Below are 230,686 nucleotides of genomic sequence, written 5' to 3' on the forward strand. Positions count from 1 at the left end.
CCGGCGGCGGCATGCACCGGCTCGTCGTCAACGCGACGCGCATCCTCGACGGCAGCGGGACGGCACGCGGCGCCATCGTCACGTTCACCGACGTGACGGCCTTGCATGAAACCAATATGCGGCTGAGCGCCTCGGTCGAGGAGCTCCGCAAGGCACAGCGGCATATCTCCGATCAGAATCTCGAGTTGCAATATCTTGCCTCGCGCGACCCCCTGACCGGCTGTCTCAACCGTCGCACCTTTTTCGAACAGGCGGAAGCACTGCTGACCGAAGCAATCCGCACTCGGCGTCCGTTTGCCTTCATGATGGTCGACGCCGACCACTTCAAGCGGATCAACGATCGGTTCGGCCATGCTTTCGGCGACAAGGTGCTGGTCGGGCTCTCCGACCAGTTGCAGACATTCTGCGGCGCGCCGCATCTGGTCGGCCGTTACGGCGGTGAAGAGTTTTGCGTCGCGCTGATCGGCCTGAGCAAGACCTCGGCCGAACACGTGGCCGAGCAGGTGAGACGGTCGGTGTCGAACGTCGGGACTTGGCTGCCGGGCAGCGAACGCGTGACCGTCAGCATCGGGCTCGCGCCTCTCGACGATCCGCGCGACAAGCTCCTCGATCTGGTCAACCGCGCAGACAAGGCGCTTTACGCAGCCAAGACGGCGGGCCGAAATCGCGTGGTCGTGGAACGCACTAAGGATGCGGCGCCCACGTCGTGCGAGAGCGGCTTCCCGGGCCGGTTGGCGCTGTGATCCCTAACGAACGACGCAGGCGGTCGGCCTTAGATGCCCTACCGTATCGGGGCGGACGCCGTCGCAGCGCTCGGCCAGCGGGCTCGCCGGACGACGGAATGCCAGCAATGGCTGATACGCAAGCCCTCGCGATCGCCGGTTCGTAGGTCGTGGGCCATGCTGCGCTCATCGGTACCCTTGATGGTGGTGACGCTCGGCGAAACGCCGATGCAGCGGGTCGGCATGGTCGACACCTCAACGACCCGATTTGCGAAATCAAGGTCGTCTTGGATGTTGCACGACGAGCAGTGACCGATGATCGTTCAGATCAAAGCGCTGGTTCTCAAAGAGCCGGGCCCGTCATGGATTAGGACGTTCCGGGATAACGTTCCCGTCCCGATACTACTTTCACATCCCGAGCGCACCAAGCAGGCGCGGCGGGGTCGCCGAAGAATATGCGAGCATGAGCGAGAACTGCAGCGCAAGCTTCGTCGTAAGGCGGACTGAGGTTGCCTCGACTGAAGGACCCTTGCGCCGGAGAGCTCCGTGCAAGCCTACGCCGCGCTTGCCACAACGACTCTCGGTCGAAGGAGTCGACGCAGTTAGTTCGGGTGGAGTTCTTGTAAGATGGCGTTACAGGGTCGTTGGTCAACATTGAACGGCACCAAGTTACGGCGGGCCAGGACAGATTCTAGAAACACCGTCCCAACGGCGTTGGGGCGGCCCTGGAGCGCCTGGACCATCCCGAGATCGGCGGACGGCTCCTGAGCATCGTCTGCGCGAGGCGGCGCGCAGACGACTTGCCGATCTCAGCTCAGCCCGATCATCCGTGCGAAGCGGGTTGCTGTCCTCACCTCCGGCTGCTGTTCAATCTCCGGCTGTTCCGACCGGTTCAGCACCGCCAGGGAGATCAGGACGATCTGGGCGACATATTCGATCACCATCGAGAACAGCTCACCGTCCGGGCTGTGATAGTCGATCCGCGTTGCCTGGCCATCCTGCACGGTCCTGACGACCGTCCAGCCCAGCCGATTGCTGGTATGTCGGATCAGTTCGCCGATGGTGTGAATCTGAAAACGTGATGGGTCCTGCCGCAGGATCTCGCGCGCCTTTGCGTTCATCGTCAGGATGCGCGCGCTCTCGACCCTGTTCTGACCATCCATGACCGGCACGGCCGCGATGATCCCGAGCGGCGATCGGTCCGCGATCATCGCCGGTCAAGTCCACGACACGAGCCTTGACGACGAGGCCGCCGAGTTCAATGAGATGCCGCGTGCGCTTGCGGCGCACGACCTGCCGCATATCATGCCGCACCCTTGCTGCCTGTTGACGATTGCGCGCCGCCCGGTTGCGCCCGAGAGCCGCCAGCGAAGCAGTCGGCGCGGCGGCCCGAATCGATGCGCAGTTCGGTCTCGAGGTCGAGCGCGCGGCTGGCGCGGTTGACCCGGCTGCCAGCCGCTTCGCGGGCAAGCTCAGCGTTCTTGTAGGCGGCTTCGGCATCGAGCGAGCCATAAGGCCGCACCTCCTCGAATACCCGGCGGATCTTTTGGAGTTCATCAATACCGGCTTAGCTCCACTTCCTCATAGCGCTCCAGGGCCTGGATGCCCGGGATGCTGAGGTAGCCCTCAAAGCGCGGCCGCTGCTCGTCGACCGTGAACGGTTCGAGCGCAACTATCAGGAGCGGCTCCTTGCGGTCGGCCGCACACGTCCGCAAACGTCGAGTAAGGTCGGCACGAGACTGCAGCTAAAGACCAGTTTGCCAGTCCACACGAACGCAAACGACCCACCAGCTCGATCGATGGCAACGATCGACCGTCGAACTTCGCGGGCGCCGTGAGTGCGAGACCACCAGGTGGGATGGTTCAGCCTGCAGCGGCGGCAATGGCCCAGCGCGATCTGGCCTCCCGTATCAATTCTGGCAAATTTGCGATCGTTCGGTGCATGTGGGCTTCCAGGCGCGCGCACGCGCGCGCGGCGTTCTGGCTGCGGACGCCGTCCGCGATATCAAGACAGTCACGGAGCTCGGAGTCCGGATCGGCGTCTTGGGAGATGACGAGGCATCGAATATACCGGCTGCGGTCGTTGAAGTTTTTTATCATTCGCAGCATCTCCTCGTTCCTCGATATCTGCGCGATCTGCTCGAACACACCCTCGATGGCGGCAGCATAATGCTTGGCGCGATTCCTTGCCGAATTCGCGGGCGGAAGCGCCGCCACTCTCATCGCGCTTCGGCCAAAGCGTACGGCCGACGACGACTCCAAAGCCTTCCTGAGATTATACGCGAGTACCAGCCGAGCAAACTCATAGAGGTCCTGCAGCTCCGCTGCGTCCGGGACCCTCGAGAAGAAGCCTCGCTTCGGAACGATATCAATCAGCCCCTCGCCATGAAGACGCTCGAGAGCTTGTCTCACCGGTGTCGCGCTCGCCCTGACATAGTCAGCAAGCTCGTCGATGCGCAGGTGCTCGCCTGGCAAAATAATCTTCGACTCCGACGTCAACTCGTAATGTGTGACCAATTCCTTGATTCGGGCGTAGGCAACATCGACTCGATTGAATTCGCTGTCCATATCGATACCTGCTGCGCGAGGATTGCTGATCCGGCGGGCTTGAGCCGAAGGCTGCGCGGCGCGTCGCGCGCTCATGCGACGCGTCGCTCATCTCGCTTCCTGCTCACGATCGATCGCCGAGTGCCGCCGGGTGTCGCGCATGGCGAGATAGACGACAAGAGAGGTCGCAATGCAGCCGGTGAGGTAGAAATAGAACCAGCTTTCGTGACCGATCGACTTGAACCAAAGCGCGATCGACTCTGCCGTGCCGCCGAAGATCGAAACGGTCAATGCATATGGCAGCGCTACGCCCGTTGCTCGAATTGCAGTTGGGAACAGTTCGGCCTTGACCACCGCATTGATCGAGGTATAGCCGGATACGATCAACCACGCCGCCGCGATCAGGAGGAATGCGGTAAACGGATCGTGGACTCCCTGCAGCGTGTTCAGAAGCGGAATCGTGAACAGAGTTCCGCCCAATCCGAACCCGATCAACAGCCATTTGCGTCCGATGCGATCGGAAAGGGCGCCATAGAGCGGCTGCAGCGCCATCGCGAAGATCAGGCTACAGGCGGTGACCATGGTCGTTTGATCATCGGTCAGCTTGACGGAGAGCTTCAGGTATTTCTGCATGTAGGTGGTATAGGTGTAGAAGGCCGCAGTCCCGCCCATGGTTAGTCCAACAACGAGCAGGACTTCACGTCGGAACTGACCCAGCGCACGCAGCGAACTCCCCTGTCTTGCCGCCTTCGCGCGGGTGAATACATCCGTTTCGTGCAGATTACGACGCATGACGGCGGCCACGACGGCCAGCAGCGCGCCGATCACGAACGGAATACGCCAGCCCCATCCCCGAAGCTGCTCCTCCGTCAGGAGCACCTTCTGCAAGACCAGGAGAACGACGATCGCGCAGAGCTGGCCGCCAATCAACGTCACATATTGGAAGCTGGAATAGAATCCGCGGTTCTTTTCGTCCGCGACCTCGCTCAGGTAAGTTGCGCTGGCGCCATATTCACCGCCAAGGCTGATTCCCTGCACGACTCGCGCGAAACCAAGCAGGACCGGCGCCGCAAAGCCGATCGACGCATAGGTGGGCGTCACGGCGATGATCAGAGAGCCGAAGCACATCATCAAGACCGACAAGGTCAAGGCATTGCGGCGGCCATGATGATCTGCAAAATGGCCGAATAGCCAGCCTCCAAGTGGGCGGACAAGAAAGCCGGCGGCAAACAGCAGCGCGGCATTCAACTGCTGCACAACCTCGTCGCCCTCAGGAAAGAACGATTTGGCGAAATACAACGCAAACGCGGCATAGGCGTAGAAGTCATACCATTCCACCAGATTTCCGATCGAGCCGACGAAGATCGCGCGCAAGCGGCTACCCATCCCAAGGCCGTCACGGCGTGCTTCATCGGCGGCCGCAACGAGGGTGGGGTTGATAGCTCGCTCAAGATTCATGGCGTCCTCCGAGTGCACGTTTTCTTAGGCTCTAAGGCCAATCGTGCTCATGCCTGAGCAACCCGCGTGCCAGCCGGCCGCGGCCGCCGACCGCGCCGGCAAACAAAGCGATTTCAGATGGTTGCATTGCGCCCCGCGTGAAACGGGCTCGCGGCGCTCAGCGGAATTCCGCCGATCCGCGTCGGCGTGTGAGCGGGAATCCGCCTCGTGCCTAGCAGGAGGTTCGGCTGGGTCGCAGCAAGCCGTACCTTGCCATTTTTTCGTTGAGCGTCCGCCGTGGCACGCCGAGACTTTCCATAACCGCCACAACCGACCAGTTGTGCTCCAGCAAAGACGCCTCGATCAGCATGCGCTCATAAGCTGCGACACGCTCGGAGAGCGAGCGCCTTGCGCCCGCTCCTTCGGCCCGCCGCAGAATTTCCGCGACGCGGCGACCCGTTGCGGCCAGGCCGAGCGCGTAGCGTTCAGCCACGTTCTTCAATTCCCGAACGTTGCCTGGCCAGTCATGGGTCAGCAGCGCATCGAAATCCTCGGCTCCGAGTGGGGTCAAGTCACGGCCGCTGCGCCGGGCGGCTTCCGCGGCGAAATGCTGGAATAGCAGCAGCACGTCGTTGCCCCGTTCGCGCAGCGGCGGCAGACGGATCTCCGCCGCGGCCAAGCGGAAGTAGAGATCGGCACGAAAGCGGCCGCTGCGGCTGTCGGCCGCGAGATCGGCCTTCGCGGCGGCGATCACACGGACGTCGATCGGGATCAGCCGGTTCGATCCCACCCGCTCGACCACGCGCTCCTGAAGAACGCGCAGGATCTTGACCTGAAACGCGTGTGGCATGCTTTCAATTTCATCGAGCAGGAGGGTTCCGCCGCTGGCATGTTCGAACTTCCCGATGCGAGCCCCGCGTGCGCCGGTAAACGCCCCCGCCTCGTGACCCAGCAGTTCGCTCTCGAACAGCTCGGCGGGGACGGCCGCGCAATTCACCGCAACGAAAGGAGCTCGTGCCCGCGGACCAAGGTCGTGCAGTGCGCGAGCGACGACCTCCTTTCCCGTGCCGCTCTCGCCGAAGAGGATCACATCCCTGTCGTGCTCGGCGAGCTCGCCAACGGACTTTCGCAGCGTGGCCATCGCTGGCGATGTCCCGAGGAGACGTCGCTCCAGCTCACCTTCGGCGCCGAGCCGGCTCGTGAGTTGCCTGAGTTGACGCTTCAATCCTGATTGTTCTGCCGCCCGTGCCAGCACGGCAGACATATGATCCGGGTTGGCAGGTTTCTGCAAAAAGTCGTAGACGCCCTCGCGCATGGCCGCTACCGCGAGTGCAACGTCGCCGTGAGCAGTCAGCAGTATGACCGGAATGTCGGGATCGATGCGCTGCACGTCGCGCATCAGTTCGATGCCGGATCGATGCGGCATCCGGAAGTCGGTCAGTACCACGTCGGGCAGCTCGGCCTGAAGCATCGAAAGCGCCTCGTCCGCATTTCGGGCGGTGCGCACGTCGAAGCCGCCCAGCTCCAGCCATTGTCTGATCGAGCTGCGAACGATCTCCTCGTCGTCGACGACAAGAATCGATTTGCTCATCCACATACCCCGATAGATCTAGGCCGGCGCGGACGGCGCCGGCAGGGTCACCCAAAACCGGCTTCCGATTTGCGCTTCACTCTCAACCGAAATCGTGCCTCCGAGCTCCCTCACGATTCCATAGCTGATTGAAAGACCGAGGCCGAGCCCTTCACCGATTTCCTTGGTGGTGAAGAACGGATCGAACAGCGACTTCATGTGCTCCGCGGAGATTCCGCTCCCGGTGTCTGCGACCTCGGTCGTAACGGTGCTCCCCGCACGACGGATGGAGACCGTGAGAACTCGGCGCGGGCGATCACGCATCGACTGGACCGCGTTCGAGAGCAGGTTGACGAAGACCTGCTCCAGACGGATCGGGTTCGCTTCGACGTGAGCCGGCTCCGCTGGCAAGTCCAGGACAACCTCGATACCTTCATTTCTGATCCGGTACTGCAGAAGCCGCATCGCATTGCCAAGTGTCACACCGACATCGACTCTGCTGGTTGCCCCTGTCTCCTTGCGCGCGAACATGCGCAAGTGACCGATCAATGCCATCATTCGCTCGGCTATGGACGACATCAAGTCGAGGTTCAAGGCCGTTCGTTCGATCTCGTTGCGTTGCAACAAGACTCGGCTGCTTGCGATGTAAGTGGTGAGTGCCGCGAGTGGCTGGTTGATTTCATGCGCCACCCCCGCCAGCGCCTGTCCAAGACTGGCAAGCTTCGCACTCTGCACCAAGCTCTCGTGGGTTTGTCGCAACTCCTGTTCGGTGCGCGTCCGTTCCAGGACTTCGCTCGTCAGCTGACGATTGGCTTCGCGAAGCTCCATCGTGCGCTCCGCAACACTTCGTTCCAGCAGCTCGTTTGCTTCGCCCTTGGCTTTCATCGATTGCCGCCATTGATAGGCTACAAGTCCGAGCAGCTGTACTGTGAGAACGGCAAAGCCGGCTGTGGCGGCGACCGTCATTGCATGCCGTCGCGCGTCTCCGATATCCGAGAAGATCAGAAGCTGCCACCCATGCGCCGGCAGATGCCGCGCACGCAGCGCATATTCGTGAACGTCATTGTCGTCGCCCAGTCCAACCGATACGTTGCCTGATGCCGCCGAGGAATGCAGGATCGGGGCATTTTCGATCGTGTCGCCGAACTGCCGGGACTTGTTGAGACGCGCGACCGCGCTCGAGGGCAGCGTTCGCAGCGGGTGATATTTCCACCGCGCGCGGCTGGCCAAGATCACCACGCCTCCTTCATCTTCCATGGCCACCAGATCACCGGCCCTGACCCAATCGGCCTCCAGCGGCGTCAAATCGATCTTCACGACGGCGACCCCGATCGTAAGCTCGCCTTCCGTGATCCGTTGCGACAAGAAGTAACCAGGCAGGCCGGTCGTCACCCCGACGGCATAGAGCTGCCCTTCCCCGTCACGGATTGCGCTCTGGAAATAGGGGCGAAAGTCGTACGCATGCCCGACGAAGCTCTTTGCTCCATCATAATTGCTTGCTGCTAGCGCCACCCCTGCCGTGTCCAGTACGTAGAGCTCGGCCGATCCCGCGGCCTGATTTAGCGACTTGAGATAGCGGTTGGCTGCTTCGACGACTGCCCCGTCGCCCGGTGTCCGGAACAGCCGGCGCACCGGGTCGGCGAGTGAAAGAACCGTGGGCAGATATCGGAAGCGGGCAACGGTTGCATCGAACGTGCTGCCGATCAACGTGAGCCGATCATCGGAATCGCGGCTCATCTGCGCGAGCCCAGCGCTCAGGGCCAATCGGTAGGACAGCAGCGCGACTCCCACGATTGCCAGGATGGCAACGGCCGCGATAACCGGCCAAGCCCTTGAGAGCTCACGCGGCAGTTCCAGTCGGCTCGAAAACCACGCCGACATTGATACACTCCCGCTCACGCCAGCTCGAATGATGGACCTGACCTACGCTTCGGTCACCTCGCGAATTCTCCCCGCTCATGCCGGATCCAGAGCTTCACCCGCAACCGGAGTCTTGGACCCTCTTATGAGTCGAAGGTCGATGTACCCCGCGGCGTTTTACGGTCGAATGAGATCTATACGGCCGCAGCCATCGTCCAGCGTGACCTGGCGTCCCTGATGAGCTCCGGCAGATCGACGATCATCCGACACATGTGCGTTTCCAATTTGGCACACGCACCTTTCGGATCCTGATCACGGAGCAATTCGATCAACTCGAGACATTCTCGTACCTGGGCGCCTTGATCCGGGCTTTGCAGGATCGAGAGGCATCGGACATATCGGCTGCGATCATTGAAGTTCCGCATCATTCTCAGCATCTGCTCGTTTCGCGACAGCTGCGTGATCTGCTCGAAGACGCCTTCGATGGTCATCGCATGATGTTTGACGCACTTCGTTGCCGAGTGACCCACTGCAACGGCTTCCACTTTCATCAAACCCCGGCCGAGACGCGCAACCGAGGACGGATCGAGTGGCCTCGTGATATTGTGCTCAAGAACCAGCCGGGCAAATTCATACAGGTCCTGCAGCTCGGACGCGTTCGGAACCTTGGAAAAGAAGCCTCGCTTCGCGATGCTGTCGATCAGTCCCTCGCCTTGCAGGCGCTCCAGCGCTTGGCGCACAGGCGTTGCGCTCGCATTGACGCGATCCGCCAGATCGTCAATGTGCAGATGCTCTCCCGGAAGCACCCGGACCTTGCTGTCAGGGACCAGATCATAGTGGATGACGAGGTCCTTGAGCTTAGTGTAAGCGGTGTCTACCTTGCTGATATCCCCGTCTGTATCACGCATGCCACGTCCCCTTGAACCACCCTAGGCGGACGCTACTTGCCGGCCGCAGACGTAGCACCGGAGAGGCGTATGCCTTGTTCCCGGAATGCTCCGACCGCGCCGACGAGCACGCATGAACGGGTTCGGCGACGCCCGACGTCGAACCCTTGCCCTGCTACTCGTTGTCCGCCCATGACTGTCATTTTTTACACACTGTAAGCTTACGCACTCATTGCAGCCGTCACCATCATAAAAACTATGCAATCGATGTGTACTGGTTCACTGGAGCATACTGAGACGGTGTCTCATCGCGTAAGCGGTTGCAGCGGCGCGCGAGCTCACGCCGATCTTCATATATATGTTCGCGATGTGTCTGTTGACGGTCGGCACACTAAGGCGTAGTTCCGCGGCAATGGCCTTGGAGCGGCTGCCGGCAGCGAGCTTGCTGAGGATCTCCATTTCTCGCGGCGAAAGATCATCAGGGCCTCGCGCGTATAAGTTGCGCGGCCCGACCTCGACTCCCTCTATCCGTGCTCGATCGACACGCTCCTGCCAGCTTCGCATGCCGAGTGCTACGAACTGCTCGCGTCCCCGCTGCAGCAGCGCATGCGAGGACGGCTTGTCGCCTGAGGTTCCCGTCACGATCGCCTCGTCAAGATCGACGAGCGCTCGGAGGCAGACCTGGCCTGCCCGCTCAAGGTCGCCGCGGGCCTTTGCGAAGTGCGTGCATGCCGCAACCGTGTGACCCTGAAGGGCCGCCAGACGTCCGAGGATGAATTCACGGCATTCACCGGCTGCACCGATCGTGCTTCCGTGTTTTGGAGCGCGGACCAACGCTTCGAACCGGCGCGCGCGCTTGACGTCCTCACGCTGCCAGGCGGCGCAGACCCCGAGCCCAAGTGCATCATCCGACAGCTGTCTGTCGCAATTTGTGTTCTCCAAGGATCGGAGCAGCGCCTCGATGCGAACGTCATATTCGTTTTCGCCAGGCAAGAACGCTTCAGTCAGAGCGGCGAAGCCGAGCACGATCTGTCCAAGGCGCACCGGATGATCCTTGACGATCTGCAGCGCACGCGAAGCGATTCGGCCGATTGCCGGCCAGTCGCCCCCATACAAATAGGCCCGCCATGCGACCGCGGAAAGCTCCAGGGCGAGATGCAACCGGTGCCACGGTCCCAGTCGGACAGCCAGCGCCCGCGCGTCGCGCAGCGCCGCGTCGGAGCTTGTCAAATGGCCCAGGCTCGCCTCGGCAATCGCGAGAGAGGTTAAGGCCTCGATCCGGCCAGGAAGCGACCCGAAACACTTGGCATCCCGCAACAGGTCGTGCGCAGTTTCGACCCCCATGGCGAGTTGTCCATGCCGATAGATCCAATCATGGGTGACGACCTCTCGAGCCCGGATGATGGCCGCCGGACTCTGCCATTCGGCGGCCCAACGTTGCACCTGCTCTGTCTGTTCGATTGATCGCGGAGCATACAGGTCGAGCGCCGAGGCACGGTCCTCTTCGTCTCCAAGCTGACGGACGAGATCGAGCGCAACCGGATCCGGCGCGTGGTAGATCGTCTCAAACGTCCCGTCATTCCATCGGCATCGCCAGTGCTGTCGGAGCACCTCCAATCGGGCCCAGTGCAAATCTCGGCGAGCACCGCAGGCCTCCAGTCCGCGTTCCACCAGAGGCTGCCACATCTCGGTGGGAGCGCCGGCGTCCCGCAGCCTGCGGACAATCGTCACCAAGAAACTCATGATCCATGATGGCTGCCGCTCCCAGCATCGGCCGAACAGAAGGCGCGACGTCGCGTCGGCGGCTTCGACGTCGAGTGATGCGGCCTGGGCAAGCGCGAGATCACGAAGCATCTCGTCCGAGACAGCATCGCCTGCGAGATCGCAAGCGATCCGAAGGAATGCAGCTTCGTGCTCGCTGATATAGTTCGCTCGCGCGCGCTCGGCTGCCTTCAGTGCGAAGACCCCGCCGATCTCGGCACCCGCGATGCGCTGCGAGGCGTGATACTGATGTGCAATCTCTCCGGGATCGGCATCGAGCTCGGCGAGACGCGTCGCCGCGCGCCGATGCAAGATCGCTCGCCGGTCGGGGTTCAGTTCGTCGTACATGGCACGCCGCAGCAACGCATGCGCAAAGACGTAGCCATCACCTCGCACGACGAGGACCCCGGCCCTCATCGCCTCGTCGATTTGGTCGAGAATCGTCTCTTCGGAATCCGATATCAGAAGCTGCAATCGGCCGAGATCGAAGCCTTCCGGAAATATCGCAGCGATCCGTAGCATCCCCAGGGTCGGCGCCGAGAGCCGCGCGAACCGTCGCGACAGCAGCGGACGCAATCCGGCCGGGATGCCGACACCGTTGGTCACGAGATCGGCGGGCCATTGGCCCTGGCGCCCCGGAAATCTTCCCTCGTCGACGAGGTGGTTGAAGAGCTGGCGCACATAGAACGGATTGCCACCAGTCTCACGGTGAATTGCCGTCGCAAGCGATGCGGGAAGCCGCTCGCCTGCCAACGACTCAAGCATGCGCATCGTGTCCGCAGGCTCGAGCGGCCGAACCGCGATCCGATGAAGCTCGCTCTCACGCGCCAGCGCATTGAGTTCCAGCGGCTCGCCACCGGTCTCGTCAGGACGGAGGGTGATGACGGTCAGCAGCGGGAGAGACCGCGTCGAGCGTAAGCAATGCAGCAACATCGACCAGGATTCGCGATCGGCCCAGTGCAGGTCCTCCAGCACGAGCAACAGTGGAGATTCGACTGCAACCGCATGAAGCAGATGAACGGCGGATTCGAACAGCCGAAACCGCTCGTCCGGTCCGGAGAGTCCTTTGAGAGCAGGAAGATCCGCAGCGGCCGCGAACGCCGGCACCAGGCGAGACAGCGGCCGAATCATATCATTGCGAGCATGGTTGAGGAGTGTCGGCTGCTCGCGAGCCCATTGGGAGAACGTGTCGGCGAACAATCCATAGGGCAGAGGTTCGGCCATCTCGTAGGCGGCCCCCCTCGCGACACAGAAACCGCGCTGCTTCGCAGTTAGGGCCAGTGCCTCGACCAGACGGCTCTTGCCGATACCAGCCTCTCCTATCAGGACCGCGCCGACAGCGCGTCCATTCGTGCTCGGGAGAAGCTCGCGAAGCCGGTTCGACTCCTGGTCCCTTCCTATAAGCGGAACACCGCTATCCTTCATGCGCTAACCAATGGCCAACCTACACGATACTCTTTCATGGCTGCGGCACGACGCACTGCCGCCCGTGCGATTCAACCGTCTCCGACAACTTAAGATTGCTTTGAGAAAATATCAGCTCGGCACGATAATACCAAGCGTCAAATCAATGTTGCGCTGCGCATATCGGACTCATCTCGCGAAGACTGTCGCGCAATCGCGACCGGCGAGACCCGAAGGACTCAGATCGATCACGATCTCCATAGCCCGTTCAGCCAATGATTGCTTGCCCTAAAAGACACACAACCATTATGAGGTGCAACCACCAAACTCAACCGAAGCATGAAACATCATTGAGTCGTTTTCTTGACGAAATTCTCCTGGCCCAACGAGCTGGCGATCGAGGAACCGCGGCGACGCCGTTCTCGACTACTCAGCGTCGGAGGCGACGCACACATGGGCCAAGCATCTGCTGCAACGCCGGAGAGAACCATGCGTTCGCATACAGGCTCAGGAGATGGCGATGGCCTCAGGAGATCGCGGGTCCTTCATATCGTCCAACAACGCACCTTCAGCATTCGGCGGCTTGGTGCCGAACCCCGACGCGCGAATCATTTCGGAGCGTCGGATTGCGCGCATCGGAGCCGCGGCAAACCAGTGACGAGTGCGGCTTGGCACATGACATCCGGCACGCAGATCTACTGAACCGAATGTCAGAACCGTTCCTTAGGGCCGGAACGATTCGATGTACTTGATCAAACCCTTGGCGCCGAAAGAAAGTCCGGAGGTCCACGCGTCGCGGGGACGGGCCCTCGCCCATTTCTTTGCTGCACCACTCTTCGCAACGGACCCGACCGCTGAACGCGTTGCAGCAAGGCCGACCCCGACAGCGACACCGACATCGGGACCAATGAGCGCCCAGTTCCCCGCGTGAGCGTGTACATCAGCCGCTACCAGATTGCCCGGAACGAGCCCGATCGCGCCGACAAATTGAAGGCCTTTTCCGGATTTGGTTGATGTTTCCCAACTTGACTTGGTGGGAATATTTACAGTTGGAGGAGCCAAGTCCTTCTTGTTTGCAGAGCTGGCCTTATTGTAGCTCATCAATTCTTTCGTCGTGCGCCCCGTTCTCCGCGCCACCTGCACCCATGTCAGCCTGCCCTTCGACGGATCTTGGACGTCACGATTATCGTAGACGCGGTCGACCGAGAGCTTGTCACCGACCCAAGCCCCGGCCCGCGGAAGCTCGTAAGTCTGGGGGATCCAAGTCCGGTTCTCGGCCACGATCTTTCTGACTGTTGTGCCATGCTCCTTTGCGAGATCTCTCAGAGATTGTCCCGGCTGGAGATCGACGGCTTGCTTTTGCCCGGGAACGTGCAGATTCTGGCCGCTCATCGACAACAGACGTCGGAGAGGCACACCGGTTTTTTTGGCGATCTGTTCCCATGTCACGGCTGTTGGGTTGCTGGCCGACGAGGCTTGGCCCGGAACGTCAATCCGCAAAGGTGCACGACTGTCCTTGTTTGCCGTGATCAGCTTCTTGATCCCGACACCATGCCTGCGAGCGAAACTCTCCAGTGACTCGCCTGGTTGCAAGCGATCGGTCGTTGCCCCGCGAAGCACGCGGCCACCGCTCGCTGCATCATAAACCCGTCGTGGTGGGATGGACAAACCACGGTGCCCGTTCGCCTCCAACAGCCGCTTCAGGCTGAGTCCCTGATCGGTTGCAAATTCCCCGTAGGTCACGCCATTCGTGACCTGACGAAGCCGCTGAGGAACCAGGATCTCGGCGGGCGCTACATTCTTGGCGTTGGCCTTGGCGATCGATCGCAGCGAGGTGCTGTGGCTGTCGAGAAACTCCTGCGGGCTTTGACCGGCTTGCACGCGTGCGTCATCGACTGCCGGAACGGATGCGCCTGCGGAATCCTTCCGAGCGGGGATCGACCATCCATGCCGATCCAGGTTCAGCGCCACGAGCGTCTTGACATCGACCCCCTCGCGCTTCGCAATCTCGGCCCATGTCGCACCAGAACTGTTGAGAGCGGTAACTGTCGGATTGATGTCTTGAACGCCAGGATTGCTTCGCGTGAGGTCGCGCGGTATGAGGCCAAGCCTTTGGGCAATGCTGACCATCGTATCGCCTGGCAGAACGTCGACTTTCGTCCCGCGCGAGCGCATCAGCGCTTGGGAGCTCACACCATTGCGCAAGGCGAAAGCTGCCTGCCCAAGACCGAGCAAACCGTCCGATATGGCGGCGGCCCTGTCTGTATGCCATCCACTCGCAGCCTTCATGAAATTGATCGAGGCGTTGGTCCCGAAACTCGAGGCGACGACGGCGCGAGCCGCCGCTTCACGAGACGACCCGAGCCACGTCCTCACCCGCGCATGCGCCAGGGGACTGTTGAAAAACGCGCGACCTACTGGATTAAGATCAGCGATGGCCTCGCTCAATGCCGGCGCACCATGCGTGGCCAACACCAGTTCGCCGGCAACGGCTGCCGATGCTGCGGCCGGCGGAGCGGCAGCGACCCATTCTCTCAATCGATTCGCGATGCGCTTGGCGCCGCCTCCCGCCTGAGGTGTCGTCGAGGCGGCCAGAGCCCAATCGGCCGCGTGATCTTGGCTGATTGGCGTATCCTGCAACCCCAAAGCGGTCTGCCGGAACGATGCGAGTGCCGCTGGATCGCCTCCGAAAACCGCCTTGTGGAAGTCGGTCTCCCCCATCCGGTCGCGAATGGCCTCCGCGATCTTTGCCTCCGTCGCATAGGGCGATGTGCCGCGGCGCGGCACGACCTGCGAGGCGAGAAACTCGGTCACACCTTCGTTCAAGTTCGAATGTGGCCGGCTTGAATCAACGACCAAGGTGCTTGCGAGCTTCTTGAACGATTCCGAAGTCAGTGCATGCACCGCCTCGTGCGCGACCACGTCCGGGCTCAATCTGTCGGTCCGCACATAGACGCGATGCCCCCGATCCGATGCGATGCTGAAAGCATCGACGGCCGCCGGATCGTGCTGGCCGCCGGCTTTTTGATATGCACGGGCGAAATCGGCAGGATCCATGGCCTGCAGCCGGATGCCATTCGGCGCTGAGCCGCTCGTCCGACCTTGATAGGCGTCAAACACCTTCCTTCCCGCGTCGAACGCAGCGGGCTGTCCGGCGAGGCCCGCTTCGGTCGCGGTGCGGGATCTGCTCTGCTGATAGTGATGAGAAGCCACACCGGAAACTGTATTGAGTCCGATGGACAGATAGTCTTGCGTGGTCGGCGCCTTGCCTGACAGGAGGCCGGGACCCGCAGTCAGCATGGTGTTCGCGCCCAGCTGGGAGGCTGTCTGATAAAGCGGGTTCGACACGAGGCCATTCGGCCGTGCCGCGCTTGAGGTCCGCACGGCGACCTTGCCGTCGACGAACTTCGTCAGACCGCCAGTCACGCCGGCCATCGCGACATTCTTGAAGTACCCCGAGAACGCGTCCTTCATCTGCGCGTTGGCTTCGTCCTGCGTGAGCCGTCCCTCGGAGAGCTGATACTGGGACTCGACGTAGGTCCCCGCGACGTTGCCGAGGCCCATGACCCCCTGATTGGCGACCATGACCGTTGATCCGGTTGCCAGCTTCGAGACGACCGAGCTTGCAGCCTGGTCGAGGCCGCGCGTAACGAAGGCCTCCGTCGCTCCGCCCGTCAACGCCCCGCCTGCTGCGCCCAGGGACTGCACGCCCGATACGGTCGCATCGACGCCCGCCTGCTTCACTTCATCCCAGCTGCCGCCACCTTGGAAGAAGTTGTTGGTCAGCGCCGCATCGAGGGAGACGTGAGAGCTGCTGTGAATGTCGCCGCCACCGAACACAGTCGCTGCATTCTGGGCCGTGTCGATGGCTTCTGCCGTTCCCGTTCCTACCAAGGTGCCCGCTGCGAGGGCGGCCAAGACAGGCGCGCCGGCTCCGGCCGTGGCCATGGTGACAGCGGTCGCAGCCGCGGCGATCGCGACGTCGCGCACGACTTCCTGTGCACTCGACCAATTGGCGTCGGTCTTGCGCTCGTTCTCGAACATCCGGTCATTCTGGGTGGCCAGATTACCCATGATTTTCAGATACTCGCCGTTGACCTCCTGGGCAGTCATCCCTCTCTGATTTTTCTGCAGGGCCGTGAGCGCCTCTTTCTTGTCCTGCAGATCCGACTCGAGCTCAGACCGGTTGGCACCGAACAGCCCCCCGACCCAATCGCCGCCCTTCTGCAGAAGGCTGCGGTTGCCGAGCGCTTTGTCTTCCCTGCCGATGGCATCCTGCAGCTCATGCAGCCCTTGACCGATATCCACTCGCGCGTTCGCGTCCTTGAGGCTCGCAAGCTGCTCAGCGACCGCGCCATCGCTCAAGGCACCCGGATGCTGCGCAAAGAATGTATTGTACGCATGCGAGAGCGCGCTCTGGTCAGCGGCCGTTTGCGGATCAAGTAGATTTTGCGGCAACGTCAGCCGAAACTGGGAGTCCAGCAGCTGATATTGAGCCAGCTTCTGTTGAAGTTGTGCATATTGAAGCGATTGCTGAGCCGTCGTCAGGGCGCTGCCCGCTTTGGTGAAACCCACAGCCTGTACATTGCCAGCTTGTACCAAATCAGTGTTGGCGGACTGCCGCGCGGTTGCGACCGCCGCCTCGCTCTGTGTGACACGATAATCCTGAACCAGCCTGTTGGTCGTTGCAGCCAGCTCTTTCGTGATCAGGCCGGCCGATGCCGCATCAGTTCTTGCCTGCGCTATCTGCTGCAACACCGGCGAGTTTGAGGGCAAGGGAACATGGCTATAGGTCTGCTCCAGATTAGCCAATGTCGTATTGCGTCGGTCGGCGTAGGCAAGCCCGGTTGCCGACTTGAAGCCCGCCGTCGCAATGTCGGACATTGTCGAGAGCTCGCGCAACTGATGCTGCGCTTGGTTCAGCTTGAGCTCCGTGGCGGCCGTCGGATTCTTGATATAGGCGGCCTGCGCATCCGAGACGGCCTGGTGGCCCTTGATCAGGGCGAGGTCGGTCCCGACTTTGTTCTGATAGGCGCTTGCCTGATCGTAGTCGATCTTCGCCGTGGTAGCGGTCTGCCGGGCTTGCGGGGACAATTTGGCAAGATCGGAGTCCTGCGCTGCCTCAAGATCGGTCTGCGCTGCCGCCGCAAATGCCACTCGGTGCTGAGCCGCGGCCCAGCCTGCATTCTGGTAATCAGCGTTCCCGTTCGCGAGCTTGAGATCGAGCGATGCCTGCTGCGGATCGCTGCCGCGCGTTGCACGTACGGTGTACCCCAATGGATGCAGAGCGTCGTTCACCCGATCCTGGGCATCCTTCGCAACCGTCCCGTATTTCTCGGAATTCGAAGCATAATACTGGAGCTGGGCCTTGCCCTGCGCGACCATGCCGACATCGGCGTTGAGCTTGCTCCGCGCGACGGTGAAGTCGTCATAGGCGCGCAGCTGCGATGGCGTCAAATCCGCCTGGGTCGGATTTTCGTTCTGGTCGATCGTGACCCCGGCTTTCTTCAGCGCTGTGGAAGCGCTCTCGAGCTCTTTCTTGTCCGCCGCGGCCTGCTGCCCGTAGACGACGCTTTTCCCTGCCGCAAGGTCGGCGCCCGCGGCATCAAGCTTGCGCTGGTCCGTCGCCAGCTTGTGTTGCTGCGCATCCTGCTGCTGATTCAGCAACGACAGACGGTGCAATGTTCCGGCGCTGATCCCCCGGTCCATCTCGGTGTCCAGACGGCCGAGCTGCGATTTGGTCTGCTCGAGAGCAGCCGTATCGGCGGTGACCTTGGCCTTTCCCTCGGAAACCTGGGCCGAGGCCGCGTCGACGAGCGGGGCAACTTTCCGCGCGACTGGATCTTTCACGGTGACCGGCGGCGGTGCCGGTTTGTAGTTCGCTGCGGCGGCGTCGATGCGTTGTGCAGCACTCAGATTGCTCTTGGCCGAACTCAACACCGCCTGGTCGGCGGTGACTTGCTGCTGAGCGGCCGCAACCTGCTTCTTCAGATCGTTGATATGGGTTTGATGGGCAGCCGCCGCGGCGCCGGCGCCGCGACCGTACCCGATCGGAGCCTTCGTGCCCTGCGCATCAGTCAGCTCGCTCTGCAGTTTATGCAGCTTTCCAGCATCACCATCGAGTGTCGTCTGCGCCTTTGTCTGAACCGCTTTTGCCTGCGAAACGGCGTCTGGGACCGGCGCCGCCGACGCCGGGGCGGGGACCCCCGGACACGCGGCCACCGCCTTCGGCGGAACAGGGGGACCAAACAACACGGGCGTCGGTTGCAGAACCGGACCCATGATTGGCCGAGCGGGCTGAAAGAGCGGCAAAGGTGCCGTCGATGATGATCCAACGCTGTGCGTCGAATTGCGATCGAGCATGCCCGAAGACGACGCCGTGGACTTCGGCCGCGGAGGTGGCGGCGGCGGAGGAGGTGGTGGCGGGGGTGGCGGCGGAGGCGGAGGAGGCGGCGGGCTGGCGACAACCGAACCACCTGCGTCATCTATCCGCATTCGCGCGTCTCCCCGTCAATGGCGACAGTGCTGCTTTGGCCGGCGCATATCGTCAGCCGTGCAGCCCATTCGGTGAACTCCGAGCGGCATTGTAGGACGTCAGCCAGCCGCTGATCCGGAATATATTATGAAAATACTGTTGGGCGGCGCAGCGACAGTCAGGACATGCCGCTCGCGCGCAACGCCGACGCCACTGGCTGGAAAAACTCCTCAGTGATGTAATGGTCCTGGGCGATGCGGCGATCGAGTTCCGCTGCAAGGTCTGGATTGCGCAGACGAGGAATGCCGAGCTCAGTGGCAGCTTCGGTGAGGTTGTGCGCGCGGACGGAACGTCCCTTGCACACAAGCCTTGGGACCTGTGTCTCACCCGGAACATAGCGCAACCCGACCATCACATCGTCGCCCTCAATGACCAGTGTTGCGCTTTCGATTCCTCCCCGCCCTCCCCCGTGCGCCAGCGATTGACGCTGACGGCGTTGTGCGGAGCGCACCTCCGGCAGGCCCTCCTGGTCTCTCCGCTCGCGCTTCGCCTCGCTTCGTGTCATCCGCATCTCGCGCATGAACAGTCCGCGCTGCAAGAGAACGTCGATAAGGCCGCCCACCATCAGCACGACGATTGCCGCGACGACGAGCGGTGCCATCACCGCCCCGATCACCGGCGCGAGGCACGAAAGGCCGCATCCTGGCGTGTGAACCAAGGAGTTGAGCGACATCGCGAGGACGAAAACCGAGATCGTGACGAGCAGGGTCGTCTTGACCAGACTCTTCACCAGCTCGATCAGGCTCTTGAGCGCGAAAATTCGCTTCAAACCCTTTGCGGGATGCAAGCGCTCTGCGCGGGGCTTGATAGGGTCAAGGCTGAAGACGATCCCCTTGGTGACGGCGACGTTGACGACGAGGGACATTAGGACGACGATGGCCGCCCCCCTTGCAAGGTATGGCACGGCGGCTTCGTACATCATCGTTCCGATCGTGCCCGCAGCTTCCCGAAACGGTTGCCCGCCCGCATCGCCCACGAGCATCATGGCTCCCCGTAGCCGCGCGAAAAGCTCCGGCAAGATCAGCCAGAGATAGAGCAGCATGGACGACAGGCATGCACCGGCGACCATATCGGTGCTGCGAAAGACCTGTCCCTTTTCGCGCGCCTTACGTAACTTCCGCTCGCTCGGAGGCAGCGTCCGCTCCTCAGTGCCGCCATCCTCACTCATCGCAGGAACTGCCCTAGCTGGTCCAGGATTCCGGTCAACTCTCCAAGCTGAGTACCGAAGTGATCGAGCAGAACGGCCGCATAGGGCGGCAGAACCAGGAAATAGACCAAGTTGCGCGCCGCCATCGAAAGATCGAACACATTCAACTGCGGTGCGAAACGGGCGATCACCATCAGCGCGAACATCGCAACGAACATGGCCGCCAGCACTGGGAATGCCAGGATCAATGCCAACTGCAGCACGCGGACGAGCATTTCCAGCGCCAATAGGCCGCTCTCCGCGCGTAGCAACGGCGCGAGCTCAATGACCGGCCAGAGCCTGTAGCTGCCATAAAGGGCTTCGACGACGCTATGAAAGCCGTCGGCTGCGACGAACAGAACCACCGCAGCGAGCATAAAAAGCGTGCCAGACGCGGTGGACTCGGTCATGGCGTTGGGATCCTGAAGCTGGGCATCGGGGGCCTGACGTTCGTAGTCGAGCAGGTCGCCCGCGACCTCGGCGGCCCAGAACGGGATCCCAAGCAGCAGACCAAGGAGCCCTCCGATGATCGCTTCCTTGAACCCGACCGCGACCAATCGCAATGTTTGCGTGCCGATCGGAGGAAGCACCTCAACAAGTCCGGTCATGACCGGTAGCGAGATCGCGACCACGAAGGCACCACGAATCAAGCCGGTCAGCCCGAGGCGAACAAACACCGGAAAGGTCATGACGAAGGCGCTGGGACGCGCGATGGCGAGCGCCAACGAAAGAAGATGACGGAAGACGAGATTGGCCCCCGCCTCGATGCTGTCCAACGGCATGAGGTCAAGCCCCATCGCCACTCCGCGTCGCCCATGTCCCTCCGAGCGCTATGAAGGGAAGGCCCGTCAACGCGTCAGTGCAGGAAAATCCGCAAGGATCTGATCGGCATATTGGATCAGCGGTGCCGCCAACACTGCGCCGAACACCGCCAGCGTGGCCACGACGGCAATCAGTTTGATCGTCTGCGGCAGCACCTGATCCTGAATCTGGGTTGCGGCCTGAAGAATTGAGACGAAGAGGCCAACAACCATCGCCACACCCAGGGGAGGCATGGCAAATATGAGAACGACCGTCAGACCCCTGACCAGATGATCGACGATTGTCGCTTGGCCCATTGCTTTCCCTCCCCATCTCGCAGGCTATCCGTAACTCAACACCAGGCCATGCATCAGCTTGGACCAGCCCTCGACCATCACGAACAAGAACAACTTGAATGGGACGGAGATCGTCGATGGCGGCACCATCGACATGCCAAGGGACATCAAGACCGCGGACACCACGAGATCAATCGCGATGAAGGGCAGATAGAGCAGGAAGCCGATCTCGAAGGCGCGCTTGAGCTCCGAGCTCATGAAGGAGGGAACGAGAATAACAAGATCTTCGCTCGATAGCTTGGCTCTGCTGCTATCGGGCCATAAGCTGCCGGTGGCAGTGACGAAAAACTCCCGCTCCGCGACCGTCGTGAACCGGCTCAGATGTTCGCGAATTGGCTGGCCTGCCCGCTCAGCAGCATCTTTCCAGTCGGTAAAGGTTTGAAACTCGCTGGGACGATCATTGACGCGCTCATACACGGTCTCCACTAGCGGCGCGCTGACATAGGCCGTCAGAACCAGCGCAATGGCATAGAGCACGAGGTTTGGAGGCGTCTGCTGCACTCCCAGCGCGTTCCGGATCAGGAACAGGACCACGGCGATCTTGACGAACGATGTCATCGTCACGACGACAAAGATGATAAGGCCAAGTCCGGCGATGACCGCGAGAACAGCGAACAAATTGAACTGGGTCACGGCTTCAGCTCATTCGTGATTGAACAATCTGGCGATCCGCACGCCGAGTGCCTCGCCGATCCTGACGATCTCGCCCTGCCCGATCCGCCGATTCCCCGCGTGAATCTCAATTGCATGTCGCGGATCCCGACCGAGATTGAAGACATAGCCGGGCGCGATCATGCGCAACTCGCCGAGAGGTATCTCGAGCTGGCCGATCTCAAATAGGAGCTTGATCTGGAGGTCGTCCAGGCTCACATCGTCTGCGCCTGTATCGACGCTTTCATGTGCCGTCATGTCCACAGCCGTCCAATGATGATGAAGATCGCCTCTGATCTGGTGCAACGTGTCCACCACTGTCGCGTCGCTTCCCTCGAAGCGGCATGAGGTGAGACGACGCTCGCCGAAGACGGCGGCGACGCGTCCATCCGGCATCGCGTGTTCGACGATCACGACGTCTCCCGGCCGTAAGCTCGCAAGCAAGCGGGCGCTGACGCGCGTAACACCAAGCCGGAAGGCCGCGCAGATCGGAACTCCGGCGGCAGCAGCCGGACCCAATGCTTGAACTTGATTTGCCAAACGGGATTCGTATGGCTCTGGTAAAGACAGGTAAGCACTGAACGATCGTTCGCCAAACCTGCCGCGACACAGGATTCCAATCGAGTCCGGAACGCTGCCATCGAAGGAAGCATGCGTGAGGGTGACGGGGAGGCCGAGCGTCTCCTCGATTGAATCAAGTATGGCGGCGCAGGCGAACTCGATCAGAAGCAGCAGATCGGGCTCGGCGAGCGTAGTTCGAGGCGGACCATCAATCGCCTGCAGCGTTGCATCGATCACCTCGACAGGCAGACTTACGGCGCATGGATCACCGCCGATCGTAAAATGCAGACGACACGCCGGCCGGCTCGAAACGCCCGAGGAGGCGCCCGAGAAGGAAATCCGCAGCGGCAGACCTGCCAACTCGCAGGTGAGTTCAGCCAGCCGCCGACACCAACGACGGGCACGTAGAACATCAGCAATGGATAGCACGTCCGGATGAAATTCGGTGATCTCACCGTCAGGCGCTCCGCGCCTGCGAGCGGGGAATGGCGCGTTCATGCTTGCCGCCCCGCCGCCCTGCCGTCCGAATTAGCCATCTCCTCTAGCAACGTCTCACGGTCCTCGCGACGGCGACGTGATTGCTGCGATAACTCATCCCACTTGCGACGCCTCCGATGAGCCTTCACGAATTCGAGGCGTAGACCCTGAACTTCGTTACGCGCATGGTCGAGCGTACGGATGCTCGCAAGGCGCTGCTCGGCAAGCGCCATTGCCAGCGACTCGAGGCGCCTGAGTTGCGCGTCAAGTTGGGTGATCTCCCGCGCGGAAATTGGACGCCCTACCATCTGCTGGTAGATCTGACGTTCGCGTGCGCCACGCGCCGCTGCTTGCAACGCGAGCGCATGATTGATCTGCGTCAGTTCCGCAGCCGCTTCGACCTGTGCCTCCACGCCGCGCTGAAGCGCGGAATTCGCCCGCCGCTCCCTCTCTCCGAGAACGATCCGCATCCTGCGTATGCGCGTGAGCAGTGGATCGTACCTCATGACGCGAGCTGCTCGAGTTGATGGATCGTGCGATCCCACGGAACGACCTCGCCGAGGCCCTGCCGCAGAAAGGACTTGATAGCATCCTGCTTGGCGATCGCCTCATCGGCGATCGGATCGGATCCGGCCTTGTACTCCCCAACCTGCAGCAGGAACTCAAGCTCTGCATAGCGAGCTATGAGTTCACGCACCCTCCTGGCTGCAGAGCGATGACGGCTCGTCACGACCTGATCCATGACGCGGCTGAGGCTGGACACGATGTCAATCGCAGGGAAATGCGCCGACTGTGCGAGCTTAGGTGACAACGCGATGTGCCCGTCCAGAATGCTGCGCGTCTCCTCCGCGATCGGATCCGCGGTACCATCCCCCTCAACCAGCACGGTGTAGAATGCAGTGATTGAGCCGGCGACTCCGGGACCGGACCGCTCGAGCAACTCGGGCAATGCCGCAAACACCGACGGCGGAAAGCCCCGGCGCGTCGGCGGCTCGCCCGCGGCCAGTCCGATCTCACGCAATGCCCTCGCAAAGCGAGTGACACTGTCCTGCACCAGGAGCACGCGTGCGTTGCAATCCCGGAAGTACTCCGCGATCGTCACGGCGACATAGGCAGCCGTGACGCGCTCCGTCGGCGGCCGGTCGGAGGTTGCGACAATCACGACTGATCGCGCCCGAGCCGCTCCGGCCAGGCAGCGCTCGACCATTTCTCGAACTTCGCGCCCACGCTCGCCAATCAGTGCGACAACGCAGACGTCGACGTCCGCGTTCTGGACGATCTGGGCGACAAGCGACGATTTGCCCGCGCCGGGTTCGCCATAGATGCCGATCCGCTGCCCCTCGCCGCAGCTGAGCAGACCATCGATCGCCCGGATACCAAGTGACAAAGGGCCGTCAACGAGCCGCCGTGCCAAGGGCGCCGGCGCAGCTCCGCGGACTCGTCGAATCTGGTCGAACTCGGGCCATCCTCGTTCCTGAACGTCGAGAGGGCGCCCGAGCCCGTCGACGACGCGGCCGAGCAGCGCTGGCCCAACCATGATGCCGAGGGCCTGCCTTGTCGAGACGACTTCCGTTCTTGTTGAGAGACCCGCCACGTCTCCGAGAGGCGTCAGCAACGCGACTCCGCCTTCGATGCCCACGATCTCGGCCCGCAGATCAGGCGAGGCATGGGCAGAACGGAGCAAACAGATATCGCCAACACGCGCATCGGGAACGATCGCCCTGATGAGGGTCCCCGACACCTGAATCACGCGCCCGCGGATCGGGCGCAGTTGCGAACGGCCTGCAGCTTCACGCAACTGCGGCAGGATTCGCGCGAGTCGGTGCGTGGCAGAGCCTGCCGGCATCATGGCTCCACGCCCTCGAAACCGGCACGCAGCGCCAAGGCGAGCTGCTCCAGTTGAGCGTCAACGGAAACATCGATCTGCCCGAACTCGCTCCAAAGCATACAGCGCCCCGGCGCAAACTGCGGGTCGGACACGATGGTGAGCTGGTCGGCCCCATCCTCCAGCAGCGTCGCCACTCGTACACGGATGGACTCCATCTCCTGCGGCGCAGTCATCAGCACGAGGGCCGTACCGGAACGGATCTCTTCGAGTGCTCTGGTGATGGCGCGCGCGGCGAGATCGTCCGGCTCAAAACTTCCGAGGATCTCCCTGATGATCTCGACGACGAGCGTGATAAGTTCGTCTTGCAGATCGGCGACGAAATCATCAACCGTGACCTTCGTTTCCGCAATCAGGCGAGCCGCCTCCTCAACTCCCGCGAGACGACCATCCTCAAAGCCTCTCATGCGCTGCTCTTCGAACGCGAGCCGGGCCTGCGCGGCGATCTGCTCGCATTGCCGCCGGGCGTCGGCAAGAGAGGCAGCCGCGGAAAACCAGGTCTCCGCCTCTTCGGCTCGAACCACGGGTCCGAGCGGATGGAACGTGCCGACAGGCTTGTCACTCTCGCGGGCTTTCACGGCACCATCCCATCGGCTAGAACGCGATCAACAATCTCCGGACCAAGCTGCTGGTGTCGCCGCGAGACCGAGGAGCCCAGCGGCGAGTTAATCGGAAATCGAAGAAGGATGCGGCTACGCAAGGTGGCGGGGAGTCGCCAGATTGCGGCATTGAGACATTGCATCCCATCACCTCGGATGAGGTCCGCAAGCGCAGATGGATTCGGGGGGCGATCGGGTTTGGGCGACAGATCGATATTGGCGAGCGCGACCTTGTGGAGTCGGGAATCGAATTCTCCGAGATGCTCCCGGAGCGTAGTCTTGAGGACCATGGAACGAATTGCGTGGGCATGCCAAACACCGCCGGCCAGCTCACCGACGCGGCATAGTTGCTCGCAGTCGAGAAACGCAATGCGACTGCGCGTGTCAGCGACGTCGGCTGCCGTGCAGCAATCAAGCTCGTAATGCACAACGATCCGCTCTGAGATATCTCGGTGGAGTCGGTCGCAGGCGAGTATCCGTGCGGCAAGCCCGGGCGAAACGCCCGGTACGCACGCGAGAAATCGTTCAACGCGGATGTAGCGTGCCGGTAATCGACAAAACGTGTCCATATCCATCACCGGCCAATGCCCCACCGGCGCGCCGGGTTCGCAGCCACCGCCGACCTTCGGAGCACGCAAACCAAGGGATGCTCCAGGTTGCACAAGCCTACTCATTTGCCGGCCAAGCCCACTTCAATCGCACTAGGATACGACACGCAGCGGATCACGCGCCGGCATTCGCGCCTCCCGACGCGGCGCGTTGCGTTGCGCATATCCCACGCGTGCCCGGCGCCAGAGCTGGAAGATTCCGATCGATCCCAGCAGCCCCAGCCCTACCGCGGCTGACACCTGCAGGATGAGCGGACCGTCACGCAGGGCAGATCCGTCGTGAGATAGAACGGATGCCGTCGTCTCGATCGACGTGGAAGGGCTGACTTCGACGGGATCCGAACTGCCACGCACGAAAACCACGGCCACCCTGTCGTACGTCAGTCCTTCGACACTATTGGCAATGAGGGTCTTGATCTGCGGTAGGAGCACGGCGATTTCGGCGCGCGCATCGTGCTTGATGAACACCGATGCCGCCGACGACGGAACCTGATCGTGACGCAACGGGTCTATCTTAGGCAGCACCACGTGGACTCGGGCAGAGATGACTCCGTCGATCTCCATGATCGTCCTTGCCAACTCTTGATTGAGCGCGTGAATCAACCTGACTCGCTCCTCTGTGGGTGACGACACCAGACCATTGCTTGAGAATATGCTGCCCATGTCTTCGAACTTCGCATGCGGCAACCCGGACGCATTCAGCAGCGTCACAGCGTCGGCAAATCGCTCCTGCTCGACCCTGACAGTATTGCTACCGTCCTTTGCCTGGAGTCGGTCGGCGGCGATGCCGTGGTGCAGCAGAAGGGCCATCATCAGATTAGCCTCCTTCTCGCTCAAGCGGCTATAGAGCTCACCCTTGCAACCGCTCAGCATGAACGCCAAGCCCAGCACCAGCGCCAAATTCAATCCGCGCCCTCGAGCGGCCAGCCATTGTTTGCCGCAACCGGCCATTCTCATTGTCCCTTCAAGAACGTGTTGAAGATTCGGGTCGACTCGGTCGAGATTTTCGACATCAGCGTCGCCTCAATGGCAAACGAGAATGCGTGCTCCAGCATTTGCAGGGCCTGACGGCCCGCGTCTGGCTTGTCCGCTCCCAGGGCCGTTCCGCCAATGTTGGAAGATGCTGGACCGGATGCTGCCGGCTCCGGCATGAGATTGAGCTCGGGCGCGGCATTGCGCTGGACCCGCTCGTACGAACTCTCCATCCACTCCATCACCTTGCTGCCGAGTTGGTCGACGGCGTGCTCAGGCTCCATAGGCAGTTTAGTGACCGATCTATGCAGAGCGTCCTGAAACGACTGCTGGGCGGCCGCTCCGGGCTCAACGGCTCCGAAACTGACACCAACTGTTCCGGAAGCTGTGACGCCACCCAACGGCGCAATCGTCGTCATGTCACCGCTCCATGCCGTCTCAGGACCCCTCGTGCTCTCGCCATTGCTCACTCCAAACAAATAATGACTCACAAGGACAGCCGGACCATGGCTTGCACAACAGATCAGACAGAGCTTTGCACGGCGCCCAGCGGGGCAGAGCATAATATTTTCCTAATATATTCTCCGACGCACCCGCGACCGCTGTGATTGAATGAGATGAGCTGATAGCAACAAGTACATGTGAGTTTGCTCGTGGGTACGCGCGATCAACTACACGATTGCCACGATTGTTCCGCGACAAGGTCGCACGAAGGCCACGTTTTCCCATGCGACCATTTGGCATCTCGGGTTCTGGTCCCATTGCGCAGCGTGGCTGCGATCGCGACCGTCTGCCTGACGCTCTCGGCGGCTGCAATCCACACCACGTCCGCAGACGCGGGTGAACCTGCTTGGCCGACCGAGTCCTACAGGTACACCATCGTCGACCAAGACCTTGGCAACGTTCTTCAGGAATTCGGACGGAATACCGGCCTGCGGTTAGAAGTGAGCCCGGAAGTACGGGGACGTGTGCGCGGGCCTCTGCCTGAACTCAAGGCCAGAGAATTCATCGAGCATCTATCCCGGAACTACGGGCTCGACTGGTATTTCGACGGCTTCCGGATTTATGTCACTAGCAACAAGGAAGCTTCGAGCAGGCTCGTTCAACTCGGTGCCGTGCCGCTCCAGCGTCTCGAAGCCGCACTTCGCGATCTCGCGCTCTCCGACGCGCGATTCTCACTCAGATCCATCAAGCAGGCCGACATGGCCCTGGTCTCGGGTCCCCCCCAATACATCCAAGCGGTGGAGCGTACGCTCGCAGCACTGAAGCCTCGAGCTGACCAGCCATCGTCCGTCACCGTCTATCGCGGGGAGCACGTCCAAGTGGTCAAGCTCAACGCCCCAGGCGACGTGCCATGACGCAAATCAACGGGTTCGCAAGTCCTGCCAGATCGACCGGACGGATCAAAGGAGTGTCAGAATGGCCGTAGAAGCATCGAGCATGACGACCGCGACGGCAAGCGCCCCGAGCAGCAGCGAGGCAGTCTCGGCTGAGGATCAAGCAAAGTTCGAGGAGGCGTTTCTCAGCGCAATGCCGCAGGCGGCCGCGTTCATGCTCATGACTGTTGCTCAGGACGGCATTCAGGAGATGGCATCCGTCGGCGACGAGAATAGTGCAACCCCGGATCCGTGACGGAGCATGCCGACTGACGCCTCGTTAGACCCTTTGCTCAGAACAAGACAGATAAGACATCGGATCGCAAACAAGGAGAGAGTTGCATGTCTAGGGTCAGCTCCCACGCATCATCCTCACGTGAAGCTCACACCGGTCACATGATGGGTCCGCACGGACACGCGTCGTCCTGGCCCGGCTTTGCAGGATTTCAGCCCACGCCCGGCGGGTCGTCAGCTCATCCGGCTCATCGCTGTGATGCGGGGGATTGGTGGCAGTCGTCGATGCCGCCCGCTTCGCAGCAGCAAGATCCGCGGACGTCTTCCATAGCATCGGACGTTCTTGGATTGGTCGCGGACGCAAAGACACCTGCAGACAAGGCGGCTCTGATCTCGGCGGCCATCAGCATCCTGAGGGGCGGACCGAGCCAGTGCGACGCGCGGAACAACGGCCGCGTTGCCAAGATCCTTGGTGACCTGACCCATCAGATCACGAATTCCAACGGGCCCAGCGACCCCGCCAAAGGTGAGCTGCTCGACGGGATCGCGAAGATCCTGAAGCAACTCGTGTCCGGCCCATCCCATCACCCCGGCGCGAACAGCTCGATACTCAAGACGCTGAATCAGCTCGTCAGCCAAGTCTCAGAGGCAAAGGGCCTTGACCAAGCGACGAAGAACAACATCCTCGACAAGCTTTCCTCGATCATTCTGCAACTCGCGGATTCAGGCTCGGGATCGCCATGCGACCGCTCCGCGGGACACCTCTCGGCCGACAACCATATCACTGACAGAGCTGAGTAAAGCAACGAGGACTCATTCTCGCAACGCGACGAGAGCGATGAGACCAGGACGTTGAAGGAAGCGCGAGAGGCGTACCTCACAAGGTGCGCCTCGGGACGGGATCCAAGCCGCCGCTTCAGCCGAGAGGTGATCAGCGTGGACAACGCTAACGATCACTTCCCGGCTGGAGGGCATTCCCCGACAGCCCAATCCTCAACGCAACACAAGCATAGAGAGATAAAGCGATGTCCCATTCAACAGGCTCCGTTTCTTCGACGACGTCATCGAACTCGAGCATCGATAGCGCGATCGCAAAGATGAAGAGTGCCTTCGACGAAGCGATCAAGACGAATGCCGAGATCACGACCAAGAAGACGCACTGGGGATCGATCGAGACGGTCGCGCAGCAGCGCCCGAACGTCGGCTGATCCAGCGATCGCCCTCGGACAGCTACCAACCGCTTACGGCACGGGGCGTTCGTACCGAGCGCTCCGCTGCCAACATGGCTGCTAGGTCCTGATGGAGAGGCAGAGAATGCCGGCATCACCGTCCCCATTCGAACTCACGATCCGATCGGGCCTTCATGCCGGGGTCCGGCAAGAACTCGACTCCGGGACCTATCTGGTGGGTCACTCGATGGACGCCGATGTCGTTCTCATGGATGACTGTCTGGCTCCTTTGCACGCGCGGTTCGCGCTAGAGGCGGACTGTTGCGAAATCGAAGGCACCGCAGATAATGTTCTGCTGAACGGCACCCTGCTCGGTGCCGGAGAAGCACGGTTCAGTCGTTATCCGGCCGATGTCGTTCTGAATGGAATTCAGCTCCGCTGCACCCGCAAGCGCAGAACAACCCGCTATACCTTCTTGAGGTATGGACTCGGCACCGCCGCGATCCTGGTCTGTCTAGCCCTGCTTCTGCAGGGATTTCCCGCTGGTGCGGACAAGGTGCCCGGCGATGGCGGCTATGCCACAGCTGAGCGGCTGAGATCCCCCCGCTGCGACTCCGACTGTTCGACAAAATATCCGAGCAGGCACGCGCCCAATTCGCCCGCCCCCACCCTTACCCCCGCACGACTGCCCGGCCAGGACAGAACGGGACGGGCCGGCGCGGAGCCCGGCGCGCCGGTGGCGGATTTGAACAGCGCGGCGGACGCGCTGCGCCAGCGATTGCTAACTGCGGGCCTCACGACCGTCGAGATTGTCAGCGACTCAAACGCCATCACGGCGAGAGGAAACATTGAACCCGCGGCGTTAGGCAGGTGGCGCGACATTGAGCGATGGTTCGACGGCACGTTCGGCATTGCCATCGTGTTGACGAGCCAGGTCGAGGCGAAATCTGTAAAGCGTAGCGCCCCTTTGACCGTTCAGGCGATTTGGGCCGGAAATGGGCCGTATGTCATTGATGGACGCGGTCAGAAGCTGTTCGCAGGCGCCGTTATCAGCGAAGGGTGGATCGTCGATCGAATCGAACAAGACCGGGTCGTATTGCGTCGCGGCGCAGACCTGCTCGCCGTGAGCTTGTAAGACCATGCCGCTCTGCGTTTCGATCAATGTGACGAAGGTTTCGATCCCGCTTGGATGGAACCGCAGACTATGACGGCCATTGTCGAGAGCTTGACCCGCTGGTCGAACGACAAGCGCGAGCTTCTCGTCGTCATCCTGATCGTCACCACGATCATGGCGATGATCCTGCCGATTCCGACGGCGCTCGTCGACGTCATGGTGTCCGTCAACATCGGCGCGTCGATTCTGCTGCTGATGGTGGCGTTCTACTTGAACGCCGCGGTCGAATTCTCCGCACTTCCGGCAATCATTCTCATATCCACGGTGTTCCGGCTCTCGATTTCCATCACCATTACGCGCCTAGTGCTCAGCCAGGCCGATGCCGGGTCCATCGTTCAGACCTTTGGCGAGTTCGTCGTTTCCAGCAATGTCGTGGTTGGGCTCGTGGTGTTCCTGATCATCACGATCGTCCAGTTCGTCGTTATCACCAAAGGATCTGAACGGGTCGCCGAAGTTGCTGCCCGATTCACGCTCGATGCACTGCCGGGTAAGCAGATGAGCATCGATGCCGACCTTCGCAACGGCGACATCAACCAGGCCGAGGCCCGGCGCCGCCGACGCCGGCTGGAGCGCGAGAGCCAGCTCTACGGAGCGATGGACGGCGCCATGAAGTTCGTCAAAGGTGATGCGATCGCCGGTCTCATTATCATCGCCGTCAACCTCGTTGGCGGCATCGTTGTCGGCACCGTGCAGCACAGGCTGCGTATCAGCGAAGCGATCCAGCTCTACTCGTTGTTGACGATCGGCGACGGCTTGGTCTCCCAAGTCCCGGCGCTGTTCGTGTCGATGGCGGCGGGAACGGTCGTGACCCGGGTTGCGACAGAAGCGCCGAGCAATCTTGGTTCCGAGATCATGGAGCAGATCACGTCGCAGCCGCAATCCCTGCAGCTGGCCGGTCTCATGATGCTCGGGCTGGCGTTCGTACCGGGTTTTCCGGCGCCGATTTTCCTTTTTATGGCCACCGTGTTCGGCGGCTCCGGCGTTGCGATGCTCTTGGCTCGACGGCGATCACAACGAACCTCCGGCACGGCGCAACCGTCCGACCCGTCAGAGCCCGCGAGAAGTTCGCGGATCGCTATCCCGGCGGCCAAGTCTGCACCGATCATGATCCTCGCGGAAGCCGCCTTGTGCGATGAACTGCGGAGAGCCGGCATTCATGATCGGATCAGGCGGACGCGACAGGACGTGGCAGACTGGCTCGGATGCGCCTGTCCAGGGGCGGCAGTCGACGAAAGCAGCGCCCTGGCGCCCGGTCATTTCAGGATCGAGCTGCATGGCGTGCCTCTTCTGCTCTCGTCCGGTGAACTGGATCAGCCGGCAACCCGAACGGCGGGGGGACCGGCCATCTCCGCAGTCGATGCCGAGCTGCGGCGCGTTCTTGTCCGCTATGCGCCGGAGTTCCTCGGCATACAGGAGACCAAGCGCCTGCTCAACCAGTTAGAGGCTGACTACGCCGACTTGGTGCGCGAGGCCTTGCGTGTGGTCCCTACACAGCGCATCACCGATGTCCTTCGCCGGCTGCTCGACGAGCGGGTCTCCATCCGCAATCTGCGGCTGATTCTTGAGACGCTGGCCGAGTGGGGAATGCGGGAGCAGAGCAGCGTCATGCTGGTCGAGCACGTGCGGCTGGCGCTGCGCCGACAGATCTGCTTCGAAAGCTCAGGCTTTGATCGGACCTTGCGCTGCTTCGTGCTTGATCGACAGACAGAGGAAGCGATCCGAACGGCCGTGCACGCCCTCGATGAAAACGCTCAGACGTCTCTCGATCCTGCCGTCAGCACGCGCCTGCTTGATGCGTTGACCCGGCAGCTTGCCGACGTCGATCATCTTGCCGCATCGCCGAGTATTGTACTGGCCTCCGCCGACCTGCGCCGGGTGGTCTGGACGCTGCTTGCGCCGTCCGGTCTCAATGTGGTCGTGCTCTCCTATCAGGAAATCTCAAAGGACTTTCGGGTCGAGCCGATCGCCGTCCTTGGATTGGATGAATCACGCGAGCAGGCTGAACCTTCCCCGATCTCGGCGATGCAATGAACCAGTCAACCCGCGACGACACCTGCGAGGTTTCGAGACTTGAACTATAAGACAGTGCAATATCCGTAGGAAGTACATGCGTAGCTCTGAAGGCCGGGAAACCGTGTTCAACAACCATCTGACACCGAGTGCCGGTGTTTGCAGGCGAATGGCGCTGGCTGGCAGCATCGCCGGTCTGCTCTGCGCCTGTTCGTCGCTGACCCCAGACATTGGCGGACCGGTGCCGACGCCCACGACCGCACGCGCCTCGGTCGAGGGTCGCAATCTCCCGGCCTCCACGGCAGCCGCAGCAGCTCCCGCCAACCAAGTCGCCGGGATGGAAGACAAGGACGATCGAATCAGAAAAGCGCGAAGCGAGCTCGCCAGACATCAAGCCGAGCCCGCCCTGGCAATCTTCACCAGCGTGCTCACCTCGGACCCCGAGAACATTCCGGCGCTCAACGGCCTCGGAGTGGCTCTCGACATGCTCGGCCGCCATGACGAAGCTCAGACAGCCTATCGTCAGGTGCTCGCAATCGCTCCCGCCGACATGATCGCAAGCAACAATCTGGGACTGTCGCTTACCTTGACGGGCCGGTACGCCGACGCGATGACGGTTCTGCGGCCGATCGCGCTCGGTGAGAGCGCCTCGCCTCGTGCACGCCAGAACCTCGTGATCGCTATGGCGCTGAGCGGAGATCGCGATGGCGCCGCCAAGCTTGCGCGGGTCGACCTTCGGGAAGAGGACGTGAGGCTCAATCTCGAGATGCTCTCGGCGATGCGGCGCTGACGATGGGACCGTTTCGAATTTCGCCATCCGCCTGGCTGACCTCGATCGTGGTGATCCTTACGATGCTGGTTCATTGCGCGCCGGCATCATCCAATGCGCGGCAACAGGTGCGGATCTACGCGTCTCAGGGCGAGATGCTGACCTTGCCCCGTCCGGCTTCCAAGGTCTTCGTCGCCGAGCCGGCTGTTGCGGACGTCCAGGTCGCGGCCGCCAACCGCGTCTTCGTTTTCGGCAAAAAGCCCGGCCGTACGACGCTCTTCGCGCTCGACGATTCCGGCGCGACCGTCGCGACGTTCCGGATTGCGATTGCCTATGACGAGAGTGATCTACGGCAGCTGCTGCGAGCTCAATTCGCAGACCTCGACGTCAGGCTGTCGCGGACGCCGCGCGGCGCGGTGCTGAGCGGGCTGGTGCCCAACGCCGACATCGCCGAGAAGGTCCGCTCCACCTGCGCGCAGTTCCTCGGCGAGGACGAGGTGCTGCTCAATCAGTTGAAGATCGGCGGTAGCACGCAGGTGAACCTGCGGGTCCGTATTGCCGAGGTCTCGCGCAACGCGGTGAAGCAACTCGGCGTCAACTGGGAGGCCGCAGGCTCGGCCGGTGGCTTCAGCTTTGGGCTCTCGTCGGCGGCCTCAGGGAGGATCAATACGCCGGCAAACGGCAGCTACAGCGTGACTGCCATCGTGGATGCGCTCGCTCAGGAGGGACTGGTTTCAATCCTGGCAGAACCGACGCTCACCGCTGTTTCGGGTCAGAAGGCGAACTTCCTGGCAGGCGGCGAATTTCCGATCCCCGTCGCCCAAGGGCTGGACCGCATCTCGATCGACTTTCGTCGCTACGGCGTGGGACTGGAGTTCACACCGACGGTGCTCTCCGATCGTCTGGTCAACCTGCAGGTCAAGCCCGAGGTCAGCGAGCTCTCGAACGAAGGCGCCCTGATCATGAACGGCGCCCGCGTCCCGAGCCTGATTACCCGGCGGGCGGAGACCACAGTCGAGCTCGGCAGCGGGGAGAGCTTCATAATCGCCGGACTGCTGCAGAACAAGTTCAATACCGGCCTGGACATGTTGCCGGGGCTGGGCGACCTACCGGTACTGGGGGCTCTGTTCAGGTCGACACAGTTCCGGAAGAACGAATCCGAACTGATCATCATCGTCACGCCGACAATCGTTCGCCCGATCGGCGAATCGGCACGCATACCGGTCCCGACCGACTTCGTCGGGCCGCCTTCCGAGCTCGAGCGCATCATATTCGGCCGTCTTGGAACGACCCGCCCCGGGGCAGGCCCGATTGAGGTGCCGGTGCCGGGCCGGAGATTGCGTGGCGATGCCGGCTTCCTGATCGAATGACGGTCCTCCAAGGAGCGATAAACATGGCACCGATCAGAAGCGGCCTCGCCATCGCCCTCGCGGTGCTGGCTGCAGGCTGCGCTGTGGACCGGACGGCACCGCCACCGCAGCTCGTAGGTGAGACCGTTCATTACGTCTACGATGTACCTGCAGGACGCTGTTCTGCGGCGAGTTCCGGCGTCGAACACTTCGTGGCCGCGACGGCGAATGGCCGCCCTGAAAGCGTCCGTGCCTGGATCGAAGGACCGCCGGGGCCATGCACGGCGGCGATCGAGCATTCCATCATCCGAGCCGGCGTGGATCGCTCCCGCGTCAGGCACGACGTTGCCTCGGCAATGCACCACGCGACGCGTGTACACATCGATCGCCTGCTCATCAGCTCCGTTCGCTGCCATCTGTCGGATGGCTTCAATCGCGGCATCTTCGCCGACAATGCTGCCGATCCGGCCCTCGGCTGCAGCACGGCTGCGGCCTTTGGCGGCATGGTTGCGGATCCGGAGGATCTTCAAGCCGGAAAAGGACGTAGCCGCGCGGAAGGGGAACCGGCCACCCGCGCGGTCGCGAATTTGCGCGGGGAGCAACCAACCCGTGCCGAACCAACCGGCGAGGACCACCCGCAGACCACGGCTCATCCCGCGCAATGATTGTTCAAGCCGGAGAGCTCAGCCAGTCGCCATTCCGACCTGGAGAAACTTCAGCGTCGCACGTTGCTCAAGGATAAAGCGGAAGCGATGGTGCCGTTGATCCGCAGATTTCTTGATCGCAAGCCCTCGGAGAGCTCTAATATTTTCCTGCGAAAGAGGTCGGGGGCGAAGTATCCAGAGGAGGTACGCCTCCGACTTCCACTTGAAGACGCGGTCGGGTTCGAGACAGCGGATCTCGACGTCGCAGCGTCACGGCGCGCTGGCTCAGCTATCAAGTTGTACGTGTTGGATTACGCGGCTAAGTCGCTCTCTCCCTCGGTCTCTTCGAGTTCGCTGCACGAAGACGTCGCTCCCCCCCCCAAAGGACTCTTTTTCGAGCCTGTCCGCGGCGACATTGATGACATCGGCTTTTGCAGCGGCCTGGATCGGGCTTTGGCGCAGCGACCGCCGCGCCAGGAGATCGTCCCTTACGATCACATGTGTTCGGACCGCTTCTTCTCTTTCCGGCCGGACGAGAGCGGCAGCTCACTGGGCAGCGTCGAGGTGAAGGAGGCACTGGTCTACGATCAGTACATGCGCGGCGACATCGACTTCACGGGCTTCAGGGTGACCATCTCGCTACGAGAGCAGGCCTGCCAAGCCTATCTGAGTCACGTCGGCATGCGGCAACCTGAGCTGCGCGATCGCGAGTCCTGGGATGGCCGCCTTCTCTTCCGCATCCCCTCGCGTCCTTTCGCGTTTCCCATGCCGCGCGGAAACTCCGATCCGTGGACGTTCGGAAAACGGGTGGTCGCCCCATTGCAGGTGATCGCCCGGTTCGCCTTCGACGAGATCGAAATCCAACTGCTGCGTGACGACCGAGGCCGCCGCGTGACCATGGGCGAGGCTGCGTGCGACAGAGATCCCGGCTGGCAGGCGCCCTTGCGTCTGCGGGCCTGACGCGCAGCGCGCCTCAGCCGCGCACCACGCCGGCCCGCGACTTCAGGAACTCGCGCGCGACGATCAGCTTCTGCACTTCGGTCGCGCCTTCATAGATGCGCAGCGCGCGGATCTCGCGGTAGAGGCTCTCCACGATCTCACCCTTGCGGACGCCGCGGCCGCCGAACATCTGCACGGCACGGTCGATGACGCGCTGGGCGGTCTCGGTGGCCGTGAGCTTGGCCATCGCGGCCTCGCGCGTGGTCGGCAGCTTCTGCACGTCGCGGCGCCAGGCCGCGCGGTAGGTCAGGAGCGCGGCGGCATCGGTCTCGGTCGCCATCTCGCCGAACGCCGCCTGCGTCATCTGCAAGTCCGACAACGTGGCGCCGAACATCTTGCGGCTCTGCGCATGCGCCTGCGCCTCGTCGAGCGCGCGACGGCCGAAGCCGAGGGCGGCGGCCGCCACCGAGGCGCGGAAGATGTCGAGCGTCTGCATCGCCAGCTTGAAGCCGCCGCCGGGCGCGCCGAGCCGGCGGTTGGCCGGGATGCGGCAATTCTGCAGGCGGAGCGTCGCCAGGGGATGCGGTGCGATCACCTCGATGCGCTCGGCCACGGAGAACCCCGGATCGTCGGGAAACACGACGAAGGCGGAGATGCCGCGCGCGCCGGGCGCCTCGCCGGTGCGGGCGAACAGCGTGTAGACGTCGGCGATGCCGCCGTTGGAAATCCAGGTCTTCTCGCCATCGAGCACGTAAGTATCGCCGTCCAGCCGCGCCGCGCAGGCCATCGCGGCGACATCGGAGCCCGCCTCCTTCTCCGACAGCGCGAAGGCCGCGAGCCATTCGCCGGCGCGCACCTTGGGCAGCACACTGGCGCGCAGCTCCGGCGAGCCGCCGAGCGCGATGGCGCCGGAGCCCAGTCCCTGCATGGCGAAGGCGAAATCGGCCAAACCGTCGGCATAAGCGAGCGTCTCGCGCGACAGGCAGATCGCGCGTGAGTCGATCGCGCCGGCATCCGCGTCGGGCGCCACGACGGCGCTGTCGAGCAAGCCTGCGGCACCAAGCGCGCGAACGATCTTGCGGCAGGCGGTGTCGACATCGCCGTGATCGACGTCGTCGAGAACGCCCGAGCCGACGAAGCGGTCGAGCTGGTCGCACAGAGCGCGGTGACGCGACTCGAAGAACGGCCAGTCGAGCCAGTCGCGGGGGATCACCTTCGCCGAAACACTCATGACAAGACCTGTCCGCCAATTATTTTAAGTATAAAATAATTGGCGGAGGATCGATCTGTCAAGCTTGCGGCGGCCGGGCGCGCCGCCGCATTCGCTCACTCCGCCGCCCTGCCGAGCTTGCCGAAGGCGCGTGTCGGGGCCGGGAAGCCGCAGGAGGTGCCGTCGGTGACCTTGACCTGGTCCTCCCACGGCAGCCGGTAGGTGCCGGCGACCATGTCGTGCATGAAGGTGTAGGGACAATCCATCGCGCCGCCTTTCACCGCGACATAGCCGCGGTGCCAGAGCTGGTAGATGTTGTTCTCGACGCCCCAGTTGATGCGAGCCTCGCGCACGAGATCGGGGCGCACCTCGGCGGTGATGATCTCGTCGGCGCGCCCCGTCGTGCCGTGCGCGATGATGCTGCCGTCGAAATTGACGATCATGCCCTCGCCCATCGAATCGAACGAGCCGTCGGAGCCGCACATGCAGACATTGGCCGTCACCATCAGGTTCTGGAACGCATTGGCCTGATTGGTGAAGCGCCAGCTGTCGCGGATCGGCGCGGTGTAGCCGGCGGTGCGGATCATGATTTCGGCGCCCTTGTAGGCGCATTCCCGCGCCATCTCCGGGAACATGCCGTCATGGCAGATGATGAGCGCGATCTTGGCGCCGCGCGGTCCCTCGATCACGGGTATGCCGAGATCGCCGGGCTCCCACGGCTCGACCGGAATCCACGGATGCAGCTTCCGGTAATACAGCTTGATGTCGCCGCGGTCGTCGATGATCAGACCCGAATTGTAGGGGTTGCCGTCGGGGTTGTGCTCCATGATCGAGAAGCAGCCCCAGATCTTGTTGTCGATGCAGGCCTGCCTGAACGCGGCGACCTCCGGCCCGTCGAGCCGGCACATGATCTCGGGATTGGTGTCCATCGACAGCCCGTGTAGCGAGTATTCCGGGAACACCACGAGATCCATGGTGCCGAGATTCCGCCGGGCCTTGCCGACCATCCAGACGATCTTCTCGGTCTGCCGCGCGAGGTCGTCCTTGGTCACAACGACCGGCAGCTGCAGCTGCACCAGGCCGATGACCACGCCGTTGTCGGATTTATTGAGACCGCCTAACCCGTTCATGCCGGACCTCCCTGGATGTCGCCACTGCTCGAGACGTTGCTCGAGACAACCACGATTTCACGAGAGCCGCGCGCCGATATTTCAGCCCGCCATTTGCCGCTTGCTGAGGCAGCGGTCGCCGGCGTTTCGAGAGTCAGACGACGGATGATCGTTGCAGGCGCGCTTGGAACCGCGTCAGCGCGCGGCCGAAAACGGCCGCCTCACCGGTTGCGCGCGCCAGCACCAGTGCACCCTGGATGCCGAGCACCACCTCCTCGGCGCCGTCGGCGGCCTGTGCCGCCGGCCAGCCGTCGCGGATCAGCGCATCGCGCAAGGCCTCGATCCAGCGTGTGAAGTAGCTGGCGATGGCGGCGGCGAAGCGATCCCGCGTCTCGTCGAGCGCGAACGCCCCGACGAGGCAGACGCGTCGGCCGGAACGGAAGTAGTCGTCGACGCCACGCCACATCCGCGCGATCGACTGCTCCGGCGGATCATCGCGCAGCGGCGCATAGATCTCGCGCTCGAACCAGGCGTCGACATGCGCCAGCACCGCCCGCCCCATCTCGTCCTTCCCGCCTGGAAAGAAGTGATAGAGGCTGCCTTTGCCCAATCCCGTCATCTCGGTGATCCGGCTGAGCGAGGTGCCCTCGAAGCCGAACTCGCGGAACACCTCGGCAATCAGCGGGATGACGTCGGCGCGCTCGTTGAGCGTCCGCATGGCTCTCCCTGCGTCAAAGTCCCAAGTCGGTCAGTCCGGGATGATCGTCCGGCCGGCGCCCGAGAGGCCAGTGGAATTTGCGATCGACCGCCTTGATCGGCAGGTCATTGATGCAGGCGTAACGGCGCTGCATCAGCCCCTGCGCGTCGAACTCCCAGTTCTCGTTGCCGTAGGAGCGAAACCAGTTGCCGCTGTCGTCGTGCCACTCATAGGCGAAGCGCACCGCGATCCGGTCATCGCTGTGGGCCCAGATCTCCTTGATCAGGCGGTAGTCGAGCTCCTTGGCCCATTTGCGGGAGAGGAAGGCGACGATCTCGGCGCGGCCGGTGATGAACTCGGCCCGATTCCGCCACCGGCTGTCGGGGGTGTAGACCAGCGACACGCGCTCGGGGTCGCGGCTGTTCCAGCCATCCTCGGCCATGCGCACCTTCTGGGTGGCTGTCTGCAGCGTGAACGGCGGGGCGAGAGAGCTCACGGGACATCTCCTTGTGTACTGTACTGTATAGTATAGACTATACCGATCGGTACACATCGTCAAGCCTCAGATGTCGAGCGGAGCTCCAGGCACAGGCTCGGCCGTGCGCAATCCGCGTCGACGCGCGAGGGCCTACTATCCCTGCGGTGCCCCTCTACCAAATGTGCGCGTCGCGACAGTCAGGACCCTTGTGTGCTCAACGGAAATTCGATGATCTGCTAAGGGAACCGACCGCGCCGCGGGGGCGACACGGTCCGTCGGCCACACTTTTGGGGATATCGGACATGTCGATGCTCACGCCGCATGGCGAGTGCCTGCTGTGGACACCTGAGCTGATCTGGGTGAACACGGTGTCCGACATCCTCATCTCCTTCGCCTTCTTCACCATCGCGTTCGTGCTCGCCTTCATCGTCTATCGCCGCCGCGACTTTCAGTTCAGCTACATCTTCTGGGCCTTCGCGCTGTGGGTGTCCGTCTGCGGGCTGACACGGCTGATCGAGGTGCTCACGATCTGGGTTCCGGCCTACAGCCTGGAGGCGGCCACCAAGGGCTTCCTGGCCTTCCTGTCGGTCGGCATCGCCGCCGCGCTGTTGCTGCTGCTGCCGCGGGTGCTGACGATGCCGTCCCGCGCCGAGCTGCGGAACGCCTATGCGCAACTCGAGGAGGAGACGCGGCAGCGGCGCAGTGCGGAAGCCATGGTCCGGCGGTTCCAGGAGATCGAGGCCACGGAGGCGCAGGTGCGGCAGGCGCAGAAGATGGAGGCGATCGGCCAGCTCACCGGCGGCGTCGCCCACGACTTCAACAACATCCTCACCGTGATCACCGGCACCATCGAGATCCTGGCCGAGGCGGTCAAGGACCGGCCGCAGCTGGTGCAGATCACCAGCCTGATCAACTCGGCGGCGGCGCGCGGCGCCGACCTGACGAAGCACCTGTTGGCGTTCGCCCGCCGCCAGCCGCTGCAGCCGCGCAGCGTCGACATCAACGGCATGGTGGTCGACACCGCGCGCCTGCTGCGCCGGACGCTCGGCGAGCAGATCGAGATCGAATCCATGCTGGCGCACGATTCGGCGCCGGCGATGATCGACCCCAGCCAGCTGTCGACCGCGATCCTGAACCTCGCGCTCAACGCGCGCGATGCCATGCCGAACGGCGGCAAGCTCACGCTGGAAACCAAGAACGTGCTGCTCGACGCCGCCTATGCGCGCATGAACCCGGAGGTGATCCCCGGCAACTACGTGATGATCGCGGTCAGCGACACCGGCGAGGGCATTCCCGCCAACCTGCTCGACAAGGTGTTCGAGCCGTTCTTCACCACCAAGGACGTCGGCAAGGGCGTCGGCCTCGGCCTCAGCATGGTCTACGGCTTCGTCAAGCAGTCCAACGGTCACATCAAGATCTACAGCGAGCCGGGGCACGGAACCTCGGTCAAGCTGTACCTGCCGCAGGCCAATGCCGATGCCGATGCGGCACTGTCGACCATCGGCGCCGAGGGCATGGAGCGCGGCGACGAGACGATCCTGATCGTCGAGGACGATTCGCTGGTGCGCGAATATGTCATCGCCCAGATCAAGCGGCTCGGTTACACGACGCTCGCGGCTAGCAAGGCCGACGAGGCGCTGGCGCTGATCGACAGCGCGACGCGGATCGATCTTTTGTTCACCGACATCATCATGCCCGGCGGAATGAACGGCCGCCAGCTCGCGATCGAGGCGCTGAAGCGGCGTCCCAGCCTCAAGGTGCTGTACACGTCGGGCTATACGGAGAACGCGATCGTTCACCACGGCCGCCTCGATGCCGGTGTGCTGCTGCTCACCAAGCCGTATCAGAGCGCCGATCTCGCACGCATGCTGCGGACCGCCCTGAACTCTTGACCGTGCGATGCGCGACGCATGATCCGGCCTGCAGGCGCGCGCGTTTCCGGGCCGGTGATGCGCACCTTCTTGCGGAGCTGAGGGACTTGAATGGCTGAGATGTTTTCACGCGGGCTGGCCGCCGTGCAGGCCTATGCGTCGGCCGATGACCCGCAGTCCGACATCGCCGCCAAGGTCGCGCTGATCATCGTCTCCAACCAGCCGTTCTATCCGCTCTATCTCCATGCCATCGTGGGCGCGGCGGCGTGGCCGGCCTGGCTGACGCTGCTCACGACGCCATTGTTCGCCAGCGTGCCGATGCTCGCGCGGCGCAATCCGTTCGCCGGCCGCGCCTTGATGGTCCTGACCGGCACGGCCAACACGGTGTTCTCCGTCAAGCTGTTCGGCGCGCAGAGCGGCGTCGAGCTGTTCCTGCTGCCTTGCGCCCTGCTCGGCGCGCTGCTGTTCAGGCCAGCGGAGCGCCTGATGTCGTTGCCTTTGTTGGGACTGCCATTCGTGTCCTATCTGCTGATCGATGCCCGCCTTGGCGCGCCGCTGATGAAGGTCGCCAACTCCAATTACGGGTCGCCCGTCGCAATCAACGCGACCAGCGTCGGCGCGCTGACGGCCCTGATCGGGATCCTCGCTGCCGGACGCATGGCGACGCAGTAAGGCGCAGCAAGCCCGCCTCGTCCCTGCTCAAGACTTCGACGCCCAGATCGGCCCTGGCGCGCCGCCGCTGCTGCGGCGGTGCCACATCTGGTCGTAGAGATCCTGCAGCGACCGGGCATAGGCGGCAGCGTCGAACAGCGGCGCGGCCGGCCGGTTGCGCCAGAGCCTGGCCTTGGCCGCCCGCAGCAGATCCGGCTCGGCGGCGAGCGTCAGCGCCACCGCCAGATAGTCGGCCTCGTCCGATGCAATGAGCTCGGGACATCCGACCGCATGTAACAGGCTGCCAGCCACCCGCGAGGCAAACGTATCCCCGGCGCAGCTCACGATCGGCACGCCGGCCCACAGCGCGTCGCTCGCCGTGGTGTGGGCGCCATAGGGCGCGGTGTCGAGCACGAGATCGGCGAGCTGGAGCCGGCGCAGATGCTCGCCTTGCGTCGTTTCCGGCGCGAACACCAGGCGACCGGGCGCCACGCCGCGCCGAAGCGCCTCGCCGCGCAGATTGCCCTCGGCCCGATCGGACGCCAGCAGCCACAGCACGCTGTCCGGCGTCGCGTCGAGCAGGCGGCACCACAGGTCGAACACCGCGGGCGTGAACTTGTAGGCCTGGTTGAAGCAGCAGAACACGATGCCGGCGTCCGGCAGGCCGACCTCCGCACGGGTCGGCGCCGCGCCCAGCGCCGCCCGGCCGTGCGGCTGGTACGAATGCGGCATGTAGGCAAAACTCTCCGAATAATCGCCCGCAACGGCCAGCGGCGTCATGAACGGATCGGTGATGATGTAGTCGCAGATGTCGCCGCCCAGCGTCCCGGGATAGCCGAGGAAATTCACCTGGACCGGCGCCGGATGCAGCATCAGGATGCCGGTCCGGGCGCCGCGCGTATAGCCCTTGAGGTCAACCAGAATATCGATCTGCGCGGCATGCACCGCGGCCGCAGCGGCGCTGTCGCTCTGCGCGGTCACATCATGGAAGCCGTCGAAGACGGCGTGCAGCCGGCCCCGCATGGCGCCGCGATCGTCGGCGCCGAACGAGAACGCATGCAGCTCGCAGCGATCGCGGTCATGCGCCTCGAGCGCTTCGATCAGCAGATGCGCCGTGGCGTGGTCGTGGAAGTCGTTTGAAAGGTATCCGACACGAAGCTTGTCGCGGAATGTCAGATCGAAGCGAAAATCCAGCCGCGCCCGCTCGGCGCTGCTGGCGGCGATCCGGTCGCGGGTCCACAGCTCGGAGCAAAGGCGATGCTCGCCGGCGCTCATGCCGGGCACCGATAGCAGCAGGAATGGCGGAATTTGCCCCGATCGCGCCTGCGCCAGCGACAGCCGGGCATCGGTCGACGACCGGGCGAAATCGTCCCAGGCACACATGCCGCGGTCGCGCCCGAGCGATCTCATTCAGGTCCATCCATGGCGGAGCTGACATCAGACCCAGCAAGTCCTGCGCCAGACCCCGGCCTGCGGATGAAATGGAGACGCGCTGTGACAACTCCCTCACTGTCGCTCGGGCGCCGATCGCGCCGCAGGAATGACGCGCTGTGCCCGAAGAACTACGCGGCCGCCATCTGCCGGTGCGACGGCCGGTAGGAGCCCCCGTGATGGCCGATATTGTAGTTGATGTTCGCCGGCGGTTGCGACGGTGCCTGGCGAGCGACGAAATAATCCTCGAGCTCGGCGACCGCACGGCTTTCCCATTCGGCCGCCTGCGCCAGCAGCGAGTCACGCTGATGTGGGCGAAATGCCGCAGTCTGGCGGTACAAGGAGGCGATGGTCCGATAGCGCCGCACGTTCTCGAGAACCGCTTCCCCATTCATCATCATGATGCTCTCCCCTCTCCGTCCCCCAGGACGCGCCGAAGGTGCACGCGCCCGATTTGCGAAATCGTTAGCGGGCAAGACCGCGTGCCCGGATGGTTGGCGAATCCTTGACTAACGCGGTGCGGCCGATTGTCCGCTTCGTCGAAACGGCTCGGTATCAGTTGACCGCCTCGTCGGATTTACAATGACTTAAGGTTAAGACCACACGCGCGGAAAGTGACGTCGTCACAGATACTTACGCTCACGAGTGTTGTAGTTGAACTACAGCCTAATCGGCCGAATTGTGAGAAAAGCTTGTCTCAATGTTGCTGATTTTGATTGAGGATTGTGACCGATGAAAACCCTTGCCTCAGCCGTCTCTTTGCTCCTCGCCAGCTCGCTCGGCGCATTCGCCGCGGATCTGCCGGCCCGCTACACCAAGGCTCCCCCTCCGGTCGCGATCTACAACTGGACCGGCTTCTACTTCGGCGGCAGCGTCGGCTACGGCTGGGGCCGGTCGAACTTGAACACGACGCTGGACCAGACCAGCAGCTGGGCGGTCGAGGGCGCCGCCTTCCAGAATGAGTTCGTCAACATCAGCAACAACCGGCTCAATCCGGCCGGCGTGCTCGGCGGTCTCCAGGCCGGCTACAACTGGCAGAGCGGCGCCGGCGTCTTCGGCATCGAGGCCGACATCAACGGATCGGACCTCAACAAGCGGACTGTCTACACGGCGGCCAACCCGCCCACGACCCGCACCTTCAACGAGAGCATCCGGAACGACTGGTTCATGACCCTGCGCGGCCGCGCCGGTTACGCGGTCGATACGACGCTGTTCTACGTCACTGGCGGTCTCGCGGTCGGCAATGTCAAGGGCAGCTGGGATCTGACCTCGGCAAACGGCTACACCAAGACCGCCTCGGCCAACGAGACCCGGGTCGGCTGGACCGTCGGCGCGGGTGTCGAGCATGCGTTCGCACCGAACTGGACCGTCAAGGCAGAGTATCTCTACACCGACCTCGGCAGCATCAACTACACCTCGGCCTACGTCCCGGGCAGCACCTTCGCCCCGCCCGGCTCGAACTACGTCGAGCGCCTGTCCCAGGACTTCTCATTCCACACGGTCCGGGTCGGCGTGAACTACAAGTTTGGCGGCCCGGCGGCCGCGCGCTACTGATCGTCGTCATCCATAGCGACGCCATTCAAGGAAAAGCCTCGGCCCAGTGCCGAGGCTTTTTTGTTGGGGTCGATGGCGGGCTCAGGCCGCCGCGATCGCCGCCCGGAAGCGGCGCAAGGTCAACGCCAGGACCACCGCGCCGATCGCGGCCACCGCTGCGAATTGCGGCCAGACGACATCGATGCCGGCGCCGCGATAGAGGATCGACTGGGCGAACGACACGAAATGCGTCGACGGCGATGCCTTCATGATGGTGGCGAGCCACACCGGCTGGCTTTCCACCGGCGTCATCCCGCCCGACAACAGGTTCATCGGCACGGCGACGAGGATATAGAGCAGACCGAGCTGGGGCATCGACCGCGCGATGGTGCCGAGAAACAGCCCGACGGCGGTCGCGAAGAACAGATACAGCACGGTGCCCACCATGAACAGCGGGATCGAGCCCATGATGGGCACGCGCAGATACCACCGCACGACGGCGTAGAGCGCGATGGCGACGGCGACCGCGATCACCAGCGCATTGGCCCAGATCTTCGACATCGCGATCTCGAAGGGCGACAGCGGCATGACCAGCAGATGATCCATGGTGCCATGTTCGCGCTCACGCACCAGCGCCGCGCCGGCCAGGATGATCGCGAGCATGGTGACGCTGTTGATGATGCCCATCACGCCTTCGAACCAGGCCGTCGTGACGTTGGGATTGAACGCGATCCGCGTCACCAGGTTGACCGGGGCGGACGAGGATGTCTCGGAGCGGGCGACGAACCAGGCGACCTCCGTATTGATGATCTGCAGCGCATAGCCGGATCCGATTCCCGCCTGGATCATCGCGGTCGCATCGACGTTCACCTGCACCGACGGCTTGCGCCCGGCAAGGACGTCACGCTGGAAATTCGGCGGGATGTCGAGCACGAACGTGAAGCGGCCGCTGTTCATGAGCCGCTCCACCTCGCCTTGGCTGATGTAGACAGGCGGCTGGAAGTAAGGCAGCTGGAATACGCTGGCGATCCGGCGCGACAGCTCGGAGCTGTCCTCGTCGACGACGGCGATCGAGGCGCGATGCAGCTCCTGCGAACTGCTCTGCGCCTGGCTGATCACCGCCACGGTGAACGAATAGATCACGAGCCCGATCAGCACGACGTCGCCGAACAGGCTACGCAGCTCCTTGGTTCCGAGCCAGAACACGTTGGAGAGCGAGCGCATCATGGCTCACGCCTCCTGCTTCGGCAGCATCGCCAGGCTGAACCCGGTCAGGACGGGAATGAAGATCAAAAGGATCAGGATGTCGGCGCCGACATCGGCAAAGCCCAGCCCCTTGGTGAAGGTGCCGACCGCGATCGGGCGGTAGTACGTCATCGGGAAGACCATGCCGATCAGCTTGGCCACGCCGGACAGCGACGACACCGGGACCAGCATGCCCGAGAATTGCGTGGCCGGCAGCACGGTCAGGATCGCGGTCCCGAACAGGGCCGCGATCTGGGTGCGGCAGAAGGTCGAGATCAGCATGCCGAAGCCGGTCGTGGTGACGACGTAGACCAAGGTGCCGACCATCAGCGGCAGAAAGGCGCCCTTGAGCGGGACTCGGAACAGGACCATCGCCATCACGTACATCAGCGCGAAATTCACCAGCGCGACGGCGATGTAAGGCAGCTGCTTGCCAAGCAGGAATTCGAGCCGCGTCACCGGCGTGACATAGAGATTGGTGATCGACCCCAGCTCCTTCTCGCGCACGACCGCGAGCGCCATCAGGATGGCCGGAAACAGCGCGAGCAGCAGTGCGATCGTGCTTGGGGCCATCGCGTAGATGCTGTCGAAGGACTGGTTGTACTTGAACCTGATCTCGACATTGACCGGCGAGGCCGGCAACGGCTGCGTCGTCTTGACGGCGGGATCGGAGAGATAGAGCTGATGCGTGCCTTCGAGGTAGCCTCGGATGGTCTCGGCGCGGAACGGCATCGCGCCGTCGATCCAGGCCGACACGAAGGCCGGCCGGCCGCGCTTGATGTCGACACCGAAGTTCGGCGGGATCTCGATCGAGGCCTTGATGTCGCCGCTCTTCATCCGCCGTTCGAGCTCGGCATAGTTGGCGAGCGGTGGCCTTTCGACGAAATAGCGCGAGCCTCTGAGCTCCGACAGATAGGCGCGACTCTCTGGCGACTGATCGCGGTCGAGCGCGGCGAAGGTCAGGTTGTTGACGTCCGTGGAGATGCCGAAGCCGATCACGATCATCAGGAACGCCGTTCCGAACAGCGCGAACATCAGCCGGATCGGGTCACGGATCAGCTCGAGACCTTCGCGGATCGTATAGGCGAGCAGCCGCCGCGGGCTGACGGCGGCCTGCCGTTGCTCGTCCCGCGGCCGATCGGCGGGGCGTGGATAGGGTCGCGCCTGGGTCAGCGTGACCGGCGGATCGGCGACGCCGGCATCCTGCTCGAGGAAGGCGATGAACGCCTGCTCCAGCGTCTGCGCGCCCTTGGCGCGGATCAGGCCGTCCGGCGTGTCGGTCGCCAGCACCCGCCCCTCATGCATCAGCGACAGCCGGTCGCAACGCGCCGCCTCGTTCATGAAATGCGTCGAGACGAAGATCGTCATCTCATCTTGACGCGAAAGTTCGATCAGCAGGCGCCAGAACTGATTGCGCGCGACCGGATCGACGCCCGACGTCGGCTCGTCCAGGATCAGCAGATCGGGTCCGTGGACGATCGCCACCGCGAGCGACAGGCGCTGGCGGATGCCGAGGGGAAGATCGGCCGCGAGGCTGTCGATATGGTCGGTGAGGTCGCAGCGCTCGACCAGTTCGGCAATCCGCTTCCCGGCAGCGGCCAGCGGCAGATGGAACAGCCGCGCATGCAGCACCAGGTTCTGCCGCACGGTGAGCTCGCCATACAGCGAGAACGCCTGCGACATGTAGCCGACGCGGCTGCGCGATTCATGATTGCCGGCCTCCATGGAGCGGCCGAAGATCAGCGCCTCGCCGGCGCTGGGAGGCAGCAGCCCCGTCAGCATCTTCATCGTCGTGGTCTTGCCGCAGCCGTTGGAGCCGACGAAGCCGAAGATCTCGCCCTTGCGGATCTGGAAGTTCACGCCGTCGACCGCGGTGAAATCGCCGAAGCGGCAGGTCAGGTCGCGCGCGACGATCACGGTCTCGTGGCTGCCGTCGAGCTCGGACTTGGCCGGCATCTCGGCGCGGTCGCGCGCCGGCCGGTCGGGCAGCAGCGCGACGAACGCGTCCTCGATCGACGCCGCGTGGGTCTGCGCCTTGAGCTCCGTCGGCGTGCCGGTCGCGAGGATGCGCCCGTCGTTCATCGCGATCAGCCAGTCGAAACGCTCCGCCTCCTCCATATAGGCGGTGGCGACGATGACGCTCATGCCCGCCGCGCTGCGCGCGCGCAGACGGTCGATCAGGTCCCAGAACTGCCGGCGCGACAGCGGATCGACGCCGGTGGTCGGCTCGTCGAGGATGAGCAGATCGGGATCATGGATCAGCGAGCAGCACAGGCCGAGCTTCTGCTTCATGCCGCCGGACAGCTTTTTTGCCGGCCGGTCGGCGAAATCGGACAGCGCCGTCGCCGCCATCAGCTCGGCGATGCGCCAGTCGCGCTCGGACCTCGACTGGCCGAACAGCCGGGCAAAGAACGCGATGTTCTCGCGCACGCTGAGATCAGGATAGAGATTCTTGCCGAGACCCTGCGGCATGTAGGCGATCCGCGGACACACCTGCGTGCGGGCGCGCCGGTCCGTCATGTCGGCCCCGAGCACGCGCGCCTGCCCGTCCTGGATCGCGCGCGCGCCGGCCAGGATCGACAGCAGCGACGACTTGCCGACGCCATCGGGACCGATGAGCCCGACCACGCGGCCGGCGGGAATGTCGATCGAGACGTTGTCGAGCGCGATCACGCCGCGATAGCGCTGCGAGACGTTCCTGACCATCGCGACCGGAGACGCATCGCCGATCATGTCGGCCATCATGGCGAGACTTGCAGACGCGCCGGCCATGCGACGTCGGGATTCCACCTGACATACGCCACGCCCGGCAATCCGCTCCTCACGGCATCGGCATGCGCAGCCAGTCTGTCCGGATCGACTCGTACACGGATGCGAAACATCAGCTTGTCACGCTCGCTGCGGGTCTCGACCGTCTTCGGCGTGAACTGCGCCTGGCTCGCCACGAACGCAACTTTCGCCGGGATCGGACGATCCGGATAGGCATCGAGCACGATCCGCGCTTCGGTGCCGATCTTGACCTTGCCGACCTCCTCGGTCGGCAGGAACACGTCCATGTAGACATAGCCGATGTCCAGCATGGTGAAGACCTTGCCGCCGGCGGCGAGAACTTCGCCGACATTGGCGAGACGATATTGAATGCGGCCGGGCTTCGGCGCGATCAAGGAATTGTCGGCGATCTGAACGGTGTAGAGCGCGACGTCGTGACGAACCGCTTCGAGCCCGCGTTCGGCTTCGAAAATCCGCGCCTGCGCGCCGGCAAGGCCGGCGGTCGCATTGTCGAGCGCCTGCTGGCGCTGATCGGCCAGCTCGCGTGTGGTCCAGCCGCTCTGCAGCAGGCTGCGGGTGCGCTCCATCTCCTGCTCGGCGAGCGTCTTCTGCGCCTGCAGTTGCGCGAGATTGGCACGGGCCTGGTCGACGACGTGCTGCGCCTGCTCGGCCTGGGCTTGCGCCTTCGACAGCGATTGCTGCAGCTCCTTCGTGTCCATCCGCGCCACGATCTGCCCGGCCTCGACGCGATCGCCGATATCGGCGCGCAGCTCGGCAACGCGCCCGGCATATTTGGTCGCGATGTCGATCTCGTCAGCCTCGATGCGGCCGTTGCTGACGCTGATGCCCACCGGCAGCGGCGGATGCAGGCGCTGCCACCAGACGTAGCCGCCACCACCGGCTGCCCCGACGGCGAGCACGAGCAGCAGAAACGGCCACAACGCCCACCTGCGCCGCGGCTGATGGGACACGGGAACAGGCACCGCCGACGAGGGAACGACAGCGCCGGGCGCAGCATGCGCATCCCGAACAGGCCGGATGTCACTGACAAGCTCGGATTCCTGCTGATTCATTCCAAAAACGCCTTCGTCGCTGAAGCAGGCGTACCGTGTGCCATACGCACGCAGAAATCCGTTGACGCAGCTCAATCGCCATCGGGCGGCACGTGCCGGCGGCTCAGCCAGCCGATCACGTTTCAGTTATGGCGTCGTTGATGCTCAAACGTTCAGCACACGCTGACCGTCGCGAGCTGTGCGGCGAGCGCCTCGCGCACGCGCGCGACGACGTCGGCATAGTCACGTCGCGCGTCCTGGCGGAACAGCCGCACGCTCGGATACCAGGGACTGTCGTCACGGCCGAGCAGCCAGCGATAGTCCGGCGTGAAGGGCAGCAAGATCCAGGTCGGCTTGCCCAGCGCGCCGGCCAGATGCGCCACGCTGGTATCGACGGTGATGACCAGGTCGAGATTGTCGATCAGCGCCGCCGTATCGACGAAGTCACGGATGTCAGCGGTGAGATCGAGAATGTCGTCGCGCGCGGCGAGCGCGGCCTTGTCGGACGGCCGAGGCTCCTTCTGCAGACTAACGAACCGCGCGCCGGTCTCGAGCAGCGGCGCGAGCGTCGGCAACGGAATCGAACGGTTGTGATCGTTGAGATGCGCGGGGTTGCCCGACCAGACCAGGCCCACCCGCAAGCGGTCATGCGGACCGAGTCGCTGTTCCCAGATCGCCCGGCGCGCCTCGGGAGGGCGCGGCAGATAGCACGGCGCAACAGGGATGGTGTCGAGCCGGGTGGCGAAGGCGAGCGGCAGGCTCGACAGCGGGCAGTGATAGTCGATGGCAGGCAGCGCATCGATGCCGCGGGCAAGGCACTGCGCCACGCCGTCCAGGCCGGACAGAAGCGGCTGCAGCGGCGCGTCCACCTCGAACACGACGCGCGCGCCCTGCGCGGCCACCAGGGCGGCGTAGCGCGAAAACTGGATCGTGTCGCCGAGCCCCTCGTCGCTATGGAGCAGGATCGTCTTGCCGGCGAGGGGCGCGTCCGCAAGCCACAGCGGCGCCTCGAAGCTGCGCTCGACGAAGCCGACGGCGCGACATTTTCGTCCCCATTCGCGCGCCGCCCAGCCACGGGCGAAGTCGCCGGTCAACAGCCGGAACAGCGCCGCGTTCCAATGCGCATCGGCCAGATCAGGCTTCAGCGCGACGGCGCGATCGAAGCTTTCGAACGCCTCTGCAAAGCGATGCAGCTCGGCCAGCGACGTGCCGCGATGATTGTGGAAATCCGCGGTCTGCGGCCGGAGCGCGATCGCCTTGTCGAACATGGCGACGGCGTCATCGTGACGGCCGAGGTTCTGCAGGATGCATCCATAGCCATTGGCGAAGTCGGGATTGTCGGGCGCCAGCACCTGCGCGCGATGGCCGAGAGTCTCGGCTTCCTGGTAGCGGCGCAGCCGCCGCAGCGCGATGCCGTTCAGGTACAGCACACCCGCCTGATCCGGCATCACTGCCAGCGACTGCCCGAAGCGCGAGATGGCCTGCTCGTAATGGCCGGCATCGAAATGAAGCGCTCCGGCCTTGTTGGCCGCCTCGACGTGATCTGGCTTGAGCTGCGCCACCTGATCGAAGGCCAGCGCCGCCTCGTCACGCCGGCCCTGGGCTTCGAGCACCTCGCCGAGACGAAACCAGGTCGCAGCACGATCGGGCGCGAGCTGCAGCAGCCGGTCACAGGCCAGCGCCGCCTCGGCGTGTCGCTGCCTCAGTTGCAGCAGTTCGCCAAGCGCATCCCAGCTCTCGATCGCGTCCGGCTGCAGCTGCAGCGCGCGATCATAGGCCTTGATCGCTTCATCGACGCGGCCGGAGCCCCGCAGCGCCTGCGCCAAGCCGACGAAGGACTCCGCTGCGGACATGTCCTGCCGAACGGCGCGGGCAAACCACTCGATCGCATCATCGACGCGCTTGAGCGCCAGGCAGACCTGTCCCATCGCACGCAGCGCGTCGAGCGAGGCCGCGTCCAGCGTCAGCGCGCGGCGGCACGCATCCTCGGCCTGCGCGAGCCGGCCGGCGCGCAGCAGCCGCAGCGCGGCGGCGCACAGCGCATCGGGCGTATCGGTGTGGCCCATCGATCCGGATCTGACCGGAGGCTTGCCGGCAGGCCGGCGCTGCTTGTGCTTCATCAGGGGATCTCTGCGCTCGTGCTGCAAGCGGTAGATGATTCCCCGATGTGCGGAAAGATTGGGCCGTCGTCAGGCGACCGGTGCCGGCGCCAGCGGCACCGCCTCGAGTCCTCCGAAGCGGCGCTCGCGGCTGCGGAACGAGGCGAGCGCCTGCGCGAGATCTGCGGCATCGAAATCGGGCCACATCCGCTGGGTGAAATGCAGCTCGGCATAGGCGCCTTCCCAGAGCAGGAAATCGGACAGGCGCTGCTCGCCGGAGGTGCGGATGATCAGATCGACGTCGCGCAAGCCGGCTTCGCCGGTCACGAGGTCGGAGAACGCCGCACGCGTCAGGCCGTCGATTTCGCGGGCCTTCGCCGCGGCCTCGAGGATCGCGTCGCGCGCCGAATAGTCGACGGCGATGCGCAGATGCAGGGTGCTGCCGTCGCGGGTTGCCGCCTCGGCCCGGCCGATCGCGTCGGCGATGCCGCCGGGCAACCGGTCGCGACGGCCGATCACGGTGAGGCGGACGCCGTTGCGTACCAGCGACTCCACCTCGCTGGCGAGATAGACCCGCAACAGCGCCATCAAGGCGGCGACCTCGGCACGTGGGCGTCGCCAATTGTCGCTGGAGAACGCATACAGCGTCAGCGTCCCAATGCCCTGGTCGGGCGCGGCTTCGACGACGCGCCGGATCGCCTCGACCCCCGCCTCGTGCCCGCGCAGCCGCGACAGGCCCTTGCGCGTCGCCCAGCGGCCGTTCCCGTCCATGATGATGCCGACATGCAGGCCATCCACCACAGCAGGCGATTTAGGTTGCAGACTACTTTGCATTGCAAAGCTCCAGGTCGAAAAAGTGCGATGCGCGATTCAGATGCGGCCCGGGATCAGGCCGACCGACGATGGCGTATGTTCCTTGCCGGCAGCCGCCGCGGCGTCGCGGACGAGGCGCTCGAGCACGGCGAGATAATCGAGGAAGCGGCGGCGTCCCGCCTTGGTCAGCCGGCAGGTGGTATGTGGGCGATTGCCCTCATAGCCCTTGGTGACCTCGACGAGACCGGCTTCCTGCAACACCTGCAGATGGCGGGACAGATTGCCGTCCGTCAGCCCGCAGAGCTGCTTGAGGTCGGCAAAAGCGAGACCCTTCGGGTGCGCCATCAGCGAGGTGAGCAGGCCGAGCCGTGCCTTCTCGTGGATGACGCGATCGAGGCCGTCATAGGAGAACGGCGCGCTGCCGTCAGTCTTCGACATCGGACTCTCCGGTCGCAAAATACAGAATGCCCGCCATCAGCCCCTGTCCGATCGCGAACGGAAGCCCCATCGTCCATGGCGACAGCGCATGCGTGGCGCTGCCGACCAGCAGCACGGCGAAGCCGGCCATGAAATAGAACGCCCCGGCAAGCGCCACCGTGCGTGGCAGCGAGCGCACCGACGCGAACACGCCGAGCGACATCAGGATCTGCCACAGGCCCGGCAGCATCCACAGCGCCTCCGGCGCGAACTTCCACAGCAGCACCGCGAGCAGGACGCCAGCGATGCCCGCTGGCAGGAACTGCTCGACCGCCTGATGAATCATCGCGTCCGCAAGGCCGGAATGATGCCGGCGCGACCGCGCCCGCATCTCGAACCAGATCATCGTCAGCGACACGCAGGCTGCCGCCGCCCATCCGAGCAGGAACGTCCACGCGTCGGCCGTCGGGTCGCGCAGAAACAGCTGCTGAAGCAGCGCAGTGACCAGCGCTACGGCCGAGGTCGCGGCCATCGTCGCCGGCCCGTAGCCGCGAAATGCCGTGCCCGCCGCAAGCTGGCTGCGGATCGCGATGATGTCCGCCAGCGCCTTATCGAGGTCGCGCATGTCTCACCTGAGGCCCGGAACGGCTCGTTTAACTTTGCAATACAAAGTATATACGAACGCAAAGTCGATGCAAGCCCGCGCGATTCCGGAAGCGCGCCTGCGTCAGCCGCTTGGCCGCGCGTGCCGACCCGCTCCGTAGAGGCGTCAGTAATACTGATAGCGGTGCACGCGGCGCGGCGGCGGCATGTCGACATAGACCGAGGGGCCGCGGCGGGCAGGATCGAACGCGACGCGCGGATTGATGCCACAGCCTGCATTGCGCCCGGAGGCACTCGCCCGGCATTGCTCGAAGGTCTGATAGGAGCAGTCGCCGGGGTAACCGACGCCTCGGCCCTGCACACACCAGGGATAGTCGTAACCGCCTGCGGAGGCCGGCGCGATACCGCCACCAAGTGCAACGCCGACGAGGCCGGCTGCCATCATCATAACCTTGCGCATGATCTGTTCCTCTTTTGGCCGGAGGGTTGCACCACACCGGCATGGTCAAAAAACGACAAATCGGCGGAACGGATCACCAACCAAGGCCGTGACGTGTCGCATGCGCGGCACGTCACCTTCAGCCCTCGACGCCCGTCTCGCGGGCCGGCGCCTCATCGAAGACCCGTCGCGGCACGCGGCCCAGCGATTGCGGCGTCGCCAGGTCGACTCATTCGACCTTCAGGCCGGCGAACTCGACGACCTTCTTCCACTTCTCGGTCTCGGCGGCGATCTGGGCGCCGAACTGCTCCGGCGACTGGATCAGCGGCTCGCCGCCGAGATCGACCAGACGGGCCTTGATCTCGGGCTCGGCCAGGATGGTGTTGACCTGCTTGTTGAGCTTCTCGACGATCTCCTTTGGCGTGTTCTTCGGCGCGCCGATGCCGAACAGCGCGCTCGCCTCGTAACCGGGTACGGTCTCGGCGACGGCCTGGACGTCCGGCAATTGCGGCGAACGCTGCTGCGTGGTGACGCCGAGCGCTCGCAACGAGCCGGAGCGGATGTGCTGGATGATGGAGGGCATGTTGTCGAAGATGACCTGCACCTGGCCGCCGAGCATGTCGGTGATCGCGGGCGCCGCGCCGCGATAGGGCACGTGTTGCATCTTGGTTCCGGTCATCGCCATGAACATCTCACCCGACAGATGCACCGAGGTGCCGTTGCCGGACGAGGCCATGTTCACCTTGCCGGGGTTTGCCTTGAGATAGGCGATGAACTCGGCGACGTTTTTGGCCTCGATGTCCTTGTTGACGGTCATCACGTTGGGGACGCGGTTGAACGAGGCCACCGGCGCGATGTCGCGGACGAAGTTGAACTTGAGATTGGTGTAGAGGCTCGCATTGATGTAGTTGGCCGGATTGACCAGCAGCACGGTGTAGCCGTCGGCCGCCGCGTTCACGACGGCATCGGTGCCGATATTGTTGCCGGCCCCCGGCTTGTTCTCGACGATGAACTGCTGACCGAGCGTCTCGGACAGCCGCTGGCCGATCAGCCGCGCTAGGATGTCGGTCGCGCCGCCCGGAGGATAACCCACCACGAAGCGGACGGGACGGGTGGGATAGTCGGCCGCGGACGCCTTGCGAACGCCAGCGATGGACGGGACGGCGGAGGCGATCAGACCAAGCGCGGTACGACGTGAAATCATGCGTTTCCTCAGGCATTATCGTTGAGCGGCGGTTAACGAGCCGCCGGGATCGATTGTAGCAGAGTGCCGCGATTGCGGCGAGATCGATGCCCCATCAGGAGGGAAGAGCCCATGCCGGTCAAGGTCGATGCGCTCGATCATCTGGTCATCAATGTCGCCGACGTGGACCGCACGACGGCGTGGTACCAACAGGTGCTGGGCATGACGGTCCAGGTGTTCGATCCCGGACAAGGCAAGGCGAGGCGCACGTCGCTGCTATTCGGGAACCAGAAGATCAACGTGCGACCGAAGGACGCGGACAAGGTCGATTGGTTCACGGCCGACCATGTCGCGGCCGGCAGCGACGACCTCTGCTTCCTCACCACCAGCACCCCCGACGAGGTGGTGGCGCATCTCAGTGCGCTCGGGATCGCCATCGAGGAAGGCCCGGTCGCCAAGCAGGGCGCGCGCGGCACGCTGCGGTCGGTGTATTGCCGCGACCCCGACGGCAGCCTGATCGAGATCTCGTCGTATCAGGATTGAGCCGAGGCCGCCCTTAGGTCATTTCGTCACGGTCTCGCCGCTCTTGTCCATTTTCGCGATGATCTCGCTGCGCGACCATCCGGTCAGTTGCGCGAGATCCGTCGCCTGCGTGGCGAAACGCGCGGCGAGACTGTCCCGGTAGGTCTTCGCCGCGGCACAGGACGCCTCGCCGCGCCAGGGATGGTGCTGGACATAGCGACCCTGGAAATTGCTGCGGTCCTTGGTCTCGGCGAAGACGATGTCCTCGGGGAAGGACTTCGCATCGTAGCGCACGTGCAGCCGGGTCACGAAGGCGCTGGCTCCGGCCGTGCCCCGGCGGAGACTGAAGGCGGTGTCATCGTCGCTGCCGATCCAGCGCGCGCCGAGCTCGACCAGTTCCTTGTTGCTCATGGGATCGGCGGCGCAGGGGTCGCACCATCCCATGTCCCAGGCATATTCCACGAACACCGCCTGCATGTTCTCGCGCGCGACCGCCCGCTCGAACAGCGCCTTGTAGAACGGCCCGAACTCGTCCTTCACATAGAGCGGAACATCGATATCGGATGGGATCTTCACCGTTCGATAGTTGGCCGCCTCGATGCGGCCGCTCCTGGTGAGCGCATAGATGATCAGGTCCTGCGGTCCCCTGGCGTTGACCGTGCCGAGCCGCAGCGGCACCATGAACTTGGCGCTCCGGTAGCGCACCTGCAGGGGCCGCAGGGAGCCGTTGCCGATCCCCTTCATCCGCTCGGCATTGACCTTCGCGACGAAGAACCGCATGCCCTGCCTGATGTAGCTGCCGAGCACGGCCTCGGCGCCTTGCGGGATGCGATAGTCGTTGTCGGTCAGCCAGCGCGTCAGTCCGTCGCTCTCCTGCGCCGACAGGATCAGCACGTCGTATTCGGCGACGTCGTAGCTGGCCTCGACGGTGACGCCGTAGTTCCGCCGGGTCATTTCGTAGACAGCGCCTGCCATCATCGGCGCCGCCGGCATCGCCCGCGCCGCAACGACGACCGGCGCGCATGGATCGGCATCATGATATTCGACCAGCCGCGGCGCGGTGTATTTGTCGAGATGGTCGATGGTCTTCGGCTCGACCACGCCGATCTGCTTGCGCTCGATGAAGGTCGGCACGGGGACGACCACCGCGAACTCCTTCACGTCGCCCTCGAAGTCGCTGGCCATCGTGATCGCCGTCTGCTCGCCGTCGCGGGCCAGCACGACCTTCGATGACTGGTTGAACAGCTTCGCGTCGGCCTGGGCGACATAGAAGCCGCAAAAGGCATTCGCGGGCGCCATCGCTGCGTTCGCCAGGATCGCGGCGGCCGCGACGCCGGTGCGGAAGAGCTTGCTGTAACGCAGGGTCATGTCGACACTCCTTCGGGAACGGGCGAACGCCAGGAAAAGCGGGTCTCAGGGACGAGCCGGTCGAGCAGCAGCGTGAGCGGCGACAGCGCGATCAGCGACACGTAGAGCGCCGGCCGCATCTGCATGGCGAAGGTGAGGTAGTGCGCCGCGACCGCAACGCTCAGCGCGAACAGCAGCCGGCCGACGCGCGAGTCCGGCGAGGTGCGCGGGTCGGAGATCATGAAGAAGGTGAAGATCAGCAGCGAGCCGCTCTGCAACTGATGCAGCGGAATCGCCAGGGGATCGCCGAGCCAGGCGGCACGCAGCAGCAGCAGTGCGGCATGGCTGGCGAAGAAATAGACTGCGATGTCCGCGCGTCGGGAGGCGCCGAGCACCAGGATCGCGAAGAAGCCGGCGAGGCTCGCGAACCAGATCTCCGTCCCCCATTGGCCGGGCGAGATCCACACGCCCTTGGAGCTGAACAGCAGCACCACGATCGCCAGCCCCGCCGGGTTGAACACGTGCTTGCCGTCGACGCGCAGCACGAATTTCGAGCCGATGGCGATCACGGCTGCCGCCGCATGCAGCCACAGCGCGTCGGCGCGCAACAGCAGGCTGAGCGACAGGCCGGTGATCAGCGGTGACTTGAGATCGAGCGGCGCGCCGGAGATGCGGCAGCAGACCACTTGCGCGAGCAGCGCCATGGCGACCGCGACCACGCTCGCTGCGGGACGCGCGCCGAAATCGATCATGGCGAAATTGATCGCCAGCAGCGTCGCCAATGCCGCGATCTGGAAATAGCGGGCATCGGGCAGCCGCCATGGTCGTGGCTCGGCCTGCATGCAAACCTCCGGGCGTGTCTTGCCGCGCCATTGGTCGCCCGCGAACGGAGACGGGTTCAATCCCGATTTGATCGCGGCGACGCAAGGTGGCAGAAGATGACGACGAGAACGAAGCGGCCGGAGACAGGCCGTACTCAAGAACGACGGGAGCGAAGATGAAGGGAACGACAATGGCAGCGGGCACGGTGACGCCGTTCGACGGCATGGACGTGCCGTGGCTGTTGAAGCTGCGCAGCGACACCCGGCGCGATCATCCGTTCCTGATCTCGGCGCCGTTCGATGCACCGGCGCGCCGCTGGACCTATGGCGCGTTTCACGAGCGTGTCGGCGCATTGGCGGCCGGGCTGGCTAAGCGCGGCGTGCAGCCCGGCGATGCCGTGCTGATCCATCTCGACAATTGCATCGAGGCGATGCTTGCCTGGTTTGCCTGCGTTGAGCTGGGCGCGCTCGCCGTCACGACCAACACGCGCTCGGCAGCCGCCGAGATGAGCTATTTCGCGGAGCACTGTCGCGCGGTGGCTGCGATCACGCAGCCCGCCTATGCCGAGATGATCGCAGCGCGTTGCCGCGGTCTCAAATGGATCGCCGTGATCTCGCACGATCCGGGTCAGGCGGAGGCGTCGGCCGTCGAACGAGGCGAGCGCTTCGAAGCGCTGTTTGCCGACAGCGCCGATCGGCCGCGGCGGCCGGCCGATCCGCTGGCGCCGTGCAGCGTGCAATACACCTCGGGCACGACATCGCGGCCGAAGGCGGTGCTGTGGACGCATGCCAACGCGCTGTGGGGCGCCAAGGTCAACGCCGTCCATGAGGATCTGCATCAGGGCGACGTGCACCAGACCTATCTGCCGCTGTTCCACACCAACGCGCTGGCCTATTCGATGCTTGCCACACTCTGGGTCGGCGCGACCTGCGTGATCCAGCCGCGCTTCTCCGCGCGCCGGTTCTGGAGCGCGGCGCTCGAGCATGGCAGCACCTGGACCTCGACCATCCCGTTCTGCATGAAGGCGCTGCTCGACCAGGAGGTACCGAAGCATCACAAGTTCCGGCTGTGGGGCACGGCGGTGTCCGAGCCGCCCGCCTTCGCCAAGTTCGGCATCAAGATCATCGGCTGGTGGGGCATGACCGAGACCATCACCCATGGCATCGTCGGCGAGGTCGATCAGCCGAACGCGCCGATGTCGATCGGCCGCGCGGCGCCGGAATACACCATCCGCATCACCGACGATGACGGCCGGCCGACCGAGGTCGGCGCCACCGGCAATCTCGCCATCAAGGGCGTGCCCGGCCTGTCGCTGTTCGCCGAATATCTCTACAACGACGAAGCGACGCGCACGAGCTTCGATGCCGACGGCTTCTTCCTGACCGGCGACCGCGTCACGCGCCTGCCCGACGGCTTCATCAAGTTCGGCGATCGCACCAAGGACATGCTCAAGGTCGGCGGCGAGAACGTCGCGGCGTCCGAGATCGAGCAGGTCATCATCACCGTGCCCGGCGTACGCGAGACCGCCGTCGTCGCCAGGAAGCATCCGATGCTGGACGAGGTGCCGGTCGCGTTCGTGATCCCGCAGCCCGGGATCGCGCGGGACGAACTGCCCGAGAAGGTGCTGGCCGCCTGCCGCGCCGGGCTCGCCGACTTCAAGGTGCCGCGCGAGGTCAAGCTGGTCGACGAGATGCCGCGCTCGACCCTGGAGAAGGTCGCAAAGGCGGAGCTGCGCAAGCTGCTGGATTGAGCGCCGCGTCAGCCCATCGTGACGCGGATCGGCAGCTTCTTTGGTCCGTTCACGAACGTTGCCCGCGTCATCAGCACCGGCCCCGCCGGCGACAGCGATGTGAGCCGCGGCAGCAGTTCCTCGAACAGGATGCGCATCTCGAGCTTGGCAAGATGCTGGCCGAGGCAGAGATGCGCGCCATAGCCGAACGCGACGTGGCGGTTCGGCTTGCGGTCACAGCGGAACGTGTCGGGCTGCTCGAACACCGCCTCGTCGCGATTGCCGGACGCGTAGCACAGCATCAGCCAGTCGCCCTTGGCGATCCTGCGTCCGCCGAGCTCGGTGTCGGCGGTGGCGCTGCGCATGAAATGCTTGACCGGCGTCATCCAGCGGATCGCCTCGTCGACGAGGCCCGGGATCAGCTCGGGATTGGCTTTGACGCGCGCGAACTGCTCGGGATCTTCCGCCAGCGCCCAGATCGCGCCTGCCGTGGACGACGACGTCGTGTCGTGACCCGCGGTCGCCACGATCATGTAGTAGCTGGTGCGGTCGTGCAGCGGCATGTCCTCGCCATTGATCCTGGCGTTGGCAATGACGGTGGCGAGATCGTCGCGCGGATGAGCCTTGCGGTCTTCGGTGATGCGCTGGAAGTAGGCGGCGAAATCGGCCACCACCGCCTGCAGCATCGCCGCGAACACCTCGGCCGACAGCGCCTCCCGCACCCGCGCCGTGTCCGGATCCTGCGGGCCGAACAGCTCCTGCGTCAGCTTGAGCATGCGCGGCTCGTCCTCCTCCGGCACGCCGAGAATCTCCATGATCACGTGCAGCGGATAATGGAGCGCGACGTCGGCGACGAAATCGCAGACGCCGCCATTCGCCGCGGCCTTCGCCGCCATGCGGCCGACGGTCGCCCGCGCGATCTCGCGAATGCGCGGCTCGAACTTGGCGATGTTGGCCGGCATGAACCAGCCCTGCGTCAGCGCGCGATATTTCGGATGGTCCGGCGCATCCATCTGCACCAGCGAACGCACGAGATTGGGCTGGCCGGTAATCTTGTGAACGCGCTCCAGCACCGCCTTGTTGGTCAGCGTGGTCGCACGGTCGGCATTGTGGAACAGATCGTTCTGACGGCTGATGGCGAGAATGTCAGCGTGCCGCGTCACCACCCAGAACGGATCGAACGCATCGAGCTCGGCCCGCCCGAGCGGATTGTTGGCGCGCAGCCAGCGATAGGCATCATGGATGCGGTGGTCGGCATAACAGGCCGGATCGACCAGCGCGGCGGCGATGTGCCCGGGAATGACCTCGCCGGCCTGTTCGGCTGCGCCCATGCTGCTCCTCCCGCCTTTCACCGATTGGCGGGTAGGATAGTGCGCCTCGGCCGAGATGCACTTGCGTCGAGCGGCTACCCTCGGGCGATGGATGCGCTCTCAGGCGATCGCGTCAATGCGCGCCCATCGCGACCGGGCGGAACGCCTGTAGCAGCTGCTGGTCGAGCTTCGGGCCCATGTTCTCCATGATCTGGAACGCGCGCGCATGGGTGAAGGCCGGCCGATAGGCGCGGTGCTCGATCAGCGCGGCGTAGATGTCCACGATCGTGGTGAGGCGCACGATGTCGCTGATCTGCTCGTTGTGCAGCGCGTCGGGATAGCCGGAGCCGTCGAGGAATTCGTGGTGATGCAGGATGACGTCGAGCATCTCCGGCGGGAAGCCGCCCTGCCGCCACAGCGCCTCGTAGCCGCGGCGCGGATGCTGGCGAAGCAGCGCGATCTCTTCCGCCGTCAGCTTGCCCTGCTTGTCGAGGATCGCGACCGGGATGAACGCCTTGCCGACGTCGTGCAGCAGCGCCGCGCGGACCAGCCGGCGCTGGTCGTCGTCGCGCATGCCCAGATGAATCGAGAAGCCGACCGCAAGGCCGGTCACGAACAGGCAATGCCGATAGGTGTCGTTGTGATGACAGCCGACCACGGTCATCCATTCGCGCAGCGAGGAGTGCTTGATCGCCTTCAGGATCTTGTTCTCGGCCGCGACGATGTCCTCCATCGTCAGATGCGCGCCGGTGGGCAGCTTCTCGAAGATCTTGACCATGATGGCCTGCGCGGCCTCGACGCCGCGATTGAGCAGCTTGCCGCGATCGGTCTCGTCATAGCCGTCGTCGGCGGGAAGCGCCGAGCGGATGCGCTGCAGCACGTCGGCGGGGCTGAACGGCCGCGCGATGGTATCGGTGGCGCCGAGCGCCCATGCCTGCATGGTGGCGTGGTGCAGCGCCTCCGCGAGCACGAACAGCCGCGGCACGTCGCTATAGGCGCGTGACGACAGCTTCTTGCGCACCCGCTGCACGCTCTCGGGCGAACGCAGGTTGATGTCGACGATGACGCCGGAGAAGCGGTTGCCGGGGTTCTCGGGGATTTCGGTGGTCGGCATCATGTCGACGTCGCCGACCGAGCGCAGGATGCGCGCCAGCTCGCTGCTCTGGTCACCGCGATCCGACGCGAGCAGGAGATGGCGCCTGTTCGCGGTCTGGGTCACGGTCTGCTTGGCTGTCGCGCTCATACGTGCTCGCCCCCTGCGGTTTGCTGCCCATGCAAGTTACCGGGATACGGGTTCGTCGCGGCTTAAGCCGATCATTCAAGCTGTATCGTTTCAGGTGAGCGAGACGTTAAGGGGATCATTCAAATCGTGCCGCGCGGGAACCTGACCGCAGCGCAAAAAAGAACCGCCGGAGACGAGCTCCGGCGGTTCCCAGATACAGGAATGGTCTCGCGGCGACGCTAGGCCTTCATCGCCGCCTTGACCGCTGCGGCGGTGATCGGCAGCGAGCGCAGCCGCGCGCCACAGGCATTGTAGATGGCGTTGCCGAGCGCCGGCGCGACCACGGTCACCGCAGGCTCGCCGACGCCGGTCGCCTTCTCGCCATTGGCGATCACGGCGATCGCGACCTCCGGCACCTGGCTCATCCGCAGCGGCGTGTAGCTGTCGAAATTGGTCTGCTCGATGCCGCCGTCCTTCAGCGTCGCCTTCTCGTACATCGCCAGCGACAGCCCCCACAGCGCCGCGCCCTCGACCTGGGCGCGGATGTTGTCGGGATGCACCTGGGTGCCGACATCGGTCGCCACCGTGAGCTTCTTCACCGTGACCGCGCCCGTGGGCGCAACCGCGACATGGGCGACGCACGCCGTCCAGCTCGCCGTGGCACGCTCCTGCGATGAAACGCAGGAGACGCCCATGCCTTCGCCTGGCGGGAGCTTCCTGGCGCCGTAGCCGGACAGGCCCATCGCCGCCAGCAGCGTGTTGCGCAATCGCTGCGCGCCGCCGTCGTTCTTGCCCTTGCCGTCGAGCAGCGCAATGCGGAACTGCGCCGGGTCCTGCCCCGAGGCCACCGCGATCTCGTCGATCATGCTCTCGACCGCCCAGAACGTCCAACCCGGCGCCACCGAACGGAGTTGTCCCGATGGCGTCGCATTATGCGCGAGCTCGTTCTTGATCGCGCGCACATGGTGATTGGGCACGGTGTAGAAGAAGTCGGCGCCATTGACCGTGAACGAGTCGAGCGGGCCCTTCTTGTCGACCGAGGGCGACAGGAAGTCCGGGATGCCCCAGCGCGCCGTCGGCCAGGCCGAGACGACGTCATGGCTGAGCGCGATCAGCTTGCCGTTGCTGTCGAGCCCGGCCTTGACCTTCTGGTAGGTGAGCGGCCGCGAGTAGTCCATCGTCATGTCGTTCTCGCGGGAGTAGATCACCTTGACCGGCTTGCCGACCGCCTTGGCCGCCTGCACCGCCGGCACCATCATGTCGGCATCGAGCCTGCGGCCGAAGCCGCCGCCGAGCCAGGCCTGGTGCATCACGACGTATTTCGGATCGATCCCGGCCGCAGCCGCCGCAATCGCGCCGGAACGGGTCGCGAACTGATTGCCGGTGTAGATGTGCAGGATGTCACCCTTGAACTCGGCGGTCGCGTTCATCGGCTCCAGCGGCGCATGGATGTTGATGCTGGTGGTGTACTCCGCCTCCAGCACCTTGGCCGCGCCCGACATCGCTGCAACTGGATCGCCGTCCTTGACGAAGAACTGCCCGGCATCGTCCTGCGCCTGCAGCCGCATCGCCTCGGTGATGATGGTGTCGGTGCTGACATTGGCATAGGGGCCTTTGTCATAGCTGATCTTGAGCGCGTCCGCCGCCTTCCTGGCGTTGGCATAGGTGTTGGCGACCGCCACCACCCAGCCCGAGGTCGAGCCGGTCTTGTCGTCGAGCGTCACCGCCTTGATGAAGCCCGGCACCTTCTTGGCCTCGGAGTCGTCGACCGCCGTGACCGTCGCGCCGAAGCGCACCGGCGGCGTGACGACCTTGCCGTAGACCATGCCCGGCAGCATCGTATCGATGCCATATTTCGCCGTGCCGTTGGTCTTGGAGGGAATGTCGAGCTGCGGCACCGAGACGCCGATCATCGTGTACTGATCGGGCGTCTTCAGCGTCAGCGCCTTCAATTCGTCAGGCGTGAAGCTCTTGGTGATCTTGCCGCTCCTGACGATCTCGGCGTAGCTCATCTGCTTCTTGGACTTCGGATGCATCACGACGCCGTCGCGCACCACGAGCTCCTTGGCCGGCACGCCCATCGCGGTCGCAGCGGCCTCGGTGAGCGCGATGCGGCCCGCGGCGCCGGCGCGGCTCATGGCATCGAAGTTCATCATCGTGCTCCAGCTGCCGCCCGTGATCTGGGCGCCGAGCACGGGATCGTTGAACTTCGGATCGTTGGAGGCGAGCTGGACCCGCATGTCCTTCCAGGCCGCGCCGAGCTCCTCGCAGACGATCTGCGCCATGGTGGACGCAATGTGCTGGCCCATGTCGGCCTTGCCGCAGGTCACGGTGACCAGGCCATCCGGCGCGATCGCATACCAGACGCTGGGTTCGAAATTGGCCGGCGCCGCGGCCGCCAGTGCGCTGTCGGCGAGGCCGGCATAGCCGAGCACGAGGCCGGTGGCGGCGGTGCCGACCAGAAAGGAGCGGCGGCTGAGATCGGTCGCGACCGAGGAATTGGTTTTGACGTGCTGGTTCATGTCGCTCTCCGGTCGCTCGAGTTGGACGCGGTGCGCATTTCGGACGCGGCGCGCTGGATCGCCTTCTGAATCCGCGAATAGGTCATGCAGCGGCAGAGATTGCCGTCCATATGCGCGACGATCTCCTCCTTGGTCGGGCTCGTGGTCTTGGCGAGCAGCGAGGCCGCCTGCATGATCTGGCCGGACTGGCAGTAGCCGCATTGCGGCACCTGCTCGGCGATCCACGCCTTCTGCAAGGGATGATCGCCCTTCTGCGACAGCCCCTCGATGGTGGTGATCTTCTTGTTCGCGACGTCGCCGACCATGGTCTGGCACGAGCGCACGGCCTCGCCGTTGACATGCACGGTGCAGGCGCCGCACAGCCCGGCGCCGCAGCCGAACTTGGTGCCGGTCATCTGCAACTGCTCGCGGATGACCCATAGCAGCGGCGTGTCGTGCGCCGCGTCGACGGACATGGTCCGCCCGTTGATGGTGAGATTGGGCATTTGGTTTCTTCCCCGCCCGGCGTGCGACTTCGCTTACGGCGAAGTTCGGTTTTATCGATTCGCTGGGACCCACCGGATAGATGCCAGCCATCATAAGAATGATCGCGTTGCGACGGCGACGCAACGGGATTTGAACGCCGGCCTGCCACATGAAACGGCATTTGCGTTGTGCAGCGCGAACGATGCTGGGCTGGTGACGCCGGGCACGCTAAGAAGGTGCGGCCAACGCCGACAGCGAAAGGAGATTTCAGCCCATGAGACCATCCGTACGTATGACGCTGTGCCTGGCTGCGGCCATGCTGCCGAGCCTGTCGGCCCTAAGCCCTGCTGCGGCGGGGCAGACGCTCGGCGTCGCCGACGCGCCTTTCACAGCGACGTTATCCAACGTCGCGCCGCTTGCCTTCGGCATGGATGTCGGTGAGACATCGCGCGTGCTGGAGCAGCCGTTGATCTATCTGAACGGCGCGCCCGGCAACGAGACCTTTCTGGCACTGCGTAATCTCGGCGGCAGCGGACTGGTCCCGCACCATCACCGCCTCTACCTGAAGTTCCGCAGGGGACGGCTGACCGGCTGGAAAGAGGACTACGGCACCAACTGGATGTGGCGCTGACGCGCGCCTGACGACCGCAAGAGGACAGAACGTGGGACAAGATATCAAGCTGACGGCATCCGACGGCTTCCAGCTCGGCGCCTATCGCGCCGATCCGACGGGAACTGCAAAGGGCGCGCTGGTCGTCATCCAGGAGATCTTCGGTGTCAACCATCACATCCGCAACGTCTGCGACCGCCTCGCCGCCGCGGGTTACGTTGCCATCGCGCCGGCGATATTCGACCGCGTCGAGCCCGGCTTCACCTCAGGCTATTCGCCCGACGAGATCGCGGTCGCGCGCAAGTTCGTCGCCAATCCGGATTGGGCGGCCTTTTTGCGCGACACCCAGGCCGCAATCGACGGCGTGAAGAATGTTGGGCCGGTCGGCATCATCGGTTTCTGCCTCGGCGGCAGCATCGCCTATGCGGCTGCGACCAAGCTGTCGGGCCTCCGCGCTGCCGTCGGCTATTACGGCGGCGCTGTCGCGCGGTTCGCCGACGACAAGCCGACGGTGCCGACCCAGCTACATTTCGGCGAGAAGGACGCGGGCATCCCCTTGCGCGACGTCGAGGCCATCAAGGCCAAGCGGCCGGACGTCGAGATCTTCGTCTATCCCGGCGCACAGCACGGGTTCGGTTGCGACGAGCGCGCCAGCTACGACCAGCCGAGCGCCGATCTTGCCTGGACGCGCAGCCTGGCGTTCTTTGCGCAGCACCTGCACTGAACGTCCAACCACCGTCATTGCGAGGAGCCTCGCGTCACTCAGCGTCAGGTCGACGCAGGTGCTCAGGTAGGCGTTGAGCCGCAATCACTCGTGCGGAGATCAGAACCAGCGCTCGCCGACCTGGATGGTGTCGCCCGGCTTGAGCGAGGTGCCGAGCGGCACCTCGTAGCGCGCGGCCCCGGAAGCATCGGTGTGGGTCAGGGTGACGACGTCGCGCCGCGCCCGAGGCGAGAAGCCGCCGGCGATCGCGATCGCGCTCTCCACCGTCATGTTGGGCACGTAGGGGTATTGGCCGGGCGCCTGCACCTCGCCGAGGATGAAGAACGGGCGATAGGCTTCGATCTCGACGGCCACCGAGGGCTCGCGGATGTAGCCGTTGCGCAGCTTGGCGGTGATCTCGGCAGCGAGGCCGGCGGTGGTGCGGCCGCGCGCCGGCACGCTGCCGATCAGCGGCATCGTGATCGATCCGGACGCATCGATCGCATAGGTGTTGGTCAGGCCCTCCTGGCCGTAGACGACGACGCGCAGCTTGTCGCCGGCGTCGAGATGATAGGCGGAGTCGCGGCGCGCTGGCGCATAGCCGGCGGGAACGACATAGGCGCCTGCGCCGGTGGCGGCAGCGAACGAGTTGCGCAGCGCCGGGATCGCCCCGCCCTGCCCGGTGGCGGCAACCGGGCCGGTGGAAGGCGTTCCATAGGCCATCGCGTCGAGATCGCTCTGCGGCTGGACGGCAGCGACGGGGGAGATCGTCTGCATGCAGCCCGACAACAGGATCGCGGACAGGACGGCAATGACCGGAACAAACAACGCGCGCACTCGAACAATCCTTGAATGAGGATGTGCGCTAGTCATGCGCGGTTAAGGTTAACAAACCGTTGGCGCGTGTAGTCCCCGTCGCAAGCGGGCGACGGTCAAAGCCGCCCGAAAAAATCCCCCTCCCACGGCGTGGGAGAGGGATCCGATGTTCACCGTGATCGGGCGCGCTCAGCCTGCCTATGCGCTCACGCCGACTCCGATCGGGCACGCGACGCCCGTTCCGCCCAGGCCGCAATATCCGGCCGGATTCTTGGCCAGGTACTGCTGATGATAATCCTCGGCGAAATAGAACGGCCCTGCCGGGACGATCTCCGTCGTAATCGCTCCGAGCCCCTTGGCGCGCAGCGCCGACTCGTAGGCCGTCTTCGACGCCTCGGCCGCCTCGCGCTGCGCGTCGCTGAACGTGTAGATCGCCGAGCGATATTGCGTGCCGACGTCGTTGCCCTGACGCATGCCCTGGGTCGGGTCGTGGCTCTCCCAGAACGTCTTCAGGAGGCGCTCGTAGGACATGATCTTGGGATCGAACACCACCAGCACGACCTCCGTGTGCGCCGTCTGCCCCGAGCACACCTCCTCGTAGGTCGGGTTCGGCGTATGGCCTCCGGCATAGCCGACGGCGGTGACGTGGATGCCGTCACCGAGCTGCCAGAACTTGCGCTCCGCGCCCCAGAAGCAGCCGAGCCCGAACACGGCCTGCTCGAGGCCGTCCGGATAGGGCGGCAACAGGCGGCGACCGTTGACGAAATGCGTCGCGGCGGTGGGGATCGGCTGGGCGCGGCCGGGCAGCGCCTCGGCGGCAGACGGCATGACAGGGGCTTTGCGCATGAAGAACATGGGATGTCTCCGCTCATGGCCAGCGCCCGCGGGACGGCCCACGGCGCGATGACCTCTTGTCAGGGGAATATATAGGGCTCTACGGGTCCGGCAGTAGCGCTGTTACGCCGCGCCAGCGGTTCCCGCGCCGCGCTGCCAGCGGAATCCAAGACAGCTGCCGGCGCGGCGAGACGAACAGCCGCGCTCAGTCGCGCCCGTAGCCGATCAGCGGCTTGCGCGGCCGGAACAGCAGCATCAGCAGGATTCCGAGCAGGCCAAGCACCGCAAACACTGGCTGATCCAAAAATACCTTGACGATCCACTCCCACAGGAACGGGGCCTTGGCCTCGATCCAGGCCTTGAAGGCGGCCTGGCTCGCCTGGTGGACGTCGTTCCAGAGCTGGCCGAAACGGGTGAACTGCAGGGTCTGGTCGGCCACCCAGCGCGCGCCGTCATAGACCAGGAAGATGAAGCTTCCGGCCAGCAGCAACAGCCCTACCAGACGGAAAAAACCGCGGATCATGCCTCACCTGCCCTCTCTCGCTCGCCCTTGCGGGCAGCAAGGCCATAGCGGGGGCCCCGCAGAAATTCAACCTCGTCAGGGGCTTAGAAGCGGGTTTTGGTCGATTCCGGCCGCCGCGGGCGCGCCGAGACCGTTGACGCTCGGCAGGGCTGCCCCTATAAGGTCGCCATTGGCGGTGGGCGCAATCCCGCCGCCGCTGTTCTTTGAGCAGCGCCGATCCGCCGAGCATCCGCTCCGGTCATGGCATTCTCAGAGAGGCGTCCGAACAACCCACCGCGTCGATGGGGCCGCGTCAAGCGGGCCGCGCGCGTACCCGCAAGAGCGGCGACTGCTCGCCGCCGAAGGATATTTGAGAGCATGGCCAACACGACCTCCGCGAAGAAGGCGACGCGCAAGATTGCCCGCCGCACCATCATCAACAAGTCGCGCCGCACCCAGATGCGCGGCGCGGTTCGCTCCGTCGAGGACGCGATCAAGAAGGGCGATCGCGACGCCGCGCTGAAGGCGATGGCCAATGCCGAGCCGCAGCTGATGCGCGCCGCGCAGCGCAACATCATTCACAAGAACAACGCGAGCCGCAAAGTGTCGCGCCTCACGCATCAGATCGCCAAGCTCGCGAAGTGACGCGACCGCGCGGCTGACGAACTATCAAGATGCAAACAGCCCGGCTCGCGCCGGGCTTTTCTTTTGTGCCATCTTCAATTGCGCGTTCCGCTGTCGCGCATCCCTCCATCGCTCGCCGCGCCTTCTCCATTTGATGGTCACATCTTGATGGTGATATCGCATCGCGAATACGATCTTCGCGCGTGGTGGAACCCGCGCGATGTCGTGCGCGCCTGACACATGTTCCGTCGGAACTACACGAAGTTCCGTATTTTTACTCAGTGACAATATTGTCTCATCTGAAACAGCTGCGAATCTGCGCGCCGCGCTTGCGCATCGATGTCAAGAGCGCGCGATGCGCCGCTCACTTTGCGCACCGCGCATCGCGGGAGTTACCCGCTTCGAGCAATCGCGAAAAACATCGTTTCGAAAATGACTTAAGTGCATAGCGCGACCAAGTGATTGGAAAAGCGGGTGAGGCCGGTCGAAACATAAAAAAATTATGAAGAAATTTTGGGCAGACGATGTTGTTTGTCACATCCGAGATTCCTCGCGATGATTCAAAACGTTGCTTTCTTAACGCGCAACACCGCGTCGCAACCGCTGCGAAGACTCGTAACGCGTGCTCCGATCTTATGGATTGCGAGTCCTGACGCATCGTGTATTTCTTTAATCACTCGCGGCGCCCACGATCTTGAGACCAGCGCGGTTTTAGAAACGGGGCGGACGTGCAAATCGGCGGCGGTGTGCGCGTTGGCGACGCTTTCCAAAGCGATGGCCGGATCTGTACCCATAGCAATATGGGGAACGATCGAACTTTGTCGAAATTTCTCGGGCGCAGCATCATCGTTGCGCCGCTTTGAACAAGAGAAATACGACATCGGTCGACCCGGCTGGAGCTCCTGGCGGCTTCGCTCACCGAGTGGACAAGTTGGACGGGGATGTACGGCGGTGCGGCTGAATCTTGGGGTTCGGGCGCGGCGGCATTGGGATGACAACTTGCCGTGAGCAATCACGGCAGGGCGGGGAGGTTGCATGTTTTACGGACACATTGCGGGCACACACTACAGGCTGGTTCCGGACAACGCACCCTTGGCGGTCAACACTGAAGTGATCGACATTTCCAGCCCGGCCATTGCCAGCACGGCGATCGGCCCTCCCGCGTCCATCGCGCATCTGAGTATGCGCTGACCTCGCGGAGAAGCTTCTTCCACCAGCATTGATGGCCCGACGGCGTCCACGCCGAACGGCGAGCCATGTCTGGAGTTGAGCCTCCGCTCGAGGTCTCGCTGCGGCACACGTGTCCTTTCACGGGACGTCTGCCCGGCGATCACACGACACCACCACTCAATTCGAAAAGTTGCGACTGCCATGACAAATTCGGAACAGGAACGCTGGTCTCGCGTGAAGGGTCGGCTGCGCTCGACCGTCGGCGAGGACGTCTATACGAGCTGGTTCGCGCGGATGGACCTCGAAGCCGTCCAGGACGAAAGCGTTCATCTGTCGGTGCCGACGCGTTTCCTGAAGAGCTGGATCCAGGCGCATTATGCCGAGCGCGTGCTGTCGTGCTGGCAGGCCGAGATGCCGGAGGTGCACCGTATCGATCTGTCCGTTCGCACCGCGATGCGCTGCGCGGCGCCGGTCAAGGAAGCTCCCGTCGCCGTCGAAGCCCGCCGCGCCGAACGCAACGACGCCAGGCCGGCGACCAGCGCCGACGCGCGAACGGCGTCGGCTGCGGCTTCGCTCGCCACGAGCCATGATGCGCTCGGCGGCTCGCCGCTCGATCCGCGGCTGACCTTCGCCAGCTTCGTCGTCGGCCGCGCCAACACGCTGGCCCATGCGGCGGCGCGCCAGGTCGCCGACGGTCGCCGCGGCGATCCCGTGATGTTCAACCCGCTCTACATCCATGCCGGTGTCGGGCTGGGCAAGACGCATCTGCTGCAGGCCGTGACCTGGGCCGGCAACGCCGGCGGCGAACGCAAGGTGCTGTACCTCACCGCCGAGAAATTCATGTACGGCTTCGTCGCAGCGCTGAAATCGCAGACGGCGCTGGCCTTCAAGGAGGCGCTGCGCGGCATCGACGTGCTGGTGATCGACGACCTGCAGTTCCTGCAGGGCAAATCCACCCAGGCGGAGTTCTGCCATACGCTGAATGCGCTGATCGACGCGGGGCGTCAGGTTGTGATCGCAGCCGACCGGCCGCCGTCCGACCTCGAAAGTCTCGATGATCGCGTCCGCTCGCGGCTTGCCGGCGGCCTCGTCGTCGAGATGGCAACTTTGGGCGAGGATCTGCGCCTCGGCATTCTCAAGTCGCGCGTCGCGGCGGCCCGCGCCCATCATGCGAGCTTCGACGTGCCGGAGCCGGTGCTCGACTATCTCGCCCGCTCCATCACCCATAACGGCCGCGATCTCGAGGGCGCGATCAACCGCCTGCTGGCGCATTCCAAGCTCAACAACCAGCCGGTCACGCTCGACATGGCCGAGCGCGAGGTGCGCGACCTGGTGCGGCCGCAGGAACCGAAGCGCATCAAGATCGAGGACATCCAGCGCGTCGTGGCGCGGCAGTACAACGTCAGCCGCTCCGACCTCCTGTCGTCGCGCCGCACCGCCAACGTGGTGCGCCCGCGCCAGGTCGCGATGTACCTCGCCAAGACGCTGACCTTGCGCTCGCTGCCCGAGATCGGCCGCCGCTTCGGCGGGCGCGACCACACCACCGTGCTGCATGCGGTGCGCAAGATCGAGGCGCTCGTCGGCAAGGACGTCGCGCTGAACGACGAAGTCGAGTCGCTGAAGCGCCAGTTGCAGGATTAGAGGGCACGCACGGCCAGGGGAGCGGACAGAAGGTTCGCCCCCAGCCGGGCCGTTGTCCCGGCCGTTCGACGCTGTCCTCGGACGTCATGCTCGGCCCCCGCCTCCGGGTCACGGAAGAGCCTGCCGAAACATGGGAAATCGGCTCCGCATCCCTTGCGCTTGAGCCCCATCCGCGCCACTTTACGCCTCCCCCTCACGCTCCTGGACGCTGGCCAAGCGCCGTTCGGGCGCGAGGTGCCATCGGCCGCGGCGCTGCTATAGCCCGCCGGCATTCCAGGACAAGCTCAGTTGGAACGGGCGGGTATAATACAATGAAGGTGACCGTCGAACGCGCACAGCTCCTGAAGTCGCTGGGCCACGTCCATCGTGTGGTCGAGCGCCGCAACACCATCCCGATCCTGGGCAATGTGCTGGTGCGCGCCGAGAATGCCCGGCTGTCGCTGCGCGCGACCGATCTCGATCTCGAAGTGACGGAAACCCTGGCGGCCGAGACCGCCACCGCGGGCTCGACCACAGTTCCGGCGCACATGTTCTACGACATCGTCCGCAAGCTGCCGGACGGCTCGCAGATCGTGCTGGAGAGCGACGGCGAGCGCGCGGTGCTCGCGATCCGCGCCGGCCGCTCCAAGTTCACCTTGCAGACGCTGCCGGAGAGCGACTTCCCGGATCTCGCCGCAGGCGACATGACGCATGCGTTCGGGGTTCCCGCCAAGGACATCAAGAGCCTGATCGACCGCACGCAGTTCGCGATCTCCACCGAGGAGACGCGCTATTACCTGAACGGCATCTATCTGCACGCCGGCGGCACCGCCAAGCAGCCGACGCTGCGCGCCGTCGCCACCGACGGTCACCGCCTCGCCCAGGTCGACCTGCCGCAGCCGGCCGGCGCCGCCGAGATGCCCGGCGTGATCGTGCCGCGCAAGACCGTCGGCGAGGTGCAGCGGCTGATCGAGGACAATGACAGCGAGATCAGGATCGAGCTGTCGCAGGGCAAGATCCGCTTCACCTTGGGGCAGGTGGTGCTGACTTCGAAGCTGATCGACGGCACCTTCCCGGATTACGGCCGCGTCATTCCGCAGAACAACGACAAGGAGCTGGTCGTCGACAAGGCCGATTTCGCCGCCGCCGTCGACCGCGTCTCCACCATTTCCTCCGAGCGCGGCCGCGCCGTGAAGCTGGCGCTGGCGCCCGGCAAGCTGGTGCTGTCGGTGACCAATCCGGATTCCGGCAGCGCGACCGAAGAGCTCGAGGTTGAATACGCCGCCGACGCGCTCGATATCGGCTTCAACTCGCGCTATCTGCTCGACATCGCTGCCCAGATCGAGGGCGAGGTCGCCGTGCTCCGGCTCGCCGATCCAGGCTCGCCGACATTGATCCAGGACCGCGACAACAGGAATGCGCTGTACGTGCTGATGCCGATGCGGGTGTGAGGCGAGACTTCTGCGAGATCGAGTTTAACCCGTCATGGCCGGGCTTGACCCGGCCATCCATCCTTACAAATGGCCTACTGGGTTTACATTCTCGCGAGCAAGCCGGACGGCACGCTGTATGTCGGCGTGACCAATGATCTCGTCCGGCGCGTCTATGAGCACCGCGAAGGTCTCGCCGAGAGCTTTACGCGCCGCTATGGCATCAAGCGCCTCGTCTATTTCGAGGCACATGAAACAATCGCGGCGGCGCTGCAACGTGAGAAGAACATCAAGCACTGGTCACGCGAATGGAAGGTCGACTTGATCGACGCAAACAATCCAGACGCGCGATCTCTATGATGAAATGGTCCGCTGACGCGGACGATGGATTGCCGGGTCAAGCCCGGCAATGACAGAACTGGGCTTGCAACTCCACCCCATGACCCCCTCCCGCATCCACCGTCTCGCGCTGACGCATTTTCGCAGCTATCGCGCTGCCAGCGTCAGCGTGCAGGCGGACATGGTCGCGCTGGTCGGGGCCAACGGCGCCGGCAAGACCAATTGCCTGGAGGCGATCTCGTTCTTCGCGCCGGGCCGCGGCCTGCGCCGTGCCACCCTGGAGGACGTCGCCGACAACCAGGGCGACGGGTCGTGGGCGGTCTCGGCGGAGGTCGAGGGCGCGCTGGGGCTGACGACCTTCGGCACCGGCATCGAGCCGCCGCGCAGCGATGCGAACACAACACGCCGCTGCCGCATCGACCGCGAACCGGTCGGCTCGGCCGCCGCCTTCGGCGATCACATCCGCATGGTGTGGCTGACGCCTTCGATGGACGGCCTGTTCATGGGCGCGGCCTCCGAGCGGCGGCGCTTCTTCGACCGCCTGGTGCTCGCGATCGACAGCGAACATTCGAGCCGGGTGTCGGCGCTGGAGCGCTCGTTGCGCTCGCGCAACCGGCTGCTCGAGGTCCGCAATTTCGACGATCATTGGTGTGACGCGATCGAGCGCGAGACCGCGGAGCTCGCGGTCGCCGTCGCCGCGAGCCGCGGCCAGACCGCGGTGAAGCTCGCCGCGATGCTGCGCCAGCGCGGCGCGGCGTCCGCCTTTCCATCTGCCGAGATCGCGCTCGACGGCTGGATGGAGAATGCGCTGCTGAGCGAGCCGGCCCTCGCCGTCGAGGACCGCTATCGCGCTGTCCTGCGCGACAATCGCGCGCGCGATGCCGCCGCCGGCCGCACGCTCGACGGTCCGCATCTCACCGATCTCCATGTCGTCTATGCGCCGAAGAGCATGCCGGCGCGCGACGCGTCGACCGGCGAGCAGAAGGCGCTGCTGATCGGCCTCATCCTTGCGCATGCGACCTTGGTCGCCGAGACCACCGGCATCGTGCCGATGCTGCTGCTCGACGAGATCGTCGCCCATCTCGATCCCGGCCGCCGCACCGCTTTGTTCGCCGAGCTCGGCACGCTCGGTGCCCAGGTATGGCTGACCGGCGCCGATCCCGCGGCGTTTGCCGAACTACGCGAGCTCGGCGAGATCTTCGACGTCGAGGCGGGGCGGATCAGCGCGCGGCGGTAGCTCATTCCGCCGTTGAACCTATCAGTTCGCCGGTTCGACTAGTTGTCGTTGGATGGCACGCCGGCGCCAACCGCTCTCCTCCAGCGCCCGAGGGCCCAAGCGCCCCGAACTCGAAATCCCGGAGATCGATGATGTCAGAGCTTTGGCAGCAGGCCATCGCCGCGCCGCGGCTGAGTCGGTTTGCGTGCGGGCTGTTGCTGCTCGCGAGCTGTGCCGGACCTGCGCGCGCCGACGACGCCATCGTCGACGTCCACGCGCTGCCGCGGCTCGAGGGTGCGGTGGAAGACACGTCGCATCCCGATCGCTACCGCGCCATCTATCGTCTGCCGGCGCCTGTCGCAGCGGCCAATGCCGCCACGCAGCAGTTGCTCGGCGCCGACGGCTGGGTGCGCTATGTCAGGCCGCTCGAAGAGCGCAATCCGACGCTCAGCTACAAGAAGGACAAGCAGGGGCTCCTGGTCTTCTTCACAGGCAGCGCCGGCCGCGCCGGGCAGTCGGAGGTGACCTACTCGCCGCAGCGGATCTACGCCAATTTGCCGTTCCCCGATGGCGCTGCTGACATCGTGTTCGACGAGACGCGGCCTTATCTGTCATGCATCGCGCCGATGACGCTGGATGCGGCGCTGACCTTGTTCCGCAAGGAGATGTCCGCCCTCGGCTGGCAGCCGCTGACGGCCGAGGCCGCCGCGCGCTGGCCCAATGCCGATCTGGGCGAGACCGCGCCGGGCGGCGTGCGCGCCTTCTACGGCCATGACGACGGCGACGGTTATCGCCGGCAGAATCCGGTGATGCTGACGCTGACCCGGCGCGACGACGGCCGGACCCATGTCGAGATCCGGATCGCGCCATTCGCGCTACCCTCCACCCTCGAAGCCGGCGACGACCACGCCGGCCTGCCGATGCCGAAGCCGACCAAGTGGTCGCAAAGCCTCGGCAGCGCGGCCTCGTCGAGCCGCCAGGCCAATGGCGCCGTCATCGCCGAGCTGCCGGCCGTGCTCGCCTTCTACACGCGGGAGATCCCCGCGCGCGGCTGGCGGATCGAGACGGCCGGTCCGGGAACGCCGGACGAGGTCACGCTCAAGGTCGTCGCGCCCGAGGACAACGGGACGCTGAAGCTGTCCCGCAAGTACGATCTCACCATGGTCGAGCTGTCGATGCGCACCACCGAAGCCGCCCTGGCCGCCCGCGCCAAGGCGAAGAAGGACGCCGACGACAGGTTCATGGCGGATGCCGCCGCGATGGCCAAGCAGGTGATCGCCGCCGACGAGGCGCGCCGCGCCGTGCAGGCCGGCGCCATGTCGGATGCGCCCGTGAAGCCGCTGGCCGGCAATCCGGCGCCGATCGCGCTGCCCGAGACCGCCGAGGCCGTGAGCTTCGATGGCGACCGGGGACAGCTCGCGTTCAAGTCGGCTTCGTCGGTGAAGACACTCGCCGGCTTCTTCCGTTCCACGTTGAAGACGGCCGGCTGGAAGGAGGCGCCGACCGTGATCGACAATCCGACCATGGCGCGTCTGGAGTTCTCGGCGAAGGGCAAGTCGGTGGCGTTCACGATCATGCAGATGGGCCCCAAGGTGAACGTCACGGCCGACGGCACCGGCCTGCTCGCCGCCGCCAGGCCTTCGGCCGCGGCCCGACCGGCCAAGGACGCGACGCCGCTCGAGGCCGATCCCGACTCGGCGCTGCCGGTGCCGAAGCAGCACAGCGCGACCGCGCTGTCGCGGTCCAGGGCGCCGGGAATGGACACGCCGCTGCGGCTGGAGCTGGAGGCCAGCGTCCCGGCCGAGCTCGGTGCCGTCACGGCCTTCTACCGCGCCGAGCTGACCAGGCTCGGCTGGCGGGAGAAGCCCGAGGACGCGCAGGCCAGCCCCGATCGGGTCCGGCTCACCTTTACCTCGTCGCAGGGACCCGCCGTGCTCACGCTCGGGCGCGCCAAAGGCGAGACCTCGGTCAACCTGGTGCAAAGGAATGCAGAAGCGGCGGCCAAGGCCGGCATCCTGCCGAAGCCTGGCCGGGCCAAGCTGATGCTCGGCAATATCGGCGACACCGACGCCGTGCTGACCATCAACGGGCAGACGATCAGGATCGCGGCCGGCACCGGCAGCCCGCAATCGCCCAAGGGCCCGCTGCTCGACCTGCCGCCAGGCAAGCACCGCTACGAGCTGAAGATCGCCCGCCGGCCCGCCGTGATCGACACGCTGGAGCTCGCCGCCGGCGATGCCTGGGGCCTCATGGTTGGCCCGGGTGGCACCGCCCTGCCGCTCCCGCTCTACTGAGGCGGCACCTGCCGCGTCACGCGTGACTCGTGCCCTGAATCGCACGCGAAAGCGCCCCGCTGCACGCCTCAAAACCAGCCGCGGGAATGGCCTGAATCCGGCTTTCGGAGGGGACGAAAACGACCCTCGCCAGGCCTTGAAAAACCGTTAAAAAGCGCTATCTCTTCAATGTCTTACGACGGGCCACTTTGCGCTAGGCGCGTGGCTTCTTTCGTGAGAGAAAGAGCGCTCTCGGCATGCGATCTGCAATGCCGATTCGACCACCCCTTCCGAAGGCCCCACATGACCGAACCCGCCCGGCAAACCATCGCCGACAACGAGCCTGCAACCGCGAACGAATACGGCGCAGAATCGATCCGGGTGTTGAAGGGCCTGGATGCCGTGCGCAAGCGCCCGGGCATGTATATCGGCGACACCGATGACGGCTCCGGCCTGCATCACATGGTCTACGAGGTCGTCGACAACGCGATCGACGAGGCGCTGGCTGGTCACGCCACCGCGGTCGAGGTGGTGCTCAATCCGGACAATTCGGTCACCGTGCGCGACGACGGCCGCGGCATTCCCGTGGACATTCACAAGGGCGAAGGCGTGTCCGCCGCCGAGGTCATCATGACCCAGCTGCACGCCGGCGGAAAGTTCGACCAGAACTCCTACAAGGTGTCCGGCGGACTGCACGGCGTCGGCGTCTCCGTCGTCAACGCGCTGTCGAGCAAGCTGCAGCTTCGGGTCTGGCGCGACGACAAGGAGCATCTCATCGAGTTCGCCCATGGCGACGCGATTGCGCCGCTGAAAGTGGTCGGCGAGGCCAAGGGCAAGCGCGGCACCGAGGTGACGTTCCTGGCCTCGACGGAGACCTTCAAGAACGTCGAATACGACTACGCGACGCTCGAGCATCGCCTGCGCGAGCTCGCCTTCCTCAATTCCGGCGTCAACATCGTGCTCTCCGACATGCGCCACGCGGTCGAGAAGCGCGAGGAGATGCATTACGACGGCGGCGTCGAGGAGTTCGTCAAATATCTCGACCGCAACAAGAAGGCGATCGTTCCGGCGCCGATCATGGTGCGCTCGGAGGTCAACGGCATCACGGTGGAAGCTGCGCTGTGGTGGAACGACAGCTATCATGAGAACGTGCTGTGCTTCACCAACAACATCCCGCAGCGTGACGGCGGCACCCATCTCGCCGGCTTCCGCGGCGCGCTGACGCGCCAGGTCAACGGCTACGCCGAGGCCAATGCGAAGAAGGAGAAGATCGCGCTGACCGGCGACGACTGTCGCGAGGGTCTCACCGCCGTCCTTTCCGTGAAGGTGCCGGATCCGAAATTCTCGTCGCAGACCAAGGACAAGCTGGTGTCCTCGGAAGTGCGTCCCGTGGTCGAGAACGTTCTGAACGAGGCGCTCGCCGCCTGGTTCGAGGAGCATCCTGGCGAGGCCAAGACCATCGTCGGCAAGGTGATCCAGGCCGCGGCGGCACGCGAGGCCGCGCGCAAGGCGCGCGAGCTGACCCGCAAGAGCCCGCTCAGCGTCTCCTCGCTGCCCGGCAAGCTCGCCGACTGCCAGGAGAAGGATCCGGCCAAGTCCGAGCTCTTCATCGTCGAGGGTGACTCGGCCGGCGGCAGCGCCAAGCAGGGCCGCAACCGCGAGTTCCAGGCGGTGCTGCCGCTGCGCGGCAAGATCCTCAATGTCGAGCGCGTGCGCCCCGACAAGATGCTGTCGAGCGAGCAGATCGGCACCCTGATCACCGCGCTCGGCACCGGCATCAGCGACGAGTTCTCGATCGACAAGCTGCGCTATCACAAGATCATCGTGATGACGGACGCCGACGTCGACGGCGCCCACATCCGCACGCTGCTGCTGACCTTCTTCTACCGGCAGATGCGCGAGATCATCGATCGCGGCCACCTCTACATCGCCCAGCCGCCGCTCTACAAAGTCACGCGCGGCAAGTCCGAGCAGTATTTGAAGGACGAGCGCGCGCTCGAGGACTATTTGATCGGCACCGGCCTCGACGATTGCGTGTTCAAGACGGCGGAAGGCGAGGAGCGCAAGGGGCGTGACCTCCTGGCGCTGGTCGAGGAAGCGCGTCTCGTCCGCAACATCCTGCGCAACCTGCACACGCGCTACGACCGCAAGGTCGTCGAGCAGGCCGCGATCGCCGGCGTGCTGCGCCCGGACATCACCCGCGACATCCCGACGGCGGACGCCGCGGCCGCCTACATCGCAAAGCGGCTCGACGTGCTGGCCGACGAGGTCGAGCGCGGCTGGATCGGCCACTTCGTCGAGGGCCAGGGCTTCACCTTCGAGCGCACCGTGCGGGGCGTCAAGGACGTCGCCGTCATCGACGACGCATTGCTCGCGTCCGTCGATGCCCGCAAGCTGGACGAATATGCGGCCCGCCTGCAAGAGGCCTATGCGAAGCCCGGCGCCTTGCGCCGTGGCGACGTCCAGACCGTGATCCATGGCCCGGTCGATTTGTTCGAGGCGGTCACCGATGCCGGCCGCAAGGGCATCAACATGCAGCGTTACAAAGGCCTCGGCGAGATGAACCCGCAACAGCTCTGGGAGACCACGCTCGACACCGAGGCCCGTACGCTGCTCCAGGTGAAGGTCAAGGAGGTCGACGAGGCCGACGACATCTTCACCAAGCTGATGGGTGACGTGGTCGAGCCGCGCCGCGAGTTCATCCAGGACAACTCGCTGTCGGCCAACGTGGACGTGTAGTCGCGACGTCCAGCCCGAGTCTACCTCGCACTGGCGCGATAGACGACCAGGCGCACCCTGAGTCTGCGGAGCAGTGGCCTGCCCGTCCCTTCCGTGTTAATTCCGTTGAAGATCGATGTTCCGCTTTCGCCGGTCCCCGGGCGAATCACCATCTCAGAACGGACTTTTCGCGCATGGCGCCCATTCAATACATCGTCGAGGGGGGTCACCGGCTCAAGGGCGCGATCGAGCCGTCCGGCAACAAGAACGCCGCGCTGCCGATCATCGCCGCCGCGCTGCTGACCGAGCATCCGGTCACGCTCGACAACGTGCCGCGCATCCGCGACACCGAGACGCTGGTCGAGCTGGTGCGCTCGGTCGGCGCCTCCGCCGAATGGCGCGGCCGGAACAGGCTCACGATCCATGCCAAGGAGATCCGCGCCGCGGACCTCGATCCGGACCTCTGCGCGCGCATTCGCGCGTCGATCCTGCTGGCAGGGCCCCTGCTCGCCCGCTGCGGCGAAGTGGCGCTGCCGCCGCCAGGCGGCGACGTCATCGGCCGCCGCCGCCTCGACACCCATTTCCTCGCCTTCGAGCAGCTCGGCGCCACCGTCACCGCAACCGACAAGATCGAGCTGCGCGCCTCCGGTCTCAAGGGCGCCGACGTCTTCCTGGACGAGCCCAGTGTCACCGCGACCGAGAACGCGCTGGTGGCCGCGGTGGCCGCCCACGGCACGACTTACTTGCGCAACGCCGCCTCCGAGCCGCATGTGCAGGATCTTGCGCATTTCCTGGTGGCGCTCGGGGCCAACATCGAGGGCATCGGCACCAACACGATGGTGATCCATGGCGCCAGCACGCTGGGCCAGGCGAGCTACTCGATCCAGCCCGATCACATCGAGGTCGGCTCGCTGATCGGGCTCGCCGCGGTGACGCGCTCTCCCTTACGCATCGTGCGCGCCGGCACCGAGCATCTACGCTCGATCCGCATGGGCTTCGAGCGGCTCGGCATCGTCTGCGAGGTTGCCGGCGACGATCTCATCGTGCCCTCGGAGCAGACGCTGCGGATCAAGGACGATTTCGGCGGCCACGTGCCGAAGCTGGAGGACCAGCCCTGGCCGGCCTTTCCCGCCGACCTGATGTCGATCGCACTCGTCACCGCCACGCAATGCGAGGGCGTGATCCTGATGTTCGAGAAGATGTTCGAGTCACGGATGTTCTTCGTCGACAAGCTGATCTCGATGGGCGCGCGCATCGTGCTGTGCGACCCGCACCGCGCCATCGTCGCCGGCCCGAGCCGCCTGCGCGGCGCCCGCGTCGTCTCCCCCGACATCCGCGCCGGCATGGCCATGCTGCTGGCCGCGCTGTGCGCCGAGGGGACCTCGTATATCGACAATGCCGACCAGATCGAGCGCGGCTACGAACGCATCGACGAGCGGCTGAATGCGCTGGGCGCCAAGATCACCCGCGTTCCGGAGCGCGGACGGTAGCGCTATTCGCGCAGGATCTCTCCGCCGTCATTGCGAGCGAAGCGAAGCAATCCAGAGTCCTTGCCCGCCCCTGGATTGCTTCGCTCCTGTTCAGCCCGGTGACATAGCTGACGGGTGTTCGGGGAGATGGTTGACACTTCAAAATCGGCTCGATTCGTCAAGCAGAGGGGCGAGCGATGCCGTGGCGAGAGGTGTCTGTCATGGACCAGCGACGAGAGTTTGTGATGCTTGCCAAGCAGGAAGGGGCGAACCGGCGGGAGCTGTGTCGGCGGTTCGGCATCAGCCCTCAGACGGGCTACAAATGGATCCAGCGGCATGACGCTGGGGACACGGCGCTGGCGGATCGGTCGCGGCGGCCTCATCGAAGTCCGGAGCGCACCGCGGCTGCGACCGAGCAGCAGATTGTCGCATTGCGCGATGCTCACCCGGCCTGGGGCGCGCGCAAGCTCGCACGGTGTCTTGAGCGTGATGGTCAAGCTGTCCCGGCGATATCCACCGTGCACACCATCCTGCGCCGCTACGATCGAGTGGTCGAGCCTGCAGGCACGCCCGGACAGCCCTACACGCGGTTCGAGAAGGATGCGCCCAATCAGCTGTGGCAGATGGACTTCAAGGGGCACAGTGCGCTGGAGAACGGTGTGTCCTGTCATCCGCTGACAGCGTTGGACGATCACTCCCGCTTCTCGTTGTGCCTGGCGGCTTGTGACAACGAGCGCGGCTCTACGGTCAAAGGACATTTGGAGACGACGTTCCGCCGTTATGGACTGCCGGATGCGATGTTCGTCGACAATGGTGGCCCCTGGGGATTTACCCTCGAAGACCCCTGGACCGCGTTGACGGTCTGGCTTCTGAAGCTCGGCGTTCGAACGATCCACAGCCGGCCCTACCATCCTCAGAGCCGCGGCAAGAACGAACGCTTCCACCGTAGTCTGAAGGCCGAGGTGTTTGCCTTCAGGCGCTACCGTGATCTTCCCGATGTCCAGCGGGCACTCGACGGATGGCGCTCCGTCTACAATCTCGACCGGCCGCACGAGGCCTTGAACTTCGACGTGCCGGCAAGCCGCTATCAACCGAGCCAACGTGCGATGCCCGACCGGCTTCCGATCGTCGAATACGACGAGGGTGAGAGCATCCGTTCCGTGTCGAGCACGAAGGCCTACGTCAGTTTCGAGGGGCGGCTCTGGAAAGTCCCGCAAGCCTTCCGAGGTGAGCGGCTGGCTATCCGGCCACTCAGTGCCGACGGAAAGTTCGGAATTTTCTTTGCCGCACATCAGATCGCAGCGATTGATCTGCGCGACCCCAAAACTGTCAACTATGTCCCCGAACAGGTGTAAGCTATGTCTCCGGGCTGAACACTGCGCTCGCAATGACGCGCTGATGGACCGAGGACCAAACACGACACGCGAGGCTCAGGGCACATGACAATCAGCGAGATCACTCCAGATGTCGACCGTGACCGATGGCTCGCCGGTACTGACTTCGCCGATGCCTTCCGCATCACGATCGACGGCGCGGTTCTCGATGCCCGCACCGCCGCCGAACGCATGCTCGGTCACGCGCCCTGGTGGATGGCGGCGCTCCTGAAGCTCCGCAACCTGCTGGTCAGGCCCTTCGGTCTGAAGACCTCGGGCGCGGACCCAGGCAACCCACGTCCTCTGATCGGGATGTTTCCGGTCGTGGACGAAACGCCGCAACGAATCGTGCTCGGCTTCGACGACAAGCATCTGGATTTTCGTGTCCTGGTCGACGTGGTCTCTCATCGCGCGACCACGCAAGTAACAGCGAGCACTCTGGTGCAGACCCACAACGCTCTCGGCCGCGTCTATCTCGCCGTGATAAAGCCGTTTCACCGCCTCGTCGTGAAGGCGATGCTCCGGCAGGTCGCAACGGCCGCCTGATTCCGCGCAAGTCTTCGACCCGCTGCCGCGCCGGCTCTCCGTCCCCGGATTGAATACTCCGCAAGCAATGACGGAGAACGCATCGAACCGCGCGGCAGCCCAGCCGAGCCACCACGTTGCGTTTTGCCGGTTTTCAGAATTTTTCGCTTGCTTATATTTCGAAAATCAGAAACAATGCACCCGTCCCGTCCTCATGAGAGGGGCGCTTCGCGATCGTCACGGACCGTTGAGGGTGGGATGCGATGGATGCGGCGGCTCACAGCGCGCACTTGGGGTTTCCTCGAGGCTGGCGCGTGGACGAAGGGGCTGTCGCATACGGCGAAATCGTATGGTCCTGGCCTCCCGATGCTGAGGTCAAGCCGGCGGGCGATCCGCAGGTGACGGGGGCAAACAAGCCCGGTCCCCGGGGAGAGTACGTATAAGCCGTTCCAACCATGGCGCAGGGAAGGCCGGATGTGCGGCCCACCTGTGGTGACTGCCGCCTGCTACTTCTTTTGCAGGCGGGCCATGGGTGTGGTCAAGCACCCGGCCTTCCCTGCCCCTCTTCCTGTTCGAGGGGAGCAAATCGAGCATCACCCGGGCACGGCGTGCCGCGGGAACGCGTGTGGCCGTCCGATCCGATCTGGTTTGGCACGAGAGCAGTTCTCGACCTCCATCGCGAACCCAAGCTCCAACGATGACGTTGCCGCGACGCTCTCGTCTCGCACCGCCCAGGACGACGACGGCGTGATGTGCACGTCACTGCGGGGACTGCTATAGCCTCGATCATGACCTCGACAGCTGGAACCGACCACGCGCCGCCGCCGGCCGCGCCGACACCTTCTCTCGCCCTCGAACTCTGGGAGACGGTCCGCCTCGCCGCGCCGATGGCGCTGACCCAGCTGTCGCAGATCGCGATGATGTCGACCGATCTCGCCTTCATCGGCCGGCTCGGCGGCGATGCGGTTGCAGCGGCGGCGTTAGCGGGCACCGTCTACTTCGTCGGCTCCACCTTCGGCATGGGTCTGATGTCGGCGGTGGCACCGCTCGCCGCGCAGGCGTTCGGGGCGGCCGACGCCGGGCTGGTCCGGCGCGCGCTGCGTGTCGGGCTGTGGGCCGGGCTGTTCATCGCGTTGCCGATCATGCTGATCGCGCTGAACGGCGAGATCATCCTGCTCGCACTCGGACAGGCGCCGGGCGTGGCGCATCTCGCGCAGGACTATCTGGCCGGCCTCGCCTGGGGCATTGCGCCGATGCTGTGGTTCCTGGCGCTGCGCAGCTTCATGGGCGCCGTCAACCGCCCCGAGCCGGTGCTTTGGATCACCTTGGCCGCGATCCCGCTCAACGCGCTGCTGGTCTATCCGCTGCTCTACGGCCACTGGGGTTTTCCGCAGCTCGGCCTGACCGGCGTCGGCCTCGCCACCTCGACCGTCAACCTCGGAACGTTTCTCGCCGGTCTGTGGTTCGCCGCGTTGCGCCCGCCGTTCCGCGACTATCATGTCCTGGCCCGGCTCGGGCGCATCGACTGGCGGCTGATGCGGCAGCTCCTGATCATCGGCGCTCCGATCTCGCTGTCGTTCCTGCTCGAATATGGCCTGTTCTCGGCGGCCGCGATCCTGATGGGACTGATCAGCACGGCCGCTCTCGCCGCGCATCAGATCGCGCTGCAGATCACGGCGATCCTGTTCATGGTGCCGTTCGGCATCAGCATGGCTGCGACCGTGCGCGTCGGCCACGCCGCTGGACGTAACGATGCGACCGGTGTCCGTCGCGCCGGACTGATGGCAATGTCGCTCGGCCTAGGTCTCGCAATGCTGTTCACGCTCGGCATCGTCATTGCCCGCTATGACATCGTGCAGCTGTTCCTCGGCGCCGGCCTCGCCGATGCGGAAGCGACGGCGACGCTCGCCGCCATGCTGCTTCTCATCGGCACGACCTTCTTCATCACCGATGCGCTGCAAACGATCGCGGTCGGCGCGCTGCGCGGCATCAAGGACACGCGCATCCCGCTGCTGCTCGCCGTGCTCGGCTACTGGCTGATCGGCTTTCCCGCCTCCTATGCACTCGCCTTCCACACCGCGCTCGGCGCGACCGGGATCTGGATCGGCCTGTCGATCGGCACCGCCATCTATGCGGCCCTGCTGGTGCTGCGCTTCCTCCGGTTGTCGCGATGAGGAGATCAGGCCCCCGCTGTATCCGGCGTCTCGTCGCGCTCCGGTCGATGCGGCTTCCCGGTCGACGCTCCCGCCCATTCGGCGACGACGCGCTCGAGGTCGATCAGGTTCTGGCGCATCTGCTCCAGCGAGAAGCCGAGCGCGAAGAAGCGCTCGGCGGCGTCACCCGGCAGGCCCCGCGTGAGACCGTCGCTGCGGACGGCGGCGACCTCTTCCGCATAGGCCTTCACCGCGACGTGGATCGGCCAGATCGCCGGCGGGCCGGAACCGTTGCGGATGGCCGCGGCACAGCCGCGCAGATAGCTCGCGATGGCATCGCTGACGCGCGCCACCGGTCCCGACAAGCGCGCCTGCAGCTCGGATGGCAGCGGCACTACGCTGGCACGGCCGATCATCACGACGTCGTGGCGCAGGCGCAGGATCGTCCGCAGCAGCGGGCCGGTATCGGCGCCGGAGGACAGCCGCGCCGAGCGCTCCCGCTCGGCCTCCGCTCCTGTCGCATTCAATTCGGTGAGCGCGGTACCGATGCCGTCCTGGATCCGATGCAGCGCGTCGTTGTCGCGGCCGCGCGACAGGCCGGCCAGCAGCTCGGTGAAGGCGGCTGCGATCAGTTCGAGCAGACGCCCCGCCGCGCTACGCATCTGCACATGCGCGCGCGACGGCAGCACGATGAACGAAACGGCGAGCCCGGTCAGCGCGCCGACCGCGACCTCGAACACACGGTCGATCGCCGATCCCAGCGGATCGAGATGGCCCATCGTGGGCACCAGCAGCACGATCACGGCCGTCACCGTCGCCGCGTTGAGACTTGGATTGATCGCGGCGATGAAGGCGAGCGGCGTCACCGCCAGGATCAGCATGCCGAGCAGTTGCAGCTCGCCCGAATGCGGGATGAAGACCGTGATGGCGCCGCCATAGATCGCACCGCCGATGGTACCGAACATGTAGTCGCGCGTTGCCTTCAGCGAGCGCCCGACGCTGCCTTGCGTCACAATCAGCGAGGTCAGCACCGCCCACAGCGGCAGCTTCAGGTGGAAGGCCGTGGCGATCGCGAAGGCAAGCGTCGCCGCCACCGTGCCGCGGACCGCCAGCGACATCGGCGCCTTGCGGGCGCGCAACCGGCCGAACAGCCGTTTCAAGGACACCATCAGTCGCTCACCTCGAAAAGCACCAGCGCGATCGCGGCATGGCAGCTCCCCACCGGGCCGAACCGGCTTGAAAGGCGGAATCGGCTTGCCTACGGTCATTGCAACGATGCGAGGAAACACGATGGCCCAGGAAACCGCAACGCTCGCCGCCTATGTCGCGGAGCTGAAATATGACGATATCCCGCCCGAGGTGCTCGACCGCGCCAAGGTGCTGACGCTCGACTTCCTCGGCAGCGCCATCCGGGCCCGGCGCGAGGCGGAATCGACGCCGTCGGTGGTGAAGATGCTGGCGGCGCTGAAGCTCGATGCAGCGGGCGAGGCGACCGTATTCGGCGATGACAGAACCTGGACGCCGGCGGTGGCGGCGCTGCTCAACGGCACGATGGGCCATTCGCTCGACTTCGACGATACCCACGCCGATTCCTCGCTGCATCCGAGCGCGCCGGTGGTGCCGGCCGCCTTCGCCGTCGGCGAGATGGTCGGCGCCTCGGGCCGCGAGGTCCTGACCGCGATCGTCGCCGGTTACGAGGTGTGCTGCCGGCTCGGCAACGCGCTCGATCCGACCTCGCATTATGCCCGCGGCTTCCACCCGACCGCGACCGCCGGCACCTATGGCGCGGCGGCCGCGGCCGGCAAGCTGTTCGGCCTGTCGGAGCAGCAGTTGATCTACGCCTTCGGCGTGTCCGGCAGCCAGGCCGCGGGCTCGCTGCAGTTTCTCGTCAACGGCGCCTGGAACAAGCGCTATCAGGTCGGGGCGTCGGCGATGAACGGCGTGATCGCGGCGACGCTCGCCAAGAACGACTTCGTCGGCGCGATCGAATCCGTCGAGGGCAAGCACGGCCTCCTCGTCGGCTACACCGACACGCCGCATCACGACAAGGCGGTCGCAGGGCTCGGCTCCACCTACGAGACAATGAAGATCGGCGTGAAGCCGTATCCGAGCTGCCGCTATACCCATGCTGCGATCGACGCCATCATCGCCCTGCGCCGCGAGCACAATCTGACGCCGGACCAGGTCAAGCGCGTCGAGATCGGCCTGCATCGCAACGGCATCACCCTGACGGGCGATGCCGCCACCAAGCGCCATCCGACCTCGATCGTCGGCGGCCAGTTCTCGATGTTCTTCACCGGCGCGCTCGCGCTCGACCAGGGCCGCTTCGGCTGGGACGACTACACGCGCCTTGGCGACGCCGCGATCAATGCGCTGGCCGACAAGTTCGACGTCGTGCAGGACGACAAATTGGAGATCGGCCGCAGCCATCCGTTCGGCGCGCGCGTCACCATCACCACCGCGGATGGCGTGCACGAGCGGCTGCACGACGATCCCTCCGGCGAGCCGACCTCGTTCCCGACAGCACAGGCGATGAGCGACAAGTTTCTGACGCTGGCGCGGCCAGTGCTGAGCAGCCGGGCACAGAGCTTCGCCGACGCGATCCTGTCGCTGGAGCGATTCGAACGTGTCGAGCAGGCCACCGCTTTGGGAAGAGCGTAACGCATGCGTCATTCTCCCTGCGTCGCCGCGATCACGTCGCTCACGAGCTGCGCCACGCCATCGGCCTCCGGCGGCCAGTTCACGGTGCGGCCGAAACGCGTGATGACGAGACGCTCCGACGGGACGACGATGACATATTGGCCGAGCGTGCCCTTGGCGAAGAACGCGTCGCGCGGCCAGCCATGGGAGGTGCGGTAGTTGGCGCCAAAGCTGTCGCCACTGTTGGTCCAGAAGCCGGCGCCGAGGCCGACGAACGCGCCGGGCGTCGGCGCGCTGGCATACGCGACCCAGCCGGCGGGCAGGATGCGGCGGCCAGCCACGACGCCGTCGTCGAGATACAGCTGGCCGAGTCGCGCCCAGTCGCGCGCCGAGGCCAGCATCTGGCTCGATCCCTCCGGTGTGCCGGCGGCATCGAATTCGAGGGTGACGCTGGTCATGCCGAGCGGATCGAACAGCTCGCGATGCGCAAAACGCAGCACATCCGCAGCGCTGCCGCCGACGGCGTCGCGGATGAGATGAGAGAGGATGACGGTGTTGCCGTCGTGATAATTGCTGACCGCGCCCGGCGTGGTTTCGAGCGGCATGGTTTCGGCGAAGGCGGCGCGGTCCGTTTCGACGAATTTCATGCGGTTGACAGGCTCGAGCACAGAGAACAGCGAGGCCTGCAGCGAGCTGCCGAGCGCGAGGCCTGCGGTGTGGCGCAAGAGGTGATCGACGGTGATGGCGTGGCGCGGATCTTTGTCGTCCCGCCACGCCGCGATGGGCGCGGGCGTATGCAGCGCGAGCTTGCCCTGGCGGACGAGAATGCCGATCAAGGTCGCGGTCATCGACTTGGTCGCAGAGAAGCCGAGCAGCGGCGTGTCGAGCGTGAAGCCCTGGGCGTAGCGCTCGGCGATCACCTTGCCGTCCTTCATCACCAGGACAGCATGGGTATGCCGGAACGGCGGCGAGTCCGGCTCGGCAAAGGCGCGATCCAGCGCTGCCGCGAGGGCCGGAGTGACCGGCGCGACGACGCGTGGCGGAGCGATGTCGGGCAGCAAAGCGGGGGTTGGCGCAGCGGGCCGGATGGCCGGCCAATCCGCCGCTTCGCCATGGTCCATGTGGCAGCCGAGCCCGTCGCGATACACGGCCCGGCTCTGCCCGATCCCGAGCAGCGTCACGGTGACGTCCTTGGCGGCGCGATCGACGCGGACGTCCATCGCCCAGCTCAGCAGGCCGGCGCCGGGCATCGCGGCCCGGGTCTCGGAGAGCGTGCGGTCCGGGTCGAGACCGGAGACGAAGGTCTCCGAGCACAGGAGGCTGGCGATGAAGCCGGTTGCCACCTTCGGCACATCGCGGGCGCGGGCGCCGCCGACCGCCAGGGCGGTCAGCGCGGTGGTGGCAACGAGGGCAAGCAGCAGGCGGCGTCTGGTCATGAGGAGCTCCGGCAGTTGGATCTGCCGGACCAGACTGCGGCTGCGGCCCGGACGCTCGCCGATTTCGGAAATCATCCCAGCCGAGAATCGCCGGGATCTCGCCGATTCTGGAATTCCTCTGCAGTTTCAAGGCTGAACAGATCACGCCGCCGACAGCCTCATGCGCCGGTATTCGGTCGGCGTCACCCCGGTCACCGCCTTGAAGGCGCGGTTGAAGGGCCCAAGCGACTGGAACCCAGCGTCCATCGCGATGGTGATCACGGGCACCTCGGCCTGGGCGGGATCGGCGAGCGCGGCCTTGGCCTCCTCGATGCGGTGGGCGTTGAGGAAGGTGTTGAAGTTGCGGTAGCCGAGCTCGCCATTGATCAGCCGCCGCAGCCGGTATTCAGGAATGGAGAGCTTCGTCGCCAGCATGCCGATCGTGACGTTCTCCTGACGATAGACTCGCTCGTCCGCCATCAGCCGCATCAGCGAATCGACCAGCCTGCGGTCGGCGGCTTTCGGAGCCACCGCTTCGAGCGCCGCAGCCGGTGGCGCCTCCGGCGCGAGCACATCGCCGGCACCGACCTTGAGCAGCATCAGCGCAACGGCCCCGACCACGACCAAGAACATCGCCGCATTGACCACATTGGCAAGCTCGGACGGGCCGCTGCCGGCGGACGCCATCTGCAGCAGCGCATTGACGCCACCGTAGGACAGCGCCGCGATCACGACGAAGGCGCGGATGCGCCGCCGTCCCTCGACGAGATCCGCCGCCCAGGAACGGATGGTCTGCGCCAAGGTCAGGCCGAGGAAGCCGAGAGCCAGCACATTATTGGCGACGATCACGAGCCGTCCATGTCCGGCAGGCCCCAGCACGAGACAGCTCAGCAGGCTGAAGCCGAACACCGCGAGCCAGATCAGGCCGTGCAGCCAACGCAACGCAAAGCCGTCGTCGAACAGCGCGCGGCAGAACAGCCAGAGCACGACGATATCGGCGGTCGCCACCGCAATCAGCGGCGCGGAAGCGAGCGATGGCGCGGCCGTGCCGCCGATGTTGAAGGTCGCGGCATGCGCGGCCGAGCCCAGCGCCAGCGCGATCGCGAGCCGGCCGCGCCATTGCCTGCCGAGATCGCGTCCCAGCGCGACGGCGAGCTCGGCCAGCAGCGCGATGGCGGCGGCGCGAAGCGCGAGATCGAGGCTTTCGAGCGTCATCGTCACGGGTCCGTTGTCAGCGCCGGAACTCTAGGCCGGAGCTTCGCTTCGTTCAAATCAAGCAAACGCGGCGACCTCCTGCCCTGCCGTCGCCTCGGCAAAGCTGCTAAGCTCGCGCGACCACATTGCAGGAGCGCCCCATGAGCTGGCAGCCATCGATCGATCCCGAGTTCGGCGATCCCACATCCTGCGACGCGCTGGAGCACGTCATCGTGCCGCGCACCCGCGATCTCGGCGACGGTTTTGCGGTGCGCCGCGCGCTGCCGCACGGCCGACGCCAGATGGTCGGCCCGTTCATCTTCTTCGATCATTTCGGCCCGGTGCAGTTCATGTCCGGCAAGGGCATGGACGTGCGGCCGCATCCGCATATCGGGCTTGCCACCGTCACCTATCTGTTCGACGGCGCCATCATGCATCGCGACAGCGAGGGCAACGTGCGGGAGATCCAGCCCGGCGCGATGAACCTGATGACGGCGGGCCGCGGCATCGCCCATTCCGAGCGCACGCCCGACCTGCAGCGGCAGAACGGGCAGAAGATGCTGGGCCTGCAGAGCTGGATCGCTCTGCCGGTCGAATCGGAAGAGATCGCGCCGAGCTTCCAGCACTACGCGGCGGACGCGCTGCCGACGGTCAGCGACACCGGCTTCTCCGCGCGCGTCATTGCCGGCAAGGCGTTCGGCGCGGCCTCGCCGGTGACGATGGTCTCGCCCTGGTTCTATGTCGAGGTCACGGCGCAGGCCGGCACGGTGGTGCCGCTCGATCCCGATCACGAGGAGCGCGCCATCTACATCGTCGATGGCGAGGTCGAGATCGCGCGCGAGCGCCACGAGGGCCCGCGGCTCCTGATCTTCCGCCCGGGCGACGCCATCAGCGTGCGCACGGTGAAGCCGACCCGGATGATGTTCCTTGGCGGCGACGCCCTGGAAGGGCCGCGGCACGTGTGGTGGAATTTCGTCTCCTCCAGCAAGGAGCGCATCGAGCAGGCCAAGCAGGACTGGAAAACCGGCCGCTTCGCCGCCGTTCCGCAGGAGCACGAGTTCATTCCGCTGCCGGAATAGGCTATTGCGGTCGCAACGCTCCCGTTTCGAAGGCTCTGCACGATGACCACGCTTCTCGCCAGCAATCTGCCGCTCCCGAAGATCGGCCGCGGCAAGGTCCGCGACATCTATGCCGTCGGCGACGACCGCGTGCTGCTGCTGACCACCGACCGGATCTCGGCCTTCGACGTCGTGATGAACGAAACCATCCCGATGAAGGGCGCGGTGCTGACGCAGATCTCGGCCTACTGGTTCAACGCGCTCGAAGGCGTGGTGCATCACCACATGATCTCGGCCGACACCGACACGATCATCGCGGAGGTGCCAGCGCTGGCGCCGCATCGCGACGAGATTCTCGGGCGCGCGATGCTGTGCAAGCGCACCACCGTGTTCCCGATCGAATGCGTGATCCGCGGCTATCTCTCCGGCTCGGCCTGGAAGGAATATGCGGCCCATGGCACGCTGGCCGGCGAGCAGCTTCCCGCCGGCCTCGTCGAGAGCCAGAAGCTCGACCCCGCGATCTTCAGCCCCGCGACCAAGGCCGAGACCGGCCATGACGAGAACATCACCATTGCGCGAATGCGCGAGGTGGTCGGCGACGACACCGCGTATACGCTGGAGAGCATGACGCGCGCGGTCTACACGCTGGGTGAAAAGCTGGCGCGCGAGCAGGGCATCATCATCGCCGACACCAAGTTCGAGTTCGGCCGCGACAAGGACGGTCACATCATCCTGATCGACGAGGTGATGACGCCCGACTCGTCGCGCTTCTGGGCCGTCGATGCCTATCAGCCGGGCCAGCCGCAGCCGAGCTTCGACAAGCAGCCGCTGCGCGACTATCTCGATGCCGAGCGCCGTGCCGGCCGCTGGAACGGCGACGCCCCCCCGCCGCCCTTGCCGCAGAGCGTGGTGGATGCGACCAGCCAGCGCTATCTGGAGGCGTTCCGGCGGGTGACGGGCAGCGAGCTGAAGATCTGAGCACTGCACGTCTCTCGCCGCGATCACGGAGCCGAAGGCAGTATTTTCTTCGGAGTGGGAGTCGAACTGGTACCGTATCGGCGGTGCGCTCCCCCGCCCCGCTTGCGGGGAGAGGGCTGGGGTGAGGGGGGCTCTCCATGCACACCAGACTCGCGGAGAGCCCCCGTCACCCGGATTGCATCTTCGATGCAATCCGACCTCTCCCCGCAAGCGGGACGAGGTGAGAACTGATCGTTCTGCGAGGCGCGTGCTCACATCAGCCAAGGCATCGTTGATCATCGGAGAGTTGCTAACGAGACGCGCTGCGTCGATCTCGCGGCCATGCTTGCCCGAGCTATGCTGATCGATCTCGCCCTCTGAAAATGCGAGGGCGCAGGGAAGGCCGGGAGCTGGCCGCCCCCATGGCCCGCGTGCGAAAGAAAATGCACGCGGCGGTCACCACAGGTTCAGCCGAGACATCCCGGCCCTCCCTGCGCGATGGGTTTAACGGCTGCTCCGTACTCTCCCCGGGGACCGGCTTGTTTGCCCCCGTCGCCCGCCACGACGCACGAACGTCATCGCGAGATTGGCGCCAGCATCGGGGCGCCAGGACCACACGGCTTGACCGTCCGCGCGCTGCCGTTCGTCAGCGCAAGAGCGCCTGACAGGCACGCGGCCACCGCTCCCCGCCTCTACGTATCGTGACGACGCGTACGCCCCTCTGCATGAGGACGGGATGCGCGGATAAGAACATGATTTCGGAAATAACGCAAGTCAAAAATTGATTGGTGATAGAGTAGCCCGACGGCCGGGGCCGTAAGGAGGGCAAAGGCGCAGCTATGCTGTCTCCGAACGTGATCGCGGTGGCGCCGTGCCCACCAAGTCGCTGATCGAGGGTGGGCACGCTGCCGCCCCACCGTACCGGCCGACCCATCCCGCGATGGTCACGATTAGGATGTGCTACAACATCATATGACGCCGACTACGACCATCGCCATCATCCTGCTGCCAGGAATGGACGGAACCGGAGAGCTCCTGAAGCCGCTTGCCGAGCGCCTGTCCGCGAACCGGCCGACGCAGATCATCGCCTACCCTCTCGATCGACCGCTCGATTACGACCAGCTCGCGACCTTCGTCAGTGAGCGGTTGCCGAGAGATCCCTTCGTCATTCTCGGCGAGTCGTTCTCCGGACCGATCGCCATCGAGATTGCAGCGACTGACGCGCGAGTCGCAGGGCTCATCCTTGCATCGAGCTTCGCGCGCCATCCGTTACCGGCCTGGCTTTCGCACGTCGCGTCGCTGCTCGATCTGAGATGGCTTCCATCAAACCTCTTCGCCGCGATGATCATGGGACGGATGGCGACACCGGAGCTCAGGCTGCAGCTGAAGGACGTCTTGAGATCGCTTCCTGCGGCAGTTCTTCAAGCACGCGCCAAGGACGCCCTTCGCGTCGACAAATGCGACCGGTTGGCCCTGACCAATTGTCCGGCGTTGTGCCTGCACGGCCGCGCGGATCGGCTCGTGGGCCGGCGACAGACCGCCGAGATCCTCACGGCACGCCCCGACTGCAAGCTGTGCGAGCTGGATGCACCGCACATGCTGCTGGCAACCCATGCCGAGGCCGCGGCGGCGGTGATCGACGATTTCTGCCGGCGCTTGGAGCGCAACTAGTCCTCGAACCCCACGAACACCGTCGCTTCCTTCACCGGCTTCCGCTCCGACACCACGGCGTTGGCCGGAAAATCATGATCGGGCCAGCCCAGCGCGATGCTCTTCATGATGACCTGGTCGTCGGCGATGCCGGCGTGCTCGCGGACCACGGGCGATTGCATGATGCCCTGGCTGTTGATGACGGCGCCGAGGCCGCGCGACCAGGCGGCGTTGACCAGCGCATTGGTGACGGCGCCGCAGTCGAACGGCGTGTCGTCGCTGCCGTCGAGCGCACGATCATAGGTCACGATGATGCAGACCGGTGCGTCGAACTGGCGGAAGCCGCGTAGCACCCAGTCCTGTCGCTTGTCCTTGTCGTCGCGCGCGATGCCCATGGCGGAGAACAACTGCTTGGCGACCTGCACCTGGCGCTCGCGATGCGCGCCCGCGAAGGGCTGGCCGATACGGAATTCACGCGACTGCGGGACGCCGGCGACCATCCGCTCGGTATTGCCGGCGCGGATGCGGTTCAGCGGCTCGCCGGTGATGACGTAGAAATTCCAGGGCTGGCTGTTCATCGACGACGGCGCGCGCATCGCAAGCCCGATGATCTCCTCGATCAGCGCCCGCGGCACCGGATCGGGCTTGTAGCCGCGGATGCTGCGGCGGCCGAGGATGACGTCGTCGAACTGCATGTGTGTGATAGTCCCGTGATGACCCCTGATCTGCCGGGAATATTCGCGGCCTTCCGGTTCCGGTGCAAGGTTGACGCGCGAACCGATCGGGTGTCGCGAACACAGGAGGTTGTGATCGAGCTAGACCTTCAGCATCGACAGCACGGCGCGCGCGAGATCGGCCGGACATTCCACGAGGCGGTCGGCGCCGGCCATCTCGAGCTCGTCGCGGCTGCCATAGCCCCAGAGCACGCCGAGGCTGCGCATCCTGACCGCGTGGGCGCCGGCAATGTCGTGGCGGCGGTCACCGACCATGATCGCGTCGGAGGGCGCGATATTCCGCGCGGTGAGAATATGCGCGAGCAGCTCCGGCTTGTGGTCCAGCAGGCCTGACGGCACCGAGCCGTGGATGGCGTCGAACAGCGACGCGAGATCGAGATGCTCGAGGATGCGGCGCGCAAACACCTCCCGTTTGGATGTCGCGAGATAGAGCCGCACCCCCGCGCCATGCATCTCGTGCAGCGCGTCCCGGATGCCGGCATAGAGTTCGCTGCCGAACAGTCCGCTCTCGCCGTAATGCTGGCGATAGGCGGTCACCGCTTCGTCGACCCGATCGTCGTCATACGCCTGCAGCAGCGCCCGCAACATGTCCTGCAGCGGCGGCCCGATGACACTGCGGATATCGAGCGTGTCGTCCGGTGCATGCCCGAGCGCGCGCAACGCCGCTAGGGCGCTCGCGGCGATGCCGGGCTGGGAGTCGATGAGAGTGCCGTCGAGGTCGAGCAGGACGGAGTGACGACCGAGGCTCATCATATCAAGCCTTCGCACTGGGACGGCTCGAAACTACACCATACCACCGCGCGAGATGGTGGAGGTGATCCGGTGGATCGAGCTTGGCGCGGACCGCGAAATCCACCGTCACCATGGCGCTGATGTCGACAATGGTGAAGTCGGGTCCGCAGACGAAGGCGTGGTCGGCGAGCCGCGCGTCGAGCCAGGCGAAGTAGTGCGCGACGCGCAGACGTCCCCGCTCCGCGAGCGCGGCAATCTGCTCGAGCGGCAACGGGCCGGGCAGAGCGCGATGCTCCAGCCCCGGCGCACTGTTCCGGAACGCTTCCTGGATGGCGTAGATGCCATCCCACTCGATCCGCCGCACCCAGCATTCGATGACGGCGCGCTCCTCCGCGCTGCGCCCCATCAGGGCCGGCTCGGGATGCAGTTCCTCGAGGTAGCGGCAGATCGCGATGATGTCGGTGATCGCAGCGCCGCTGTCGAGTTGCAGGACCGGCACCGTGCATTGCGGGTTCAGCGCGCGAAATTCCGGCCGGAACTGCTCGCCGGCGCGCAGGTCGAGCTGAACGGTGGGAATCGTGAGGCCCTTCTCCGCAAGGAAGATACGTACGCGGCGCGGGCTTGGTGCCGTCGCGGAATCGTACAGCCTCATGAGCGTCCTCCTCTGCAGGATTTGGGCTGGAAGGTTGAAAGCTGCGCGGATGGCGCGGCTACTCCGCGCCGAAGATTTCGTCCTGGTCCATGCGCACCGCACGCAAGGCGCGGGTCCGTCGCCACGCGTCGAGCTGCACCGAGGTGGCGTAGGTGATCAGCAGCGAGCGGCGGCGGGCGCCGCTGCGGTTGCGGGTCGCGCCGTGCAGCAGGTTGACGTCGAACAGCAGGATGTCGCCGGCTTCGCCTGTCGTGACCAACGGGGCAGCCTGCGCATCATCCGTGTCGCGGCGATGCGTGCCCGGCGCCACCCGCGTCGCGCCGTTGTCGGGGCCGAACGGATCGAGAAAGGCGAGCGCCGAGACGGCGTCGGTACGGAACCGGTCGACGCCGTCGCGATGCAACGGCTGCTGGCCGCCATCGGCGAGCGGCTCGCGGCCCTCGACTTGGCCGAGGAAGAACGGCGCCTTGAGAATGTGAGACACGGCCGCGAGCATCACCGGCAGCCGGCAGGCGCGCTGCACCGTGGCATCGAGATCGACCATCGCGTGGCGCCAGTCGCGGCCGCGCGGCACCGGCCATTGCTCGGATGGCAGCGTGCCCGCCTCGAACGCATCGCGCAGCGGCGGGAGCCAGTCCGCCGGAATCGCGCCGCGCAGCAGCAGATAACCGTCCGCATCGAGGCGGCGCGCATCCGCGTCCGGAAGCTGGCCGACACCGACGCGCGTGAAGGCTGCGGTCATGGTGAGCTCGCACATTGAGAGGTCGTGGTTCGCCGCGTCATGGTCGACGATCCGGCGCGTCTGGGCAAGCGGCTCGCTTACGCCCGTGCAGCCCGGTGGCGATTCGCGCCGTCGCATTCATCCGGTGGTGATGTCCATCGCCGCAGAAGACGCTGAGACGATGGGCCGCACTGCGGAACGGGCGGCTCGTAGCCGCAGTTCACCGTTCGTTAACCCTCTCGACCTACGCCTCGTTAGCAACACTCTGCAACGATCCGACATACGGGGTAAACGAGCAGTCGAGCTCCTTGGAAGCACACATGGTCGCCATCCAAAGCACCAACCAGATCTCGCCCGCCAACGAGCGGGTCTATCGCCAGAGCAACCTGCTGGGCGAGTGGAAGGGCAGTTGGACGGCCAACGGCCAGGCCGTGAGCTTCAAGGTCGTCAACATCAGAGGCGCCGCCGCGACGGTGGAATACACCCATAACGGCCGCACCGAACGCGGCATCGGCCAGGTCAACGGCTCGACCATCGACTTCGGCTCGGTCACGCTCGGCACCAAGAACGGCAAGAACGCCGTGCTGCTGTTTTCGGCCGGCGGCGGCAAGGCCACCGCGATGCTGGAGAAACAGGCGCCTCCCGCCGACGAGAGCAATCTGGTCGGCAGCTGGGCCGGCTACTCCGGCGAAAACGGCCAGAGCGCGAGCTTTCGCGTGCTGTCCGTCAGCGGCAAGGAGGCCCAGGTCAGCGTGACGACCAACGGCGTCACGCGCCAGGGCACGGGGATCGTCTACAACAACGTCATCATGTTCGGTCAGTCGCAGATCTCGACGACCGACGGCAAGAGCGGCAAGGTCATCTTCCAGGTCGGCAACAAGTCCTACCTGGTGCCGGTGGACAAGCTGCCGAAGACGGCCTGAGCCCAGGCGTCCAGAGCTCAGACGCCCGCCATCATCACGTACTTGATCTCGAGGTATTCCTCGATGCCGTGATGCGAGCCTTCGCGCCCGAGGCCGCTCTCCTTGACGCCGCCGAACGGCGCGACCTCGGTGGTGATCAGACCGGTGTTGACGCCGACCATGCCTGATTCCAGCGCCTCCGCGACGCGCCAGACCCGGCCGAGATCGCGGGCATAGAAGTAGGACGCGAGGCCGAACGGCGAGGCGTTGCACATCGCGATGACATCGGCCTCGTCCTTGAAGCGAATGACGGGCGCGAGCGGGCCGAACGTCTCCTCATGCGCGACCAGCGCGTCGGCCTTGACGTCCCGAAGTACGGTCGGCTCGAAGAAGGTGCGGCCGAGCGCATGGCGCTTGCCGCCGGTGACGACCTTCGCCCCGCCTTTGACCGCGTCGGCGATGTGGCGTTCGACCTTCTCAACCGCCTCTTCGTTGATCAGCGGCCCCTGGGTCACGCCGGCCTCGGTGCCCTCGCCGATCTTCATCGCCGCGACCTTGGCGGCGAGCTTCGCGACGAAGGCGTCGTAGATGCCGTCCTGCGCATAGAGGCGATTGGCGCAGACGCAGGTCTGGCCCATGTTGCGATATTTCGAGACCATGGCGCCTTCGACAGCCGCATCGACATCGGCATCGTCGAACACCACGAACGGCGCGTTGCCGCCGAGCTCGAGCCCGAGCTTCTTCACCGTGCCGGCCGACTGGCGATAGAGAATCTTGCCGACCTCGGTCGAGCCGGTGAAGCCTATGAAGCGCACCGACGGATGCTCGCACAGCACTTTGCCGATCGGCGGCGCGTCGCCGGTGACGATGTTGAGCGCGCCCGCCGGAATCCCGGCGCGTTCGGCCAGCACGGCGAGCGCCAGCGCCGACAGCGGCGTCTCGTTGGCCGGCTTCAGCACCACGGTGCAGCCGGCGGCGAGCGCAGGCGACACCTTGCGGGTGATCATCGAGTTCGGGAAATTCCATGGCGTGATGGCGCCGCAGACGCCGATCGGCTGCTTCAGCGCCAGCAGGCGCGCATCCGGCTTCTGGGTCGGGATGGTCTCGCCATAGACGCGACGCGCCTCCTCGGCGAAGAACTCGATATAGGCGGCGCCGATATCGACCTCGCCGAGCGCCTCCGCCAGCGGCTTGCCCTGCTCGGAGGTGAGGATCAGCGCGAGGTCCTCGCGGTTGGCCGTGATCAGCTCGAACCATTTGCGCAAGGTATTGGAGCGCTGCTTGGCGGTCAGCCGGGCCCAGGACGGGAACGCGCGCGCGGCGGCCTCGACGGCTTGCGTGGTCTCCGCCGCACCGAGCTGCGCGACCTTGGCGAGCTCGGCGCCGGTGGCCGGATTGTTGACCGGAAGCACCGGCGTACCGACCCACGCACCATCGATGTAGCACTGCTCACGCAGCAGCGACGGATCCTTCAGGCGGTCACGCAGGCTCGGGGCGGCAGTGGAGGCACGGGCGGCGGCGGGCGGTGTCATCGGGCTACTCCTCGAAAGCGAGCGATCGTCTCCGAATATAGCCACGCCCCGGCGGCGGCGCACGGCGCGTGCGCCTCCTGAACGGCACATTCGATCCGGCGATCCGTGCCTGTACGGCACCAAATGCTGAATGCTGACGAGCCGACCCGGGATCAGGCCGCGCCGCTCATATAGGTCTCGCGCCGGCCGATCATGCGCTCCGCCGCCGCCTTGGCGTCGGCCTTGGTCGAGGTCGCGCAGGTGCGGTATTCCAGGTCCGGCAAGGCGGCGGGATCACGGCGGCCAAACCATGATTTCTGCCCCACGGGCAGCAGCGCCAGGGCCTGCGCCACATTGTCGACCGCGCCGAACGCATACAGCGCTCCGGTCGCCGCAATGCGCACTTCGTAGATGCCGGGCGTGATCGGCGCCTCGATATTGTCGCCGCGCCCCGGGCGGGGATACCGCTTCCACTCGCTCCACGTTGAAATCATATCGCCCCCAACGGCGGACATTGCCGCCAAAGCCATGCCATCGGCTCGAAAAAGCCGGTTCTTCAACCCTTTAATGCAAAAATGGTTGCAACTCACAACAGTCGCAAGCCCGTGGTGGGAACATGGCCCCCATGTGTCGGACTCGCGACTGAGTGGAACTAATCATGATTCTATTCTGGCGAGAAATTGAAGCGCTGTGGCCTCCGCGGCGCTGTTGTCCCCGCCTGCTTCGTTCGCGCCGCATCATCACGAGATCGCGACCGGCCGTGAGACCGGCGGTCCTTGCTGCCCAGGCCGGCCCGAGAAACAATCGCCTACCGTCATCAAGAACGGAACGGAGGAGACCATGCAGAACAAGACCGACATCGACGGCGTGCTGCGGCAGAAGGCGGAGGCGGGAGAGATTCCCGGCGTCGTCGCCTTTGCCGCTGACAGCAACGGCATCATCTACGAAGGCGCCTTCGGCAAGCGCGACCTCGGCCGCGACGACCCGATGACCACCGACAGCGTGTTCTGGATCGCCTCGATGACCAAGGCCATCACCTGCGCGGCCGGGATGCAGCTGGTCGAGCAGGGCCGGTTGTCGCTGGATGCGCCGATCGGCACGGTGCTGCCGGACCTCGCCGCGCCCAAGGTGCTCGACGGTTTCGACGCCAATGGCGAGCCGATCCTGCGGCCGGCGAAGACCGCGATCACGCTGCGCCATCTGATGACCCACACCGCCGGCTTCTGCTACGACATGTGGAACGGCGATATGGCCACCTATGTGCAGAAGGCCGGAACGCCCGGCATCATCACCTGCAAGAACGACGCTCTCAAATTGCCGCTCGCCTCCGATCCCGGCACGCGCTGGGAATACGGCATCAACATCGATTTCGTCGGCAAGGCGGTCGAGGCCGCCAGCGGCCAGAAGCTCGACGCGTACTTGCGCGACCATCTGTTCGCACCGCTCGGCATGGACGATACCGGCTTCAAGCTCGGCCCGTCGCAGCGCGCGCGTCTGGTCGGCATGCATGCCCGCGGCGAGGACGGCAGCCTGGCGCCGATCCCGTTCGAGCTCGAGCAGGAGCCGGAATTCCACATGGGCGGCGGCGGGCTCTACGGCACGGCCGGCGACTACATCCGCTTCACCCGGATGATCCTCAACAATGGCCGCGGCAACGGCAACCAGGTGCTCAAGCCCGAGACGGTCGCGGCGATGCGCGACAACCATATCGGCGAGCTCGAGATGACGAAGATGGCCGCGGCGGTGCCCGGCGTGACCAACGACGTCGATCTCTATCCCGACATCGTCAAGAAATGGGGCTTGAGCTTCATGATCACGACGGCGCAGACCCCGGAGGGCCGCAGTGCCGGCAGCCTCGCCTGGGCCGGCCTCGCCAACACCTACTACTGGATCGATCCTGCGCGCGACGTCACCGGCGTGATCCTGATGCAGCTCCTGCCGTTCGCCGACCGGCTGTGCCTGGAGACCTTTGCAGGCTTCGAGCGCGGGGTCTATGCCGGGCTCGATGCCGCGGGCGGACAGAAGGCGGCGTGATCAGATTGCCAACTGACCGGAGTGAGCTCGGAATGAGTTAGTTGGCATCATGCCCGGGCTTGGCCCGGGCATCCACGTCTTCGGTCCCGCAGCTCGATAAAACGTGGATGGCCGGGTCAAGCCCGGCCATGACGGTGGAGAGAGTTGTGTGTCTCCGGTGAAAAAGAACGCGTGACCTCAGCTTCGACCTACACCTTCAGTCCGTTCTGAGCCGCCAATTCCTTCAGCGACACCTGCGGCCTTGCACCAATGTGCTGGATCACTTCGGCGGCGGCGAGGCCGCCGAGGCGGCCGGCCATCTCATAGCCGGTCTTGCGCACCAGCCCGAACAGGAAGCCGGCGGCGAACAGATCGCCCGCGCCGGTAGTATCGACCAGGCTCTCGATCGGATGCGCCGGCACCGAGATCACGCCGTCATTCGACACCACGACGCAGCCTTGTTCGCTGCGGGTGACGATGCCGAGCGTGGCGTCCTCACGCAGCTGCTTCAGCGCGCCGTCGAAATCCGAGGTCTGGTACAGCGAATGCAGCTCGGCCTCGTTGGCGAAGACGAGATCGACGGTGCCGCCGCGCATCAGGTCGAGAAACTCCTCGCGATAGCGATCGACGCAGAACGAATCCGACAAGGTCAGCGCGACCTCGCGTCCGGCGTCATGCGCGATCGCCGCCGCCTTCACGAACGCATCCTTGGCGTCCTTCGGGTCCCACAGATAACCTTCGAGATAGATGATGCGCGCCGCCGCAATCTGCGCGGGATCGATGTCCGCGGCGGTGAGATTTTGCGCGGCGCCGAGATAGGTGTTCATGGTGCGCTCGCCGTCCGGCGTCACCAGGATGTAACAGCAGCCGGTCGCCGGGCCGTCGGCAGCGGGCACGGTATCGAAGGTGACGCCGGCGGCGCGGATATCATGCCGGTACATCCGGCCGATCTGGTCGTCCTTGACCTTGCCCACGTAAGCGGCACGCGCGCCCAGGCTGGCGAGGCCAGCGATGGTGTTGGCCCCCGAACCGCCGGACATCTCGGTGGCCGGACCCATATCGGCATAGATCGCGGCCGCGCGGGCCTCGTCGATCAGCGCCATGCTGCCCTTGGTCATGCCGTGCCGGGTGAGAAAGGCTTCATCGGCATGCACCAGCACGTCGAAGATCGCGTTGCCGATCCCGAGAACATCGTATTTCGCGTCAGTCATCCACTGGCCCCGTTTACGGCGTTTTGCAAACGCTGCGGCCTATCACAAGCGGCGCTGCTATAGAAGCCTGATGATCCGCTCATTCGTGACTGTGTTGTCAGGAACACTGGCCTCGCGCCTGCTCGGCTTCGTCCGGGATGCGCTGATGGCCGCGCTGCTCGGCGCCGGTCCGGTCGCGGACGCATTTCTCGCGGCGTTTCAGCTCGTCAACGTCGTCAGGCGATTGCTGACGGAGGGCGCGCTCAATGCAGCCCTGGTGCCGGCCTGGCTGCGAATATACCAGCAGTCTGGTAGGACACATGCGGCAGCTTTTGCCGGCCGCGTGCTCGGCACCGTCAGCGCCGGCCTGCTCGCCGCCACCTTGGTGCTGGCGCTGCTGATGCCGTTCGTGATGACCGTGCTCGCGCCGGGCTTCGCCGGTGAAGAGACGCTCACCCTGGCCGTCAACGATGCCAGGCTGATGCTGCCCTATCTCGCCTTTGCCGGCCCCTCGACGGTGCTGCTCGCACTGTCCAGCGCGCAACGACGCTTTGCGCTCGCGGCCTTCGCCCCGCTGCTGTTCAACGTGGCATTGATCAGCGTGACCATCGTGCTGCTGATGCAACATCCGGACCCTGGAAGCGCCGCGCTGCTGCTCGCCGCCACGATCGGTGTCGCCGGGCTGCTGCAGCTCGCGATGCTCGCGCGGCGAGGCCGCGACGGCCCCCTCGCCTCGCCGGTGCGCGTCACCTTCCATGGCGAAATGCGCGGCTTCTTCGCCAAGGCGCTGCCCGGCATGGTCGCCAGCGCCGGCCCGCAATTGCTCGCGGTCGGCGGCGCGGTCATCGCCTCCACCTCGCCTTCCGCGGTGTCGTGGCTGTATTTCGCCAACCGCCTGATCGAGCTGCCGCTCGGGCTCGTCGGCGTTGCCATGGGCACGGTGCTGGTGCCGGAGCTGACGCGCGCGCTGCACGAGGGCAACGAGGAGGCTCTGGCGGAGGTGCAATCGCGCGGCCTCGAGCTGACGATCGGGCTCGCGCTGCCTGCGACGCTCGGACTCATGATCCTGAACGAGCCGATCATTCGTTTGCTGTTCGAACATGGCGCATTCAGTTCGGACGATGCCGCCGCGACGGCGCAGGTGCTGACCTGGCTCGCGGCAGCGTTGCCGGCGCAGGTGCTGACCAAGGCGCTGCAGCCCGCCTTCTTCGCGCGCGAGGACACGCGGACGCCGCTGCGCGCGACGTTGATCGGATGCGGTGTCGCGATCGCGCTGGCGTTCCTGCTCGCACAATTGTTTGCGGCAAGTGGCATCGCGGCAGGGCTCGCGCTCGGTGCCTGGGCCAATGCGGCGGTCCTGATCCGGCGTGGCGCCACGCGCCTCGGTTTCGCGCTTCCCCCTGCCTCGCGGCGCCGGCTGCCGCGCATCACGTTGGCTGCGATGGTCATGGGCGCGGTCCTCTGGACCGTCGCCGGACGCTTCGCCGGCACGTGGAGCAGCAGCCATCTCGGCGCGGCCGCCCTGCTCGCCGCCCTGATCAGCGGCGCCATCATCCTCTACGGCGTGCTTCTGTTGTCCCTGGGCGCCGTAAGCTGGCGCGAAACCGTCCGGGCGATCCGGCAAAAGCCCGCCGGCGACTTGCACCTTTGAGGCGCACGTGCCAAACGACCCCAAATCCATTCATCCGGAACAGTGACCATGGCCTTCGTGGAACGGGTTTTCTCGGGCGTCCAGCCGACCGGCAACCTGCATCTCGGCAACTATCTCGGCGCGATCGTCAACTTCGTGAAGATGCAGCAGACCCACAACTGCATCTATTGCGTCGTCGACATGCACGCGATCACCATGCCGATCGATGTCTGGGGCGGCCCCGCCGAACTCGCGCGCAACACCCGCGAGGTCACCGCCGCCTTCATCGCCGCCGGCATCGATCCGAAGAAGCACATCGTGTTCAACCAGAGCCAGGTCTCAGGGCACGCCGAGCTCGCCTGGATCTTCAACTGCGTCGCGCGCATCGGCTGGCTGAACCGCATGACGCAGTTCAAGGAGAAGGCCGGCAAGGACCGTGAGAACGCATCGGTCGGTCTGTACGACTATCCGGTGCTGATGGCCGCCGACATCCTGCTGTACCGCGCCACCCATGTTCCGGTCGGCGAGGACCAGAAGCAGCATCTCGAGCTCTCGCGCGACATCGCGCAGAAGTTCAACAATGACTACGGCGACTCGATCCGCAGCCACGGCTTCGGCGACGGCCTGTTCTTCCCGCTTCCGGAACCCTTCATCACCGGTCCCGCGACGCGCGTGATGTCGCTGCGCGACGGCACCAAGAAGATGTCGAAGTCCGATGCCTCGGACTATTCGCGCATCAACCTGACCGACGATGCCGATACGATCGCGCAGAAGGTCCGCAAGGCCAAGACCGATCCGGAGCCGCTGCCGACCGAGGAAAAGGGGCTGGACGCGCGTCCCGAGGCCGACAACCTCGTCGGCATCTACGCGGCGCTGTCGGACCGCAGCAAGGCCGATGTGCTCAGGGATTTCGGCGGCGGCCAGTTCTCCAGTTTCAAGAACGCGCTGGTCGAGCTGTGCGTCACCAAGCTCGGGCCGATCGCCGGGGAGATGAAGCGCCTGACCGCCGATCCCGGCTACGTCGAGTCCGTGCTGGTCGACGGCGCCGACCGCGCCCAGGCCATCGCCGCGGAGACCATGAAGACGGCCAAGGACATCGTCGGCTTCATCCGCAAGCCCTGAGCAGCACGGCGCGCGCTCCGGAGTCGGCCTTGCGGCCGTAGCCCGGATGAGCGAAGCGGCATCCTCGCTACTAGGAGCCGCACCACCGCTGTCGTTGCGGGCGCGATGGAACCCGCAGCCCTCTCCCCAACGGAGATGGGCTGTGGCAGCATCGCGGTCGGATCGACTCGCAGCAGCAGGCGGGAACGCGATGGCGGCGCAGCGGCAGAGCTACCAGACCGGCCATGCGCCGAAATGCCTGGTCGTGGTCGACGACAGCGAGGAGTGGGACCGCGCGGTCCGCTATGCCGGCCGCTGGGCGGTCCGTTCCGGCGGCCGTATCGTCATGCTGCACGTGATCGAGACGGAGGACCAGAACCAGCAATGGCTGGGGGTCGCCGATCTGATGCGGGCCGAGGCGCAGGAGCAGGCGCATGCCGAGCTCGACCAGGCCGCGGCGCTGCTGTCGGCGATCGGCGTGACCGCGCCGGAACGGGTGATCCGCGAGGGTGAGCCGACGGCGCAGATCCTGGAGACGATCGAGCACGACAGCGACATCGCGCTGCTGGTGCTCGCCGCCCATTCCGGCCCCGAGGGCCCCGGCCCCCTGGTCACCCATGTCACCAAGACGAGCGGTGCCTTCCCGATCCCGCTGGTGATCGTGCCGGGCGATCTCGGTGACGCCGATCTCGACGCCCTTTCATAGGCTTAGATCGGAAACGCCGGCCATGCCCCCTTGATCGTGCGCGCGTTCGCGCCATCTGCTATGAGGACACCACAGGCCGGCCTTGAACCGGCGCTGCCGGAGAAAACCATGTTCATCCAGACCGAAGCCACCCCCAATCCCGCCACCTTGAAGTTCATCCCGGGCCGCGTCGTGCTGCCCGCGGGCACGATGGAGTTCGGCAGCCGCGACGCCGCCGCGCGCTCCCCGCTGGCCGAGCGCCTGTTCGCCGTCGACGGCGTCAGCGGCGTGTTCTACGGCGCCGATTTCATCACCGTCACCAAGAGCGACGGTGAGTGGCAGCACCTCAAGCCGGCGATCCTCGGCGCGATCATGGAGCACTACATGTCGGGCGCGCCGCTGCTCGCCGACGGCAGCGCCGCCAATGATGAATCCGCCGACGAGGACGACGAGTTCTACGACGAGGCCGACACCGAGACGGTCGGCATGATCAAGGACCTGATCGAGAGCCGCGTCCGCCCGGCCGTAGCCAATGACGGCGGCGACATCACTTTCCGCGGCTTCAAGGACGGCATCGTCTATCTCAACATGAAGGGCGCCTGCTCGGGCTGCCCGTCGTCGACCGCGACCCTGCAGCACGGCATCCAGAACCTGCTGAAGCACTTCGTGCCCGAGGTGGTTGAAGTCCGGCCGATGTAGGAAGGCAATGGCGAATGGGGTTGGCGAACAGATCTGCGCGCTAATCAGCATTTGCCTCTGCTCACGCTGCGCTGCCGAGGGTGGCGGCCACGGCCGCCCCCACCGCATGCTCGACGGTATCTCGCTCGTCACCGCGCTCGGCGTGCCGACCGGCTTCGCCGGCGCCGCCCAGACTTGCGCCAATCGGTACTTTCGCCGGACCTGTTCGTCGCCCCCCACTGCGCTCGAACTTGACCGAGCGGAATTGGGCGTTTGAGGCTGGTCCGGATGAGGCGGCGACCCCCATGCCATCGGTGCCGAACCCGAGCACCGGCTTGCGAGCGATTGATCGCCTCGACCCGGCCCCATCGCGCCGGCATCGCCTTTGCCACCGGGATGGCGCGGCGGCCTGAACGTCGAACCGGACGATCAATCCAACAGCCCGGAAAGATTTGCTTGAATGAGCGCCAATTCAGTAGTTTGCGGTCGTGCGCCGTGATGCGTTTTTCCCGATCAGGATGTAAGAAAGCGGCAACCGACTTTATCAAAGCCCCAAAAAGGTATTCGGCGCTCCTTTCAATGTGAATCTGACCGGATGTTGATCCTCGCCATCGATACTGCCCTCGACCATTGCGCGGCTGCCGTTCTGGACACTGATTCGGCCGCGATGCGCGCCGAGGAAACGCTGCCGATGAAGCGCGGCCACGCCGAGGCGCTGATGCCGCTGATCGCGCGCGTGATGCGCCAGTCGGGCGTCGGCTTCCACGAGCTCGACCGCATCGCGGTGACGACGGGTCCTGGTAGTTTCACCGGGCTGCGCGTCGGCCTCTCCGCCGCGCGCGGCATTGCCTTGGCGGCGCACAAGCCGGTCGTCGGCGTGACCACGCTGTCCGCCTACGCGGCGCCGATCGTCAGCGAGGACCGCGCCAACCCGGTGATCTCGGCGATCGATGCCCGGCACGACCATGTCTACTACCAAGTCGTGAGCGGCAGCGGCGAGGAACTGGTCGCGCCCCAGGTCGCTGCGACAGACGACGTCCTGGCGGCCGCGCGGCTCGGCGCCCCGCACCTCGTCGGCAACGCCGCGGCGCTGCTGGCCGAGCGGTGGCCCAAGGACGCAGCCGCGCCAGTTGCGGTCGACTCGCAAGACGGGCCCGACATCGGCTGGGTCGCCTGGCTCGGCGCGGCCGCCGACCCGGCGCACGCGCCGGCGCGGCCGTTCTATCTGCGCGCGCCCGACGTCAAGCCGCCCGCCGGTGCGGCGCGTCAACCGGCGCAGACGGCCGTCTCGTCATGAACATGTTCTTCCGCTGGCTCGGCAGCCCCAAACCGTTGGTCGAAGCGGCCGCGCCGCGCGACGCCGCCAGGCTCGCCCAGATCCACGCCGCCTCGTTTCACCGCGGCTGGGGCGAAGGCGAGTTCGAGGCGATGCTGGCCGAGCGCAACACCATGATCCATCGGCTGCGGCTCGGGCGGAAGCTCATCGGCTTCATCGTCTCGCGAATCGGCGCGGACGAAGCGGAAATATTGTCAGTTGCACTTGACCCAAATCAGCGCGGCCGCGGATTTTCTCGTGATCTGTTGCTGCAGCATCTCGGGCACCTCGCGGGGCGCGGGGTCCGGACGGTCTTTCTCGAAGTGGAGGAAAACAACCAGCCGGCCCGCCGACTCTATGAACGCGCCGGATTTGCGACCGTGGGCCGTCGGGAACGCTATTACCTTCAGCCCGGCGGGGAACAGTTGAATGCGCTTCTGATGCGCCGGGACTTGTCGTAACCTGCGCTTGGTGGCAGAAAGCGCATCCTTGAGGCGAGACACGATGACCTCCTTGAAAACCACGCCAGCGCTCAATTCCACCGGAATCGAGGCCCGCTGTGCCGCCACCGGCATGCGCATGACCGAGCAGCGCCGGGTCATTGCCCGCGTGCTCGCGGAAGCCTGCGACCATCCCGACGTCGAGGAGTTGTACCGGCGCTGCGTCGCCGTCGACGACAAGATCTCGATCTCCACGGTCTATCGCACCGTGAAGCTGTTCGAGGATGCCGGCATCATCGAACGCCATGATTTCCGCGAGGGTCGCGCCCGCTACGAGCAGATGCGCGACAGCCATCATGATCATCTGATCAATCTGCGCGACGGCAAGGTGATCGAGTTCACCTCCGAGGAGATCGAGAAGCTGCAGGCCGAGATCGCCCGCAAGCTCGGCTACAAGCTGGTCGATCACCGGCTGGAGCTGTATTGCGTGCCGCTCGACGAAGAGACGAATGGCTGACGCGGCGCCGGCTTCGAACCTCGATCTCGTCATTTTCGATTGCGATGGCGTGCTGGTCGACAGCGAGGTGATCTCCTGTCAGACGCACGCCGACGTGCTCAGCCTGTGCGGCTATCCGATCACGACCGAGCAGGTGTTCGCGCGGTTCCTGGGCCGCTCCCTGAAACAGGCGAAGCTCGAGGTCGAGGCCGAGCTCGGTCGTTCCCTGCCCGACGATTTCAACCCGAAACTGCAGGATCGCCTGTTCCGCGCCTTCGAGCAGGACCTCGCGGCCATCGACGGGATCGCGGAGGCGCTCGACACCATCGACGTGCCGGTGTGCGTCGCCTCCTCCGGCTCGCACCAGCGCATGCGCGTCAGCCTTGGCGCCACCCGGCTCTACGATCGCCTCGCCCCGCACATCTTCTCATCCTCCCAAGTCGAGAACGGCAAGCCCGCGCCCGATCTGTTCCTGTTCGCGGCAGCGCAGATGAAGGCGCGTCCCGCGGCCTGCGTGGTGATCGAGGACAGCACGGCCGGTATCCGGGGCGGTGTCGCGGCCGGCATGACAGTGCTCGGGTTTCACGGCGGCAGCCACTGCCGGCCCGGGCACGCCGACGACCTGCGAGCGGCCGGCGCCACCGTGGTTTTCGACGACATGCGGCAGTTGCCGGCGATTCTGAGCCGGCTGGCCGAGAAAAAGCCCGCGATCGCTGGATTTTCGGCCCCCTAGCCTATATCTGAGCGCGGCGCCGAATTGGGCGCGCCTCCGACTGCATGCAAGGGTTCATGACGCCGCCGCGCAAGCTGCACATCAAGTCCTATGGCTGCCAGATGAATGTCTACGATGCCCAGCGCATGGTGGACACGCTGGGGCCTGAGGGCTTCGTCGAGACCGCCGAGGCCGGCGACGCCGATCTCGTGATCCTCAACACCTGCCACATCCGCGAAAAGGCCTCCGAGAAGGTCTATTCGGAGCTCGGGCGGCTGCGGGTCGCGAAGGAGGACGCCGCGCGGGCCGGCCGGACGATGCAGATCGCCGTGGCCGGCTGCGTGGCGCAAGCGGAAGGCGAGGAGATCATCGCCCGCGCCCCCACCGTCGACGTCGTGGTCGGCCCGCAGAGCTACCACCATCTGCCGCAGCTCCTGGCCCAGGCCCGCCGCGGCGAGCGGGCGATCGAGACCGAATTCCCGGCCCAGGACAAGTTCGGCTTCCTGGCGAAGCCCAGCCGCGAGGCGATCCGCGCCCGCGGCGTCTCGGCCTTCGTGACCGTGCAGGAAGGCTGCGACAAGTTCTGCACCTTCTGCGTGGTGCCGTATACGCGCGGCAGCGAGATGTCGCGTGCGGTGACACGCATCGTCGACGACGTGACGCAGCTCGTCGACAATGGCGTTCGCGAGATCACCCTGATCGGCCAGAACGTCAACGCCTATCACGGCGAAGGCCCTGACGGCCGGCCCTGGACGCTGGGGCGGCTGCTCCATGGGATCGCCGAGATTCCGGGCGTGGCGCGGATCCGCTACTCGACCAGCCATCCCAACGACGTCGACGACAGCCTGATCGCGGCGCATCGCGATCTCGAAGCGGTGATGCCGTTCGTGCATCTGCCGGTTCAGTCGGGATCTGACCGCATCCTGAACGCCATGAACCGCAAACACACGGCGACTGACTATCGCAAAGTCGTCGACCGTTTTCGCGCCGTCCGTCACGACATTGCATTCTCTTCGGATTTCATCGTCGGGTTCCCGGGCGAGACCGAGGAAGATTTTCGCGCCACCCTCGCCCTGATCGACCAAATCGGCTACGCTGCGGCGTATTCGTTCAAGTATTCGCCGCGCCCGGGAACTCCGGCAGCGGACATGCCGGAGATGGTGTCAGCGACCGAGATGGACGAGCGATTGGAGCGCCTCCAGAGCTTGATCGACAGCCAGCAAGCAGCCTTCAACAAGGCCGCGATCGGCCAGGTCGTCGACGTGTTGTTCGAGCGGCCAGCGCGCAAGCCCGGGCAACTGGTCGGACGGACCGCGTATCTGCAGCCGGCCCACGTCATGGCGTCCGACGACATCATCGGCCAGGTTCTGCCGGTGCGGATCGACAGTCTCGAACGCTACAGCCTGCTCGGCGAGCTCGTCACGGCCGCGCCGGCAGTGATCTCCCACACGCCCCTCGTGTCCATCGGAGGCTGAGCACTTGCCCAAGAGCGCATCGGATCCGTCTTCCCTCGCTCCCAGCCGCAAGTACGACCGCGACATGTCCATGCCCCCCGAGACCCAGGTCGTCATCGATTTCGACGACAACCGTGCCGCCTCCGCCCTGGTTGGGCCTTACGGCCAGAATCTGGCCCTGGTCGAACGACGGCTCGGCGTCGTCGTCGATTCCCGCGGCAACCACATCACCATCGGCGGAACACGCGACGGCTGCGATGCCGCGCGGCGCGTGCTCGAATCGCTCTATGCGCAGGCCGTGAAGGGCCACGATCTGGCGCAGGGCGACGTCGAGGGCGCGATCCGCGCCGTGGTGGCGCAGGGCTCGCTGTTCGAGTTCGACGCCAAGAACGCCAAGAACGCGTTCGAGAGCATCAACCTGCGCAAGCGCCCGGTGCGCGCCCGCACCGCCGCGCAGGATTCCTACATCCGCGCGCTGAAGCGGCACGAGCTCGTGTTCGGCATCGGCCCGGCCGGCACCGGCAAGACCTGGCTTGCGGTCGCGCATGCGGCGCAGCTGTTCGAGCGGAAGGAGGTCGACCGCATCATCCTCTCACGCCCGGCGGTCGAAGCCGGCGAGCGGCTCGGCTTCCTGCCTGGTGACCTCCGCGAGAAGGTCGATCCCTATCTGCGCCCGATCTACGACGCGCTGTACGATCTGATGGACGCGCGCATCGTCGAGCGCGCGCTGCAGGCCGGCGAGATCGAGATCGCGCCGCTCGCCTTCATGCGCGGGCGCACCTTGACCAACGCCGCGATCATCCTCGACGAGGCGCAGAACACCACATCGATGCAGATGAAGATGTTCCTCACGCGTCTCGGCGAGAACAGCCGCATGATCATCACCGGCGATCCCTCGCAGGTCGATCTGCCGAACGGCCAGACCTCCGGACTCGCCGAAGCCGCGCGCCTGCTCGACGGTGTCGAGGGGATCGCACAGGTCCGGTTCACCGGCGAGGATGTCATCCGCCACGAATTGGTGGCGCGCATCGTCGCCGCCTATGAGGGGCCGAAAGCCCGCTGACGCGAGAGCAAGCACGCCGATGGTCGCGTCGTTCCAGCGCCATCCGCACAGATATCGACCAGGATGCCACAAAGTCCCATTCCAACGACCGAGGTGATCGTCGCAGCCGATTGCTGGCAGGACCAGCCTGACGCCGAGGACGTCATACAACGTGCCATTCTCGCCGCGGCCGAGATGGTCGATGCCGATGTCGGCGACGCCGAGATCGCCGTCATGTTGACGGACGACCAGGGCATCCGCACCCTGAACAGCAATTGGCGCGGCATCGACAAGCCCACCAACGTGCTGTCGTTTCCGGCGCTGCAGCCGACCGGACCGCGCGGCGAGGATGATGCCCCGCGCATGCTCGGCGACATCGCCATCGCCTATGAGACGATGCGGCGCGAGGCCGACGACGAACAGAAGCCGTTCGAGCATCATCTCAGCCATCTCGCCGTGCACGGCTTCCTGCATCTGATCGGCTACGATCACGAGACCGATGACGAGGCCGAGGAGATGGAGGCGCTGGAGACCGAGATCCTGGCCCATCTCGGCATCCCCGATCCCTATGCCGACCGGGAACGGATGAACTGACCATGGCCGATTCCGAGCCCATCCATGACAATCCGCGCCAGACGCGCAATCTGCCGGCCGTGGTGCCGCCGGCCGAGCTCGGCCGCTCGCCGGGCGAGAACTGGCTGATTCGCGCGCTGCGCAACCTGTTCGGCTGGAAAGGCGGCGGCTCGGTTCGCGACGACCTGCAGGTCGTGCTCGATGCCTCGACGCCCGATGACATCGGCTTCTCCGCGGTCGAGCGCACGCTCCTGCGCAACATCCTCGATTTGCACGAGCGGCGCATCGCCGACGTGATGGTGCATCGTGCAGATATCGTCGCCGTCCGGCGCGACATCACGCTCGGCGAACTGATGAGCCTGTTCGAGAGCGCATCGCATTCGCGCCTCGTCGTCTACAACGACACGCTCGACGACCCCGAAGGCATGGTGCACATCCGCGACCTGCTTGCCTTCACCACGGCGCAGGCCCGGGTCTCCGACGAGGTGAAGGCGCGGCGCAAGAAGCCGCTGCCCGCCGGCCTCGATCTCAAGGCCGTCGATCTGTCGATGCCGCTGTTCGAGGCCAACATCATCCGCAAGCTGCTCTACGTGCCGCCGTCGATGCGCGCGATCGACCTGCTGGCGCAAATGCAGGCCTCGCGCATCCATCTGGCGCTGGTCGTCGACGAATATGGCGGCACCGACGGGCTGGTCTCCATCGAGGACATCGTCGAGCAGATCGTCGGCGAGATCGACGACGAGCACGACAGCGACGAGCCGCCGGCGATCGTGCGGCAGGCCGACAACGCCTTCATCGCGGACGCCCGCGCCAGCCTCGACGACGTACGCCGGGTGATCGGCGAGGAGTTCGTGACGGGAGAGGCGGGCGAAGGGGTGGAGACGCTCGGCGGCTATCTCGTCAACCATGTCGGCCGGCTGCCGGTGCGCGGCGAGCTGATCTCCGGCCCCGGCAATTTCGAGGTCGAGGTGCTCGATGCCGATCCGCGCCGGGTCAAGCGCCTGCGCATCGCGCCGCGCAAGGAACGCCCGACGCCCCGCCCGCAGCGCGAAAGCCGGCGTCGAGACGTTGCGCCGGAAGTGACCCCGGCGGACACGGACGTCCCGGCCGAGCCGCCGCCGACAGAGGCCGGCCCTGCGCCGGTCCACGACGATAGCAGCCCGCCACGGGGCGATGGAGCCAGCTCACAGTGATCCGCCCATCGACGATTCGCGGCCTCGCCATTGGCGTTGTCCTGGCCTGGGGCTGGAAGCGTGCGGCGATCGCGCTCGCCGCCGGCGCGCTCTCCTCGCTCGCGATGGCCCCGTTCAACGCCTGGCCGGTGCTTGCGATCACCTTCCCGGTTCTGGTCTGGCTGATCGATGGCGCCGCGGCGGGACGGCGGCGCGGCATCCCGGCTGCCGCCTTCACCGGCTTCTGCTTCGGCATGGGCTATTTCGTGCCCGGCCTTTACTGGATCGGCAACGCGTTCCTGGTCGATGCCGACACCTTCGCCTGGCTGATGCCGTTCGCCGTGCTGGGCCTGCCGGCCTATCTCGCGCTGTTTCCGGCCCTAGGCTTCGCCCTGGCCCGGTTGATCTGGACGCGTGATGCAACCCGCATCCTGGCGCTCGCCGTCTGCCTGACCGCGAGCGAATGGCTGCGCGGCCACGCGCTGACTGGCTTTCCCTGGGACACGTTCGGCTATGCCCTGTCGCAGCCGCTCGCGCTGGCGCAGACGGCCTCGCTGATCGGGATCTGGGGCATGACGTTCCTGGCGATCGCGATCTTTGCCAGCCCCGCGGTGCTGATCGACGGCAAGACATGGCGTGAGCGCTGGCGGGCGCCGGCCGCGGCCGCCGCCCTGCTCGTGATGATGGGCGTGTTCGGCGTCATCCGGATCGGCCTGCATCCGACAGCCTTCGTCGCCGACCTCAAGCTGCGGATCATGCAGCCGAACCTGCAGCAGGACGTCAAGTTCAACTATGGCGCCAAGGCCGATGTCATGCGCCGCTATCTGGCGCTGTCGGACCGCGCCTCCGGCCCGAACGCCACCGGCGTCCGGGACACCAACGTCCTGATCTGGCCGGAATCGGCGTTCCCGTTCTTCCTGACCCGCGAGGCGGACGCGATGGGCCAGATCGCCGACCTGCTGTCGCCGGGCACGGTGCTGATCACCGGTTCGGTCCGCGCCCCCGACGCGCCTCGCAACACCCCCATCACCCGGGCCTACAATTCGATCTACGTGATCGATCACGACGGCACCGTGCTGTCGGTCTACGACAAGCTGCATCTGGTCCCGTTCGGCGAGTTCCTGCCGTTCCAGAATCTGCTGGAGCGGATCGGGCTCGAGCAGCTCACGCGGGTGCAGGGCGGCTTCATCCCCGGCACGGCGCGACGCAACCTGGACGTGCCACACGCTCCGCGTGTTCTTCCCTTGATCTGCTACGAGGCGATCTTTCCGAGTGACAGCGTGCCGACCGAAGAACGACCGGGCTGGATCGTCAACTTGACGAACGATGGCTGGTTCGGCATTTCGACTGGGCCTCATCAGCATCTGCAGCAAGCGCAGTGGCGCGCGATCGAGCAAGGACTTCCATTAGTTCGATCTGCGAACACCGGCATCTCCGCAGTGATCGATCCCGTCGGCCGTATCGTTAAGCAATTGCCTCTCGGCGCAGAGGGCGTGCTGGATTCCGCGCTGCCTGTTGCGTTGCAGCCGACAGCCTATGCAAGGCTCGGCGACATTCCGGTTGCGATCCTGTTAGTGATCGCCCTGAGCACCGTCGTTCGCAGACGTGTTGCTCAAAAGCTTCCCTGACGACAGCAAGATCTCGATTCTTTCCGGGTCCGTAAGATTTTTTTTGACAAGCAAAACCCCAAGTGTTGACAGATAGCTGCTGCAATTCGCATTCTCGCGCGGCAGCATGAGCCGTCCAGTTCGTTGCTCGGCCGTCTTCGTTAGTACGACATGCGAACATAAATTGACGGTGTGAGCGCCTGAGGCATACTGCGACCGCCTCGTTCCGAGGCCCATTCTAAGGAGTTGAGAGATGTCGACGAAAGCGCCCAACCCTGTTGACAAGCATGTCGGCAGCCGGGTGCGGATGCGCCGTATCATGTTGGGCATGAGCCAGGAAAAACTTGGCGAGGCTCTCGGACTCACGTTCCAGCAGATACAGAAGTACGAAAAAGGCACCAATCGAGTCGGCGCCAGCCGGATTCAGCAGATCTCGGAGGTTCTGCAGGTCCCGGTCTCCTTCCTGTTCGAAGGGGTCCCGAGTGGCGGGACCAACGGTGAAGCTTTCGGCGAAGGCGCTTCGCCCGCCTATGTGTCTGATTTCCTGGCAACCTCCGAAGGACTGGCGTTGACCCGCGCATTCACGCGGATCCACGATTCGAAGCTTCGTCGCAGCATCGTCGACCTGGTCGAGCAGATCGCTGATCGTGAAGCTCCGGAAGAAGGCTAGCTGATGCGCCGGCGCTGACATTCCTATCGTGATCACTCTCATAGGAATGTCAGCGCCCTCGGGGGGCCATCAGCGGGGCACGTTTGCGGACGACGCGCTGGGCACGCTGCGTTCCGCCAGACGAATGAGCCGATAGACAGGTTGGATCACGACCAATAGAGCGCGATGGCTCCCCTTCGGGAAAGGCTATCGCGCTCTAAATCTTTTTATGCACATGTGGCCTGGAACTCCGGCGTCCCAGCCGCCAACCCGCCCAGCGACGCGCCAGCGCGTCCGCCGTCTGCTACCACTTCGTAACCATCGAGAACGATTTACAAAGCTCATGACCGCCAGCAGCAGCCCGTTCGATAGTCGCACAATTCTCGAAGGCATCCGCCAATGGGTCGAGATCGAGACCCCGACCGAGGCGCCTGATCAGGTCAACAAGCTGGCTTCCCTTGTCGCGGATGGCTATCGCGGGCTCGATGCCACGATCGAACGGATCGCCGGACGCGACGGCTGCGGCGACCACCTCGTCGCACGGTCGTCGTGGGGACAGGACGAGCCGGGCATCCTGGTCCTGAGCCATCTCGACACGGTACATCCGATCGGGTTCATCGCGCGGCTGCCGTTCGCAGTCGACGGCGACGTTGCGTACGGTCCCGGGATCTACGACATGAAGGGCGGCGCCTATCTCGCCTTTCACGCCTTTCGTCAGCTCTGCGCAGAGGGTCAAAAATCGCCCCTCGGCATTACTCATTTGTTCGTCTCGGATGAAGAGATCGGCAGCCCGACCTCGCGCGCGCTGATCGAGGAGGAAGGCCGCAAGGCCAAATACGTCCTCGTCACCGAGCCGGCGCGCGACGGCGGCAAGATCGTGACCGGACGCAAGGGCGTGGCGCGGTTCGACGTGGCAATCCGCGGCGTGCCCGCGCACGCCGGCGCGCGTCCACAGGATGGACGCAGTGCGATCCGCGAACTCGCCAACGTCATCCATGCGCTCGAAGCGCTCAACGACCCCGCCCGCGGCATCACCGTGAATGTCGGCGTCGTGCGCGGCGGCACCCGTCCCAACGTGATCGCTGAGGAAGCTTATGCCGAGGTCGATGCACGGCTGCCGACGCCTGCCGATGCCGAAGAAATCCTGCCCAAGATCCTGGGGCTGACCTCGCGCAGCGATGGCGTCACGGTCGAAGTGAGCGGCGAGGTGAACCGGCCGCCTTACGTCAAGGGCAACGCCGGCGCCGCCCTGTTCGAGCATGCGAAATCCCTGGCCGACGAGATCGGCTTCGAGCTGGTCGACACCTATACCGGGGGCGGTTCGGACGGCAATTTCACCGCACCGTTCACGGCGACGCTCGATGGGCTCGGCGTCGATGGCAAGGGCGCGCATACGCATTACGAGCAGATGTACATCTCCTCGATCGAGCCGCGGACAAGGCTGCTCTACCGTCTCTATCAAACCCTGCGATGAGCCCCGCGATCAACATGCCCGTCGACGACGATCATACCGGCACCGAGGCCCTGCACGGCCAGGGCTCGTTCTTCGGCCGGCGCAAGGGCCACAAGCTGCGGGCGCATCAGGCCGGCCTGGTCGACAACCTGCTGCCGCACCTCGCGCTCGATCTCGCCGCGCCCGCGGAAGCCGTGCTGCCCACGCTGTACCATCCGCCGGTCGACGCGCTGCGGCTGGAGATCGGGTTTGGCGGCGGCGAGCATCTTGCCGCCGAAGCGAAGGCGTGTCCGACCACCGGCTTCATCGGCTGCGAGCCCTATGTCAACGGCATGGCCAAGATCCTGTCGGCCATCGAGGCCGACAACATCGGCAATATCAGGCTGGTGGCGGGCGACGCCGCCGAGCTGTTGGCCTGGCTGCCGCCGCAGTCGCTGCAGCGCATCGACCTGATCCATCCCGATCCCTGGCCGAAGCGGCGGCACTGGAAGCGGCGTTTCGTGCAGGATGCGACGATCGCAGCGATGGCGCGCGTCCTGAAGCCCGGCGGCGAGTTCCGCTTCGTCAGCGACATCGCCGACTATTGCGCCTGGACGCTGTGGCATCTGCTGCGTTCGCCGGAGTTCGCCTGGACGGCCGAGCGCGCCGACGACTGGCGTCTGCCCTGGCTGGGCTACACCATGACGCGCTACGGGCGGAAGGCCACGCGCGAAGGCCGCGTCGCCAACTATCTGATCTTCAGCCGGCGCTGACCGCTGCGCCGGCGAGGTCACTCAGTGTCGTGTCTTCCAGAACGCGACGACGCGTTCGGCGGTCGATGGCAGCAGGCGCGCGTAGTTGACCCTGATCGCATCGATATCGCGCGGCGCCGGCACGCGTTTCGGTCCGAGGCGCAGCAGGATCAGTGCGTGCACGGTGCGCCAATCGAGCCCGATCATGCGCCCCAGGATCAGCAGCGGATCGTGACGATCGCCCGACACCAGCCGGTCGAGCGTCGCGATCTTCAATCCCGTCATTGCGGCGAGCGCCGCGATGACCTCCTCGTATTTGTGCTCGGATGCGAAGCCGAACAACGCCGACTGGTCCAAGGCACCGGCTTCATACAGCGACAGGATGGTCCGCTGCGCCGGCACGAAATCGCGCGTGCTATGCGCTGTACGCTCCGCATCGGCGAGTTCGGCGAGAGCCTGCCTGATCCTCGCCTGCTTGTCCGGCGGCACGACATCGAACAGCCGCCGCCTGATGACATCGAGCGAGCCGGCCAGCAGTTGTTTCAGATGATCGTCGGAAACATCTGCGCGCCGGCCGACCGTGAGCGTCAGCACGCCGTCTGAACTCGCGCGGTGGATCAGCGCGGCATAGCCGCGCGGGGAAAATGCTGCGCCGTCATTGGCAGCGGTCCGCCGCACCACGTCGCGATCACCTCGGCGCACCAGCACATCGGTCGTATCGGCCGATAGGCGCGTCCGCTCTGCCATCGCGAGCAAATGACCCTGGCTCTTGTCGCGCGCAATAGCGATGAGCACGGGATCGTCGAGCACGAGCGAACGGCGCAACAGCGGACCCGCCACCGCAACCTCGTCGTCGCGCGCCAGCCGGCTGACGACGGCACGGGGCGCCTTGAGGAGCCGCGACAACCGCTCCGCCAGATCGATCCGCGTCGGCAGATCCGCGAACGGGACCAGATCGATCAGGAGACCGTCGAACAGATTGATATGCTCGGGACGCAGCTTCGTCGCATCCTCGAAGAACAGGTCGGCGATGCGGCGCGTGGCCTCGAGGCCGCGTTCAGCATTGCCCTGCCTGACGATCCCGCCGAGGCCGGGGATCAGCGCGGTTGCCGGGGTCATGGACGTCTACTCGATACGCAACACGCCACGTTTCCGTGCGCTCCACTCCGTGCGGCACGACGACGGGGGCGAAAAGCACGAACTCAGCTCATTTTTAAGCGATCTTGGTGAATGAAGGGTTAGACCCTGCGGCATTCGGCCGTTCCCGGTCAGGGAAAACGATCCGATCCGCAGTCCGGGCGCGGAGCAAATTCCCAGTTCCAGGCGCCGTTTGAGGCGACACGACCCTTGCCGTCAGGCGGCAAAGCGGCTATATGAGCGCCATCAAACATCATCTCATATACGATCGCGTAGTGAGGGTGGGCCCTTCCGGACCCGCTCTTTTTTGTTACCTGGATCGCTCCGCCACGGGCGGGATCGGTCCGGTGAGCGCGATCGAACAGGCCCGACGGCCCAACCAAGCAAGACACGCGATCGACGCCTCGATGACGGAACCTACGTTCGCAACCGCTGACACCGACCTCCTGACCGAGCCCCGCCTCGTCGTCGAGCCGGGCGTCGCGGCGCGCGTGGCGGCGGTGGCCGACCCGGTGCTGCAGGGAATGGGGTACCGCCTGGTGCGGATCCGCATTTCGGGCGAAGGTGGTTGCACGGTCCAGGTGATGGCCGAGCGTCCCGACGGCACGATGCAGATCGAGGATTGCGAGGCGGTGTCGCGGGCGCTGTCGCCGGTGCTGGACATCGCCGATCCGATCGACCGTGCCTATCGGCTCGAGATCTCCTCGCCGGGCATCGACCGGCCGCTGGTCCGCCGCTCCGATTTCGAACGTCACATCGGTCATCTCGTCAAGATCGAGATGGCGGTGGCACATCAGAACCGCAAACGCTTCCGCGGCATCATCGCCGGCGTCGAAGGCGACGGCGTACGCATCACCCGCGATGACGTGGCCAAGGACCAGGAGCCGGATGTCGTGCTGCCGATGGCCGACATCGGCGACGCAAAGATGGTGCTGACCGACGAGCTGATCGCCGAATCCATGCGCCGCGGCAAGGCGGCCGAGCGCGAGAAGAAGCGCGAGCTTGGAATCGTCCCACCGCTGGCGCCGCACGCCAAGCCGGCGGCCCAGGCGAAACCCAAGCCGAAGCCGAAAGCAAAAGACGACAAGCCGGCCAAGAAGCCGCTGCCGACCAATACCAAGAAACATCGCCTCGCCGCCGATCGCGCGCGCAGAGGCGAGATCGATCCTGATTAGAGGAGATTTGAGCCATGGCCGTCAGCGCCAACCGGTTGGAACTGCTGCAGATCGCCGACGCCGTCGCGCGCGAGAAGTCGATCGACCGCGGCATCGTGATCGCCGCGATGGAAGACGCGATCGCCAAGGCCGCCCGCGCCCGCTACGGCAGCGAGACCGACGTTCATGCCGAGATCGATCCGAAGAAGGGTGAGCTGCGGCTGTCGCGCCACATGCTGGTGGTCGAGAAGGTCGAGAACCCCTCCAACCAGATCTCGCTGGATGATGCGCGCCGCGCCAACCCGGGCGCGCAGATCGGCGACACCATCGCCGACACCCTGCCGCCGCTGGAATATGGCCGCATCGCCGCGCAGTCGGCCAAGCAGGTCATCGTGCAGAAGGTGCGCGAGGCCGAGCGCGACCGGCAGTACCAGGAGTTCAAGGACCGCATCGGCGACATCGTCAATGGCGTCGTCAAGCGCGTCGAATATGGCAGCGTGATCCTCGACCTCGGCCGCGGCGAGGCGATCATCCGCCGCGACGAGATGCTGCCGCGCGAGGTGTTCCGCAACGGCGACCGCGTCCGCGCCTACGTCTTCGACGTCCGCCGCGAGACCCGCGGCCCGCAGATCTTCCTGTCGCGCACCCATCCGCAATTCATGGCCAAGCTGTTCGCGCAGGAGGTGCCGGAGATTTATGACGGCATCGTCGAGATCAAGGCGGTCGCTCGCGACCCCGGCTCGCGCGCCAAGATCGGCGTTGTCTCCCGCGACTCCTCGGTCGACCCCGTCGGCGCCTGCGTCGGCATGCGCGGCTCGCGCGTGCAGGCGGTGGTGAACGAGCTGCAGGGCGAGAAGATCGACATCATTCCGTGGTCGCCCGACATCGCGACCTTCGTGGTCAACGCGCTGGCGCCGGCCGAGGTCGCCAAGGTCGTCATCGACGAGGACCGCGAGCGCATCGAGGTCGTGGTGCCCGACACCAACAACCAGCTCTCGCTGGCGATCGGCCGCCGCGGCCAGAACGTCCGCCTCGCCTCGCAGCTGACCGGCTGGGACATCGACATCCTGACCGAGCAGGAGGAATCCGAGCGCCGCCAGGCCGATTTCGAGAATTCCACCCGCGTGTTCATGGAATCGCTGAACGTCGACGAGGTCGTCGGCCAGCTGCTGGCGTCCGAAGGCTTCACCTCGGTCGAGGAGCTCGCCTTGGTCGACCTCAAGGATCTCGCCGGCATCGAGGGCTTCGACGAGGAGACCGCGACCGAGCTGCAGACCCGCGCCCGCGAATTCCTCGAGCAGCAGGAAGCCGAGCTCGAGGCCAGGCGTAAGGAGCTCGGCGTCGAGGACGCGGTGAAGGACGTGCCCGGCGTCACCACCAAGATGCTGGTCAAGTTCGGCGAGAACGACATCAAGACAGTCGAGGACCTCGCGGGCTGCGCGACCGACGATCTGGTCGGCTGGACCGAGCGCAAGGAGGGTGGCGAAGCCACCAAATTCCCCGGCATTCTCGACGGTCTCGATATCTCCCGCGACGATGCCGAGGCCATGGTCATGCAGGCCCGCGTCAAGGCCGGCTGGGTCAGTGAGGCTGACCTCGCCAAGGCCGAAGCCGAACCCGAGAATGAGGACGAAACGACCGAAGGACAGCCCGCCTGACCCGCTTGGCTCGTCCCATGGACACCACGATGACCCCCTCCCTGACCCAGCTCGCTTGAGATGAGGAGCCGCATCACCGCATGCTCGCTTTGGCCGACCCCGAGCTCGACAATGGACCGCGGACCGAGAAGTCCGCGACCATGCGCATGTGCGCCGTCAGCCGCGAAGTGCGGCCGATCGGCGAGCTGATCCGCTTCGTCGTCGGCCCGTCGGGCGAGGTCGTGCCCGACATCAAGCGCAAGCTGCCCGGACGGGGCTTGTGGATCACCGCCTCGCGCCAGGCGGTTGCGGAGGCGGTGCGGCGTCACCATTTCAGCCGGGGCTTCAAGACCAACGTCCGCGTCCCGCCAACCCTTGTCGAAGACCTGGAAGCCTTGCTGGCCCGCAGCGCGATCGAAGCGCTGGGGATTGCCGCCAAGGCCGGTCAGGTCGTCTCCGGTTTCTCCAAGGTGGAAGCGGCGCTGTCGCAGCGGCCATCACGGTCGACATTGGCAGCCCTCGTCCATGCCGCGGACGGCGCAGCCGACGGGATCCGCAAGCTCGACGCGCTGGTGCGGCCGAACGACGGGGGTCAGAACCAAGCCCCGACAATTCCGATCATCTGCTGTCTCACTTCGGCAGAATTGGATTTGGCACTTGGGCGCTCAAATGTGATACATGCTGCCGTGCTCGCAGGCCCGGCGAGCAGGACATTCCTGTCGCGCAGCCAGACACTGGTCCGATACCGGTCGGCCGACGCTGACAAGATTGCCGGAACCGCGGCCACGAAATCTGCTTCGACTTCGAAGACATAGCACTTTGAAGCCATAGCTACGAAGACATCGCGACGATTGCACGAATGAGACGGTGCGGTAGCCCGCACGCTGGTAACGAGATTAGGACGACTGAATGGCCGACAACAACACTCCGGGCGACAAGAAACTGAGTGTCCCGAGCAAGACCTTGACGCTGAAGCCGCGCGTCGAGACCGGCACGGTACGCCAGAGCTTCCCACATGGCCGGAGCAAGCAGGTGGTGGTCGAGAAGCGCGGCAAGCGCCGCGTCGGCGATGGGGGGCCCGATGCTCCGCATGCACCGGAGCCGACCGTCGCCAAGGCGCCGCCGCCCCCGCCATCGCCGCGCTCATCCGGACCGCGCCCATCCGGCTCGTCGCAGCGCGGCGGGTCCGGCGTCGTGCTCCGCACCCTGACCGAGGACGAGCGCTCGGCGCGCGCCAGCGCGCTGGCCGATGCCCGCGTGCGCGACATCGAGGAACGCCGCCAGGCCGAAGAGGAAGCCCGCCGCCGCGCCGAGCGCGAAGCCGCCGAACGCGCCGAGCGCGAGGCTGCCGAGGCGCGCCGCAAGGCCGAGGAAGAGCGGCACCGTCACGAAGAGGAAGCCAAGCGCAAGGCCGAGCTCGAAGCCAAGAAGCGGTTCGGTGAAGGCGAGGCGCCCCGTCCGGCGACATCCGCGCCCCAGCCCGCCGCAGCCGCACCGGCCCGCTCGACGCCCGCCCCCGGCAGGCCCGTCGGCGCACCGGGCAGCCGGCCGCAGCAGATTGGTGGTCCGAGCTCGCGGCCCGGTGGCGCTCAGCCGGCGGGCGCACGCCCGGCCGGCGCCCGTCCTGCCGCCGGCGGTCCGCTCGGCCGCGCGCCGGCGGCGGTTGCCGCCGGTCCGGACGAGGATGAGGGTCCGCGCCAGATCCGCAGGGGTCCCGGCGGAGCCGCACGTCCCGCGCCGCCGCCGAAGACCACGCACAAGCCGGGCCCGCAGAAGCAGCGCGGCCGCCTGACGGTGGTCACGGCGCTCACGGCCGACGATGTGCGCGAGCGCTCGATCGCGTCGTTCCGCCGCCGCACCCAGCGCCTGAAGGGCCATGCCGCCAACGAGCAGAAGGAGAAGCTCGTCCGCGAGGTGACGATTCCGGAAGCCATCACCATCCAGGAGCTGGCGAACCGCATGTCGGAGCGCGCGGTCGACGTGATCCGTCTGCTGATGCGCCAGGGCGCGATGCACAAGATCACCGACGTGATCGATGCCGACACCGCGCAGCTGATCGCGGAAGAACTCGGCCACACCGTCAAGCGCGTCGCCGCCTCGGACGTGGAGGAGGGCCTGTTCGACGTCGTCGACGATTCGACCGACACCGAGCCGCGCTCGCCGGTCGTCACCGTCATGGGCCACGTCGACCACGGCAAGACCTCGCTGCTCGACGCGCTGCGCCACGCCAATGTGGTCTCGGGTGAAGCCGGCGGCATCACCCAGCACATCGGCGCCTATCAGGTGACCGCGCCGGATTCCGGCAAGAAGATCACCTTCATCGACACGCCCGGCCACGCCGCGTTCACCGCGATGCGCGCCCGCGGAGCCAAGGTCACCGACATCGTCGTGCTGGTGGTCGCGGCCGATGACGGCGTCATGCCGCAGACGATCGAGGCGATCAATCACGCCAAGGCGGCGAAGGTGCCGATGATCGTGGCGATCAACAAGATCGACAAGCCCGACGCCCGTCCCGAGCGCGTCCGCACCGAGCTGCTCCAGCACGAGGTTCAGGTCGAATCGCTGGGCGGCGAGGTCGTCGACGTCGAGGTGTCCGCCAAGAACAAGACCAATCTCGATCGTCTGCTCGAGATGATCGCGTTGCAGGCGGACATCCTCGACCTCAAGACCAATTCGGATCGCCCGGCCGAAGGCACCGTGATCGAAGCCAAGCTCGATCGCGGCCGCGGTCCGGTCGCCACCGTGTTGGTTCAGCGCGGCACCTTGCGGGTCGGCGATATCATCGTCGCCGGCGCCGAGATGGGCCGCGTCCGCGCGCTGATCTCGGACCAGGGCGAGACGCTGCAGGAGGCAGGCCCGTCGGTGCCGGTCGAGGTGCTCGGCTTCAACGGTCCGCCGGAAGCTGGCGATCGTCTCGCCGTCGTCGAGAACGAAGCCCGTGCCCGCCAGGTCACCAGCTACCGCGCGCATCAGAAGCGCGAGAACGCGGCAGCCTCGATCTCCGGCATGCGCGGTTCGCTCGAACAGATGATGTCGCAATTGAAGACTGTGGGCCGCAAGGAATTCCCGCTGATCATCAAGGCCGACGTGCAGGGCTCGCTGGAAGCCATTCTCGGCTCGCTGGAGAAGCTCGGCACCGAGGAGGTCGCCGCCCGCATCCTGCATGCCGGCGTCGGCGGCATCAGCGAGTCCGACGTCACGCTGGCCGAAGGCTTCAACGCCGCGATCATCGGCTTCTCGGTGCGAGCCAACAAGGAAGCGGCCGCACTCGCCAAGCGCAACGGCATCGAGATCCGCTACTACAACATCATCTACGACCTCGTGGATGACGTGAAGAAGGCGATGAGCGGCCTCCTGGCCCCCACGCTTCGGGAAACCATGCTCGGCAATGCGCAGATCCTGGAGGTGTTCAACATCTCCAAGGTCGGCAAGGTCGCCGGCTGCCGCGTCACCGACGGCACTGTCGAACGCGGCGCCAATGTCCGCCTGATCCGCGACAACGTCGTGGTTCACGAGGGCAAGCTGTCGACCCTGAAGCGCTTCAAGGACGAAGTGAAGGAAGTGCAGGCCGGCCAGGAATGCGGCATGGCCTTCGAGAGCTACGGCGACATGCGTGTCGGCGACGTCATCGAGTGTTATCGCGTGGAGACCATCCAGCGCTCGCTGTAAGTCCGAATCCTACAGAGCGCTGCAATTCGAGCGAGCAGCGATTCCGTGCACCTGCGGAATCGCCGCGCCTCTTGAACTTAACGAAGCGTCGTTGAACTCAATCAGAATGATCCTCTCGCCCGTGCTCACGCCGGGCGACGATCCATTGGATTTTTGAAAAATGCCTCGCCATCACCAGAGGGGAAGCGCCGCTTCCGGCGGCTCGCAGCGTCAGTTGCGCGTGGCCGAGACCGTGCGTCACGCTGTCGCCGACATTCTCAGCCACGGTGACGTGCACGACCCGGACCTGGAGGGACACATCATTACGGTGCCCGAAGTCCGCATGTCGCCCGATCTGAAGCTCGCCACGATCTACATCATGCCGCTCGGCGGACAGGATACGGACGTGGTGCTCACGGCGCTGGAGCGCAACAAGAAGTTCCTGCGCGGCGACATCGCGCGGCGCGTTAACCTGAAATTTGCACCTGACATCCGCTTCCGCGTCGACGAGCGATTCGACGAAGCGGAACGGATCGAGAAATTACTGCGAACACCCGCGGTGCAGAGAGACCTCAATTCGGATTCGGAAGAGAGCTGATGACCATTCCCCCCGAAACCGGCACTGTCGACGCGCCGAGCGCCGAACCGACCGCGGCCAAGACGATCCATTCTGCAGACGGACGCCCGCCGCGCGACAACAACGATCCGCGCAACAAGCCGCGCCAAGGGAACGGTCAGGGCAGCCAGCCGCGCCGCGATCGTCGCGACGTCCATGGCTGGGTCGTGCTCGACAAGCCGATCGGCATGACCTCGACCCAGGCCGTGGCGGTGGTGAAGCGCCTGTTCCAGGCCAAGCGCGCCGGCCATGCCGGCACGCTCGATCCGCTCGCCTCCGGCGGCCTGCCGATCGCGCTGGGCGAAGCCACCAAGACGGTTCCCTTCGTGATGGACGGCCGCAAGCGCTACCGCTTCACCGTGACCTGGGGCGAGGAGCGCGATACCGACGACACCGAAGGACGGGTCGTCGAGACCAGCGACAGCCGGCCGGATGCCGCGGCGATCCGGGCGCTGCTGCCGCAATTTACCGGCCGGATCGAGCAGACGCCGCCGCGCTATTCCGCGATCAAGATCCAGGGCGAGCGCGCCTATGATCTCGCCCGCGACGGCGAGGTCGTCGAGCTCCAGCCGCGCCCGGTCGAGATCCATGAACTGACCCTCGTCGACCAGCCCGACCCCGACCATTCGGTATTCGAGGCGGAATGCGGCAAGGGAACCTATGTCCGGGCGCTGGCCCGCGACATGGGCCGCCTCCTCGGCTGTTACGGCCATATCAGCGCGCTCCGACGGACCCTGGTGGGTCCGTTTACCGAGAACGACATGATTCCGCTGGAACAGTTGGAGGCTTTGTGCAATAGAGCCGCGTCCGGTGAGGGAAGCCTCGCCGACGCACTCCTGCCCGTTGAGACCGCGCTGGACGACATCCCGGCACTGGCCGTCACTCGGGCTGATGCGGCAAGGCTCCACAGGGGCCAGGCCGTTTTGTTGCGCGGACGGGATGCGCCCAATAGTAGCGGCACAGTCTATGTCACGGTCGCAGGCCGCCTTCTGGCGCTTGCCGAAATTGGCAATGGCGAACTCATCCCCAAGCGCGTGTTCAACCTGACCGGACTGACTGCCAGCTCCGGTCGCAACGAAAGAGACTGACGATGTCGGTGACCGCAGAGCGCAAGGCGGAAATCATCAAGGCGAACGCCACCAAGGCCGGTGATACCGGTTCTCCCGAGGTGCAGGTTGCGATCCTGTCGGAACGCATCAACAACCTGACCAGCCATTTCAAGACCCACGGCAAGGACAACCACTCCCGCCGCGGCCTCCTGAAGCTGGTGTCGACCCGCCGTTCGCTGCTGGACTATCTGAAGAAGAACGACGAGGCGCGCTACAAGGCGCTGCTCGAGAAGCACAACATCCGTCGTTGAGCTTCGCGTTGGAATGGGCGCGCGCGGTATTGCGCGCGTTGATGGCATGATGCCGAGGACGCCGCTTCGATCGCGGCGTTCGCGAGTCCGGGATCGTGCGGTCCGGCTGGATCTGGAAAGAGGCAGATACGCTCTTCGCCTGATCCTGCCCGGACCATGCAGTACGCCTCAGCAGCAATCCGGCCGCTGGGCGTAACGGGCAAGGTGCCCGTTATTTACGAGAAGGATGGACGCCATCCGAAATAAGAAAACCATGGCAGGATCGCAGGGCGCTGATCGTTTTCCAGCGCCCTGCAATCTTGCGCATGGTTTTTTTGTTTCCGGGGAGTCCGCCTTCGATCATCTCATGAAAGAAGATACCCATGTTTACCAAGCATTCCGTCGAGATCGACTGGGGTGGGCGTCCGCTCAGGCTGGAAACCGGCAAGATCGCCCGCCAGGCTGACGGCGCCGTCGTCGCCACCTATGGCGAGACCGTCGTGCTCGCGACCGTCGTCGCCGCCAAGGCGCCGCGCGAGGGCGTCGACTTCCTGCCCCTGACCGTCGACTATCAGGAAAAGACCTACGCCGCGGGCCGCATTCCCGGCGGCTATTTCAAGCGCGAGGGCCGTCCGACCGAGAAGGAGACGCTGGTCTCCCGCCTGATCGACCGCCCGATCCGCCCGCTGTTCGTTGATGCCTGGCGCAACGAGACCCAGGTGATCGTGACCGTGCTGTCGCACGACATGGAGAACGATCCGGACATCGTGGCGCTGGTCGGCGCGTCGGCCGCCCTGACCTTGTCGGGCGTTCCGTTCAAGGGTCCGATCGGCGCGGCCCGCGTCGGCTTCGCCAATGACGAATACATCCTCAATCCGACCCTCGACGAGATGGCCGACACCCAGCTCGACCTGGTCGTCGCCGGCACCTCGGACGCCGTGCTGATGGTGGAATCGGAGGCCAAGGAGCTCAACGAGGACATCATGCTCGGTGCGGTGATGTTCGGTCACCGTCACTTCCAGCCGGTGATCAACGCGATCATCGAGCTCGCCGAGAAGGCCGCCAAGGAGCCGCGCGACGTCGCGATCATCGACAACGGCGCGATCGAGAAGGAGATGCTCGGGATCGCCGAGCAGGACCTGCGCAACGCCTACGCGATTCCGATCAAGCAGCAGCGCTATGCTGCCGTCGGCGCCGTCAAGGAAAAGGTGATGGCCTACTTCTTCCCCGAGGGGCAGGAGCCGAAATACGACAAGCTCCGGATCGCCGCCGTGTTCAAGGAGCTCGAGGCCAAGATCGTCCGCTGGAACATCCTGGACACCGGCAAGCGCATCGACGGCCGTGACGCCAAGACGGTGCGCAACATCGTCTGCGAGGTCGGCGTGCTGCCCCGCGCCCACGGTTCGGCGCTGTTCACCCGCGGCGAAACCCAGGCGCTGGTCGTAACCACGCTCGGCACCGGCGAGGACGAGCAGTACATCGACGCGCTGTCGGGGACGTACAAGGAGACGTTCCTGCTGCACTACAACTTCCCGCCCTACTCCGTCGGTGAGACCGGCCGTCTCGGCGGCACCAAGCGCCGTGAGATTGGCCACGGCAAGCTCGCCTGGCGCGCCATCCACCCGGTGCTGCCGCCGCATCACGAGTTCCCCTACACCACGCGCGTGGTGTCGGAGGTGACCGAGTCCAACGGTTCGTCGTCGATGGCCACCGTCTGCGGCTCCTCGCTGGCGCTGATGGATGCAGGCGTGCCGCTGAAGCGGCCGACCGCGGGCATCGCGATGGGTCTGATCCTGGAAGGCAGCCGCTTCGCCGTGCTGTCCGACATTCTCGGCGACGAGGACCATCTCGGCGACATGGACTTCAAGGTTGCGGGCACCGAGAGCGGCATCACCTCGCTGCAGATGGACATCAAGATCGAGGGCATCACCGAGGAGATCATGCGGGTTGCGCTGGGCCAGGCCCGCGAAGGCCGCATCCACATCCTGGGTGAGATGTCCAAGGCGCTGACCGCCGCGCGCGCCGAGCTCGGCGAATACGCGCCGCGCATCGAGACCTTCAAGATCCCGACCGACAAGATCCGCGAAGTGATCGGCACCGGCGGCAAGGTGATCCGCGAGATCGTCGAGAAGACCGGCGCCAAGGTCAACATCGAGGACGACGGCACCGTGAAGGTCGCCTCCAACGACGGCGAGGCGATGAAGGCCGCCATCAAGTGGATCAAGTCGATCGCCTCCGATCCGGAGGTCGGCCAGATCTATGACGGCACCGTCGTCAAGGTGATGGAGTTCGGCGCTTTCGTGAACTTCTTCGGCACCCGCGACGGCCTCGTGCACATCTCGCAGCTCGCCGACAAGCGCGTGCAGAAGACCACCGACGTCGTCAAGGAAGGCGACAAGGTCAAGGTCAAGCTGCTCGGCTTCGACGACCGCGGCAAGACCCGGCTGTCGATGAAGGCGGTCGACCAGACCACCGGCGAGGATCTCGAGGCCAAGCAGAAGGACGCGCCCGCCGAGGCGCGCGAAGCCGCCGGCGAGTAAAGCCGGGGCACCATTCGAGTGAAACACAAAGGGCGGCTTTCGAGCCGCCCTTTTTTGTTGTCCTATTGGTCGCGCACCCTCGCACGTCCCGGGTCACGGCTGCGGATGCAGAGGCCGTCACCCCGCTTAAGGTCACCCACATGCACCATCCTATCATCCGCCCTGCCCGCCCGGACGAATACGACGCCGTCGCCAGGCTCTGGATGGAGAGCTGGTGTTCGACGGGCCTGGAAACGCAGAGCGAGAGGCTGCTCGCGGTCCTCAGGGAGCGCGTGCCGCGCGAAGTCGCTGGCGGTTGGAGCCTGTATGTCGCCGACGACCGCGGCGGCCTCGCGGCGATGCTCGCGATCAACGTCCCCACGCTCTATCTCGACCAGCTGATGATCGCCCCGTCCCATCAGGGCCGCTCGCTCGGCCGCCGGCTGCTCGCCTTCACCCGCGAGCTGCTCCCCGACGAAGTGTGGCTGCGCTGCGCGAAGGGCAACGACAAGGCGTGGCGCTGGTACGAGCGCGAGGGCTTCGTGCTGGAAAAGGAGGAAGCTGACCCGCTGCACGGCCGGATCATGAAATATTATCGCTGGAAGCGTGACGGTCAGGCGGCGGCCTCCTGATCGCAGAGCGTGCAAGCGCAAATCTTGCGCGTGGCGACCGGAAACCGTTGCGTGCGCCTTCGCAGGCGAACTAAGTTCGAGTTCCCGACGACCTTGCATTCTCGAACCGTCCCCATGTCCGTGCCGCTCCTGCCGATCCGCCGCCTTGCGCTCGTCGTCCTCGCCGCTGCCTTCGCAACCGGGGCTTGGGCCCAGGCTCCGTCAGCAACGGCGCCCAAGGCCGCCCCCGCGGCCAAGAAACCCTCCGGAAAGACAAAGGCGATGGCGAAACCAGGCGCCATCGAAAGCGGTCCGTGCCGTCTTGGCGTCATTGCCGCACTCGGCGACCAGCTCGCCGTCAGCAAGTTCGGCCTCACCGTGTTTGAAATCGAAGAGGACGAAGTCACGTTGCCGGGATGGGGACTGGACGACCTCGCCATGGCGCGCGTGCGCGCGGCCACCGGCGGCGACCCGGCCGTGCACAGGATCGGCTATCCGAAAGGCGCGTTCGAGCCGTACTACCATCCGACGTCGCGCTTCCTGCCCGATCCGAAGGAGAGCCTGGCCTCGATCGTGCGCAACGTCACCACGAATGCCAACTGCGCACGCTACCTCGTCGTCACCAGGTTCGAGACGACCATTCCCAACACCACCCTGAGGCTCAGAGGCATCGGCGCCTACAATCAGGGGGTCGGATCGATCCTCAGGCACTCGCATCTGTTTGCGAACGTCAACATCACGCTCATCGACGGCCAATCCTACGAGAAGATCAGCTCGTTCTCGGCGGATACCGGCGCCAGGCTGGCCGAGACCATGAGGCTCACCGAGGATCCTCTCAATAAGCTCAACAATGCCGACTTCCCCGAGCCTCTCGCGGCTGCGGCCTCCAGCACCGTCCTGCGCGAGCGGCTGCGTACTCTGGTCGCGGCGAAGCTCGATCGCGACCTGCCGAGCTATCTGAAGATCGAATGATGCCGTCGCCCGCGTTCACACGGTTCGAACGAGCTTCATTGGCCCAATCCTCTCCCTTATGCGACGAGCTCTCCCAGTGACCATCTCTCGCCGACTGGCGCCGCTGTTCATGGCCGTGATCTGGTCATGCACCAATGCCCTGGCGCAATCGGCGCCGGCGCCGCTGAATGCCAAAACAGCGCCAAAGACCGCGGGCACCGCTGCCAAGGCAGCCAAGCCGACGACGGCCCTTCGCGAGGGCGGACCGTGCGAGGTCGGGGTGATCGCCGCGCTCGGCGATGCCTTCACGGTGCAGAAGAACGGCATGACCCGCCTGGGCAACGAGTACGCCGAAGTGCCGGTGTCCTGGGGTTTCGACGACATCGTCTACGCGCGTGTGAAGGCAGCCGCGGGTGATAGCGGGATCCGCCGCATCAGCGTCCCCAAGGGCGCATTCGATCCGTTCTATCAGTCGCCACCGGTCAAGGCCGAGAACGGGAAGCTCACGCCCATCGTCAGGAAGGTGGCCGGCACGGCAGGGTGCGCTCGCTACCTCGTGATCACCCGCCGGACCGACAGCGAACCCTCGACAAACGACGAGGTTACCGGCGTCGGTGTCATCAACCGGGGCGAGGGATTCGGCCGGATCAGCCACGTCTTCACCATGATCGATATCCAGCTCTATGACGGCGCGACGTTCGAGACGCGCGAGCCTGCCACGAGCTCCAGATCGCTGCTCTCACGGCTGACGTCCGGCGTCGGACCGCCGTCTCACGCCGGGGACGTCGACAACTCCGCATTCCCCGCCTCGCCGCCGGAGGCTGCGAACAACAATGTGCTGCGCGACATGGCGCGTTCGATGCTCAAATTCCGGCTCGACCAGCGCTTGCCGGCCTATTTCGGGCGCGAATAGAACGACGAGCTCGGCGCGTCACAGCCTGATCTTCAGCACCGCGTGGCCCGACTGCTGGACGAGACCGGACGATGTCGCGTTGATGCCATAGCGGATGCTGAGGTCGAGCCGGTCGTTGCCGGCGGCCACAAGACCAAGGCCCGCAGAATAGATCCATGGCGACAGGCCGAGGCCATGGGTGACAAAGCTCTCGCCGCCGCCCGAGAACGTCGCGCGGATCTGCAATGGCTGATTCAGCGTGTTGTAGCCGACGCCGATATCGCTGGTCAGACGAATCTGCCTGGTGGGCGCGTAGACCGCTTTCAGCTGCGCCGTCGTCACGAGCTCCTGATAGATCTGAGGATCGACGTTGAGGCTGAAACCGCCGGCACCGTTCTCGCCGTAGGAATTGCTGCGAACCGTGCCGTAGTCCAGGCGCAGTGCTGGAACGAGCGCGAATCGGTCCTGCAGCGGAATGCGCGTCTTGATGCCTGCGCCGGCATGGCCGCTGTAGGAACGATAGCTGCCGCCGGCGGATGCGCCCATGAAGCTCAGCGACCTGTTTTCGCCGTTATCGGTCGATCCGCCATCGAGCTGATAGTCGAAGAGGACATCACGGGTGATCGCGTAGGCTCCATAGAGCCCGAGCTGATAGGAGGCGAGACCGAGACGGTTCGGCACGGCGGCGTCGCTTCCGGTGATCGTGTGATGAGAATAACCGAGAACGCCGCCAATGATGGCGCGGGACGAGACTGCGACGTCGGCGCCGAACGCCAGACCGCCGCCGGAGGCGTCATAGCCGGGAACGCCATCGCGCCCCGTCTGCTGCGCGGTGCTGCCGAGGGGCTGCATCCAGACATTGCGACCAGCGGCCCAGCCGATGCTGCCGACATCGTCGAGCCTGTTGGTCATCGTCTGCCGGAACGCCTGCTGGCTGACATGGGTCGCCTGCGAGGCCGCCCCGGTCAACACCGGCAACGTCTGCTTCACGGCGGCGCTGAGAGATGGACCGCTGAGATTATCAAGCGCGGCAAAGCCCGAGACCATCGATCCGGTCCAGCCGGCCGACGTCATCGACAGCCGGTACAGTACGTCAGCCGCTTCCAAGCCGACGCGGCCGCCTGCAGACCGCAGCGTATCCGCATAAGGCCGGATCAGCGACATCGTCGCCAGTCCTCCGGTCAGGTTTCCGGTGAGGTCGTAGGTCGACACCAGCATCTGCGCGCCTGCGGCGTTGCCGCTCGCCGTGCCATAGAGGCTGGTCAGGGTGCCGCGCGAGAGGGTGTTGAACAGCACGCTGCCCTCGGGAGTCACCGAGCCGAGCAGCGTGAAGCCGGCCGCGGCGCTGCCGGGCGGCGCGACGCCCGCACCCCAGAAATAGCCGTTCTGATAGCTCGTGATGACGAAACGGCCCGGCGCCTGCGTGCCGAACAATGTGGGACTGACGATCCGCCAAGGCGTGCCGGCGGTCCACGCCCATTGCGGCACTGAGTTGGCCGGCACCGGTGCCGACGGCGGCGGCGTGAAGGTCGCGGGATCATAGGGGAGCATGTAGGCCCAATGCGTCACCAGCAGGCTGTCGCCGGTGATCATCTGCATTTCCATGCTGGTCACGCCGTTGACGTTGCGCATATAGCCGAGTCCGACGGTCGCAGTGCCGCCGCCGGTCGGCGTGAACAGCATGGTGATCTGGCCGCTGGTGGTGACGAAGCCCTGGATGGTCGAGGTGTCCGTCAGCAGCGCCAGCCCGATCCTGAGCTGCGCGACGCTGGTGCCGGTGAAGGCGCCGTTGCTCGCGGTGCCCAAGGTCCACAACGTCTGGTCACCGATCGGGACCGGATTGGAGAAGCCCGTCTTCGGCGACATGTAGGCGAGCAGCTGCGCCGTCGGCACATACCAGCTGGTGTTGGAGATCGTGGAGTCCCAGACGCTCGATTGCGCCTGCGCCGGCCCGACGCCCCCTGCCACAAGCGCAATGCCGGTCATCGCGCAGAGAGCGATGACACGGGCCTTCGAACGCAGCATCAATCGCCCCCACGACTTGTCTTGCTGCCGGCGCGAGCGGCTAGCTGACGGCCGCGGCCGATGCACCGGTCATGATGCATCGCAGCGTCGTCGCAACAACCAACACGAGTTGCGCCAATGCTTCCTGATTAGCCGTTCAGGAACATTGTCTTCAACTGGGAAAATTTGGGTCGATCGGGGGACGGAGTCTCGCGTTCCCCTGATACCGCCGATGCGCGCGGAGGTCAGTCCGCCTTGAGATCCTCGGGGCGCGGCATCGAGATCACGTTGTAGCCGGAATCGACGTAGTGGATCTCGCCGGTGACGCCGCCGGACAGCTCCGACAGCAGATAGAGCGCCGAGCCGCCAAGCTCCTCCAGGGTCACGCCGCGACCGAGCGGCGAGTGCTTCTGCTGAAAGGCGAACATGAAGCGGGCATCGCCGATGCCCGAGCCCGCCAGCGTGCGCACCGGGCCGGCCGAGATCGCGTTGACACGGATGCTGCGGCGGCCGTAGTCGGCGGCGAGATAGCGCACCGAGGCTTCCAACGCGGCCTTGGCGACACCCATCACGTTGTAGTTCGGCATCACGCGGTTGGAGCCGTCGAAGGTCAAGGTGATCATGCTGCCGCCGCTTTCCGGCATCAGCTCGGCGGCGCGCTTGGCGATCTCGGTGAAGGAGAAGCAGGAGATCAGCATCGTGCGCGCAAAATTCTCGCGCGAGGTGTCGGCGTAGCGGCCCTTGAGCTCGTTCTTGTCGGAGAAGGCGACCGCATGGACGACGAAGTCGAGCCCGCCCCAGGCCTCGCGCAATGCGGTGAACACGCCGTCGACGCTGGCGATGTCCTCGACGTCGCAAGGCAACACGTGCTTGACGCCGAGCTCATCGGCGAGCGGACGGACGCGCTTGCCGAGCGCGTCGCCCTGATAGGTGAAGGCCATCTCGGCACCATGCGCCGCCAGCGTCTTGGCGATGCCCCAGGCGATCGAATGGTCGTTGGCGATGCCCATGACCAGGCCGCGCTTGCCTGCCATCAGTCCCTGCATGATGTCTCTCCTTCGTCATGCCGGGATCGACCCAGCCAGGATGATCGTTCCGTCTTCGAGACGCCAATGGCCGGACATCGGTGCGAAGAATGAGCTTCGCGCTGCTGCCCGGCCATGATGCCGACGAAACCAGTGCTGTTGGAAATCTTAGGCGTCGAGCTGCTTGAACACCAGCGTCGCGTTGGTGCCGCCGAAGCCGAACGAGTTCGACAGCACGGTGCCGAGCTTGGCGTTGTCGATGCGCTTGCGCACGATCGGCATGTCGGCGAAGGCGGGATCGAGCTCGGTGATGTTGGCGCTCTCGCAGATGAAGCCGTTCTTCATCATCAGCAGCGAATAGATCGCTTCCTGGACGCCGGTGGCGCCGAGCGAGTGGCCGGTCAGCGCCTTGGTCGCCGAGATTGGCGGACATTTCTCGCCGCGGCCGAACACCTTGCGGATCGCCTCGATCTCCGGCGGATCGCCGGCCGGCGTCGAAGTCGCATGCGGATTGATGTAGTCGATCTTCGTCTTCACGGTCGACAGCGCGAGCTGCATGCAGCGCTCGGCGCCTTCGCCCGACGGCGCCACCATGTCGTAGCCGTCCGAGGTCGCGCCGTAGCCCACGATCTCGCCGTAGATCTTGGCGCCGCGCGCCTTGGCGTGCTCGAGCTCTTCCAGCACGAGGACGCCGGCGCCGCCGGCGATCACGAAGCCGTCGCGCGTGACGTCATAGGGCCGCGACGCGGTCGCAGGCGTGTCGTTGTGCTTCGACGACATCGCACCCATCGCGTCGAACAGCACCGACAGCGTCCAGTCGAGCTCTTCGCAGCCGCCGGCGAACATCACGTCCTGCTTGCCGTACTGGATCATCTCGTAGGAATTGCCGATGCAATGATTGGAGGTCGCACAGGCCGAGGAGATCGAGTAGTTGACGCCCTTGATCTTGAACCAGGTCGCCAACGTCGCCGAGGCCGTCGACGACATTGCCTTCGGCACGGCGAACGGACCGACGCGCTTCGGGCCCTTGGTGCGGGTGATGTCGGCCGCTTCCACCAGCGTGCGCGTCGATGGCCCGCCTGAGCCCATGATGATGCCGGTTCTGACGTTGGAGACGTCGGTCGGCTCCAACCCGGAATCGAGGATGGCCTGCTCCATGGCGACATGATTCCACGCCGCCCCCTCGCCGAGGAAGCGCATGGCGCGGCGGTCGACCACGTCGGCGGGATTCAGCGTCGGCGCACCTTGCACCTGCGAACGAAAACCAAGCTCGGCATATTTCTCGGCGCGGGAGATACCGGACTTCGCCTCGTACAGGCTGGCGAGCACCTCCTGGGTGTTGTTGCCGATCGATGAGACGATGCCCATGCCCGTGATGACAACCCGCCTCATGATGTCCGCCTCACCTTGCTCGTGTGTTGTGTTGCAGCCGTGCCTGCTGCACTGTCTGTGGTCGCAGCCTGCCGGTTCAAGTCGGCGCGGCGCCCTGCTTGAACAGGCCGACCTTCAGGTCCTTGGCGCGATAGATAATCTCGCCATCCATCGAAAGCCACCCGTCGGCAATACCGAGCACCAGCTTTGAGCGCATCACGCGCTTGATGTCGACGTTGTACACAACCTTGCGGGCGGTCGGCAGCACCTGGCCGGAAAACTTGAGATCGCCGAGGCCCAGCGCACGGCCGCGCCCCGCGCCGCCGGTCCAGCCGAGGTAGAAGCCGACCATCTGCCACATCGCATCGAGGCCGAGACAGCCCGGCATCACCGGATCATTCTTGAAATGGCAGCCGAAGAACCAGAGATCCGGCTTCACGTCGAGCTCGGCGCGGACGACGCCCTTGCCGAACTCGCCGCCGGTCTCGGAGATCTCGACGATCCGATCGAACATCAGCATCGGCGGCAGCGGCAGTTGTGCATTGCCGGGGCCGAACAGCTCCCCGCGGCCGCAGGCCAGCAGGTCCTCGTATTCATATGCGCTGCGCCGATCCAGCATGCTTGGTGGCCTTTCTCAACGATCCCCGGTGGAATTTGTGCCGCGCGACATGGACCCTTCCCGCGCGCCGCCCCCTTCCGCGCCGCGCTGGCCGGTCATCGCGTCGGCACGAAGGCTGGGCCATCGCACTTGGCGAACATGACTGCTGTCAGCGGCGGGCCTAACGACGCCTGGATTCGCGCACATGGCCATCACGGCCGCCGGCGCTCACCATGGCAGGGCAAATCGGGTCCGGGCGCTCTCTAACATAGAGGATTGCGGCGTCAATGCGCGTATCCAGGTAAATCGACGCAGCACCAGGGCCGGCGCCCGAACCGGGCGGCAAATGCAGTTTAGGAGCGTTCTAGATACGTTAGTTGCGATAAGCTTGCATCTGAATGGGTTTCTTCCTATATCGGTTGTGGATGAGAGCGAGATTGTGCGGTGCTTGAAGTGGATGTCAGCAACAACGCCTCGATGAGTGGTCATGACCGCGGCAACCCGGATCTCGGGAACGGCCGGCAGCCAGCACTCAATGGCTGCCCATGGCACGACGTCAACGAGATGCTGCAGGCGGCCGGGCTGCGCCCGACCCGCCAGCGCATGGCCCTCGGCTGGCTGCTGTTCGGCAAGGGCGCGCGGCATCTGACCGCCGAAATGCTCTACGAGGAAGCGACGCTGGCCAAGGTTCCGGTCTCGCTCGCCACGGTCTATAATACGCTGAACCAGCTGACCGACGCCGGCCTGCTGCGCCAGGTCAGCGTTGACGGCACGAAGACGTATTTTGACACCAACGTCACCGCCCACCATCACTTCTATCTCGAGAACAACCACGAGCTGGTCGACATCCCGGACCAGCATCTGGCGCTGTCGAAGCTGCCGGAGGCGCCCGAAGGTTACGAGATCGCCCGGATCGACATGGTCGTCCGGCTGCGCAAGAAGCGCTGAGCCTCCGGAAGGTCTTCATCGAAGCACCATGCCCGCACCCGCTGCGGGCATTTTTGTGTCGGGAGCGCGTCAGGATGGAGGTCAGCGCATTGCGCTGACCTGGGCCTTCAATTGACCTGCTCGTCGGCGTAGACGCCCCACAGCCGCTGCTGCTGGATCCAGCCTTCGAAACCATTGCCGAGCACGCGGCACCAGCCATTGCCGCATTTCTTCACCTGCGCGACAACGCCTGCCTGCAGCCGCGCTGTGACCGCGCTGGTCGCGTCGGCGCTCTCGTAGATCGGGGCGAGATCGTCCTTGTTCTTCATCGTGACCACCGCCGTGCGGCGCCCCGACAGCAACGAGTGATAGACCCACCCCTCCGAGCCTTCGGAATCGCGCACGCGGCGCCAGTTCTCATATTCCGCAGTGATCTCGACCGGCAGGCCGGAGCGCGTATAGACCCAGGCCACGTCGTTGTCCTTGGTCGGACCGGCACGAACGTTCACATGATCCGACTTCAGGCTGACATAGCGCGGCACCGGCAGGCCGCTGGTGGTGAGAACGGAGTCCTTCGCCGCAACGCCGCCCCTGCCGACGGCAACGTCGAACAGACAGACCAGCAGCACCACGACAGCACCGAAACGCCACAACGTCAATTTACTCAACTCACTCTCCCTCGAAAGGATCGACCCGCGCTCCGATCAAAGCGGATTGCGTTGCGATCCTTCGCCCGATCCCCATCGAACCGCCCGGCTGCCCCCCTTCGTGCTCGGAGAGGGCTTGCCGAAAGCGCCAGTCCCGACCTGCCGTTGGCTTCTTGTCTTGGCCGGGCCTTCTGCTAGACAGGACCGAACACAAGCGGCCAGGAAGCGCCTGAGAATCGCTCGCGAAGCCCTGTCAGGGACGGATCGGCCCACCTGCGAGATCCGACACGACCAGTCCAGGGAAGCGCCGCTCTCAGGCGACGACGGTAGTTTCGGCGAACCCGGTTAATGAGGTCTGAAGGATCTCATGAGAGCAGCACATGTCAGGTAGGAAAAAGCCCCTCGTCGTGGTGACACGCAAGCTGCCGGACTCGGTCGAGACGCGCATGCGCGAGCTGTTCGACGCCAGGCTCAATCTCGACGACGAGCCGTTGAGCCAGGAACAACTCGCCGACGCCGTGCGCACCGCCGAGGTGCTGGTTCCGACCGTCACCGACCACATCAGCGCCGACATTCTCAATCAGCCCGATTGCAAGCTGCGCATGATCGCCAACTTCGGCAACGGCGTCGACAACATCGACGTCGCGGCGGCGGTGGCGCGCGGCATCACCGTCACCAACACGCCGAAGGTCCTCACCGAGGACACCGCCGACATGACCATGGCGCTGATCCTCGCCGTGCCGCGGCGGCTGATCGAGGGCGCCTCGATCCTCACCGAGGGCAAGAACTGGGCGGGCTGGTCGCCGACCTGGATGCTCGGCCACCGCATCGGCGGCAAGCGCTTGGGCATCATCGGCATGGGCCGGATCGGCCAGGCCGTGGCGCGGCGTGCCCGCGCCTTCGGCCTGCAGATCCACTATCACAACCGCCGCCCGGTCGCTCCCGTGATCGCCGACGAGCTCGGCGCTACCTACTGGGAGAGCCTCGACCAGATGCTGGCGCGGATGGACATCATCTCGGTCAACTGCCCGCACACGCCGGCGACGTTCCATCTGCTGTCGGCACGCCGGCTGAAGCTGATCCGCAAGGACGCCTACATCGTCAACACCGCACGCGGCGAGGTGATCGACGAGGAGACGCTGACGCGGCTGATCGAGGCCGGCGACATCGCCGGCGCCGGTCTCGACGTGTTCGAGCACGAGCCCGCGGTGAATCCGCGCCTGGTCCGGCTCGCCAAGGCCGGCAAGGTGACGCTGCTGCCGCACATGGGCTCGGCCACCATCGAAGGCCGCGTCGAGATGGGCGAGAAGGTCATCATCAACATCAAGACCTTCCTCGACAACCACCGCCCGCCGGACCGCGTGCTGCCGAGCATGTTGTAGGCCGGTCACTCGACCCCATAATCAGCGTCGCCGCTGCGAACGCAGGGACCCGTACCGCGTAATGTCCGCGTGGGACATCGCTGGTCGTCATCGTCTCGTTCACGCTGGTGGTTATGGGTCTCGGCTCAAGGCCGGGACGGCAGCTGGGTGCGGGGCGCCCGCGCGCTTCCGCCACTCCCCGACGAACGCGACGAACGCCGCCAGCGCCGGCGGCGGTTGCCGGCGGCTCGGGTAATATAGATACGGTCCGGGGAACGGCGGGCACCAGTCGTCCAGCACGCTGACGAGGCGGCCTGCCGCCAGCGCATCGCGCACATGTCCCTCGAATGTCGCCCAGTAGCCGACCCCGTCGCAGGCGGCACGGAAGGCCAGACCGAGCTGGACCGCGATCAGCCGGGCCGGCGGCGCGATCCTGATCACCTGCCCGTCCTTCTCGAACTCCCAATCCAGCATCGCACCGGACGAGAAGCGCGTGCGAATGCAGCCATGCTGCAGCAGGTCGCGCGGACGCGCGGGACGGCCATGCTGCGCCACATAGTGCGGTGAGGCGACGATGGCGTAGCGCTGCGTTTCGCCGAGCGGCACGGCGATCATGTCCTGCGCCAGGTGCTCGCCATAGCGCACGCCGGCATCGAACCCGGCCTGCACGATGTCGACGAAGCCGCTGTCGGCGACGATCTCGAGCTCGATCAGCGGATAGGCCTGAAGGAACGGCGCGACCATCGGCGCCAGCACCAGATCGACCGCGGGCGGCGGCGCATTGATGCGCAGGCGCCCCGCCGCGACCTGCTGCTGGCCGCGCACCTGATGGATCGCCGCTTCGATCTCGGCCATCGCAGGCTCGAGCCGTGCCAGCAGCGCCTCGCCGGCCTGCGTCAGGCCGACGCTCCGCGTGGTCCGGTTGAGCAGCCGGACGCCGAGCCGCTGCTCCAGCTCCTTGAGCCGCTGACTGAGGCTGGATGCCGCGAGTCCCTGCTCGCGCGCAGCGCGGCGGAAATTGCCGCTGCGAGCCACGGCAGCGAAGGCTTGAAGATCGCGGAGGTCCGGCTCGCTCATTGTTCGATATGCTGAACAGTCCATTCGGAATTGTCCAGCTTTTCGATCCGCGGAAATGCGCCGATATCCGCGTTGTCCGGGCGGGCCACCAAGCCGCCTGCGCCAGCAAGAGGAGATTGATCATGCAAACCCGCCAACTCGGCTCGACCGGCCCCGACGTTTCGGTCATCGGACTAGGCTGCATGGGCATGTCGGACTTCTACGGCCCCACCGACCGGTCCGAGAGCATCGCCACCATCCACGCCGCGCTCGACGCCGGGATCACGCTGCTCGACACCGGCGACTTCTACGGGATGGGCCACAACGAGATGCTGATCCGCGAGGCGCTGGCCTCGGCCGGTCCGCGCAACGTGCAGATATCGGTGAAGTTCGGTGCCCTGCGCGGACCCGACAAGAGCTGGCTCGGCTATGACAGCCGGCCTGAAGCTGTCAGAACCTTCCTGTCCTATTCGCTGCAGCGGCTCGGCGTCGACGCCATCGACATCTACCGCCCGGCGCGGCTCGATCCCAAGGTGCCGATCGAGGAGACCATTGGCGCGATGGCCGAGCTGAAGCAGGCCGGCTACATCAAGCATATCGGACTGTCGGAGGTCGGCTCCGAGACCATCCGCCGGGCGCACAAGGTGCACCCGATCTCGGATCTGCAGATCGAATACTCGCTGATCTCACGCGGCATCGAGAGCGACATCCTGCAGACCTGCCGCGAGCTCGGCATCGGCATCACCGCCTACGGCGTGCTCTCGCGCGGACTGATCAGCGGCCACTGGTCGAAGGACCGCGCCAATGCCGCTGATTTCCGTGGCCATTCGCCGCGCTTCAGTGGCGACAATCTCGATCGCAATCTCAGCCTGGTCGACACGCTGCGCAGCCTGGCAGGCGAGGTCGGCGCCACGCCGGCGCAAGTCGCGATCGCCTGGGTGGCCGCGCAGGGCAACGACATCGTCCCGCTGGTCGGCGCCCGCCGCCGCGACCGCCTCGACGAGGCGCTCGGCTCGCTCTGCGTCAAGCTCACCGAGGTCCAGCTCGCCGCGCTGGACAAGGCCTTCCCCATTGGTGTCGCCGCCGGAGAGCGCTATCCGGAGGCGCAGTTGGTGCATATGGACAGCGAGCGCGGTCAGCCGAGCTGAGCGTCATGTGAGTCCAGGTCGCGCAACAAACTCGGTGTCGTCCCGGCGAACGCGGGGACCCATACCGCGTGATGTCTGGAACAGGCAGATGACCCGTTCCGCGCGCCTCATTGCATACACGGAGTATGGTCCCGGATCGGCGCCCGACGACGCGTTGCGTCGCCGGGCTTGTCCGGGACGACAGTGAATTTGTGGCGCGCCTCTCGACTCAAGCGGCCATCACTTCCGATGCGCGCTCAAGTCCGCAATGACTGGCCCGTCACCATTCAGCGGATTGGCCGGATCGCGCCCATAGCGCAGGGTCTCGAAGCGCATCGTGCGCGCGTCCAGCATCAAGAGCCGTCCCACCAGCCCCTCGCCGAAGCCGACGATCTCGCGGATCGCCTCCAGCGCCATCATCGAGCCGAGCATGCCGGCGAGCGCACCCATGACGCCGGCTTCGGCGCAGGCGGGCACCGTGCCGGGCGGCGGCGGCTCGGGGAACAGGCAGCGATAGGTCGGATTAAACTGGCCCTTCTCATTCCGCTCATGCGCCCGGATCGTCGTCAGCGACGCATCGAAGGTGCCGAGCGCGCCGGTGATCAGCGGCCGCGCGGCCAGAAAGCAGGCATCGGAGACGAGATAGCGGGTGTCGAAATTGTCGGAGCCGTCGAGCACGAGATCATAAGCGCCGATCAGATCGAGCGCGTTGTCGGCATTGAGCCAGGTCCGATGCGCCATGACGCTCACATGCGGATTGAGCGCGTTGATGCGCTCGGCGGCGCTCTCGACTTTGGGTCTGCCGATGTCGGGGGTCGCATGGATGACCTGGCGCTGCAGATTCGACAGCGACACGACGTCGTCGTCGACCACGCCGATCGTGCCGACGCCAGCCGCGGCGAGATACATCAGCGCCGGTGCGCCGAGGCCGCCTGCGCCGACCACCAGCACCGACGCCCGCTTCAGCGCCGCCTGGCCGGGACCGCCGACGTCGCGCAGCACGATGTGACGGGCATAGCGCTCCAGTTCTTCGTCGCTCAGCATCGTTACACCGTCCTTCCGCTGCCGCACCGCTGTCAGCCCATTGTCGGCCCGTAGCGAAGACGCCGGCTCTCCGCACTGAACCCTCGCCGGATTGTGACCGACCAAGCAGATGTGCTTATTTAGCGGCGCGGCAAGAGCATCGGGATTTGTCATGAGACGGCTGGCCACGGCAACCTTCATCTGCGGGATCGCCGCATGCGCGTCGGCGCAGGCACAGACGCCGCAGGGCGCGTCGCCGGGCGCCAAGCCCAAGCCCGTCGCGACCCAGCCGGCGCGCCCGGGCGTGCAGGCTCCCGCCGACACCGCCAATGCGATGAGCCAGGCCGAGCGGCTCGCGCTGCAATCCGATCTCGCCTGGGTCGGCCAGTACAATGGCGCGATCACCGGCGACGTCAGCGAGCGCATGGTCAACGCGATCAAGGAATACCAGAAGCTCGTCGGCGGCAAGCCGACCGGCGTGCTGAACCCGCAGGAGCGCGCCGTGCTCGCCGACACCGCGCGCCGCAAGCAGGAGGGCGTCGGCTGGAAGCTCGTGACCGAGCCGGTCAGCGGCGCACGGCTCGGCATTCCCGCAAAGCTGGTGCCGCAACAGACCAGCGACGGCACCGGCTCGAAATGGACCTCGCCCACCGGCACCGTGCAGGTCGTGCTGTCACGCCGCAAGGAGGCGAACCCGACCACCGCGGCGCTCGCCGACCGCGAGAAGAAGGAGCCCGGCCGCACCGTCGACTACAGCGTGGTGAAGCCCGACTTCTTCGTGCTCTCGGGCCTGCAGAACCTGAAGAAGTTCTACATCCGCGGCACCTTTCGGGGCGACGAGGTGCGTATCCTGACCATCCTCTACGATCAGGCCACCGAGAACACGGTCGAGCCGGTCGTGATCGCGATGTCGAGCGCTTTCACCGCGTTTCCGTCGACATTGGCCGCGCAGCCCGCGCCACGGCGCCGCGTCGATTACGGCACCGGCATCATCGCTACCCAGGACGGCGCCATCATCGCCGATCGCGAGGTGACCGATGCCTGCGTGGCGATCACCATTCCCGGTTTCGGCCATGCCGAGCGCGTGGCCGAGGACAAGGAGCGCGGCCTGGCGCTGCTGCGCATCTACGGCGCGCGCGGCCTGAAGCCGCTGGCGCTGTCGGGCGGCAGTGCGAAATCGTCGGTCGACATCGTCGGCATCGCCGATCCGCAGAGCCAGGGCGGCGGTGCCGCGATCAGCACCGTCAAGGCGCAGCTCGCCGGCAATGGCGCCGGCGACGCCTCGCTGGCGCCGGCGCCCGGGCTCGGCTTTTCCGGAGCGGCGGCGCTCGACGGCGACGGCAAGTTCGCCGGCGTCACCTTGCTCAAGCCCGGCGTCCTCGCCGGCACGGCGCTGATCCCATCGACGCAGGTCGTGATGGTCAGCGCCGATGCGACGCGCGCCTTTCTCGCCACGCATGGCGTCAAGCCCGACGGAACCTCGCTCGACGCCAAGGCGGCGACGGTGCGCGTGATCTGCGTGCGGAAGTAGCGCCTGCGCCAAACCGGTCCGGCATCGCGATCATGCCGCCGCGCCCTGCGGCGCGGCGGCGTTTACGCAATGTTAAGCATGTCGTTTTAGAAAAAATTAAGGGCCCAACGGCGGCCGGCGGGGATCGGACGTGCAGCATCGCGACTGCATGGGATGATGCTCGGCGATGCCGATCGCTCGCCCGCGGCTCGCTGCCACTCAACTTCCTAGCACCTTGCTATCAACTCGGAACGGCTCCCGCCGTAGTCAACCGGTCTGTGCAGGCACAGGCCGAGCGTGAAATAGTTCGAACAGTTTTGTCGGCGTGCTGATTCGGACCACCGCGATCGCTCTTCATGAGTTGGATCGGGCCGGGACTGTCCTGAGCGAGAATAGCTCTGCACCGCGATCGCGATGCGCTCAGCTTTGGCGTTCTCATAAGTTCCGTCAACATCCGAAGGACTGTCTCCCGATGTACACGATCGTTTTGGCCACGCAGAAGGGCGGCAGCGGCAAGAGCACGCTGGCGATTGGTCTGGCCGTGGCGGCCCAGCAGGCCGGCCACAAGGTGCGCGTGATCGAGACCGACCGTCAGGGCACGCTGACCAAATGGCAGGCGCGCCGCGCCGCGAGCGAGCCGATCGTCGAACCCGTCTACGATGCCAAGACGATCGAGCCTCGCCTCGAAGCGCTGGCCCGCGACGGCGTCACCCTCTGCGTGATCGACACCGGGGCCGGCATCACGGCATCCACGACGGCCGCGATCCGCCACTGCGATCTGTGCCTCATTCCGGCGCGTCCGAGCGTCGCCGACATCGAAGCGACGGCACCGACCTTGAGCGTCGTGCGCGCCTGGCGCAAGCCGTTTGCCTTCGTGCTCAACCAGGCCCCGATCCGCGGCGGCCATCGCGTCACCGATGCGACGACTGCGCTCGACGTCGACGCGCCGCGCGACATCGCAGAGGTGCTTGCGCAGCCCTTCATCATGATGCGCAACGACCACCAAGACGCGCTCGCCGCCGGTCTCGGCGTCAGCGAGTTCGATGCGGCCGGCAAGTCGGCGCAGGAGATTCGCAGCCTGTGGCGCTGGACAGCGGGCAAGCTCGCCGGCGACCACGTCATGCACGACGCTGGCGAGCTCAAGGACGCGAGCGAGCACGCCGAGGTCGAATTCCCGATCATGCTGACGCCGCCCGCCGAGGAAGCGAAGCTGCCGGTGACGCGGGCCTACCCGACCTGGGCCGACAATGGCATCAACTGGAAGGCGGGGCTGTAAAGGCGGGCTGTGGTCGTCATCGGATACGAGCTACCGCAAATGCGGTGCGCTCCCTCGCCCCGCAAGCGGAGCGAGGGAAACATCACCGACCGCGAGATCGAGTCCACCGAATCCAACCGTGCCTAGCGCTCTCCAGCCTCGCGCATCTCCAGCTGCTTGATGCGCGCATCGGCGCGACGCAGGCGGCGGCATAGCTCGCGATTGATGTTCTGCAGCACGATCACATAGGCGTGGATGTCAGCCTTGTAGAAGGCATACAGCTTTTGCGCCGTCAGCTCGTACAATACGGTCGGCGCTTCCGCGACGACGGTGGCCGATCTGTTCTGCATATCGAGCAGGGTCATCTCGCCGAAGAAATCGCCGGGCTCGAGACGCGACATATGGATCGCAACGCCCGTCTCCAGGCGCTCGCTCACCTCCAGCGTGCCGCTGTGCACGACGAACATCGAACGACCCGCCTCGCCTTCGGCGACGACCACGGCGCCGCTCTCGAACTCACGCACGACCAGCATCGAGACCAGCAGATCGAGGCTCGCATCGGGCAGGCCGCCGAAGAACGGCGTCGCGAGCAGGAATGCTTTCAGATCGGGCGAGCTGACAGCCATGGCGGCAGTATACCCCCACCCCCGTCCGTCACAAGCAGACTGGGGCAAGCCGGCCATGCCGGCTCGTCGGCCGCTGCATCACTTCTGGCACTTCGGGCACCAGAACGTCGACCGCCCGTTCTGCACGAAACGCTTCACCACGCCCTCGCAGCCATCCGTCCGGCACGGCTCGCCCTCGCGGTCATAGACCTGGAACGAATGCTGGAAATAGCCGAGTTCGCCTGATGTCTGGCGGTGATCGCGCAGCGACGAGCCGCCGGCGCGGATGGCCTCGTTGAGCACGGTGTGGATCGCTTCCACCAGACGCCTGGCGTGATCCGTGGGCTCGCCCTTCTTCGTTGCCAACGTCGCCGCCAGCCGTCGCGGCGACAGATGGGCGCGGAACAGCGCCTCGCAGACATAGATGTTGCCGAGCCCGGCGACGACGCGCTGGTCGAGCAGCGCCGCCTTGAGGCTGGTCTTCTTGCCGGCACAGGCGCGCGCCAGCATGGCGGCATCGAATTCGTTGCCGAGCGGCTCTGGCCCGAGATCCTTCAGATGCGGCTCGGTCTCGATCTCGCCGCGGCCGATGATCTTCATGAAGCCGAAGCGGCGCGGATCGTTGAACACGATGTCGGCGCCAGACGACATGTGAAACACGACATGGTCGTGCACGCTGTCCTTGCCGCGCGGATAGTGAAACTCGCCCGGCGTCTCCTCGTGCTCCGGCTTGATCACCCGGAACGAGCCGGACATGCCCAGATGCATCAGCAGCACGTCGCCGGAGCCGAGGTCGGCCAGCAGATATTTGGCGCGCCGGCCGAGTCCCCTGACGGTCTGGCCCTGCAGGCGCTTCGCAAAATCGGGCTGGAACGGAAACCTGAGATCGCCGCGCCGGGCCTCGGCCTTGACGATGACGGCGCCTTCCATGACGGGCTGCAGCCCGCGCCGGACGGTCTCGACTTCGGGCAGCTCAGGCATGCCGGCTCATTTCACCTTTTGCATCCGCGACCATTCACCTTGTCCGGCTGACGTGATAGCGCCTTGGCCGCATCAGCGCTATGGTGCCGTATCGGAGTAAGGGTGATGGATCAGCCGGACCAAACCACTCATTTCGGCTTCAGGGACGTGCCTCTGGGCGAGAAGCAGACGCTGGTGAACGACGTGTTTCACAGCGTGGCACAGCGCTACGACCTGATGAACGACCTGATGTCGGGCGGACTGCACCGCGTCTGGAAGGACATCATGATCAACACGCTGAACCCGCCGAAGAGCGATGCGCCGTTCGCGCTGCTCGACGTGGCCGGCGGCACCGGCGACATCTCCTTCCGCGCCGCCCGGAAGGCCGGCGCCGGCTTCCATGCCACCGTGTGCGACATCAACAGCGACATGCTCGAGGTCGGGCGCCAGCGGGCGCTGAAGCAATATCTCGACGACAAGGTCTCGTTCGTCGAGGGCAATGCCGAAAAGCTCGCTTTTCCCGACCGCTCCTTCGACGCCTATACGATCGCCTTCGGCATCCGCAACGTGCCGCAGATCGAGCTCGCGCTCGCCGAGGCCTTCCGCGTGCTCAAGCATGGCGGCCGATTCCTGTGCCTGGAATTCTCCACCGTCGAGATGCCCGGGCTCGACAAGCTCTACGACCTGTTCTCCTTCAACGTGATCCCGCAGCTCGGCCGCGCCGTCACCGGCGATGCCGAGTCCTACCGCTACCTCGTCGAATCGATCCGCCAGTTTCCGCGCCCCAGCGCCTTCGCCGAGATGATCTCGGCGGCCGGCTTCTCCCGCGTGTCCTGGCAGACCCTCTCCGGCGGCATCGTCGCGCTTCATTCCGGCTGGCGTTTGTGATCTCCGCACTCACCCACATTACGCGGCTCGCCCGGGCCGCCTTCGTGTTCGCGCGCGAGGGCGTGTTCGGCGCCGTCGATCCGAGCCTGGCGCCGCCGCCGGGCCAGCTCGCGCTGAAGCTGGCGCGCCTCGTCGAGCGCCCCGGCGCCAAGTCCGGGCCAAGATTGTCGCGGGCGCTGGAGCGCATGGGCCCGGCCTATCTCAAGCTCGGCCAGTTCCTGGCGACGCGGCCCGACGTCGTCGGCGTCATCATGGCGCGCGACCTCGAATCGCTGCAGGACCGGCTGCCGCCATTCCCGCAGGCCGAGGCCGAGGCGGTCATCGCCACCGCGCTCGAGCGCCCGATCAGCCAGCTGTTCACGCATCTCGGTCCTCCGGTCGCCGCCGCCTCGATCGCGCAGGTGCATCGCGGCGAGGTCGAGCGCGACGGCATTCGTCGTCCGGTCGCGGTGAAGGTGCTTCGGCCGAACGTCGCCTCGCGCTTCCGCCGCGACCTCTCCGATTTCTTCTTCGTCGCCGAAAAGGCCGAGGCGCATTCGTCGGAGGCGCGGCGGCTGCGGCTGGTCGAGGTCATCAACACGATGTCGCGCTCGGTCGCGATGGAGATGGACCTTCGCCTGGAGGCCGCTGCGCTCTCCGAGATGGCGGAAAACATCAAGGACGATCCGGACTTCCGCGTACCCACGGTCGACTGGGATCGCACCGCCAACACCGTGCTGACGATGGAGTGGATCGACGGCATCGCGCTGAACGATCACGCCCGGCTCGCAGAGGCCAATGTCGATCTGCCCGACGTCGGCCGCAAGGTGATCCAGAGCTTTCTCCGCCACGCGCTGCGCGACGGCTTCTTCCACGCCGACATGCACCCGGGCAACCTGTTCCTGGACCAGCAGGGACGGCTGGTCGCGGTGGATTTCGGCATCATGGGCCGGCTCGGCATGAAGGAGCGGCGCTTCCTCGCCGAGATCCTGCTCGGCTTCATCACCCGCGACTATCGCCGCGTCGCCGAAGTTCATTTCGAGGCCGGCTACGTGCCGCCGCATCATTCGGTGGAGAATTTCGCACAGGCCATCCGCGCCATCGGCGAGCCGATCCACAACCGCACGGCCGAAGAAATCTCGATGGCCAAGCTGCTGACCCTGCTGCTCGAGGTCACCGGCCTGTTCGACATGCGCACCCGGCCGGAGCTGATCCTACTGCAGAAGACCATGGTGGTGGTCGAGGGCGTCGCGCGCGGCTTCGATCCCAAGCTCGACATCTGGAAGGTCGCCGATCCCGTGGTGCGCGAATGGATCGAGCGTAATCTCGGCCCGCTCGGCCGCATCGAAGGCGCCGTGTCCGGCGTCGGCGACCTGGTCCGGCTCAGCGCGACCCTGCCCGTGCTCGCCGCCCGCGCCGCCGCCGTGCTGGAGCACATGGAGACCATGAGCCGCGACGGCTTGCGCCTGTCGCCGGAAACCATCGCCGCCATGGGCCGCACCGAAGGCAAGAAGAGCCGCTGGCGCGCCATAGCTCTGTGGGTCATCGCACTGACCTTCATCGGCATTCTGTTCGCGGTGCTTAGGCTGTAGACTCGCAGCGGGGGCGAAGGCGCAGGGCTGCCGCCGTGCCCACCGCCTTTCCTCGTATTCTGCCGCCCCGCTTGGCGCCGCTGCCGCCCACGGCGGCCGCTTTGCCCACCCTCCTCTGATTGCACTGCTGTCATTTTCTGCTAGCATTGCCTTCACAACGACAATGCTGGGGAGGCGGTCATGGCGAGCCTGACCATCCGCAAGCTGGACGACTCTCTCAAGACTTATCTGCGACTGCGCTCGGCGCAGAACGGGCGCTCCGTCGAAGAGGAAGTCCGGGTCATCCTGCGCGCGCTGATCGAGCCTGCCGATCCATCCGAGCCGCCGATGGCGCCGCCAGCTCCAGCCAACCTCTCCGCCCCGCTCGTCCCCCAGCCCGGCCGGGCGCGCGAGGCTCGCGTCACCCTGATCATCGGCGGCGGCATCGCCGCCTACAAATCGCTCGACCTGATCCGGCGGCTGAAGGAGCGCCACATCCACGTCCGCTGCGTGCTGACCAAGGCGGCGACGCAATTCGTGACCGAGCTCGCCGCGTCGGCGCTGTCGGGAGATCGTGTCTTCACCGATCTGTTCGACGCGCGCAGCGAGTTCGACGTCGGCCACATCCGGCTCGCACGCGACTGCGATCTCATCGTGGTCGCACCGGCGACCGCCGACCTGATGTCGAAGATGGCGCACGGCGCCGCCGACGACCTCGCCAGCGCCATCCTGCTCGCGGCGAGCCGGCCGATCCTGCTGGCGCCGGCGATGAACCCGATGATGTGGAGCAATCCGGCGACGCGCCGCAACGCCGCGACCCTGCAGCGCGACGGCGTCCAGATGATCGGGCCGAACGCCGGCGAGATGGCGGAGAAGGGCGAGGCCGGTGTCGGCCGCATGGCCGAGCCGACCGAGATTGCGGACGCCGTCGTCGCCATGCTCAAGCCGCCGACGCCGCGCCCGCTCGCCGGCCGCCGCGTGCTGATCACCGCGGGCCCCACCCACGAGCCGATCGACCCGGTGCGCTACATCGCCAACCGCTCCTCCGGCAAGCAGGGCTTTGCGATCGCCGCCGCCGCGCAGGCCGCCGGCGCCGACGTGCGGCTGATCGCAGGACCGGTGGAGCTCGCCGACCCCAAGGGCGTCAGCGTCACCCACGTCGAATCGGCGCGGCAGATGCTCGACGCCGTCGAGGCCGAGCTGCCCGCCGACGTCGCGATCTTCGCCGCGGCGGTGGCCGACTGGCGCGTCGCCAATGAGGGCGGCCAGAAGCTGAAGAAGACGGACAAGGCGATCCCGCCGCTGACGCTGGTCGAGAACCCCGACATCCTCGCCACGATCTCGAAGCTGCAGGAGAAGCGGCCTGGTCTCGTCATCGGCTTCGCCGCCGAGACCGAGCACCTGATCGACAACGCGAAGGCAAAGTTCGCCCGCAAGGGCTGCGACTGGATCGTCGCCAACGACGTCTCGCCCGCGACCGGTGTGATGGGCGGCGACCGCAACACCGTACATCTCTTGACGAAGGACGCCGATGGCGTCCATGTCGCGTCCTGGCCGATCATGACCAAGGACGAGGTCGCGACTGCGCTCGTCGCCGAGATCGCCAGAACCATGGGACCCGTTGCGTGACACAGACGATCGCGATCGACGTGCAGATCCTGCCGCATGGCGAGGGCCTGCCGCTGCCGGCCTATCAGACCGCACATGCCGCGGGGCTCGATCTGCTCGCCGCGGTTCCGCCCGATGCGCCGCTCGTCCTTGCGTCGGGCAGCCATGCGATGGTGCCGACGGGACTGTCGATCGCGCTGCCCGACGGCTACGAGGCCCAGGTGCGGCCGCGTTCGGGGCTCGCTGCGCGGCACGGCGTCACGGTGCTGAACTCACCGGGCACGGTGGACGCGGACTACCGCGGCGAGATCTGCGTGCTGCTGATCAACCACGGCAAGGAACCGTTTACGATCCGCCGCGGCGAGCGCATCGCGCAGATGGTGATCGTCGCCGTCGCGCGCGCCGAGCTCAGCCTCGCGACAACCTTGACGACGACCGCGCGCGGCAGCGGCGGCTTCGGGTCGACGGGCCGTTGAACTACGGGCTTGCCACTGTTCCGACTCGAAAGAGTCGATCGGCGGACGCATTTTCCTCAGGCGCAACCATCGTTCACGGTCTGGACTCTTACCGCTGGAGTCCCGAAGCGGTTATGGTTGATTGATTCGTGAGACGGCGCGGTCGACGCGATCGGCGCCGCGCGGAACTTCGTGCGGTTTGGGGCAAATATGTCGGGCGTGATCGTGGTGATGCGTCAGACGCTGCTGTCGTGCACGTCACTTGCGCGCAAGGGCCTGATGGGTCTCGCTGCGACTGCGCTTGCGCCGGCGACACCGGGCTTCGCAGGCGATGGCGTGGCGCCGGATGCGATCACGACGCTGTTCGAGCTGAGCCGTCCTGATATCGCCGAGGTCACGGCGATGCTGGCGCTGCTCGGCTTCTCCGTCGTCGCCGCGGTCGCGCTGGTGCGCACGCGTCTGGCGGCCGGCCGGAAGGAAGCACGGCTGCGCGCCGACGTCGCCGGGCTGCAATTGCAGGCCGATCGCTACCGTGCGCTGCTGTTCGCCGAGCCGCAGATCCTGATCGCCTGGCCGGCCGGCGGCCACCGTCCGCAGATCTCCGGCGACACCTCGATGCTGGTGCCGCAGGATCAGCCGCAGCGCATTCTCGCCTTTGGAACCTGGCTGCCGCCGGAGCCCGCGCTGCAGCTCGACCGCGCCGTCGACGCGCTGCGCGAGGCGGGCGAAGGCTTCATGCTCAATCTCACCACCTCGCACGGCCATGCGATCGAGGCGATGGGCCGCGCCATCGGCGGCCAGGCCATCGTGCGCATCCGCGAATTGTCCGGCCTGCGCCGCGAGCTCGCCGAGACGCAGCTCCGCTTCAAGGCGCTCGGCGAGGAGACGGAGTCGCTGCGCGCGCTGGCAGCGGCGCTGCCGTGGCCGATCTGGGCACGGCAGGCCAATGGCGCTCTCGCTTACGTCAACGCCGCCTATGCCCGTGCCGCCGATGCCCGCGACGTGCCGGACGCGATCGGCCGCAACATCGAGCTGCTCGACTCGGCCGACCGTATCGACCTGCAGCGCGCGCTCGCCACCAACGGCCGTTTCGAGGGCCGGCTGCCGATCGTGACCGGCGGCGAGCGCCGCATGTACGACGTGCGCGCCTTCATGCTGGGAAACGGCAGCGCTGGCGTCGCCATCGACGCCAGCGAGGCGGCGGCCCTGGACGCGGCCGTGGTGCGGATGCGGGAAGCACACCGGCGCACGCTCGATCAGTTGTCCTCGGGCGTAGCCGTGTTCGACGGCCAGCGCCGGCTCGCCTTCTACAACGACTCCTATCGCCGGCTGTGGCGTCTCGATCCCGCCTTCCTGGACAGCCAGCCGGATGACTCGTCGGTGCTCGACCGTCTTCGCGCCGCGCGCAAGTTGCCCGAGCAGGCCGACTTCCGGGCCTGGAAGGCCAAGCTTCACGAGGCCTATCGCGCCGTCGAGGCCGCCAAGGACACCTGGTTCCTGCCCGACGGCCGCGCGTTGTCGGTCGTCACCACGCCGAATCCGGAAGGCGGCGTCACCTATCTGTTCGACGACGTCACCGAGAGCTTCGCGCTTGCCCGCCGCTTCGACGGCTTGATCCGGGTCCAGCGCGAGACCCTCGACAGCCTTGCCGAGGGCGTCGCGGTGTTCGGCTCGAACGGCCGGGTCGAGCTGTTCAATCCGGCCTTCGCCAAGATGTGGCGGCTGTCGCCGGATCAGTTGCGCGAGCATCCGCACATCGACACCGTGGAATCCTGGTGCCATCAGCTCTATGACGATGCGGTCGCCTGGCGCACCGTCCGCGAGGCGATCACGTCGATCGAGAACCGGCTCGACGTTGCGCTGAAGCTCGAGCGCAAGGACGGCAGCGTGCTCGACTGCATGAGCCGCCCGCTGCCCGACGGCGCGACCATGCTGACCTTCCAGGACATCACCGACACCGAGAATGTCGAGCGAGCCCTGCGCGAGAGCAACGAGGCGCTCGAAGCCGCCGGCCAGATGAAGATCGACTTCGTCCACCACGTATCCTACGAGCTGCGCGCGCCGCTGACGACGATCATCGGCTTCGCGCATTTCCTGTCCGATCCGTCGACCGGGCCGCTGACCCCGAAGCAGGCCGAGTATCTCGACTACGTCACCAAATCCACCAACGCGCTGCTGGCGCTGACCAACAACATTCTCGACCTCGCCACCATCGATGCCGGCGCCATGAAGCTCGAGCTCGGGCCGGTCGACGCCGCCAAGGCGATCGAGGCCGCCGCCGAGGGCGTGCAGGACCGGCTTGCCACGGATCGCATCCGATTGACGATCGCGGTGGACCCTGATGTCGGCTCTTTCGTCGGCGACGAGCGCCGCGTCGTGCAGGTGCTCTACAATCTGCTCGCCAATGCCGTCGGCTTCTCGCCGCCGGATTCGAGCGTCGTCGTCAGCGCCCGCCGCACCGACCACAGCGTCGTCTTCGCGGTCACCGATTCCGGCCCCGGCATTCCGCCCGAGGTGAAGGACAAGGTGTTCGAATGGTTCGAGAGCCATTCGCAGGGCTCGCGCCATCGCGGCGCCGGCCTCGGACTGTCGCTGGTGCGCTCCTTCGTCGAGCTGCATGGCGGCAGGGTGCGGATGGATTCGGTGGTCGGCAAGGGCACCACGGTCACCTGTGACTTCCCGACCGACCACGTCGCGCAACGCAACGCCGCGGAATGACGGACCAGCTGACATTCACCACCACGCTGGCGGACGAGACCGCCACCGCCGCCCTGATGGCCGATCTCGCGCTGCTGATCGGCCCGGGTGCACTGATCACGCTCACGGGCGATCTCGGCGCCGGCAAGACGGCGGCGGCGCGGGCGATGATCCGCTATCTCGCCGGCGACGACGAGCTGGAGGTGCCGAGTCCGACCTTCACTCTGGCGCAGAGCTACGACCTGCCGAGCTTCCCGCTGGTGCATGCCGATCTCTATCGCATCAGCGATGCATCGGAGCTAGAGGAGATCGGCCTGTCGCCGCTGCCGGAGGCGACCGTCGTGCTGATCGAATGGCCGGAGCGCGCCGGCGGCACTCTCCCGCTGGATCGCGTCGACATCGCGCTGCGCCACGATCCATCGCAGGGCGACACCGCCCGCAGCGCCGAGATCACCGGCAGCGGCAAGGCGGCCGCGGTGGTTGCACGGCTGAAAGCCTTGCGCGAATTCCTCGCCGAGGCCGGGCACGCCAAATCGCGCCGCGAGCGCATGGCCGGCGATGCCTCGACCCGCTCCTATGCGCGGCTCCACAAGGGCGAGCGCGTCTCCATCCTGATGAACTCGCCGAAGCGGCCCGACGGCCCGGCGATCTACAACGGCAAGCCCTATAGCGGCGCCGTGCATCTCGCCGAGGACGTCCGCCCATTCGTCGCGATCGCCGCCGCCTTGCGCGGGCGCGGCATCTCGGCGCCGAAGATCAACGACGCCGATCTCGGCCACGGCTTTCTCATCACCGAGGATCTCGGACGCGAGGGCGTGATCGAGGGCGACCCGCCACGACCGGTCGTGGAGCGCTACGAGGCCGCGACCGATCTGTTGGCCGCGCTGCACGGGCAGGACGTCCCCTCGGTGCTGCCGCTGGCGCCGCAGGTGACCTACGAGGTCCCGACCTTCGACGTCGAAGCCATGCTGATCGAGATCGGCCTGATGCTCGAATGGTACCTGCCCGACCGTGGCGTGGAGCTGTCGCAGGTGCTGCGCGCCGAATTCCTGGAAATATGGCGCGAGTTGCTGGAGACGCCGCTCGCGGCCAAGCCCACATCTAAGCCGACATCTAAGCCGACCTGGGTGATCCGCGACTACCACTCGCCCAACCTGCTCTGGCTGCCCGCGCGCGAAGGCATCGCCCGCGTGGGCGTGATCGACTTCCAGGACGCGGTGATGGGACCGCCGGCCTACGACGTGGTCTCGCTGGCGCAGGACGCCCGGATCGACGTGTCGGCAGAGCTCGAGCGGGCGCTCCGAGAGCGCTACATCGCCGCGCGCCAAGCGGCGTCGACGGACTTCGACGCCGACGAATTCGGCGCGCACTACGCGATCATGTCCGTCCAGCGCAACACCCGCCTGCTGGGTACCTTCGCCCGCCTCAACCGCCGCGACGGCAAGCCGCACTACCTCAAGCACCAGCCTCGCATCTGGGACTATCTCCACCGGTCGCTGGCGCACGCGGCGCTCGACCCAGTCCGCGACTGGTACGCGGCCAACGTGCCGCCTCCAGCCGGCGTGGCTTGAGGCACCCTCTCACGGCGCCAGCGGCGTACCCCCTCCCCCTTGCGGGGAGGGGTCGGGGGTGGGGGTCTCCGGGCGACACTGTGAGCGATGGGCTTAGAACCTGACAATCAGCAGCTGAATAGCTGTGAGCTGCTAGACCCACTAACTCAACGACATTCCGCATCCGCGGACCCCCACCCCCAACCCCTCCCCGCAAGGGGGAGGGGAGCCGACCGCCGCCGTGGCGACACTCGGGCTTCAAGCATCTCTCCCCGTGGCTTTACCGGTTCTTAGCCATCCCCCTTTACCTTGCGCCCGTGGCGCCGGTTGCGCGCCGCGCGTGAATGGAGGTTGCGATGGCAGAGCGGATGAAGGGCGAACGCGTCGTCTTCGAGCGCGGCATCCCGGCTTTCATGATGGGCATCGACGGCACCTGGCGGCGCAACTGCACCATCGAGGACGTCTCGGAGACCGGGGCGAAGCTGACGGTCGAAGGCTCGGTCGAAGGCCTTCACCTGAAGGAGTTCTTCCTGCTGTTGTCGTCGACCGGCCTGGCCTACCGGCGCTGCGAGCTGGCCTGGGTCAATGGCGACCAGATCGGCGTCACCTTCCTGAAGCAAGGCAAGAAGAAGACCAACAAGCGCGCCTCGGCCGAAGCCTGACCGAGCCACGACTGCGGCATCTTGCATCACGATGGCCGGGCAGCCGTCGCATATTCGTCATCGGCACGGGCTATCGCAACCGGCCGAGACGATAGATGTTTTTGCGTGGTATGATTCGCACATGCCACCGTTGATCGAGATGCCCTGAAGATGCCCGTCAAGCCGCACAAAGCCATGGTCCTCGCCGCCGGTCTCGGATTGCGCATGCGCCCACTGACGGAGACGATGCCCAAACCACTGGTGCGCGTCGCCGGTCGCCCGCTGCTCGACCATGTGCTCGACCGCCTCGCCGAAGCCGGCGTCACCGAAGCCGTCGTCAACGTCCATTATCTCGCCGACCAGATCATCGCGCACACGGCGGCGCGCAGCACGCCCCGCGTGATCATCTCCGACGAGCGCGACCAGGTGCTCGGCACCGGCGGCGGCGTCGTCAAGGCGCTGCCGCTGCTCGGCCACGAGCCGTTCTTCCACGTCAACTCCGATACGATGTGGATCGAGGGCGTGCGCCAGAACCTGTCCCGGCTCGCCGACGCGTTCGATCCCGAACGCATGGACATCATGCTGCTGATGGCGCCGACCGCGACCTCGATCGGCTACGCGGGTCAAGGCGACTACGCGATGCTCGCCGACGGTACCTTGCGCAAGCGGCGGGAGCATCAGGTGGTGCCGTTCGTCTACGCGGGCGCCGCGATCATCTCGCCATCGATCTTCGACGGCGCGCCGAACGGCGAGTTCTCGCTGACGAAGATGTTCGACAAGGCGAACGAGCAGGACCGCCTGTTCGGCCTCCGCCTCGAAGGCGTCTGGATGCATGTCGGCACGCCGGCCGCGGTGGCGGAAGCGGAAGAGGCTCTGATGGAGAGTGCGGCGTAGCGGACTGCCCGACGGGCGAATCAGGTCGGCGCGTTGCGCGATTTGCTCCGCCTCGTCGGCGCCGACCCTGCGCTGGGATCACTCAAATCATCTGCGTCGAGAAACGATTTTCGTCCGCACATTCAACCCGATCCCGCTCGTCGCGTCCGACGCGCACAAAATTCTTCTTTCGCTTTTACAGAATTCATGTTCTCTCATGCGCATCCCGCCTCGTTGCGAGGGGCGTATCGCGGTCGTCACGGACGTTGAGCGCGGGATGCGATGGCCTGTCAGGATTGCAGCGTGCTTTCGGGTGCGCGGACGAACGGTTCGGGCAGGACGGCGAAATCGTAAGGTCCCGGCATCCCGATGCTGATGCCAAGCTCGCGCCGCTGCTGACGCCGCGCGCGGGCGACGGTGGCTACAAGCCGGCACACCGAGGAGAGGACGTATAAGCCGTAACACCGTCGCGCAGGGAAGGCCGGGTCGTTCCGGCTGAACCTGTGGTTCCTGCCCCGTGCACTCTTTCACGCACGGGGGCCACGGGCCTCAGCCGAGGCCCGGCCTTCCCTGCGCCCTTGCTTCGGATGAGGGCGAGAGCTTCGCATGACTCGGGCGCGATGGCGTCGCGAGGGCATAGGGGTTTGTCTCCGGCGCGAGATCTGTACCCACAATGGAGGACGATGCTGCGTGTCCCCGTCATTGCGAGCGGGTGGGCAGCTTGGCTTTCCAGACTCAGTCGTCCCGCGAAAGCGGGCGATGACGGCGGGGGTGAATGGGTCCAGCTGGGCTCATCCGCGCGGCGCGCTCTGAGCCCGCGACAATGGTCACGCACCTATCAACACCCGTCCACACCCCGGATATGACCTCCGCCCGATCGGTCCCTATATAGACAGCACAGCAACCCGAATCGCAGGCCATGCGCGTCTTCACCGTTCCCATCTCGGCGCCGTTCCTGCGCAGCGTGATCGCCGCGCTGGTCGACGGCCGGCTGGTCGACGGCTTCGAGGCACGCAGCGATCCCGCCCGGCTCGCGACCGCGACGCTGTATCTGCCGACGCGGCGCGCCCTGCGGGTGGCGCGCGAGATGTTCCTCGACGAGCTGAAGACCGATGCCGCGGTGCTGCCGCGCCTGGTCGCGCTCGGCGACATCGACGAGGACGAGCTCGCCTTCGCGGAGGACCGCGACGCGTTCCTCGGGCCGGCGCCGCTGGAGATTCCGGAACGGCTCGACGACCTGCAGCGCCGGCTCACGCTGGCGCGGCTGGTCGCGGCCTGGGCCAAGACGCCGGTGTCGGCGCCGCTCGTGATCGGCGGGCCCGCCTCGACGCTTGCGCTGGCCGGCGACCTCGCGCGGCTGATCGACGACATGGTGACGCGCGGCGTGTCGTGGGATGCGCTCGATGCGCTGGTGCCGGATCAGCTCGACAAATACTGGCAGTATTCGCTCGAGTTCCTGCGCATCGCGCGGACCGCGTGGCCGGCCTATCTGCAGGAGATCGAGCGCATCGAGCCGGCGGCGCGGCGCGATCTGCTGATCGCGGCCGAAGCGGCGCGGCTGTCGGCGCATCCCGATGGTCCCGTCATTGCCGCAGGCTCCACCGGCTCGATGCCGGCGACGGCAAAATTCCTGCTCGCCGTCGCCAAGCTGCCGCATGGCGCGGTGGTGCTGCCTGGGCTCGACACCGATCTCGACGAAGCCGCGTGGAATTCGATCGGCGGTGCCAAGGACCGCGCCGGCCGCGCGTTGACGCCGCCCGCGGTCAATCATCCGCAATATGCCATGCACCTGCTGCTCAAGCGCTTCGGCCTGGAGCGGCGCGACGTGATCCGCCTCGCACCACCCGGCCGTGGCGGCCGCGAGGTGCTGATCTCAGAAGCGATGCGGCCGTCGGAAGCCACCGCCGTCTGGCACGAGCGCCTGCGCCAGTTCGACATCGCCGCCAACATTGCCGAAGCGATGGACAATCTCGCCGTCGTCGCCGCGCCCAATCCGGAAATGGAGGCGCTGGCGATTGCCATCGCGATGCGCGAGGCGCGCCATCTCGGCAAGTCCGCTGCGCTGGTGACGCCGGACCGCGCGCTGGCGCGCCGCGTGATGGCGGCGCTGACGCGCTGGCACCTGACGTTCGACGATTCCGGCGGTGACGCGCTGTTGGAGACGCCGGCCGGCATCTTCGCGCGCCTCGCCGCCGAAGCAGCCGCGCGCGGACTGGAGCCGCCGACTTTGCTGGCGCTGCTCAAGCATCCGCTGTGCCGGCTCGGGCGCGCCGCGAATGGCTGGAAGAGTGCCATCGAGACGCTGGAGCTCGCGGTGCTGCGCGGCACGCGGCCACAAGCCGGAAGCAGCGGGCTCGCGCGCGACTTCGCGCGCTTCCGCGACGAGCACACCAAGCTGCACCAGGGCGAAGCATCATCGCTGCACAAGGCCGAGCCGCGCGCGCGTCTCAGTCCCGAGCAGCTCGACCGCGCCGGCGCACTGATCGCGCAATTGCAGACGGCCCTGGCGCCGCTGGAAAACCTCGCCTCGCCGCGCCCGCAGGATTTCGCCGAGCTCGCCGCGCGGCATCGTGAGGTGTTGATCGCGCTCTCGACAGACGATGTCGGTGTCAGCACCGCGTTCACCGATCGCGACGGCACGGCGCTGGCGCGCTGCTTCGACGACCTGCTCGCGTCCGGCGAGCGCTGCGGCCTGATGGCGCCGCTGTCGGACTATCCGGATCTGTTCCATACCGCCTTCTCCGATCGCGCGGTGCGCCGGCCCGAGCGCCACGGCGCGCAGCTGCAGATCTACGGTCCGCTCGAAGCGCGACTGATGCAGGCCGACCGCATGATCGTCGGCGGCCTGATCGAGGGCATATGGCCGCCGGCGCCGCGCATCGATCCCTGGCTCAGCCGCCCGATGCGGCATCAGCTCGGCCTCGACCTGCCCGAGCGCCGCATCGGACTATCAGCACACGATTTCGCACAACTGCTCGGCGCGCCCGAGGTGATCCTGACGCACGCCGCAAAATCGGGCGGCGCGCCGGCCGTGGCCTCGCGCTTCCTGCACCGTCTCGAAGCCGTCGCTGGCGCCGAGCGCTGGAAGGCGGCGACCGCGCGCGGCGAGACTTACGTCCGCTATGCCGAGGTGCTCGACCAGCCCGCCGCGGTGAAGCCGGTCGAACAGCCGGCGCCGAAGCCGCCGCTGGCAGCACGGCCGCTGCGCATGTCGGTGACCGCCATCGAGGACTGGCTGCGCGATCCCTACACCATCTTCGCGCGCTACATCCTGCGGCTCGATCCGCTCGATCCCGTCGACATGCCGCTGTCGGCCGCCGATCGCGGCTCGGCGATTCACGAAGCGATCGGCGAATTCACGCAGACCTATGCCGATGCCCTGCCGCTGCATCCGGCGCATGCGCTGCGCGTGATCGGCGAGAAGCACTTTGCGCCGCTGATGGAGCGGCCCGAGGCGCGGGCGCTGTGGTGGCCGCGTTTCCAGCGCATCGCCGGCTGGTTCGCGGCGTGGGAGACCGCGCGACGCGAGCAGATCGGCGCGATCACCGCGGAGATCCGCGGCGAGATCGGCATTCCCTTGGATCAGGGCCGCACCTTCATGCTGTCGGCGCGCGCCGACCGCATCGAACAGCGTGCCGAGGGCACCTACGCCATTCTCGACTACAAGACTGGCCAGCCGCCGACGGCCAAGCAGGTGCGCATGGGGCTGTCGCCGCAGCTCACGCTCGAAGCCGCGATCCTGCGCGAAGGCGGCTTCGACGGCATCCCCGCCGGCAGCCTGATCAGCCAGCTCGTCTATGTCCGCTTGTCCGGCAACAACCCGCCGGGCGAAGAGCGCATTCTCGAATTGAAGATCAACAAGAGCGACCCGCCGCAACATCCGGACCAGGCCGCGCAGGAGGCGCGCGAAAAGCTCGAGGCATTGATCCGCAGCTTCGAGGACGTCAATCAAGGCTACACCTCACTGAACCTGTCGATGTGGGCGAACCGCTACGGTAGCTATGACGATCTCGCCCGTATCAAGGAATGGTCGGCGGCCGGCGGCCTGGGGGTGGAGGAATGGTGAAGGCGCCCCGCCCCATTCCGCAGGCCGTGCGCGAGGCGCAGACGCGCGCATCGAACCCGGCTGCCTCCGCCTTCGTGTCGGCCAATGCCGGCTCGGGCAAGACGCATGTGCTGGTTCAGCGCGTGATCCGGCTGCTGCTCGACGGCGTGCCGCCGGAGAAGATCCTCTGCATCACCTTCACCAAGGCCGCGGCCGCCAATATGGCCGAGCGCGTGTTCTCGACGCTCGGCCATTGGGTGACGCTCGACGACGACGCGCTCGACGGCGCGATCCAGTCCACCGGTATTCCCAATCCCGACAAGAAGCTGCGGGCCTCGGCGCGAAAACTGTTCGCCAGCGCGCTGGAGACGCCGGGCGGATTGAAGGTGCAGACCATTCACGCGCTGTGCACGCGGCTGCTGCAGCAGTTCCCGTTCGAAGCCAACGTGCCGGCGCGGTTCTCGGTGCTCGACGAGCGCGACCAGACCGAGATGATGGAGCGCGCCAATCTCAAGGTGCTGCTCGACGCCGCGCGGGCGCCCGACAGCGCGGTCGGCCGCGCGCTGCAGGTGGCGATGGCCAATGCGGCGGATTCGACCTTCAAGGACGTCGTCCGCGAGGCCTGTCTGAGCCGCGATCACTTCATGGCCTGGACCGATGGCGCCGGCCGCGTCGAGGTTGCCGCGCAACATCTCGGCGAGGTGCTCGGCATCAGCGCCGGCGAGACGCTGGAAGCCATCGAGCGCGACATCGTCGACGGCCCCAATCTGCCACTGAGGGATTGGACCGATATCGCCGCGCGGCTCGACGGCGGCGCCAAGACCGACCAGAAGCAGGCCGAGCAGTTGCGCGCGGCGCTGGCGTTCTCGGGCGCCGATCAGGTCGATGAATATCTCCGCGTATTCCTGACCGAGGACAAGGAGCCGCGGAAGTCCCTGCTCACCAAGAAGTTCGCCGACGCCAATCCCGGCATCGCCGGCCTGTTCGAATCGGAGGCGCGCCGGCTCGATCGCCTGATCGAAAAGCGCCGCGCGGCGGTCGTGCGCGACCGCACCGAGGCGCTGTTGCAGATCGCCACCGCCGCGGCCGCGAACTATCGCCGCGAAAAAGAAGAGCGCGGCCTGCTCGACTACGACGACCTGATCGACAAGACGCTGGCGATGCTGAACCGCGTCTCCGCCGGCTGGGTGCACTACAAGCTCGACCGCGGCGTCGATCACGTGCTGATCGACGAGGCGCAGGACACGAGCCCCCGGCAATGGGACATCGTCGCCCACATCATCGAAGAGTTCACTGCCGGCGCCGGGGCGCGCGACGGACTCACGCGCACGATCTTCGCGGTCGGCGACGAGAAGCAGTCGATCTTCTCGTTCCAGGGCGCCGACCCGCACGAGTTCGATGCGCGCAGGCGTCAGTTGCAGAAGCGCTTCACCGACGCCGGGCTGCTGTTCGATCCGGTGTCGTTCACCTATTCGTTCCGCTCGGGCCCGACGGTGCTGCACGCGGTCGACCACGTGTTCCGCGAGCGCGACGTCTACAGCAGCATTCACTCGCCTGACATCGGCCATCCCATCCACAACGCGCTGACCGATGCCGGACCGAGCATGGTCGAGCTCTGGAGCCTGTGCGAACGCGACGACCGCAAGGAGATCGAGGGCTGGCGCGCGCCGTTCGACGGCGTCTCCGTCACCAGCCCCGAGGTGAAGCTTTCCAGGCGCATCCAGGCAGAGATCAAGCGGCTGATCCAGACGGGCACGATGACCGGCCATGACGGCGCGCGGCGGCGGCTGAGCTATGGCGACATGCTGATCCTGGTGCGCCGGCGCGGCAACGCCTTCGATGCTGTCATTCAGGCGCTCAAGCACGCCGGCATCCCCGTCGCCGGCGCCGACCGGCTGAAGCTGACCGAGCACATCGCGATCATCGACCTGATGAACCTCGCCGACGCGCTGCTGCTGCCGCAGGACGATCTGGCGCTGGCGACCGCGCTGAAGAGCCCGCTGTTCGGGCTCGACGACGACGATCTGTTCAAGCTGGCGTGGCAGCGTCGCGGCTCGCTACGCGACGCACTCACGGCGCACGCCGCTGACGACGCGCGGCTGCAGGCGGTCGTACGGCGCTTGCAACAATGCGAGCGCCGCGCCGCGGAGGACACGCCGTTCGCCTTCTATGCCTGGCTGCTCGGCGGCGATGGCGGCCGGCGCCGCATCCTGGCGCGGCTCGGCCACGAGGCCAATGATGCGCTCGACGAGTTCCTCGAGCTCGCGCTGTCCTACGAGCGCAAGGCGCCGGCCTCGCTGCAGGGCTTCGTCGCCTGGCTGCGCGCCGCCGACACCGAGGTGAAGCGCGACATGGAGATCTCGCGCGACGAGATCAGGGTGATGACCGTGCATGGCGCCAAGGGCCTCGAGGCGTCCGTCGTCTTCCTGGTCGACACCACCTCGTCGCCGGCGGATTCGCAGCGGCTGCGGCTGATCCACGTGCCGCATGGCGAGCAGGAGATCGTGGTCTGGGCCGGGCGCAAGGCCGACGATCCGCAGCCCGTCGCGGCGGCACGCGTGGCGATGCTCAAGGAGACCGAGGACGAGTATCGCCGGCTGCTCTATGTCGCGATGACCCGCGCCGCGGATCGGCTGATCATCGGCGGCTGCATGCCGGGCAACATGAACAACGTCCGCGGCGGCAGCTGGTACGATCTGATGGCGCGCGGATTGGACGCCGCCGGCCTGCAGGTCGAGGTGATTGAAACCGAGGACGGGCCGGTCAAGCGCTATGCGCGGGCCGAGGACATCGCGGAAACCGCTGCTGACAAAACGCGGCCCATGGTCGAGACGGCCGTCGAACTGCCGGCGTGGCTGCGCACGGCGGCGGTGGAGGCGCCCGGCGAGGTCGCTGTGCTCCGGCCGTCCGATCCATCCGCCGACGAGCGGCCGGTGCGCACGGGCGAATCGCTGGCGGCGCGCAGCCTCGCGATGCAGCGCGGCACTCTGGTGCATCGCCTGCTGCAGTCGCTGCCCGACGTGGCGCCGGAGCGGCGGCGTGATGCCGCGCTGCGATATTTGATTCGCAACGCCGCCGACTGGCCGGAGGACGAGCGCGTGGGGCTTGCGGAACGGGTGCTCGCCGTGGTCGAAGACCCGCGCTTTGCCGCGGTGTTCGCGGCCGGGAGCCGGGCGGAAGTCTCGATCGTGGGCCGCCTCGCACTGGCCGGCCAGCCGCCGGCACTGGTCTCCGGCCAGATCGACCGACTGGTGGTCACCGGGACCGAGGTGCTGATCGTCGACTTCAAGACCAACCAGCAGCCGCCCTCGGGACTCGCCGACGTGCCCCCGGCCTATGTCCGGCAGCTCGCGCTGTACCGCGCAGTGCTTGGCCAATTGTACCCCGGCCGCGTCGTCCGCGCCGCGCTGCTCTGGACCGAAGCCGCTGAATTCATGGAGCTTCCCGCCTCCGCGCTGGACGCCATGCTGCCATCCCAGCACGTCTGAGTGAGCCCGCTTGACCCGGGATCACGCCATTCCTACTTTGACGTCCACGCTGAGGCGGCCCGTCCGTGCCGCTCCCTCCAACCGAACGAGGTAATTTCCATGGCCGTTGGCAAGGTTTCCGACGCCGATTTCGAAAGCGAAGTGCTCAAGGCCGACGGCCCGGTCGTGGTCGACTTCTGGGCCGAGTGGTGCGGCCCGTGCCGCATGATCGCCCCTGCCCTCGACGAGATCTCGAGCGCGATGGGCGACAAGGTCAAGATCGTCAAGCTGAACGTCGACGAGAGCCCGAAGACGGCCTCGAAATACGGCGTGATGTCGATCCCCACCCTGATGGTGTTCAAGGGCGGCGAGATGGCCTCGCGCCAGGTCGGCGCCGCGCCGAAGGCGAAGCTGCAGCAGTGGATCTCGTCGGCGGTGTGATGCCTGCGGAACAATGATTTTTGTCGAACGGCCGGCGGAATCGCCGGCCGTTCGCGTTGAGGGGTGTGATTCAGCGTTTTCGGATGTCGCCATGCCCGCCCGCGCCCATCGCTCGCCCTCCCGCAAATCCGGCCTGCTGGCCATGGAGGCGCGCTCGGTGGATGCGATCCCGCGCGGCGAGGACTGGCAATACGAACCAAAATGGGACGGCTTCCGTTGCCTGCTGACGCGCGACGGCGCAACGGTGACGATGCAGTCGAAGGCCGGCGAGGACCTCGCGCGCTACTTCCCCGAGGTCGTCGCCGCGGCGCGCGAGCTCGAGGCGACGAGCTTCATCCTCGACGGCGAGCTGGTGGTGCCGCAGGCGAAGTCGTTCTCGTTCGATGCATTGCTGCAGCGGATTCATCCCGCCGCCAGCCGGGTGAAGAGGCTATCGGTGGAGACGCCGGCGCTGTTCCTGGCCTTCGATCTGCTGGCGAGTGGCAAGAAGGAGCTCGTAACGCACACGCTGCACGAGCGGCGGCCGGCGCTGGAAGCGTTCGCGAAAGCGAACTTCGCGGATCATCCGACGTTCCGGCTGTCGCCGGCGACGACGCGCTTCGCGACCGCGCAAGACTGGCTGGCGCATTCCGGCGGCGGCTCGGACGGGGTGATCGCCAAGCGGATCGACCTGCCCTACCAGGCCGGCAACCGCGACGGCATGCAGAAGATCAAGCGCTATCGCTCAGCCGATTGCGTCATCGGCGGCTTCCGCTACGCCACCAACAGCGGCGCGAATGGACGCAGGCTGGTCGGCTCGCTGCTGCTCGGGCTCTACGACGATGACGGTCTGCTGCATCACGTCGGCTTCACCTCCGCGCTCAAGAAGGACGAGAAGCCCTCACTGACCGACAAGCTCGAGCCGCTCATCTCGCCACCCGGCTTCACCGGCAATGCGCCGGGCGGGCCGAGCCGCTGGTCGACCGAGCGCTCGGCGGGATGGTGTCCGCTGAAGCCGAAGCTGGTGATCGAGGTCTGCTACGACCATTTCTCCGGCGAGCGCTTTCGCCACGGCACCTCGATCCTGCGCTGGCGCCCCGACAAATCGCCGAAGCAGTGCACGTTCGAGCAGCTCAAGCAGAAGGTCGCCGATCCCTTGAAACTGCTCGCGTGAGGTCAGCGGATCCAGCCGGTCGCGAGAGCCGAGGCGAATTCGGCATCGCCATTGGCGCGGGCCAGCGCGGCCATCGCCTGATGATCATAGGGCACGTGGCGGAACGTCACGCTCCAGCCTGCGGGCTTAAGTTCAAGGATCGCATAGCGGGCGTCGGGCGTGCCGGCTTCCATCACATGCGGATGCGGTACGGAGTAGGAATAGCCGGGGCTGCCCACGCTACCGGGATTGACGATCAGCCGCCCGTCGCGAAGCCGCACCGCGCGCGCGGTGTGGGTATGGCCACAGAGGATCAGTGACTGCGGGATGCCCTCGGCCGTTGTCTCGATTGCATCGAGCGGCGCGCATGTGACCGCGCCATCCGGCGCGACGCTCTCGAGCCAGTAGACGTTATCGTCCTCAGGCGTGGCGTGACAAAGGAAGACCTCGTCGCGATAGATGGCCGTCGGCGGGATCGTGCCGAGCCAGTCGAGATGCTTAGCTACGAGCTGCGCATAAGCCGGCCGCTCCCAGGCGCCCATCCTCTCCGGCGGCCGATCGATCAGCCAGCGGTCGTGATTGCCGCGCACATGGACGGCATCGAGCGGCATCAGCAAGTCCATCGTCTTGCGCGCATCGAGCGGGCCGCTCGCCATATCACCGAGATTGACAATGTCATCGACGCCTTGCGCGCGGATGTCGGCCAGCACGGCTTCGAGCGCGAGGTGGTTGCCGTGGACGTCTGCGATCGCGGCAAAGCGCATGCGCTATTCCCCTCAGGTCGGCGGCGTGCCGTTGAGGTCGAGCACGTGGCCCGCGAGATAGAGCGACCCCGTGATCAGGATACGCGGCGGGACCTCATAGGCAAGCCGCGCGATGCCGGCGAGCGCCGACGCGACGCCATCGGCGATCTCGACCCGCATGCCGAGCGTGCGGGCGGCGGCGGCCAGATCAGCCGGTGCCATCGCCTTGCTCTCGTTCGGAATCGGCACGACGATGATGTGGCGCGTCAGGCCGGCGAAGTTGGCCAGGAAGCCCGCGGCATCCTTGTTGCCCATCATGCCGACGATGACGACGAGCTGCCGCGACACGCGCTCCTCGAGGTCGCCGATCGCGGCCGCGACGACGCGACCGCCCTCGGCGTTGTGGCCGCCGTCGAGCCAGATCTCCGCGCCTTGCGGCGCGATCGCGGTGAGCGCGCCGTTCGACAGCCGCTGCATGCGCGCCGGCCATTCGGCGCCGACGATGCCGTCCTCGAACGCCTTGGTGGTGAGCTTGAAATGATCGACCGCCCGCAAGGTCGCGATCGCCAGGCCCGCATTGTCGAACTGATGCCGGCCGAACAGTTTGGGTGCCGGAAGATCGAGGAGACCGCGATCGTCCTGATAGACCAGCCGGTTGCGCTCGACATTGACGTGCCAGCTCTCACCGGCCGCAAACAGCGGCGCGCGCTGGCGCCTGGCCTCGCGCTCGATCACGGCCATGGCATCGGGCTCCTGCGCCGCCGAGATCACCGGGCAGCCACGCTTGATGATGGCGGCCTTCTCGGCCGCGATCAGCGCGCGGGTGTCGCCGAGGAACTCCATGTGGTCCATGCTGATCGGCGTCAGCACGGAGGCCGCGACCTGCTCGACAACATTGGTGGAATCGAGCCGGCCGCCGAGACCGACTTCGAGCAGCACCGCATCGGCTGGATGCCTTGCGAACAGCACGAAGGCCGCGACGGTCTTGACCTCGAAGAAGGTGATCGGCGCGCCGGCGTTGACCCGCTCGCACTCCAAGAGCGCGGAGATCAGCTCATCGTCCTCGACCAGGACACCACCGCCGACCTGGCCGAGCCGATAGCTCTCGTTGATGCGCACCAGCCAGGGCGAGGTGAAGACGTGGACGCGCAGCCCCGCGGCCTCGAGCATCGCGCGCAAATATGCGACCGTGGAGCCCTTGCCGTTGGTGCCCGCGACATGGATGACCGGCGGCAGCTTGCGCTCGGGATGACCGAGCTGCGCCAGCAGCCGGTGCATGCGCTCCAGCCCGAGCGAGATCCGGCTCGAATGCAACACAGAAAGCCGCGTGATCAGCTCGTCGAGCGACGGTCTTGGCTGGGCGGCAGAATCGTTCACGCGCTCGTTGCGACCGCCGGCGCTTCCGCGGTTTCGGCGGGCTTGGCCGGCGGCGGCAGCTGCGGCGCGGGCTTGGCGTGTTCAACGGCCGGCGCCTTGGTCAGCAATCGGCACAGCCGCGCCAGCGTCGGGCGCAGGTCATGACGGTGCACGACCATGTCGACCATGCCGTGGTCGAGCAGGTATTCAGCGCGCTGGAAACCTTCGGGCAGCTTCTCGCGAATGGTCTGCTCGATCACCCGGGCGCCGGCGAACCCGATCAGCGCGCCGGGCTCGGCAATGTGGACGTCGCCGAGCATCGCGTAGGACGCGGTGACGCCGCCGGTGGTCGGATTGGTCTGCACGACGATGTAGGGCAGCTTGGCCTCGCGCAGCATCTGCACGGCCACGGTCGTGCGCGGCATCTGCATCAGGGACAGGATGCCTTCCTGCATGCGCGCGCCACCGGAGGCCGCGAATACGATGAACGGCGACTTCTTCTCGACCGCGAGTTCGAGCCCGCGCACGATGGCTTCACCCGCGGCCATGCCGAGCGAACCGCCCATGAAATCGAAATCCTGCACGGCGATGACGACGCCCATGCCTTCCAGCTTGCCGAAGCCGACCTTCACCGCATCGTTCATGCCGGTCCGCGCCCGCGCATCCTTGATGCGGTCGGCATAGCGGCGCTCGTCACGGAATTTCAGCGGGTCGGGCGTGACCTCGGGCAGCGCGACGTCGAACCAGGTCTCGTTGTCGAACATCGACTTCAGCCGCGCCACGGCGCCCATGCGCATGTGGTAGTTGGAGCCGGGAATGACGAACTGGTTGGCCTCGACGTCCTTGTAGAACACGAGCTGTCCGGAATCCGGACACTTGATCCAGAGGTTCTCCGGCGTCTCACGGCGCAGGATGTTGCGGATCTTCGGCCGGACCACATTGGTAAGCCAGTTCATGTGTCGCTCCGTGTTGCGGTCGCCCGGATATATGGCGGGACGGCGGGGTCACGGCAAGACGGCCGCGACGTCTGGTCGAATAGTGGTTGACGGCCTATTCCGCGGCCTGTTGCGCCCCGTGCACGCCCCTTGCCAGCGCAGCGGCCAGGTCGGCAACGGCGCTCACGGTCTTGGCCGTCGCGCGTCCCTCGGCATCGAGGCTGGCGCGGAGCGCGTCGACCAGGGCGGTGCCGACCACGGCACCGTCGGCATTGGCGGCGATGGCGCGGGCGGTCTCCGGTGTCCGGATGCCGAAGCCGACGCAGACAGGCAGCGCCGTATGCCGCTTGATCCGGGCCACGGCGGCACCGACGGCGGACGAATCCGCCGCCGCCGCGCCGGTGATGCCGGTGATCGAGACGTAGTAGACGAAGCCCGAGGTGTTCGCGAGCACCGCCGGCAGCCGCTTGTCATCGGTCGTCGGCGTCGCCAGCCGGATGAAATTCAGCCCCGCCTTCAGCGCGGGAATGCACAGCTCGCTGTCTTCCTCCGGTGGCAGGTCGACGATGATCAGGCCGTCGACGCCGGCGCTCTTCGCATCATCGAGGAACTTGTCGACGCCGTAGATGTAGATCGGGTTGTAGTAGCCCATCAGCACGATCGGCGTCGCCGCGTCGCCCTCGCGGAAGCTGCGCACGAGCTGCAGCGTCTTCCTCAAGGTCATGCCGGCCTTGAGCGCGCGCAGACCCGCCGCCTGGATCGACGGGCCATCGGCCATCGGATCGGTGAACGGCATGCCGATCTCGATGATGTCAGCGCCAGCCTGCGGCAGCGACTTGACGATCGCGAGCGAGGTTTCAGGATCAGGGTCGCCTGACATCACGAAGGTGACGAACGCCGAGCGGCCTTCTTGCTTCAATTGCGCGAAGCGCGCATCCATCCGGCTGGTCACGATGCCTTCGCCCTTCCTCGCAAGATGTCGCCCACCTGCGGCACGTCCTTGTCGCCGCGGCCGGACATGTTGACCACCATCAGATGGTCCTTCGACTTCTTCGGCGCGAGCTCCATCACCTTGGCGATCGCGTGCGCGGGCTCCAGCGCCGGAATGATGCCCTCGAGCCGCGACAGCAGCTGGAACGCCGCCAGCGCCTCCTCATCGGTCGCCGACAAATAGTTCACGCGACCGACCTCGTGCAGCCAGGAATGCTCCGGCCCGATGCCGGGATAATCGAGACCGGCCGAGATCGAATGCGCCTCCTCGATCTGCCCGTCCTCGTCCATGAGCAGATAGGTGCGGTTGCCGTGCAGCACGCCGGGGCGGCCGCCGGCGATCGAGGCGGCGTGCAGATGCGTCAGGCCATGGCCCGCCGCTTCCACGCCATAGATATCGACCGAGGGATCATCGAGGAACGGATGGAACAGGCCCATCGCATTGGAGCCGCCGCCGATGCACGCGATCAGCGAGTCCGGGAGCCGGCCCTCAGCCTCTTGCATCTGCGTGCGGGTCTCGTTGCCGATCACCGACTGGAAGTCGCGCACCATCATCGGATAGGGGTGCGGACCGGCGACCGTGCCGATGCAGTAGAACGTGTTGTGGACGTTGGTGACCCAGTCACGCAACGCCTCGTTCATCGCATCCTTCAGGGTCTTGGCGCCGGACTGCACGGGCACCACCTTGGCGCCGAGCATCTCCATGCGGATCACGTTCGGCTGCTGCCGCTCGACGTCGACCGCGCCCATGTAGACGACGCAATCGAGCCCGAAACGCGCGCACAGCGTGGCGGTCGCAACGCCGTGCTGGCCGGCACCGGTCTCGGCGATGATGCGCTTCTTGCCCATGCGGCGCGCGACCATGATCTGGCCAAGCACGTTGTTGACCTTGTGCGAGCCGGTGTGGTTCAGCTCCTCGCGCTTGAAGTAGATCTTGGCGCCGCCGAGATGCTCGGTCAGGCGCTCAGCGTAATACAGCGGCGAGGGCCGGCCGACATAGTTCTTCAGGTAGCCGTTCATCTCGGCATGGAATGCCGGATCCGCCTTGGCCTCCGCATAGGCCTTTTCCAGATCGAGGATCAGCGGCATCAGGGTTTCGGCGACGAAGCGGCCGCCGAAGATGCCGAAGTGACCGCGGTCATCCGGACCGCTGCGGTAGGAATTGGGAATGGCTGTCGTCATTGAACGCTCAACTCTTCAGCGGCCCGCGCCGCGCGAATGAAATCCCGGATCATGTCGCAATCCTTCACACCCGGCGCCCGCTCGACGCCAGATGACACGTCGACGCCGCCCGCGCGGGTGATCCGCACGGCCTCCGCGACGTTGTCGGCGCTCAGACCGCCGGAGACCATGAACGGGCGATCGAGCTTCACGCCCTGTAGCAGACGCCAATCGAAGGTGGCACCGAGGCCGCCGGGACGGGTCGCCTCCTTGGGCGCCCGCGCATCGAACAGGATGCGGTCGCACACGTCGGCATAGCCCGCCAACGGCGCGAGATCGGCGTCGGTCGCGACCGGAATGGCCTTCATGATGGGTAGGCCGAAGCGCTGCTTGAGGTCGCGGACGCGCGCGATGCTTTCGCGGCCATGCAACTGCAGGAGATCAGGCCGCAGCGTCTCGACGATGTTTTCGATCATCGCGTCGTCGGCATCGACGGTCAGCGCCACCTTGAGCGCGCGCCCCCTGACGTCACGACCCAGCTCACGCGCGGCCGTCAGGCCGACATGGCGTGGGGACGGCGGAAAGAACACGAAGCCCACCATGTCGGCGCCCGCGTCGAGCGCCGCAGCGAGGGTGTCGGGCGTGGTCAGGCCGCAGATTTTGACGAGCAGGGACATCAATGAACAACGCACGTCCGGGCGGAAAGGATCACCAGAAGCCGGCGGCTTCCAGGGCCGCCGAGCTTTCGCGCCTTCTACAACGCGACGCCCTGCTTGTCTCGCCCATAAGGGGCGAAAAGCCGCGCCGGCGCAGCTGGAACCAGAGATTGCGCAGAGCCCTGTTTTGCACGCGCCGCGGCGCTCAACTGCGCCACCTGCGCGCGGGCCGCTTCGGCATCGGCCTGATGGCGGCGCGCGGCCCGCCGCCAGCGGCGCTGGCCGATCCAGGTGGCACAGCCACCCGCGATCACGCCCAGGATCGCGACGGCGATGATCAAGGCGAACAGCGGGACCGACGCCGAGAGCGCCGGATCAGTCGCGTTGAAGGGATCAAACGATACGGTAACGAAATGCCGATTGGCGACCGCGAAGATGACGAACAGCACCAGCAGCGGAAGGACGACCACGACAGTGAAGAATTTTCGCATGCGCTCGCTCGTGTCAGTCAGGCCGGATTCGCCTCGAGATCAGCCGCAGACGATTAGCACGGCCGGCGCGAGATGCTTCAATCGTCGGCGTCGTCAGCCGCGGCGCCGGCGGGATTGTCCCGGTTCAGCCGCTCGCGCATTTCCTTGCCCGTTTTGAAGAACGGGACACTTTTCTGGTCCACCGGGACATGAGCTCCGGTCCGTGGGTTGCGCCCGGCGCGGGCCGGCCGATGCTTGACCGAGAAGGCGCCGAAGCCGCGCAACTCGACGCGGTCACCGCGGGCGAGCGCCGCGACGATCTCATCGAGGATCGCATTGACGATGTTCTCGACATCCCGCTGGTAGAGATGCGGGTTGTGCTCGGCGATACGCTGAACAAGCTCGGATTTGATCATCGAGAAAATGTACCCGGGGAGACAGGTCCCATTTCCGTGAAAATATGCTGGACTGTCAAGACGCTAAATCATTCATCGCGGCCGTGAATCGGGGTGCGAGGCCCGGTACGGGGTCTCGCCACGGCACACGCGAAGCGGGAAGATTGCCCTGGGAATGGTCTTTGCGGGTTCAATTGCCCGGCGCGGGCGTCCAGAGCGCGAGCATGCCGTCGAGACCGATCCGGTCCACCGCCTGGACCACGCCGGTGCGCTCGATCTGGCGGGCGATTCCGGAGAGGCCGACGGCGTCGAGCGCGATCGAGGTGGCCGTTCGCAGGAAGGTGAGATCGCCGAACCGCGGCGTGAGCTTGTAGTCGCGCACCGGAAGGTCCTTCTTGACGTTCTTGTTGGCGACGAGCCAAGCGACCGCGGTCTTCTCGTCGCCGAGCTCGTCGATCAGCTTCAGCTCGATCGCCTGCCTGCCGGTGAAGACGCGGCCATCGGCCACCTTCTCCAACTGCTCATCGTTCATGGCGCGGCGGTCCTTCACCAGTCCGCGGAACCAGGCATAGGAATCCTTGACCAGGGCGTCGAGCGCCGCACGCGCTTCCGGGCTGGTCGGCTCGTAGCCGTTGGGGGCGGCCTTCAGCGGCGAGGATTTGACCTCCTCGATCTTCACGCCGACCGTCTTCAACAGCTCGCCGACATTGGGATATTGAAACAGCACGCCGATCGAGCCGACCAGCGAACTCTGCTGCGCGACGATGTGGTCGGCAGCGATCGCGCCGATGTAGCCGCCGGACGCCGCGAGGCCTTCCACGACGACGACCAGCGGCTTCTTCGCCTTCAGCCGGACCAGCGAATCGTAGAGCTGCTCGGAGCCGGCGGTGGTGCCGCCCGGCGAATTGATGTGAACGATGACGGCTTCGGCCGAGGAGTTTTCGAGCCGCTCCAGCGCCTCGACGCGCTCATGGTCGCTGCGGATCAGGCCCTCGATATTGACGCGGGCGATCGAGCCGGAGGTCGAGAGCACGGTGCGGCCGCGCGGCGACATGGCGAGACCGATGGCGGACAGAGCCGCAATCGCAATCAGCACCGCGACGACGCGCCAGAACGTCAGCTTGCGGCGCAGCCTGCGGCGATCGACGATCACATCCGAATCAAGCGACATGGACAGCTCCTGGAAGTCTCGGCGCGTTTTGCATCCGCAGCCTGAATATCTCGTTATCCGATTACATCAATCGCGGCGCAATATGAAGAAAGGAAGGCCCGCGGCGAGGCCGGATCCGCGCGGCCGGCACGCGCATCCTTGCCTCGCTGGAACAAAAAAGCCCCGGCTTGCGCCGGGGCTTTGATCTGATCGCAGGACGCGAAGGCTTACTTCGAGTCGCGGTTCTTGAGCGCGGTGCCGAGAATGTCGCCCAGCGTGGCGCCCGAATCGGACGAGCCGTACTGCGCGATGGCTTCCTTCTCTTCTGCGACTTCCAGCGCCTTGATCGACACCTGCACCTTGCGGGCCTTCTTGTCGAACTGGATCACGCGGGCATCGACCTTCTCACCGACGGCGAACCGCTCGGTGCGCTGGTCGTTGCGATCGCGCGCCAGCTCGGAGCGCTTGATGAAGGTGGTGAAGTCGGTGCCGGTGATCTTGACGTCGATGCCGCCGTCCTTGACGTCGAGCACCTCGCAAGTGACGACCGCGCCCTTCTTGACATCGCCCGGCTCGGCGAAGGGATCGCCTTCGAGCTGCTTGATGCCGAGCGAGATGCGCTCCTTCTCCACGTCGACGTCGAGCACCACGGCCTTGACCATGTCGCCCTTCTTGTAGTTGTCGATGACCTGCTCGCCCGGCAGCTTCCAGTCGAGATCCGACAGATGGACCATGCCGTCGACGTCGCCTTCGAGACCCAGGAACAAGCCGAACTCGGTCTTGTTCTTGACCTCGCCCTCGACCACCGAACCCGTCGGATGCTTCTCGACGAAGACCTCCCACGGATTGCGCATGGTCTGCTTGAGGCCGAGCGAGATGCGGCGCTTGACGCTGTCGACCTCGAGCACCTGCACTTCGACCTCCTGCGAGGTCGACACGATCTTGCCGGGGTGCATGTTCTTCTTGGTCCACGACATCTCGGAGACGTGGATCAGGCCTTCGATGCCCGGCTCGAGCTCGACGAACGCGCCGTAGTCGGTGATGTTGGTGACGCGACCGTGGAAGCGGGCCTGCAGCGGGTACTTGGCCTCGATGCCCTGCCACGGATCGTCCAAGAGCTGCTTCATGCCCAGCGAGATGCGGTGCGTCTCGTGGTTGATCTTGATGATCTTGACCTTGACCGTCTGACCGATGCTGAGCACCTCGGTCGGATGGTTGACACGGCGCCAGGCGATGTCGGTGACGTGCAGCAGGCCGTCGATGCCGCCGAGGTCGACGAACGCACCGTAATCGGTGATGTTCTTGACGACGCCGTCGATGACCTGACCCTCTTCGAGGTTCTGCACCAGCTCCTGGCGCTGCTCGGCGCGGGTCTCTTCCAGCACGGTGCGGCGCGACACGACGATGTTGCCGCGGCGGCGGTCCATCTTGAGGATCTGGAACGGCTGCGAGTTGTTCATCAGCGGCGCGACGTCGCGGATCGGACGGATGTCGACCTGCGAGCGCGGCAGGAAGGCCACGGCACCGTCGAGGTCGACGGTGAAGCCGCCCTTGACCTGGTTGAAGATGACGCCGTTGACCTTTTCGTTGTTCTGGAACGCCTTCTCGAGCTTGCCCCAGCTCTCTTCGCGGCGCGCCTTGTCGCGCGACAGCACCGCTTCGCCGAGTGCGTTCTCGATGCGATCGAGGAACACTTCGACCTCGTCGCCGACTTTCAATTCACTGTCACGGCCGGGCCCGGCGAATTCGCGCAGCGCCACGCGGCCTTCGGTCTTCAGGCCGACGTCGATGACGGCCATGTCCTTCTCGATCGCAACAACCTTGCCCTTGACGACAGAGCTTTCCTGCAGGTTGCCCTTCGTGAAGGACTCGTCCAGCATCGCGGCGAAATCATCGCGGCTGGGATTGTAGGAAGAAGCAGAGGTACTCGAAGCCATTTGTTCTCCAGATGCGGACATTCTCGCCAGCTTGGGTTGATCGGCGCATCGAATGGACAGTGCCTGGAGGTCCACAAATCCCCAGACGTCCGCGCGCCGCGCTATAAGCGCAAACGACGCGGGCCGGCAGTGCCTGCACATGCGATACGTATGAAGTGCGTCCGGATGATCGGACTCGATTGAACCGCAATCGAGCTATCGACGGTCAAGGGCGGGAGCGGGCATTCCTCCAATGACGCCGGCGGAAATCAAACCCGCTGGCGGCCCGCTCGAACGGCCTCGACGATATCGATGGCGGCCCGGACGCCGCCTTCTATATCCAAATGGGAGTTGTCAAGCAAGTAAGCATCCGGGGCTTGTTTTAAAGGCGCGACGGCCCGGTTCTGGTCACGCTCGTCGCGCGCCAGGATGTCGGCCAGAATGGCAGCCTCATCGGCCGGTTCCCCACGTGAAAGCGCCTCGAGGGTGCGACGATGCGCCCGGATGCGGGGATCGGCGACGACGTAGATCTTCACCTCGGCGTCCGGGCAGATCACGGTTCCGATGTCGCGGCCGTCGAGCACGGCACCGGGCGGCCGGCTTGCGAACTGGCGCTGGAAAGCCACCAGCGCTTCGCGCACTTTCGGCAACGCCGATACCACCGAGGCCGCGGACCCGACCTGGTGCGACCTCAGCGCCGGATTGTCGAAGCTCGAGGGATCCAGGCTCATGGCGACGTCCGCCGCCCGCGCCTCGTCCTTGAGGTCGATGCCGGCGGTCAGTAGCGCATGCGCGACCGCCCGGTAGATCACGCCCGTATCCAGATGCCTGAGGCCGTAATGCGCCGCGAGACGCTTGGCCAGGGTGCCCTTGCCCGAGGCCGCCGGGCCGTCGATGGCGATGATCATGCGAAATCCGCGCCCGCCTTGCACATCAGCGGGATGAAATCGGGGAAGCTGGTGGCGATGAAGGCGGTGTCGTCGACCCTGACCGGCTTGTCGGAGGCGAGACCCATCACCAGGGCGGACATCGCGATGCGGTGGTCCATGTGGGTCGCGACGATGCCGCCGCCCGGCACGTGACCGCGGCCCTCGACGATCAGATCGTCGCCGGTGATCTCGACCTTGACGCCGTTGACACGCAGCATCGCCGCGGTGGCCTCCAGCCGGTCGGATTCCTTGACGCGCAGCTCATGCAGGCCGCGCATGATGGTCGTGCCCTCGGCATAGGCGGCGGCGACGGCCAAGACGAGATATTCGTCGATCATCGACGGCGCCCGCTCGGGCGGCACCACGACGCCGCGCAGCTTCGAGGCGCGCACGCGCAGGCGGGCCATCGGCTCGCCGGCATCGCCGCGGACGTCGTCCTCCTCGATCGAGGCGCCCATCTCGCGCAAGGTCGTGAACAGGCCGGTGCGCAGCGGGTTGGTCATCACGTCCGACAGCACGAGGTCCGAGCCGTCGACGATCAGCGCGGCGACCAGCGGGAACGCGGCCGAGGACGGGTCGGCGGGAACGATCACTGGCGCACCACGCAGCTCCGGCTGGCCGGTCAGTGCGACGCGGCGGCCATGAGACCCTTCCGGCGTGGTCACGATCTCCGCGCCGAAATGCTTCAGCATCAGCTCGGTGTGGTCGCGGCTGGCCTCCTGCTCGATCACGGTGGTCACACCGGGCGCGGCGAGGCCCGCGAGCAGCACCGCCGACTTGATCTGGGCCGAAGCCACCGGCGTACGGTACTCGATCGGCACCGGGTTGCCGGCGCCCTGCAGGGTTAACGGAAGCTTGCCGCCCTCGGCGCTGGCGGTCACCTTCGCCCCCATCAGCACCAGCGGGTCGAGGATGCGCCGCATCGGACGGCTGCGCAGCGAGGCATCACCGTCGAAAACGGCCGTGATCGGGCAACCGGCCACGGCGCCCATCACCAGCCTGCAGCCGGTGCCGGAGTTGCCGAAATCCAGCGGCGCGCTCGGCTGGGCGAAGCCGCCCACCCCGACGCCACGGACGGTCCACGCGAAATCGCCGGTGCGCTCGACCTTGGCACCCAGGGATCGCATCGATTTGGCGGTGTTGAGGACGTCCTCGCCCTCGAGCAGGCCGGAAATCCGGGTCTCACCGACCGACAGCGCCCCCAGGATCAGCGCCCGGTGCGAGATCGACTTGTCGCCAGGCACGCGAATCGTGCCCGAGAGGGGCCCTGAGGCGCGTGATTCCAGGGGAGTCGGGGCGATTGACGTGCTCACGGCGGGATCCTCGTGTTTCGGACGCGGCAGGTATCACAGCCCCCGCCCTCCGTCACGAGCGGTGATTTTCCCGTTGACAGCGCTATTGACAGCGGCGCGGCAACTAGCCAAGTGAGACACCGCTTTTCAGACATTGCCAGGACGCCTGCACGTGGCCAAATCCGAGCTCGGAACCAAACGCATTTGCCCGACGACGGGCAAAAAGTTCTACGACCTCAACAAGAACCCGGTGATTTCGCCCTACACCGGCGAGGTCGTGCCGATTGCGCCGATCGCGCCCACCCGCGCCATGCGCGGCGAGGCTGCGCGCGCTGCTGCGGCGGCCGACGTGGTCGAGCCCGCGGAGGCCGAGGAGCTGGTGCCGCTCGAGGAGGCCGACGCCGAGGAGAGCTCCGGCAAGGTCAAGGCCGTCGTTCCCGAATCGGAGGACGACATCGAGATCGACGAGACGCTCGACGACGACGAGGATGACGACTCGACCTTCATCGCCGACGAGGAAGAAGGCGACGAGGACGTGACCGACATCATCGGTGATGTCGGCGGCGACGAAGAATAATCGTCGAAGACACTTGAGATCAGCCGCGAACTGTGGTTCACGGTGCTCCCCGGCGGTCACCCAGACCGCCGGCTCGGTTCAGGGGCCATAGCTCAGCTGGGAGAGCGCTTGCATGGCATGCAAGAGGTCGGCGGTTCGATCCCGCCTGGCTCCACCAGCCTTCGCTCGCTTCGCGAGCTTCGGCTCGGCAAGCCACCCCAATCTGCCAGTTGCGCGAAGTGAGCGAAGGCTGTCGCGCCGTAGTCTGGACGCCGAAGCCCCCTTGGGCGGAGGCGGGAAGACGAAGGCGGACTTGGGCTCCGGGCGATAATGCTCTCTCCCCATCGCTTCGCGAGCTTCGGCTCGGCAAGCCACCCCAAACTCTCAGTTGCGCGAAGCGAGTGAAGGCTGTCGCGCCGTAGCCTGGACGCCGTAGCCCTCTTGGGCGGAGGCGGGAAGGCGAAGGCGGACTAGGCTCCGGGCCATGATGCCCCTTCATCAGTCGACTGAGCAGTTCAGCCCATCCAAGCTCTGGACGCCACGCAGCACGACCTGCCACATTCGCGCCCGTGAAGGGTCGAGGGCGGCCTGCGATGAAGTTCGTTTACATCCTGGAAAGTCTCAACGGCGAGCATTTCTACGCAGGCATCACCGACGACGTTCCGGCCCGCGTCACGAAGCACAATGCCGGTGAAGTCCCGCACACATCGAAGTTTCGGCCTTGGCGGCTCAAGACCTACGTTGCCTTCAGCGATGTGAAGCAGGCATTTGCCTTCGAGAAATATCTCAAGTCGGGTTCAGGCCGGGCTTTCGCGAAGAAGCGCCTTTAGAGCCCCCTCACCCCTCCACAACCGCATCGAGCCGCTCCCGCAGCCGCACCAGCTTGCCGTGCAGGTCGGCCAGCTCGGCGATCGAGCAGCCCGTCGCATCCAGGATCGCGGGCGGCACGATCGACCTTGCCTTGTCGCGCAGGCCCGCGCCCTGGGCGGTGAGGGTGACGATCACCTGACGCTCGTCCTCCGCCGACCGGGTCCGCTTGATCAGGTGCGTAGCCTCCATCCGCTTCAGCAGCGGCGTCAGCGTGCCAGAGTCGAGGAACAGCCGCGCGCCGATGTCCTTCACCGTCAAGCCGTCCTGCTCCCACAGCACCAGCATGACCAGATATTGCGGATAGGTCAGGCCAAGGCGGTCGAGCAGGGGCTTGTAGACGCGGTTGAAGGCGTGCGCGGTCGAATAGACTGCGAAGCAGAGCTGGTTGCCGAGCTGGAGCGGCAGGTCTGCCGCGGACTTCTTTCGCATCGAGGTCACCACAGGTCGATCCTATCGGCATCTTGAGCCCGCACGCCTCGGATCGACAACGGGCCCGGCGCACCGATCACGAATTTTCTACCGAACAATTATATGGTACACAATCTAATTGTGTGCAATATGGCCGCGCTGAATTCGTCCATCCAACCAGGAGACACCCATGTCCGTGAACGTGCTCTACAAGACCAGCGCCAAGGCCACCGGCGGCCGCGACGGCGAAGCCGCTACCCTCGACGGCTCGCTCAAGGTCAAGCTTTCCACCCCGAAGGAGCTCGGCGGCGGCGGCGGTGCCGGCAACAATCCGGAGCAGTTGTTTGCGGCCGGCTACGCAGCCTGCTTCATCGGCGCGATGAAGTTCGTCGGCTCGCAGGGCGGCCCCAAGGTTCCCGCCGACACGTCGGTGACCTCGACGGTCGGCATCGGCCCGCGCTCCGAAGGCGGCTTCGGCATCACCGTCGAGCTCGCAGTGTCGCTGCCCGGACTCGCCAAGGCCGACGCCGAAGCGCTGGTCGCCAAGGCGCACGAGGTGTGCCCCTATTCCAACGCCACGCGCGGCAATGTCGACGTCAAGCTGAGCGTCGTCTGAGCTTCAATTCCGTCATGCGGCAGGACGGCCTCCGTTGTCCTGCCGCATGGCAGCCCCCGTTTGCGCCGCCGCCGCAGCAATGCTTAATGATCGCGAGCTGAAACCAACCTCGCGACATCCGATGACACCCCAATTTGCTCCCGGCGCCATGGCCGGCCTGCGCGTGATCGATCTGACGCGCGTGCTCGGCGGCCCCTATTGCACGCAGATCCTGGCCGATCACGGCGCCGACGTGATCAAGGTCGAGCCGCCGGCCGGCGACGAGGTGCGTGACTGGGGTCCGCCCTTCCACGATGAGGACGCCGCCTATTTCGTCGGGATCAACCGCAACAAGCGCTCGATCGGCCTCGATCTCGCCTCAGAGGGCGGCCGCGCCGTGCTGATGCGGATGCTCGAGACGGCCGACGTGCTGATCGAGAACTTCAAGCCTGGCACCTTGGAGAAATGGGGCATCGGCAGCGACACGCTGCGCGAGACATTCCCCAAGCTGGTGCACTGCCGCATCTGCGGCTTCGGCGCGGATGGCCCGCGCGGCGGCAATCCCGGCTACGACGCGATCATCCAGGCGATGACCGGCATGATCGCGGCGACCGGTTCGCCGCAGAGCGGACCGATGCGGATCGGCGTGCCGCTGGTCGACATCACCACCGGACTCTATGCCGCGATCGGCATCCTGATGGCGCTGTCGGAGCGGCAGCGCTCGGGCATCGGTCAGTTCCTCGAGGTCACGCTGTATGAGACCGGTCTCGCGATCATGCATCCGCATACCGCAAACTACTTCATGCATGGCAAGCCGCCGTCGCTGACCGGCAACGAGCACCCGAACCTCGTTCCGTATGCGATCTTCGCGACCAAGACCGACGATATCTTCATCGGCGTCGGCAATGACGGCACCTTCCGCAAGCTCGCCAAGGAGATCGGCCGCCCCGAACTCGGCACCGATCCGCGCTTCGCCCGCAACAAGGATCGCGTCGCCAATCGCGAGGCGCTGCGCGCCGAGCTTGCCGCCGTGTTCAGCCAGTTCGAGGCGGAGCCGCTGTGCGACCGGCTGCTCGCGGCCGGTCTGCCGGCAGGACCCGTGCAGAAGATCGACCAGGCGCTGACCAATCCGCACACGATCTACCGCGGCGATGTCATCGAGAAGGACTGGTACAAGGGCGTCGCGTCGCCGATCCGGCTCGAACGCACCAAGCCGAGCCTGCGCTCCACCCCGCCGAAGTTCAGTCAGCACGCGCAGGAGGTGCTGACCGAGTTCGGTTACACGCCGAGCGAGATCGAGGCGCTGCTGTCCCAGGGCACGGTGTGCGCCGAGCGCAAGCGCTGAGGCGCCATCAGCCTGTCGTCTCTCACCGCCAGCGCCGGCCGGGGCATCGCCCCGGCGCGGCACCGTCTCCCGCAAGTCGCTGCGTTCCGCCGCGATGAACGCGCTTTCCGCTGACGATCCAACCGGTTATACATTCACGAAACTGTCATCTCGCGCTGCTACGGCCGCGACGCCGATGACGTTTCACGGGAGGTATTCTTTAATGTCACTTCGCCAATTCTGGACGGCCGCGACTGCGGCAGTCACGCTGGTCCTGAGCGCCGCAGCCCCTGCGCATGCCGTGACCGAAATCCAGTGGTGGCATGCGATGACCGGCGCCAACAACGACGTCATCGTCAAGCTCGCCAACGATTTCAACGCCTCGCAATCCGACTACAAGGTCGTCCCGACCTACAAGGGCAACTACGCCGACACGATGAATGCCGGCATCGCCGCCTTCCGCGCCGGCAATGCGCCCCACATCATGCAGGTGTTCGAGGTCGGCACCGCCACCATGATGGCCGCCACCGGCGCCGTGAAGCCGGTCTACAAGCTGATGCAGGACGCCGGCGAGACGTTCGACCCGAAGAGCTATCTGCCTGCGATCACGGGCTACTACTCGACCTCCAAGGGTGAGATGCTGTCGTTCCCCTTCAACTCGTCCTCCACGGTGATGTGGGTCAATCTCGACGAGCTGAAGAAGGTCAACGCCGAGATCCCGAAGACCTGGCCCGAACTGTTCGAGACCGCCAAGAAGCTGAAGGCGGCCGGCCATGCGACCTGCGGCTTCTCGGGCTCGTGGGTCACCTGGGTCAATCTCGAGCAGCTCTCCGCCTGGCACAACGTGCCGCTGGCCAGCAAGGCGAACGGTCTCGACGGCTTCGACACCGTGCTGGAGTTCAACGGTCCGCTGCAGGTCAAGCATCTCGAAAACCTGGTCGAGCTGCAGAAGGACAAGACCTACGACTATGCCGGCCGCACCAACACCGGTGAGGGCCGCTTCACCTCGGGCGAATGCCCGATCTACCTGACCTCGTCGGCGTTCTTCGGCAACGTCAAGGCCCAGGCCAAGTTCGCCTTCACCGCCGCGCCGATGCCGTATTATCCGGACGCCAAGGGCGCGCCGCAGAACTCGATCATCGGCGGCGCCTCGCTCTGGGTGATGGGCGGCAAGAGCGCGGACGAATACAAGGGCGTGGCGAAGTTCCTGACCTTCCTCTCGGACACCGATCGTCAGGTCTACATCCACAAGGCCTCGGGCTATCTGCCGATCACCAAGGCGGCCTACGCCAAGGCCAAGGCCGAGGGCTTCTACAAGGATCAGCCCCATCTGGAGACGCCCCTGCTCGAACTGACCAACAAGGAACCGACGGAGAATTCCCGCGGCCTGCGTCTGGGCAACATGGTGCAGCTGCGTGACGTCTGGTCGGAGGAAATCGAGCAGGCCCTGGCCGGCAAGAAGACCGCCAAGCAGGCGCTGGACGCCGCCGTCGAGCGCGGCAACCAGATGCTGCGCCAGTTCGAAAAGACGGCCGTGAAGTGAGGCCATGAGCCGGCAGGCCGCCCCGCGGCCTGCCGGTTCGCCGACCGACCATGCAGAAGAACGCCATCTTTCAGTCAAAACTGCTGCCGTTCGTGCTGGTCGCTCCCCAGCTCGCGATCGTGCTGATCTTCTTCTATTGGCCCGCGATCCAGGCCGTCATCCAGTCGTTCCTGCTGCAGGACGCGTTCGGCCTGTCCACGAGCTTCGTCTGGTTCGAGAACTACGCCGACCTGCTCAGCCAGCCGGACTATTTCCAGGCCATTCTCCGCACCTTCGGCTTCTCCTTCGCGATCGCGCTCTCGTCGCTGTCGGTCGCACTGCTGCTCGCGGTCATGGCGGATAAGCCGTTGCGCGGCGTCACGCTGTACCGGACGCTGCTGATCTGGCCCTATGCCGTGGCGCCGCCGGTGGTGGGCGTGCTCTGGATCTTCATGCTCCACCCGTCGCTCGGCGTGATCTCGCGCTATCTGCGCGCTGTTGGCATCGACTGGAATCCGCTGCTCGACGGCGACCAGGCGGCGCTGCAGATCATCCTCGCGGCCGCCTGGAAGCAGATCTCCTACAACTTCCTGTTCTTCCTCGCCGGGCTGCAGAGCATCCCCCGGAGCGTGCTCGAGGCGGCCGCGATCGACGGCGCGCGGCCGATGCGGCGGTTCTGGACCGTGACCTTCCCGCTGCTGTCACCGACCATCTTCTTCCTGCTGGTCATCAACATCGTCTACGCCTTCTTCGAGACCTTCGGCATCATCGACACGATGACCCGCGGTGGTCCTGGCAAATCCACCGAGACGCTGGTCTACAAGGTCTATACCGATGGCCTGCTCGGCGGCAATCTCGGCTCGTCGGCCGCACAATCCGTCGTTCTGATGGTCATCGTCATCGTGCTGACGGCGATCCAGTTCCGCTTCGTCGAGCGCAAGGTGACCTACTGATGGTCGAGCAAGAAGGCATTCGACGCTACGTCGCGCACGCCATCCTGTGGATCGGAATCGCGATCGTCGCGTTCCCGGTCTATCTCGCATTCGTCGCCTCGACGCAGGACAATGCGGTGATCGCCAACGGGCAGATGTCGCTGCTGCCTGGCGGGCACTTCCTGTCGACCTACTATCAGACGATCTTCGTTGGCACGAGCGGCTCGACCCGCGAGCCGGTTGCGACCATGCTTTTGAACTCGCTGGTCATGGCGCTGCTGATCGCCGTCGGCAAGATCGCGATCTCGATCATCTCGGCCTATGCGGTCGTCTACTTCCGCTTCCCGTTCCGCATGGCGATCTTCTGGCTCATCTTCATCACCCTCATGCTGCCGGTCGAGGTGCGCATCTATCCGACCTACAAGATCGTCGCCGACCTCCACATGCTCGACAGTTATGCCGGGCTCGCGCTGCCGCTGATCGCGTCCGCCACCGCCACGCTGCTGTTCCGCCAGTTCTTCATGACGGTGCCGGACGAGCTGCTGGAGGCGTCCCGCATCGACGGCGCCGGGCCGTTCCGCTTCTTCTGGGACACCCTGCTGCCGCTGTCGCGCACCAACATGGCGGCGCTGTTCGTGATCCTGTTCATCCTCGGCTGGAACCAATATCTCTGGCCGCTGCTGATCACGACGCGCGACGACATGCAGACCATCCAGATCGGCATCCGCAAGATGATCACGACGACCGACGCGCTGACCGAGTGGCCGATCGTGATGGCGACGGCCGTGCTCGCGATGCTGCCGCCGGTGTTCGTCGTCGTCGTCATGCAGCGCCTGTTCGTCAAGGGGCTGGTGGAGACGGAAAAGTGACGAAGGGGCGAATAGCGAATGGCGAGTGGCGAATAGGGATGTTCGCGCAACGGCTCGCTTCGTCCCCTTCCCTATTCGCCACTCCCCATTCGCTATTCGCTAGGTAACCACCAATGGCCAACGTCACCCTCCGCAACGTCCGCAAGGTCTACCAGGGCGGCTTCGAAGCCATCAAAGGCGTCGATGTCGATGTCGGCGACGGTCAGTTCTGCGTGCTAGTCGGGCCGTCGGGCTGCGGCAAATCCACCCTGCTGCGGATGGTCGCGGGGCTCGAGACGATCACCTCGGGCGAGATCGACATCGGCGGCCGCATCGTCAATGCGATCGAGCCGGCGGATCGCGACATCGCGATGGTGTTCCAGAACTACGCGCTCTATCCGCACATGACCGTCTACAACAACATGGCCTACGGCCTGCGCAATCGCGGCATGGCGGAAAAGGAGATCAGGACGCGGGTCGAGGACGCCGCACGCATCCTCGAGCTCGGCACCATGCTCGAGCGGAAGCCGCGCCAGCTCTCCGGCGGCCAGCGCCAGCGCGTGGCGATGGGCCGCGCCATCGTGCGCCAGCCCAAGGTGTTCCTGTTCGACGAGCCGCTCTCGAACCTCGACGCCAAGCTGCGCATCGCGATGCGGGTCGAGATCCGCAAGCTGCAGCGCCGGCTCAACACCACCGCGATCTACGTCACCCACGACCAGCTCGAGGCGATGACGCTCGCCGACATCCTGGTGGTGATGAACGGCGGGAAGGTCGAGCAGATCGGCAATCCGCTCGAGATCTATCAGCGTCCAGCCACCACCTTCGTCGCGTCCTTCATCGGCGCGCCGCCGATGAACCTGATGCCGACCGATGGCGTGCGCGCCCAGTTGCTCGGCGCCGACGCGGTTCCCCAAGAAGCGGGCCAGCTCGGCATCCGGCCTGAGGATTTCCAGCTTGGCGACACCGTTCCGGCGGGCGGGATCGGGCTCGACCTCCGCGTCGAGGCGATCGAGCATGTCGGCGCCGAGACCTATGTCTACGGCGCACGCCAGGACACGGGCAGCGATGACCGGCTCTCCGCGACCGCCAACGACATCATCGTGCGGCTGCCGGGTACCGCCGCGCCGGAGATCGGCGCACGGATTCGCGCCGTGGCACCGCGGGCCAAGCTGCATCTGTTCTCGGCCGACGGCCGTCAGCGGCTGTCCGTTTAAACCCTTCCACAGACAGGCTGTTCCGGCGCATTCGGGGTGCTTGAACGCGCCCCGGATCGTGCCCATATTGCTGCTCAAGGGGTGCCGTCAGGGCCCTGATACATCAAAGTCGCTTCGAGAGGACTTTGTAAACCATGTCTCGTGTTCCTTCGCTCTCCAGTCCGTTCCTGCTGGGCTTCGACGAGATCGAGCGCGTGCTCGACCGCGTCGTCAAAGGTGCCGACGGCTATCCGCCCTACAATATCGAGCGGTTCGAACGCACCAATGGCCAGCCCGAGCGTCTGCGGATCACGCTGGCGGTGGCGGGTTTCACCCGCGACCAACTCGATGTCACCATTGAGGAAAACCAGCTCGTCATCCGCGGCCGGCAGCAGGACGACAAGACCAGGCAATACATTCATCGCGGCATCGCCGCGCGCCACTTCCAGCGCACCTTCGTGCTGGCGGAGGGAATGCATGTGCTTGGTGCGGACCTGAAGAACGGGCTGTTGTCGGTCGATCTGGCCAGGCCAGAGCCTGAGCGGATCGTTAAGACAATAGCGATCAATGAACACGAATAATGGTTTGATGGAACGAGTAGCGGACTCGACCGCTTGAGTCTCAGAAGGAGTCGAGACCATGACTGAAGGTAATGTTGCGTCGGAATCCCCCGTCTCCCTGGAGTCGCTGGCGACCTTGGGCGAGGGCCACATCGCTTACGTGAAGCAGATCCGCTCCGAGGACGTACCGGGACTGTTTCCGCAGGCGCCGCACATCGCGCCGGGACTGAAGCTGTTCGCCTTGCATGCCGCCGACGGCACGCCGATCATGCTCACCGACAGCCGCGAAGCGGCGATCGCGAATGCGTGGAGTCACGAACTCCAGGCCGTGAGCGTCCACTGACGCAAAGGCCGAGCCGCAGCGCTGACAACGGCCGCTTCTCGTGAGACTCAACGCTCATTGAGACGCGATGCTCACGAGGAGCATGCAGCTCACGGACTGACACGAGGGCGGTCCCTGGAAACGGGGACGGCCCTTTTTTCTGCTCGTAACGATGGCCGCGCATGACCTTGATGACGACACCCATGAGCCCGGCCGGACTGCGTGCAGATCCTGCGCTTGCGGACGCGCTGCTCGCGCTCAACAATGCGCATGCCTCCGAGCTGTCGTGGCTCACGCCCGAAACGCTCATGCAGCTGCTCGATCGGGCATGGCTGGCCTGGCGAATTGGCAGGGCCGATGCGCTGATGATCGCGCTCGACCACGCCGCCGTCTACGATAATCCCAATCACCGCTGGTTTCGCGCGCGCTACGATCGGTTCGTCTATGTCGACCGCATCGTGGTGGCGCCGGCCGCCCGCGGCCGGGGCCTGGCGCGGCAGCTCTATGAGGAGCTGATTCGGGAGGCGACCGCGGCGGGCCACGACCGCATCGTCTGCGAGGTCAATCTGGATCCGCCCAATCCGCAGTCGGACGCGTTTCATGCTGCGCTCGGCTTCGCGCCGCTGGCGACGGCCGGCATCCATGGCGGCGCCAAGACGGTGCGCTACATGGCGAGATCATTGCGATAGCCGGCCAAGGACGAAGCGGCTGCGGAAGTGCTTTGGAGAAATTGTTTCCGTCGATGTCCGGAACGGTCGATTTGACAACCAGATACAATCCGACCCGGTTTAAGGCGAAGGTGTCCAATCCTTAAGTTGTCCCTGTTGCGGCACGCGCTAGTCCGATGTGTGACGAGCATGTGTAGGGATGGCAGATGCATGAATCACGGCTTGATGCAGGCGTCTTTCGAGAGCTTGCGCTCGGGACCCTACCCAATCGGCACGTCTTTCTTGACAGTCCTCCGCCGGGGCCAAGCCCTTACTACGTCATCTGCAACAGCGTGCCGAAAGCGGGGACGTACCTGCTGGTCGAACTCGTCAGAGCGCTGGGCGGTCATGTCGATGTCGGCTATCACACCTACACGTCATCGATCAGCAAGCTGAATCCCGACGGTTCGCTCGACTACGGACGCGCGCTTCCGGCCCCGCTCTGGGCGTCGGCCCTGCGCTCCGGCTATTCCTGCGCCTCGCACACCGAGTATTGTCCGTATCTCGAGCAATACCTCCTGGGCAGACCAGAACACAAGATGCTGTTCATCGTCCGCGACCCCCGCGACATCGTCGTGAGCTGGGTCGACTTCGTCTACCACTCGGCGGCCTACCCGAAGATGCGGAAGTGGAACGCCTATCTGCGGTCGGCCGGATCGGCCGCTCACCCCGATGACGCCTCCCGAATCACATCGACCCTCCTCTCTTTGCCCCGATCGGGCATCAAGAAGTTCATGAGCTGGCTGGACTCGCCAGCCTGCCTGACCGTGAAGTTCGAAGAGCTCTATTCAGAGCTCGCGATCGACGATGTGGCGCGGTCGTCGTTTCCTGTCCTTAACCGCATCTGCGACTACCTGGGACTTCCGCGCAAGACGGCCGCGGAGCTCGATGTGCTCGGCCGCGGCCTGACGTCGTCGGGACGCGGCCGGAAGGTCGGCATCTACAAGGAGCGAATGATGCCGCATCATTTCGACCTGCTCCGCAGCGAGGCATTCCAGGAGCTCGTCGTCGAGTTCGGCTACGAGCCGACGCCGTTGCACACGCCCGCGCGGACGAACGGGCTCGGGGCCGCGCGGAGGCTCGCCAGCAGGCTTTGTCGGTCCTTGCGGGGCGGCGCGATACGACGTCAGGCGGCGGAAGCGGGCGGCAGCGCCAACACCGAATAGATCGCCTGGGCGTCGCGCGAGGCACGGAGCTTCTTGGCGACATCCTGGTCGCGGAGCAGCCGGGCGATCCGCGCCAGGGCCTTCAGATGGTCGGCGCCGGCGCCTTCCGGCGCCAGCAGCAGGAACACCAGATCGACCGGCTGGCCGTCCATGGCCTCAAAATCGATCGGCCGCTCCAGCCGGGCGAACAGGCCGAACAGCTTCTCCAGCTTCGGCAGCTTGCCGTGGGGAATCGCGACGCCATACCCGACGGCCGTGGTTCCGAGCTTCTCCCGCTGCAGCAGCACTTCGAACACGTTGCGCTCGTTCTGCCCGGTCAGCGCGGCCGCGCGCGCGGCAAGCTCCTGCAGCGCCTGCTTCTTACTGATGACCTTCAAAGCCGGCACGATCGCCTCGGGTGCGACCAGATCGGTAATCGGCATAGGGCGTTCCGAGGTGATTGAACCGTCAGGGTGCGAAATAGGTCGGGACAGACCGGCGTCAAGAAGCTGAGGCGGCAGGCGGGCTTAACCCGTGTCCGATGGGTGGGCTTCTACCCCAACGCAACGGCCGTGCCAACACCCGCAAGCGCGTTCCCGCAGCCTATCCTTAAAGATCGCCGGAGCGTGGCGGCCTGAAGGCGCCAGCGCCCCAACCGCTTGATCGCATCCCTTCATTGCCGTGGCGTGACGTCGCAACCGGTCCGCCAACCACCTGATCGGGAACCGGTTTTCGCGCCGCCCGGAGATCCCTGGAAGGCGTCCGCGCGGCTACGGTTTCACCGCCGGCGGATCGACCCAGCCGATATTGCCGTCGGCGCGGCGGTAGATGATGTTCACCCGGCCGCTGGAACCGTGCTGAAACACCATGCAGGGCGCGCCCGAAAGATCGAGCTCCATCACGGCTTCGGACACCGACAGGCGCTTCAACGCCGTGGTGTTCTCGGCAATGATCACCGGGCTGTAGCCGGTGATCTCCTCGTCGCCCTCGGCCGGCGCCTCGATCACGTAGCTCGGCGCATCCAGCACCGCGCCGTCGAGATTGGCGAGCGCCGCATTGGCGGCGTGGGATTTGCGCCCCGAGCGGTCCTTCAGCCGGCTCTTGTAGCGGCGCAGGCGCTTCTCGATCATCAGGAGCGCCTGGTCGGCGCTGGCATAGGCGTCCGGCGCGTTCGATTCGGCCTCGAGGGTGATGCCCGAATCGAGGTGCAGCGCGCAATCGGTCTTGAACCCGAAACCGTCCTTGGAGAGCGTGACATGGCCGGAATAGTTGCCGTCGAAGTATTTTCGCAAGACTTCGTCGGTGCGCTCGCTGACGCGCCCACGCAGCGCTTCGCTGACGCTGATGCTCTTTCCGGAAATCCGCAGGGTCATGTGTCGCCTCGATTCATGTGAACCAAGTATGACACTAAGCCTATTTGGTTAAGGCGCAATCTTGCGCAGCGGTCAAACTGACGCGGCATCCCGGGTGCGGTCGGCGCTGGCGGGAGCCGAGAGGGCATGCGCCAGCATGCTCTGCTTGTCGCGGCGGCGCTGCACCGAGGACGGGATCCGCATCGCCTCCCGGTATTTCGCGACCGTGCGGCGGGCGATGTCGATGCCGGCGGTCCGCAGCTTCTCGACGATGGTGTCATCGGAGAGAATTGCGGAGGGATCTTCCGCATCGATCAATTGCTTGATGTGATGCCGCACGGCTTCCGCCGAGTGCGCCTCGCCGCCATCAGCCGATGCGATCGAGGCGGTGAAGAAATATTTCAGCTCGAACGTGCCGCGATTCGTCGCCATGTATTTGTTGGCGGTGACGCGCGACACGGTTGATTCATGCATCTGGATCGCATCCGCAACGGCCTTCAAGTTGAGCGGCCGCAGATGCGCGACACCGTGGGTGAAGAAGCCGTCCTGCTGGCGCACGATTTCGGTCGCCACCTTCAGGATCGTGCGGGCGCGCTGATCGAGCGCGCGCACCAGCCACGTCGCATTCTGCAGGCAGTCGGTGAAGTAGGACTTGTCGCCGTCCTTGCGGATCGTCTTCGACAGCTCGGAGTAATAGTGCTGGTTCACCAGGACGCGCGGCAGCGTGTCGCTGTTGAGCTCGACCAGCCAGCCGCCGTCGGGACCCGGGCGCACGTAGACGTCGGGCACCATGGTCTGTGTGCGCGTGGTGCCGAACTTCAGCCCCGGCTTCGGGTCGAGCCTGCGGATCTCGCCGATCATGTCGACGAGGTCCTCGTCGTCGACGCCGCACAGCTTGCGAAGAGCGACGAAGTCGCGCTTGGCCAGGAGATCGAGGTGCTCGACCAGCGCCTGCATCGCCGGATCGTAGCGGTCGAGCTCGCGCAGCTGGATCGCGAGACATTCGCTCAAATTGCGGGCGCAGATGCCGGGCGGATCGAAGGTCTGCAGCACGCCGAGCACCGCATCGACGTCGGCCTGCTCGGCGCCGAGGCGGTCGGCGGCCTGGCCGAGATCGGCGGGCAGATAGCCGGCCTCGTCCACGAGATCGATCAGGTACTGGCCGATCATGCGGTCGGCCGGCGCGGTGAAGGCCACCGCCGCCTGCTCGGCGAGATGATCCGACAGCGTGGTCTCGGCCGCGACAAAGGCTTCGAGATTGTAGTCCTCGTCGCCCGAGGCGCCACCGCCCCATTCGGTGTAGGTGGTCGGCGCGGCGTCCTGCGCATTGCGCGCGGCGGCCTCCGCCGGCTCCTCGGAGAACACGTTGTCGAGTCCGGTGTCGAGCGTCTGTTCGATCTCCGTACGGGTGCCGAGATCGCGGCTCATCCAGTCTTCCTGGGCGCCCTCGAAGCTGTCGCCGCCGCTGCCGCCGGCCTCGCCGAAATCGTCGCCGCCGGTCTCGCCACCTTCCGAGAACTCGGCGCGCTCGGACATCTGCTGCTCGCCCGCGACCGGCGCTTCCGGACCGTCGCTGGCCCGCTCCAGCAGCGGATTGCGCTCCAGCTCCTCTTCGACGAACGTGGAGAGGTCGAGATTGGACAGTTGCAGCAGCTTGATCGCCTGCATCAGCTGCGGCGTCATCACCAGCGACTGCGACTGGCGGAATTCTAATCTCTGCGTCAACGCCATGGGAGCAAGAACATTCCCTTACTGGTCCAATTCTTGCTTATCCTAATCCGCGCGCGATGTACACGGCTTGACGAATAAGAAAAACGGAGTATGGCGCGCGCGGAAGACGCAGTTACCGGCCCGCGAGGACTCGCTGGAAACAGCATTGATCGTAGTGGTTGCGTCGCTTGTCGCGGTCGCGACAAAAGCCTGCGAATACCGCGTCGGCAATCCTACAGCCGGAATTCCTCACCGAGATACAGCCGGCGCACGTCGGGATCGGCGACGATCTCCTCCGGGCTGCCTTCGGTGAGAATCTGCCCAGCGTACACAATGTAGGCGCGGTCGGTGAGGCCGAGCGTCTCGCGGACGTTATGGTCGGTGATGAGCACGCCGATGCCGCGGTTGGTGAGATGGCGCACCAGCTGCTGGATGTCGCCGACCGCGATCGGATCGATGCCGGCGAACGGCTCGTCGAGCAGCATGTAGTTCGGGCGCGTCGCCAGCGCGCGGGCGATCTCGACGCGGCGACGCTCGCCGCCGGACAGTGCGATCGACGGCGACTTGCGCAGCCGCGTGATGGTGAATTCTTCCAGCAGCGCGTCGAGCTCGCGCTCGCGCTTCTTGCGCGACGGCTCGACCACTTCGAGCACGGCGCGGATGTTCTGCTCGACGGTGAGGCCGCGGAAGATCGAGGCCTCCTGCGGCAGGTAGCCGATGCCGAGCCGCGCGCGCTGATACATCGGCAGCCGCGTGACGTCATGGCCATCGAGCTCGATGGCGCCGCGATCGGCCTTGATCAGGCCGGTGATCATGTAGAACACGGTGGTCTTGCCGGCGCCGTTCGGCCCGAGCAGGCCGACGGCCTCGCCGCGGCGGACATAGATCGAGACGCCGCGCACGACCTGGCGGCTGCCAAAGCTCTTCTCGATCGAATGCACGGCGAGGAAGCCCGGCCGGCGCAGCAGTTGCGGACCGCCCCCCGCGCCATTGTTGCGCGGCCTGGCTGGCATCGGCTGCGAGGCCGGCCGCTTGCGCTGGATCTGCTCGGTGTTCTGCGGCGAGCGCGGATTGATGCGCGGCACCGTTTCATCGCGCACGGAGTCGGCGAGCGCGGCGAGCGGATCATCGCTGTAGGAATTGCCGAACGGATCGTCCATGGCCGTGATGTCGTCGCGCCGGCGCGAGGAGCCTCGCTGGCCGCGCTTGGCGGGACGCCCACGAAACATGCCGAGTAGATCCACCATCCCCGCTTCGCTTACGCCCTTCGAGGCTGCCCGTCATCGACCGCAGCGCTGGCTCGCCCGCTCACCGCGAGCGAACGCATCTCACCTCTCGCGGATCACAGGGAGCGCGAGGCCGGCCAAAGCGCGGCAGGCCGCGCTTCGGAGTTTGTCGTCTGACGGCGAAGTCGCGGTCGCCACGCAGGCGACCGATCGCAAGATCGCAATCGTGTCCGGCATCACTCTTTCGCAGCCACGCAATGGGTTCCACGGCCTCCCGTTGCATCGGCCCTGCGACAGAACCGCCCGCTCGCTAGATAGAGGCAGCAGCGGCGCGGTTCAACTGGGCCGCCGGCGTTTTGCTAAATAATTGAAGTCACTTCGATTTGCCTGGACCGAGCTGCAGCGGCGCGGCGCTGCCTGGAGCCGAGGCCGTCGACGAACCGCAGCCGCCGCCGGCGCCCGCGCCCGCGCCCGCCTGCGGCAGCAGCACCTGGACGCCGCGCCCGCTGTCGGATTCGACGCGCGACACGCCGGTGGTCATGTCCACCGTCAGCCGGTCGCCGCGCATCACGTTCTTGCACTGGGTCAGCACCACGCCGCCCTGCATCGAGATCATGTTGGTCTTGGTGTCGTAGACCGCGGTCTCGCCGGTCACGACCTGGTCCTTCTGGGTCACCTTGACGTCGCCGCGCGCCTCGAGACGGCGGATCGCCGAGCTGCCGTCCGGCCCAGGCGTCGCCGCCGGCGTGGCCTTGGTCGCCTTGGCGCCGCCCGGCTGGGCGCCGCCGTCGTAGAACACCACCAGCGACTTCGAGGTCATGGTGGTGTCGCCCTGCACGACCTTGACGTTGCCGGTGAAGGTCGCCTCCTTCTTCTTGTCGCGCATCTCGAGCGCGGCGGCCTCGATCTGGATCGGCTGGTCGCGATTCTGCGAGAACCCCTGCAGCGCGTTGGGCACGCCGGTGGTCGCGCTCTGCGCCTGCGATGAGTCGGCAAGCGCGAGCAACGCCAGCGCGGCGAAGCCGGCGCCGCGAATCGCTACGGGAATGAAACGGCACGTGGTCATGAGGTCACTTCACGTTGCGGGCCGGACGGCCGGGATCGGCGCTCGCCGTCGTGGCCGGAGCGGCATTCATGTTGTCGAGGTTCATCATCACATTGCCCTCGAAGCGGATGACCTCGCCATTGTCGGTGATGCGCAGGCGGTCGGCGGAGAGCGTACCGTTGGTGAGCTTGACGTCGACGCGCTCGTCCGAGCTCACGGTGCCCTTGGCCATGTCGACCGAGGCCCGGCTCAGCCGCGCCTCGTAGCCCGTCGACGTCGTCAGCAGGATATCCTTCGTCAGCTCGAGCTGCTGCTGCTTGGTGTCGAACACGCCGGTATTCGCCTTCAAGGTCACCGTCGACTGATCCTCCATCAGCACCTTGGCGCGGAGGATGTTGAGCTCGACGTGATCGGGATCGGTGAGGTCCTGCACCGCGCTCCGGGCGACGAGATCATACGGCCGCTGGTCCGGCGTGAAGCCGGTGAGATGCGGCGTCTCCATCGTGATCTTGCGGCCGGAGATGACGAGGTTGCCGGTGAGATTCGGGGTGTTGATCTCCATGTGGAACGGATTGAACAGCGCGATGCCGATCACGACCGCCATCGCCAGTCCCACCGCCGCCGGCACCGCGACCCGCAGCACGCGCACGAAGCGGCTGTGGCGCGCCGCGACAGCGAAGCGCGCCTGCAGGGTGGGGTCATAGGCGGGGTTGTGGACCGAGTTCACCAGGGCTCCGACGGACACGGGGAGGCGCGCGAAACAGCGCCCATCCTACCATGGACGCCTTCACCATTGCAGCCTGGAACTGGCGCGAAATCGCGACGCGGGGCAACTTGCGATCATTACGAGACATTAATGATCGTGAACGCGCCCGCGATTCGCCGGCTTCAGGAATGCGCGAAGATGTCCTCGGCCTCGAATCCGCCCAGATCGAGCGTCGCGCGGTGGGGCAGGAACGCGAAACAGGCCTGCGCCAGCGCCAACCGCCCTTCGCGCGCCAGCATCCCGTCGAGCTTTTCGCGCAGCGCATGCAGATGCAGCACGTCGGAGGCGGCATACGCGAGCTGCGGCTCGCTGAGCTGCTCGGCGCCCCAGTCGCTCGACTGCTGCTGCTTGGAGAGATCGACGTTGAGCAGCTCGCGCACGAGATCCTTCAGGCCATGGCGGTCGGTATAGGTGCGCGCCAGCCGCGAGGCGATCTTGGTGCAATAGACCGGCTGCGGCATCACCCCGAACGCGTGAAACAGCGCCGCGACATCGAAGCGCGCGAAGTGGAAGATTTTGGTGATGTCCGGGTTGCCGAGCAGCGCCTTCAGGTTCGGCGCGTCGGTGTGCCCCTTGGGAATCTGCACCACGTCGGCCGAGCCGTCGCCGGGCGACAGCTGCACCACGCACAGCCGGTCGCGGTGCGGATTGAGCCCCATCGTCTCGGTGTCGATCGCGACCGACGAGGTATAGCGGGAAAGATCAGGCAGGTCGCCGCGGTGCAGGCGTACGGTCATGGCTCTCAAAACCTCGTCGAATCGAAATCGGACGCGACGGGCCGGAGCAACGCCGCGGGAAGCGCTCGGGAACCGGCTGTAGCCCGGCGCTGGTAACCAACCGGCAAACGCGCCGGGCCGGTCCGGAGATCAGCCGTGGGAATGCCAGCCCCGCCGCCCGGGCGCAAGGGCCGGACAGGGCCAAGTGATCGCATCTCAAGTGATCGCATCTGAGGTGGCGCCGGCAGTGTCTCCGCGGCCGTTCGAGGCGGCGCCGTCGTCATTGAGGGCGGTCGACCCGCTGGTTGCATCGCGCCAGATCGCACCCGATCGATCGATGCAACTCTTGCATTGATCGATGCCGCCTTTGGCTTGGACAGAAATAGCCACTGGCCCTACGCGTGATATTGTCGCAGGACTTCGCATCTGGAGCGCAGCGACCCAAGGCGGTCTGCAGCATCTGCCCAACAACGACATAATCAATTGAGGAGGAAGCCAAGATGAAGGCACTTACAGGTATCATTGCGGCCGCTGTGCTGGCGGTCTCGTCGCCGCTGGCGACCGCGCGCGATTTCCGCTCCGCCGACGTGCACCCCGCCGATTATCCGACCGTCGAAGCCGTCAAGTTCATGGGCAAGCAGCTCGCTGCCGCGAGCGGCGGCAAGCTCGGCGTCAAGGTGTTTCCGAACGGCGCCCTCGGCTCCGAGAAGGACACGATCGAGCAGCTCAAGATCGGCGCGCTCGACATGATGCGGATCAACTCCTCGCCGCTCAACAATTTCGTGCCGGAGACCGTCGCGCTGTGCCTGCCCTTCGTGTTCCGCGACACGCAGCACATGCGCAACGTCCTGGACGGGCCGATCGGCGACGAGATCCTGGCGGCCATGGAGCCCGCCGGCCTGGTCGGCCTGGCTTATTATGACAGCGGCGCGCGCTCGATCTACACGGTCAAGGCGCCGGTGAAGTCGCTCGCCGACCTCAAGGGCCTGAAGATCCGCGTCCAGCAGTCCGACCTCTGGGTCGGCATGATCCAGAGCCTCGGCGCCAACCCGACCCCGATGCCCTATGGCGAGGTCTACACCGCGCTCAAGACCGGCCTCGTCGACGCCGCCGAGAACAACTGGCCGTCCTATGAATCCTCGCGCCACTTCGAGGCCGCCAAGTTCTACAACGTCACCGAGCACTCGCTGGCGCCCGAAGTCCTCGTGATGTCCAAGAAGGTCTGGGACACGCTGAGCAAAGAGGATCAGGCGATGATCCGCAAGGCGGCAAAGGAATCCGTGCCGGTCATGCGCAAGCTCTGGGACGAGCGCGAGCAGACCTCCCGCAAGACCGTCGAGGCCGCTGGCGTCCAGGTCGTGACGATCGCCAACAAGCAGGAATTCGTCGACGCGATGAAGCCGGTGTACCAGAAGTTCGCTGGCGACGAGAAGCTCTCGAGCCTCGTCAAGCGCATCCAGGACACCAAATAAGAGTAGCGACGCAAAAATCGCGACTTCAAAGACATCTACCAAGAACAACAATCATACGGTCCGGCGTCGCCATCAGGCGGCGCCGCAGGAAAGCCAGGGGAGGGACGGGAATGACAGATCCACATGTCGGAGACCACGAGCAGCAGGAGGGACGTCCGTCGACCGGCCTGCTCTCGCGGATCAACGCCGTCATCGCGCGCGTCGGCATGTATCTGTCCGTCGCCGGCCTGCTCGTCATCGTCACCATCGTCTTCTACCAGGTGTTCGGACGCTACGTTCTCAACTCCAGCCCGACCTGGACCGAGAACCTGGCGCTGGTCCTGATCCTCTATGTCACGCTGATCGGCGCCGCCGTCGGCGTTCGCGACGCCGGCCATATCGGCATGGACAGCCTCCTCGTGATGCTGCCGGATCATCTGCGGGAAAAGATCGAGCTCGTCATCCACGTGCTGGTCGCGATGTTCGGCGTCGCGATGGCCTACAACGGCTGGATCCTCGGCGCCTCCGTGGGCACCGTGAAGATCGCCAATCTCGGCCTGCCCGAAGTCGTCCGCTACGTGCCGCTGATCGCTTCGGGAATCCTGATCGTCATGTTTTCCATCGAGCACATCATTGCTCTCTTGCGCGGCGAAGAGGTCGTCCCCTCATGGAACTGATTATTCTCGGCGTCACCTTCTTCGGCTTCCTGGTCCTCGGCGTTCCCGTTGCGTTTGCGATCGGCCTCTCGGCGATCTGCACCATCCTCTATGAAGGCCTGCCGGTTGCCGTCATCTTCCAGCAGATGATGTCGGGGATGAACATCTTCTCGTTCCTCGCCATCCCGTTCTTCGTCTTCAGCGGCGAGCTGATGCTGCATGGCGGCGTCGCGGACAAGATCGTGCAGCTCGCCAAGAATCTCGTCGGTCACATCCGCGGCGGGCTCGGCATGTCGAACGTCGTCGCCTGCACGCTGTTCGGCGGCGTCTCCGGCTCTCCCGTGGCCGACGTGTCGGCGATGGGCGCGGTGATGATCCCGATGATGAAGAAGGAAGGGTTCGACACCGACTACGCCGTCAACGTCACCACCCACGCCTCGCTGGTCGGCGCGTTGATGCCGACCAGCCACAACATGATCATCTATGCGCTCGCCGCCGGCGGCAAGGTGTCGATCGGCGCGCTGATCGCCGCGGGTCTTCTTCCGGCGCTCGTGCTGATGGTCTGCATGCTGGTCGCCGCCTACGCGGTCGCCGTGAAGCGCGGCTATCCCGCGGGCAAGTTTCCCGGCTGGGCGGAGGTGTTCCGCTCGTTCGCCGCGGCGCTGCCCGGCCTCTTGATCGTCGGCATCATCCTGGCGGGCATCCTGTCCGGCGTGTTCACGGCCACCGAGTCCGCGGCCGTCGCGGTCACCTACACGATCCTGCTGACGTTCTTCATCTACCGCACGATGACCTTGCAGAACTTCCTGCGGGCCGCCGCCAAGGCGGTCAAGACGACCGGCGTGGTGCTGCTGCTGATCGGCGTCTCCACCATGTTCCAGTACCTGATGGGATTGTACGAGGTCGCCGATTTCGCCGGCGACCTGATGAGCAAGGTGTCGACGCAGCCCTGGATGATCTTCCTGCTGATCAACGTCATCCTGTTCCTGCTCGGCACGTTCATGGACATGGCGGCGACCATCCTGATCTGCACCCCGATCTTCCTGCCGATCGCGATGAAGGCGGGCATGGATCCGGTGCAGTTCGGCATGCTGATGCTGATCAACTGCGCGCTGGGCCTCAACACCCCGCCGGTCGGCACCACGCAGTTCGTCGGCTGCGCCATCGGCGGCATCTCGGTCGGCGCGGTCATGCGCACCATCCTGCCGTTCTACGCCGCGCTGATCGCCGCCCTGATGTTCGTGACCTACGTGCCGGCCTTCTCGCTGTGGCTGCCGCGGCTGCTGATGGGGTATAAGGGATAGGTCGTCCGAGCGTTCGCCGGTCTTGGCCGGCGAACCGCGCCTGCGGTGGTTTGCGCCACGGCAGCGGAAAGACTCCGCTTGCGACCGACGACCGCAGGCTTTTTCGAAATAGCTCAGTCGTTTCAATCACGTCGGATGGCGCTTCGCATCAGTGGCAGCATAGCCACCCGAGTGTCGGCAACCTGCAGGCGGACCGAAAGAGGGCCGCACAAGGCGAACGGCTCTACTAGAACGGAAGATCATCATCGACCGATGTCAGCCTGTCGGCCTCCCTTGAAAGACCGCCCTCCCTCAGCAGTTCTAAAAGCCGATCTTTCGGCATGAGTTCGTGGTCGTAAACATATTGCAAGAAGGCATTGAAACTGTGGGAGCCTCTCAGGTCAGCCCCATTCCACGAAGCACGAACTATCATTTCGACATCTCCGGCAGTGAACGAAGCGAGAAGCGGTTCCACCACTAGCCCGTAGATCGAATTTGCATCTGGCCAATTCCGCGCGGAGCTGTACAGCCGAACTGCCTGCGCAACGATGACACGGTCTTTTGACTGCAGAACCTGCTTTAATTCCTCTGCTGAAAAGCTACTCAATCGAGACTCGGCCGTGTCTCTAAGACCTGGGAGGCTCAACGACGCCCCAATAACTGCCTGGATCCGAGCGACAGGAGCTCTTCGAAGGAAATCATTAAACTTCCTTCTATTGTCCTCGTCGAGGAAGCTCCAAGATTGCGGCACGTGGCGCAGGATTGCGAAGGTCAAAGGAAATTCCGTGTCTGAGATTTGCCTGCAAATCTTGTTTATTGCGCTTGCAATGCGGGGCTCAGCAAAAGAGGGAAAGCCGTCGCAGCAAGCGCGGAGAGCTACAAGCGTTTGGCGGCGTTCCTTCAATTGCTCAGGCCCATCGAAGAAGCCGAACAACAATTTGTCGGTGAAGGTCTTCACAAGAACGTCCTTCGGTCTACCTAGGCCCGCCGCCTTGAGTGCCGAAAGCGCCTGCTTGTAATCGGATGGAAACAGATTTGAGCCAACCACCGACACCAAACTTTGAACCGCTGCCTTGCCTTGCACGGGTGGTTGGGAGAGAACAAATTCAACGGCGTTGCGAAGGTGCAGCCGAGCGAGCTCTGCTGATGGTTGATAGTGCGCGTCCTGCCTTTGATACGTCGGATGGGCACAGCGATTCCGATCTTCCCGCAACCTTTGCAAATCTATGAGTTGCTGATGTTCAAAGAACTCGAACTTGGAATATGTTTGGTCGATGATGCTGCGTTCGAATTCTAGGCTCTTCTTTAAAGCTTCGGCATCTCCTCGTTCGACCCCCACCCGCCATCGTTCGTACGTGTCAATGAGCAATTTTGCCTCTGGATCACCTGACAGCGCTAGCTCGCGAACTTTCTCGATAAGGTCAAAAACGACAGCTATCCACACGGATACAATGCAGGCTCTGTTTGCCCCCGCCTTGTAGCTGGCGACTGCTTCGCGCAGGTAATTGCGGGCTTCTTCTCCCCTGCATTTGAGAACCAACTCGTCGAGATCAGTGATCACGCTATGCTCCTGCACGGGCTAATACTGTAGGAGTACATCGGAAGTTGTATGGCGGCTACCGACCAAACATTGATTGAGTGGATGAATCGCCGCCACGTCCTGCTACCGGTGTCTGTTGAGGTATAAAAATACGGACATCAGTGGATCGGCAAGCGTCCTGATGCACCGGAACGGAAGTACCTCGGGCCTAAGCCCGGCTTCAACCGTCAGCAATTCGGGACGGTCTGCAACATGCTTGCACAAAGGAAATAGCGAGATCGCCGACGCCACCGGCCTGACCCGCCAGACCATCTACCACATCCGAGTTGATCGCGCAGCGGCTGAAGCGGCTTTGGCAAGTTGGGCAGCCTAAGAGAAGGTCAAACCTAAGCGCATCGGTCCGCCCCGATCAGTGTCTTTCCAAGCACGACACGGCAATCACCCGCCAATCAGGGATTTGGCGGGTCTTTATCAAAGAAGTCGCCCTGCCTTGGATCGGGCCGTTCGCGCTCCTCGGAAGGGGCCGCCGGACGTCGGGCAAGCTCGGCTTCGGCCATGAAATATCCATCGGCGAAGACCCTAAGCATCTCTATTTTTCTGTCTTCGCTGACGCGCGGAATGTCGCCGGCCTCAATGACCCGCAATTCCCTCAGAGGCTCACGCCCCTTCACTCTTGGAACACTGAAATCCAGAATCTGGAATTTTGCTGCGGCGAGATCAGGATCGTCCGCCAGCAACTCGTCGACGAGCGTCACGAAAAGCGACAACCGCTCTCTGGCAAGCGGATTCTGGCGCCAGAAACTGAACCAAGGAAAGGTAAGCTGGCCACCTACTCCGTACAGAAGCGGAGGATCGAACGGCACCATGAGCCCACGGCCGATCGAATAGTATCGACGGTCGATCGACTGAACAAAATCCGGCGTCACATCAGCGAAATGGTCCCGGATGAGCGGAAGAACCTCAAGAAAATTCTTCCGAACATCGGCACGCTTCACAGCCCGCTTGATGCCTTCAACGATCTCGTCATAGGGCTGGTTGAAAACCAGCATATCGCGAGCGGCCAAGAACAGAGCGTTGTAATTGAACGTAGGTGGATTGTTTACCAGACGGACGAGCGTCTTGCAGGTACGCTCAGGCGTGTCCTGCCAATTTCGCGCGAGATGCTGAACTGATGGCACTTTCGGTTTGGCCACGGTTACCTCTCATTGCAGCGTGTATGGCGCTATGTGCTTCGAGTAGAAACTAACTATATCCTCGTCTGCGATCTTCATACCCGGGTTGACAGAACCTGAGTGATTCCAAACCTTATACCACGGACCACCCTTGACATGGGTTAGTTCCACCAAATCACCAGGGCGGAGTCGGGAGTAAAAGGCAACAATTTTCCTGAGTATATCTGTAGTTGACGCATCGAATTTGTATTGAACAACTTGACTCTGTCCGGTTGCTGGATCGATTCGGCACGCTCTTCCTCGAATGGGCGATCTGTCGTTGCCCTTGAACTCTCGGTAAAGATACGGAAGCACCGGCCCGAGCTCCCACGCCTCAAATCTATGGGCGATCAGAGGGGCCTTAAGCTCGATCAACGACCAAGCATGACAAAAGTATACAATCTTCTGGAGCGAGAGGTTTGTTACTTCGACTCCTCGCTTTTCACATTCATCTAGGACGAAGTTCGCGATCGCGCGGCCATCGTGAGCCATCTTTTGGCGCTCCGCTGTCCCCAACGCTTTTGGCACACAGTTGCGGCAGCAACCGCGGCTTGTTCATTGGATACTGATTATATCGTTTTCCCGGCTCTTGCCCCAACACCTTTCTAAGCGATGTAGAGTGGACATGCAGCAACGCTATGCGGCCATATTGATCGCCCCGTCGCATACCACCCATCTCCAAACTGCCCGTCGTGCCAGTCTGTCGCAGCATTTCGGCTTGCGCCGTCGGGCAAATCACCTGCACATTTCCGCGCGTCCCTGCTGCCGCATGAGGGGCGTGTCGCGACCGTCACGAGACGTTGGCAGTGGGATGCGATGGGCGTGTGTCGTTGCAGCGTGATTGAGTTCGCGCGGACGAACAAGGATGCACGCACGGTCAAGTCGCGCGGTCCTGATATCCCGACGCTGATATCAACTCATGACGAAGCTTTCGCTTCGCGTGGGGATGGTGGCCACCAAGCCCGGCGCACCAGGGAGAACGCGAAGCAGCCGTTAAAACCAATCGCGCAGGGAGGGCCGGATGATCCGGCGCGTACCTGTGGTTCCTGCCGCCAGCATTTTCCTTCGCTGGCGGGCCATGGGTGCGGTCGGCACCCGGCTCTCCCTGCGCCCTCATGATTTCGAGGGCGAGACGATCGGCATGGCTCGGGCGCAAAGCGCGCCACGAGGCTGATAGGTCTTGCCCTAAACGAGAAAGACCACGGCGGTCATGGTGATCACTCAACACGAAGGCGGTGCCCACCCTCCCCTGGAGGGGGAGGGTCGCCTCACGGAGAGCGCAGCGAAACGTGAGGCGGGGTGGGGTGATCTCTCCTCCGGCGCTGGCGTGCGTGGAGAGATCACCCCCGCTCGCCCGCTTCGCGTGCGATCGACCCTCCCCCTCCAGGGGAGGGTGGAGGCTCGCAGCCGGCAGCAGCGGCATCACGGATGCCCGAAGCAAAATCGTTCGCAATCTCGGTGAAACGCGTGAGGCCGACGTGTCGAAGACATCGGCCCAATCGACACCGACCTCTATTCGACCGCAACGCGCATCAGCGCGCTCGTCCGTCGCAGATCTCTTGTGCGGGGGAGGTCACCACCAAAAATGGTGCCCAGGAAAGGACTCGAACCTTCACGGCCGTTAAGCCACTGGCACCTGAAGCCAGCGCGTCTACCAATTCCGCCACCTGGGCATGGGGGCGCTGTGTACGGATCGAACGGGCGCTTGTCAAACCGCTGAACGCCCAAGATGACAATTTTTCTCACCCCATGCGCAAAAACACGGCTCCCTTTTCCGCGGTGCGGGCGATGGGCTATACAGCGGCCCAGGATGGCGGGCCGCGGGGTGCGAATCGCCGCTGACAGCTATCTCGTCCGGGGCGGACCGACCGCCCGGCAATCCCAGGACTCATTCCATGGCATCGAATCTGGACACATTGGTTACCGTCTTCGGCGGCTCCGGCTTCGTCGGGCGCAACGTGGTCCGGGCGCTGGCCAAGCGCGACTACCGCATCCGCGTCGCGGTGCGTCGGCCGGAGCTGGCCGGCCATCTGCAGCCGCTCGGCCGGGTCGGCCAGATCCACGCCGTACAGGCCAATCTGCGCTATCCCGACTCGGTCGCATCGGCGCTGCGTGACAGCCATGTCGCGATCAACCTCGTCGGCGTCCTGACCGAGAGCGGCGCGCAGACCTTCGAGGCCGTGCAGGCCGAGGGCGCCGCCACCGTCGCCAAGGCGGCGGCCGCCGCCGGCGCCCGCATGGTGCACGTCTCGGCGATCGGCGCCGACGCAGAGTCGGCGTCGAGCTATGCCCGCGCCAAGGCGGCCGGCGAGGCCGCCGTGCTGGCCGCGGTGCCCGAGGCCGTGATCATGCGCCCCTCGGTCGTGTTCGGCCCCGAGGACCAGTTCACCAACCGCTTTGCGGGGCTCGCCCGGATCTCGCCGTTCCTGCCGCTGATCGGCGGCGGCGAGACGAAGATGCAGCCGGTCTATGTCGGCGACGTCGCCACCGCGGTGGCCGATGCGGTCGACGGCAAGGCGCAGCCGGGCGCGACCTACGAGCTCGGCGGGCCCGAGGTGCTGAGCTTCCGGGAAATCCTGAAAATCATCCTCGACATCACCGACCGCGACCGCGCGCTGCTGCCGTTGCCGTTCGGGCTCGCCAAACTGCAGGCCACAATCCTGCAGTTCGCGCCGGGGCCGCTGAAGCTGACGCCGGACCAGGTCGAGCTGTTGCGCCACGACAACGTGGTGTCGGAGGCGGCGAAGGCGGCGGGGCTGACGCTGCAGGGCCTCGGCATCACGCCGGATTCGCTCGAGGCGGTCGCTCCGCAATATCTCTGGCGCTTCCGTCCCTCAGGACAGTTCCAGCGTAAGAACGCGTGAGGGGCCACCGGCCTCTCCACGTCATTGCGAGGAGCGAAGCGACGAAGCAATCTAGAGTCCCGGACACCACACTGGATTGCTTCGCTTACGCTCGCAATGACGGTGGATGGAGCTGGGGCTCAGCTCATTTCCCCAGCGCCAGTGCGATCAGGCCGAGGGTGCCGACGATGACGCGCCACCAGGCGAACAGCACGAAGCCGTGGCGGGTGACGTAGCCGAGGAAGGCCTTCACCACGATCATCGCAGTGATGAAGGAGACGACGAAGCCGATGGCGATCAGGCCGAGATGGTCCGCCGTCATCTCGGCGCGGCTCTTGTAGAAGTCGTAGACGAAGGCGCCGACCATGGTCGGGATCGCCAGGAAGAAGGAGAACTCCGCGGCCGAGCGCTTGTCGCCGCCGAGCAGCATCGCCGCCACGATGGTGGCGCCGGAGCGCGACACGCCGGGGATCATGGCCAGGCACTGCGCGACGCCGATCCACAGATACATCATCAGCGGATAGCGCGTGGCGTCGTGCTCCCGCGGCTTGAGATCGATCTGATCGACCCACAGCAGGATGGCGCCGCCGACGATCAGCGAGAAGCACACGACCCAGGGATCGAACAGGAGCGCCTTGATGTACTTGCCGGCGATGAGGCCGACGATGACGGCGGGCAGGAAGGCGATCAGCACGCCGATGATGAAGCGGCGGTCGTCAGGGTTCGTCAGCGCGCCGATCGCGACGCGGTACAGCTTGAAGAAGTACAGCGCGACGATGGCGAGGATGGCGCCGAGCTGGATCAGGATCGCAAAGCTCTTCCAGAACCCCTCGTCGCCGAGCCCGAAAAAGCGCTCGGCGAGCAGCAGATGGCCCGTCGAGGATACGGGAAGAAACTCGGTGACGCCCTCGACGATGCCGAGAAGCACCGCCCGCAGCGTATCTGACATCATTGATCGGATCCTGGATGGCCGGCAAAACGCCGCCCTTCTCGCCTATTCGGCCCCCGCCCGCAATTGCAAAAAGCGCTCGAACCGGCCACATCCGATGAATGAACCGGCGTGTGATCGGCCATGCGAATCAGAACGAGGCAATGCCGGACGGCGGATCGGGCGCGCCGATCGCTGTTCCCGAAGCGTCGTTTCCCGCATGACCGCCCGTCGCCCTACTGCTTACACTTTCGCCGACCATGCGCTAATGGTCCGATTCGCGAGCGCACCCGCGCGCCGGTATCGGGACGAGGCGTCGGTGCGAACCGATGGTTGATTGTTCGTTAAGCGCCGTAGCCGCGGAATCGTCGAAAGGCTCCATGTACACGCTCTACCACCATCCCTTCTGCCCGCATTCACGCTTCGTCCGGCTGGTGCTCGGCGAATACGGGCTCGATCTGCGCCTGGTGGAGGAACGCGCCTGGGAGCGCCGCGAGGCGTTTCTCGTGCTCAACCCCGCGGCAACCACGCCGGTGCTGTCGGTCGAAGGCCTGCCGCCGGTGCCCGGTGTCGGCGTGATCGCCGAATTCATCGACGAGACCTGCGGGCCCGAGATGGGTGATCGCCGGCTGATGCCGGCCTCGGCGGCCGAGCGCATCGAGGTGCGCCGACTGATGGACTGGTTCAACACCAAGTTCTTCGAGGAGGCCTCGAACCTGCTGGTCACCGAGCGCATCTACAAGCGCTTCATGAGCGAGGAGGATGGCGGCGGGCCGCCGTCGACCGACGTGATTCGCGCCGCCAAGACCAATGTGCGCTATCATCTCGCCTATATCGGCTGGCTGGCGCAGCGGCGCAATTTCCTGGCTGGCGACCGCCTGACCTATGCCGACCTCGCCGCCGCCGCGCATCTGTCGGCGATCGACTATCTGGGCGACGTGCCATGGATCGAGGACGACGCAGCGAAGGCGTGGTACGCGCGGGTGAAGTCGCGGCCGTCGTTCCGGCCGCTGCTCTCCGACTGGCTGGCGGGCGTGCCGGCGTCGCGGACCTATGTGGATCTGGACTTCTGAGCGCCGCTAGGCCCACGCCGGAGACGTTGAAGGCGGCGCTGGCCGCCGAGGCGCAACGGCTGGGCTTCGATGTCGTCGGTATCACCGCCCCGGTCGTGAGTGCCGAACGGGCCGCTGCGTTCGAACGCTTCCTCGCCGCCGGCCAGCACGGCGACATGGACTGGCTGGCGCGCGAGCCGTCCCGCCGCACCGATCCCACCACGCTGTGGCGCGAGGTCCGCAGCATCATCATGCTCGGCGTCAATTACGGCCCCGACGAGGACCCTCGCGCGGTCCTGTCCCGGCGCAGCAATGCTGCGATTTCGGTCTATGCCCGCGGGGACGATTATCACGACGTCATCAAGAAGAACCTCAAGGCGCTCGCTCGCTGGCTGGTCGCGCAGGCCGGCTGTGATGTGAAGGTGTTCGTCGACACCGCGGCCGTCATGGAGAAGCCGCTGGCCGAAGCGGCCGGGCTCGGCTGGCAGGGCAAGCACACCAACTTGGTGTCGCGCGGCTTCGGCTCCTGGCTGTTCCTCGGCGCCATCTACACCACGCTGGCGCTGCCGGCGGACGCGCCGGAGCGGGATCATTGCGGCTCGTGCCGGGCCTGCCTCGACAGCTGCCCGACCGCGGCGTTCCCGGCCCCCTACAGCCTCGATGCGCGGCGCTGCATCTCGTATCTGACGATCGAGAACAAGGGGCCGATCCCGCGCGAGTTCCGCAAGGCGCTGGGCAACCGCATCTATGGCTGCGACGACTGCCTCGCCGCCTGCCCCTGGAACAAGTTCGCGCAGGCGGGACGCGAGGCGAAGCTGGCGGCGCGCGACGCGTTGCGCGCGCCTTCGCTGGCGGAGCTGGCGGCGCTCGACGATGCCGCGTTCCGCGCGTTGTTCGCGAAATCGCCGATCAAGCGCATCGGCCGCGACCGCTTCCTGCGCAACGTGCTGATCGCGATCGGCAACTCCGGCGATGTGGCGCTGACGTCGTCAGCCGAGCGGCTGGCCGCCGATCCGAGTCCGCTGGTGCGCGGTGCCGCCGCCTGGGCGCTCGCTGGGCTGCTCGACGAGGCTGCTTACGCGCGGCGTGCGGAGGCGGCGCTGACGTCAGAGACCGACGAGAGCGTCCGCGCGGAATGGCAGGCGCGATGCTGAAGGGGGCCGCGTCAGCCCATCTCGCCGACGGCGGCCAGCATGCGCGTGATGTCCTGCGGACGCGACAGCCGGTGGTCACCGTCCTGGATCATGGTCAGCACCACGTCTTCGGCCGGCAGGCGGTGGGTCAGTGCGAACGCATGCTGCCAGGGAACGTCGCGGTCCTGCGCGCCCTGCAGGATGCGCACCGGGCAGCCGACCTTGATGGCACCGCCGAGCAGCAGATGGTTGCGCCCGTCCTCGATCAACGCCCTGGTGATGGGATAGGGCTCGCCATACTCCGACGGACGCATCCAGACGCCGTTGGTTTCGATCTCGGTCCGGACCGCCGGCGCAAAGCCCTTCCACATCAGCTCCTCGGTGAAATCGGGCGCCGGGGCGATCAGGACCAGGCCCGCCAGCGTTGCTTCGGCCGGGTCCTTGAGCAGCTCGCGCGCCAGCAGCAGCGCCATCCAGCCGCCCATCGAGGAACCGATCACGACCTGGGGTCCGCGGCAGAATTGCCGGAACACCGCGACGCTCTCCTCGAGCCAGCGGCTGATGGTGCCGTCGACGAAGCGCCCGCCGGATTCGCCGTGCCCGGAATAGTCGAAGCGGACGCAGGCGCGGCCGCGCTCGGCGGCCCAGGCGTCGAGGGCCAGGGCCTTGGTGCCTTTCATGTCGGAATTGAAGCCACCGAGCCAGAACAGCCCGGGCGGACGGCCTGGCCGCGCCCGCACCGCGATCCGGCGCGACGATTCGCCCGCGCCGACGGCGACGAAGACGGGCGGATCGGCATTTTCTGCAGCAGGGTTCATGGATCGTTACTCGCTGTCGGGTGTTGTGTGGGCGAACCGGCCGTTTCCGTCAATCGGCGCGGCCCGACGCAGCCGCTTGCGAAAGCGCGCCGCGCACTCTATGTCCCCCGGCGGAACCACGAGGGCCCCGAAAAAGCGCGAGTTTGATCGCAATTCTCGGCCGTGTGGCATTCCTTGGGGGAATGCATCGACGCGCAAGTCTCGCGCATGCGACGCAGGAGCCGCGACGACCGGGCGGAATTTCGACGCACCGGACCGTTGCGACCTTGCCCGCGAAAGCATCTTCCTTCAAACTAGCCGCCTTCTTCCACAACCTTGGAGCACTACCCATTCGCCGCCCCAATCGAGCCCCGCCCGCTGCCGTCAAAGACGGGCCGCGTACCAATGATGAGATTCGCAATGCGCAGATCCAGCTGATCGATGCCGAAGGCACCAACCGTGGTGTCGTCGAGACCGTTGTCGCGATCAAGATGGCCGCTGATGCCGGCATGGATCTGGTCGAGATTTCGCCGAACAACTCGCCTCCCGTCTGTAAGATCATGGACTACGGGAAGTACAAATATTCGGCGCAGAAGAAGGCCGCCGAGGCCCGCAAGAAGCAGAAGGTCGTCGAGATCAAGGAGATCAAGCTCCGCCCGATGATCGACGACCACGACTACGACGTGAAGATGCGCGCGATGCAGCGGTTCTTCGAAGAGGGCGACAAGGTCAAGATCACGCTGCGCTATCGCGGCCGCGAAATGGCGCACCAGGAGATCGGCACCAAGCTGCTCGACAAGGTGAAGTCCGACGTGGCGGCGTTCGCCAAGGTCGAGCAGGACGCCAGGTTCGAGGGACGTCAGGTGGTCATGGTTCTGGCGCCGCGCTAGGTCCAGCACGCCGACACCTGAAGCCGGGCCCGCCACGCGTTTGGCGGGCTTTTCTCTTGGGGCGCCCGTCAGGGCCGCTCTTGCGGGCCCGGGTCAGGACCGCGTCGCCTGCCACCGCCCCCTGCAGGTCCCGGACGAGCCTTTGCCGCTCCAGCGGCCGACGCCGGACGTGGCGCCAAGCCGGCCGGTGCCGCTGGCCGAGGCACCACCCTGGGATACCCGCACGGTGACGGCGCCGCCGCGGCCAACCGAGCCGGTAATGTTGGCGGTGCTGTTCGAGAGGACCCGGCCGCCGCTGATCCGGATCGGGAAGCTGTAGCCCTGGTCGCAACTGCCGGCCTCGGTGATGATGAGCACGGTCCAGGCGCCATCGAAGCCGGCAGCGTGCGCCGGCCCTGCCGGCAGGCCCGCGAGGCCCGTCAGCAGCGCGGTCGCGAAGGCGGCGGAGATGGCGCGGCGAATGAGGCGGGTCATGGTCGATCCTCGACTGTCATGGTCGGCTGATCATGGGTCGGAATAGCTGATTCCGTGGTTCGACGTTGCCAACGGGCTTTGTCTCTGGCATAAGCGCGGCCTTCGTCGCCCGGCTGATCAAGGGCTGCCGTGGCGATGTTTCTGTGCGGGTGGGTCCTGGTTTGGACCCGAAACCTGAGCACAACCAACGCTCTAACGAGCATTTTCGCCGAATGGCGCCGCTTTAGCGGGCGGCTTGCCGTTGGCATCAAGGAGAGCCAAATGCCCAAGCTGAAGACCAAATCCGGCGCCAAAAAGCGCTTCAAGGTGACTGCCACCGGCAAAGTGATGCACGCCCAGCGCGGCAAGCGCCACGGCATGATCAAGCGGACGAAGAAGCAGATCCGGCAGCTGCGCGGCACCCGCGTGCTGTTCAAGACCGACGGCGACAACGTCAAGAAGTACTTCTTGCCGAACGCCTGACCGGCCTCTCGCTTCCGAACCCTGGCCGCCTCAAAGCCGCGGCTGATCGTCATCTCTGAATCCAAGGATTTCCGGCATGTCTCGCGTCAAACGCGGTGTGACCGCCCACGCCAAGCACAAGAAAGTCTTCAAGGCCGCCAAGGGCTATTACGGCCGCCGCAAGAACACGATCCGCACCGCCAAGCAGGCCGTCGAGAAGGCCGGCCAGTATGCGTTCCGCGATCGCAAGCGCAAGAAGCGCACCTTCCGCGCGCTCTGGATCCAGCGCCTGAACGCCGCCGTGCGTCCCTTCGAGCTCACCTACAGCCGATTTATCGACGGCCTGTCGAAGTCCGGCATCACCGTCGACCGCAAGGTGCTGTCGGATCTCGCGATCAACGAGCCCGCCGCGTTCCAGGCGATCGTTGAGAAGGCCAAGGCGGCGCTCGCCGCCTGATCGCCTCCGCATCGTGAGGATTTCAAAAGCGGCCGATGCTCTCGGCCGCTTTTTGCTATCCGGCGACATCAATCCTTCGCTTGACCCGTGTCGCCCGCGCGGCGACAACCCAGCCGCCTTTTGTCCCGCGGAGATTTTGCCCGTGTCCGACCTCGCTTCGCTCGAAACCTCGATCCTCGACCAGATCGCCGCCGCCGGCGATGAAGCCGCGCTGGAAGCCGTCCGCGTCGCAGCGCTCGGCAAGAAGGGCTCGATCTCGGCGCTGCTGGCGACGCTCGGCAAGATGTCGCCGGACGAACGCAAGACGCAAGGCGCCGCGATCAACCTCGCCAAGGACAAGGTCACGCAGGCGCTGGCCGCGCGGCGCGACGTCCTCAAGGCCGCCGCGCTCGACGCCCGTCTCGCCGCCGAGACCATCGACGTCACCCTGCCGCTGCAGGATTCGCCGGCCGAGACCGGCCGCATCCATCCGCTCAGCCAGGTGATGGACGAGCTGACCACGATCTTCGCCGATATGGGCTTTTCGATCGCGGAAGGTCCCGACGTCGAGACCGACGACTACAACTTCACCAAGCTGAACTTCCCGGAAGGCCATCCGGCGCGGGAGATGCACGACACGTTCTTCTTCAATCCGAAGCCGGACGGCTCGCGCATGCTGCTGCGAACCCACACCTCGCCGGTGCAGGTGCGGACCATGCTCAGCCAGAAGCCGCCGATCCGCGTGATCTGCCCGGGCCGCACCTATCGCATCGATTCGGACGCGACCCACACGCCGCAATTCCACCAGGTCGAGGGCCTCGTCATCGACAAGGGCTCGCATCTCGGTCACCTCAAATGGATCCTGCATGAGTTCTGCAAGGCGTTCTTCGAGGTCGACCACATCAACATGAAATTCCGGCCGTCGTTCTTCCCGTTCACCGAGCCGTCGCTTGAGGTCGACATCCAGTGCCGCCGCGACAAGGGCGAGATCCGCTTCGGCGAGGGCGAGGACTGGCTGGAGATTCTCGGCTGCGGTATGGTGCACCCGAACGTGCTGCGCGCCTGCGGCATCGATCCCGACGAATACCAGGGCTTTGCCTGGGGCATGGGCATCGACCGCATCGCGATGCTGAAATACGGCATGAGCGACCTGCGCCAGCTGTTCGACGGCGACGTCCGCTGGCTGTCGCATTACGGCTTCAAGCCGTTGGAGGTCCCGACCTTGGCCGGAGGGCTGAGTTCGTGATGAGCCTCGCCCTCTCTCAGCAAACGCTCGAACTCCCTCTCCCGCTTGCGGGGGAGGGCTGGGGTGGGGGTCTCTCCGCGCAGGAGGTGTCGATGGACGACGAGAAGCCCATCTGGACAGTCTCGCCGAAGCTTCGAACGAATGCGCGCGCCCTCCGCCAAAACTCGACGGATGCCGAGAGAATATTATGGTCCGAGCTGCGCGGCCATCGCCTGCTCGGCGCGGGCTTTCGCCGTCAGGTCCCGATCGACCGCTACATCGTCGACTTCGTCTGCCACACCGCACGTCTCGTCATCGAGCTCGATGGCGGACAGCACTTCTCAACTGAAGGCGAACAGCGCGACGCTTCACGCTCAGCTGCGATCGAAGCCAAAGGATTTCACATCCTGCGCTTTGCCAATAACGACGTCGTCCTGGCCAATCGCGCCGGCGTTCTTGAAACCATTGCCGCTGCCATTGCGGCGAGAGCCCCCACCCTGACCCTCCCCCGCAAGCGGGGGAGGGAACGGGACTGAATCAGCGGAAAGAGCCATGAAATTCACGCTGTCCTGGCTGAAGGACCATCTCGACACCGACGAGTCGGTCGAGACGCTCGCCAACAAGCTCACGATGATCGGCCTCGAGGTCGAGCATCTCGAGGACAAGGCGAAGCTGCTCGCGCCGTACAAAATCGCGCGCGTCGTCTCCGCCGAGCAGCATCCGAATGCGGACCGGCTGCGGGTCTGCATGGTCGACACCGGCGACGGTGGCGCGCCGGTGCAGGTGGTGTGCGGCGCGCCGAATGCGCGCGCGGGACTGGTGTCGGTGTTCTCGCCGCCGGGCACCTACATCCCCGGCAAGAACATCACGCTGTCGGTCGGCACGATCCGCGGCGTCGAGAGCCGCGGCATGCTGTGCTCGGCGGCCGAGCTGCAGATCTCCGACGATCACGACGGCATCATGGAGCTGCCGGCGGATGCGCCGATCGGCACCCCCTACGCCGAATGGGCCGGGCTCGGCGATCCCCAATTCGAGATCAACCTGACGCCGAACCGCCAGGACTGCACCGGCGTCCACGGCATTGCCCGCGACCTCGCCGCCGCCGACATGGGCAAGCTGAAAGATCCCGGCATCAAGCCGATCAGAGGCGAATTCCCTTGCCCCGTGAAGGTCAAGGTCGAAGACGAGAAGCTGTGTCCCGGTTTCGGGCTGCGGCTGGTGCGCGGCGTCAAGAACGGACCATCGCCGAAATGGCTGCAGCAGCGCCTGACCTCGATCGGACTGCGTCCGATCAACGCGCTGGTCGACATCACCAACTACATGACCTTCGACCGCGCCCGCCCGCTGCACGTGTTCGACGCCAAGAAGGTCAAGGGCAATCTGGTCGTCCGCCGCGCGCGCGATGGCGAAAGCTTGCTGGCGCTGGATGGCCGCACCTACACGCTCGACAATGCGATGTGCGTCATCGCCGATGATGCCGGTGTCGAATCGCTCGCCGGCATCATGGGCGGCGAGGCTTCGGGCTGCGATGAAGGCACCACCGACGTGCTGATCGAATCGGCGCTGTGGAACGAGATCAACATCGCCCAGACCGGCCGCAAGCTCGGCATCAATTCCGACGCGCGCTACCGCTTCGAGCGCGGCGTCGATCCGGCCTTCATGGTGCCGGGCCTGGAGATGGCGACCAAGCTCGTGCTCGACCTGTGCGGCGGCACGCCATCGGAGACTGTCGTCGTCGGCAATCCGTTCGGCGATGACCGCATCGTCGACTTCCCGTTGACCGAGGTGAAGCGGCTGGCGGGCATCGAGGTGCCGCTGACCGAGATGCGGCGGATACTGACGCATCTCGGCTTCGTGGTCGCCGGCAACGGCCCCGTCGTGAAGGTCGCGGTGCCGTCCTGGCGCAGCGACGTGCACGGCAAGGCCGATATCGTCGAGGAAGTCGTGCGCATCGTCGGCGTCGACAAGGTGCCGATGACGCCGTTCGAGCGCGGCGACGCCCCGCGCAAGCCGGTGCTGACGCCGCTGCAATTGCGCACGCGGCGCGCCAAGCGCGCGCTGGCCGCGCGCGGCATGGTCGAAGCCGTGACGTGGTCATTCATCTCCAAGCCGGCCGCCGAATTGTTCGGCGGCGGCAAGGCCGAGCTCGCTCTCGCCAATCCGATCGCGGCCGATCTCTCGGACATGCGCCCGAGCCTGTTGCCGGGCCTGACCGCGACGGTGCAGGCCAATGCCGATCGCGGCTTCGGCGATGCCGCGATCTTCGAGGTCGGGCAGGTCTTCAAGGGCGATGGCCCCACGGATCAGTTCGTGGCCGCGAGCGGCATCCGCCGCGGCATCGCGCCGGCGAAGGGACTCGGCCGGCATTGGACGGGATCGCAGCCGGCCAACGCGTATGACGCCAAGGCCGATGCGCTCGCGGTGCTCGCGGCGGCCGGCGCGCCGATGGCCTCGCTGCAGATCGTCGCCGGCGGGCCGGCCTGGATGCATCCGGGGCGCTCCGGCACGATCCAGATGGGCCCGCAGAACGTGCTCGGGCATTTCGGCGAGCTGCATCCGCGCACGCTGGAGGCGCTGAAGGCGGACGGGCCACTGGTCGCCTTCGAGGTGATCCTGGATCGCATTCCGGCGGCCAAGGCGAAGCCGACCCGCGCCAAGCCGGTGCTGGAGCTCTCGGCATTCCAGCCGGTGTCGCGCGACTTCGCCTTCATCGTCGATCGCAAGGTCAAGGCCGGCGACATCGTCCGCGCCGCGCAGGGCGTCGACAAGAAGCTGATCACCGATGTCACCGTGTTCGACGTCTACGAGGGCAAGGGCATCGAGGACGGCAAGAAGTCGATCGCGATCGCCGTGACCCTGCAGCCACGCGACAAGACCATGACCGACGAGGAGATCGACGCGGTCGCGGCGAAGATCACGGCCGACGTGGCCAAGAAGACCGGCGGCACGTTGCGCGGATGAGCCTCTCCGGGCTCATCCCTGCCGATCTCAGCCTGTTCGCGACGATCGCGCTGGCGATCGTCGCCTTCATTGCCGCAACCGCGCGCGGCTTCTCCGGCTTCGGCGCAGCACTGATCTTCATGCCGCTCGCGAGCAGCTTTGCGACGCCCCGTCTGGTCGCGCCGCTGCTGCTGGTGATCGATTTCGTCTCGATGGCCCCGATGGTGGCGCCGGCCTGGCGCGAGGCCGACCGCAAGGCCACCGCGGTGATCGTCGCGGGTGCGCTGGTCGGCGTGCCCGTGGGCACCTATTTCCTCAGCCGGCTGGACCCGGTCACCGTCCGCTGGATCATCACCGGTTTCGTGATCGGGCTGCTTGCGCTGCTGCTGTCCGGCTGGCGCTATCGCGGCAGGGAGTACACCGCGCTGTCGGTCGTTGTCGGCTGCATCTCCGGATTCTGCAGCGGACTGGCGCAGACCGGGGGCCCGCCGATCGTCGGCTACTGGCTGGGACGCCCGATCCCGCCAAAGATCGCACGGGCGAACATCGTGCTGTTCTTCGGCGCATCGGACTTCTTCGCGATGGTGAGCTACGCAATGAGCGGGCTGATCACCTGGGATTCGCTGAAGCTTTCGCTGCTGATCGGGCCGGTCTACGCGCTCGGTGTCGCGTTCGGCGCGTCGCTGTTCGGCCGCGCCAGCGAGCAGGTGTTCCGCGCCATCTGCTATGCGCTGATCGCAATCGCCGTGATCGCCGGCCTGCCGGCCCTCGACGGCGTGCTCGGGCGGGGTTAGCCTTCCTGCAACGAAGCAGACTGGGAGGCCACCGTGATCCATCGGCGAACAATGCTCAAGCTCGCGCTGGGAACGGCCGGCGCCATCGCGGCGCCCGCGGCGTTCGCGCAAGGCGCGAAGACCGGCACGCGGATGGTCTTCCTCGGCACCAAGGGCGGCCCGCGCGTCGGCGTCGGCGCTTCGAATCCGGCCAATCTCGTCGTCGTCAACGGCACGCCGTTCGTGATCGATTGCGGCATGGGCGTCAGCCGTCAGCTCGTCAGCGCTGGGGTTCCGATCCCATCGATCAAGTACATCCTGATCAGCCATCACCATTCCGATCACAATCTCGAATACGGCAATCTGTTCTACAACGCCTGGGCCGCAGGATTGTCGACGCCGATCCAGTCGTTCGGACCGAAGGGCCTGGAGGCGATGACCAGGAGCTTCTGGGAAACCAACAAGTTCGACGTCGACACCCGCATCGCGGATGAAGGCCGGCCAGATCCGCGGCCACTCCTGGTCGCGAAGGATATCGACGCGGACGGCGTCGTGCTGAAGACGGCGGACGTGACGGTGACCGCGTTCCGCACGCCACATCCGCCGATCACCGACAACTTCGCGTACAAGTTCGAGACGCCCGAGGGCACGATCGTGTTCTCGAGCGACACGGCCTATAACCCGAAGCTTGCAGAGTTTGCCAAGGGCGCAGACGTTCTCGTGCATGAATGCCTCTATGTGCCCGCGGTCGATCGGCTGGTCGCCAAGACGAAGAACGGCTCGACGCTGAAGAAGCACCTGCTCGACAGTCACACGACCACGGAAGACGTCGGACGCATCGCCGCGGCTGCAGGCGTGAAGGTGCTGGTGCTCAGCCACTTCGTGCCCGGTGATGACCCCGAAGTGACGGACGAGGACTGGACGCGGGACGTGAAGAAGAACTACACGGGCCGCATCGTGGTCGCGAAAGACCTGATGGAATTGAAGCTGCCGGTGTAGCCAAGGCTGGGCGTGCTTCAATCGGCAACTCGCCTGCATCAGCCGTAGGGTGGGCAAAGGCGCAGCCGTGCCATTCACGCTTGAGATCGCAGTTGCGCCGTGCCCACCCTCTTGCTGATGAGCTTGCGGATCGACGGTCAATCCTCCGGCGAGGCCGAGCGCACCTTGCCACGACGGCGCGGTCGTTGCCGCTCACTGCTCGGCTCCGGTTCGGCGTCCTTGATCGCGCCGATCCGGCGCAGCGCGGCTTCCGCGGCGCGCTCGCCGGAGTCCCAGGCGCCGTCGACCGTGCCCCACAGCGCTTCGTGCGTGGCCTCTCCCGCAAGAAACAGCGGACCCAAGGGCTCGCCCAATATTTTGCGGGCGCCCTGGCTGCCGGGCGTGGCCGCCGACATCGCGCCGAGCACGCCCGGCGCCAGGTTCCAGCGCGTCGCTGCGGACGACTTCACCGCTGCGGCGGCCTCGCTTCCAAACAGCTTGCCTATCCACTCCCTGGCGAAGTCGACCATCGCCGCCTCGCCCTGCGCTGATAGTTCGCGGCCGAAGGCGCCGGCAACATCGACGGTACAAAGCGACGATCCGCCGATATTGGCAAGCAGCAGACCTGTGCGACTGGAATTGCTCTGCTCGATGATGACCTCGTCCCGCGACAGGCCGAGCGGATTGCCCGCGAGCATCAGCGCAATGTGATCATAGCTGCCGAGGCTGAGCTTCGCGGCGGCGTCGAGCTGCCGCTTGGGCAGCTCGGGCGCGAACTTGATGGCGCCTGATGTCAGCACGTTGGTCGACACCGTGAGGATGACGGCGCGCGCCGCGATTCGCCCCGCCGGCGTTTCCACCGCGACGTCGCGGTTGGCCCACACGACGCGCGTTGCTGGAGTCGACAGCGACAACGGCAACGATTCGCCGAGCCTGGCGATGAACGTGCCCAGCCCCTGGCGGCAGGCCAGCGGCGCGCTGCGATCCTGCGCACGCGCCTTGTCCATCGCGGAGAGATCGGCGAGATCCTTCCCGGTCGCGCTGGCGCCGAGCACGAATGCCGTGGTGCTGGTCCAGTCGCCCAGATCTTTCGGCAGCGCCGCGGCGCAGGACGTATCGAGCTTGCCGCGCGCCGCCTCGTCGATGGCGCGATTGGCGCGCACCAGCCCCGCCAGGAACTGCTCGGTCTCGCCGGGCCGCGCATTGCGCCGGCCGACGCGGATCTTCTGCCCGACGGGAGCCGCGACGAGATCGAGTCCGAGACCGCGCGCGAGCCTGCTGATGGGATTGCCGTCGGCGTTGAGCAGCCAGCGGGCGCCGCGATCGAACGGCACGCCGAAGGTGGCTGCATCCGTGCGGCAACGGCCGCCGAGCTGCGGCGCGGCCTCCAGCACCACGACCTTGCGATTGGCCGCGACGATGCGGCGGGCCGCGGCGACTCCCGCCGCACCCGCCCCGATCACGACAATGTCAGCCTCGCGTGGAACAGCCGCCTGCGCGGCGCGGCCGGCGATGGGCAGCACGGCCAGCGCCGCGGAAGCGGAGAGGAAGCCGCGGCGCGTGACATTCATGACATGGTTTCCGAAAGCTTTGAACCAAACGAATACCCGCGAATTTGCCGCATCTACCGCGCTGCGGCAACCGGGATGGTAAACGTGATACCGTGCAGAACGCGTCCACTATGAACCAAATTGCAACCGCAATCGACCATCATGGAAGAAGGGAAAAAACCGGCGACCGGCCAAGGTCGCCCGGGGAGCGTTATGGGTATCGTGCTTGATCAGATCGGCAAGCTGATTGCCGCCTATCTCCAGAAGGAGATCCCCGGCTATGAGCCGTTCACGCCGAGCGATCCGGACTATCTGCGCAAGGACGTCCAGCCCGGCGACGTGCTGCTCGTCGAGGGCAACAGCCGCATCTCCGGCATCATCAAATACCTCACGCAGTCGACCTGGTCGCACGCCGCGCTCTATGTCGGACCGATCGATGGCGCCGTCGAGCCCGACGGCGAGCCGCATGTGCTGGTCGAGGCCTATGTCGGCGACGGCGTGATCTCGGCGCCGCTGTCGAAATATTTCGCCTATCACACCCGTGTGTGCCGTCCGGTCGGCCTGACCTATGAGGACCGGCACACGGTGTGCCGCTACGCCATCAATCGCATCGGCTTCGGCTACGACACCAAGAACATCATCGACCTGATGCGCTATCTGATCCCGATGCCGATTCCGCAACGCTGGCGGCGGCGCATGATCGCGCTGGGCTCGGGTGATCCGACCAAGATGATCTGCTCGGCGCTGATCGCGCAGGCCTTCGATGCGGTGCGCTACCCGATCCTGCCCAAGATCACGCGGGCGCCATCGCGGCGCGCCAAGCGCGAGATCCTGCACATCCGCGATTCCTCGCTCTACATGCCGCGCGACTTCGACATCTCGCCCTATTTCGAGATCGTCAAGCCGACCATCGTCAATGGATTCGACTACACGACCCTGCACTGGGCCGACAAGCAGAAGCCGCTCGCGGAGGTAGCGGGCGAGTTCGCCGTGTTTCCAGGAGCCATCACAGCGCCGCCGCTCGTTCCTGAGACGGCTGACGAAGAGGCGACGCAGCAGGCTGCGGCTGAGGAAATAGTTGCGAAGCTCGGCGAACGGCTCGTGGTCAACGAGCATTTTCTCGTCGCCGAGCCGGTACGAAACGTCGCGCCACGTCCGACCGCGCGCCGCCGCAACAAGGTGGCGGTCTGAGCTGGGCTGACCTCAGCGATCCGACCGGCCGATCACATCCATCAACTCCGCGATCTTCTGCCGTTGATCGGCCTTGTCGCCCGATGCGATGGCGTGCTCGACGCAATGCGCGACGTGGTCGCGCAAGATCTCCTCCTCGACCCGGCGCAACGCCGCCCGCACAGCGGAGATCTGGGTGACGATGTCGATGCAGTAGCGGTTGTCCTCGACCATTTTCGACAGGCCCCTGACCTGCCCTTCGATCCGACTCAAACGTTTCTGACAGGATGTCTTGATGTCCTCGCGCATGGAGCCTATATACCCCCACAGGGTATAGGTTTCAAGAGGCTGAGCGATGTCGGAAACCAGACACGAGCATGGCGTCGCGGCGGGCGGCGAGGGCGGATGCGGCTGTGGATCGCGCGCGCGCGCGGTGGAAACCGGACACGAACAGGCATCCGCGGACAGTTGTTGCAGCGATCGTGCCGGCGCGGCGCCCGCCAGCGCTTCGGGCGGCTGCTGCGGCGGCTCGGACCCCGCCGCGCCTGAACCAGCGAAGGCAACGGATCCGGTCTGCGGCATGTCGGTCGATCCCCTGACCTCGAAGCATCGCTTCGAGCATCAGGGGCAGACCTTCCATTTCTGCTCGGCAGGCTGCCGCACCAAGTTCGCCGCCGATCCCGCCAAGTATCTCGCGACGGCCGCAGCGCCTGCAGCCGCTCGGTCATGCTGTGGCGGTCATGACCACCATGAGCATGACCCGGCAACGGTCATCGATCCCGTCTGCGGCATGAGCGTCGATCCTGCGACCTCGACACATCGTTTCGACCATCAGGGTCACACCTTCCATTTCTGCTCGGCCGGCTGCCGCACCAAGTTCGCGGCCGAGCCGGACAAATATCTCGGCGAACGCGAGCCGCCGCCGGAGATGCCGGCAGGCACGATCTACACCTGCCCGATGCATCCCGAGATCCGCCAGGAAGGCCCAGGCACCTGCCCGATCTGCGGCATGGCGCTGGAGCCCGACGTCGTCAGCCTCGACGATGCGCCCAATCCCGAGCTCGCCGACATGAGCAGGCGGTTCTGGATCGGCACTGTGCTGTCGGCACCCGTTGTCGTACTGGAGATGGGCGGACATCTCGTCGGCGGCCATGGCCTGCTCGATCCCGTGCTGTCGAACTGGATCCAGTTCGCGCTGGCGACGCCGGTCGTGCTGTGGGCCGGCTGGCCGTTCTTCGTGCGCGGCTGGCAATCGGTCCAGACCCGCAATCTCAACATGTTCACCTTGATCGCAATGGGCACGGGCGTCGCCTATGTCTACAGCGTGATCGCGACCGTCGCGCCGCAGGCGTTTCCGCCGGCGTTCCGCGGCCATGGCGGCGCGGTGGCGGTGTATTTCGAGGCGGCCTCGGTCATCACCATTCTCGTCCTGCTCGGCCAGGTGCTGGAGCTGCGCGCACGCGAAGCAACGTCGGGAGCGATCAAGGCGCTGTTGCAGCTGGCGCCGAAGACGGCGCGGCGGCTCGACACCGACGGCAACGATCATGAGGTGGAGATCGCCGAGCTCGCGGTCGGCGATCGCCTGCGTGTGCGCCCGGGCGAGAAGGTGCCGGTCGACGGCATCATTCTCGAAGGCCGCTCGTCGCTCGACGAATCGCTTGTCACCGGCGAGTCGATGCCGGTGACCAAGGACGAGGGCGAGCGCGTCATCGCGGGCACCTTGAACCAGACCGGCAGCTTCGTGATGCGCGCCGACAAGGTCGGACGCGAGACCCTGCTGTCGCAGATCGTGCAGATGGTCGCCGACGCGCAGCGCTCGCGCGCGCCGATCCAGCGCCTCGCCGACCAGGTCGCGGGCTGGTTCGTGCCGATGGTGATCGCTGCTGCCATTGCCGCCTTCGTCGCGTGGTACGCGTTCGGTCCCGAGCCGCGCTTCGCCTTCGGCCTCGTCGCCGCCGTGAGCGTGCTGATCATCGCCTGTCCCTGCGCGCTCGGTCTTGCGACGCCGATGTCGATCATGGTCGGGGTCGGCCGCGGCGCCCAGGCCGGCGTGCTGATCAAGAGCGCCGAGGCGCTGGAGCGGATGGAGAAGGTCGATACGCTGGTCGTCGACAAGACCGGCACCCTGACCGAGGGCAAGCCGAAGGTGACCAGCATCGTCACCGCTCAGGGCTTCGACGAGGCCGACGCGCTGCGGCTGGCCGCCAGCGTCGAGCGCGCCAGCGAGCATCCGCTGGCCGAGGCCATCGTCCGGCATGCCGCGGAGCGCAACATCAAGCTCGCCGACGTCAAGAACTTCGACGCGCCGACCGGCAAGGGCGCGCGCGGCGAGGTCGACGGCAAGGCCATCGTACTCGGCAATGCGACCTATCTCGCCTCGCTCGGCATCATCACCGATACGCTCGGCGTCGAGAGCAAGCGGCTGCGCGAAGAGGGCGCCACCGTGATCACGATGGCCGTCGACGGCAAGCCGTCTGCGCTGTTTGCGGTCGCCGATCCGGTCAAGGCGTCGACGCCGGAGGCGCTGAAGGTACTCGCGGCCGACGGCATCAAGGTGATCATGCTGACCGGCGACAACCGCACCACCGCCACCGCGGTCGCGCGCAAGATCGGCATCACCGAGGTCGAGGCCGAGGTGCTGCCCGAGCAGAAGAGCGCCGTGGTCGCGCGTCTGCGCGCCAGCGGCAAGATCGTCGCGATGGCCGGCGACGGCGTCAACGATGCGCCGGCGCTCGCCGCGGCCGACGTCGGCATCGCCATGGGCACCGGCACCGACGTTGCGATGGAGAGCGCCGGCATCACGCTGCTGCAGGGCGACCTCGGCGGTATCGCGCGGGCGCGAAAACTGTCGGCGGCGACGATGCGCAACATCCGCCAGAACCTGTTCTTCGCGTTCATCTACAACGCCGCCGGCATCCCGATCGCCGCCGGCATCCTCTACCCCGTGTTCGGCATCCTGTTGTCGCCGATCATCGCGGCCGCCGCGATGTCGCTGTCGTCGGTCAGCGTGGTCGGCAACGCGCTGCGGCTGCGGGCGACCGATCTTTGATACGATACCGGCGGACTTGCCGAAGCCCGCCGGCATGTCTACCTCTGCCGCGGGCTTTGCAGCGAGGGACCCCGCCATGATCGACGCCGCCATCAAGGCGATTTCGCAGATTCTGTCGCCGCCGATGCGCTCGATCCTGTGGCGCTCGATCGGGCTGGCGCTGGTGCTGGTCACGGTGCTCGCGATCGGGCTGCAGCGGCTCCTGACCTGGCTCGCGACTGCCGGCGAGGGCTGGGCGGAGGCCATGCTCGGGCCGAACTCGCACGGCACGCTGGAGGTGCTGACCTGGATCATCTCGATCGCCGCCGGCTTCGGCGTCGTGTTCGGCGGCATCATGCTGATGCCGGCAATCACCTCGGTGATCGCGAGCCTGTTCGTCGACGACGTCGCCGACCTCGTCGAGCGCGAGCATTATCCGGCCGAGCGCCCCGGCGCCGCCCTGCCATTCGGCGTCGCCATCATCGAGGGCCTCAAGGCCGCCGGCCTCACCATCCTGGTCTATCTGGTCGCCCTGCCCTTCGTGTTCCTCGCCGGCGCCGGCTTCGTGATCTTCTTCCTCGCCACCGCGTGGCTGCTCGGCCGCGAATATTTCGAGCTCGCCGCGATGCGCTTCCGGCCGCCGGCGGAGGCCAAGGCGATGCGGCGCGACAATGCGATCACGGTGTTCACCGCGGGGCTGATCATCGCGGCCTTCGTCACCATCCCGATCGTGAACCTGGCGACGCCGCTGTTCGGCATGGCGTTCATGGTCCACCTGCACAAGCGCCTATCCGGACCGCGGCCCGAGCTGATCGAGCCGTCGCCGGAGCGCCGGCTGCGCAGCCTCTAGCGCCATCATCCGCGGCGACAGGCTCGCCGCCTTGCTGCGGGCGAAGGGGATCAGCAGGAAGCCGAGCAGCGCGACACCGGCGAGCAGTGACCACGCCTCGTTGACGCACAGCGCCAGCGAGGCCTTCTCCACCAGCGGCCGGACATAGGCGATCGCCTGCTCCTCCGAGATGCCGCGCGGCCGGTTGCGCAGCAGCTCCGGCGCGAGCCCGATCGCCTTGGCCGCCGCGGTATCGCCGGCCAGCAGGCGGTCGCGAAACGCCTGGGCATGCATGGCGACGCGGCCATAGATGATGGTGTCGATCAGCGCGATGCCGATGGCGCCGCCGAGATTACGCATCAGGTTGAACAGCCCGCTGGCGTCGGCGACCTCGGCCTGTGGCAGGTCGCCGAGCGCGATCCGCGTCGGCGGCAGCAGGCAGAACATGATGCCGACGCCGCGCACCACCTGCGGCCAGAACATCTCCTGATAGTCGGCGGTCGGCGGCTGGAACGCGCTCGCGGCCAGACCGGAGCCGAACAGCACGAAACCGAACGCCGTCAGGAGACGCGCGTCGACCTTGCCGTCCAGCGCCGTCACCAGCGGAGCGGCGATCAGTTGCGCCACGCCGGTGACCAGCATGATCATGCCGATCTCGAACGCATCGTGGCCGCGCACGAAGGCGAGGAACACCGGCATCAGATACACCGAGCCGAACAGCCCGATGCCCAGACAGAAGCTCGACAGGCAGCCGAGCGTGAACGACCGCCGCTGAAAGCTGCCGAGCCGCAGGATCGGCTGCGGTGAGGTCAGCAGGCGCTGGACGAGCAAGGTGAGGCACGACGCGCTCAGCACCAGGAACGCGATGCAGTTCGACGACAGCCAGCCGCCCTTCGGCGCCTCCTTCAGCCCGAGCTCGAGGCTGGCCAGGGACACTGCGAGCAGCAGCAGCGCAAACAGGTCGAGCTTGTCGAGCTCCGCGAGGTCCATGCGCTGCTTCGGCAGCAGGCCGGGCGTCGCCAGCGCGGCGACGAGGCCGGGCGCGATGTTGATCAGGAACAGCCAGGGCCACGACCAAGTGTTGGTGATGAAGCCGCCGACGACCGGGCCGATGGTCGGCGCGAGCACCGCGACCACGCCGCCGATCGTCGTCGCGACCGCGTGCAGGCGCGGTGGAAACAGCAGGAACACGGCGGAGAACACCACGGGAATCAAGAGACCACCGAAGAAGCCCTGCAGCACGCGGAACGCCAGCAGCGTGTGAAAATCGCCGCTGAACGCGCAACCGAGCGAGGCGGCGGTGAAGATGCCGACGGCGCCGACGAACAGCCAGCGCAACGTGAACACCCGCGTGAGCAACCCGGTCAGCGGAATGGCGATGATCTCGGCGATCAGATACGCCGTCTGGATCCAGCTCATCGCCTCCGGTGTGATGCCGAGCGCCTCCTGGATGGTCGGCAGCGACGTCGCCACCACCTGGATGTCCAGGATCGCCATGAACATGCCGACGCACATCAGGATGAAGCCGAGCCAGGTGGCGAGGCTCGGACGATCCTGCGGCGCGGCCGATGCGCTCATGCGGTCTGGCCGCCGCCGATGCCGGTGAGTGCTTCCGATTCGGCGCGGATGCGGATGAACAGCACCGCCGCATTCAGGCCGGAGAAGATCAGGGCGATCAGTGGCAGATGCAGCGCCAGCGGCAGCAGCGCGATCTCGGCTGCGACCACCAGATAGTTCGGATGCGAGATGTAACGATAGGGACCATCGGTGACGAGGGGCGCCCCCGGCAGGATGATGATGCGCGTCGTCCAGCGCGGACCGAGCGTCGCCAGCACCCACCAGCGCAGCCCCTGCAGCAGCACGAAGCCGCTCAAGAGCCACGGGTCGACCTCCTGGTCGGCGCCGAGCAGCCACAGCGATACCAGCCAGGCCGCATGCATCGAGATCATCAGCGGATAATGATCCGCCCCGACCTCAACCGCGCCCATGGCGCGCAGGCGCTTGGTGTTGTGGCGGGCGAGCACGAGCTCGCCGAGCCGCTGCATGGTGACGAGGGCGAGGACGAAGGCGGCGAAGGTCATGCGGCGTGCCTCAATGAAACGCAGCTTGCGGTGAACCCAGGTCCGAGCGCAGTGAGCACCGAGCGCGGCGGCAAGCCCCGGGCGCGGGCGCGCTCCAGCACGAACAGCACCGTCGGCGCGGACATGTTGCCGTAGTCGGCGATGATCTCGCGCTCATGATCCAGCGTGCCCTGATCCAGCGACAGCGCGCGCTCCAGCGCCGTGATCACCTTGGCGCCGCCGGGATGGCAGACGAAGCGGTCGACGTCGGCAGGCGCGAGCTTCATCCGGTCCAGGATCTCGTTGACCGCGGGGCCCATGTTCTCGGTGACGAAGTCCGGAATGGTGCGCTGGAAGATCACGCCAAAACCTTCGGGATCGACGCTCCAGCCCATGATGTCGAGCGTATCGGGCCACAGCTTCTCGCCGGTCGCCTCGACGCGGATAGCGCCGCCATCGCCGGCGCGCAGGATCGCGGCCGCCGCGCCATCGCCGAACAGGCTCAGCGCGACGATGTTGGCCTTCGTCAACTCATCATGGCGGACAGCCAGTGTGCACAGTTCGAAGGTCACCAGCAGCACGTTGGTGCCGGGCCGGGCCTGCGCCAGGCGCGCGGCGATCGACAGGCCCGAGACGCCGCCGGCGCAGCCGAGCCCGAACACCGGCACGCGCGACACGTCCGCGCGAAAACCCAGGCGGCCGGCGACGCGCGCTTCCAAGGTCGGCGTCGCGATCCCCGTCGAGCTCACGGTGACGATGGTGTCGATGTCGGCGGCGTTGAGATCGGCCTGCGCAAGCGCCTTGTTCGCCGCGTCGACGAACAGCGCCTCGGCGCCTTCGAGATAGGCTTCGGTGCGCTCCGGCCAGCCGCGCCGCTCCATGTACCATTCGATCGGCTTGACGCCGTAGCGCTGGCGGATGCCGGTGTTGGCGAACAGGCTCGCCATCGTGTCGAACTGCGGAAAGCGCGGCGCCAGCACCACGCGGGCGGCCTCCATCACTTCGTTCTGGCGAAACTGATGCGGTGGCACCGAGGTCGCGAGCGACACGAGTGCGGCAGTGTTGTCCATGCGGCTGATCCTTCAACGTCCCGGCGCAGAAAGGTCCGAGAACGCGGGAATCGTCACGCGCCACTCACATCGCCCCGGATTACGGGTGTCATCTTATGTCCAATGCGGGCGGCGATGTGGCCCGGCCATGGTGAGACGGCGTCGCGCCGTGACACAATAGTGACTGTCAAACGCGTTCTCAGGCGAAACCGTTCGTCACACACAACGTATCAGGCGGTCTTCTCCGGCCAGCGGCAGAGGTCCTTGATCAGGCACAGCTCGCAGCGCGGCTTGCGCGCCAGGCACGTGTAGCGGCCGTGCAGGATCAGCCAGTGATGGGCATGCAGCATGAACTCGGCCGGGATCGCCTTCTCCAGCCCGAGCTCGACCTCGAGCGGCGTCTTGCCGGGTGCCAGCCCGGTGCGGTTGCCGACGCGAAACACATGGGTGTCGACCGCCATCGTGTGCTCGCCGAACGCCATGTTGAGCACGACGTTCGCGGTCTTGCGGCCGGCACCGGGCAGCGACTCGAGCTCGGCGCGCGTGCGCGGCACCTCGCCGCCGAATTCGCTGATCAGCTTCTGCGACAGCGCGATCACGTTCCTGGCCTTGGTGCGGTAGAGGCCGACGGTCTTGATGTAGTCGCGGAGCTTGTCCTCGCCGAGCGCGATCATCTTCTGCGGCGTGTCGGCGACGGCGAACAGCGGCCGCGTCGCCTTGTTGACGCCGGCGTCGGTCGCCTGCGCCGACAGCACCACGGCCACCAGCAAGGTGTAGGGGTTGAGGTGCTCGAGCTCGCCCTTCGGCTCCGGATTGGCCTGTGCGAAGCGGCTGAAGGCCTCGCGGATCTCGGCCGGGGTCCAGGGCCTGGCCGCCTTCGACGCTGTCTTGACCGGCCGGGCAGGGCTCTTCGGCTTGGCCGTCGGAGCCTTCTTGGCGGCCCGTTTCGAGGCGGCCTTGGGGGCTGACTTGGGCCCGGCCTTGGGAGCGGCCTTCTTCAAGGGGCTGCGAACCGGCGCCGGCTTGGCGCGTTGGGGGCGGGTGATTTTGGCCATGATCCGGGTATACTGAGGCCCCATGACGCCAGGCAACGCTTTTGCGTATCAGGAGACCGGCACCGACGCCGCTGATCCCGAGCTGTTTTCGGCCCGGCTGACGCCGCATCGCTCGCTCAGCCGCACCGGCTTTCTGGTGCTGATGGCGGTGGTCTGCGCCATCAGCTTCATCGGCGGCATCGCCTCGCTCATGATGGGCGCCTGGCCGGTGCTCGGCTTCTTCGGCCTGGATGCGCTCGCGATCTACTGGGCCTTCAAGGTCAACTTCCGCCGCGCCAAC

General features: G+C 65.5%; 205 protein-coding genes, 2 tRNA genes and 3 pseudogenes (2 of these 210 running past the window's edge). 110 read left to right on the top strand and 100 right to left on the bottom strand.

Annotated features, from left to right (window positions below):
• Positions 1-743, top strand: the end of a protein-coding gene (locus QX048_RS12515; RefSeq protein WP_316200467.1) for a diguanylate cyclase. Its footprint begins 805 nt before the window's first position; the window shows 743 of its 1,548 coding nt (coding positions 806-1,548); its start codon lies off the left edge, out of view; its stop codon occupies positions 741-743.
• A gap of 788 nt (positions 744-1,531) precedes the next feature.
• Here QX048_RS12515 and QX048_RS12520 read toward each other — a convergent pair.
• From QX048_RS12520 to QX048_RS12620, 21 genes and pseudogenes are all read right to left on the bottom strand, one after another.
• Entirely contained in the window at positions 1,532-1,933 is a 402-nt protein-coding gene (locus QX048_RS12520) for a hypothetical protein (RefSeq protein WP_315715440.1), read from the bottom strand.
• Positions 1,926-2,024, bottom strand: a pseudogene (locus QX048_RS12525) (conjugal transfer protein TraD); the annotation flags it as partial. The pseudogene QX048_RS12525 and the gene QX048_RS12520, both read right to left, overlap by 8 nt.
• Before the next feature lie 67 nt (positions 2,025-2,091).
• Positions 2,092-2,283 (bottom strand): annotated as a pseudogene (locus QX048_RS12530) (conjugal transfer protein TraA); the annotation flags it as partial.
• Between the two features lie 302 nt (positions 2,284-2,585).
• Positions 2,586-3,365, bottom strand: a complete 780-nt coding sequence (locus QX048_RS12535) for a GntR family transcriptional regulator (RefSeq protein ID WP_315715082.1) — start codon at positions 3,363-3,365, stop codon at positions 2,586-2,588.
• A gap of 12 nt (positions 3,366-3,377) precedes the next feature.
• Positions 3,378-4,655, bottom strand: a complete 1,278-nt coding sequence (locus QX048_RS12540; RefSeq protein ID WP_315715418.1) for an MFS transporter — start codon at positions 4,653-4,655, stop codon at positions 3,378-3,380.
• A 283-nt stretch (positions 4,656-4,938) separates the two neighbouring features.
• Positions 4,939-6,297: a sigma-54 dependent transcriptional regulator gene (locus QX048_RS12545; RefSeq protein ID WP_315715081.1), complete on the bottom strand. Its 1,359-nt coding sequence runs from the start codon at positions 6,295-6,297 to the stop codon at positions 4,939-4,941.
• An 18-nt stretch (positions 6,298-6,315) separates the two neighbouring features.
• The gene (locus tag QX048_RS12550) at positions 6,316-8,157 is read right to left on the bottom strand and encodes an ATP-binding protein (protein WP_315715080.1); all 1,842 of its coding nucleotides are present in this window, start codon (positions 8,155-8,157) and stop codon (positions 6,316-6,318) included.
• A gap of 173 nt (positions 8,158-8,330) precedes the next feature.
• Entirely contained in the window at positions 8,331-9,044 is a 714-nt protein-coding gene (locus QX048_RS12555) for a GntR family transcriptional regulator (RefSeq protein ID WP_315715079.1), read from the bottom strand.
• Positions 9,045-9,302: 258 nt separating this feature from the next.
• Entirely contained in the window at positions 9,303-12,209 is a 2,907-nt protein-coding gene (locus tag QX048_RS12560; RefSeq protein WP_315715078.1) for a helix-turn-helix transcriptional regulator, read from the bottom strand.
• A gap of 702 nt (positions 12,210-12,911) precedes the next feature.
• The gene (locus QX048_RS12565) at positions 12,912-18,470 is read right to left on the bottom strand and encodes a LysM peptidoglycan-binding domain-containing protein (RefSeq protein WP_315729339.1); all 5,559 of its coding nucleotides are present in this window, start codon (positions 18,468-18,470) and stop codon (positions 12,912-12,914) included.
• 371 nt (positions 18,471-18,841) lie between these two features.
• Positions 18,842-19,891, bottom strand: coding sequence for an EscU/YscU/HrcU family type III secretion system export apparatus switch protein (locus QX048_RS12570; protein WP_315715076.1), 1,050 nt, complete (start codon positions 19,889-19,891; stop codon positions 18,842-18,844).
• Positions 19,888-20,706 carry a type III secretion system export apparatus subunit SctT gene (gene sctT, locus QX048_RS12575; protein ID WP_315715075.1) on the bottom strand — a complete coding sequence of 273 codons (819 nt, stop codon included), beginning with the start codon at positions 20,704-20,706 and terminating at the stop codon, positions 19,888-19,890. Before sctT ends, QX048_RS12570 begins: the two co-directional genes overlap by 4 nt.
• Before the next feature lie 51 nt (positions 20,707-20,757).
• Positions 20,758-21,027 carry a type III secretion system export apparatus subunit SctS gene (gene sctS, locus QX048_RS12580; RefSeq protein ID WP_315715074.1) on the bottom strand — a complete coding sequence of 90 codons (270 nt, stop codon included), beginning with the start codon at positions 21,025-21,027 and terminating at the stop codon, positions 20,758-20,760.
• A gap of 24 nt (positions 21,028-21,051) precedes the next feature.
• Positions 21,052-21,699, bottom strand: coding sequence for a type III secretion system export apparatus subunit SctR (gene sctR, locus QX048_RS12585; protein WP_315715073.1), 648 nt, complete (start codon positions 21,697-21,699; stop codon positions 21,052-21,054).
• A 9-nt stretch (positions 21,700-21,708) separates the two neighbouring features.
• Entirely contained in the window at positions 21,709-22,776 is a 1,068-nt protein-coding gene (gene sctQ / locus QX048_RS12590) for a type III secretion system cytoplasmic ring protein SctQ (RefSeq protein ID WP_315715072.1), read from the bottom strand.
• Entirely contained in the window at positions 22,773-23,225 is a 453-nt protein-coding gene (locus tag QX048_RS12595) for a hypothetical protein (RefSeq protein ID WP_315715071.1), read from the bottom strand. The genes sctQ and QX048_RS12595 overlap by 4 nt, the downstream gene beginning before the upstream one ends.
• A 32-nt stretch (positions 23,226-23,257) precedes the next feature.
• Positions 23,258-24,601: a FliI/YscN family ATPase gene (locus tag QX048_RS12600; RefSeq protein ID WP_315729338.1), complete on the bottom strand. Its 1,344-nt coding sequence runs from the start codon at positions 24,599-24,601 to the stop codon at positions 23,258-23,260.
• Positions 24,601-25,218 carry a type III secretion system stator protein SctL gene (sctL, locus tag QX048_RS12605; protein ID WP_315715069.1) on the bottom strand — a complete coding sequence of 206 codons (618 nt, stop codon included), beginning with the start codon at positions 25,216-25,218 and terminating at the stop codon, positions 24,601-24,603. The genes QX048_RS12600 and sctL overlap by 1 nt, the downstream gene beginning before the upstream one ends.
• A complete protein-coding gene (locus tag QX048_RS12610; RefSeq protein ID WP_316200466.1) occupies positions 25,215-25,877 on the bottom strand; it encodes a SctK family type III secretion system sorting platform protein in 663 nt (220 codons plus the stop codon). The genes sctL and QX048_RS12610 overlap by 4 nt, the downstream gene beginning before the upstream one ends.
• A gap of 63 nt (positions 25,878-25,940) precedes the next feature.
• Entirely contained in the window at positions 25,941-26,798 is an 858-nt protein-coding gene (gene sctJ / locus QX048_RS12615; RefSeq protein WP_315715067.1) for a type III secretion system inner membrane ring lipoprotein SctJ, read from the bottom strand.
• A 2-nt stretch (positions 26,799-26,800) separates the two neighbouring features.
• Positions 26,801-27,238, bottom strand: a complete 438-nt coding sequence (locus tag QX048_RS12620) for a hypothetical protein (RefSeq protein ID WP_315715066.1) — start codon at positions 27,236-27,238, stop codon at positions 26,801-26,803.
• A gap of 351 nt (positions 27,239-27,589) precedes the next feature.
• On the opposite strand from QX048_RS12620, the gene QX048_RS12625 reads away from it, so the two are divergent.
• The 9 genes from QX048_RS12625 to QX048_RS12665 all read left to right on the top strand — a co-directional run bounded on the left by QX048_RS12625 (position 27,590) and on the right by QX048_RS12665 (position 36,504).
• Positions 27,590-28,177, top strand: a complete 588-nt coding sequence (locus tag QX048_RS12625) for a nodulation protein NolW (RefSeq protein WP_316173581.1) — start codon at positions 27,590-27,592, stop codon at positions 28,175-28,177.
• A gap of 61 nt (positions 28,178-28,238) precedes the next feature.
• On the top strand, positions 28,239-28,451 hold the full coding sequence (locus tag QX048_RS12630) for a hypothetical protein (RefSeq protein ID WP_315715064.1): 213 nt from the start codon (positions 28,239-28,241) through the stop codon (positions 28,449-28,451).
• A 326-nt stretch (positions 28,452-28,777) separates the two neighbouring features.
• Positions 28,778-29,230 carry a hypothetical protein gene (locus tag QX048_RS12635; RefSeq protein WP_315715063.1) on the top strand — a complete coding sequence of 151 codons (453 nt, stop codon included), beginning with the start codon at positions 28,778-28,780 and terminating at the stop codon, positions 29,228-29,230.
• Positions 29,231-29,743: 513 nt separating this feature from the next.
• A complete protein-coding gene (locus QX048_RS12640; protein ID WP_316200465.1) occupies positions 29,744-30,733 on the top strand; it encodes an FHA domain-containing protein in 990 nt (329 codons plus the stop codon).
• Between the two features lie 69 nt (positions 30,734-30,802).
• Positions 30,803-32,803, top strand: coding sequence for a flagellar biosynthesis protein FlhA (locus QX048_RS12645; protein WP_315715061.1), 2,001 nt, complete (start codon positions 30,803-30,805; stop codon positions 32,801-32,803).
• A gap of 148 nt (positions 32,804-32,951) precedes the next feature.
• On the top strand, positions 32,952-33,572 hold the full coding sequence (locus tag QX048_RS12650; RefSeq protein ID WP_315715060.1) for a tetratricopeptide repeat protein: 621 nt from the start codon (positions 32,952-32,954) through the stop codon (positions 33,570-33,572).
• 62 nt (positions 33,573-33,634) lie between these two features.
• On the top strand, positions 33,635-34,921 hold the full coding sequence (locus QX048_RS12655; RefSeq protein WP_315768101.1) for a type II and III secretion system protein family protein: 1,287 nt from the start codon (positions 33,635-33,637) through the stop codon (positions 34,919-34,921).
• Between the two features lie 23 nt (positions 34,922-34,944).
• The gene (locus QX048_RS12660; RefSeq protein ID WP_315715058.1) at positions 34,945-35,565 is read left to right on the top strand and encodes a hypothetical protein; all 621 of its coding nucleotides are present in this window, start codon (positions 34,945-34,947) and stop codon (positions 35,563-35,565) included.
• Positions 35,566-36,504 carry a hypothetical protein gene (locus QX048_RS12665; RefSeq protein ID WP_316200464.1) on the top strand — a complete coding sequence of 313 codons (939 nt, stop codon included), beginning with the start codon at positions 35,566-35,568 and terminating at the stop codon, positions 36,502-36,504.
• Positions 36,505-36,517: 13 nt separating this feature from the next.
• On the opposite strand, the gene QX048_RS12670 is transcribed toward QX048_RS12665, so the two are convergent.
• From QX048_RS12670 to QX048_RS12685, 4 genes are all read right to left on the bottom strand, one after another.
• Entirely contained in the window at positions 36,518-37,714 is a 1,197-nt protein-coding gene (locus QX048_RS12670) for an acyl-CoA dehydrogenase family protein (RefSeq protein WP_315715056.1), read from the bottom strand.
• Between the two features lie 95 nt (positions 37,715-37,809).
• Positions 37,810-38,823 (bottom strand): formamidase, encoded by a 1,014-nt coding sequence (locus QX048_RS12675; RefSeq protein WP_315715055.1) that lies wholly within the window; start codon positions 38,821-38,823, stop codon positions 37,810-37,812.
• Positions 38,824-38,956: 133 nt separating this feature from the next.
• Positions 38,957-39,520: a TetR/AcrR family transcriptional regulator gene (locus QX048_RS12680; RefSeq protein ID WP_315715054.1), complete on the bottom strand. Its 564-nt coding sequence runs from the start codon at positions 39,518-39,520 to the stop codon at positions 38,957-38,959.
• Between the two features lie 13 nt (positions 39,521-39,533).
• Positions 39,534-39,995 (bottom strand): nuclear transport factor 2 family protein, encoded by a 462-nt coding sequence (locus QX048_RS12685; RefSeq protein WP_315715053.1) that lies wholly within the window; start codon positions 39,993-39,995, stop codon positions 39,534-39,536.
• A gap of 284 nt (positions 39,996-40,279) precedes the next feature.
• Here QX048_RS12685 and QX048_RS12690 point away from each other — a divergent pair, with 284 nt between their 5' ends.
• Together QX048_RS12690 and QX048_RS12695 are read left to right on the top strand one after the other, a co-directional pair.
• A complete protein-coding gene (locus QX048_RS12690) occupies positions 40,280-41,869 on the top strand; it encodes an ATP-binding protein (RefSeq protein WP_315715052.1) in 1,590 nt (529 codons plus the stop codon).
• 90 nt (positions 41,870-41,959) lie between these two features.
• Positions 41,960-42,520, top strand: a complete 561-nt coding sequence (locus tag QX048_RS12695; RefSeq protein WP_315715051.1) for a hypothetical protein — start codon at positions 41,960-41,962, stop codon at positions 42,518-42,520.
• Between the two features lie 27 nt (positions 42,521-42,547).
• Here QX048_RS12695 and QX048_RS12700 read toward each other — a convergent pair whose 3' ends face one another.
• The gene (locus tag QX048_RS12700) at positions 42,548-43,909 is read right to left on the bottom strand and encodes a UDP-N-acetylglucosamine-peptide N-acetylglucosaminyltransferase (protein WP_315715050.1); all 1,362 of its coding nucleotides are present in this window, start codon (positions 43,907-43,909) and stop codon (positions 42,548-42,550) included.
• A gap of 152 nt (positions 43,910-44,061) precedes the next feature.
• Positions 44,062-44,331: a hypothetical protein gene (locus tag QX048_RS12705; protein WP_315715049.1), complete on the bottom strand. Its 270-nt coding sequence runs from the start codon at positions 44,329-44,331 to the stop codon at positions 44,062-44,064.
• Between the two features lie 331 nt (positions 44,332-44,662).
• Between QX048_RS12705 and QX048_RS12710 the strand changes: the two genes are divergently transcribed.
• Positions 44,663-45,484, top strand: coding sequence for a porin family protein (locus QX048_RS12710; RefSeq protein ID WP_315715048.1), 822 nt, complete (start codon positions 44,663-44,665; stop codon positions 45,482-45,484).
• Positions 45,485-45,565: 81 nt separating this feature from the next.
• Here the strand turns inward: QX048_RS12710 and QX048_RS12715 are convergent, their stop codons facing one another.
• The 9 genes from QX048_RS12715 to QX048_RS12755 all read right to left on the bottom strand — a co-directional run bounded on the left by QX048_RS12715 (position 45,566) and on the right by QX048_RS12755 (position 56,104).
• Positions 45,566-46,690: an ABC transporter permease gene (locus QX048_RS12715; RefSeq protein ID WP_315715047.1), complete on the bottom strand. Its 1,125-nt coding sequence runs from the start codon at positions 46,688-46,690 to the stop codon at positions 45,566-45,568.
• 3 nt (positions 46,691-46,693) lie between these two features.
• Complete coding sequence (gene rbbA / locus QX048_RS12720; RefSeq protein ID WP_315715417.1) at positions 46,694-49,441, bottom strand: ribosome-associated ATPase/putative transporter RbbA; 2,748 nt, start codon at positions 49,439-49,441, stop codon at positions 46,694-46,696.
• 8 nt (positions 49,442-49,449) lie between these two features.
• On the bottom strand, positions 49,450-50,550 hold the full coding sequence (locus QX048_RS12725) for an HlyD family secretion protein (protein ID WP_315715046.1): 1,101 nt from the start codon (positions 50,548-50,550) through the stop codon (positions 49,450-49,452).
• A 152-nt stretch (positions 50,551-50,702) separates the two neighbouring features.
• Positions 50,703-52,649 (bottom strand): tetratricopeptide repeat protein, encoded by a 1,947-nt coding sequence (locus QX048_RS12730; RefSeq protein WP_316194631.1) that lies wholly within the window; start codon positions 52,647-52,649, stop codon positions 50,703-50,705.
• 69 nt (positions 52,650-52,718) lie between these two features.
• On the bottom strand, positions 52,719-53,462 hold the full coding sequence (locus tag QX048_RS12735; protein ID WP_315715044.1) for a di-trans,poly-cis-decaprenylcistransferase: 744 nt from the start codon (positions 53,460-53,462) through the stop codon (positions 52,719-52,721).
• Between the two features lie 36 nt (positions 53,463-53,498).
• Positions 53,499-53,879, bottom strand: coding sequence for a transcriptional regulator (locus QX048_RS12740; RefSeq protein ID WP_315715043.1), 381 nt, complete (start codon positions 53,877-53,879; stop codon positions 53,499-53,501).
• On the bottom strand, positions 53,866-54,483 hold the full coding sequence (locus tag QX048_RS12745) for a hypothetical protein (RefSeq protein WP_315715042.1): 618 nt from the start codon (positions 54,481-54,483) through the stop codon (positions 53,866-53,868). Before QX048_RS12745 ends, QX048_RS12740 begins: the two co-directional genes overlap by 14 nt.
• A gap of 144 nt (positions 54,484-54,627) precedes the next feature.
• The gene (locus QX048_RS12750; protein ID WP_315715041.1) at positions 54,628-54,921 is read right to left on the bottom strand and encodes a DUF3551 domain-containing protein; all 294 of its coding nucleotides are present in this window, start codon (positions 54,919-54,921) and stop codon (positions 54,628-54,630) included.
• A gap of 208 nt (positions 54,922-55,129) precedes the next feature.
• A complete protein-coding gene (locus QX048_RS12755; protein WP_316166327.1) occupies positions 55,130-56,104 on the bottom strand; it encodes a tripartite tricarboxylate transporter substrate binding protein in 975 nt (324 codons plus the stop codon).
• Positions 56,105-56,215: 111 nt separating this feature from the next.
• On the opposite strand from QX048_RS12755, the gene QX048_RS12760 reads away from it, so the two are divergent.
• Positions 56,216-56,626 (top strand): VOC family protein, encoded by a 411-nt coding sequence (locus QX048_RS12760; RefSeq protein ID WP_316166328.1) that lies wholly within the window; start codon positions 56,216-56,218, stop codon positions 56,624-56,626.
• 18 nt (positions 56,627-56,644) lie between these two features.
• Here the strand turns inward: QX048_RS12760 and QX048_RS12765 are convergent, their stop codons facing one another.
• Together QX048_RS12765 and QX048_RS12770 are read right to left on the bottom strand one after the other, a co-directional pair.
• Positions 56,645-57,973, bottom strand: a complete 1,329-nt coding sequence (locus QX048_RS12765) for a DUF2330 domain-containing protein (RefSeq protein WP_316173567.1) — start codon at positions 57,971-57,973, stop codon at positions 56,645-56,647.
• Positions 57,970-58,794 carry an RnfABCDGE type electron transport complex subunit D gene (locus QX048_RS12770; protein WP_316173565.1) on the bottom strand — a complete coding sequence of 275 codons (825 nt, stop codon included), beginning with the start codon at positions 58,792-58,794 and terminating at the stop codon, positions 57,970-57,972. Before QX048_RS12770 ends, QX048_RS12765 begins: the two co-directional genes overlap by 4 nt.
• Positions 58,795-58,949: 155 nt before the next feature.
• Between QX048_RS12770 and QX048_RS12775 the strand changes: the two genes are divergently transcribed.
• Positions 58,950-60,524, top strand: a complete 1,575-nt coding sequence (locus QX048_RS12775; RefSeq protein ID WP_316194632.1) for an AMP-binding protein — start codon at positions 58,950-58,952, stop codon at positions 60,522-60,524.
• A gap of 8 nt (positions 60,525-60,532) precedes the next feature.
• On the opposite strand, the gene QX048_RS12780 is transcribed toward QX048_RS12775, so the two are convergent.
• From QX048_RS12780 to QX048_RS12795, 4 genes are all read right to left on the bottom strand, one after another.
• Positions 60,533-61,834 carry a cytochrome P450 gene (locus QX048_RS12780; protein WP_316183721.1) on the bottom strand — a complete coding sequence of 434 codons (1,302 nt, stop codon included), beginning with the start codon at positions 61,832-61,834 and terminating at the stop codon, positions 60,533-60,535.
• A gap of 112 nt (positions 61,835-61,946) precedes the next feature.
• Positions 61,947-63,056, bottom strand: a complete 1,110-nt coding sequence (locus QX048_RS12785; protein ID WP_315715034.1) for an HD-GYP domain-containing protein — start codon at positions 63,054-63,056, stop codon at positions 61,947-61,949.
• Positions 63,057-63,274: 218 nt separating this feature from the next.
• The gene (locus tag QX048_RS12790; RefSeq protein WP_316194633.1) at positions 63,275-65,557 is read right to left on the bottom strand and encodes a xanthine dehydrogenase family protein molybdopterin-binding subunit; all 2,283 of its coding nucleotides are present in this window, start codon (positions 65,555-65,557) and stop codon (positions 63,275-63,277) included.
• Positions 65,554-66,042 (bottom strand): (2Fe-2S)-binding protein, encoded by a 489-nt coding sequence (locus QX048_RS12795; RefSeq protein ID WP_316194634.1) that lies wholly within the window; start codon positions 66,040-66,042, stop codon positions 65,554-65,556. Before QX048_RS12795 ends, QX048_RS12790 begins: the two co-directional genes overlap by 4 nt.
• Before the next feature lie 296 nt (positions 66,043-66,338).
• Here QX048_RS12795 and QX048_RS12800 point away from each other — a divergent pair, with 296 nt between their 5' ends.
• Positions 66,339-66,653 carry a hypothetical protein gene (locus QX048_RS12800; protein ID WP_410052168.1) on the top strand — a complete coding sequence of 105 codons (315 nt, stop codon included), beginning with the start codon at positions 66,339-66,341 and terminating at the stop codon, positions 66,651-66,653.
• A 31-nt stretch (positions 66,654-66,684) separates the two neighbouring features.
• Positions 66,685-67,356: a dienelactone hydrolase family protein gene (locus QX048_RS12805; protein WP_315825632.1), complete on the top strand. Its 672-nt coding sequence runs from the start codon at positions 66,685-66,687 to the stop codon at positions 67,354-67,356.
• Positions 67,357-67,455: 99 nt separating this feature from the next.
• Here the strand turns inward: QX048_RS12805 and QX048_RS12810 are convergent, their stop codons facing one another.
• The 3 genes from QX048_RS12810 to QX048_RS12820 all read right to left on the bottom strand — a co-directional run bounded on the left by QX048_RS12810 (position 67,456) and on the right by QX048_RS12820 (position 69,508).
• Positions 67,456-68,172 (bottom strand): polysaccharide biosynthesis/export family protein, encoded by a 717-nt coding sequence (locus QX048_RS12810; protein ID WP_315715029.1) that lies wholly within the window; start codon positions 68,170-68,172, stop codon positions 67,456-67,458.
• A 177-nt stretch (positions 68,173-68,349) separates the two neighbouring features.
• The gene (gene msrA / locus QX048_RS12815; protein ID WP_315751818.1) at positions 68,350-69,006 is read right to left on the bottom strand and encodes a peptide-methionine (S)-S-oxide reductase MsrA; all 657 of its coding nucleotides are present in this window, start codon (positions 69,004-69,006) and stop codon (positions 68,350-68,352) included.
• A 184-nt stretch (positions 69,007-69,190) separates the two neighbouring features.
• Positions 69,191-69,508, bottom strand: coding sequence for a hypothetical protein (locus QX048_RS12820; RefSeq protein ID WP_315715027.1), 318 nt, complete (start codon positions 69,506-69,508; stop codon positions 69,191-69,193).
• Between the two features lie 357 nt (positions 69,509-69,865).
• On the opposite strand from QX048_RS12820, the gene rpsT reads away from it, so the two are divergent.
• On the top strand, positions 69,866-70,132 hold the full coding sequence (gene rpsT / locus QX048_RS12825) for a 30S ribosomal protein S20 (RefSeq protein ID WP_315715026.1): 267 nt from the start codon (positions 69,866-69,868) through the stop codon (positions 70,130-70,132).
• A gap of 539 nt (positions 70,133-70,671) precedes the next feature.
• Here the strand turns inward: rpsT and QX048_RS12830 are convergent.
• Complete coding sequence (locus tag QX048_RS12830; RefSeq protein WP_315715025.1) at positions 70,672-70,992, bottom strand: hypothetical protein; 321 nt, start codon at positions 70,990-70,992, stop codon at positions 70,672-70,674.
• A 154-nt stretch (positions 70,993-71,146) separates the two neighbouring features.
• Here QX048_RS12830 and QX048_RS12835 point away from each other — a divergent pair, with 154 nt between their 5' ends.
• From QX048_RS12835 to QX048_RS12885, 11 genes and pseudogenes are all read left to right on the top strand, one after another.
• A complete protein-coding gene (locus tag QX048_RS12835; protein WP_315715024.1) occupies positions 71,147-71,302 on the top strand; it encodes a hypothetical protein in 156 nt (51 codons plus the stop codon).
• A gap of 180 nt (positions 71,303-71,482) precedes the next feature.
• Entirely contained in the window at positions 71,483-72,922 is a 1,440-nt protein-coding gene (gene dnaA / locus QX048_RS12840) for a chromosomal replication initiator protein DnaA (protein ID WP_315715023.1), read from the top strand.
• A gap of 311 nt (positions 72,923-73,233) precedes the next feature.
• Positions 73,234-74,352, top strand: coding sequence for a DNA polymerase III subunit beta (gene dnaN, locus QX048_RS12845; RefSeq protein ID WP_315751817.1), 1,119 nt, complete (start codon positions 73,234-73,236; stop codon positions 74,350-74,352).
• A gap of 69 nt (positions 74,353-74,421) precedes the next feature.
• Positions 74,422-74,707, top strand: a pseudogene (locus tag QX048_RS12850) (GIY-YIG nuclease family protein).
• A gap of 63 nt (positions 74,708-74,770) precedes the next feature.
• Complete coding sequence (gene recF / locus QX048_RS12855) at positions 74,771-75,907, top strand: DNA replication/repair protein RecF (RefSeq protein WP_315825634.1); 1,137 nt, start codon at positions 74,771-74,773, stop codon at positions 75,905-75,907.
• Positions 75,908-76,038: 131 nt separating this feature from the next.
• Positions 76,039-78,180, top strand: a complete 2,142-nt coding sequence (locus QX048_RS12860; protein WP_315825635.1) for a hypothetical protein — start codon at positions 76,039-76,041, stop codon at positions 78,178-78,180.
• A gap of 282 nt (positions 78,181-78,462) precedes the next feature.
• Positions 78,463-80,898, top strand: a complete 2,436-nt coding sequence (gene gyrB / locus QX048_RS12865) for a DNA topoisomerase (ATP-hydrolyzing) subunit B (protein ID WP_315751813.1) — start codon at positions 78,463-78,465, stop codon at positions 80,896-80,898.
• 173 nt (positions 80,899-81,071) lie between these two features.
• Positions 81,072-82,367, top strand: a complete 1,296-nt coding sequence (gene murA, locus QX048_RS12870) for a UDP-N-acetylglucosamine 1-carboxyvinyltransferase (protein ID WP_315715017.1) — start codon at positions 81,072-81,074, stop codon at positions 82,365-82,367.
• A 176-nt stretch (positions 82,368-82,543) separates the two neighbouring features.
• On the top strand, positions 82,544-83,701 hold the full coding sequence (locus QX048_RS12875) for an IS481 family transposase (protein WP_315759740.1): 1,158 nt from the start codon (positions 82,544-82,546) through the stop codon (positions 83,699-83,701).
• Positions 83,702-83,785: 84 nt separating this feature from the next.
• The gene (locus tag QX048_RS12880) at positions 83,786-84,265 is read left to right on the top strand and encodes a DUF2867 domain-containing protein (RefSeq protein ID WP_315825636.1); all 480 of its coding nucleotides are present in this window, start codon (positions 83,786-83,788) and stop codon (positions 84,263-84,265) included.
• 767 nt (positions 84,266-85,032) lie between these two features.
• Entirely contained in the window at positions 85,033-86,418 is a 1,386-nt protein-coding gene (locus tag QX048_RS12885) for an MATE family efflux transporter (RefSeq protein ID WP_315825637.1), read from the top strand.
• A gap of 5 nt (positions 86,419-86,423) precedes the next feature.
• On the opposite strand, the gene QX048_RS12890 is transcribed toward QX048_RS12885, so the two are convergent.
• On the bottom strand, positions 86,424-87,566 hold the full coding sequence (locus QX048_RS12890) for an FUSC family protein (RefSeq protein WP_315751809.1): 1,143 nt from the start codon (positions 87,564-87,566) through the stop codon (positions 86,424-86,426).
• 121 nt (positions 87,567-87,687) lie between these two features.
• Here QX048_RS12890 and QX048_RS12895 point away from each other — a divergent pair, with 121 nt between their 5' ends.
• A complete protein-coding gene (locus QX048_RS12895) occupies positions 87,688-89,058 on the top strand; it encodes an MmgE/PrpD family protein (protein WP_315825638.1) in 1,371 nt (456 codons plus the stop codon).
• 8 nt (positions 89,059-89,066) lie between these two features.
• Here the strand turns inward: QX048_RS12895 and QX048_RS12900 are convergent, their stop codons facing one another.
• Both QX048_RS12900 and QX048_RS12905 read right to left on the bottom strand, forming a co-directional pair.
• On the bottom strand, positions 89,067-90,473 hold the full coding sequence (locus QX048_RS12900; RefSeq protein ID WP_316166342.1) for a serine hydrolase: 1,407 nt from the start codon (positions 90,471-90,473) through the stop codon (positions 89,067-89,069).
• A 141-nt stretch (positions 90,474-90,614) separates the two neighbouring features.
• A complete protein-coding gene (locus QX048_RS12905; protein WP_316194636.1) occupies positions 90,615-91,667 on the bottom strand; it encodes a helix-turn-helix domain-containing protein in 1,053 nt (350 codons plus the stop codon).
• Between the two features lie 140 nt (positions 91,668-91,807).
• On the opposite strand from QX048_RS12905, the gene QX048_RS12910 reads away from it, so the two are divergent.
• From QX048_RS12910 to QX048_RS12920, 3 genes are all read left to right on the top strand, one after another.
• Positions 91,808-92,725, top strand: coding sequence for a pirin family protein (locus QX048_RS12910; RefSeq protein WP_315715008.1), 918 nt, complete (start codon positions 91,808-91,810; stop codon positions 92,723-92,725).
• 42 nt (positions 92,726-92,767) lie between these two features.
• Entirely contained in the window at positions 92,768-93,682 is a 915-nt protein-coding gene (locus tag QX048_RS12915; protein WP_315715007.1) for a phosphoribosylaminoimidazolesuccinocarboxamide synthase, read from the top strand.
• Between the two features lie 951 nt (positions 93,683-94,633).
• Positions 94,634-95,332, top strand: a complete 699-nt coding sequence (locus tag QX048_RS12920) for an alpha/beta fold hydrolase (RefSeq protein WP_315825640.1) — start codon at positions 94,634-94,636, stop codon at positions 95,330-95,332.
• Here QX048_RS12920 and QX048_RS12925 read toward each other — a convergent pair.
• From QX048_RS12925 to QX048_RS12940, 4 genes are all read right to left on the bottom strand, one after another.
• Positions 95,329-96,006 (bottom strand): nitroreductase, encoded by a 678-nt coding sequence (locus QX048_RS12925; RefSeq protein WP_315751798.1) that lies wholly within the window; start codon positions 96,004-96,006, stop codon positions 95,329-95,331. The two genes, QX048_RS12920 and QX048_RS12925, sit on opposite strands and share 4 nt — an antisense overlap.
• Positions 96,007-96,126: 120 nt before the next feature.
• Entirely contained in the window at positions 96,127-96,795 is a 669-nt protein-coding gene (locus tag QX048_RS12930; protein WP_315825823.1) for an HAD hydrolase-like protein, read from the bottom strand.
• 4 nt (positions 96,796-96,799) lie between these two features.
• A complete protein-coding gene (locus QX048_RS12935) occupies positions 96,800-97,429 on the bottom strand; it encodes a glutathione S-transferase (protein ID WP_315825641.1) in 630 nt (209 codons plus the stop codon).
• 58 nt (positions 97,430-97,487) lie between these two features.
• Positions 97,488-98,171 (bottom strand): phytanoyl-CoA dioxygenase family protein, encoded by a 684-nt coding sequence (locus QX048_RS12940; protein ID WP_315825642.1) that lies wholly within the window; start codon positions 98,169-98,171, stop codon positions 97,488-97,490.
• 299 nt (positions 98,172-98,470) lie between these two features.
• Between QX048_RS12940 and QX048_RS12945 the strand changes: the two genes are divergently transcribed.
• Positions 98,471-99,073 (top strand): hypothetical protein, encoded by a 603-nt coding sequence (locus QX048_RS12945; RefSeq protein ID WP_315825643.1) that lies wholly within the window; start codon positions 98,471-98,473, stop codon positions 99,071-99,073.
• Positions 99,074-99,090: 17 nt separating this feature from the next.
• Here the strand turns inward: QX048_RS12945 and QX048_RS12950 are convergent, their stop codons facing one another.
• Positions 99,091-100,584, bottom strand: coding sequence for an NAD-dependent succinate-semialdehyde dehydrogenase (locus QX048_RS12950; protein WP_315825644.1), 1,494 nt, complete (start codon positions 100,582-100,584; stop codon positions 99,091-99,093).
• A gap of 152 nt (positions 100,585-100,736) precedes the next feature.
• A complete protein-coding gene (locus QX048_RS12955) occupies positions 100,737-101,057 on the bottom strand; it encodes a hypothetical protein (RefSeq protein WP_011942561.1) in 321 nt (106 codons plus the stop codon).
• Between the two features lie 346 nt (positions 101,058-101,403).
• Between QX048_RS12955 and QX048_RS12960 the strand changes: the two genes are divergently transcribed.
• Complete coding sequence (locus QX048_RS12960) at positions 101,404-102,597, top strand: serine hydrolase domain-containing protein (RefSeq protein WP_315751793.1); 1,194 nt, start codon at positions 101,404-101,406, stop codon at positions 102,595-102,597.
• Positions 102,598-102,785: 188 nt separating this feature from the next.
• On the opposite strand, the gene QX048_RS12965 is transcribed toward QX048_RS12960, so the two are convergent.
• Positions 102,786-103,787 (bottom strand): adenosine kinase, encoded by a 1,002-nt coding sequence (locus QX048_RS12965; protein WP_315751792.1) that lies wholly within the window; start codon positions 103,785-103,787, stop codon positions 102,786-102,788.
• A gap of 70 nt (positions 103,788-103,857) precedes the next feature.
• Between QX048_RS12965 and murJ the strand changes: the two genes are divergently transcribed.
• The 16 genes from murJ to QX048_RS13045 all read left to right on the top strand — a co-directional run bounded on the left by murJ (position 103,858) and on the right by QX048_RS13045 (position 119,525).
• Positions 103,858-105,417, top strand: coding sequence for a murein biosynthesis integral membrane protein MurJ (gene murJ, locus QX048_RS12970; protein ID WP_315825645.1), 1,560 nt, complete (start codon positions 103,858-103,860; stop codon positions 105,415-105,417).
• A 48-nt stretch (positions 105,418-105,465) separates the two neighbouring features.
• Positions 105,466-106,518, top strand: coding sequence for a tryptophan--tRNA ligase (trpS, locus tag QX048_RS12975; protein ID WP_315751791.1), 1,053 nt, complete (start codon positions 105,466-105,468; stop codon positions 106,516-106,518).
• A 190-nt stretch (positions 106,519-106,708) separates the two neighbouring features.
• Positions 106,709-107,203 carry a universal stress protein gene (locus tag QX048_RS12980; RefSeq protein WP_315716941.1) on the top strand — a complete coding sequence of 165 codons (495 nt, stop codon included), beginning with the start codon at positions 106,709-106,711 and terminating at the stop codon, positions 107,201-107,203.
• A gap of 108 nt (positions 107,204-107,311) precedes the next feature.
• Positions 107,312-107,881, top strand: coding sequence for a NifU family protein (locus QX048_RS12985; RefSeq protein ID WP_315716940.1), 570 nt, complete (start codon positions 107,312-107,314; stop codon positions 107,879-107,881).
• A 574-nt stretch (positions 107,882-108,455) separates the two neighbouring features.
• Positions 108,456-109,157 (top strand): tRNA (adenosine(37)-N6)-threonylcarbamoyltransferase complex dimerization subunit type 1 TsaB, encoded by a 702-nt coding sequence (tsaB, locus tag QX048_RS12990; RefSeq protein ID WP_315716939.1) that lies wholly within the window; start codon positions 108,456-108,458, stop codon positions 109,155-109,157.
• Positions 109,154-109,636 (top strand): ribosomal protein S18-alanine N-acetyltransferase, encoded by a 483-nt coding sequence (gene rimI, locus QX048_RS12995; RefSeq protein ID WP_315751789.1) that lies wholly within the window; start codon positions 109,154-109,156, stop codon positions 109,634-109,636. Before tsaB ends, rimI begins: the two co-directional genes overlap by 4 nt.
• Before the next feature lie 43 nt (positions 109,637-109,679).
• Complete coding sequence (locus QX048_RS13000) at positions 109,680-110,132, top strand: Fur family transcriptional regulator (RefSeq protein WP_315716937.1); 453 nt, start codon at positions 109,680-109,682, stop codon at positions 110,130-110,132.
• Entirely contained in the window at positions 110,125-110,844 is a 720-nt protein-coding gene (locus tag QX048_RS13005; protein ID WP_315751788.1) for an HAD family hydrolase, read from the top strand. Before QX048_RS13000 ends, QX048_RS13005 begins: the two co-directional genes overlap by 8 nt.
• 56 nt (positions 110,845-110,900) lie before the next feature.
• Positions 110,901-112,298 carry a tRNA (N6-isopentenyl adenosine(37)-C2)-methylthiotransferase MiaB gene (gene miaB, locus QX048_RS13010; protein ID WP_316200463.1) on the top strand — a complete coding sequence of 466 codons (1,398 nt, stop codon included), beginning with the start codon at positions 110,901-110,903 and terminating at the stop codon, positions 112,296-112,298.
• A 64-nt stretch (positions 112,299-112,362) separates the two neighbouring features.
• Positions 112,363-113,340, top strand: a complete 978-nt coding sequence (locus tag QX048_RS13015) for a PhoH family protein (RefSeq protein WP_315716934.1) — start codon at positions 112,363-112,365, stop codon at positions 113,338-113,340.
• A 63-nt stretch (positions 113,341-113,403) separates the two neighbouring features.
• Complete coding sequence (ybeY, locus tag QX048_RS13020; RefSeq protein ID WP_315825647.1) at positions 113,404-113,913, top strand: rRNA maturation RNase YbeY; 510 nt, start codon at positions 113,404-113,406, stop codon at positions 113,911-113,913.
• 2 nt (positions 113,914-113,915) lie between these two features.
• Positions 113,916-115,085: a hemolysin family protein gene (locus QX048_RS13025; RefSeq protein WP_315751785.1), complete on the top strand. Its 1,170-nt coding sequence runs from the start codon at positions 113,916-113,918 to the stop codon at positions 115,083-115,085.
• Positions 115,082-116,692 carry an apolipoprotein N-acyltransferase gene (gene lnt, locus QX048_RS13030; RefSeq protein ID WP_316191496.1) on the top strand — a complete coding sequence of 537 codons (1,611 nt, stop codon included), beginning with the start codon at positions 115,082-115,084 and terminating at the stop codon, positions 116,690-116,692. Before QX048_RS13025 ends, lnt begins: the two co-directional genes overlap by 4 nt.
• 232 nt (positions 116,693-116,924) lie before the next feature.
• Entirely contained in the window at positions 116,925-117,341 is a 417-nt protein-coding gene (locus tag QX048_RS13035) for a helix-turn-helix domain-containing protein (RefSeq protein WP_006615449.1), read from the top strand.
• A gap of 322 nt (positions 117,342-117,663) precedes the next feature.
• On the top strand, positions 117,664-118,794 hold the full coding sequence (locus tag QX048_RS13040; RefSeq protein ID WP_315716930.1) for a M20 family metallopeptidase: 1,131 nt from the start codon (positions 117,664-117,666) through the stop codon (positions 118,792-118,794).
• Positions 118,791-119,525: a tRNA (guanine(46)-N(7))-methyltransferase TrmB gene (locus tag QX048_RS13045; RefSeq protein WP_316193235.1), complete on the top strand. Its 735-nt coding sequence runs from the start codon at positions 118,791-118,793 to the stop codon at positions 119,523-119,525. The genes QX048_RS13040 and QX048_RS13045 overlap by 4 nt, the downstream gene beginning before the upstream one ends.
• Before the next feature lie 21 nt (positions 119,526-119,546).
• Here QX048_RS13045 and QX048_RS13050 read toward each other — a convergent pair whose 3' ends face one another.
• Positions 119,547-120,623 carry a DUF2336 domain-containing protein gene (locus tag QX048_RS13050; protein WP_316193234.1) on the bottom strand — a complete coding sequence of 359 codons (1,077 nt, stop codon included), beginning with the start codon at positions 120,621-120,623 and terminating at the stop codon, positions 119,547-119,549.
• A 425-nt stretch (positions 120,624-121,048) separates the two neighbouring features.
• Between QX048_RS13050 and rimP the strand changes: the two genes are divergently transcribed.
• From rimP to rpsO, 7 genes are all read left to right on the top strand, one after another.
• On the top strand, positions 121,049-121,816 hold the full coding sequence (gene rimP / locus QX048_RS13055; RefSeq protein WP_315716927.1) for a ribosome maturation factor RimP: 768 nt from the start codon (positions 121,049-121,051) through the stop codon (positions 121,814-121,816).
• A gap of 14 nt (positions 121,817-121,830) precedes the next feature.
• On the top strand, positions 121,831-123,453 hold the full coding sequence (nusA, locus tag QX048_RS13060; RefSeq protein WP_315716926.1) for a transcription termination factor NusA: 1,623 nt from the start codon (positions 121,831-121,833) through the stop codon (positions 123,451-123,453).
• Between the two features lie 80 nt (positions 123,454-123,533).
• Entirely contained in the window at positions 123,534-124,247 is a 714-nt protein-coding gene (locus QX048_RS13065; protein ID WP_315716925.1) for an RNA-binding protein, read from the top strand.
• Between the two features lie 94 nt (positions 124,248-124,341).
• Positions 124,342-127,101: a translation initiation factor IF-2 gene (gene infB / locus QX048_RS13070; protein WP_315716924.1), complete on the top strand. Its 2,760-nt coding sequence runs from the start codon at positions 124,342-124,344 to the stop codon at positions 127,099-127,101.
• A gap of 160 nt (positions 127,102-127,261) precedes the next feature.
• On the top strand, positions 127,262-127,678 hold the full coding sequence (gene rbfA / locus QX048_RS13075; RefSeq protein WP_315716923.1) for a 30S ribosome-binding factor RbfA: 417 nt from the start codon (positions 127,262-127,264) through the stop codon (positions 127,676-127,678).
• Complete coding sequence (gene truB / locus QX048_RS13080; protein WP_316170040.1) at positions 127,678-128,784, top strand: tRNA pseudouridine(55) synthase TruB; 1,107 nt, start codon at positions 127,678-127,680, stop codon at positions 128,782-128,784. The genes rbfA and truB overlap by 1 nt, the downstream gene beginning before the upstream one ends.
• Before the next feature lie 2 nt (positions 128,785-128,786).
• Positions 128,787-129,056, top strand: coding sequence for a 30S ribosomal protein S15 (rpsO, locus tag QX048_RS13085; protein WP_009025947.1), 270 nt, complete (start codon positions 128,787-128,789; stop codon positions 129,054-129,056).
• Positions 129,057-129,267: 211 nt separating this feature from the next.
• On the opposite strand, the gene QX048_RS13090 is transcribed toward rpsO, so the two are convergent.
• The gene (locus tag QX048_RS13090; protein WP_315751778.1) at positions 129,268-129,420 is read right to left on the bottom strand and encodes a hypothetical protein; all 153 of its coding nucleotides are present in this window, start codon (positions 129,418-129,420) and stop codon (positions 129,268-129,270) included.
• On the opposite strand from QX048_RS13090, the gene pnp reads away from it, so the two are divergent.
• From pnp to QX048_RS13110, 4 genes are all read left to right on the top strand, one after another.
• On the top strand, positions 129,419-131,575 hold the full coding sequence (gene pnp, locus QX048_RS13095; RefSeq protein ID WP_315716921.1) for a polyribonucleotide nucleotidyltransferase: 2,157 nt from the start codon (positions 129,419-129,421) through the stop codon (positions 131,573-131,575). The two genes, QX048_RS13090 and pnp, sit on opposite strands and share 2 nt — an antisense overlap.
• A gap of 140 nt (positions 131,576-131,715) precedes the next feature.
• The gene (locus QX048_RS13100) at positions 131,716-132,186 is read left to right on the top strand and encodes a GNAT family N-acetyltransferase (protein WP_316173531.1); all 471 of its coding nucleotides are present in this window, start codon (positions 131,716-131,718) and stop codon (positions 132,184-132,186) included.
• A gap of 114 nt (positions 132,187-132,300) precedes the next feature.
• Entirely contained in the window at positions 132,301-133,137 is an 837-nt protein-coding gene (locus tag QX048_RS13105) for a hypothetical protein (protein ID WP_316173529.1), read from the top strand.
• 76 nt (positions 133,138-133,213) lie between these two features.
• Positions 133,214-134,029, top strand: a complete 816-nt coding sequence (locus tag QX048_RS13110) for a hypothetical protein (protein WP_315716918.1) — start codon at positions 133,214-133,216, stop codon at positions 134,027-134,029.
• Positions 134,030-134,047: 18 nt separating this feature from the next.
• Here QX048_RS13110 and QX048_RS13115 read toward each other — a convergent pair whose 3' ends face one another.
• The 4 genes from QX048_RS13115 to fabA form a co-directional block, all read right to left on the bottom strand.
• Complete coding sequence (locus QX048_RS13115) at positions 134,048-136,033, bottom strand: autotransporter outer membrane beta-barrel domain-containing protein (protein ID WP_315716917.1); 1,986 nt, start codon at positions 136,031-136,033, stop codon at positions 134,048-134,050.
• A 224-nt stretch (positions 136,034-136,257) separates the two neighbouring features.
• Positions 136,258-137,058 (bottom strand): enoyl-ACP reductase FabI, encoded by an 801-nt coding sequence (gene fabI / locus QX048_RS13120; RefSeq protein ID WP_315716916.1) that lies wholly within the window; start codon positions 137,056-137,058, stop codon positions 136,258-136,260.
• A gap of 147 nt (positions 137,059-137,205) precedes the next feature.
• Positions 137,206-138,429 (bottom strand): beta-ketoacyl-ACP synthase I, encoded by a 1,224-nt coding sequence (fabB, locus tag QX048_RS13125; protein WP_315716915.1) that lies wholly within the window; start codon positions 138,427-138,429, stop codon positions 137,206-137,208.
• Positions 138,430-138,505: 76 nt separating this feature from the next.
• Positions 138,506-139,027 carry a 3-hydroxyacyl-[acyl-carrier-protein] dehydratase FabA gene (gene fabA, locus QX048_RS13130; protein WP_315716914.1) on the bottom strand — a complete coding sequence of 174 codons (522 nt, stop codon included), beginning with the start codon at positions 139,025-139,027 and terminating at the stop codon, positions 138,506-138,508.
• Between the two features lie 456 nt (positions 139,028-139,483).
• Between fabA and irrA the strand changes: the two genes are divergently transcribed.
• Entirely contained in the window at positions 139,484-139,954 is a 471-nt protein-coding gene (gene irrA, locus QX048_RS13135; protein WP_315716966.1) for an iron response transcriptional regulator IrrA, read from the top strand.
• 107 nt (positions 139,955-140,061) lie between these two features.
• On the opposite strand, the gene QX048_RS13140 is transcribed toward irrA, so the two are convergent.
• A complete protein-coding gene (locus QX048_RS13140; RefSeq protein WP_409977910.1) occupies positions 140,062-140,547 on the bottom strand; it encodes an SH3 domain-containing protein in 486 nt (161 codons plus the stop codon).
• A 413-nt stretch (positions 140,548-140,960) separates the two neighbouring features.
• Here QX048_RS13140 and QX048_RS13145 point away from each other — a divergent pair, with 413 nt between their 5' ends.
• A complete protein-coding gene (locus QX048_RS13145) occupies positions 140,961-141,962 on the top strand; it encodes a D-glycerate dehydrogenase (RefSeq protein ID WP_315716913.1) in 1,002 nt (333 codons plus the stop codon).
• 111 nt (positions 141,963-142,073) lie between these two features.
• Here the strand turns inward: QX048_RS13145 and QX048_RS13150 are convergent, their stop codons facing one another.
• Complete coding sequence (locus tag QX048_RS13150; protein ID WP_316191504.1) at positions 142,074-143,018, bottom strand: LysR family transcriptional regulator; 945 nt, start codon at positions 143,016-143,018, stop codon at positions 142,074-142,076.
• 122 nt (positions 143,019-143,140) lie between these two features.
• Here QX048_RS13150 and QX048_RS13155 point away from each other — a divergent pair, with 122 nt between their 5' ends.
• Positions 143,141-144,145 carry an aldo/keto reductase gene (locus QX048_RS13155; protein WP_316191505.1) on the top strand — a complete coding sequence of 335 codons (1,005 nt, stop codon included), beginning with the start codon at positions 143,141-143,143 and terminating at the stop codon, positions 144,143-144,145.
• Positions 144,146-144,364: 219 nt separating this feature from the next.
• Here QX048_RS13155 and QX048_RS13160 read toward each other — a convergent pair whose 3' ends face one another.
• On the bottom strand, positions 144,365-145,168 hold the full coding sequence (locus tag QX048_RS13160; RefSeq protein ID WP_315716910.1) for a molybdopterin-synthase adenylyltransferase MoeB: 804 nt from the start codon (positions 145,166-145,168) through the stop codon (positions 144,365-144,367).
• A 151-nt stretch (positions 145,169-145,319) separates the two neighbouring features.
• On the opposite strand from QX048_RS13160, the gene QX048_RS13165 reads away from it, so the two are divergent.
• Together QX048_RS13165 and QX048_RS13170 are read left to right on the top strand one after the other, a co-directional pair.
• Positions 145,320-146,678, top strand: coding sequence for a peptidoglycan-binding protein (locus QX048_RS13165; protein WP_315751769.1), 1,359 nt, complete (start codon positions 145,320-145,322; stop codon positions 146,676-146,678).
• A 451-nt stretch (positions 146,679-147,129) separates the two neighbouring features.
• Positions 147,130-147,933 carry a ParA family protein gene (locus QX048_RS13170; RefSeq protein ID WP_316191506.1) on the top strand — a complete coding sequence of 268 codons (804 nt, stop codon included), beginning with the start codon at positions 147,130-147,132 and terminating at the stop codon, positions 147,931-147,933.
• A 122-nt stretch (positions 147,934-148,055) separates the two neighbouring features.
• Here the strand turns inward: QX048_RS13170 and QX048_RS13175 are convergent, their stop codons facing one another.
• Complete coding sequence (locus QX048_RS13175; RefSeq protein WP_316191507.1) at positions 148,056-148,538, bottom strand: cyclic nucleotide-binding domain-containing protein; 483 nt, start codon at positions 148,536-148,538, stop codon at positions 148,056-148,058.
• Positions 148,539-148,616: 78 nt separating this feature from the next.
• On the bottom strand, positions 148,617-149,498 hold the full coding sequence (gene mutM / locus QX048_RS13180) for a bifunctional DNA-formamidopyrimidine glycosylase/DNA-(apurinic or apyrimidinic site) lyase (RefSeq protein ID WP_316170033.1): 882 nt from the start codon (positions 149,496-149,498) through the stop codon (positions 148,617-148,619).
• Between the two features lie 105 nt (positions 149,499-149,603).
• Between mutM and ubiE the strand changes: the two genes are divergently transcribed.
• From ubiE to QX048_RS13240, 12 genes are all read left to right on the top strand, one after another.
• On the top strand, positions 149,604-150,365 hold the full coding sequence (ubiE, locus tag QX048_RS13185) for a bifunctional demethylmenaquinone methyltransferase/2-methoxy-6-polyprenyl-1,4-benzoquinol methylase UbiE (RefSeq protein ID WP_315716905.1): 762 nt from the start codon (positions 149,604-149,606) through the stop codon (positions 150,363-150,365).
• Positions 150,362-151,936: a 2-polyprenylphenol 6-hydroxylase gene (gene ubiB, locus QX048_RS13190; RefSeq protein WP_316170032.1), complete on the top strand. Its 1,575-nt coding sequence runs from the start codon at positions 150,362-150,364 to the stop codon at positions 151,934-151,936. The genes ubiE and ubiB overlap by 4 nt, the downstream gene beginning before the upstream one ends.
• Positions 151,937-152,116: 180 nt before the next feature.
• Positions 152,117-153,544 carry a bifunctional phosphopantothenoylcysteine decarboxylase/phosphopantothenate--cysteine ligase CoaBC gene (gene coaBC, locus QX048_RS13195; protein WP_316200462.1) on the top strand — a complete coding sequence of 476 codons (1,428 nt, stop codon included), beginning with the start codon at positions 152,117-152,119 and terminating at the stop codon, positions 153,542-153,544.
• Entirely contained in the window at positions 153,541-153,999 is a 459-nt protein-coding gene (gene dut / locus QX048_RS13200) for a dUTP diphosphatase (protein ID WP_316200461.1), read from the top strand. The genes coaBC and dut overlap by 4 nt, the downstream gene beginning before the upstream one ends.
• A gap of 189 nt (positions 154,000-154,188) precedes the next feature.
• The gene (locus QX048_RS13205) at positions 154,189-156,696 is read left to right on the top strand and encodes a sensor histidine kinase (RefSeq protein WP_316170029.1); all 2,508 of its coding nucleotides are present in this window, start codon (positions 154,189-154,191) and stop codon (positions 156,694-156,696) included.
• Positions 156,693-158,246, top strand: coding sequence for a tRNA (adenosine(37)-N6)-threonylcarbamoyltransferase complex ATPase subunit type 1 TsaE (gene tsaE / locus QX048_RS13210; protein ID WP_316200460.1), 1,554 nt, complete (start codon positions 156,693-156,695; stop codon positions 158,244-158,246). The genes QX048_RS13205 and tsaE overlap by 4 nt, the downstream gene beginning before the upstream one ends.
• 335 nt (positions 158,247-158,581) lie before the next feature.
• Entirely contained in the window at positions 158,582-158,887 is a 306-nt protein-coding gene (locus QX048_RS13215; RefSeq protein WP_315751762.1) for a PilZ domain-containing protein, read from the top strand.
• A 150-nt stretch (positions 158,888-159,037) separates the two neighbouring features.
• Positions 159,038-159,760, top strand: a complete 723-nt coding sequence (locus QX048_RS13220; protein ID WP_315716898.1) for a nucleotidyltransferase family protein — start codon at positions 159,038-159,040, stop codon at positions 159,758-159,760.
• Positions 159,761-160,658: 898 nt separating this feature from the next.
• Entirely contained in the window at positions 160,659-163,805 is a 3,147-nt protein-coding gene (gene addB, locus QX048_RS13225) for a double-strand break repair protein AddB (protein ID WP_316200459.1), read from the top strand.
• Positions 163,799-167,272, top strand: coding sequence for a double-strand break repair helicase AddA (gene addA, locus QX048_RS13230; RefSeq protein WP_316183699.1), 3,474 nt, complete (start codon positions 163,799-163,801; stop codon positions 167,270-167,272). Before addB ends, addA begins: the two co-directional genes overlap by 7 nt.
• 99 nt (positions 167,273-167,371) lie before the next feature.
• Entirely contained in the window at positions 167,372-167,692 is a 321-nt protein-coding gene (trxA, locus tag QX048_RS13235) for a thioredoxin (RefSeq protein ID WP_015663255.1), read from the top strand.
• A 142-nt stretch (positions 167,693-167,834) separates the two neighbouring features.
• Entirely contained in the window at positions 167,835-168,845 is a 1,011-nt protein-coding gene (locus tag QX048_RS13240) for an ATP-dependent DNA ligase (protein ID WP_316200508.1), read from the top strand.
• A gap of 2 nt (positions 168,846-168,847) precedes the next feature.
• Here the strand turns inward: QX048_RS13240 and QX048_RS13245 are convergent, their stop codons facing one another.
• The 12 genes from QX048_RS13245 to aroA all read right to left on the bottom strand — a co-directional run bounded on the left by QX048_RS13245 (position 168,848) and on the right by aroA (position 180,838).
• Complete coding sequence (locus tag QX048_RS13245) at positions 168,848-169,588, bottom strand: metallophosphoesterase family protein (RefSeq protein ID WP_316200458.1); 741 nt, start codon at positions 169,586-169,588, stop codon at positions 168,848-168,850.
• A 12-nt stretch (positions 169,589-169,600) separates the two neighbouring features.
• Positions 169,601-170,944, bottom strand: a complete 1,344-nt coding sequence (locus tag QX048_RS13250) for a folylpolyglutamate synthase/dihydrofolate synthase family protein (protein ID WP_315750460.1) — start codon at positions 170,942-170,944, stop codon at positions 169,601-169,603.
• The gene (accD, locus tag QX048_RS13255; protein ID WP_315716893.1) at positions 170,941-171,879 is read right to left on the bottom strand and encodes an acetyl-CoA carboxylase, carboxyltransferase subunit beta; all 939 of its coding nucleotides are present in this window, start codon (positions 171,877-171,879) and stop codon (positions 170,941-170,943) included. Before accD ends, QX048_RS13250 begins: the two co-directional genes overlap by 4 nt.
• A 94-nt stretch (positions 171,880-171,973) precedes the next feature.
• Positions 171,974-172,810, bottom strand: a complete 837-nt coding sequence (gene trpA / locus QX048_RS13260; RefSeq protein ID WP_315716892.1) for a tryptophan synthase subunit alpha — start codon at positions 172,808-172,810, stop codon at positions 171,974-171,976.
• On the bottom strand, positions 172,807-174,030 hold the full coding sequence (trpB, locus tag QX048_RS13265) for a tryptophan synthase subunit beta (RefSeq protein ID WP_316166371.1): 1,224 nt from the start codon (positions 174,028-174,030) through the stop codon (positions 172,807-172,809). Before trpB ends, trpA begins: the two co-directional genes overlap by 4 nt.
• Positions 174,027-174,686, bottom strand: coding sequence for a phosphoribosylanthranilate isomerase (locus tag QX048_RS13270; protein WP_315716890.1), 660 nt, complete (start codon positions 174,684-174,686; stop codon positions 174,027-174,029). The genes trpB and QX048_RS13270 overlap by 4 nt, the downstream gene beginning before the upstream one ends.
• A gap of 77 nt (positions 174,687-174,763) precedes the next feature.
• A complete protein-coding gene (locus tag QX048_RS13275; protein WP_315716889.1) occupies positions 174,764-175,156 on the bottom strand; it encodes a lipopolysaccharide assembly protein LapA domain-containing protein in 393 nt (130 codons plus the stop codon).
• Between the two features lie 77 nt (positions 175,157-175,233).
• Positions 175,234-175,551: an integration host factor subunit beta gene (locus QX048_RS13280; RefSeq protein WP_315716888.1), complete on the bottom strand. Its 318-nt coding sequence runs from the start codon at positions 175,549-175,551 to the stop codon at positions 175,234-175,236.
• 169 nt (positions 175,552-175,720) lie between these two features.
• Entirely contained in the window at positions 175,721-176,701 is a 981-nt protein-coding gene (sppA, locus tag QX048_RS13285) for a signal peptide peptidase SppA (RefSeq protein WP_315825664.1), read from the bottom strand.
• A 206-nt stretch (positions 176,702-176,907) separates the two neighbouring features.
• A complete protein-coding gene (gene rpsA, locus QX048_RS13290) occupies positions 176,908-178,617 on the bottom strand; it encodes a 30S ribosomal protein S1 (RefSeq protein WP_315716886.1) in 1,710 nt (569 codons plus the stop codon).
• 248 nt (positions 178,618-178,865) lie between these two features.
• Positions 178,866-179,504, bottom strand: coding sequence for a (d)CMP kinase (gene cmk, locus QX048_RS13295; protein WP_316166372.1), 639 nt, complete (start codon positions 179,502-179,504; stop codon positions 178,866-178,868).
• Positions 179,501-180,838 (bottom strand): 3-phosphoshikimate 1-carboxyvinyltransferase, encoded by a 1,338-nt coding sequence (aroA, locus tag QX048_RS13300; protein WP_316170023.1) that lies wholly within the window; start codon positions 180,836-180,838, stop codon positions 179,501-179,503. The genes cmk and aroA overlap by 4 nt, the downstream gene beginning before the upstream one ends.
• Before the next feature lie 151 nt (positions 180,839-180,989).
• On the opposite strand from aroA, the gene QX048_RS13305 reads away from it, so the two are divergent.
• The 3 genes from QX048_RS13305 (at position 180,990) to QX048_RS13315 (ending at position 182,203) form a co-directional block, all read left to right on the top strand.
• The gene (locus QX048_RS13305) at positions 180,990-181,394 is read left to right on the top strand and encodes a TIGR02300 family protein (RefSeq protein WP_316170022.1); all 405 of its coding nucleotides are present in this window, start codon (positions 180,990-180,992) and stop codon (positions 181,392-181,394) included.
• 81 nt (positions 181,395-181,475) lie between these two features.
• Positions 181,476-181,551: transfer RNA gene (locus QX048_RS13310), tRNA-Ala, on the top strand.
• Positions 181,552-181,966: 415 nt separating this feature from the next.
• Positions 181,967-182,203, top strand: a complete 237-nt coding sequence (locus QX048_RS13315) for a GIY-YIG nuclease family protein (RefSeq protein ID WP_316166375.1) — start codon at positions 181,967-181,969, stop codon at positions 182,201-182,203.
• Between the two features lie 7 nt (positions 182,204-182,210).
• Here QX048_RS13315 and QX048_RS13320 read toward each other — a convergent pair whose 3' ends face one another.
• Positions 182,211-182,672 carry a MarR family transcriptional regulator gene (locus QX048_RS13320; protein WP_315750467.1) on the bottom strand — a complete coding sequence of 154 codons (462 nt, stop codon included), beginning with the start codon at positions 182,670-182,672 and terminating at the stop codon, positions 182,211-182,213.
• A gap of 169 nt (positions 182,673-182,841) precedes the next feature.
• Here QX048_RS13320 and QX048_RS13325 point away from each other — a divergent pair, with 169 nt between their 5' ends.
• From QX048_RS13325 to QX048_RS13370, 10 genes are all read left to right on the top strand, one after another.
• Positions 182,842-183,267, top strand: coding sequence for an organic hydroperoxide resistance protein (locus QX048_RS13325; RefSeq protein WP_009026309.1), 426 nt, complete (start codon positions 182,842-182,844; stop codon positions 183,265-183,267).
• Between the two features lie 121 nt (positions 183,268-183,388).
• Entirely contained in the window at positions 183,389-184,591 is a 1,203-nt protein-coding gene (locus QX048_RS13330; RefSeq protein WP_315825665.1) for a CaiB/BaiF CoA-transferase family protein, read from the top strand.
• Between the two features lie 202 nt (positions 184,592-184,793).
• Positions 184,794-186,113, top strand: a complete 1,320-nt coding sequence (gene ugpB, locus QX048_RS13335; RefSeq protein WP_316200457.1) for a sn-glycerol-3-phosphate ABC transporter substrate-binding protein UgpB — start codon at positions 184,794-184,796, stop codon at positions 186,111-186,113.
• 50 nt (positions 186,114-186,163) lie between these two features.
• Positions 186,164-187,045 (top strand): sn-glycerol-3-phosphate ABC transporter permease UgpA, encoded by an 882-nt coding sequence (ugpA, locus tag QX048_RS13340; RefSeq protein ID WP_315716879.1) that lies wholly within the window; start codon positions 186,164-186,166, stop codon positions 187,043-187,045.
• Complete coding sequence (gene ugpE / locus QX048_RS13345) at positions 187,045-187,893, top strand: sn-glycerol-3-phosphate ABC transporter permease UgpE (RefSeq protein WP_315716878.1); 849 nt, start codon at positions 187,045-187,047, stop codon at positions 187,891-187,893. The genes ugpA and ugpE overlap by 1 nt, the downstream gene beginning before the upstream one ends.
• Positions 187,894-188,006: 113 nt before the next feature.
• Positions 188,007-189,086, top strand: coding sequence for a sn-glycerol-3-phosphate import ATP-binding protein UgpC (locus QX048_RS13350; protein ID WP_315750470.1), 1,080 nt, complete (start codon positions 188,007-188,009; stop codon positions 189,084-189,086).
• Positions 189,087-189,220: 134 nt separating this feature from the next.
• On the top strand, positions 189,221-189,646 hold the full coding sequence (locus QX048_RS13355) for an Hsp20 family protein (RefSeq protein ID WP_006613108.1): 426 nt from the start codon (positions 189,221-189,223) through the stop codon (positions 189,644-189,646).
• 58 nt (positions 189,647-189,704) lie between these two features.
• A complete protein-coding gene (locus tag QX048_RS13360) occupies positions 189,705-189,968 on the top strand; it encodes a DUF1150 family protein (RefSeq protein WP_009026315.1) in 264 nt (87 codons plus the stop codon).
• A 161-nt stretch (positions 189,969-190,129) separates the two neighbouring features.
• Positions 190,130-190,636 (top strand): GNAT family N-acetyltransferase, encoded by a 507-nt coding sequence (locus tag QX048_RS13365; RefSeq protein ID WP_315750471.1) that lies wholly within the window; start codon positions 190,130-190,132, stop codon positions 190,634-190,636.
• Between the two features lie 311 nt (positions 190,637-190,947).
• Positions 190,948-191,820 (top strand): hypothetical protein, encoded by an 873-nt coding sequence (locus tag QX048_RS13370; RefSeq protein WP_315750472.1) that lies wholly within the window; start codon positions 190,948-190,950, stop codon positions 191,818-191,820.
• Here the strand turns inward: QX048_RS13370 and ptsN are convergent.
• From ptsN to QX048_RS13405, 7 genes are all read right to left on the bottom strand, one after another.
• Entirely contained in the window at positions 191,781-192,242 is a 462-nt protein-coding gene (gene ptsN, locus QX048_RS13375) for a PTS IIA-like nitrogen regulatory protein PtsN (protein WP_315716874.1), read from the bottom strand. The genes QX048_RS13370 and ptsN overlap by 40 nt on opposite strands.
• Before the next feature lie 327 nt (positions 192,243-192,569).
• A complete protein-coding gene (hpf, locus tag QX048_RS13380; RefSeq protein ID WP_315741249.1) occupies positions 192,570-193,172 on the bottom strand; it encodes a ribosome hibernation-promoting factor, HPF/YfiA family in 603 nt (200 codons plus the stop codon).
• A gap of 72 nt (positions 193,173-193,244) precedes the next feature.
• A complete protein-coding gene (gene rpoN / locus QX048_RS13385; RefSeq protein ID WP_315825669.1) occupies positions 193,245-194,882 on the bottom strand; it encodes an RNA polymerase factor sigma-54 in 1,638 nt (545 codons plus the stop codon).
• A gap of 212 nt (positions 194,883-195,094) precedes the next feature.
• On the bottom strand, positions 195,095-196,108 hold the full coding sequence (gene lptB, locus QX048_RS13390; protein ID WP_315716871.1) for an LPS export ABC transporter ATP-binding protein: 1,014 nt from the start codon (positions 196,106-196,108) through the stop codon (positions 195,095-195,097).
• 352 nt (positions 196,109-196,460) lie between these two features.
• The gene (locus QX048_RS13395; protein ID WP_315825671.1) at positions 196,461-197,153 is read right to left on the bottom strand and encodes an LptA/OstA family protein; all 693 of its coding nucleotides are present in this window, start codon (positions 197,151-197,153) and stop codon (positions 196,461-196,463) included.
• 4 nt (positions 197,154-197,157) lie between these two features.
• The gene (gene lptC / locus QX048_RS13400; RefSeq protein ID WP_315716868.1) at positions 197,158-197,859 is read right to left on the bottom strand and encodes an LPS export ABC transporter periplasmic protein LptC; all 702 of its coding nucleotides are present in this window, start codon (positions 197,857-197,859) and stop codon (positions 197,158-197,160) included.
• Positions 197,860-198,020: 161 nt separating this feature from the next.
• On the bottom strand, positions 198,021-198,635 hold the full coding sequence (locus tag QX048_RS13405) for a ribonuclease D (protein ID WP_315716867.1): 615 nt from the start codon (positions 198,633-198,635) through the stop codon (positions 198,021-198,023).
• A 479-nt stretch (positions 198,636-199,114) separates the two neighbouring features.
• On the opposite strand from QX048_RS13405, the gene QX048_RS13410 reads away from it, so the two are divergent.
• The 3 genes from QX048_RS13410 to QX048_RS13420 all read left to right on the top strand — a co-directional run bounded on the left by QX048_RS13410 (position 199,115) and on the right by QX048_RS13420 (position 202,025).
• Complete coding sequence (locus tag QX048_RS13410; RefSeq protein ID WP_315716866.1) at positions 199,115-200,086, top strand: TRAP transporter substrate-binding protein; 972 nt, start codon at positions 199,115-199,117, stop codon at positions 200,084-200,086.
• 110 nt (positions 200,087-200,196) lie between these two features.
• Positions 200,197-200,742 (top strand): TRAP transporter small permease, encoded by a 546-nt coding sequence (locus QX048_RS13415; protein WP_316170018.1) that lies wholly within the window; start codon positions 200,197-200,199, stop codon positions 200,740-200,742.
• Positions 200,733-202,025 carry a TRAP transporter large permease gene (locus QX048_RS13420; protein WP_315716864.1) on the top strand — a complete coding sequence of 431 codons (1,293 nt, stop codon included), beginning with the start codon at positions 200,733-200,735 and terminating at the stop codon, positions 202,023-202,025. Before QX048_RS13415 ends, QX048_RS13420 begins: the two co-directional genes overlap by 10 nt.
• Positions 202,026-202,251: 226 nt before the next feature.
• Here the strand turns inward: QX048_RS13420 and QX048_RS13425 are convergent, their stop codons facing one another.
• The 4 genes from QX048_RS13425 to QX048_RS13435 all read right to left on the bottom strand — a co-directional run bounded on the left by QX048_RS13425 (position 202,252) and on the right by QX048_RS13435 (position 206,428).
• Positions 202,252-203,565: a hypothetical protein gene (locus QX048_RS13425; RefSeq protein WP_316191515.1), complete on the bottom strand. Its 1,314-nt coding sequence runs from the start codon at positions 203,563-203,565 to the stop codon at positions 202,252-202,254.
• A 428-nt stretch (positions 203,566-203,993) separates the two neighbouring features.
• Positions 203,994-204,737, bottom strand: a complete 744-nt coding sequence (locus QX048_RS13430) for a hypothetical protein (protein ID WP_316191516.1) — start codon at positions 204,735-204,737, stop codon at positions 203,994-203,996.
• A gap of 9 nt (positions 204,738-204,746) precedes the next feature.
• Complete coding sequence (locus QX048_RS35255; protein WP_410052167.1) at positions 204,747-205,247, bottom strand: Panacea domain-containing protein; 501 nt, start codon at positions 205,245-205,247, stop codon at positions 204,747-204,749.
• A gap of 1,094 nt (positions 205,248-206,341) precedes the next feature.
• Positions 206,342-206,428, bottom strand: a tRNA-Leu gene (locus tag QX048_RS13435).
• 222 nt (positions 206,429-206,650) lie between these two features.
• Between QX048_RS13435 and QX048_RS13440 the strand changes: the two genes are divergently transcribed.
• A complete protein-coding gene (locus tag QX048_RS13440) occupies positions 206,651-207,619 on the top strand; it encodes a complex I NDUFA9 subunit family protein (RefSeq protein WP_316200456.1) in 969 nt (322 codons plus the stop codon).
• A gap of 124 nt (positions 207,620-207,743) precedes the next feature.
• Here QX048_RS13440 and QX048_RS13445 read toward each other — a convergent pair whose 3' ends face one another.
• Positions 207,744-208,550, bottom strand: a complete 807-nt coding sequence (locus QX048_RS13445; protein WP_315750479.1) for an undecaprenyl-diphosphate phosphatase — start codon at positions 208,548-208,550, stop codon at positions 207,744-207,746.
• 356 nt (positions 208,551-208,906) lie between these two features.
• On the opposite strand from QX048_RS13445, the gene QX048_RS13450 reads away from it, so the two are divergent.
• The gene (locus QX048_RS13450; RefSeq protein WP_315716854.1) at positions 208,907-209,599 is read left to right on the top strand and encodes a glutathione S-transferase family protein; all 693 of its coding nucleotides are present in this window, start codon (positions 208,907-208,909) and stop codon (positions 209,597-209,599) included.
• Entirely contained in the window at positions 209,548-210,732 is a 1,185-nt protein-coding gene (gene queG / locus QX048_RS13455; RefSeq protein ID WP_316191544.1) for a tRNA epoxyqueuosine(34) reductase QueG, read from the top strand. The genes QX048_RS13450 and queG overlap by 52 nt, the downstream gene beginning before the upstream one ends.
• Before the next feature lie 11 nt (positions 210,733-210,743).
• On the opposite strand, the gene QX048_RS13460 is transcribed toward queG, so the two are convergent.
• Positions 210,744-211,529 (bottom strand): alpha/beta hydrolase, encoded by a 786-nt coding sequence (locus tag QX048_RS13460; protein WP_316191517.1) that lies wholly within the window; start codon positions 211,527-211,529, stop codon positions 210,744-210,746.
• Between the two features lie 329 nt (positions 211,530-211,858).
• On the opposite strand from QX048_RS13460, the gene infC reads away from it, so the two are divergent.
• Positions 211,859-212,398 (top strand): translation initiation factor IF-3, encoded by a 540-nt coding sequence (gene infC / locus QX048_RS13465; protein ID WP_315716960.1) that lies wholly within the window; start codon positions 211,859-211,861, stop codon positions 212,396-212,398.
• A 93-nt stretch (positions 212,399-212,491) separates the two neighbouring features.
• Here the strand turns inward: infC and QX048_RS13470 are convergent, their stop codons facing one another.
• Positions 212,492-212,872 (bottom strand): hypothetical protein, encoded by a 381-nt coding sequence (locus QX048_RS13470; RefSeq protein WP_316191518.1) that lies wholly within the window; start codon positions 212,870-212,872, stop codon positions 212,492-212,494.
• A gap of 261 nt (positions 212,873-213,133) precedes the next feature.
• Here QX048_RS13470 and rpmI point away from each other — a divergent pair, with 261 nt between their 5' ends.
• The 7 genes from rpmI (at position 213,134) to QX048_RS13505 (ending at position 219,686) form a co-directional block, all read left to right on the top strand.
• Positions 213,134-213,334: a 50S ribosomal protein L35 gene (gene rpmI, locus QX048_RS13475; RefSeq protein ID WP_008539890.1), complete on the top strand. Its 201-nt coding sequence runs from the start codon at positions 213,134-213,136 to the stop codon at positions 213,332-213,334.
• A gap of 76 nt (positions 213,335-213,410) precedes the next feature.
• Positions 213,411-213,770: a 50S ribosomal protein L20 gene (gene rplT / locus QX048_RS13480; protein ID WP_012040570.1), complete on the top strand. Its 360-nt coding sequence runs from the start codon at positions 213,411-213,413 to the stop codon at positions 213,768-213,770.
• 142 nt (positions 213,771-213,912) lie between these two features.
• A complete protein-coding gene (gene pheS / locus QX048_RS13485; RefSeq protein WP_316166383.1) occupies positions 213,913-214,995 on the top strand; it encodes a phenylalanine--tRNA ligase subunit alpha in 1,083 nt (360 codons plus the stop codon).
• A gap of 92 nt (positions 214,996-215,087) precedes the next feature.
• Positions 215,088-215,510 (top strand): endonuclease domain-containing protein, encoded by a 423-nt coding sequence (locus tag QX048_RS13490; protein WP_316191519.1) that lies wholly within the window; start codon positions 215,088-215,090, stop codon positions 215,508-215,510.
• Positions 215,511-215,526: 16 nt separating this feature from the next.
• Positions 215,527-217,935, top strand: a complete 2,409-nt coding sequence (gene pheT, locus QX048_RS13495; protein WP_316191520.1) for a phenylalanine--tRNA ligase subunit beta — start codon at positions 215,527-215,529, stop codon at positions 217,933-217,935.
• A complete protein-coding gene (locus QX048_RS13500) occupies positions 217,932-218,708 on the top strand; it encodes a sulfite exporter TauE/SafE family protein (protein WP_315750483.1) in 777 nt (258 codons plus the stop codon). The genes pheT and QX048_RS13500 overlap by 4 nt, the downstream gene beginning before the upstream one ends.
• Positions 218,709-218,741: 33 nt before the next feature.
• Complete coding sequence (locus QX048_RS13505; RefSeq protein ID WP_315750484.1) at positions 218,742-219,686, top strand: MBL fold metallo-hydrolase; 945 nt, start codon at positions 218,742-218,744, stop codon at positions 219,684-219,686.
• Between the two features lie 137 nt (positions 219,687-219,823).
• On the opposite strand, the gene QX048_RS13510 is transcribed toward QX048_RS13505, so the two are convergent.
• Positions 219,824-221,236: a flavin monoamine oxidase family protein gene (locus QX048_RS13510; RefSeq protein WP_316191521.1), complete on the bottom strand. Its 1,413-nt coding sequence runs from the start codon at positions 221,234-221,236 to the stop codon at positions 219,824-219,826.
• Between the two features lie 192 nt (positions 221,237-221,428).
• On the opposite strand from QX048_RS13510, the gene QX048_RS13515 reads away from it, so the two are divergent.
• On the top strand, positions 221,429-222,406 hold the full coding sequence (locus tag QX048_RS13515; protein WP_315716844.1) for a YiiX/YebB-like N1pC/P60 family cysteine hydrolase: 978 nt from the start codon (positions 221,429-221,431) through the stop codon (positions 222,404-222,406).
• A 12-nt stretch (positions 222,407-222,418) separates the two neighbouring features.
• On the opposite strand, the gene QX048_RS13520 is transcribed toward QX048_RS13515, so the two are convergent.
• Complete coding sequence (locus QX048_RS13520) at positions 222,419-222,694, bottom strand: metal-sensitive transcriptional regulator (protein ID WP_315716843.1); 276 nt, start codon at positions 222,692-222,694, stop codon at positions 222,419-222,421.
• Positions 222,695-222,965: 271 nt separating this feature from the next.
• Here QX048_RS13520 and QX048_RS13525 point away from each other — a divergent pair, with 271 nt between their 5' ends.
• Positions 222,966-225,434: a heavy metal translocating P-type ATPase gene (locus tag QX048_RS13525; RefSeq protein WP_316191522.1), complete on the top strand. Its 2,469-nt coding sequence runs from the start codon at positions 222,966-222,968 to the stop codon at positions 225,432-225,434.
• Positions 225,435-225,510: 76 nt separating this feature from the next.
• Positions 225,511-226,263 carry a sulfate transporter family protein gene (locus QX048_RS13530; RefSeq protein WP_315825677.1) on the top strand — a complete coding sequence of 251 codons (753 nt, stop codon included), beginning with the start codon at positions 225,511-225,513 and terminating at the stop codon, positions 226,261-226,263.
• Here the strand turns inward: QX048_RS13530 and QX048_RS13535 are convergent.
• The 4 genes from QX048_RS13535 to nth form a co-directional block, all read right to left on the bottom strand.
• Positions 226,201-227,820, bottom strand: coding sequence for a DHA2 family efflux MFS transporter permease subunit (locus tag QX048_RS13535; RefSeq protein ID WP_316191523.1), 1,620 nt, complete (start codon positions 227,818-227,820; stop codon positions 226,201-226,203). The genes QX048_RS13530 and QX048_RS13535 overlap by 63 nt on opposite strands.
• Positions 227,817-228,323 (bottom strand): isoprenylcysteine carboxyl methyltransferase family protein, encoded by a 507-nt coding sequence (locus QX048_RS13540; protein ID WP_315716838.1) that lies wholly within the window; start codon positions 228,321-228,323, stop codon positions 227,817-227,819. Before QX048_RS13540 ends, QX048_RS13535 begins: the two co-directional genes overlap by 4 nt.
• A complete protein-coding gene (locus QX048_RS13545) occupies positions 228,320-229,372 on the bottom strand; it encodes a type III polyketide synthase (protein ID WP_315716837.1) in 1,053 nt (350 codons plus the stop codon). The genes QX048_RS13540 and QX048_RS13545 overlap by 4 nt, the downstream gene beginning before the upstream one ends.
• Before the next feature lie 209 nt (positions 229,373-229,581).
• On the bottom strand, positions 229,582-230,406 hold the full coding sequence (nth, locus tag QX048_RS13550) for an endonuclease III (protein ID WP_315825679.1): 825 nt from the start codon (positions 230,404-230,406) through the stop codon (positions 229,582-229,584).
• Between the two features lie 22 nt (positions 230,407-230,428).
• Between nth and QX048_RS13555 the strand changes: the two genes are divergently transcribed.
• A protein-coding gene (locus QX048_RS13555) for a DUF2244 domain-containing protein (protein ID WP_316186449.1) crosses the window boundary here: on the top strand, positions 230,429-230,686 show its 5' end (the start). It continues 276 nt past the right edge of the window; the window shows 258 of its 534 coding nt (coding positions 1-258); its start codon is at positions 230,429-230,431; the stop codon falls past the right edge of the window.

The organism is Bradyrhizobium sp. SZCCHNS30572, from assembly GCF_032484415.1.
GTDB lineage: Bacteria > Pseudomonadota > Alphaproteobacteria > Rhizobiales > Xanthobacteraceae > Bradyrhizobium.

Excerpts from the sequence above, each read along its gene's own strand:
- QX048_RS12520 (WP_315715440.1), bottom strand. The coding sequence starts at position 1,933 with ATGATCGCGGACCGATCGCCGCTCGGGATCATCGCGGCCGTGCCGGTC.
- QX048_RS12535 (WP_315715082.1), bottom strand. The coding sequence starts at position 3,365 with ATGAGCGCGCGACGCGCCGCGCAGCCTTCGGCTCAAGCCCGCCGGATC.
- QX048_RS12540 (WP_315715418.1), bottom strand. The coding sequence starts at position 4,655 with ATGGGTAGCCGCTTGCGCGCGATCTTCGTCGGCTCGATCGGAAATCTG.
- QX048_RS12545 (WP_315715081.1), bottom strand. The coding sequence starts at position 6,297 with ATGAGCAAATCGATTCTTGTCGTCGACGACGAGGAGATCGTTCGCAGC.
- QX048_RS12550 (WP_315715080.1), bottom strand. The coding sequence starts at position 8,157 with ATGTCGGCGTGGTTTTCGAGCCGACTGGAACTGCCGCGTGAGCTCTCA.
- QX048_RS12555 (WP_315715079.1), bottom strand. The coding sequence starts at position 9,044 with ATGCGTGATACAGACGGGGATATCAGCAAGGTAGACACCGCTTACACT.
- QX048_RS12560 (WP_315715078.1), bottom strand. The coding sequence starts at position 12,209 with ATGAAGGATAGCGGTGTTCCGCTTATAGGAAGGGACCAGGAGTCGAAC.
- QX048_RS12565 (WP_315729339.1), bottom strand. The coding sequence starts at position 18,470 with ATGGGTCCGGTTCTGCAACCGACGCCCGTGTTGTTTGGTCCCCCTGTT.
- QX048_RS12570 (WP_315715076.1), bottom strand. The coding sequence starts at position 19,891 with ATGAGTGAGGATGGCGGCACTGAGGAGCGGACGCTGCCTCCGAGCGAG.
- sctT (WP_315715075.1), bottom strand. The coding sequence starts at position 20,706 with ATGGGGCTTGACCTCATGCCGTTGGACAGCATCGAGGCGGGGGCCAAT.
- sctS (WP_315715074.1), bottom strand. The coding sequence starts at position 21,027 with ATGGGCCAAGCGACAATCGTCGATCATCTGGTCAGGGGTCTGACGGTC.
- sctQ (WP_315715072.1), bottom strand. The coding sequence starts at position 22,776 with ATGAACGCGCCATTCCCCGCTCGCAGGCGCGGAGCGCCTGACGGTGAG.
- QX048_RS12595 (WP_315715071.1), bottom strand. The coding sequence starts at position 23,225 with ATGCGGATCGTTCTCGGAGAGAGGGAGCGGCGGGCGAATTCCGCGCTT.
- QX048_RS12600 (WP_315729338.1), bottom strand. The coding sequence starts at position 24,601 with ATGCCGGCAGGCTCTGCCACGCACCGACTCGCGCGAATCCTGCCGCAG.
- sctJ (WP_315715067.1), bottom strand. The coding sequence starts at position 26,798 with ATGGCCGGTTGCGGCAAACAATGGCTGGCCGCTCGAGGGCGCGGATTG.
- QX048_RS12620 (WP_315715066.1), bottom strand. The coding sequence starts at position 27,238 with ATGACGACGATTGCGCCGTTGGGTGGCGTCACAGCTTCCGGAACAGTT.
- QX048_RS12630 (WP_315715064.1), top strand. The coding sequence starts at position 28,239 with ATGGCCGTAGAAGCATCGAGCATGACGACCGCGACGGCAAGCGCCCCG.
- QX048_RS12640 (WP_316200465.1), top strand. The coding sequence starts at position 29,744 with ATGCCGGCATCACCGTCCCCATTCGAACTCACGATCCGATCGGGCCTT.
- QX048_RS12645 (WP_315715061.1), top strand. The coding sequence starts at position 30,803 with ATGACGGCCATTGTCGAGAGCTTGACCCGCTGGTCGAACGACAAGCGC.
- QX048_RS12650 (WP_315715060.1), top strand. The coding sequence starts at position 32,952 with ATGGCGCTGGCTGGCAGCATCGCCGGTCTGCTCTGCGCCTGTTCGTCG.
- QX048_RS12655 (WP_315768101.1), top strand. The coding sequence starts at position 33,635 with ATGCTGGTTCATTGCGCGCCGGCATCATCCAATGCGCGGCAACAGGTG.
- QX048_RS12660 (WP_315715058.1), top strand. The coding sequence starts at position 34,945 with ATGGCACCGATCAGAAGCGGCCTCGCCATCGCCCTCGCGGTGCTGGCT.
- QX048_RS12670 (WP_315715056.1), bottom strand. The coding sequence starts at position 37,714 with ATGAGTGTTTCGGCGAAGGTGATCCCCCGCGACTGGCTCGACTGGCCG.
- QX048_RS12675 (WP_315715055.1), bottom strand. The coding sequence starts at position 38,823 with ATGAACGGGTTAGGCGGTCTCAATAAATCCGACAACGGCGTGGTCATC.
- QX048_RS12680 (WP_315715054.1), bottom strand. The coding sequence starts at position 39,520 with ATGCGGACGCTCAACGAGCGCGCCGACGTCATCCCGCTGATTGCCGAG.
- QX048_RS12690 (WP_315715052.1), top strand. The coding sequence starts at position 40,280 with ATGTCGATGCTCACGCCGCATGGCGAGTGCCTGCTGTGGACACCTGAG.
- QX048_RS12695 (WP_315715051.1), top strand. The coding sequence starts at position 41,960 with ATGGCTGAGATGTTTTCACGCGGGCTGGCCGCCGTGCAGGCCTATGCG.
- QX048_RS12700 (WP_315715050.1), bottom strand. The coding sequence starts at position 43,909 with ATGAGATCGCTCGGGCGCGACCGCGGCATGTGTGCCTGGGACGATTTC.
- QX048_RS12705 (WP_315715049.1), bottom strand. The coding sequence starts at position 44,331 with ATGATGATGAATGGGGAAGCGGTTCTCGAGAACGTGCGGCGCTATCGG.
- QX048_RS12710 (WP_315715048.1), top strand. The coding sequence starts at position 44,663 with ATGAAAACCCTTGCCTCAGCCGTCTCTTTGCTCCTCGCCAGCTCGCTC.
- QX048_RS12715 (WP_315715047.1), bottom strand. The coding sequence starts at position 46,690 with ATGATGCGCTCGCTCTCCAACGTGTTCTGGCTCGGAACCAAGGAGCTG.
- rbbA (WP_315715417.1), bottom strand. The coding sequence starts at position 49,441 with ATGATCGGCGATGCGTCTCCGGTCGCGATGGTCAGGAACGTCTCGCAG.
- QX048_RS12725 (WP_315715046.1), bottom strand. The coding sequence starts at position 50,550 with ATGAATCAGCAGGAATCCGAGCTTGTCAGTGACATCCGGCCTGTTCGG.
- QX048_RS12730 (WP_316194631.1), bottom strand. The coding sequence starts at position 52,649 with ATGAAGCACAAGCAGCGCCGGCCTGCCGGCAAGCCTCCGGTCAGATCC.
- QX048_RS12735 (WP_315715044.1), bottom strand. The coding sequence starts at position 53,462 with ATGCAAAGTAGTCTGCAACCTAAATCGCCTGCTGTGGTGGATGGCCTG.
- QX048_RS12740 (WP_315715043.1), bottom strand. The coding sequence starts at position 53,879 with ATGTCGAAGACTGACGGCAGCGCGCCGTTCTCCTATGACGGCCTCGAT.
- QX048_RS12745 (WP_315715042.1), bottom strand. The coding sequence starts at position 54,483 with ATGCGCGACCTCGATAAGGCGCTGGCGGACATCATCGCGATCCGCAGC.
- QX048_RS12750 (WP_315715041.1), bottom strand. The coding sequence starts at position 54,921 with ATGCGCAAGGTTATGATGATGGCAGCCGGCCTCGTCGGCGTTGCACTT.
- QX048_RS12755 (WP_316166327.1), bottom strand. The coding sequence starts at position 56,104 with ATGATTTCACGTCGTACCGCGCTTGGTCTGATCGCCTCCGCCGTCCCG.
- QX048_RS12760 (WP_316166328.1), top strand. The coding sequence starts at position 56,216 with ATGCCGGTCAAGGTCGATGCGCTCGATCATCTGGTCATCAATGTCGCC.
- QX048_RS12765 (WP_316173567.1), bottom strand. The coding sequence starts at position 57,973 with ATGACCCTGCGTTACAGCAAGCTCTTCCGCACCGGCGTCGCGGCCGCC.
- QX048_RS12770 (WP_316173565.1), bottom strand. The coding sequence starts at position 58,794 with ATGCAGGCCGAGCCACGACCATGGCGGCTGCCCGATGCCCGCTATTTC.
- QX048_RS12775 (WP_316194632.1), top strand. The coding sequence starts at position 58,950 with ATGAAGGGAACGACAATGGCAGCGGGCACGGTGACGCCGTTCGACGGC.
- QX048_RS12780 (WP_316183721.1), bottom strand. The coding sequence starts at position 61,834 with ATGGGCGCAGCCGAACAGGCCGGCGAGGTCATTCCCGGGCACATCGCC.
- QX048_RS12785 (WP_315715034.1), bottom strand. The coding sequence starts at position 63,056 with ATGAGCGCGACAGCCAAGCAGACCGTGACCCAGACCGCGAACAGGCGC.
- QX048_RS12790 (WP_316194633.1), bottom strand. The coding sequence starts at position 65,557 with ATGAACCAGCACGTCAAAACCAATTCCTCGGTCGCGACCGATCTCAGC.
- QX048_RS12795 (WP_316194634.1), bottom strand. The coding sequence starts at position 66,042 with ATGCCCAATCTCACCATCAACGGGCGGACCATGTCCGTCGACGCGGCG.
- QX048_RS12800 (WP_410052168.1), top strand. The coding sequence starts at position 66,339 with ATGCTGCCGAGCCTGTCGGCCCTAAGCCCTGCTGCGGCGGGGCAGACG.
- msrA (WP_315751818.1), bottom strand. The coding sequence starts at position 69,006 with ATGTTCTTCATGCGCAAAGCCCCTGTCATGCCGTCTGCCGCCGAGGCG.
- QX048_RS12820 (WP_315715027.1), bottom strand. The coding sequence starts at position 69,508 with ATGATCCGCGGTTTTTTCCGTCTGGTAGGGCTGTTGCTGCTGGCCGGA.
- rpsT (WP_315715026.1), top strand. The coding sequence starts at position 69,866 with ATGGCCAACACGACCTCCGCGAAGAAGGCGACGCGCAAGATTGCCCGC.
- QX048_RS12830 (WP_315715025.1), bottom strand. The coding sequence starts at position 70,992 with ATGTCGTATTTCTCTTGTTCAAAGCGGCGCAACGATGATGCTGCGCCC.
- QX048_RS12835 (WP_315715024.1), top strand. The coding sequence starts at position 71,147 with ATGTTTTACGGACACATTGCGGGCACACACTACAGGCTGGTTCCGGAC.
- dnaA (WP_315715023.1), top strand. The coding sequence starts at position 71,483 with ATGACAAATTCGGAACAGGAACGCTGGTCTCGCGTGAAGGGTCGGCTG.
- dnaN (WP_315751817.1), top strand. The coding sequence starts at position 73,234 with ATGAAGGTGACCGTCGAACGCGCACAGCTCCTGAAGTCGCTGGGCCAC.
- recF (WP_315825634.1), top strand. The coding sequence starts at position 74,771 with ATGACCCCCTCCCGCATCCACCGTCTCGCGCTGACGCATTTTCGCAGC.
- QX048_RS12860 (WP_315825635.1), top strand. The coding sequence starts at position 76,039 with ATGTCAGAGCTTTGGCAGCAGGCCATCGCCGCGCCGCGGCTGAGTCGG.
- gyrB (WP_315751813.1), top strand. The coding sequence starts at position 78,463 with ATGACCGAACCCGCCCGGCAAACCATCGCCGACAACGAGCCTGCAACC.
- murA (WP_315715017.1), top strand. The coding sequence starts at position 81,072 with ATGGCGCCCATTCAATACATCGTCGAGGGGGGTCACCGGCTCAAGGGC.
- QX048_RS12875 (WP_315759740.1), top strand. The coding sequence starts at position 82,544 with ATGCCGTGGCGAGAGGTGTCTGTCATGGACCAGCGACGAGAGTTTGTG.
- QX048_RS12880 (WP_315825636.1), top strand. The coding sequence starts at position 83,786 with ATGACAATCAGCGAGATCACTCCAGATGTCGACCGTGACCGATGGCTC.
- QX048_RS12885 (WP_315825637.1), top strand. The coding sequence starts at position 85,033 with ATGACCTCGACAGCTGGAACCGACCACGCGCCGCCGCCGGCCGCGCCG.
- QX048_RS12890 (WP_315751809.1), bottom strand. The coding sequence starts at position 87,566 with ATGGTGTCCTTGAAACGGCTGTTCGGCCGGTTGCGCGCCCGCAAGGCG.
- QX048_RS12895 (WP_315825638.1), top strand. The coding sequence starts at position 87,688 with ATGGCCCAGGAAACCGCAACGCTCGCCGCCTATGTCGCGGAGCTGAAA.
- QX048_RS12900 (WP_316166342.1), bottom strand. The coding sequence starts at position 90,473 with ATGACCAGACGCCGCCTGCTGCTTGCCCTCGTTGCCACCACCGCGCTG.
- QX048_RS12905 (WP_316194636.1), bottom strand. The coding sequence starts at position 91,667 with ATGACGCTCGAAAGCCTCGATCTCGCGCTTCGCGCCGCCGCCATCGCG.
- QX048_RS12910 (WP_315715008.1), top strand. The coding sequence starts at position 91,808 with ATGAGCTGGCAGCCATCGATCGATCCCGAGTTCGGCGATCCCACATCC.
- QX048_RS12915 (WP_315715007.1), top strand. The coding sequence starts at position 92,768 with ATGACCACGCTTCTCGCCAGCAATCTGCCGCTCCCGAAGATCGGCCGC.
- QX048_RS12920 (WP_315825640.1), top strand. The coding sequence starts at position 94,634 with ATGACGCCGACTACGACCATCGCCATCATCCTGCTGCCAGGAATGGAC.
- QX048_RS12925 (WP_315751798.1), bottom strand. The coding sequence starts at position 96,006 with ATGCAGTTCGACGACGTCATCCTCGGCCGCCGCAGCATCCGCGGCTAC.
- QX048_RS12930 (WP_315825823.1), bottom strand. The coding sequence starts at position 96,795 with ATGAGCCTCGGTCGTCACTCCGTCCTGCTCGACCTCGACGGCACTCTC.
- QX048_RS12935 (WP_315825641.1), bottom strand. The coding sequence starts at position 97,429 with ATGAGGCTGTACGATTCCGCGACGGCACCAAGCCCGCGCCGCGTACGT.
- QX048_RS12940 (WP_315825642.1), bottom strand. The coding sequence starts at position 98,171 with ATGACCGCAGCCTTCACGCGCGTCGGTGTCGGCCAGCTTCCGGACGCG.
- QX048_RS12945 (WP_315825643.1), top strand. The coding sequence starts at position 98,471 with ATGGTCGCCATCCAAAGCACCAACCAGATCTCGCCCGCCAACGAGCGG.
- QX048_RS12950 (WP_315825644.1), bottom strand. The coding sequence starts at position 100,584 with ATGACACCGCCCGCCGCCGCCCGTGCCTCCACTGCCGCCCCGAGCCTG.
- QX048_RS12955 (WP_011942561.1), bottom strand. The coding sequence starts at position 101,057 with ATGATTTCAACGTGGAGCGAGTGGAAGCGGTATCCCCGCCCGGGGCGC.
- QX048_RS12960 (WP_315751793.1), top strand. The coding sequence starts at position 101,404 with ATGCAGAACAAGACCGACATCGACGGCGTGCTGCGGCAGAAGGCGGAG.
- QX048_RS12965 (WP_315751792.1), bottom strand. The coding sequence starts at position 103,787 with ATGACTGACGCGAAATACGATGTTCTCGGGATCGGCAACGCGATCTTC.
- murJ (WP_315825645.1), top strand. The coding sequence starts at position 103,858 with ATGATCCGCTCATTCGTGACTGTGTTGTCAGGAACACTGGCCTCGCGC.
- trpS (WP_315751791.1), top strand. The coding sequence starts at position 105,466 with ATGGCCTTCGTGGAACGGGTTTTCTCGGGCGTCCAGCCGACCGGCAAC.
- QX048_RS12980 (WP_315716941.1), top strand. The coding sequence starts at position 106,709 with ATGGCGGCGCAGCGGCAGAGCTACCAGACCGGCCATGCGCCGAAATGC.
- QX048_RS12985 (WP_315716940.1), top strand. The coding sequence starts at position 107,312 with ATGTTCATCCAGACCGAAGCCACCCCCAATCCCGCCACCTTGAAGTTC.
- tsaB (WP_315716939.1), top strand. The coding sequence starts at position 108,456 with ATGTTGATCCTCGCCATCGATACTGCCCTCGACCATTGCGCGGCTGCC.
- rimI (WP_315751789.1), top strand. The coding sequence starts at position 109,154 with ATGAACATGTTCTTCCGCTGGCTCGGCAGCCCCAAACCGTTGGTCGAA.
- QX048_RS13000 (WP_315716937.1), top strand. The coding sequence starts at position 109,680 with ATGACCTCCTTGAAAACCACGCCAGCGCTCAATTCCACCGGAATCGAG.
- QX048_RS13005 (WP_315751788.1), top strand. The coding sequence starts at position 110,125 with ATGGCTGACGCGGCGCCGGCTTCGAACCTCGATCTCGTCATTTTCGAT.
- miaB (WP_316200463.1), top strand. The coding sequence starts at position 110,901 with ATGACGCCGCCGCGCAAGCTGCACATCAAGTCCTATGGCTGCCAGATG.
- QX048_RS13015 (WP_315716934.1), top strand. The coding sequence starts at position 112,363 with ATGTCCATGCCCCCCGAGACCCAGGTCGTCATCGATTTCGACGACAAC.
- ybeY (WP_315825647.1), top strand. The coding sequence starts at position 113,404 with ATGCCACAAAGTCCCATTCCAACGACCGAGGTGATCGTCGCAGCCGAT.
- QX048_RS13025 (WP_315751785.1), top strand. The coding sequence starts at position 113,916 with ATGGCCGATTCCGAGCCCATCCATGACAATCCGCGCCAGACGCGCAAT.
- QX048_RS13035 (WP_006615449.1), top strand. The coding sequence starts at position 116,925 with ATGTCGACGAAAGCGCCCAACCCTGTTGACAAGCATGTCGGCAGCCGG.
- QX048_RS13040 (WP_315716930.1), top strand. The coding sequence starts at position 117,664 with ATGACCGCCAGCAGCAGCCCGTTCGATAGTCGCACAATTCTCGAAGGC.
- QX048_RS13045 (WP_316193235.1), top strand. The coding sequence starts at position 118,791 with ATGAGCCCCGCGATCAACATGCCCGTCGACGACGATCATACCGGCACC.
- QX048_RS13050 (WP_316193234.1), bottom strand. The coding sequence starts at position 120,623 with ATGACCCCGGCAACCGCGCTGATCCCCGGCCTCGGCGGGATCGTCAGG.
- rimP (WP_315716927.1), top strand. The coding sequence starts at position 121,049 with ATGACGGAACCTACGTTCGCAACCGCTGACACCGACCTCCTGACCGAG.
- nusA (WP_315716926.1), top strand. The coding sequence starts at position 121,831 with ATGGCCGTCAGCGCCAACCGGTTGGAACTGCTGCAGATCGCCGACGCC.
- QX048_RS13065 (WP_315716925.1), top strand. The coding sequence starts at position 123,534 with ATGCTCGCTTTGGCCGACCCCGAGCTCGACAATGGACCGCGGACCGAG.
- infB (WP_315716924.1), top strand. The coding sequence starts at position 124,342 with ATGGCCGACAACAACACTCCGGGCGACAAGAAACTGAGTGTCCCGAGC.
- rbfA (WP_315716923.1), top strand. The coding sequence starts at position 127,262 with ATGCCTCGCCATCACCAGAGGGGAAGCGCCGCTTCCGGCGGCTCGCAG.
- truB (WP_316170040.1), top strand. The coding sequence starts at position 127,678 with ATGACCATTCCCCCCGAAACCGGCACTGTCGACGCGCCGAGCGCCGAA.
- rpsO (WP_009025947.1), top strand. The coding sequence starts at position 128,787 with ATGTCGGTGACCGCAGAGCGCAAGGCGGAAATCATCAAGGCGAACGCC.
- pnp (WP_315716921.1), top strand. The coding sequence starts at position 129,419 with ATGTTTACCAAGCATTCCGTCGAGATCGACTGGGGTGGGCGTCCGCTC.
- QX048_RS13090 (WP_315751778.1), bottom strand. The coding sequence starts at position 129,420 with ATGGGTATCTTCTTTCATGAGATGATCGAAGGCGGACTCCCCGGAAAC.
- QX048_RS13100 (WP_316173531.1), top strand. The coding sequence starts at position 131,716 with ATGCACCATCCTATCATCCGCCCTGCCCGCCCGGACGAATACGACGCC.
- QX048_RS13105 (WP_316173529.1), top strand. The coding sequence starts at position 132,301 with ATGTCCGTGCCGCTCCTGCCGATCCGCCGCCTTGCGCTCGTCGTCCTC.
- QX048_RS13115 (WP_315716917.1), bottom strand. The coding sequence starts at position 136,033 with ATGCTGCGTTCGAAGGCCCGTGTCATCGCTCTCTGCGCGATGACCGGC.
- fabI (WP_315716916.1), bottom strand. The coding sequence starts at position 137,058 with ATGCAGGGACTGATGGCAGGCAAGCGCGGCCTGGTCATGGGCATCGCC.
- fabB (WP_315716915.1), bottom strand. The coding sequence starts at position 138,429 with ATGAGGCGGGTTGTCATCACGGGCATGGGCATCGTCTCATCGATCGGC.
- fabA (WP_315716914.1), bottom strand. The coding sequence starts at position 139,027 with ATGCTGGATCGGCGCAGCGCATATGAATACGAGGACCTGCTGGCCTGC.
- irrA (WP_315716966.1), top strand. The coding sequence starts at position 139,484 with ATGAGTGGTCATGACCGCGGCAACCCGGATCTCGGGAACGGCCGGCAG.
- QX048_RS13145 (WP_315716913.1), top strand. The coding sequence starts at position 140,961 with ATGTCAGGTAGGAAAAAGCCCCTCGTCGTGGTGACACGCAAGCTGCCG.
- QX048_RS13150 (WP_316191504.1), bottom strand. The coding sequence starts at position 143,018 with ATGAGCGAGCCGGACCTCCGCGATCTTCAAGCCTTCGCTGCCGTGGCT.
- QX048_RS13155 (WP_316191505.1), top strand. The coding sequence starts at position 143,141 with ATGCAAACCCGCCAACTCGGCTCGACCGGCCCCGACGTTTCGGTCATC.
- QX048_RS13160 (WP_315716910.1), bottom strand. The coding sequence starts at position 145,168 with ATGCTGAGCGACGAAGAACTGGAGCGCTATGCCCGTCACATCGTGCTG.
- QX048_RS13165 (WP_315751769.1), top strand. The coding sequence starts at position 145,320 with ATGAGACGGCTGGCCACGGCAACCTTCATCTGCGGGATCGCCGCATGC.
- QX048_RS13170 (WP_316191506.1), top strand. The coding sequence starts at position 147,130 with ATGTACACGATCGTTTTGGCCACGCAGAAGGGCGGCAGCGGCAAGAGC.
- QX048_RS13175 (WP_316191507.1), bottom strand. The coding sequence starts at position 148,538 with ATGGCTGTCAGCTCGCCCGATCTGAAAGCATTCCTGCTCGCGACGCCG.
- mutM (WP_316170033.1), bottom strand. The coding sequence starts at position 149,498 with ATGCCTGAGCTGCCCGAAGTCGAGACCGTCCGGCGCGGGCTGCAGCCC.
- ubiE (WP_315716905.1), top strand. The coding sequence starts at position 149,604 with ATGGATCAGCCGGACCAAACCACTCATTTCGGCTTCAGGGACGTGCCT.
- coaBC (WP_316200462.1), top strand. The coding sequence starts at position 152,117 with ATGGCGAGCCTGACCATCCGCAAGCTGGACGACTCTCTCAAGACTTAT.
- QX048_RS13205 (WP_316170029.1), top strand. The coding sequence starts at position 154,189 with ATGTCGGGCGTGATCGTGGTGATGCGTCAGACGCTGCTGTCGTGCACG.
- tsaE (WP_316200460.1), top strand. The coding sequence starts at position 156,693 with ATGACGGACCAGCTGACATTCACCACCACGCTGGCGGACGAGACCGCC.
- QX048_RS13215 (WP_315751762.1), top strand. The coding sequence starts at position 158,582 with ATGGCAGAGCGGATGAAGGGCGAACGCGTCGTCTTCGAGCGCGGCATC.
- QX048_RS13220 (WP_315716898.1), top strand. The coding sequence starts at position 159,038 with ATGCCCGTCAAGCCGCACAAAGCCATGGTCCTCGCCGCCGGTCTCGGA.
- addB (WP_316200459.1), top strand. The coding sequence starts at position 160,659 with ATGCGCGTCTTCACCGTTCCCATCTCGGCGCCGTTCCTGCGCAGCGTG.
- addA (WP_316183699.1), top strand. The coding sequence starts at position 163,799 with ATGGTGAAGGCGCCCCGCCCCATTCCGCAGGCCGTGCGCGAGGCGCAG.
- trxA (WP_015663255.1), top strand. The coding sequence starts at position 167,372 with ATGGCCGTTGGCAAGGTTTCCGACGCCGATTTCGAAAGCGAAGTGCTC.
- QX048_RS13240 (WP_316200508.1), top strand. The coding sequence starts at position 167,835 with ATGGAGGCGCGCTCGGTGGATGCGATCCCGCGCGGCGAGGACTGGCAA.
- QX048_RS13245 (WP_316200458.1), bottom strand. The coding sequence starts at position 169,588 with ATGCGCTTTGCCGCGATCGCAGACGTCCACGGCAACCACCTCGCGCTC.
- accD (WP_315716893.1), bottom strand. The coding sequence starts at position 171,879 with ATGAACTGGCTTACCAATGTGGTCCGGCCGAAGATCCGCAACATCCTG.
- trpB (WP_316166371.1), bottom strand. The coding sequence starts at position 174,030 with ATGACGACAGCCATTCCCAATTCCTACCGCAGCGGTCCGGATGACCGC.
- QX048_RS13270 (WP_315716890.1), bottom strand. The coding sequence starts at position 174,686 with ATGTCCCTGCTCGTCAAAATCTGCGGCCTGACCACGCCCGACACCCTC.
- QX048_RS13275 (WP_315716889.1), bottom strand. The coding sequence starts at position 175,156 with ATGCGAAAATTCTTCACTGTCGTGGTCGTCCTTCCGCTGCTGGTGCTG.
- QX048_RS13280 (WP_315716888.1), bottom strand. The coding sequence starts at position 175,551 with ATGATCAAATCCGAGCTTGTTCAGCGTATCGCCGAGCACAACCCGCAT.
- sppA (WP_315825664.1), bottom strand. The coding sequence starts at position 176,701 with ATGTCGCTTGATTCGGATGTGATCGTCGATCGCCGCAGGCTGCGCCGC.
- rpsA (WP_315716886.1), bottom strand. The coding sequence starts at position 178,617 with ATGGCTTCGAGTACCTCTGCTTCTTCCTACAATCCCAGCCGCGATGAT.
- cmk (WP_316166372.1), bottom strand. The coding sequence starts at position 179,504 with ATGATCATCGCCATCGACGGCCCGGCGGCCTCGGGCAAGGGCACCCTG.
- QX048_RS13315 (WP_316166375.1), top strand. The coding sequence starts at position 181,967 with ATGAAGTTCGTTTACATCCTGGAAAGTCTCAACGGCGAGCATTTCTAC.
- QX048_RS13320 (WP_315750467.1), bottom strand. The coding sequence starts at position 182,672 with ATGCGAAAGAAGTCCGCGGCAGACCTGCCGCTCCAGCTCGGCAACCAG.
- QX048_RS13325 (WP_009026309.1), top strand. The coding sequence starts at position 182,842 with ATGTCCGTGAACGTGCTCTACAAGACCAGCGCCAAGGCCACCGGCGGC.
- QX048_RS13330 (WP_315825665.1), top strand. The coding sequence starts at position 183,389 with ATGACACCCCAATTTGCTCCCGGCGCCATGGCCGGCCTGCGCGTGATC.
- ugpB (WP_316200457.1), top strand. The coding sequence starts at position 184,794 with ATGTCACTTCGCCAATTCTGGACGGCCGCGACTGCGGCAGTCACGCTG.
- ugpA (WP_315716879.1), top strand. The coding sequence starts at position 186,164 with ATGCAGAAGAACGCCATCTTTCAGTCAAAACTGCTGCCGTTCGTGCTG.
- ugpE (WP_315716878.1), top strand. The coding sequence starts at position 187,045 with ATGGTCGAGCAAGAAGGCATTCGACGCTACGTCGCGCACGCCATCCTG.
- QX048_RS13350 (WP_315750470.1), top strand. The coding sequence starts at position 188,007 with ATGGCCAACGTCACCCTCCGCAACGTCCGCAAGGTCTACCAGGGCGGC.
- QX048_RS13355 (WP_006613108.1), top strand. The coding sequence starts at position 189,221 with ATGTCTCGTGTTCCTTCGCTCTCCAGTCCGTTCCTGCTGGGCTTCGAC.
- QX048_RS13360 (WP_009026315.1), top strand. The coding sequence starts at position 189,705 with ATGACTGAAGGTAATGTTGCGTCGGAATCCCCCGTCTCCCTGGAGTCG.
- QX048_RS13365 (WP_315750471.1), top strand. The coding sequence starts at position 190,130 with ATGACCTTGATGACGACACCCATGAGCCCGGCCGGACTGCGTGCAGAT.
- ptsN (WP_315716874.1), bottom strand. The coding sequence starts at position 192,242 with ATGCCGATTACCGATCTGGTCGCACCCGAGGCGATCGTGCCGGCTTTG.
- hpf (WP_315741249.1), bottom strand. The coding sequence starts at position 193,172 with ATGACCCTGCGGATTTCCGGAAAGAGCATCAGCGTCAGCGAAGCGCTG.
- rpoN (WP_315825669.1), bottom strand. The coding sequence starts at position 194,882 with ATGGCGTTGACGCAGAGATTAGAATTCCGCCAGTCGCAGTCGCTGGTG.
- lptB (WP_315716871.1), bottom strand. The coding sequence starts at position 196,108 with ATGGTGGATCTACTCGGCATGTTTCGTGGGCGTCCCGCCAAGCGCGGC.
- QX048_RS13395 (WP_315825671.1), bottom strand. The coding sequence starts at position 197,153 with ATGACCACGTGCCGTTTCATTCCCGTAGCGATTCGCGGCGCCGGCTTC.
- QX048_RS13405 (WP_315716867.1), bottom strand. The coding sequence starts at position 198,635 with ATGACCGTACGCCTGCACCGCGGCGACCTGCCTGATCTTTCCCGCTAT.
- QX048_RS13410 (WP_315716866.1), top strand. The coding sequence starts at position 199,115 with ATGAAGGCACTTACAGGTATCATTGCGGCCGCTGTGCTGGCGGTCTCG.
- QX048_RS13415 (WP_316170018.1), top strand. The coding sequence starts at position 200,197 with ATGACAGATCCACATGTCGGAGACCACGAGCAGCAGGAGGGACGTCCG.
- QX048_RS13420 (WP_315716864.1), top strand. The coding sequence starts at position 200,733 with ATGGAACTGATTATTCTCGGCGTCACCTTCTTCGGCTTCCTGGTCCTC.
- QX048_RS35255 (WP_410052167.1), bottom strand. The coding sequence starts at position 205,247 with ATGGCTCACGATGGCCGCGCGATCGCGAACTTCGTCCTAGATGAATGT.
- QX048_RS13440 (WP_316200456.1), top strand. The coding sequence starts at position 206,651 with ATGGCATCGAATCTGGACACATTGGTTACCGTCTTCGGCGGCTCCGGC.
- QX048_RS13445 (WP_315750479.1), bottom strand. The coding sequence starts at position 208,550 with ATGATGTCAGATACGCTGCGGGCGGTGCTTCTCGGCATCGTCGAGGGC.
- QX048_RS13450 (WP_315716854.1), top strand. The coding sequence starts at position 208,907 with ATGTACACGCTCTACCACCATCCCTTCTGCCCGCATTCACGCTTCGTC.
- QX048_RS13460 (WP_316191517.1), bottom strand. The coding sequence starts at position 211,529 with ATGAACCCTGCTGCAGAAAATGCCGATCCGCCCGTCTTCGTCGCCGTC.
- QX048_RS13470 (WP_316191518.1), bottom strand. The coding sequence starts at position 212,872 with ATGACCCGCCTCATTCGCCGCGCCATCTCCGCCGCCTTCGCGACCGCG.
- rpmI (WP_008539890.1), top strand. The coding sequence starts at position 213,134 with ATGCCCAAGCTGAAGACCAAATCCGGCGCCAAAAAGCGCTTCAAGGTG.
- rplT (WP_012040570.1), top strand. The coding sequence starts at position 213,411 with ATGTCTCGCGTCAAACGCGGTGTGACCGCCCACGCCAAGCACAAGAAA.
- QX048_RS13490 (WP_316191519.1), top strand. The coding sequence starts at position 215,088 with ATGGACGACGAGAAGCCCATCTGGACAGTCTCGCCGAAGCTTCGAACG.
- pheT (WP_316191520.1), top strand. The coding sequence starts at position 215,527 with ATGAAATTCACGCTGTCCTGGCTGAAGGACCATCTCGACACCGACGAG.
- QX048_RS13500 (WP_315750483.1), top strand. The coding sequence starts at position 217,932 with ATGAGCCTCTCCGGGCTCATCCCTGCCGATCTCAGCCTGTTCGCGACG.
- QX048_RS13510 (WP_316191521.1), bottom strand. The coding sequence starts at position 221,236 with ATGAATGTCACGCGCCGCGGCTTCCTCTCCGCTTCCGCGGCGCTGGCC.
- QX048_RS13515 (WP_315716844.1), top strand. The coding sequence starts at position 221,429 with ATGGGTATCGTGCTTGATCAGATCGGCAAGCTGATTGCCGCCTATCTC.
- QX048_RS13520 (WP_315716843.1), bottom strand. The coding sequence starts at position 222,694 with ATGCGCGAGGACATCAAGACATCCTGTCAGAAACGTTTGAGTCGGATC.
- QX048_RS13525 (WP_316191522.1), top strand. The coding sequence starts at position 222,966 with ATGTCGGTCGATCCCCTGACCTCGAAGCATCGCTTCGAGCATCAGGGG.
- QX048_RS13530 (WP_315825677.1), top strand. The coding sequence starts at position 225,511 with ATGATCGACGCCGCCATCAAGGCGATTTCGCAGATTCTGTCGCCGCCG.
- QX048_RS13535 (WP_316191523.1), bottom strand. The coding sequence starts at position 227,820 with ATGAGCGCATCGGCCGCGCCGCAGGATCGTCCGAGCCTCGCCACCTGG.
- QX048_RS13540 (WP_315716838.1), bottom strand. The coding sequence starts at position 228,323 with ATGACCTTCGCCGCCTTCGTCCTCGCCCTCGTCACCATGCAGCGGCTC.
- QX048_RS13545 (WP_315716837.1), bottom strand. The coding sequence starts at position 229,372 with ATGGACAACACTGCCGCACTCGTGTCGCTCGCGACCTCGGTGCCACCG.
- nth (WP_315825679.1), bottom strand. The coding sequence starts at position 230,406 with ATGGCCAAAATCACCCGCCCCCAACGCGCCAAGCCGGCGCCGGTTCGC.